Here is a 230,686-nt window from a genome sequence, read left to right as displayed (position 1 = left end):
GGCGCGCCCCGCCCCGGTGGATCGTCGGCAGCCAAGCCACACCCGACCGCCTCGCATGTGCCCACCGTCGTCCCGGCGGTCGCGCCGGCAAGCGATCCGAGCAAGTACGGCCGAGTCGACGACGACGGCACCGCGTGGGTGAACACCTCGGACGGCGAACGTCAGGTCGGATCCTGGCAAGCGGGCGACGCAGCCGAGGGCCTCGCGCATTTCGGGCGGCGTTACGACGATCTGGCCACCGAGGTCGGACTGCTCGAGGCTCGACTGACGTCGGGTACCGGGGATGCCAAGAAAACCAAGGCCGCGGCCTCTGCGCTGCTCGAGAGCCTGCCGACGGCCGCGGTGATCGGCGATCTCGATCTGCTGGCTCGCCGACTCCACGCTGTCGTCGAGCACTCCGACGCAGCAGCGGCGGTCGCCAAGCAGGAGAAGGAGCTCGAACGCGCCGAGCACACTGCGCGCAAGGAAGCCCTCGCCGCCGAGGCCGAACAGATCGGCAGCGAATCGACGCAGTGGAAGCACGCCGGGGATCGACTGCGCGAAATCCTGGACGAATGGAAGACGATCCGCGGGGTGGATCGGAAGATCGACGATGCGCTGTGGAAGCGGTACTCGAAGGCCAGGGAAAACTTCAACCGACGGCGAGGGGCGCATTTCGCCGATCTCGATCGGGAGCGCGGAGCGGCCAAGACCCGTAAGGAAGAGCTCGTCGAGCGCGCAAAGGCGTTGTCCTCGTCCACCGATTGGGGTCCCACTGCAGCTGCATTCCGAGACCTGTTGGTGGAGTGGAAGGCGTCGGGCCGAGCTCCGCGGGACGCCGACGACGCATTGTGGAAGAACTTCAAGGCCGCCCAGGACGTGTTCTTCGCGGCGCGCAACGCCGCCGCGTCGGAACGCGACGCGGAATTCGAGGCCAACGCCGAGGCCAAGGAAGCGTTGTTGGCGAAGACGCATATCGATCCGAGCAAAGACCTCGACGCTGCTCGTGCGGCGCTGCGTGATCTGCAGGACAAGTGGGATGCCATCGGCAAGGTTCCGCGCGAGAAGATGCAGGAGCTCGAAGGCAAGCTCCGCGCTATAGAGAAGTCCGTCCACGACGCAGTGGAGTCTCAGTGGCGTCGGTCCGATCCCGAGGCGGTTGCCCGCGCGGCCCAATTCCGTGAGCGCGTAGCCCAGTTCGAGGATCAAGCTGCCAAGGCGACGGCGGCAGGCAAGACCAAGGACGCCGAGCGGGCGCGTGCTCAGGCTCAGCAGTGGCGTGAATGGGCCGATGCCGCGGAGAGTGCCGTCGACGAGTTGTGACCTGCGGTGCGGGCGGCCACACGAACTCAGGGGTTCGAGTGGCCGTCCCACAGGCGCAGCTTCTGCTCACCCGACGCAGCTGCTACCCGACGCTGTTCCTGAGCGGCCAGTTGCGAGTTGGTCTTGTTCCACACGGCCTTGAGCCAGTGGAATGTCAGAGCCATCACGGCTACCCACGCGATGATGAGACCGATGCCCGGTCCGGCACCCTGAAGGTTGTCCGGAACGGTCTGCCGGGACCAGATCGAGAGCATCCCGAACACCGACGACACCGCACACCCCGCCAACGCGGCCCAGGCCAGCGCCCACATGCGAGTGACCAACGCCAGTACGGACATGACGACTCCGAAGGTCAGCACCAGCACGACGAATATTCGTGAGGGCAGGGCAATGGACTCCGCAGCTGCGGCGTCACTGCTCGAGAGCACGTCGAATCCGCTGGCCGATCCGGTATGCGGTAACGCGAACGTGACCAACAGGATCAACACGAGGCCGGCCACGACCATGGCTCGTGCGCCTGGATCGAGTTCGGTCATCACCGCCCGTTCGGCACGTTCGAGTTCCTCGGGCGATCGATCGGAGATGGGCCCACTGTCGGAGGTACTGCGGCCGCGGCCGTCGGGTTCTGTCATACCGTGCATCCTGTCTGAACCGGAAGCGGCGCCGGTGCGCCGATGGATGGAAGGCCGAGGCCGACGCCGATCGGAGCCGTTTTCGGCATGATGCCGCGTTCGTGAGCATCTCCGGCCGCGGTTCGTCGGTGCGTGAGCACTCCGGCGTCGGCGATCAGGTGGTACGGGGCCGCGGCGGTCAGTGTCGTCGTGACGACGTCGCCCGGGCGAATGTCGCCCGCCCGCTCGGCGTCGACGGCGAAGTGCACCAATCGGCCGTCTCTGGCTCGTCCGCTCATCCGATGAGTTGCGGCGTTCTTGCGCCCCTCACCGGTGGCGACGAGCAATTCGACCTCGGTTCCGATCAGGGCCTGGTTCGCGGTCAGGACGATCTCCTCCTGCAGCGCGATCAACCGCAGATACCGTTCTTGCACAACTTCTTTCGGTACCTGATCGGGCATGTCGGCCGCCGGGGTACCCGGGCGCTTGGAGTACTGGAAGGTGTACGCGTTGGCGAACTTCGCTCGCCGCACCACCTCGAGTGTCTGCTCGAAATCCTCTTCGGTCTCGCCGGGGAAGCCGACGATGATGTCGGTGGTGATGGCCGCATGCGGCATGGCCGCACGGACCTTGTCGATGATGCCCATGAACTTCGTCTGCCGGTAGGACCTCCGCATCGCCTTGAGGATTCGGTCGGATCCGGACTGCAGCGGCATGTGCAGAGTGGGACAGATGTTCGGGGTCGATGCCATCGCCTCGATGACGTCGTCGGTGAACTCGGCCGGGTGCGGAGACGTGAACCGCACTCGTTCGAGTCCGTCGATGGATCCGCACGCGGTCAGCAGCGCGGCGAACGCCCCGCGGTCGCGTGGTAGGTCGGGGTCGGCGAACGAGGCACCGTAGGCGTTGACGTTCTGCCCCAGCAGCGTCACCTCGAGCACACCCTGGTCCACCAAAGCCTGTACCTCGGCGAGTATGTCGCCCGGCCTGCGGTCGATCTCCTTGCCGCGCAGCGCCGGAACGATGCAGAAAGTGCAGGTGTTGTTGCAGCCCACCGAAATCGACACCCAACCGGCGTACGCGGACTCACGCTTGGCCGGCAGGGTGGACGGGAAGGCGTCGAGCGACTCGAGAATCTCGACCTGAGCCCGTTCGTTGTGCCGGGCGCGTTCGAGCAGTACCGGCAGTGACCCGATGTTGTGCGTACCGAAGACCACGTCCACCCACGGAGCCCTGTCCACCACGGTGTTGCGGTCCTTCTGCGCCAGGCAACCGCCGACTGCTATCTGCATGTTGGGGTTTCGCGTCTTCGCGGGCCGGAGCATGCCGAGGTTTCCGTACAGCTTGTTGTCGGCGTTCTCACGTACTGCGCACGTATTGAACACGACGAGGTCGGCGTCGGTACCGGCGTCTGCGGGCACGTAACCGGCCTCTTCGAGTAGGCCGGACAGTCGTTCGGAATCGTGAACGTTCATCTGGCACCCGTGTGTGCGCACCTCGTAGCTGCGGGCACCTGCAGCCGACGGGGCACCGGCCGTCTCGGGGTCGACGCTCTCGCGATCGGTCACGTCCACGGTCGAAACAACACTCGTTTGCACCCCTCCAGGGTACGTCCATTGCACGGGCGGACACGCCGGGGTCACGGGGCCCACCGCGGACTGTCCAGGCGCTATGCGAGCCGACAGTAAAGTTTCCATTACATAATCGAAGACTGCGGGCGAAAACGGCGGTCGGCGAGGAAACTACGCATAGGGTTTCGACCTATGACGCACGCCACCGACGCCCCGGCAGCGACACCACCGCCGGGCGCACCTTCGATGATCTCGCTCAAATCCGTCGACAAGCACTTCGGTGATCTGCACGTACTCAAGGACATCAACCTCGAAGTGCCGGCCGGCCAGGTCGTCATCGTCGTGGGTCCGTCCGGATCAGGAAAGTCGACGCTGTGCCGGACGATCAACCGGTTGGAGCCGATCGATTCCGGTGCCATCGAGGTCGACGGCGATCTACTCCCCGCCGAGGGCAAGGCCCTCGCTGCACTGCGTGCGGACGTGGGCATGGTGTTCCAGTCGTTCAACCTGTTCGCACACAAGACCATTCTGCAGAACGTCATGCTGGCACCGATGAAGGTGAGAAAGCTCAAGAAGGACGAGGCCGAGAAGAGCGCACTGGCTCTACTCGAACGCGTCGGCATCGCCAACCAGGCCGACAAGTACCCGGCTCAGCTGTCGGGTGGTCAGCAGCAGCGCGTGGCCATTGCCCGCTCACTCGCCATGAACCCCAAAGTGATGCTCTTCGACGAGCCGACCTCGGCCCTGGATCCGGAGATGGTCAACGAGGTTCTCGACGTCATGACCTCGCTGGCCAAGGAGGGCATGACCATGCTCGTCGTCACCCACGAGATGGGTTTCGCCCGCAAGGCAGGCGACCGAGTGATCTTCATGGCCGACGGTGCCGTCGTCGAGGACACCGATCCCGAAACCTTCTTCAAGTCCCCGAAGTCCGAACGCGCCAAGGACTTCCTCGGCAAGATCCTCGGTCACTGATCAGATTCACCGCTCATCCCCGTACGTACGACCTATCCGAAGGACATTCACTGTGAGAATCACCCGACCGCTTCGCCTCGGTGTCGCCCTCGCCGCTCTCGCCATCGTCGCTACCGCCTGCGGCGGCGGCGAGGAGGCCCGCACCATCTCGAGCAGCGTCGAAAGCGGCAAGCTCACCGTCGGCATCAAGTTCGACCAGCCGGGCCTCGGCCTCCGTAATCCGGACGGCTCGTTCAGCGGCTTCGACGTCGAGGTGGCCAAGTACGTCGCAGGCAAGCTCGGTGTCGACGAGGCGAACATCGAATTCAAGGAATCCCCGTCCGCGCAGCGCGAGACGCTGATCCAGAACGGTGAGGTCGACTACATCGTCGCCACCTATTCCATCACCGACACCCGCAAGGAGAAGGTCGGCTTCGCCGGGCCGTACTTCGTGGCAGGTCAGTCGCTCCTGGTGAAGCAGGACAACACCGACATCACCGGTGCCGATTCTCTCGAGGGCAAGAAGCTGTGCTCCGTCACCGGTTCCACCCCGGCACAGAACATCGCCGACGAGTACCCGGGAGTCCAGCTTCAGCCGTTCGACACCTACTCCGCGTGCGTCGAAGCACTGCGTAACGGCACTGTGGACGCCGTCACCACCGACGACATCATCCTCGCCGGTTACGCCGCTCAGTCCCCCGGTCAGTTCAAGGTGGTCGGTGAGCCCTTCACCACGGAGAACTACGGCATCGGCCTGAACAAGGACGACACCGACGGACGCAACAAGATCAACGACGCCATCGAAGAGATGGTGACCAGCGGCGCTTGGCAGCAGGCGTTCGACGAGACCGTCGGCGCGTCGGGCTACCCGCTGCCGAGCCCGCCCACCGTCGACCGCTACTGATCGACCGCTACTGATCGACCACGCCGTCGTGTCCCGCTCGTCGCGGGCGGGACACGACGGCTCGATCTCGCCGAGCCGTGAGGATCAACAAGCACCGTGAACCTATTGAGCAAGTACGGCGATCAATTGATCGACGCGTTCCTCTCGACCATTTACCTGACGTTGGCATCCCTCGTCGGTGCACTGGTCATCGGAACGATCATCGCCGCGATGCGCGTATCGCCCATTCCGATCGCGCGCGGAATTGCCGCGACGTACGTCACCATCTTTCGTAACACCCCTCTGACCCTGATCATTCTGTTCACCTCGTTCGGGCTGTACCAGACCATGGGCGTTTCTTTGGCGTCGGAGTCCTCACCGACGTCTCTCGACGACAACAACTTTCGGCTGGCAATCCTCGGTCTGAGCATCTACACGGCGTCGTTCGTGGCCGAGTCACTGCGATCGGGAATCAACACCGTCCCGGTCGGGCAGGCCGAAGCAGGCCGCTCACTGGGAATGACGTTCACCCAGAACATTTCGATCGTCGTTCTTCCTCAGGCGTTCCGCGCCGTGGTGGGCCCGCTGGGAAGCGTCGTGATCGCGTTGACGAAGAACACGACCATCGCATCGGTCATCGGCGTCGCCGAGGCGTCGTTCCTGATGAAGAACATGATCGAGAACGAGGCCGCGATCTTCGTCGTCGGCGGAATCTTCGCGCTCGGCTTCATGATCCTGACGCTCCCGACCGGGCTGCTGTTCGGCTACATCAGCAAGCGATTGGCGGTGTCATGATGAGTGATGCAGTAGCAGTTCTGTACGACGTTCCCGGACCGAAAGCGGTACTTCGATATCGCATCCTGACTGCCGTCGTCGCGGTTGTCTCGCTCGGAGTCGCGTTTCTGATCTACCGTGCCCTCGACTCCAAGGGCCAGCTCACCGCCGAAAAGTGGGATCCGTTCCTCGAATCGACAACGTGGACCACGTATCTGTTGCCCGGTATTCAGGGAACTCTGGTCGCGGCGGCATTGTCGATCGTGTTCGCACTGATTCTCGGTGCGCTCCTCGGCATCGGCCGCCTCTCGGATCACCGCGCCGTACGAATCGTCAGCGGTGCAGTCGTCGAATTGTTCCGCGCTGTCCCCGTGCTGATCCTGATGATCTTCTTGTACGCGGTGTACGCCGATTACGAGGTCTTCAAGGTCAAGTACCTGGCGTTGGCCGCCGTGGTCACCGGCCTGACTCTGTACAACGGGTCGGTGATCGCCGAGATCGTACGTGCCGGAGTCAATTCACTGCCGAAGGGTCAGCGCGAAGCCGCCTCGGCGCTGGGTATGCGCAAGAGCCAGGTCATGCTTCTGGTGCTACTCCCCCAGGCCGTCACTGCGATGCTGCCCGCCATCATCTCGCAGATGGTGGTGGCTCTGAAGGACTCGGCGCTCGGTTACGTCATCGGGTATGTCGAGGTCGTCCGCTCCGGACAACAGGTGGGCGCGTTCTACAGCAACTACCTGCCTTCGCTGATAATCGTCGCCGTCATCATGATCATCATCAACTCGGCGCTGACCAAGCTGGCCACCGTGGTCGAGCGGCGTCTCAGGTCGCGAAAGCGTAAGGGCGGCACCGCCGCTGTGGTACCGGCACTCGACGGCGGTCAAGCGGCCTGAGGTTCGCGCCGTTCAGCTGCGCACGGCAGTATGGCCCGCAACACCGATGGTGTTGCGGGCCATACTGTTTCTCGACTGCCCGGACTCGGGGTGGACGATCACATCGAATCTGGGCCGTCGAAGTCTTCCGTGTCGGCTCCTGCGCGGTCGAGTTGTTCTTTGACCACGGCGAATGCCATTCCCTGCGAGTAGCCGCGGCGGGCCAGCATCCCGACCAATTTGCGCACTACTTTGTCGCGTTCGGCTCGTGCGTCGGGTCCGTCCGGATCCGGCAGATGCAGCGTTCGGAATCGTTTGCGTACCAACTCTGCAGCACGCTGCCGCTCGTCTTCGGAATCGATCAGATCCAGGGCGTTCACGGCCAACTCGTTGCTGACGCCTTTGTTCCGCAGCTCCATGCTCAGAGCGCGCTTGCCCTTACCGGAGTACTTGTGCCGGGATTGAACCCACTGCTGCGCAAACGACTCGTCGTCGACGAGTTTCGCCTTCTCGAGTCGGTCGAGCACTGCGGTGGAAACCTCGTGGGTGAAACCCTTCTTGAACAAGCTCGCTTCGAGTTCGTGTCTGCTGCGTGCCCGGTCGGTCAGCAGCCGAAGGCAGACATCTTTCGCCTGCGCTTCGGTGCCGCCGCCGTTGTCTCGCTGCTGCACAGCGAACCCAGGTTAGAAGTCGACCGGAGCAGCTGCGGGCTCCTCAGCGGTGACATCCGCACCGATCTGCAGCTTTTCCATGATCTTCTTCTCGATTTCGTCACGCACATCGGGATTCTCGAGCATGAACTTACGAGCGTTCTCCTTGCCCTGCCCGAGCTGATCGCCGTCGTAGGTGAACCACGAGCCCGACTTCCGGATGAACCCGTGCTCGACGCCCATGTCGATCAACGAGCCTTCGCGGCTGATGCCCTTGCCGTAGATGATGTCGAACTCGGCCTGCTTGAAGGGCGGCGCGACCTTGTTCTTGACAACCTTGACACGGGTGCGGTTACCGATGGCTTCGGTTCCGTCCTTCAGCGTCTCGATCCGACGGATGTCGAGACGTACCGAGGCATAGAACTTCAGTGCCTTACCACCGGTGGTGGTTTCGGGGGAACCGAACATGACGCCGATCTTCTCGCGCAGCTGGTTGATGAAGATCACGGTGGTGCCGGAGTTGCTCATGGCACCGGTGATCTTGCGCAGCGCCTGACTCATCAGACGAGCCTGCAGACCCACGTGACTGTCACCCATCTCGCCTTCGATCTCGGCGCGCGGTACCAGTGCCGCCACAGAGTCGACGACCAGGATGTCGAGGGCACCGGAGCGGATCAGCATGTCGGCGATTTCCAGGGCCTGCTCACCGGTGTCGGGCTGCGAGACCAACAGTGCATCGGTGTCGACACCGAGCTTCTTCGCGTAGTCGGGATCGAGCGCGTGCTCGGCGTCGATGAACGCTGCGATTCCGCCGGCACGCTGAGCGCTGGCCACCGCGTGCAGAGCGACGGTGGTCTTACCCGAGGACTCCGGACCGTAGACCTCGATGACTCGGCCGCGGGGCAGACCACCGATGCCGAGTGCCACGTCGAGCGCGATCGATCCCGTGGGGATGACGGCGATGGGCTGACGGACCTCGTCGCCGAGGCGCATCACCGAACCCTTGCCGAAATTCTTGTCGATCTGCGCGAGTGCGAGATCGAGCGCTTTGTCGCGGTCGTATGCAGCCATCGTGAGCTCCCTGTGTCGTTTCGTTCAGCTGTGTCTGTCGATCAGCTTGTTGGCGGTAACGCTAGAACGGGGTACCGACAAGAAGTTCTTCGAGACCGGCCAGCAACCGTTGACATCAGCATAGGCGAACACGTGTTCGAGTCAACTACCACAGCTTTCGACACGCCGAGCAGATGCGGTGGAGCTACCAGCGTTCCTTGGGCACATCGAACTCGTAGCAGATCGACCGCCACACTTCCCGCGGGTCGACACCGTCTTCGATGGCCTGCGCGCCCGTGCGTCCGATACCGGACAACACATGATCGGCGAGCAGGGAATTGCCTCGAACGGAGCCGAACTCCTCGGTGAGCAGTTCACGAAATTCGGTCAGACGCACATCGATCAGCCTAACGCCCGCCCTCGGACTCCCTACCGGCGAGCACCTCGCGGCAGACCGAGACAGGATCTTCGACGTGATGCGCGCCTGCGGCCGCCGAGGTCGCTGCCGCCGCATGACGAGGGTCGGACAGCACGGCGGACACGGCGTCGGCAATTGCACCTGCGGTGGCGGGGCGCACCAGTACGGCACTCCCCTGCCGAGCGGCCCGGTTCGCCAGCTCCCATTGATCGCCGCCGCCCGGCACGGTGACCACTGGAACTCCGTGAATGAGCGCCTTGGCCAACATGCCGTGACCACCTCCGCACACCACGACATCGGCGCGGCGCAGCAATTCGTCCTGGCGGCCGAGCCCGGCATTCGCCCAAGTCGGCACGTGGTCGGGGCCCCCGTCGAGCACCGAGGCCACTACCCGGACGCCTGCGCCGTCCAACCCCTTCAGCGCCATCTCCAGCATTCCCTCGGTCCCGGTGAACGCCGTCGACGGGGCCACCATCACCAGCGGCGTATCGCCGGCGGGGACGTCGAGCAACTCGTCGGTGGGCTCCCACAGCAGAGGGCCCACCACATGGGCGTCCCTGGGCCAGTCGGGCCTCGGCACTTCGAGTGCGGGAATGGTGGCGATGAGCCGAGCGGCCGGCCCGGGATCGCGCGCGGGTAGTCCGATGCCCACTCGGGCGTCGGCGCGCTGTTGCTGCCCGCGGGCGATAGAGCGCGCCGTCAACGCGCGCATCACCGTATCGCGAAGACGACCCCGAACACCGCGTCCGGGCGCGAGCCCACTTCCGATGGGCGGCAACCCCTTCGATGGCGAATACAGCGGGTGGGGCGAGAGTTCGACCCAGGGAATTCCCAGTTGCTCGGCAGCCATTCCGCCTCCGGCGGTGAGAATATCGGAGACCACCAGATCCACGTTTTCGCGTTCGAGATCCGGCAACAGTTCTGTCGCGACGAAGGCTGCGCGCGAATGAATTCGCTGCCCGGCATCGAGATCGTCGTCCTCCGGTCGCGGCAGCAGGCCACCCAGTGGCAGCGTGCGAATACCGGCCGCTCTGGCGTCGCCGACCCACCGGCTTCCGGTGAACAGGACCGGATCGTCACCCGCCCGCTCGAACAACAGCGACAAGGCGATAGCGGGAAACGCATGTCCTGGGTCCGGGCCGGCCACCACTGCTACTCGCACGCGCCCAGCGTGCCACATCGCCGCGCTGGACGATCACCGATCGTGCCGGGCAGCGGTGCCGACGGTCAGGCTTTGTCGGGACGAAGGTAGGCGTCGACGGCGTCCGCCATCTGACGTACCACCTCGCCACCCGGTACCCGTTCGGACACCATCTCGGCGGACTGGACGGCAGATTGGACCATGAGCAGGACGAGCGTTGCCAGGGTATTCGGATCCCCGTCACGGATCGACGAATCACGTTGTCCGGCTTCGACAAGACGCGCCACCGCATCGATGATCAACGATTGGCTGGTACCGAGGCGGTGCAGAATGTAGGTCGCGAGCACATCCGAGTCCGACCGCAGAATCTTGACGAACAACGGATGTTGCCTTATTCGATCTCCCGCCTGAACCACAGCAGAGACGATTTGCTCACGACCGGACGCGGTGGCGTCGAAGTCCGGGATCAGGGCAGCGATCTCACGAGTGAGCAGGCTCGACACCACCGCTCGGGTATCGGCCCACCGCCGGTACACCGTGGGCCTGCTGACTTTGGCGCGGCGTGCTATTTCGGCGAGGGTCGTGCGCTTGACCCCTCGTTCGAGGATGCACGAGCGCGCGGCGTCGAGAACGGTGTCTTCCACCGACTTGTCGGGTGCAGCCGCCGGGGCGAGTTCGATCGAGGCGGGAGTCGACACCTGCTGCTCGATCACAGATCACCTTTCGCACAACGGCCGGAAGTTAGATACTTCACTCGGAAACATTTCGTGTCGTTACTATACCTCACAGTAACAGCGACACCATGTTGCACAACCGCCCACAGCCCGTCCGGCCGTCTCCTTCGGCGACATGCCCGCGTGTCGATCACGCCGCCGACCTGCACAGGAACCGTCGCCCCTGGCAAACTGATCGAGTGACCGACGAATTCGAGTTTTCGTGACGCGATCGGTGACCGTTCTGACCAATCCGACGGCCGGGGGTGGTCGAGCCGTTCACGCATCGCGGCGCGCCGTGACGCATCTACGCGAGCGTCGACTGAGCGTTACGACGATCGAGGGCCGCACCGCGGGTGAATCGCTGGAGTTGCTGAAGAAGGCCGTCGGGAGCGGAACGGATGCCGTCGTTGCCGTGGGGGGCGACGGGCTCGTCAATCTCGCGCTGCAGGTGATCGCCGGAACCGGTACCCCACTCGGCCTGATTCCTGCGGGCACCGGCAACGACTTGGCTCGGGCGCTCGGCATCCCCCTCGACGATGTCACTCGCGCAGCGGATCTCGTTGTCGACGGCGTCGTCAGGTCGATAGATCTCGGTCGGGTCGGGACGCGCTGGTTCGGCACGGTCCTGTCGAGCGGCTTCGATTCATTGGTCACCGAGCGCGCCGGTCGGCTGCGCTGGCTCGGCGGTCCACTGCGGTACAACGCGGCCATGGTACTGCAGTTGGCCGCCCTCGAAACGCTCTCGTACACAATAGAATTGGATGATGTCGAGCTACACCTGGATGCCGTACTCGTCGCTGTCGGAAACAGCAGCAGCTACGGCGGTGGCATGGCCATCTGCCCGACCGCGCGCGTGGACGACGGCCTGTTCGACATCACCGTCGTGCGGGATGTGAGTCGAACGCGACTGCTCGCGCTGTCGCCGACCCTGTATCGAGGTGCCCACGTCGACCTTCCGGAGGTCGAGGTCTACAGGGCCCGGAACGTGACCGTGCACTGCGACGGCATGGTGGCCTACGCAGACGGCGAACGCGTCGCGGACCTGCCCGTCACGATCGAATGCGTGCCACGCGCGTTGCGAGTGTTCGTCGAAGCGGGTTCCCCACTGCGCACGTAACGCGGGCAGCAGTCAGTATTTCAGCGACGAACGGTCGTGACCGGAGGAGATGGCTTTGTACAGCCACACCAGCCCGAAGACGATCGCCCCGGCCACGACCAACCAGAACAAGCCCTTGATGATGCTGCCCAGCAAGGCAAGTGCGATCCAGACGAGAACGATGAATCCGAGAATCTTCCAGAACATGAACGGCTCCTACCGTATGACGCGCACCGGGTCGTATCGCGTTATGTCGATACTGGCAGCCGACCACGGCGAACACATCGGGGTGAACCCTGATCTTCTCACCGGTGTCGTGACCGGATTTCGTCGAGTTCGGTGAGCGCGTCGGCCCACCCTTGCAGTCGATCGGTGGCAGACAACAATTCTCGGCGATGCGAGTCCACCACGTTCTTCGACGTGGACCCGGCCGGTCCGGTCATCCGGGCTGCAGCGGCGACGAGATCCTCGTACTGATTCACTCCGGCAGCGAGATCGCTTGCCGCAGCCTCGATTCCGGGCCGTAGATGCGTGCGTGTCGATGCGCTTGCCGCTCCCGCACGTTCGAGGGCCGCAATGTCGACGGCAACACCGTCCAAGCCCCGCACCGCGTCCGAGGCAACGCCGATCATCTCTTCGACGTCCTCTGCGGCGATGGTGCCCGATCGCGCCAGAATTCCGAGGAGCTCGAACAGACTCTGCTCTGCGCCCGCCAATCGTGACATCGGCTCGAATGCGGCGGATCCACGCTGCGGTAACGAACGCCTGCCGGGCACTCCCACCGGAACCGGTTGACCTCGTAGTCGCCGCAAACGACCGAATGCGAACACCGCAGGCACAGCCAAGAGCGCGGCAGAACCACCGCCGACGAACAGAGTCCATTCCGGAGCCGACAACGCAGCTATTCCCGCAGTACTCACCGCAGTGGTCGTCGACGCGGCCCCGAATCTGATACTTCGCCGGCGAGCCCGTCGAATCTTCTTCAGGTGCTTGACACGTGGGTCCTTGCGACGACCGGCGGCATCGAGCAATGAGGTTCCGGCGGCCCGCGCTGTCTCGGCCAGCGACCGGACCACCGCTCCGGATTCGGCGACGGCGGCTGTCACCGCCTCCCTGTCCAGCGAAACGGCCGGCCGCTTACGCGACCGGCCGGGTTCGTGATTCTTGTTGCTCATGTGTCGGAACTACTGTCTACTCGAACGAACTTCGCGTTCGGTCGATCACGCCTGGGCTGGAGGCTCGGGCGTTGTGTCCGGAGCTTTGGCGATCGACGGCTTGGCGGCGGAATTACCCGTGGGCAGCGAGTCCCCGGCCATGGAAGCGCGGATCTGCTCGAGCCGGCTGTGACCGGCCATCTGCACAGATGCCTGCTGAACTTCGAGCATGCGTCCGGACACGGAATTCTGAGCGAGCTCGGCGGAACCGAGCGCGTCTGCATATCGACGCTCGATCTTGTCGCGCACCGCATCGAGACTCGGAGTGTTTCCCGGTGCCGACAACGTGCTGTCCATCGAGCGCAGCGACTCGCTGACCTTCTCCTGCATCTTCGCCTGCTCGAGCTGGCTGAGCAGTTTCGTGCGCTCGGCGACCTTGGACTGCAGGGCCATGGCATTCTGCTCGACGGCCTTCTTGGCCTGTGTGGCGGCCTGCAGAGACTGGTCGTGCAGGACCTTGAGATCCTCGACGCTCTGCTCGGCGGTCACGAGCTGAGCCGCGAACGCCTCGGCCGCGTTGGTGTACTGCGTGGCCTTCTCGACGTCACCTGCAGTAGCAGCCTGATCGGCCAGCGTGACGGCCTGACGCGCGTTGGCGTTGAGCTTCTCGACCTCGTCCAACTGCCTGCTGAGCTTCATTTCGAGCTGACGCTGATTGCCGATGACGGACGCGGCCTGCTGAGACAGCGCCTGGTGCTGCCGCTGCGCATCTTCGATCGCCTGCTGAATCTGAACCTTGGGGTCGGCCTTCTCGTCGATCTTGGAATTGAAGAGGGCCATCATGTATTTCCAGGCCTTGACGAAAGGATTAGCCATGGGGTGGTCCTGCCTCCATCTGTTGCGCCGCGGTGGCCGCGTGCGGGTCGGCTGCTGTCGCAGTGACCGAAATGAACTTGTCAGTGCAGTGAAGTACGGGTGACTCGGTGGGGCCGGCAGCCGACATCGGCTACTCGATCGATCTTAGGCGGCGGCAAGAGCTCTGGCAGCAGGTGCCGGGATCACGACCCGCGTATCACCGTCGATGCGGGTGGCCACAGCCGATTCCTCGGAACGCACAGCAGCAGTGGATGCATCCGACAGCGTGACGCTCACGTCGCTCATCACATCGGACAGAGGCACGGCCAGGGCATCGCAGATCGCAGCGAGAAGTTCGCTCGACGCTTCCTTCCGGCCACGTTCCACCTCGGAGAGGTAGCCGAGGCTCACGCGCGCGGTGTTGGAGACTTCACGCAGGGTGCGGCTCTGTGCGACGCGAGTACGCCGCAAACTGTCGCCGAGTGCTTCACGCAATAGCAGCGCCATCTCGCTCCTCCTCGTTGGTGCTGATGCCGACGACCGTGCCGTCGAGACGACCACGTTCGTATCGTTCGCTCGAAGCCGTCGTAGGGTCAACGTCCCAGCCGGTCCGATTGGTTCCCGACCCTATATGTCCGTCGCCTCCGACACGCGCCGAAGGGGCTCCGACACGGCTGTCAGAACTGTAACTTCCCGCATCGCTTCGTGGACGCCCGTCGAATGCACTCACACCGAGGACACACCCCGGCGCAGCCGAATCGCCTGAACCACGTAGTCCATACCGGTGTACACGGTCAGCAGAACCGCCAGAGCCATCAGCGCCATCGCCACCGGATCGACTGCGCTGGGCAGCGGACACAGGTACACGCCGATCGCGAAGGTCTGAACCAGCGTCTTGACCTTGCCGCCACGACCGGCCGGAATGACCCCGTGCCGAATGACGGCGAAACGAACCGCGGTGATGCCTATCTCGCGTACCCCGATGATCGCCGTCACCCACCAGGACAGATCACCCAATATCGACAGTCCGACAAGGGCAGCGCCGATCAGCGCCTTGTCGGCGATGGGGTCGGCCATCTTCCCGAAATCGGTGACGAGTCCGTACTTGCGGGCGAGTTGGCCGTCGATCCGGTCCGTGATGGCCGCTGCGGCGAAGATCGCCGTCGCCGCCAACCGCCACGAGGTGTCCTGACCGTCACCGACGAAGAGCGCCGCAAGGAAAACGGGCACCAGAGCGATGCGCAGCACGGTCAGCACATTGGCGATGTTGAGCAGCGGGACGGCGTCCGATCCTCCGGGTGCAGCGTTGCCGTGCGGCAGCCCTGCACTGCGCGAAGCACCGCCGGGCGGGACACCGCGGCCCGGCACGGTCGGCCCGGTCACGAAGACCCTCTTCGGTCGCGGACCGGGCATTCGATGGCATGTCGGCGTTTGCGCAGCACCGACCCGTCGAGACGGGGACACTGCTCGCTGAACGACACACGGAAAGTTTATCGGTTGCATCGGTGACTACTGTTCACCACATGACTTCTGGGCCGAATCGGGCGAGTCGCGACACCGCCGATCCCGAATCCGACGAGTATTCCGACACCGTGGACGGCAAGTCCGTCGGCGACGCCACCCTGGTCGTGCGTCGAGCCCGAACCTCCGACATTCCCGAGATCAAGCGGCTGATCGACATCTACGCGGGTCGAATCCTGCTCGAGAAGAACCTGGTGACGCTGTACGAGGCAGTGCAGGAATTCTGGATTGCCGAACGCGCCGGTGAGGTCATCGGATGCGGAGCACTGCACGTGCTCTGGGCGGACCTGGGTGAGGTACGCACGGTGGCGGTCGACCCCGCAGCCAAGGGGCACGGAGCCGGTCATCTGATCGTTGCCAAACTCATCGAGGTGGCACGCGAGCTGGCGCTGCAGAAGGTGTTCGTGTTGACCTTCGAGGTGGACTTCTTCGCCCGGCACGGGTTCTCCGAGATCGAGGGAACGCCCGTCACTGCCGAGGTCTACGCGGAAATGTGCCGGTCCTACGACACCGGCGTCGCAGAGTTCCTCGACCTGAGCTACGTCAAGCCGAACACGTTGGGCAACACGCGCATGCTGCTTTCGCTCTGACAGAATTCTCCGGACACCCCTCGAATCCGGAAGTGAGCTCCATGCCCCTGATCGCCGTCACTTACACGTACTCCCCCACGACCACCGAGGGCCGCGACACCCATCGCGCGGCACACCGGGCGTGGCTGGCCGACTTGTTGGAGAAGAAGACTCTCGTCTCCAGTGGGCGGTTCGCCGACGACAGCGGCGCTCTGCTGCTCGTCGAGGGCACCGACGCTGCATCCGTGGAATCATTGTTCGCGCAGGATCCGTTCGCCGTCGAAAACCTCATCGAGTCGGCCGACTTCCACGAATGGACACCGGTCATGGGCGCGTTCACGGCCTGAGCCCGCCCGTCCACCCGTTCCCGTGAATGGACCATTGCACCGCCCAGACGGCTGTGCAATGGTCCATTCACGCAGGTGCAGGGCCCGTCAGAACTCCTCGGACGCCGGCTGCTCGTCCGGGTCCCCGCCCTTGATGGACCACAGCAATCCGTCGAGTTCGTCGGGCTTGACGAGTACCTCGCGGGCTTTCGATCCCTCGCTCGGACCCACGACGCCGCGGTTCTCCATGAGGTCCATCAGTCGTCCTGCCTTGGCGAATCCGACGCGTAGCTTGCGTTGGAGCATCGACGTCGAGCCGAACTGGCTGGTGACGACCAGCTCGACGGCCTGCAGCAGCACGTCGAGGTCGTCGCCTATGTCGGGATCGACGTCCTTCTTGTCCGAGACCTTCGCGGCGGTGACGGTGTCGTTGTACTCGGGCTCGGCCTGGTTCTTGGCGAAGTCGACAACGGCCGAGATTTCCTCGTCGGTGATGAACGCACCCTGCAGACGCGTCGGCTTGCCCGCACCCATCGGCAGGAAGAGCGCGTCGCCCATGCCGATCAGTTTTTCGGCTCCGGGCTGATCGAGGATGACTCGTGAGTCGGTCAACGACGACGTCGCGAACGCCAGACGCGAGGGCACGTTGGTCTTGATCAGACCGGTGACGACGTCGACGGACGGACGCTGCGTGGCGAGCACCAGGTGGATACCTGCCGCGCGCGCCTTCTGGGTGATGCGCACGATCGCTTCCTCGACGTCGCGAGGAGCCGTCATCATCAGGTCCGCAAGCTCGTCCACGATGGCGAGGATGTAGGGATACGGCCGGTAGACGCGCTCGCTGCCCAACGGCGCGGTGATCTCGCCGGACCGCACCTTCTTGTTGAAGTCGTCGATGTGCCGGACCTTGTTGATCTGCATGTCCTGGTAGCGCTGCTCCATCTCCTCGACGAGCCAGGCCAGGGCCGCGGCAGCCTTCTTCGGCTGCGTGATGATCGGCGTGATGAGGTGTGGGATGCCCTCGTACGGCGTCAACTCGACCATCTTCGGGTCGATCAGAATCATCCGGACCTCGTCGGGTGTCGCACGTGCCAGCAGCGACACGAGCATCGAGTTCACGAAGCTCGATTTACCGGAACCGGTGGATCCCGCCACCAGCAGGTGCGGCATCTTCGCGAGGTTGGCGCTGACGAAGTCGCCCTCGATGTCCTTGCCGAGGCCGATCACCAGAGGGTGGTGATCCTTGCGTGTCGACGGGGCGGTCAGCACGTCGGCCAGGCGGACCATCTCGCGATCCGAGTTCGGCACCTCGATACCGACGGCGGACTTGCCGGGGATCGGGGCGAGCAATCGCACGTTGTCGGTCGCGACCGCGTAGGCGATGTTGCGAGCCAGCGCAGTGATCTTCTCGACCTTGACGCCCGGTCCGAGCTCCACCTCGTAGCGGGTGACCGTCGGTCCGCGAGTGAATCCGGTGACCGCGGCGTCGATCTTGAACTGTTCGAGTACCTCGGAGATGGCCTCGATCATGGCGTCGTTCGCCTGGCTGCGCGTCTTGGGCGGATCGCCGTCGATGAGCAGTGACAGCGACGGCAGTGTGTAGTCGCCGTCGACGACGCGATCGACGACGATCTTGTCGTCGTCGGCAGCCGGCTTGGGTTCGGCGGCCTTGACGATCGGCTTGGGCTTCGGCCGCGGGGGCGCGGCAGGCTCGGGTACCGGGACCGGGGCGGCCGCGGCAGGCGTCATGACCTCGGTGGGGGCCTCCGGTGCCGGTGCAGGCGTCTTGCGTGCGCGTGTTGGCTTGACGACCGGGATGTACTCCTCGGTCGGGTAGTTGTCGTACGGGTCGGTGGTGCCGTGCACCGGGTATCCGTCGGCGTCGAAGTTCGAGTCGTAGTCTCCGTAGCCCTCGTCACCGAATTCCGAACCGAAATCGGCCGGGTCGTACTCGTCGTATTCGTCGCCTCGACTGTCGGTACCGAACAGTGCCCGCATTCGGTCCGGTACGTCTCGTACCGTGGTGCCGGTGAGCAGCAGCACGCCGAACAGGCCGGCGAGCAGCAGCAACGGTACGGCGAGCCACACCGTCAGGCCGTCGGCGATGGGTCCGCCGGCGACGTAGCCGACGAAGCCCGCTCCCTCTGACCGACCGGTGGCGTCGGTCGGTGACCCCGCCGCCATGTGCCAGAGCCCGAGAATGGGCAAGCCCAGCAGTATCGAACCCAGAACCAGGCGTGGTCTGACGTCCGGGCGAGGCTCCGAACGCATCAGCACGACGGCGATCGCGACCCCCAGCACGGGCGCGACGTATCCGGCATCGCCGATGACGGCACGGATCGCTACCTCGATCCACTCACCGACCGGCCCGCCGGCACTGAACCACACACTTGCGGCGACGACGACACTGACGGCGATCAGCCCGAGGGCGATTCCGTCACGACGGTGTCCGTGCTCGATGTCCGCAGCCTTGCTGACGGTGCGTGTCGTGGCACCGACACCTCGGGCCGCCATCGACCACGTGGACGCGATTCCGCGACCGATCGCGTCGAGCGCACCGCGGGACTTCTTCTTCGCGGGGGGTCGCCGCGACGCCGCACCTCTCGCGGGTCCCTTGCCGCGAGACGATGCGCTTGCCCGGGTGGTCGCCGGGTTGCGCGGTGCGGTGGGCTTCTTCGGTGTCGTGACGGTTCGAGCCGTGCGGCCGGTACCGGACTTACGAGAGGTACTGGACGCGCGCGAGGATCCGGACCCGCTGGATCCGGCCCTGGCGGTGGAGGTGCTGGTCTTTCCTGCCATGCCCCCAGGCTAGTCGCAACAGCCCCGTCGAAACCATCCGCAACACCAGTAACAACGACGGGATGTGTGTCAGAAACTCAGGTCGAGCGCCTTCACGGCAGCGACATCGTCCGCCGAGCCTTCGTACACGACTTCCACCTGGTCCCGACCGAACGCATAGAGAAGCAGTTCGGAGGGCTCCCCCACCACCGTCACACCCGGGCCCGAGCCACCCTTGAAGGTGGCCTGACGGCCGTCCGGAGTGCGAACATGCACCGGAACCGGTGCCGAGCGGTGCCCTGCTCGTCCGATCAACCGCACCTGGGGCCACAGTCGGGACTCGACCGCGCTGGGCAGAACCCGTCGGGTCCACTTTCCTTCCGCGCGGCGCAGATCCTCGTGATGCACGAACATCTCACCGAGGTTGATCAGCGGATCCAGCAGGGCGAACGGCGACCACATCGGCGGCCCGGTCCGAACGTCCTCGACCACCGTCGCGAACGGTCGATTCGCAACGGAACGCTGGACCCGCTCCGTGTATCCGGACAACGGACCGAGAAAGATACCCGGCGACGCATCGAGCCGCCGTTCGCGAACGACGAGGTGCGCGGCCAGATCGGCAGCAGTCCAGTAACCGCACAGCGTCGGCGCGTCGGGACCGACGTCGATAAGAGTACGAACAAGCTGGGAACGTTCATCCTGGGCAAGGCTCACGCGCTCCAGGCTACGGCCAGACGGAACCAGCGGCATCCTGCCGCGGGATCCCATCCTTCGTCTGGGTAACCTCCCAACAGTGCCGGTATCGGAAATTCTCGTCATCCTGCTCGCCGGCCTCGGGGCCGGCGCGATCAACGCCGTCGTCGGTTCGGGCACGTTGATCACGTTCCCCACCCTGGTCGCGTTCGGCTATCCCCCGGTGGTCGCCACGATGTCCAACGCCATCGGGCTGGTGGCCGGAAGCGTCTCGGGCACGTGGGGGTATCGCCGAGAACTTCGCGGGCAATGGCATCGGCTGCGCTGGCAGCTTCCTGCCTCTTTCTTCGGCGCACTCGGCGGTGCCTGGCTGCTGCTGCATCTGCCCGAAAAAGTGTTCGCCTCGGTTGTTCCGGTGTTGCTCATCGGGGCGTTGATTCTCGTTGTCGCACAACCGAAGATCCAGGCCTGGGCCAAACGTCGGTCCGAGGCGGCCGGTAAGGCGGCCGGCCACATCGGTCGCGGCCGAATGGCGCTGGTCACCGTAGGCACTCTGCTGGTCGGCATCTACGGCGGCTATTTCACTGCAGCACAAGGAATCCTGCTCATCGGAGTGATGGGCGCGCTGCTCCCCGAAACGATGCAGCGCATGAACGCTGCCAAGAACTTGCTCTCGCTGGTGGTGAATATCGTTGCAGCAGCTGCTTTCACGATTTTTCGCTTCGACGACATCAGCTGGCAGGCCGCCGGTCTGATCGCGGTCGGCTCCCTCATCGGCGGAGCTGTGGGAGCACGCTACGGCCGCCGGCTGTCGCCGGCGGCCCTGCGCGGTGCCATCGTCGTCCTCGGCCTCATCGGCCTCTGGCGACTGCTCGTCTGAACTCTAGGACTGCGGTTGCGGCTTGACCGCGATGATCGTCGGAACGATCATCGGCTTACGCCGGTACTTGTCCGCTACCCACCGGCCCACGACGCGGCGAACAGCCTGAGCGATCCGATGGGTGTCGGACACTCCGTCCGATGCCAGCCGCTGCAGCTCGGCCTCCACCAGCTGGCCGGCCTCCTTGAGGGCCGCCGGGTCGTCGGAGAAGCCGCGGCCGGACACCTCGGGTGCAGTCACTGCGCGGCCGGTGGCCGAATCGACGGCAACGCTGATCGCGATGAAGCCGCCCTCGCCGAGCACCAAACGATCCGACAACGTCGAATCTCCGACATCACCGACCGACAAGCCGTCCACGTAGACGTGACCGACCGGGACCTGCCCGACGATCTCGGCGAGCCCGTCGACCATGTCGACCACCACGCCGTCCTCGGCGAGCACAATCCGGTCCTCGGCCACACCGGTGGCCTTTGCCAGCGCCGCGTTGGCCCGCAGGTGACGCCACTCGCCGTGTACCGGCATGGCGTTGGTCGGCCGCACTGCGTTGTAGAGGTACAGCAATTCGCCTGCCGATGCGTGACCGGAGACGTGCACCTTCGCGTTCTGCTGCGTCACGACGGTCGCGCCACGCTTCGCGAGGCCGTTGACCACTGCGAACACGGAGTTCTCGTTGCCCGGAATCAGTGACGACGCCAATACGACGAGATCGTTGGCCTTGACGTTGATCTGGCGGTGCTCGCCGCGAGCCATGCGCGAGAGCGCCGACAGCGGTTCGCCCTGCGAGCCGGTGGAGATGAGCACCAACCGGTCGTCCGGGAGCGTCGCGGCGGTATCGACATTGACCTCGAGGCCGTCGGGTACCCGCAGGTAGCCCAGATCCTGGGCGATCTGCATGTTGCGCACCATGGAACGCCCGACGAACGCCACCCGGCGGTTGTACCGCTCGGCCACGTCGATGACCTGCTGGATGCGGTGCACGTGACTGGCGAACGACGCGACGATGACGCGCTGCTTCGCCTTGCCGATGACGGTGTCGAGCACTCCGCCGATTTCCCGTTCCGGGGTGACGAATCCGGGCACCTCGGCATTGGTGGAGTCGACCAGAAACAGGTCGACGCCCTCGTCACCGAGTCGTGAGAAACCGGCCAGGTCGGTCAGGCGACCGTCGAGGGGTAGCTGGTCGAGCTTGATGTCTCCCGTGTGCAGTACGAGGCCGGCATCGGTCCTGATGGCGATGGCCAGAGCGTCGGGGATCGAGTGATTCACCGCGAAGTACTCACAGTCGAACGGGCCGTGCTGCGTGTGCTGGCCCTCGATCACCTCGACGAGGTTCGGCCGCAGCCGGTGCTCACGGCACTTGGCCGCGACCAGCGCGAGGGTGAACTTCGATCCGACGACGGGCAGGTCGGGACGCAGCCGAAGCAAGAACGGGACTGCGCCGATGTGGTCCTCGTGACCGTGAGTCAGTACCACCGCCTCGACGTCGGCCATGCGGTTCTCGATGTGCCTGAAGTCGGGCAGGATCAGGTCGACGCCCGGCTGCTGGTCCTCGGGGAACAGGACGCCACAGTCGATGATCAGCATCTTGCCCTGATGCTCGAAGACGGTCATGTTGCGACCGATTTCACCGATTCCGCCGAGCGCGACCACTCGTAGGCCCTTGAACGGAGCCTTCGGCGGTGTGCCGAGACGCTCGGTCGGGTCGAACTCGCGACGCTTGTCGGGACGCTGCGTCCGAGCGGAATTCTGCACCATCGGCTTGCCCTGGCGGGCACCCGAAGGTTGGCCCTGCTTGGCAGCGGGACGCTCGGACGGCGGTCCGGCGTTTCGGGTTGCGCGTCCGCGCGATCTGTTAGGTCGTGTCATACAAGAACTCCTGCCGCCCGCAGCTCGGCTGCGAGCAATTCGATGTGATCGATGCTCGGTGGCACCTGGGGAAGTCGTGGTTCGCCGACATCGAGTCCGATGAGGCGCAGGCCTGCCTTCGATGCGCTGACGCCACCGAGGCGTGCCACCGAACGGATGACCGGGATGAGGCTGACGTTGATCGCTTGGGCGCGGGCGATGTCACCCATCATGAAAGCAGTGTGCAGTTCGCGCAGACGGGCCGGAACGAGGTGCCCGATGACACTGACGAACCCGGTGGCACCGACCGAGAGCCAGGGCAGGTTCAGCGGGTCGTCTCCGGAGTAGAACTGCAGACCGGTCGATGCGATCAGTTCGGCACCGGCGTTGAGATCGCCCTTGGCATCCTTGACGGCAAGGATGCGGGGGTGCTCGGCGAGCCGACGAAGCGTTTCGGTCTCGATGGGGACGACCGATCGAGGCGGAATGTCGTAGAGCATCACTGGCAGATCGGTGGCGTTGGCGACCGCAGTGAAGTGGGCGTAGAGGCCCGCTTGCGGTGGCCTGGAGTAGTACGGGGTGACCACGAGCAGGCCGTGCGCACCGGCGCGAGCGGCATCACGGGCCAGTTCGACACTGTGCGCGGTGTCGTTGCTTCCGGCTCCGGCGATGATCCGAGCCCGATGTCCGACGGCCGCGATCACGGCGCGCAACAGCTCGAGCTTCTCGTTCTCGGTGGTGGTGGGCGACTCACCCGTCGTCCCGGCCAGCACCAGCCCGTCGTTTCCCTGTTCGACGAGATGATGCGCGAGCCGAACGCCTGCGTCGATATCCAACTTACCGTCGGCCGTGAACGGGGTCACCATTGCGGTGAGCACCGTACCGAACACAGGCGCAACGGAAGGAGCGGCGTCACCGTAGGTCATGGCAGCAGATTACCCGGTGCTTTACCCACTCCCACGCAGCGGGACTCCCCGCTGACACCGGTGGTCCGCGCCGGTCCGTTCGAGACGCGAACGCGGTTGCTAGACCTCGGTGACGAAGGGGCTGCGTGCGACTTCCGTTCCGTCCGGCAGGGTCGTGATCTCGAAGTCGCCGAACACGTCGGGTGCCACGTCCACGAGCTTACGCAGACATTCGACGGCGACGCGGCGAATTTCGACGTCCGCGTGCTCCGAGGCCCGCATCGACACGAAATGCCGCCAAGCGCGATAGTTTCCACTCACCACCACACGCGTCTCGGTGGCGTTGGGCAGAACCGAACGTGCAGCCTGCCGTGCCTGCTTGCCCCGCAAGGCAGCGTTGGTGACGGACTCCAGCTTGCCGTCGAGGGCAGCGAGCAACTCGCTGTACGCCGCTCGACTCGCCTCCGTCGCCGATGCGAACAGGGCCTCGAGCTCGGGATCGCCCTCCACGGCCGGAGGAAGCACCACGTTGGCATCGTGCTCGGGCACGAAGCGCTGCGACAACTGCGAGTACGAGAAATGCCGATGCCGAATCAGCTCGTGCGTGCACGAGCGTGAGATCCCGGTGATGTAGAAGCTCACGCTCGCGTGCTCGAGCACCGACAGGTGTCCGACGTCGAGCAGATGCCGCAGGTACGAAGCATTGGTCGCAGTCCGTGGGTTCGGTTTCGACCAACTCTGATAACACGCTCTGCCTGCGAATTCCACCAGCGCCTGCCCACCGTCGGCGTCGGTCTCCCACGGGATGTCGGCGGGTGGGACGAACTCGGTACGGGCAACCAACTGCACGTTCAGCGCGACTGTTCGAGGCGCAGCTCGACCTCTTGTTTCTGACGACACCGCCCAACCCTAAACGGCGGCGACCACACCCTGCCTTGCACGACGTCACCACTGACGTCTCTACGACGTCGACATGACATCACCCCACACCTTGACTGACGTCGATTATGACGTCACACTGGCGTCATGGAACTGAGCCAGTACACCGACACTCTGCGCACCGATTTGATGGCCGCGGCGGCGTTGGGTGACGAGCACACCCGGCATACAGCCGAGGCCCTCGGGAAGACCGCGGAAGCGTCGGCGCGGTTGATGCTGCTGACAGCCCTGTCGGACTTCGCGGCCGAGGTGTCGAACGAACTGGACGATCGAACCGTGGTCGTCCGCCTGGACGGTGGACAGGCACATGCAGACGTTCGACGCAACGATGCGGAATCGCACCCCGACGGCGATCCGAAAGAGCCTGTGGCCGAAGAGTATCCGACCATGGACGACGTATCCGGCGAGGTGCGACGCGTCACGCTCCGACTCGTCGAGCAGATCAAGGAACGAGCCGAGGATGCCGCGAACAACAGCGGGGTGTCTTTGAACTCGTGGCTCTCCCAAGCCGTTCAGGGCGCGCTACGAGATCAGATGCGCAAGGACCGCGGCTGGAACAACTGAGCCTCTCCCCCAATTTTTTCTCTTCTCCTACTTCTTCTCTCTCCACTGTCGCTCGAACGGCAGCCGCCACGCATGGGGAGCGATGAGCTGATGGATGGCGTTGGGGCCCCACGACCCCGGTGAATACAGGCGAACCGGCGGCGGATCGGCCAACAGAGGTTCCGAGACCTGCCACAGTCGTTCGATACCCTCGGCAGTGGTGAAGAGCGTGTGGTCGCCGTACATGGCGTCGAGGATCAACCGCTCGTAGGCCTCGAGCACGTCGCCGGCGCGTTCGGTTTCGTGAGTGGCGAACTGCATGCTCAGCTTGTCCAAGCGCATCCCGGGCCCGGGCCGCTTGCCGTAGAACGACAGCGACACCTTGGATGCGTCCGCCAGGTCGAAGGTGAGGTGGTCGGGGCCTTGCGCTCCGACGCCCGAGCCTGCCGGGAACATGCTTTTCGGTGGCTCACGGAACGCGATGGAGATGATGCGCTGCCCCTCGGCGAGGCGCTTGCCGCTGCGCAAGTAGAAGGGCACACCGGCCCAGCGCCAGTTGTCTATCTCGCATTTGAGAGCGACGAACGTGTCGGTGTCGGAATCGGGGGCGACGCCTTCCTCCGAGCGGTAGCCCGTATATTGTCCGCGCACAACATTTTTCGGGTCCAGTGGGACCATCGATCGAAACACCTTGTTCTTCTCTTCACCGATCGCACGCGGTTCGAGTGCCGTCGGCGGTTCCATCGCCATGAACGCCAGTACCTGGAACAGGTGAGTGACGACCATGTCCTTGTACGCACCGGTGGACTCGTAGAACCCGGCCCGACCATCGAGGGCCAGTTTCTCCGGGATGTCGATCTGGACGCGATCGATGAAGTTGCGGTTCCAGATCGGCTCGAACAGTCCGTTGGCGAACCGGAAAGCCAGAATGTTCTGCGCCGGTTCCTTGCCGAGAAAATGATCGATTCGAAAGATCTGTTCTTCGTCGAACGTCTCGTGCACGCGAGCGTTCAGGTCGATTGCGCTCTGCAGATCGGTTCCGAACGGCTTTTCCATGATGATGCGCGATCGCTTGACCAGATCTGCAGAGGCGAGCGTATCCACCACTGCCAGTGCGGCTCTCGGCGGAACCGACAGGTAGTGCAACCGCCTGGCGTTGCCTCCGAGTTCGATCTCGGCCTCGGCGACCGCTGCACCCAGCGCCGCCGGCCCGGCTTTCTGCGAGACGTACGTCAGGCGCGACGCGAACTGTCGCCACTGTTCGTCGCCGACTTTACGGCTGGAGTACGCATTGATCGACTCGCGAGCGAGGGTGCGGAATTCGTCGGTGGACATTTCCTCGAGTGAGGTACCCACGACACGGATGTTCGGTGCCAGCTCGGACAACGCCAAGTGCATCATCCCGGAGAGCAATTTTCGTTTGGCCAGATCTCCCGTCGCCCCGAACAGGACGACGACCTGGGGTGGGAGTTCGGTGTCGGTGCCTGTCGGAAAAGTGGTCATGCTCGAAAATACTGACATCGATCCGGATCGACCGCACGCCGGATCACGTCATCGCAGCGCAGCGACCAGATCACCTCGGGTACCGACCACCACGCGTTCGAGTTCGAGCCACTCCGCCATCTCGTGCAGGACGTCTCGCAACCGGGGTGCGATGTCGCGTGCATCGCGGTCGCCTTCGACGTACGCCGCGATGACGTGCAGTTCCGAGCTCGCCCGTTCGGCCTTGAGATCGACGCGTGCCACGAGATGTCCGTCGAGCAGGAAGGGAAAGACGTAGTAGCCGTGAATTCGCTTGTGCTGCGGGGTGTATATCTCGATGCGGTAGTGGAAATCGAAGATTCTCTCCACGCGCGGCCGGTAGAAAATCATCGGATCGAACGGGCACAGCAGGGTTGCGACGGTGGCAGCCCTCGGCGTTCTGGCGTCACGGTGCAGGTAGGCCGGTGCGTTCCATCCTCGAACGGCCACCTGCTCGAGTACACCGTCGTCGACGAGGTCGGTGATGGCGGCCTTTGCCTGCCGATGCGAGAGGCGGAAATAATCTCGCAGGTCCGGCTCGGTGCCGATTCCCAGTGCCCGCGAAGACTTTTCGATCAGTGCACGCACTGCGTCGGGCTCGTCGATGTCGATCCCCAGAATATCGGCGGGGATCACCCGTTCGGTGAGCTCGTATCGGCGAACGAATCCCGACCTGGCCGGGACGGTGACCGTCCCGGCCGCGAACAGCTGTTCGCAGACGACCTTGACATCACTGCGATCCCACCACGGACCCTTGCGGCCAGGCCGCTCCACGCTGAGATGTTTCTCGATCTCCCCCGCGCTGGACGGTCCGACATGATCGATGACGGCGAGTACGTCCTCAGCCAGCGTCGGTTCGCGGTCGAGGATTCGCGCTGCACCGCCCCACCGGCCGTGTCGATACAGCTCCATCCGCCACCGCATCAACGGCCAATCCTCCACCGGCAGTAGAGCTGCTTCGTGGGCCCAGTACTCCACCAGAGACCGGGGACGGCGAACGGTGTCGGTCCACGCGGCCTCGTCGATCAAGGTCCGGTCGTATGGTCCGACCCGGCTGAACACCGGCGCGTAGTGCGCCCGCACGACAACCGAGACCGAATCGATCTGCAGCAGACCCGTCGTACGCACGGCCGACCGCACCGCCGCGCGGCCGGCCGGGCCGCTCCGGCTACGACGCGACGCCAGACCTTGTGCGGCCAATGCGGTGCGCCGCGCCATGGCCGCGCTCATCTCCTGCATGCGTCGACCTTGCCATGGCCCACCGACACAGATCAGCTCGAGAACAGATTCTTGGCCTTCAGGACCAGTTCGTAGAGTCCGTAGGCGAACGGTACGGACACCCAGAGCCACGCCACGGTCATGGCAACACGCATCTGTCCGTTGTTCATCGCTTTCCTCCTGTTGCGGACTCGTTCTCGTCGGCTCGAACGTCGTTCTCTCGGGTTTCGGGCTCGTGGAATTTCGATGCGACCGGCCGAATGGCCTCGTTGGCGAGGAACCCGACGACGAGCAGCCCGATCATCACGTAGAACGCCGGCAAGTAGCGACCGGTGGTGTTCGCCTCTCCCGCATCGGCGATGGCGTTCACGATCAACGGCCCGAGCACTCCGGCCACGGACCAGGCAGTGAGCAGTCGCCCGTGGATGGCACCCACTTGGTACGTGCCGAACAGATCCTTCAGATAAGCCGGAACGGTCGCGAACCCCGCACCGTAGAACGACAGGATGAGCAGGGCGGAGACCATGAACAGGACCTTGTTCGTGTTGGTGAACAGAGCGATGTACAGGTACAGGAGCGCGCCGACCCCGAGGTACAGACGATAGATGTTCTTACGCCCCACCACGTCCGAGACCGAGGACCAGACGAAGCGACCGATCATGTTGGTCAGAGACAGGAACGCCACGAAACCAGCGGCCGCGGCAGCCAACGACTCCGGGGACGTGGCGTCGGGAAAGAAGTCCTGGTAGATACCGGAGCCGCGTTCGAGGATGCCGATTCCGGCAGTGACGTTGAAGCACAACACCACCCACAGAAGCCAGAACTGGGGCGTCTTGACGGCGTTGGCCGCGGAGACGTTGTGGGTGGAGACCATCGCCGACGCCGCGGGAGGCGTCCAGCCCTTCGGCGTCCACCCCTCGGCCGGGACTCTGATGAGCACCACTCCCAGCGCCATGAACACTGCGTATCCGACACCCAGCGTGAGGAACGTCTTGGCGATCGAACCATCGGTGAAGCCGCCGAAGTTCACCATCAGCTGGCTGGTGAGCGGTGACGCGATGAGAGCACCGCCGCCGAATCCCATGATGGCGATCCCGGTAGCCATTCCGGGCCGGTCCGGGAACCACTTCATCAGAGTGGATACCGGCGAAATGTAGCCGATCCCGAGGCCGATGCCGCCGACGAAGCCGTAACCGAAGATCACCAGCCAGAATTGCCCCAGTGCCATCCCGAGAGCGGAGATCAGCAGACCGGAGACGAAGAACACGGTGGACACTGCCATTGCCCAACGGGGGCCGTTCTTTTCCACACGGGTGCCGAAGATTGCTGCAGACAGACCGAGCATGACAATGGCGAGCTGGAACGGTATGGCGGTGACTGTTCCGCTGAGCCCGAGCGCATCGGGCTGCGAGATGGCGTTCTTGAACACGCTCCACGCGTAAGCGGACCCGATGGCCAGATGGATGGACAGGGCGGCGGGCGGAATCAGCCATCGACTCCACTGGGGTGAAGCCACGATTGCGGCGCGGTCGAGTATGGGGAGGGTCATCGAAATCCCTACGAATCGGCGTCGGTTGAATTTTGAACTGGCTCTCGCAGTACAACACGAAAAAGTGTGAGCGCGCTGACACCCAGCACAATTTCTTCGCAGCGCTCACCTTCCTCGTAAGTCTTCGCCGCGTATCCTCGCGCCAGTGGATATCGAACGTTGGCGGAGCAGACTGCCGGTGAAGCGCGCGTCCGACGGCGAGGTGATCGGGTGGACGGTTGCCCACGCCTCGAGCGAAAACGCTGGGCGCGACGACTACGACGACGACTACCTCGTCGACGCCGTCAACCCGGTGGGAATCACTGTTGCACAGGCTGTTCCTCTCGAGAACGCGATCGCCGCCCTGGAGGAACGCGGACTGGCGTCACTGTCGTTGCCGCACTGGACCAAAGCTCCGCTGCCGTTGCAGCCCGAGACCGATCTGCTGACGCCGCAGGACGATTGGCAGTGGCGTCGGGTGTTGATGACTCAGCTCGACGACAACCGCGTGTGGATCAGACCCGCGTATCCGAGTTGGCCGGAACGACTGCTCGAGATTCCGTTGTCGATCCCGGCCGACGATGTGCTGCGATCCCACTCCCCTGTCGAGTCGGACTGAGTCAGTAGCTTTTCAGTACGGACCTCAGCGTTTCGGCCAGCTGCGTCAACCCGGGTTCCTCCACGGGCAGGTGACCACACCCGTCGAGCATCACGACCTCGGTGTCTGCCCGGATACGTTGCAGGAATCGGATACTGACCTGCGGCGGCGTCCATCGGTCCTCGGCGGGATGGGTCAGCAAGACCGATGGGCCGTCGTACTTTTCGGGCCGGGTGTGCGCGTAACCGAAGAAGTCGGCGAGAAAGCCGACGGGTACCCGCACCCCTCCACCCTTGGGGTCGCCGGCGCACAGGTTCGACAGTTCGAGATTCAGACTCATGTTCGCCATGTCGGCCATCCACCTGACGGGGACACGAACCCGACCGGCCACCGACGACACCGCCCGCAGCAGCTGAGGTGCGGGTCCGCCGAGAATCTCGAACCGTGCCGCCGCCCGTCGGGCGATCGGATCGGCGGGGTCGAGCAGACACGTCGCGATTACCCTGTCCACCAACTTCGTTCGGTGTGCGACCTCGTACGCGAGCATGCCGCCCATGCTTGCACCGAACAGAATCAACGGGCGGTCGTCGATTGCCTTCTCCGCGACGACGAGGTCGCAGAGAAGATCGATCCAGTCTCCGTAACGCACTGCCGATGGATCAGGGACGACGGTGTCTCCGTACAAGGGCAGGTCGGGACACAGCAGCTCGAATCCCTCACGGGCTGCAATCGCGGCGTACGGCCACAGCAGACCCGAGTAGCCGCCCGCTCCGTGCAGGGCCATCACCCGGACCTTCGACTCGGGCCTGACCGCGCGCGCTACATGAACAGTCGTCTCGCGCCACGTCCAGTAGGTCGACTCCGGCGGATGAACCGTCGCGGATCGGCGGTACTCGGCCGGCAGGAACCGCGCGTAATCGACGTTTTTCACGCGGTTATGGTAGCCGTCAGTCGGACAGACCGGCCGCGATCGTCCCGCCGAGTTCGTAGCATCGCTCCCGCGACTGTCTGCCGCTATCGACAAGGTGGGCGGTCTCGGCAACCTTGTCCAATCCCCAACCCGCCGCGATGCTTTCGATTGCCCGTCCGGCACCGGCGGTATCACTGTTTCCGTACACCCATGAACCGTAGGGCTTTCCGGACACCGCATCGAGGCTCGGGTAGTAGACGGTGTCGAAGAAGTGCTTCAATGCGCCACTCATGTATCCGAAATTCGCCGGTGTTCCGAAGAGAAAGCCATCGGCGGCAAGCACATCGGGAACCGTCGCGCCGAGCGCGGGCACACTGCGCAACTCCACACCGCTGATCTCCGGGTCACGGGCACCCGCGAGGACCGATTCGAGCAGTTCCCGCATCGGCGGGCTCGGTGTGTGATGAACGACCAGCAGAGTGCGCGCCATGTCCGTCAGCTCTCGGCACGTTCCAGAGCCACAGCGCGTTTCATCGTCTCGCGAGCCCGCCCGCGATCACCCGCGTAGTCGTAGGCGCGCGCCAACCGGTACGAATTTCGCCAGTTGTCGGGGTCCTTTTCCCATTCGGCCTTGACCTGCTGAAAGAGTTCGTCGGCCGAGTCTCGTTCGATGCGCCCCGACGGCCTCCTCGGCAGATCGTCGACGTCGAGTTCGAGACCTTCTTCCCGGATACGCGACGCGAGCCGCTGATGGTCGAATCCTGCTTTGAGCGTCGCCCACACGATCCACAGCCCGACGATCGGCAGCAGGATGACCCCGATCCCCAGGGCGATACTGGCTACCCCACCGTTCTGGATCAGAGTCACTCCGCGCTGGCCGAGCAGAAAGAAGTAGAAGCCGAGGATCAGCACCATCACCGCGATGATGGCGACGACTTTGGTCGCTTTGTTCACCGTCGATCAGCTCACAGATCCAGCAGCGGGTCGAGGCCGACGGTCAGCCCCGGTCGGGCAGCGATCTCTCGGACTCCGAGCAGTACACCGGGCGCGAAGGACGTCCGGTCCAGCGAGTCGTGTCGGATGCTCAGCGTCTCGCCCTGTGTCCCCAGCAGAACCTCTTGATGCGCAACGAGTCCCGCCAATCGGATCGAGTGCACGCGTACGCCGTCCACGTCGGCTCCGCGAGCGCCGTCGAGCTCCGTCGTCGTCGCGTCGGGACTCTTCGGAGTGCCCGCGGCCGCCCGCGCTTCGGCGATCAGCGCGGCGGTACGGTATGCGGTCCCCGAAGGCGCATCGGCCTTGTTCGGGTGGTGCAGCTCGATCACCTCGACAGAATCGAAGAATCGGGCGGCTTGCTGAGCGAAGCGCATGGACAGCACGGCTCCGATGGCGAAGTTCGGTGCAATCAGCACACCCGTCTGCGGTGATCCGGCGAGCCACTCACGAACCTGCTCGAGCCGCTGCTCGTCGAATCCGGTCGTGCCGACGACGGCATGAATGCCGTGCTCGATCAAGAACTGCAAGTTGTCCATCACCACATCGGGATGGGTGAAGTCCACGACCACCTGTGCACCGCTGTCGACGAAGTTCGCCAGCGGATCGCCCTGGTCGACGGTTGCCACGAGCTCCAGATCGCCGGCTGCGTCGACTGCGGCACAGATCGCCTGACCGACCTTGCCGCGGGACCCCAGTACCCCTACTCGAACAGGTGCCGTTGCACTCACGTCGTTCCCACACTCGTTTCGTCGTCGTCTTGTCGTCCTACCGAAGACCGAGCCTACTTCCAGGCTCCCGAGACCGGCAGTTACGGTCGGTCGGTGAAGTCCAGCGTTCTGTTCGCCGACCGCGTCGATCTCGTCCGCGGCGGCCGCTATCTGCTCAGCGATGCGACCGTGCGGGTCGACGAGGGCGAGCACTGGGTGTTGCTCGGTGCCAACGGTGCCGGTAAGAGCACCCTGCTCAGCTTGCTGGGAGCCGTAGTCCATCCCACTCGGGGCGCGGTGCACGTACTGGGCCACCGGCTCGGCCGGGTGGACATGCGCGAATTACGCATGCACATCGGACACGTCGACCCTCGTCTGAGGATCGAGGCCCCGCTGACTCTGCTCCAGGTAGTCCTGACGGGACTGACCAACACTCCCGATCTGATCCCGAGGTGGTCGGCCACCGAGGACCAGGTCGCGCGCGCCCATCGGCTCGTCGAGTCGTTGGGGGTCGCCCACCGCGTGGACGCGTCGTGGCACACCTTGTCGCAGGGCGAGCGAGGCCGGGCACTGATCGCTCGCGCTCTCCTGCCCGATCCGGCGCTGCTGCTACTCGACGAACCCGCCACCGGCCTCGATCTCGCTGCCCGGGAGCAACTCCTGACGGCGCTGGACTCGCTACGCGCCGAACATCCCGGGCTCGCCAGCATCCTGGTCACCCACCATCTCGAAGAGATCCCCACCTCGACCACCCACGCGTTGCTGATCCGCGACGGTCGGGTGCACGCTCAGGGTCCTGTCGACGCGGTGCTGACCACGGACAACATCAGCACGTGTTTCGACCATCCGATCGACATCTCTCGCCGACGCGGACGGTGGGTGGCCACCGCAGCCCACCGCTGACGCTCAGTCGAAGACGATGACCTGACGGATGGCGTTGCCGTCGGCCAATTCGTCCATGCCCCGGTTGATCTCGTCCAACGTGATGCGCGAGGAGATCAGCTTTTCGACGGGCAGACGCCCCTCGCGCCACATCTGGGCGTACGTCGGAATGTCGCGCGCCGGGACGGCCGAGCCGAGGTAACTACCGATGATCGTGCGCGCCTCGGCTACCAGACCGAGAGGTGAGATCGACGAACGGGCGTCGGGAGCAGGCAGGCCGACGGTGATCGTCTTTCCGCCGGGAGCCGTTGCCGCGACTGCAGTCTCGAATGCACGGGCGTTGCCCGCTGCCTCGATGACGATGTCCGCCTTGATCCCCTTCTCTGCGAGGTCCGCAGGCGAATAAACCTGTGTTGCACCCAGATCGGTGGCGGCGACGAGCTTGTCGGGGACGCCGTCGACACCGATGACCTCACCCGCACCGATCGATACCGCGGTCAGTACGGCCGCCATGCCCACTCCGCCGAGGCCGACCACCATCACCGACTGCCCCGGCCTCGGAGTTCCGGCGTTGAGGACAGCGCCGCCGCCGGTGAGCACTGCACAACCGAGGACCGCTGCGATGTCGGCTGGGATGTCGTCGTCGACCGGTACCACCGACTTTCTACTGACCACTGCGTGTGTGGCGAAGCCGGAGACTCCGAGGTGATGCTTGATCTCGGCACCGTCTCGATGCAATTTGATGTCTCCGCCGAGCAACGTGCCTGCATTGTTCGACGCGCTTCCCACGACGCAGGGCATCTGGCCGTCGGTGGCGCACCCCGCGCAGTCACCGCAGCGCGGTAGGAACGTCATGACCACACGGGTTCCCACGGTGATGTCGTCGACGCCCGGGCCCACTTCCTCGACGCGTCCCGCGGCCTCGTGGCCCAGCAGCATCGGGACCGGACGAACGCGGTTGCCGTCGACCACCGACAGATCCGAGTGGCACAGTCCGGCAGCTTCGATCCGGACGAGCAGTTCCCCGTCGCCCGGCGAGCCCAGTTCGAGATCGGAAACGGTGATGGGATGCGAGTCCGCGAAGGGACGAGATCGGCCGATTTCTTCGAGTACAGCGCCGCGAATCTTCATCCCGCCAGACTATGCGGCTGCGCCGCATGTGCGTGGAACTTCGTAGCCCACTACGAAGTTCCACTCACATGGGCCGCAGGCCCTCACAGCGGCAAGCGGGGCCTGAGCAGGTGCGCAACCAGCGCCGTCCAGCCGGTTTGGTGTGTCGCTCCGAGTCCCTCGCCGGTGTCGCCGTCGAAGTATTCGTTGAAGGTCGGGTGCTCACTCCACAGTGGATCCGAACTCGACTCGATCCGCCGACCGTCGGCAGGCCGCTTGCCGTCGACCGGACGGAACAGTCCGGCCAGGCCGTTGTCGATCAAGTCTGCGGCATCGGTCAGAGTGCGGTGATTACCCGAGCCGGTGGGGATTTCGATGGTGAACGAGTCGCCGTAGTAGCGCCCGTAGGCGCGCAGCTTGTCCGCCAACAGCACGTTGACCGGGAACCACACCGGCCCTCGCCAATTGGAGTTGCCCCCGAACATTCCGGTGCGCGACTCCCCCGGCTCGTACTCGATGGACAGGCTACGACCGTCGACGTCGAACGTGACCGGCTCGCGATACGAGGCCGACAACGAGCGAATACCGAACTGCGACAGGAACTCTTCCGAGTCGAACATGCGGGAGAGAATCCGCTTGAGACGTTCGGGCTGCACGAGGGTGAGCAGAAGGCGCACCTCGTTGCCTTCTCGACGCGCCAGCAGCGGTGAGACCATTTCCGGCCGACGGTGCTGGACCCACCGCAGCCGCGCCGCGAGGTCCGGGCACTCCGCTTCGACCCAGGGCGGGATTTCCGTGGCCCCGAGAATGGGAAGCAGACCGACCATGGATCGCACTCGCATCGGTACCGCGTCGCCCTCGGGTTGGACGAGGACGTCGTAGAAGAAACCGTCCTCCTCGTGCCACAGCGAGATGTGCTGCGAACCGAACGAGTTGACAGCCTTTGCGATCGAAAGGAAATGCGAGAAGAACTTGGTCGCGACGTCGTCCCAGGCGCTGTCGTGTCGCGCGAGCTCGAGTGCGATCTTGAACATCTGCTGGCAGTAGAACGCCATCCAACTCGTGGCGTCGGACTGTTCCAGACGGAAACCGGGAGGCAGCGGAGCGGAGCGATTGAACAATCCGATGTTGTCCATGCCGAGGAAACCGCCCTCGAAGATGTTCGACCCCTCGGAATCCTTGCGATTGACCCACCACGCGAAGTTGAGCAGCAACTTGGTGAACACCCGGACCAGGAACTCGCGATCCCGATAGCCGTCGATCCGATAGACGTGCCAGGCCGCCCACGCGTGCACCGGAGGGTTGACGTCGCCGAACTCCCATTCGTAGGCCGGCAGTTGGCCGTTGGGGTGCATGGCCCATTCCCGGCACATCAGGACCAATTGCTCCTTCGCGAAGTCCGGGTCCACATGTGCGAGAGGAATAGCGTGAAAGGCCAAGTCCCAGGCGGCGAACCACGGATATTCCCACTCGTCGGGCATCGAGATCACATCGGCCAGTGCGAGGTGGCGCCAATGGGCGTTACGGCCCCCGGGGTCCTGTCGCGACTGCGGAGCCGGGGCACCTACGTTGTCGCCCTCGACCCATTGCTCGACGTCGTAGCGGTAGAGCTGCTTGGTCCACAACAGCCCCGCATATGCCCGCCGCGCCACGTGCCGATCGGCATCGGTGAGGTCCGCACCGATGACTGCGCCGTAGAACTCGTCCGCCTCCGCACGACGGTCACCGGTGACCGCGTCGAACCCCGCACCGAACGTCTGCTCGTCCGGCCGATGGGGCGACAAACGCAGTCGTACCGATTCGGTTGCGCCCGGGGCGATGTCGTCGAATCGATACCAGAATGCTGCCTTCGTTCCGGTCTGATCCGGGTTCACCGCGCCCAGTTCGCCGCCCACTACGCGTCGACCGATGCCGTCCTTGGGGTACTTCGACAGGTTGTCCTGGCCCCACAAGGACTCGGCATTGGTTTCGTTGTCGCAGAACAACATTGCCGGTGATCCTTCGGCACTGAGGTAATACCGACCGAGGAAACCGTGATCGGCGGAGACGGCCTCGAGACCGCCGGCCAGAAGTTCCGGTCGGGTCAGCTGGGTGAGCGATCCGCCACGATCGTCGCGCCCCCACGACCAGGTGTTGCGCAGCCACAGTTGCGGCAGCAGATCCACCGATGCTGCCTCGGGTCCGTGATTGGTGATGGAGATCGTGATGCAGATGTCGTCGGGCGACGCTTTCGCATACGTGACCTGAACGTCGAAGAAGCGGTTCTCGTCCAGAATCCCGGTATCGGCCAATTCGTATTCGCGGTCGTCTCGGCCGCGTCCGGCACTCTCCTCGCGCAGGTGCGCGTACGGGTACTCCGCATGCGGGTAGCGGTAGAGCCATTGCATCCAGCTGTGCGTCGGAGTGCCGTCGATCGCCCAGAAGTACTCCTTGACGTCCTCGCCGTGATTACCCTCCTCGTTGGCCAACCCGAAGAGTCGTTCCTTCAGAATCGGATCCTTTCGATTCCACAGCGCGAACGCAAAATTCAGGAAACCGAACCGATCGCAGATTCCGCCGATTCCGTCCTCACCCCAGCGGTAGGCACGCTTGTGTGCCTGATCGAAGGGGAACGACGCCCACGCGTTTCCGTCCTCGGAGTAGTCCTCGCGCACCGTGCCCCATTGCCGTCCCGCCAGATACGGGCCCCACTGACGCCACGGCCCACTGACCCCAGGAGATTCCGCCAACCGGTTGTGTTCGACGGTGGACGGGGTGGGAACGCTCACGGGATTGGTGGTCACGGCACACAGTCTGGTGCTTCCCGGTCAGCGATGCACGCCGACATTGGCGGCGAGGTACCCCACTCGGCGTTGCACCGCGGCGATCTCTCGGATGCCGTCGGTGAGCAGACTGCGCTCGAGAGGTGACAGATCGGCCATGATCAGCACATCGCCAGGGCGATGGCCTGCCGTCATCTGATCGATCTGGTGCGACAGGCGCAGCCGCTGAAGCAGCGCGAACACCTCGGTCAACGTGGTGACGTCCCGCTCGGAGAGCATCCCGTTACCCGACGCGGCCGCCAGACGCGCCGGTGTAGAGGCCGAGGCCATTCCGACCGACAGTCCACCCCACCGAGCGAGATTGACGATGGGAGTCAACGCATGGGCCTTGAGGTCGAACGTACCGCCGCGCCGAGCCAGCACGTCTCGCAGCGAACGAAGCCTGGCCCGTCCGGCGAGGGCGTCCCGAAGTTGCAGCCGCAGGGCATCGGGGTTGTCCACCAGCAGTCTGCGATAGGCCTCGGGAACGGTGTTCAACTCCCGCGGGCCCCACACCACCCTGCCGTCGATCATCAGAGAGGACATGATCAGCCCGGAGTCCCCCGCCGGATTGCCACGTTCTCCGAAGGGGTTGCTGAGCCAGTGGGCCGCTGCTCGTTCCCACTGTCCTGCAGACCGTGCGAATCGCGGCGAACTCGCCAGTGCGCCATTGCTGTCCGACGGGAGCCCCGCACCGTCCAGGCCGGCATGTACCCGTCCGGCCAGATCCATCAAGGCTTCGTCGCGGGTTCTCGGAACCGAACTCGGATCCCCGCGCCCGCGGGGATCCGCAGTTGCGTCTGCCCACGTCAGCGCGCTGTCGACGTCGGAAGACGGCATGGCCTCGCGACGTGCCACACTCCCGAGAGTGATCCACGCGAAGTGGTTGCGCGGGACCTCCGGCTGCGCCGACCACTCGATGTCGACGGCCCGGCGCACGAGGCTGTCGACGACGACGGAGAGAATCGCGCTGATCGCCACGGCATCGGTTCCACCTCGAAACAGATCCACCGCCAAGCGGGGCACGAGCTTTCCCGCCTCGGCGAGTTCAGTAGGAGTCGATGCCGCTGCCACGGCTCGTCGAACCACGAAGCTGCGACGCGTGGACGCGGCGTGCAGGTCGGAATCCTCGACGACGCCCAGGACCTCACCGCGACTCGACACCACCGGCATGTGCCGAAGGCCCAGTTCCAGCATGTCCATCAGCACGGTGCCGGCCAGGCGGTCTGCGGTCACAGTTTCGACGGGAGCCGTCATCACCTTCTCGATCGGAGTGTCGACACCGATCCCGGCCGCCACCACACGAATTCGAAGGTCGCGATCGGTGAAGATACCGTGACGCGCGCCCCGGAGTGGAACCAGTACGTACGAGCTGCCCTGCTCGGTCATGCGCCGGACGGCGTCTCGAACCGTCGTTCCGACGGGTGTGAATACCGCGGGTGCAGAAACCAATTCACCTACCGTCCGGCCGGCACTACCTTCCGTCGGCCGACGGTAGGCAGAGGAAGAGTTGACGGCGTCCGCCAGGAACGCCAGGCCGGTGGGTGTAGCGAACAGCGGTGTGATCAGCGCACCGGGCAGCTGAACTACGACACTGGGTTCGATTGCCCGCGCACAGGACTCGACGGTTCCACTCGAGAGCAGTGACATGAATCCGAAGACCCCGCCCGGACCTACGGTGTCGATCGGCACCTCGGCGGGAGAAGCGCCCTCCGGGTGCACAATCACCACCCGGCCGGACCGCACTACCCACACAGTGTCGGCTGTATCGGCAACAGGTGTTGCATTCGGTCCCACAACCCATGCCCCAGAGCCATATTCGCGCTCGACGGCCGCGTCGGCGATGTCGGTCAGTACTGCGGGTGACGCGCCCTGGAACGGTGGGTGTGCGCCCAGAAAGTCAGCGAGCTCCGATCTATCCGCCACGGATCAGGTCGGCGCATTTCTCCGCCATGGTCATGACCGTGATGTTCGGATTGACGTACGGCAGCTTCGGCATCGCCGACGCGTCGACCACGCGCAATCGCGAGATACCCTTGACTCGCAGCTCTGGGTCGAGCACCGCGAGCGCGTCGTTCACCGAACCCATCCGCGCGGTGCCGGCAGGGTGATACACCGTGTTGTGCGTTTTGTGCACGTAGTCGAGCAGATCATCGTCTGTGACGGCATCGGGCCCGGGTGCGAGTTCGCGTTCGATCCAGTCCGCGAGTGGACCGTCTGCGGCAATCGTACGAGCGAGCTTCAGACCGGCGAGCATCACCGCGTCGTCGTGACCGTCGGGGTCGGTGAAGTACCGAGGGTCCACTTTTGCTCGATCGCGAAAGTCCCTGCTGCGCAGTCGAACTGTTCCGCGCGATCGCCCCTGCGTGACGTTGGGAGTCAAGCAGAATCCATTGTCGGTCGTCGGGTAACCCCACCGAAGAGTGTTCATGTCGAATGGCACGCTGCCGTAGTGCATCATGATGTCCGGGTAGTTCAACGACGAGTCGGTCTGCGCGAACACACCGATTTCCCACCACTGCGAGGACGTGGTGACCATGGGCTTGCTCGCTTCCCAGAACACCAGCCCTTCGACATGGTCGTCGAGGTTCTCGCCGACGCCGGGCGAGTCGACTCGCACGGTGATCCCCATCTCGCGCAGCTGGGCTGCCGGTCCGATTCCGGAGAGCATCAACAGCTTCGGTGTGTCGATCGCCCCGGCGGTGACGATCACCTCGCGACGCGCGGACACCGTGTCGTAGCCGGTCAGGTCGGGGCGTTGGTACCGCACACCCGTCGCGGTCAATGACTCGTCGATCAGAATCTCGCTGATCCAGCAGTCGGTCCGTACTTCCAGATTCGGCCGCGACCCGATGATCGGGTGCAGGTAGGCATGCGACGTCGACATTCGTGAGCCGTCTTCGCCGGCATTGATCTGGAACCAACCCGCACCGTTCAACACGGGCGTTCCGCGGTTGAACTCGACGGTGGGGAGCCCAGCTCGCGACGCCGACTCGAGCACTGCCGCGCCGCACGGATCGTTCGGGGGTACATCACGAATGCGCACCGGTCCGGCCTGTCCACGGCCGGTGTCGTTGTTCTCCACCCGAGCAACGAGCGGAAGGATGCTCGACGCGTTCCATCCGGTCGCACCCGCTGCTGCCCAGTCGTCGAGAGTTTCGGCGGGTGGGTGGAAGGCGATGCACGAGTTGTGCGACGAGCACCCCCCGAGAACTTTCGCACGAGCGTGACGCATGAAGCTGTTGCCGCGTTCCTGCGGTTCGACGGGGTAGTCCCAGTCGTATCCGGAATCGAGCAGGTGCATCCACTCGGTCAGTTCGAGAATTGCTTTGTCGCCGACGTCGGTGGGACCTGCCTCGACGAGGCAGACGCTGACAGAAGGATCCTCGCTCAGCCGCGCGGCCAGGACGCACCCCGCCGTGCCACCTCCCGCGACGACGTAATCGAACTGGGTGTCTGTCACTGCACGCTCCTTCTAGTTGCCCGTGGACGCATGTGATTTCAGAGTGCCGATGTGCTTGCGTCCCTTCACTGCGTACCACAGCAGTCCTACGCCCAGGATGCCGCCGATGTAGACGAACGCACCGAAGGTGTTGTACCAGGGGGTTCCGTACACGGCCTCGCGCGGCCAGGCGAGGTTCATCGCCATCCCTGCGCCCCACACCACTGCCGCAATGTTGACGGGCAGGCCGAACCTGCCCATTGTGAAGTAACCACCGGGCTTCAGATCCTTCGGCGGCCACTCACCCTTGATCCGCTTGACCAGGAGTGGTCCGGTGACCATCAGATACGCGAGGTAGATCATGATGATCGCGATCGACGTGAGGACCGTGAAGATCTGGGGCTGACCGATATTGACGACGAGAATGACGATGGCCAGCACGCCGATGGTCACCGCGGGCACCACCGGGGTCTGGGTCTTGGGGTTCACCTTGGCCAGGCTCTCGCCGAAGGGCAACGCGTTGTCTCGCGCCATGGCGAACGTGAGCCGGATCGCCGCGGTGTGTACTGCCAACGAGCAGACGAACACGGCGATGACGATGCAGATGAGGAAGACAGTGCCCAGCGGTCCCCACATCACCGATTCGACGATGGACTGCAGGCTGCCGTCGGGGCTGCCGAGGGAAGGATCGTTCAGGTCCGGCGCGGCCATGACGGCGAACACCAGGATGGCCCCGCCGATGACGAACGAGGCGAGGATGGCGCGAAAGATCGCTTTGGGTGCAGTACGCCGAGGTTCGACGGTTTCCTCCCCGAGCGAGCTCGCGGTGTCGAATCCGTACATGACGTAACCCGACGCCAGCGACGCAACCAGGAAGGCACCGAGGTAGCCGCCGCTCTCACCGGCACCGTAGCCGTTGGAGGAGAAGAACACCTCGGGCCCCCGAGTGATGTTGGCCGCGAGCAGGATCGCGATGAGGACGGCCGCGATGAGTTCGATGAACACACCCGCACTGTTGATCATCGCCATCAGTCGAACGCCCAGCGCGTTGATCGTGGTGGTGATGGCGATCAGAATTGCACCGAGCAGCACTGCGTTCGCAGCGAAGTCAGTGGCACCCGAGCCGTCACCGATGATCTGAAATCCGCTCCAGATACGTGGCAAATTGAGCTGCAGAGCGAGGGCAACGGCGGCCAATGTCACGATCGATGCCGTGAGCATCAACCAGCCCGCCGACCAACCGACGATCCTGCGGCCCAACAGCTTCGCCCAGTTGTACACCGAGCCCGCAACCGGATACTTCGCGGCCAACTCCATGAAACACAGTGCCACGCAGAGCTGACCGACGAAGACTGCAGGCCACGACCACAGGTACGCCGGCCCGGCGGTGCCGAAACCGAAGTAGAACAGCTGGAACGTGCCGGTGAGAATCGAGATGTAACTGACGCCCGCGGCGAAGCTGGCGAATTTGCCGAGACTGCGGTCCAGCGATTCCTTGTAGCCGAAATCGTCCATACCGCTCGAGTTGTCGTTCATGAGCGCCATTGTGGCCCTTCCCATCGTACTTATCGGGTTCCGAACCACCCTGCCGCCGCAGGAGAGGTGTTGTGCCAAATGTGTTTCGCTTCTTGATATTCGGACATTCCGGACGGACCCAGTTCGCGTCCGTTACCGGACTGCTTGAAGCCGCCCCATTCCGCAGCCGCGGTGTAGACCCCGAAATCGTTGAGCCACACCGTGCCATGGCGCAGCCCGCGCACCATTCTTTCACCTCGCGCGGCGTCGGATGTCCGAACACCTGCGGCGAGACCGTAATTCGTATCGTTACCCAACAGGAGCGCTTCGGCCTCGGTTCCGAACCGCTCCACAGTGAGTATGGGCCCGAACGTCTCGTCTTGCACGATATTCATCGACCGATCGCAATGATCGAAGATGGTGGGCAGGAAATAACTACCTTTGTCCAGGGACGGATCGTCCGGCTTGGTACCTCCTATGACCAAGGTGGCACCCTCGTCGATACCCATCGCCACGAAGCCTTCGATCTTCTCGCGCTGCGCCTGCGACACCAACGGTCCGGTCTCACTCGACGGGTCCGTTCCCGGCCCGATCACGATGGATTTCGCGCGTTCGGCGACGGCCGCAACGAAGCGATCGGCGACCGAGTCCTCGACGATGAGACGCGTACCGGCCGAGCACACCTGGCCCGAATGCAGGAACACTCCGGTCAAGACGTTGTCCACCGAATCCGCGAAGGACTGCTCGTCGGCCACCGCATCGGCGAACACGATGTGCGGATTCTTTCCGCCGAGTTCCACCGCCACTTTCGTGACGTTCTCCGCGGCGGCGGCGAGAATGTGCCTGCCGGTGGCAAGTCCACCGGTGAAGGAGATGAAGTCGACGTCGCGGTTCCTGGTGAGCGCATCCCCCAGCGTCGCGCCACTGCCCTGCAGCAGGTTGACCACTCCGGCAGGCACTCCTGCTTCCTCCACCAGTTTGGTGAACGCAATGGTGCTCAACGGCGTTACCTCGCTCGGTTTGAGCACCATGGTGCACCCGGCAGCCAGGGCGGGGGCGATCTTCCACGAGATCTGCAGCAGCGGGTAGTTCCAGGGCGCGATCATCACGCAGACCCCGATCGGCTCGTGCACCACTCGGCTCAGAATTTCCGGGCGATCGACATCGATCGATCGATCTGCCTGCACCACGGCAAGATCGGCATAGAACCGGAATACCGAGGTCACATCGTCGATGTCGATCTCGCTCTCGCCCAATGTCTTTCCGGTATCGAGAGTCTCGATCCGTGCAAGGTCGGCTTTGTCCCGTTGCAGCAGATCGGCAATGCGATTGAGTAGATCACGCCGCTCGGCCACAGTCACTGCGCGCCAGGGGCCGTCGTCGAACGCAGCCCGAGCCGCAGCAACCGCAGCCAGAGCATCGTCGGGTGTCGCCTCGTCCACGACGGCCACGACGCTGCCGTCGGACGGGTCGATGATCTCTCGGGTACCGCCGTCACCGGATCCTTGCCATTGCCCGTCGATGTACAACGACGGTCGCAGTGAAGCGGGATCGAATTCTGCGTCGGAGTGGGTCACTCGACACCTTCTTCCTATGGGGGTCGGGTCGTGTGTCTACGGTATGCCTCAACGGCCGGTGACTCCATCGATCTGTTCCCGAACGATGTCGGCGTGCCCATTGTGCCGTGCGTATTCGCCGACCATATGGATGTACACCATCCGCAACGACATCGGTTCGCCTCGCGATCGAACCACGTCGTCGAACGAATATCGGGAAGCAACCTCGTCCGACGCAGCGCACTCGACTGCGAATCCGGCGAAGTCCGCCTCCGCCGAAGACGCACAGGCACCGAGAAAGTCGGAATCCTTGCCGAGCGCCGGGTCGAACATCGGATCGAACGTCATCGAGGCCAACCGCTCTCGAAACCAGATCCGTTCCACTTTCGTGAGGTGCCGAACGAGACCCGCCAACGACAGCGACGACGACGCGAAAGGTCGCCGGGCGAGCTGTTCGGCATCGGCACCGGCACAGATGTTGAGCAGCGTGGCGCGATGCCAGCGCAGCATCCCTTCGAGAATGGGCCTGTCGGCACCGACGAGCGGACCGTCCACGGGATCGGGCGTGGGCGCAGTCCAAGTCTTGCAACGGTCGGTCATACAGCGATTGTCGAACATGCATCGGCAACTCGCAGGGCTCGAGTGGAGCCTGCACTACGACCAGCGCGAATCTGGAATAGCAGGCCGACAACGACCCATTCGGACAATTCACACTACGGTGGGATTCATGACGATCGAAGATGTGGGCGGCAGACGAACGGTGACGGCGGACGAGCTTCTTCTGTTGGTGGGTGATCATCTCCTCATCGAGGAGGGTGTAGCAACCGGGTTCATCGAAAGCGCGGGTCAGGTTGCCGAGAACGTGGCGGTGACGGTCACCGACGGCGTCGACGGAACCACCACGACCGAGCGAGTATTCCTGCCCGAGGCCGAGGTGACCATCGAACCGGCCGATCGCGGACGCGCCCCCGTCACCCTGTGACCGGATACCGCGTTATCGAAAGCGCATCCGTGTAACTGGGGAAAACGCCGGCGCAACAGTTGATCCGACGCGCACGCTGGGCTCGACCTCGACGCTCTCGAGACCATCGGGATACCGCGCACCTACCGACGCATCCACCCGCGCAGCACCGATGCCGCACCGGCGTCGAACATCACCCGACGATCCTCGTCGTCGGACATCGCGGGTATCGACAGCTCGAGCGATACCAAACCGTGCACGATCGCCCAGAACGAATGACTGATCACGTCCACCGATGCGCCGCTCATCGTGCCTGTTTCGACTGCGTTCGCCACCGCCGCACGAAGCGGGTCCATCGCGGCGGCCGCGAGGTGCGCCTGATCGGATACGTCGACCGAACCGAGCACTCCGCCGAACATCACCGCATAGAGGTGTGGGTTGGCCATGGCCCAGCGGCGGTACGCCCAGGCGAGTTCGCGCAGATCGACCTCGGGATCACCGGTGACCGGAACGCTGCGTTGGGCGTCACCGAAACTCGAGAACGACGCGGCGAACAGAGCCACCAGCAGCTCCGCCCGGCCGCCGAACAACGAGTAGATGGCCGTAGTCGAGGTGCCCTGCGCTGCGGCGAGTTTACGCAAGGACAACGAGTCGACGCCATGTTGCGCAACGGTTTCCGCCGCTGCCTCGAGTAGTCGGGTGCGGAGCTCCGCATCGTGAATTCTGGGTCTTGCCACTTGCGAAACCTATCACAACAGTGTTTTATAACAGTGTCACATCAAGCGTTCGACCCCCGAACAGACGGGAACACGTCATGCAACCCATCATCGACGGCCGTACCACGGTCGAATCCGACCGCGACACCGTCACGGTCTTCCTCATCGGAATGCGCATCAACAACCCCCTCGCCGTTCGCTCCTGGCTTCCCGCGGTGCGCGCGATGCCGCGGATGCTCAGCCATCTCGAGCAGGATCCCACCTCAGGACTGCTCGGCTACCACTCGTGGTTGGGCCGCACCACCATGCTCGTCAGCTACTGGCGCAACGCGGAAGACCTGACGCGATTCGCCTCCGATCCCGACGCACCGCATGCCCCCGCCTGGCGTGCCTTCAACCGATCGGTCGCTGCGACCGGCCATGTCGGCGTATGGCACGAAACCTATACCGCGACAGCCCAGGACAGTGAAGCGATCTACGTCAACATGCCGACATTCGGCCTCGCGGGAGCCATCGGTGGAATCCCCGTCGGCACCGGCTCGCACACGTGGAAGCAACGAATGAAGTCAGCGAAGTAGTCGTACGAACTAGAGAAAGTTCCCGGCTCGCGCGGCGATGTCGAGAACGGGCTGAGGAAAGACTCCCAGTCCCACGGTGACGAGCACCGACACCCCGATCGCGCACGCCACCGGTGCAGTCGGACGCACCACCGTGGCGGTCCGTTCGCTGGGTTCGGTGAAGAACATCAGCACGATCACGCGCACGTAGAAGAACGCTGCAATCGCACTGCACACCACTCCGACCACGACCAGTGCGGCTCCCCCCGCACCCGAGGCTGCGCTGAACACCGCGAACTTGCCGATGAACCCACTGGTGAGCGGGATCCCGGCGAAGGACAGCAAGAACAAGCCGAATACTGCGGCAACGAGCGGTGAGCGTCGACCGATACCCGCCCATCGCTCGAGGTCGCCCACCTCACCGCGTTCGTCTCGGGCCAGACCGATGACGGCAAATCCGCCCAGCGTGCTGAAGGCGTAAGCCAGCAAGTAGAACATCGTGGCCGAGACACCCGAACTGCCCACATCATCTGAATGCCCCAGGGCGGTGACTCCGGTGAGGATGAACCCGGTGTGCGCCACGGACGAGTAGGCAAGCATGCGCTTGACGTCGGTCTGCGTGACCGCGACAACGGAACCGAGCACCATCGTCGCGATGGCGACGGCCCACAGCATCGGACGCCAACTTGAGTCGAGACCGGGTAGCGACATCCCGAAGATGCGCAGAATCGCACCGAAGGCCGCCACCTTTGTCACGGTGGCCATCAGAGCCGTCACCGGCGTGGGGGCACCCTGGTAGACGTCGGGAATCCACGAATGGAAAGGCACGGCACCGACTTTGAACAGCAGACCCACTGCGAGCAATGCGGTTCCGATCAGCGCGAGTGATCTGCCTTGACCGTCTGCCGTGATGGCGTCGGCGATTCCGTCCAACCGGACCGTCCCGGCGTAGCCGTACAGAAAGGCGACCCCGAACAGGAAGAACGCAGACGAGAACGCGCCCAACAGAAAGTATTTCAGCGCGGCTTCCTGGGACAGTAGCCGACGTCGCCGGGCAAGACCGCACAGCAGATACAGCGGCAACGACAACACTTCCAGGGCGACGAACATCGTCAGCAGATCCGTGGACGCCGGAAACAGCAGCATGCCGCCGATCGCGAACATCGCCAGTGGAAAGACCTCGGTCTGGGCGACGCCTGCATCGATGGCCTGCTTCTCTGCCACGCTGCCCGGAGTGGTCGAGGCCTGCGGAGTGAACGAGTCGATTCGGCGCTCGGCCCCGGCCCCGGTGACGGCGACGGTGCGCTCCGCCAACAGTGCGATGGCCGGGATTGCCACGAGCACAATGGTTCCCTGCAAGAACAGAGTCAGTCCGTCGACGGCCACGGCCCCGTTCATCGCGGCTGCCTCGGTGCCGGCCAGGCCGAGTACTGCTGCGAGAGCCGCCACCAGCCCTGCCAGGGCCAGACCCACGTGGGTTGCGCGACGAGCGCGCAGCGGTACGAACGCCTCGACGAGAACCCCGAGAACGGCGACACCGAAGACGATCAACATGGGCGCCAGCAGACCGTACTGCACTTCGGGAGTGGTCATCGTTGACCTCCTGCACTGTCGACGATCGTGGATTGCACTGCCGGAGTGATGACGTCGAGTGCCGGTTTCGGGTACACCCCGAACACGATCAGCAGCGCGAGCAACGGAACCACCACGATCAACTCCCGGGGAACGAGATCGGAGATCTTCTCGTTGCCCTCTCGGACCGGTCCCGTCATCACCCGCTGGTAGAGCCAGAGGATGTAGATCGCCGACAGAACGAGCGCGCCGGTGGCTACGATCGAGGCGACTCCGTAGCGACCGAATGTGCCGATCAGCACAAGGAATTCGCTGACGAACGGGGCAAGACCAGGTAGCGAGAGCGTGGCCAGACCAGAGAGCAGAAAGGTTCCGGCGAGCACCGGCGCGACCTTCTGCACGCCACCGTAATCGGCGATGGCCCGCGAACCACGACGGGACACGAGAAAGCCTGCGATCAAGAACAATGCGGCGGTGGAGATTCCATGGTTGACCATGTACAGCGTGGCACCGGCCTGACTCTGACCGGTCATCGCGAAGATGCCGAGGATGATGAACCCGAAGTGCGAAATCGAGGTGTAGGCAATGAGTCTCATCATGTCGGTCTGACCGATCGCCAGTATCGCGCCGTACACGATGCCGATCACCGCGAGCGTGATGATCCACGGGGCGAACGTCTGCGACGAACCGGGAAAGAGCTCGAGGCAGAAGCGCAGCATCGCGAACGTACCGACCTTGTCCACCACCGACATCATAAGCACCGCCGTCGCGGGGGTCGACTGCACTGCGGCGTCGGGTAACCACGTATGGAACGGCCACAGGGGCGCCTTGATCGCGAACGCGAGCATGAAACCGAGGAACAACGCGTCGATCACCACCGAATCCACGCCGAGCCCGCCCGATGCCGCCGCGTCCGCGATTGCGCGCAGATCGAACGTGCCGCCGTCGAACGGACCGTCGGGCCTGGCCGTGACGACGTACAACCCGATGACGGCAGCCAGCATCACCAGGCCACCGAACAGGTTGTACAGCAGGAACTTCACTGCGGCGCGCGTGCGTTCGGTTCCGCCGAAGCCACCGATGAGGAAGTACATCGGGATCAGCATCGCCTCGAAGAAGATGTAGAACAGCAGTACGTCCAAGGCGAGGAACGAGACGATCACCATGGACTCGACCACCAGGATCAACGCCATGTAGGTGTGCGAGACCCTGCGCGATCCGTAGTTCGCCACGCGGCTGCCGTCGTTCCAGCCCGCAACGAGGAGCAGTGGTGTCAGGACGGTGGTGAGCAACACCAGCACGAGACCGATTCCGTCGAGTCCGAGCGTGTAGCGCGCACCGAATGCCGCTATCCAGGAATGGTCTTGGAGGAATTGGTATCGATCGCCACCGGAGTCGAACGCGACCGCGAGTACCACCGACACCGCGAGTGTGCCGGTGGCGAAACCCACGGCGACACCACGCGCGATCGTCGGACGATCGGCCGGCACCAGGGCGACGACAATCGCGCCGAGAATCGGGAGAACCCACAGGACGGTCAACCAGGGCAGTGTCACAGGACCACCACCATCAGCACGACGAGAACGGCCCCGGCGAACATCGCCAACGCATAGGACCGTACGAAACCGGTCTGCAGCCGCCTCGATCGACTCGACACTCCCCCGATCGATCTCCCCACCCCGTCCACGACCGCGTCGATACCCACCTTGTCGGCGAATACCATTGTGTTCGTGAGCTTTTGACCGGGTCGCATGAATACTGGCTCGTTGAAGGCGTCGCCGTACAGGTCAGCGCGTGCGGCTCTGGTCAGCACCGATACGTCCTCGGGTGGAGTCGAAGGAACGTCGCGAGCGATGTACTTCCGGTACGCGACGCCGGCACCCACGAGTACCACTCCCAGAACTGCGACCGTGACGACCCAGGCAGGTATCGCGTGTTCCTCGTGCGCCGATCCCACCACCGGTTCCAGCCACGTCTCGAGGCGTCCACCCACCGCGAGGAAGGCTCCCGATGCCACCGAGCCGACGGCCAACAGAATCATGGGTGTCGTCATCGTCGCCGACGCCTCGTGCGGATGTGCCTGCGCTGCCCACCGTTTCGGGCCGAAGAACGTCATCAGCATCACCCGAGTCATGTAGAAGGCCGTCAGTCCCGCACCGAGCAACGTCACGCAGCCGAGCACCACACCTGTCGCTCCCCCCGCCGCGAACGCGATCTCGATGATCGGATCCTTGGCGAAGAAACCGGAGAACGGCGGAACTCCGATGATGGCGAGGTAGCCGAGACCGAACGTGACGAACGTGACCGGCATCGCGGCACGGAGCCCGCCGAACCGTCGCATGTCGGTCTCGTCGTTCATCGCGTGCATCACCGAGCCGGCACCCAGGAACAAGCCTGCCTTGAAGAACCCGTGCGAGAGCAACAACACGATGGCGAAGGCATAGCCGGACGGGCCGAGTCCGGCCGCGAGCACCATGTACCCGATCTGACTCATCGTCGAAGCCGCGAGCGCCTTCTTGATGTCGTCCTTCGCACAACCGATCACGGCACCGAACAGCAACGTCACCGCGCCGACCGTGACGGTCGCCGCACGGGCGGCCGGCGACGCCTCGAACACCGGTCCGGAGCGGACGATGAGATACACCCCGGCGGTGACCATCGTCGCCGCATGAATCAGTGCGGAGACCGGAGTCGGGCCCTCCATCGCGTCGCCGAGCCACGACTGCAGCGGCACCTGCGCCGACTTTCCGCAGGCCGCCAGCAGCAACATCAGCGCCATCGCGGTGGCCACCGATTCACCGGCATCCCCGATTCCGGCGAACACCACGTCGTATTGCACCGATCCGAAGTTCACGAACATGATCATCAGAGCGATCGCCAGGCCGATATCGCCGACGCGGTTGACCACGAACGCTTTTCGGGCAGCCGTCGCTGCCGATGGCTTGTGTTGCCAGAATCCGATGAGCAAGTACGACGCCAGACCGACACCCTCCCACCCCAGATAGAGGCCGAGGAAATTGTCTGCCAGCACCAGCAGCAGCATGGCTGCGAGAAACAGATTGAGGTACGCGAAGAAGCGTCGCCGCTCTGCGTCATGGCTCATGTAACCGATCGAGTACACGTGAATGAGTGATCCGACTCCGGTGATCAACAGGACGAAACAGATCGAGAGTTGATCGGCACGCATACCGAAGTCGACCTGCAATTCGTCGACGGGCACCCAGCGGAACAGCGTGTGAGTGAGTGTTCTGTCCGACTCGTCCCGTCCGAGCATCGACGAGAACACCAGCGCCGCAACGACGAACGACGACACCGCGGCGGCCGTCGCGAGAAGGTGGCCCCACGAGTTGCAGCGCCGGCCACCGAGCAGCAGGACGGCTGCACCGAACGCCGGCAGAGCCGGGAGAAGCCACAGGATCGACATCGTTTCTGCTCCCCCGTCAGTTCTTCATCAGATTGTTCTCGTCCATCGAGATCGAGCGACGAGAACGGAAGATGGCCATGATGATCGCCAGGCCAACCACCACCTCGGCTGCAGCGACCACCATGGTGAAGAACGCGAACAACTGGCCGTCGAGATTGCCGTGCATGCGAGAGAACGTGACGAACGCGAGATTGACTGCGTTGAGCATCAATTCGATGCACATGAACACGATGATCGCGTTGCGCCTGACGATGACGCCCGCTGCGCCGATCGTGAACAGCAGAACCGACAGGTAGAGGTAATTTTCTGGATTCATCGCGCGTCACCCCCGTCCACCTTGTATTCGATGCCTCGATCGGCGAACAGTGCGTTGACGGACGAGTCCGACTCGCTTCCGTCCGGGAGCAGAGCCCGTCGATCGACGCCGTTGTGACGAGCGAACACACCGGGGCTCGGCAACGGCGTCACCCTGGAGCCGTCACGGAACCGGTCCTGCGACATCTCCCGCTGACCCTTCACCGGTCCCAGGGCCTCTCGGTGCGCCAGAATCATCGCCCCGATGGTGGCCGTGATCAACAGCGCGCCGGTCAGCTCGAACGCCCAGACGTACTCGACGAAGATCAGCTCGGCCAGGCCTTCGACGTTTCCGGTGGAGTCGGCCGCGTCGAGTCCGGCGAAATCGAGTCGCCCGGCGCGGGCCGAGTCGCGCAGCAGCACCCCGATGATCAACAGCCCGAAGCCGATTCCGATGACGACGGCCGCGATACGGTGCCCGCGCAGTGTCTCGGTCAACGACTCCGAGGTGTCGACCCCGACGAGCATCAGGACGAACAGAAACAGCATCATGACCGCGCCGGTGTAGACGACGATCTGCACGACACCGAGAAACAGGGCCCCTTGGGCCATGTAGAAGGTAGCGAGAACCACCATGGTGGCCGCGAGGAACAGTGCCGAGTAGACGGCCTTCGTGCTCATCACCACACCCAGTGCACCGATGACCGCAACGACACCGAGGGTCCAGAACTGCACGGCCTCGCCGGTGGAGGTTGCCTCGAGCGCGAGCTGAACGGTGGCAGTCATCGAACCGGACCTCGATCGGTGTCGGCCTCGCTCTCGGCACCGGTGACGGCACCGCGGTAGTAGTCCTCTGCCGAACGCCCCGGTGCCATCGCGTGCGGCGGCGGCACCATGTCCGGCTCCAGCGGTGCCAGCAGCGAATCCTTCTCGTAGATCAGGTCGGCTCTGTTGTCACCGGCCAGTTCGTATTCGTTGGTCATCGTCAGAGCCCGTGTGGGACAGGCTTCCACACACAATCCGCAGCCGATGCACCGAAGATAGTTGATCTGGTAGACCCCGCCGTATCGCTCGCCCGGCGAAAACCGTTCGGTCTCGGTGTTGTCGGCACCTTCGACATAGATCGCGTCGGCCGGGCAGGCCCACGCGCAGAGTTCGCAACCGATGCACTTTTCGAGCCCGTCGGCGTACCTGTTGAGCTGATGGCGGCCGTGATAGCGCACCTCGGTCGGCTTCTTCTCCTCCGGATACAGCTCGGTTTCGGGCTTTTTGAACATGGTGGCGAAGGTGACACCGAAACCTGCTATGGGACCGAGGAATTCAGGCATCGGCGTTCTCCTTCTGGGACGCGGCCACGGTGGACCGTGCGCCGGCGTGCCGGCTCGCGATGTTCGTGCCCTGCTTCGGAATGGGGGGTACGGGAAACCCGCCCGCCGCAGCGTCGAACGGTGCGACGGGTGCAGCAGGCGGCAGGTTTCGTGTGCGCGCGCGGCGGCGCAGTAAGAGCAGCAGCGAACCCAGGACGGCGACTGCAAAGATCGTCGACACCACGAACGTGACCAGAGGTACGTCGTATCGGCCGGCCCCCAGTACCCGCACCGTCGCGATCACCATCACCCAGATCAGAGCGACGGGAATGAGGATCTTCCAGCCGAAGTTCATGAACTGGTCGTAACGCAACCGCGGCAACGTCGACCGCAACCAGATGAAGACGAACAGGAACACCCACACCTTGGCGACGAACCACAGCACCGGCCACCACCCGGAATTGGCACCGCTCCACAGGCTCAACGGAATCGGAGCCCGCCAGCCACCCAGGAACAACGTGGTCGCCAGCGCGGACACCGTGACCATGTTGATGTACTCGGCAAGCATGAACATCGCGAAACGCAAGGAGGAGTACTCGGTGTGGAACCCTCCCACCAACTCCCCCTCGGCCTCGGGCAAGTCGAACGGCGCGCGGTTGGTTTCACCCACCATGGCCGTCACGTACACCAGGAACGACGGCAACAACAAGAACACATACCAGGTGTTCTGTTGCGCAGCAACGATTCCGGACGTCGACATGGTGCCCGCGTACAGGAACACCGCAGCGAACGAAAGCCCCATCGCTACCTCGTAGGAAATGACCTGAGCCGTCGAACGCAGTGCGCCCAGCAACGGATACGTCGAACTCGACGCCCAACCGGCCAGGACGATCCCGTACACACCCACCGAGGTGACCGCGAGGATGTACAGAACCCCCACCGGCAGGTCGGTCATCTGCAGCGGAGTCGTAGTGCCGAATACCGACACCTCGGGACCGAACGGAATCACCGCGAAGGCCATGAAGGCAGGGACCACCGAAATGATAGGAGCCAGAATGTAAATCGGCTTGTCGACGCCGGTCGGAGTGATGCCCTCTTTCAGAGCGAGCTTGATCCCGTCCATCAAAGACTGCAGCAGTCCCCACGGACCCACCCGATTGGGCCCGACACGCATCTGCATCCACGCCATGATCTTGCGTTCGGCGTAAATGGCCACGAGCGGTGTGAGCACCAGAAAAACGAAGACCGCCAGGGCCTTGCCGACCACCAACCACCACGGGTCGGTACCGAACATCGACAGATCGGTAGGCGCAGCGACAATCACGATGCACCACCCTCGGGTCGCTCCGCAGGCTCCACTCCTGCACCCTCGGGTCGCTCCGCAGGCTCCACTCCTGCACCCTCGGGTCGCTCCGCAGGCTGATCCCTGCAAATCCTCACCACCGCACCCGACTCCGCGCCGAGTGAGCGGTACACCGAAGACCCCGGTGAGTTCATCGGCACCCACACCACGTTGTCGGGTAGATCGGTGACTTTCAGCGCCAAGGTGATCGAGCCCTGGTCCGTCTCGACCCTGACCAGGTCGCCGGGTGCCGCCTCGATGCTCGACGCCGTCGTCTCGGACAGCCTGATCACGGGTGCCCTGCCGGTCTGCGCGAGGTTGTCTTCGCCGTCCTGCATCCGTCCCGAATCGATGAGCATTCTCCAGGTGGCCAATATTGCCTGGCCGGTGGAGAGCGTCGGCGTATCTCGCCGTGGTGCCACTCGGGCCACAGGAATCCTTGATCCGCTCCACGCTCCCAGCCGTGCCAACTCGCCGCGCGCCGCAGCCGCGTCGGGTAGCGACAGATCGACTCCCATCTGCGCGGCAATGGCGTCGAGAACGCGTTGGTCGGGTAATACCGCGCCGGCACCGAGTGCCGTGTCGAACGCGCGCGGCCTGCCCTCCCAGTCGACGAAGGTTCCGGGCTTGTCGACCACCGGTGCCACCGGAAACACCACGTCGGCCCGGTCTGTGACAGCGCTGTGGCGCAGTTCCAGGCTGACCACGAATGCCGATCGGTCCACCGCGTCGAGCGCGCCCTGCGGATCGGGCAGATCGTCCGGGTCGATCCCTGCGGTGATCAGGGCGCGGTCAGGCCCGGCATCCGCCAGTATCGCCGCGGTATCTCGGCCCGCGTCCGTAGGCAGTTCTGTCACTCCCCACACGGCTGCCACCTCGGCGCGGGCGGCGGCGTCGGAGACGGGCCGCCCGCCCGGCAGCAGATTCGGCAACGTGCCTGCGTCGAGGGCACCGCGCTCTCCTGCCCGTCGCGGAATCCATGCCAGGTTCGCTCCGGTGTCGTCGGCCAACTTCGCCACTGCGGACAGTGCACCGGGAACGGAACCGAGCCGCTCGCCCACGAGCACGATCGCTCCCGGGCTTCGGAGAAGCTGGGCGATCGATTCGGTACCGCGGTCACCGACGTGCAGTGCGTCGAGCCACTGTGGTTCCTCGCCGGGAATCGACTGCAGGAGCACCCCCTCGAGCTTGCGCAGACCGCGGCTGGCCCAGGGTGCGATCGACGCCACGACCATGCCGCGGGTCCGGCGCGCCTTGCGTAACCTGAGGAACACCAGCGGTGACTCTTCTTCCGGCTCGAACCCCACCATCAACACCACAGGAGCGTTTTCGAGATCCGAGTAGGTCACCCCCAGCCCCGTCGCCGCGACACGACCGGCCAGGAACTCCGCTTCCTCGGCGCTGTGAGCACGGTTGCGGAAGTCGATGTCGTTGGTGTGCAGCACTGTTCGCGCGAACTTGGCGTATGCGTAGGAGTCTTCGACGGTCGATCTTCCGCCCACGAGTACCGCAGCGTTCCCGACCGACGCAGCCAATCCCGTTGCCGCCGCCGCCAATGCAGCCGACCAGGACGTCTCGACCAGAGCCCCCGATTCGTCTCTGATCATCGGTGCGCCGATGCGGTCCGGCTCGCCGGCGTACTTGAATGCCCACCGGCCCTTGTCGCAGTTCCACTCTTCGTTGACCTGGGGATCGTCGCCAGCCAACCGGCGAAGGACCTTGCCACGACGATGATCCGTGCGTTGCGCACAGCCTCCCGCGCAGTGTTCGCACACGCTCGGCGAGGACGTCAGATCGTACGGGCGCGCCCGGAACCGATACTCGGTGTTCGTCAGTGCACCCACGGGGCAGATCTGGACGGTGTTCCCCGAGAAGTAGGAGTCGAACGGCTCGGTGCCGAAGATGCCGACCTGTTGCACGGCACCGCGTTCGAGCAGCTCGATGGATGGATCACCGGCGACCTGCGCCGCGAAGCGAGTACATCGAGCGCACAGGACACAGCGTTCGCGATCGAGCAGAACCTCGGCCGACAACGGAATCGGTTTGGGATACGTACGTTTGGTCTCGGTGAACCTGGATTCGGTGCGGCCCGCGGCCATCGCCTGATTCTGCAGTGGACACTCACCGCCCTTGTCGCACACCGGGCAATCGAGAGGATGATTGATCAGCAGCAATTCCATGACGCCACGCTGCGCTTTGCCCGCGACCTCCGACGTCACCTGAGTGCGCACGATCATGCCCTCGGCCACCGTCGTCGTACAGGACGCCAACGGCTTACGCTGCCCCTCCACGTCGACGAGACATTGGCGGCAGGCGCCCACCGGATCGAGCAGCGGATGATCGCAGAACCGCGGAATCTGTACGCCCATCAACTCCGCCGCGCGAATCACCAACGTGCCCTTGGGAACACTGATCTCGTGGTCATCGATGGTCAGTGTCACCATCTCTACTGGGGCGACCGACACCTCAGGGGATGCAGGAGTGGAGCCCGCGGAACGACCCGGGGATGCAGGAGTGGAGCCTGCGGAACGACCCGGGGATGCAGGAGTGGAGCCCGCGGAACGACCCGGGGATGCAGGAGTGGAGCCTGCGGAACGACCATGTGCCGCTGCAGTCATGACGTCAGCTCCTCTGCCATCAGGGTCGATCGGTGTGGATCGAAGGGGCATCCCTGCTCGGTGACGTGCCGGATGTATTCGTCGCGGAAGTACTTCAGCGAGGAATAGATCGGGCTGGCGGCACCGTCTCCCAGTGCGCAGAAGGACTTTCCGGCGATGCCGTCGGCGATGTCGAGCAGGGTGGTCAGGTCGGCTTCGGTGCCGGTTCCACCGTCGAGGCGGCGCAGGATCTGCACCAACCAGTACGTGCCTTCCCGGCACGGTGTGCACTTGCCACAGGATTCGTGTGCGTAGAACTCGGTCCAGCGCAGCACTGCTCGCACCACGCAGGTCGTCTCGTCGAATATTTGCAAGGCCTTGGTGCCCAGCATCGATCCGGCAGCACCGACGCCCTCGTAATCGAGTGGGACATCGAGATGTTCGGTGGTGAACATCGGGGTGGACGAGCCACCCGGCGTCCAGAATTTCAGTTCGTGCCCCGGCCTGACCCCGCCTGCGTATCCGAGCAATTCACGCAGCGTGATCCCCAACGGTGCCTCGTACTGGCCTGGACGGCAGACGTGGCCCGAGATGGAGTACAGCGTGAAGCCGGGCGACTTCTCGCTACCCATCGATCGGAACCAGTCGATTCCCTTGCGCAGGATCACTGGGACGCTGGCAATCGATTCGACGTTGTTCACCACCGTCGGGCGCGCGTAGAGGCCCGCCACTGCGGGGAACGGTGGCCGCAGCCGAGGCTGTCCGCGCCGACCTTCCAACGAGTCGAGGAGGGCTGTTTCCTCGCCGCAGATGTACGCTCCGGCTCCGGCGTGGATCACCAACTCCAAGTCGAATTGCGTTCCGAGAACACCCTTTCCCAAGTAGCCCGCCGCGTAGGCCTCGGCGACCGCAGACTGCAGCCTGCGTAACACCGGCACCACTTCACCTCGGACGTACACGAAGGCGTGTGATGCGCGAATTGCGTACGCGGCGATGACTATTCCCTCGATCAGCGTGTGCGGGCTCGCCATCAGCAGGGGCATGTCCTTACAGGTACCCGGCTCGGACTCGTCGGCATTGACCACCAGATAGTGCTCTTTGCCGTCGTTCTGCGGGATGAAGCTCCACTTCGTTCCGGTCGGGAATCCCGCGCCACCACGGCCACGCAATCCGGATTCCTTGACGAAGGCGATGAGGTCGTCGGGGTCCATCGCGAGAGCCTTCTCGAGCCCGCGGTATCCGTCGTGGCTGCGGTAGACGTCGAGCGTCCAGGAATCCTTCTCGTCCCAGAACTCACTCAACACCGGCGTCAGGGGCATGTCACTCCCCCTTCGTCGGTGGATCGGTCTCGGTGGTGTTCGGTTGTGGTGGCACGGTCGCCGAGGGTGCCGGTGCAGGCTTGTCTCGCACCGTCTCCGGTGCGGCCGCGGCTCCGACGTCGGTGTGATCGTCGTCCGGTCGTGCTCCGGCCTCGGGTGCCGACATCGCATGTTCGCGCGCGTATCGAAGACCGGCCAGGGTGGCGTCGCCCGCACTACCGATCGCGTCGAGTGCTGCGGGCCGATCGTCGGAAAATCCTGCGAGGATCCGCTCGGTCTCGCGAAACGTGCACAGTGGTGCGCCACGCGTCGGAGTGACCTGGGTACCGGATCGAAGTGCATCGACCAGATCCCTCGCAGAAGACGGGGTGCTGTTGTCGAAGAACTCCCAATTGACCATCATCACCGGGGCGTAATCGCATGCGGCATTGCACTCGATGTGTTCCAGCGTGATCGTGCCGTCGGAGGTGGTACCTCCGTGCTCGACGTCCAGGTGATCACGCAGCGCGTCCATGATGGCGTCGCCGCCCATGACAGCACACAGCGTGTTGGTGCACACGCCGACGCGGTACGTCCCGGTGGGTTCGCGTCGATACATCGAGTAGAAGGTCGCGACTGCAGTCACCTCCGCCCCGGTGAGTTCGAGTACCTCCGAGCAGAATTCGATTCCAGCGGGCGTGAGGCAGCCGTCCTCGGCTTGCACGAGATGGAGCAGCGGCAGCAGGGCCGATCTGGCCTGCGGATAGCGCGCGACGACGATATCGGCGTCGGCGTGCAGCCGGGCGAGCACCTCGGCGGGATACGACGTTCGTGCACCCGGCCTGGCCAGTTGCACCGGTTCGTCCGGCCGGGCTCCGAGTTGAATCAGAACCGGTTCCGACTGGGGCTGCGCGGTCATCGGTCCACCCCACCCATCACCGGGTCGATACTGGCGACCGCGGCGATGACGTCGGAGATCATTCCGCCCTCGCACATTGCCGCCACCGCTTGCAGGTTGGTGAAGGACGGATCTCTGAAATGCACTCGGTACGGCCTGGTTCCACCGTCGCTGACGATGTGTACTCCGAGCTCCCCTCGCGGCGACTCCACCGAGGACAACACCTGGCCGGCCGGGACCCGCATGCCCTCGGTCACCAGTTTGAAGTGGTGAATCAGCGATTCCATCGAGGTGTCCATGATGGTCCGCACATGCTCCTGAGAGTTGCCCAGGCCATCGGGTCCCGAGACCAGCTCGGCCGGCCACGCGATCTTCTTGTCGTCGATGACGACCGGGCCGGGACGGAGGCGGTCGAGGGCCTGTTCGACGATCTTGAGCGATTCCTTCATCTCTTCGACGCGAATCAGATATCGCCCGTAGCAGTCGCATCCGGTGTCGGTCACCACGTCGAACTCGTAGTTCTCGTACCCGCAGTACGGATCGGACCGTCGCAGATCGTACGGCAAGCCCGTCGAACGCAGCACCGGACCGGTGACGCCCAGCGCCATACATCCGGTGAGATCGAGATAACCTACGTTCTCGGTTCTGGCTTTCCAGATCGGATTGTCGTTGAGCATGAGTTCGAGGTCGCGCAGGCGTCCCGGCAGCACGCGCAGGAGCTCACGTACTCTGCCGACCGCGTCCTCGGGTAGGTCCTGCGACAGTCCCCCCGGCCGGATGTAGGCGTGATTCATCCGGAGCCCGGTGATGGCCTCGAAAACGTCGAGGATCAGCTCGCGCTCACGGAACCCGAACAACATCGCGGTGACCGCTCCCAATTCCATTCCGCCCGTGGCCAATGCGACGAGATGCGACGAGATGCGATTCAGCTCCATCAGCATCACCCGGATCACCGTGGCGCGCTCGGGAATGTCGTCGGTTATACCCAGTAGCTTCTCCACGCCGAGGCAATATGCGGTTTCGTTGAAGAACGGCGACAAGTAGTCCATGCGGGTGACGAACGTGACGCCCTGGGTCCAGTTTCGGTACTCGAGATTCTTCTCGATTCCCGTGTGCAGATAGCCGATCCCGCAACGAGCCTCGGTAACGGTCTCGCCCTCGATTTCGAGAATCAACCGCAGCACGCCGTGGGTCGACGGGTGCTGCGGGCCCATGTTGACCACGATCCGCTCGGTACTCGATCCGCGGGCCAACTCGACGACGTCGTCCCAGTCCTGTCCGGAGACCGCGTAGATGGTTTCGTCCGTTGCACTCATCAGTTGTACGACCTGCGCTCGTTGGGAGGCGCGACGCGAGCGCCCTTGTACTCGATGGGAATTCCACCCAACGGATAGTCCTTGCGTTGTGGGTGACCGACCCAGTCGTCGGGCATCTCGATCCGCGTCAATGCAGGATGACCGTCGAAGACGATGCCGAAGAAGTCGTAGACCTCGCGCTCGTGCCAGTCGTTGGTGGGATACACCCCGCACAGCGACGGACTGTGTGGATCGTCGTCGGGGACGGCAACTTCGAGTCGGAGCCGACGGCCGTGCGTGATGGAGACCAGATGGTAAACAACGTGCAGCTCCCGGCCGACCAGGTCCGGATAGTGCACCCCCGATGCGCCGGTACACAATTCGAATCGCAATTCTTCGTCGTCCCGTAGCGCCTGGGCGACGGCAGGCACGTACTCCCGCACCAGATGCAGCGTCAGTTCGCCGCGATGAACCACCACCCGTTCGACGGCGGCGTCGATCGTAGCGACGGGGTTCGAAGCCAGAAGGACGGTTGCCAACCGATCGACGAGGGCATCGAAATAACCGCCGTAGGGCCGCGTCGCCGTGTCCTCGGCGGCCGCCGGCGGCACCAATCGGCCGTAGCCCGACGTGTCGCCACTACCGCGAACACCGAACATCCCGCGTGGCCGCTGAGACATTTCACCTGGCGGCTGAGACATTTCACCTGGCGGCTGCGACATTTCACCTGGCGGCTGCGACATTGCACCCGGCCGTTGCGCCGTCATCGGAGCAGACCCTTCAGATCGATCGTCGGGGTGGACGAGAGTGCGGCCGCCTCGGCGGCCGCTCGCACATGTTCGCGGTTCACACCCAGCGGCATCTGCTGAATCTTCTTGTGCAACTCCAAGATTGCGTTGAGCAGCATCTCGGGCCGAGGCGGGCACCCGGGCAAATAGATGTCGACGGGCACGATGTGGTCCACTCCCTGGACCACCGCGTAGTTGTTGAACATTCCGCCCGAGGATGCACAGACACCCATGGCGAGAACCCATTTCGGTTCTGCCATCTGGTCGTAGACCTGCCTCAACACCGGAGCCATCTTCTGGCTGACGCGACCGGCCACGATCATCAGATCTGCCTGCCGAGGGGACGCGCGAAACGCTTCCATTCCGAATCGCGCCAGATCGAAACGGCCGGACGTGGTGGCCATCATTTCGATGGCACAACATGCGAGCCCGAAGGTGGCGGGCCACAGCGAGCCCTTACGTGCGTACCCGGCCAACCCCTCGACGGTGGTCAGCAGGAATCCGCTGGGTAGCTTCTCTTCGAGTCCCATCGATCACGCTCTTTCGCTTCCGCAGAATGAGAACAGTGCATCGTGCCGTCGTCGTATCCGAGATCGTGCGGTCAGTCCCAACCGAGCCCGCCTCGCCGCCACTCGTACACGTAGGCCACCGACACGTTCACGACGAACAACGCCATCGCGACGAGCCCGAACGCACCGAGTACATCGAGGTGGACGGCCCAGGGATAAAGGAAGACGATCTCGATGTCGAAAATGATGAACAGCATCGCGGTGAGATAGAACTTCACCGGAAATCGTTGTCCCGTAGGCGCATGCATCGTGGGTTCGATTCCACATTCGTACGCGTCGAACTTTGCTCGGTTGTATCGGGCGGGTCCCACCATCGTGCCGACCATCACCGAGAAGACTGCGAACGCGACTGCGACGGCACCCAGGACGAGAATCGGAACGTAGGCGTTCATTCGGGCATCCGCTCCCTCGATCGACGACCGCGCCGCCGCGAAAGTAAATGCGACGGCCGTACCAATGTGACCTGAACCACACAGTATGGCTTCGGTGCAGATCTCGCGGGATTTCGAGCAGTCCAGTTTCGTAAACCGTTGACTCCCATGGCGCGCTCGTCCCCACACCATGCTCACAGGTGTGCGACGCATCACCGGGTCGGCGCATGCGCTCCTCGTCGCAGGTGACGACCAACCACCGAACATTCACCGTTGCCCGAGCACGGGCCACGGCCACCACGAAGGAGAAACGATGAAGTCGATTTCGATCTCGGCGCTCGCCGCCGAGGGACTGGGAACTGCCCTGCTCGTGGTATTCGGGGTCGGCACCGCCGTCATCGCGGGCGACACCGTCGGAACCCCGGGCATCGCCCTGGCGTTCGGGCTCACACTGCTTGCCCTCGTCTACGCGATCGGGCCGATCTCGGGATGCCACATCAACCCGGCCGTGACGATCGGAGCCCTGATAGCTCGCGCCATCACCCCGATCAAGGCTTTGTTCTACATCGCCGCCCAGGCCGTCGGTGCAGTGATCGGCGCGCTGATCGTACTGTTCGTCGCGTCAGGCCGTCCCGGATACGACATGCCGTCGGACGGTCTGGGCACCAACGGATTCGGCAGCGCCTCGCCGGGAGAGTACGGATTGGCGTCGGTCGCGGTGTTCGAGACGATCGCGACCGGCCTGCTCGTCCTCGTCGTACTCGCCACCACGGCCCCCACCGTTCACCCGGTCGTGGCGGCCGGCATCCCGATCGGCCTGACCCTGACCGTGGTTCACCTGCTGGGCATCGGAATCGATTCGACCTCGGTCAACCCTGCTCGGTCCCTCGGCCCCGCCCTCGTCGCCAGCGGCCCTGCCCTGTCACAACTGTGGGTGTTCGTGGTGTTCCCCGTGCTCGGAGCTGTTGTCGCCGGCTCGATCCACCGGTTCGTGCTGATGGTGCCCGCATCGGAGAAAACGGTCTGATCTACCGCGATCGAGAGACCCTGGCACCGACGCGACCCGAGTGCTGCCTCAACAGATCGACCACCGCGCGCCCCAGCCGGATCGGATCCACCGGGTGGGGTACTGCAGCCTCGGCGCGCGACCAGTCGGCCAACCACCGGTCGTCGGGGCGTCCGATGAGTACCAGCACCGGCGGGCAGTCGTCGATCTCGTCCTTGAGCTGCTTCGCCAGACCCAGTCCGCCGACGGGCGAGGACTCACCGTCCAGGATCGCCACATCGATTCCACCCGCGTCCAGGTGCTCGATGACCACGGCCGCGGTGGCAACCTCGACGAAGTCGACGACGCCGAGCGCCGGATCCGGTCGAGTCCCCACGGCGGACTTCACCTGGGCTCTGGTCTCCGCATTACTGCTGTACACCAGCACACGCACCTGACCTGCCGAACTTGCTCCCGCTGTGGCGTCGGACACACCGCGATGGTAGCGCGGCTCCGCAGTGGACCGGGCCCGAACGCACGTCGCAGAGGTACTTTCGGGTCGTCGACGTCGCGCGACGGCAGTTCAGGAGATGGTGACGACCACGGCGGCCGGTTCATCGGTGCTGTGCACCGCGAAGTCCGGACGGTCGGACGCCACTGCGACGAAGGATTGCGAGACTCCACCAGGATCGGCCAGGAAGTCGACTGCCACCACGGCGGAGTCCGGGTCGTTGCGAATGCGATCCGGCCCGGCGTACGGAACGACGGTGGCGTCCGTTTCGGTCGAGGTACCGGCGATGTCGACCTGGAGTACGGCTCGCCCGGGCAGCGCGACCGGCTCACTCGTTCCGTATCGTACGGCCTCGTCGACGTAGCGCACCGTGTACGACACCGACCCGTTGCCGGCCAGTCGATACTCGACGGAGGAGGCTCCCAACACCACGTCAGTCACCGCCACGGGTGTGCCCGACGGGTGACGAACTCCCTCCAGCGACAGTTCCGGCACGAGCGGCGGCACCGTTTCGGTGGGGGCAGTCGGTGCGGTGAACGGGTCGCCGACCACAAGCGAGCCGATGGCCGTCTCGAAGTTCGGTGACGGTGACGCATCGGGCACCGGACGATTTGCCCCACCGGCGGAGCAACCGACGAGCAGCACAGCAGCGAGCAGTGGTGCTACGACCGACCCGGCCGCAACAGGCTTGCGATACCCCTCGCTCATCGACTCACCGTACAGATGAAACCGATCGGTTCGATAGTGTCGATCGGCCGCAGTTCGGTCACGGTCACACCTACCGCAAATCCTGCTAGCGTCGTCGGGCATGGAGCCCACGAGCTATTCGTCCGGTGAACGCGTGTTCGGACCTCCCAACGGGACGTTCGACGCGGATTGGGCGGCCACCGCGCTGCGGTCCAACCGACCGGAATTGGACCACCCGACCTCGGTGCGACTGGTCGAGCGGGCCTGGGAGTTGCTTCGATCGTCGAATCTTCGCGGCGAGCCGCTCGCTACGGCTCTGGATCTCGAGCCCGGCCTCGCCTCGGCGGTCGCGGCCGTGGCAACGGAGACGGCGGAGCTCTACCTCGACCGACGGTAGGTCTATCTGTCGACCACCTCGGTCGCCAACCTCGCATTGCGGCGCCCGTAGGCGAAGTAGATCAACAGACCGAGGGCCAACCAGACCAGGAACCGAATCCACGTCTCCACCACCAGGTTGGCCATCAGGTAGACGCACGAGAGCCCGGACAGAACCGGCACGACGGGAGAGAGCGGAACCCTAAAGGGCCGCTCGAGATCCGGCTTGGTCCGACGCAGGATCGGCACTGCAGCCGAGACCAGCAAAAACGCGAAGAGGGCTCCGATGCTGACCATCTCGGCCAGCTCCTTCAGCGGTACCAGTGCCCCCAGCAACGCCACGAACACCACGACGCCGACGGTCAACCGGGTCGGAGTCCCGAAACGGGGAGACACCTTCGCAACCGACTTGGGCAGCAAACCGTCTCGGCCCATCGCGAAGCCGATTCGGCTGATGGTCACCAACTCGACCAGAATGACCGACGTCAGACCCGCGACGGCCGCTATCGAGACCAGAACACCCGCCCAGCCTGCACCCACAGAGTCGAACGCCTTGGCAATGGGTGCGCTGTCGTCGAGCTCGGTGTATTTCACCATGCCGGTCACGACGAACGCGACCATCATGTACAGCAAGGTGCATGCCACGAGCGTGCCGATCAGTGCACGAGGCAGATCGTGGGCGGGCCGCTCGGCTTCCTCACTGAGATTGGCAACGGCCTCGAATCCTGTGTAGGCGAAGAACACGACCGCTGCAGCGGTGACGACGCCGGCAAATCCGAACGCCGAGGGTGCAATTCCGGCCACGGCCTGCATCAGGGGCTGATCGAGCGTCGAGCCACCGGCCTCGGCGGGCACGGACTCGGGCACGAACGGAACCAGGTTCGACTTCTGGACGAAGAACAGGCCGGCGATCACGATGAACACCGAGATGGCGACCTTGATCAGGACCAGCACGTTGGTCACTCGCGCCGACTCCTTGACTCCCACAGCGGCAATGACGCCCAGCAGCGCGACGATGGCAACAGCCCCCACGTTCACCGGCGCCTCCTCCGTGAACAAGCTGGGTGGCAGAGAAAAAAGATCCGCGAGGTAGCCGGACCAGCTTCGAGCGACAACGGCAGCACCCAAGGCGAATTCGAGGATCAAATCCCATCCGATGATCCACGCGAACAGCTCCCCCAGGGTGGCGTACGCGTACGTGTAGGCACTGCCCGCCGTCGGCACGGCCGATGCAAGTTCCGCATAACACAGCGCGGCAAGCAAACTCACGACACCGGCGATGACGAAGGAGATCACGACCGCCGGACCGGCATTTTCTTTGGCCTGCACACCGGTGAGCGTGAATATGCCCGTTCCGATGACGATGCCGACTCCGAAACCGACCAGATCGCGTAACCCGAGCTGCTTGCGCAGACTGCCGGACCCCTCGTCGTCGACGTCGCTCTCGATCTCGTCTACGGACTTCGTGCGAAACATTCCCATTTCCCGACGCTAAGCCATCCACTCATCCCGCGCCGGAGGAAAGATGGTGTTTGTTTTCGCGGTTGTCGGTTATCCGGACAAATCGGAAACGATTGCGTCGCAACCGCCCTCGGGACCGAGCGACACTAGTTCCGTCCCAAAAACTGTTCGGTGACGAATCCGGCCAGCAGTACTGCGGTCCCGCCGATCTCGCCGACGATCAGAGCGAGCATGAACAGGTGAGTCCCCGGAACGGGATGGACGAACTGATTCTCGGTGTCTCGCCGGATCCCGTGCACGGTGTAGCCGGCGATCGCGGCAACGAAGAACACCAACACCACCACCGCTGCGGTCAGGTCGACCGCCGTCGGCCATGCGCTGTACTGCGCGAGAGCCGCCAGGACGAGCGCAGCGAAGGAATACATCAACGCTGCCCGATGCGCAATGTCGACGTATCGGTGCGCGGTTCCGTCGCTCGACGTGGACATCTGGTGGTATTTGAGCACTCCGAGCGCCAACGCCCACATCAGCAACACACCCGACGCGAGCACGATCACTTTCGTATCGATCTCCAACTGCATCCGCGCCTCCCCAGGTTCCGCTCTCCGGGCCGAACGTAGCACCGGAGGCAATGTTGGTTACGGTTCCGCAATGCCGATCGACTCCGCTCACACTCAGAACGACTGCGCATTGCGCTTCGAGTGGGGTCTGTCCGCGATCGACGCTGTGGTCGCCGGTGCCGATATCGCCGTCGTCGTGGACGTCCTGTCGTTCACGACCACCCTGACGGTGGCCATGGACGCCGGAATCGATGTCGTACCCAGCCGATGGCGCGACGACCGAGCCACCCACCTGGCCGAGCAACACGACGCAGTTCTCGCAGTCGGCCGTTCGGTTGCCACGCCGGGCGACGTCAGCTTGTGCCCTGCCACCGTGCGCGCCGCCGCACCGCCACCGAGACGACTCGTGTTGCCGTCGCCGAACGGTTCCACCATCGCCCACGCGCTCGCCGCCCGGGTAGACACGTGCGTGGGCGCATCGCTCCGCAACGCCGCCGCGATCGGGCAGTGGGTCGTCGACGAGCACCCCCACAGCGTGATTGCCGTCATAGCCGCCGGTGAGAGATGGCCCGATTCGTCGTTGCGGCCCGCAGTGGAGGACCTGTGGGGAGCCGGAGCCGTACTGGCACCGCTCCTGGAGTCCGGCCTCTTCGATCCGTCCCCCGAGGCGGTGGTCGCCGCGGCCGCATGGCACTCGGCCCGGGCGGATATAGCTACCGAGCTGCGGCGATGCGGTTCGGGGCGGGAGCTCATCGCGTTGGGCCACCCCGAGGACGTCGACATCGCGGCCGAGGTCGGCTCGAGTTCCTGCGTGCCGATACTGCGCGGGGACACCTTCGTCGAGCACCGACGCCCATAGCCACACCCGGCCGGAAAAGCCGCACCGACGCGGCCGATCGTGTCCGAAATTTTGATCGGAACACGGAATCACGGATCATACGGTGGTGAGTACGGAACGAGTCGCCCCGAAGACCACCGTCGTTGTACCGACGTACAACGAACGAGAGAACCTCCCCAAGCTGGTCGAGCTGCTGGCCGGACTGAAGGTCGAGGGGCTCGGTGTCCTGGTGGTCGACGACAATTCCCCCGACGGAACCGGCGACATCGCCGACAAACTCGCCATCGACGGCCCCCTCGAGGTCTCCGTTCTGCACCGCACCGAGAAGAACGGTCTGGGCCGCGCATACGTGGCCGGCATGACACGGGCCCTCGACGAGGGAGCCGACATCGTGATCCAGATGGACGCCGATCTGTCGCACCCTACCGAGGTGATTCCGGCGATGATCGACAAGCTGCGGAACACCGACGCCGCGGTCGTGCTCGGTTCGCGCTACGTCCCCGGCGGTTCGGTCGCCGCGGACTGGCCGTGGCACCGCAAGGCGCTGTCGGCGTGGGCCAACTTCTACGTGAACACAATTCTCCGTCTCGGAGTCAAGGACGCCACCGCCGGCTTCAAGGCATGGCATGCCCGCACGCTCCGCACGATCGACGTTGCGTCGGTGGAGAGCAACGGGTACGCATTCCAGGTCGAGATGAACTACCGCACCGTCAAGCACGGGCTCACTCTCGCCGAAGTCCCCATCACGTTCGAGGAGCGCAGCGAAGGCGAGTCGAAGATGAGCCTCGCCGTTCAGCTCGAGTCGGCTCTGGTTCCGTGGAAGTTGTTGCTGGGCAAGAAGAAGCTCTGAACACACCACACCACATCTCGACATCGGCCCACGGTGCTCATGACGCCGCCTTGACGTCGGCGGCGTACACATCGACGTATTCCTGACCCGACAGGTCGGCCAGCGATGCCATGACCTGATCCGTGACAGCACGGATGATGACCCGATTGGATTGGCCCCCGGCGTATCTGGAGAAGTCCATCGGTTCGCCGACGACCAGACGCACCTTCGCCGGTCTCCACATCCGCGAACCCACAGGATTGAACCCGAGCGTTCCGTGGACGACCACCGGCACGACGGGAGCACCGGTCTCTATCGCGACCCGCGCCATGCCGGTTTTGCCCTTGTACAGTCTGCCGTCGGGTGACCGAGTACCTTCCGGATAGACCGCCCAGATGTCACCCTGTCGCAGAACACTTTTCGCGGCTTCGAGCGCCGGTTCCGAGGCGGCGGAGCCGCGTCGATCGACAGGGACCTGGCCAGTCGCGGAATAGAACCACCGGAGCGCCGCCCCCTTGACACCTCTACCGGTGAAGTACTCGCTCTTCGCGATGAACGTGACCCGACGTCGAACCAGAAGAACGAGAAAAAAGGAATCGACGACGGTCAGGTGATTTCCGGCGACGATGACCGGACCGGACGTCGGAAGATTGTCCAGGCCGACCACCGATGGGCGTCCGAGAACGCGAAGAATCGGCCCGATGAGCACGTATTTGAACAACAGGTACCACATGGTTCGACCCCTTCGGCTGGACAACGTCGATGCCGAGAGTAGACAATGTCTACGTGGCGGACAACCTCAGGACTCGATTGGTGGACGCAGGCGTGCGATTGCTCGACCGTGACGGGCAGGACGGGCTGACCATCAGAGCGGTGACCCGAGAGGCGGGGGTGTCGCACGGTGCCCCACGGCGATACTTCCCGACGCTGAATGCTCTCGCCGCAGCCGTGGCCAGGGTCGGGCTCGTCGATCTCGGTGAACGAGCGACATCGGCAGCTCGGCAGTCGGATTCACCCCTGACTGCTCTCGACGCTGTTGCCGAGGCCTACGTACAGTTCGCGGTGGAGCGACCGGCGATGTTCGCGCTGATTTTTCGGCACGACCTGCTCGGGGGTTCCGGCGAGAAGCTCGGCGACACCTCACGCCCGCTGTTCGATACGTTGATCGAGACGGTCGGTGCGGTCGTTCCGGAGAATCCACAGTTCGTAGCCCTGCGACTGTGGACCTCCGTGCACGGGATCGCGGCGCTGCACTCCACGCGGGCGCTCGAGCCCATAGGCGGCACGCCGATGGTGACGTCCCTGATCCGCCGCGCAGTGCGCGACGCGATCGGGAACGTCAGCGAATCAGAGACTTGACCGACGCGGGCAACTGCCGGACCGACTTGTACGGCCCGACCACGGCGGCACCGAAGGGCCGATCGAGCAACACCGCCGCGACCTCACGCACCTCGTCGTTCCCGACACGATCGATACGCGCCAGGGTGTCGGTGATGTCTCGGTGATTGCCGTAGTTCAGTTCGCTGCGACCGATACGGTTCATCCGAGAACCCGAATCCTCCAGTCCCAGCACCAATCCGCCGCGTAACGAGCCCTTGGCGCGAGCGCATTCGGCATCGGTGATGCCCTCGGCCGCAACCTTGGCGAGCACCTCGCGAATCACCGTGGTGACCTCGCCCAGGTTCTCCGGCTGACATCCGGCATACACCGAGAACGCACCGCTGTCGGCGAACGTATCCACCGACGAGTACACCGAGTAAGCCAGTCCGCGTTCTTCCCTGATCTCCTGGAACAGGCGAGAACTGAGCCCACCGCCGACAGCCGAATTGAGCACCGACAGAGCCCAGCGATGTCCTTCGTGACGTCCGAACGCCCGTACGCCCAGGCACAGATGTGCCTGTTCGCTGTCCCGGGTGGTCAGGCTCAGTGTCGGATTCTCTCGTAAACGTGCTGTGCCGCTCCGCCTTTCGGCCGGCCGCAGGCCCTTTTCCAGATGACCCGCGAAGGCGCGACGTACCAACGACACGATCTGCTTGTGATCGACGTTGCCTGCGACTGCGACGACCATCCGTTGCGGCGTATAGCGGCGAACATGGAACGAGTGCAGTTGGGAACGGGTCATCGATTCGATGGATTCGACAGATCCGATGATCGGACGCCCGATCGGATGATCACCGAACATCGCTTCCAGGAAGGCATCTCCCAGGAGATCCTCGGGATCGTCGTCGCGCATGGAGATCTCTTCGAGTACGACCTGCCGCTCGACGTCCACGTCTGCCGACCGGCACCGACCGCGAAGCACCACATCGCTGACGAGATCGATCGCGAGCGCGACGTCCTCGTCGAGCACGTGCGCGTAGAAGCAGGTGCTCTCCTTGGAGGTGAACGCGTTCAGCTCTCCCCCGACACCGTCCATCACCTGGGCGATCTCGAGCGCACTGCGCGTCGGAGTCGACTTGAACAGCAGATGTTCGAGGAAGTGCGCGGCACCGGCCACGCTGGGTTGCTCGTCGCGCGAGCCGACACCGACCCACACACCCACCGAGGCCGAGCGAACGCCGGGAACGAACTCGGTGACGACCCGAAGCCCGCCGGGCAGAGTCGTGCGTCGAACGCCCGTATCGGTGCCGGTGGTCTCTGGAACGGCCGAACGGTACGTCCCGAGGGGACGTACCGTTCGACTCGCTTGCTTCTTACTCAGCGCTGACCTCGGCGGGTGCCTCGGGAGCGTCGGCGGGAGCAGCCGCGTTGTCGTCTTCGACGGGAACGAGGCTGATCTTGCCGCGATTGTCGATATCGGCGATCTCGACGCGCAACTTCGATCCGACGCTCACGACGTCCTCGACCTTGTTGATGCGCTTGCCGTTACCGAGCTTCGAGATGTGCACCAGTCCGTCGCGGCCCGGGAGCAGCGAGACGAATGCACCGAAAGCCGTTGTCTTGACGACGGTTCCGAGGAATCGCTCGCCGACCTTCGGCAGCTGCGGGTTGGCGATGGCGTTGATCATGTCGATCGCGGCCTGTGCGGACGGGCCGTCCGCTGCACCGACGTAGACAGTGCCGTCATCTTCGATCGAGATGTTGGCACCGGTCTGCTCGGTGATGGAGTTGATCATCTTGCCCTTGGGCCCGATGACCTCGCCGATCTTGTCGACCGGCACCTTGATCGCGGTGACGCGAGGTGCGTACGGGCTCATCTCGTCCGGGGTGTCGATGGCCTCGGCCATGACCTCGAGGATCGTCGTGCGAGCATTCTTGGCCTGCGACAGCGCGCCGGCGAGCACCTTGGAGGGGATGCCGTCGAGCTTGGTGTCGAGCTGCAGGGCGGTGACGAAGTCCTTGGTTCCGGCGACCTTGAAGTCCATGTCGCCGAACGCGTCCTCGGCACCGAGGATGTCGGTGAGGGCGACGTAGCGAGTCTCGCCGTCGACCTCGTCGGACACGAGGCCCATGGCGATACCGGCAACCGGGGCACGCAGTGGCACACCGGCATTGAGCAGCGACAGAGTAGATGCGCAGACCGAGCCCATCGAGGTCGAGCCGTTGGAGCTCAATGCCTCGGAGACCTGGCGGATGGCGTACGGAAACTCTGCCTGGCTGGGCAACACCGGCAGGAGAGCACGCTCGGCGAGCGCTCCGTGGCCGATTTCGCGACGCTTCGGCGAACCGACGCGGCCCGTCTCACCGGTGGAGTACGGCGGGAAGTTGTAATGGTGCATGTAGCGCTTGGACGTCTCGGGCCCCAGCGAATCGACCTGCTGCGCCATCTTGACCATGTCGAGGGTGGTGACGCCCAGGATCTGGGTCTCTCCGCGCTCGAACAGGGCCGATCCGTGGGTACGCGGGATGATCGCGACCTCGGCGGACAGCGACCGGATGTCGGTGATGCCGCGGCCGTCGATACGGAAGTGATCGGTGAGGATGCGCTGGCGAACCGACTTCTTGGTCAGTGCGCGGAACGCGGCACCGATCTCCTTCTCGCGGCCGGCGAAGCTGTCTCCGACCGACGTGAGGACCTGAGCCTTGACCTCGTCGAGCTTGCTCTCGCGCTCGGCCTTGCCGGCAATGGTCAGTGCCTCGTTCAGCGGGATCTTCGCGGCGTTCTCGACGGCTTCGAAGACGTCCGACTGGTACGCCGGGAAGACCGGGTAGTCGCCGGTCGGCTTGGCGGCCTTGGACGCGAGCTCCTGCTGCGCGGTGCACAGGGCTGCGATGAAGGGCTTCGAGGCCTCGAGGCCCTCGGCGACAACCGCCTCGTTGGGTGCGGTAGCGCCACCCTCGATGAGCTCGATGACGTTCTCGGTGGCCTCGGCCTCGACCATCATGATCGCGACGTCTGCGTCGGCACCGGAGCCGGAGACGATGCGGCCCGCGACGACCATGTTGAACACGGCCTTCTCGAGCTGCTCGTTGGTCGGGAACGCAACCCACTGCTTGTCGATCAGCGCGACGCGGACGCCGCCGATCGGACCGGAGAACGGCAGGCCGGCGATTTGGGTCGATGCCGACGCGGCGTTGATCGCGACGACGTCGTAGAGGTCGGCGGGGTTGAGGCTCAGGACCGTGATGACGACCTGGATCTCGTTGCGCAGGCCGTCGACGAAGGTGGGGCGCAGCGGCCGGTCGATCAGGCGGCAGGTCAGGATCGCGTCGGTGGACGGGCGTCCCTCACGACGGAAGAACGATCCGGGGATGCGGCCCGCGGCGTACATGCGCTCTTCGACGTCGACCGTCAGGGGGAAGAAATCGAATCCCTCACGGGGGTGCTTACCTGCTGTCGTGGCCGACAGCAGCATGGTGTCCTCGTCGAGGTACGCGGCGACTGCGCCTGCGGCCTGCTGCGCGAGGCGACCCGTCTCGAAGCGGATGCTCCGCTTACCGAAAGAGCCGTTGTCGATGATCGCTGTTGCTTCGTAGACGCCTTCTTCGGCGTCCAATGTTGTGGTGTCCGACATGTGTTCTGTTCTCGTCCTCTCGTCTTTGCCGTGCCCGCGTGGACACACCACCAGCCCTCCTGGCTGTGGCGGCATACCTGTGCCGTCCATCTCCGAGAGTTCGTCTCGGGACGCGGCTGCGCGGAGGCGGCCATCGATCGAAGCCCTCCGGATCTCGTATCCGAAAAGCCACTACCGAAGACCGACACCACGGCGTGACAGGCATACACGGCGGTGTGCGGATACCGTGTATCCGCTGGTCGTGCTGACAATTCTGATGTTGCGGTACAAACACAGAAAGCCAACGAGGAACAGTCTAAGCACTGCCTCGTTGGCTACTGCACTATTGCTGCGAGTCGGGTGTACACCGGCGCGTCGAACCGTGCATCGGCAACATCCTCGCGTCGATCGAAATTATCGACGCAGACCCAGACGCTCGATGAGCGAACGGTAGCGAGTGACGTCTACCTTCGCGATGTACTTGAGCAGACGACGACGACGTCCGACCAGCAGCAACAGGCCGCGGCGGGAGTGGTGATCGTGCTTGTGCATCTTGAGGTGCTCGGTCAAGTCGACGATGCGCTTGGTGAGCATTGCAACCTGCGCCTCGGGCGAACCCGTGTCGGTGGGGTGCAAGCCGTACTCGCCGAGAACGGCCTTCTTCTGTTCGGTGGTCAATGCCACTGGTACTACTCCTGATCAATGACGTCCGCGTGAAAGGAAGCAACGGGCCCCGCCGTGGACGATGCGTGCACGTCCGGGCGGTATCGAAGCCGGTGCAGCCGCCGCGGACCGCAGCGAACACCGAGGAGTCAGCCTATCAGGCTGCGCTGGCGGCCAGGATCGAGCGGGCCCGGTCGGCGTCCCGGCCCATCTCCTCCACGAGAGCTTCCATGGAATCGAACTTCTCCATTCCGCGCAGTCGCTCGACGAAATCGACTGCCACGTGCTGCCCGTAGAGGTCTCCTTCACCGTCGAGCACGAACGCCTCGACGGTCCTGGTGCGTCCCGAGAACGTGGGATTCGTGCCCACCGACACCGCCGCCGGGTGCCTCTCCCCCGGAGTGACCGTCCCCATGATCGGACCCGGACCGAGCACGGTGAACCAGGCGGCATAGACCCCGTCCGCCGGTATGGCCGAGTACATCGGCGGAGCCACATTGGCTGTGGGATAGCCCATTTGACGGCCGCGCCCGTCGCCGTGCACGACGACCCCCTCGACGCGATGGGGGCGACCGAGCGCTGCAGCTGCTGCCGCGACGTCCCCGGCGTCCACGCACGACCTGATGTACGTCGAGGAGAACGTCACGGCATGCTCGGCGAGCAGGTTGACTCCGTCGACTGCGAATCCGGACCGTTCGCCGATCTTGCGCAGCATCGGCACCGTCCCGAGCGCCTTCTTCCCGTAGGTGAAGTTCTCGCCGACGACCACTTCTGCAACGTGCAGGCGTTCGATCAGGATCTCGTGCACGTATCGCTCGGGAGTGAGTTTCATCAGTTCGGGCGTGAACGGCATGACGCAGAACACGTCGATGCCCAGTTCCTCGGCCAGTTCGGCACGCCGGGTCAACGTCGTCAACTGCGCGGGGTGACTACCCGGACGGACCACTTCCATCGGGTGGGGGTCGAACGTCATGAGCACACTGGGTACGCCGCGTTCCCGAGCTGCGGCCACTGCTCTACCGATCAACTGCGCATGTCCGCGGTGAACGCCGTCGAACACACCGATCGTGAGCACACATCGGCCCCAGTCGGCAGGTACATCGTCGAGACCTCGCCATCTCTGCACACCGCGAAGCCTACGGCCCGGCGGCCGCTCGGTCATCCTCGGCCAGGCGTGTCGGGTGGGGCAGGTATGGACAAAAGGGTGTCCCCACGGTAAATATTTCGGTGTGCCTAACTTATTTCTTCGCTCCCGCGGATCTCGCGCGGGTCGAATCGTTGCGAGCTGGGCCGTGGCGGGACTGCTGGTCGCCACGTCGACCGGATGCGCTCGGACCGTCGACGACGACGAGCCGACGTCGATCGACGACGGCAGACCGTTGGTGCTGACGACGTTCACGGTGCTGGCCGACATGGCCGCCAACGTCGCGGGCGACCATCTCCGCGTGGAGTCGATCACCAAGGCCGGGGCCGAGATTCACGGATACGAGCCCACACCGGGCGACCTACGCACTGCCGAAGGTGCCGATCTGATCCTGGACAACGGGCTCGGCCTCGAGTCGTGGTTCGAGAAGTTCGTCGAGCGGGTGCCCGCGCCGCACGCGGTCGTCAGCGCACACGTGGAACCCGTCTACATCCGCGACGACGCGTATGCGGGCAAGGCCAATCCACATGCGTGGATGTCGCCGGTCGTGGCGGAGACCTACATCACCAATATCGCCGACGCGTTCGTGACGCTCGACGGTGCTCATGCCGAGGACTACCGCGCCAACGCCGCCGCATACATCACGAAGCTGCGGTCGGTCGGCGACGAACTGGAATCCGATCTGGCCCAACTTCCGGCGCAGCAACGTGCACTGGTGACGTGTGAGGGCGCGTTCGGCTATCTGGCCCGCGACTTCGACCTGCAGGAGGCGTATCTGTGGCCGGTCAATGCCGAACAGGAAGGGACACCCAAACAAGTGGTCCGCACCATCGATTTCGTTCGTGACAACGACGTGCCTGCCGTCTTCTGCGAGTCGACGGTCTCGGACAAGGCCCAGCTCCAGGTCGCCGAAGACACCGGAGCCCGCTTCGGCGGAAAGCTGTACGTCGACTCCCTCAGCGCCGCCGACGGACCCGTGCCCACCTACCTCGATCTGCTGCGTTACGACGCGCGGCTGATCGCCGACGCGTTGGTGGGCACGCGATGACCCGGCACATCTCGGGTGCGAACCGGGACGGCGCCGCGCTGACCGTCGACGCTGTCGACGTTCGGTACCGAGACGTCGTGGCACTGGTCGGCGCGAGCCTGACCCTCGCACCCGGACGCGTCTGCGGCCTGGTCGGAATGAACGGATCGGGTAAGTCGACGCTGTTCAAGGCGATCATGGGCGTCGTCAAGACCGATGCCGGTTCGATCACGGTCTTCGGGGGCGACCCCGCTCGGGCCCGCAAAGCCGGGACGGTCAGCTACGTGCCCCAGGCCGAATCGGTCGACTGGACATTCCCCATCAGCGTCCGGGACGTGGTGATGATGGGCCGTTACGGCAAACAGAACTTTCTCCGAACACCTCGTGCGGCAGACAGAGCTGCGGTGGACGCGGCCCTGAGACGGGTCGATCTCACCGAGCTCGCCGATCGACAGATCGGGCAACTCTCCGGCGGACAACGCAAACGGGCATTCGTGGCCCGCGCCATCGCTCAGGAAGCTTCCTTGTTGCTCCTCGACGAGCCGTTCGCAGGAGTGGACAAGAAGACCGAGGCGACGATCACGCGACTCCTCCGAGAACTGGCCGCTCAGGGTGCGTCCGTCCTGGTGTCCACCCACGATCTGCACGCCCTTCCGGAACTGTGCGACGAAGCGATCCTGCTGCAGCAGCGGGTCCTGATGCACGGCAGTCCCGCTGAGGTACTGCGCCCGGAGAACCTGGCACTGGCCTTCGGCATGGACCCGTCGAAGATCGACGAACTGGGCGCGAGCTCTCCAACTTCGGAAGTGAGCTGAACCGTGTACCTGATCGACTTCGTCGTCAACCCTCTCGAATACACCTTCATGCAGCGTGCGCTGTTGGTGACCGTCACCGCCTCTATCGTCTGCGCGGTGTTGAGCTGCTGGCTCGTACTCATCGGATGGTCACTGATGGGGGACGCCGTATCGCACGCGGTACTGCCCGGCGTCGCCCTGTCCTATCTGCTGGGTGCGCCGTTCGCCATCGGTGCCCTGCTGTTCGCACTCATCGCGGTCGGTGCCATCGGGGTGGTTCGCAACACCACCATCGTCAAGGAGGACGCTGCGATCGGCGTCGTGTTCACCACGTTGTTCGCCCTCGGCGTCGTCCTGATCTCCAAGTTTCCGAGCCAGATCGACCTCAACCACATCTTGTTCGGAAACCTGCTCGGGGTGTCGCAGTCGGACATGATCCAGGTGTTCGTACTCGGCGGCCTGGCGTTGGCCGTCATGGTGATCAAGCGTCGCGATTTCACTCTGTTCGCTTTCGACCGGACGCAGGCTCGCGCGGTCGGCATCAATCCGAGCGTGATCTCGGCCGCGATGTTGACGCTGCTCGCGCTGACAACCGTCGTGGCGCTACAGGCCGTCGGTGTCATCCTGGTCGTCGCCATGCTGATCACACCGGGCGCAACCGCATACCTCCTCACCCACAGCTTCGGCCGCATGCTGGTGATTGCCCCCGCCATCTCCGTGGGCTGCGCGCTGGTCGGCATCTACGCCAGCTTCTATCTCGACGTCTCCTCGGGTGGCAGCGTGGTGCTGGCCCAAGGTCTGGTGTTCGTGCTGGCGTACCTGTTCAGCCCGGCGCAAGGCATCGTCACGCGCACTCTGCGCCGCCGAGCACAGGTGACGGTGGCTCCGGCCGGGTGAGATGTCTTTTTCCATTGGATTGCCTAAGCTCGGCGACGTGGCGCAACGAAAAGACGATCCAGCTCCAGCCGACGAGGGCGTCCAGCTGTCCGCAGTTGCGCAGGACTACCTCAAGGTCATCTGGACGGCCAGCGAATGGAGTGAAGACTCCGTCAGCACCAAGATGCTCTCCGAACGAATCGGCGTGTCCGCATCCACGGTGTCCGAGGCGATTCGCAAACTCGCCGATCAGGGCATGGTGGACCACGCCCGGTACGGTGCCATCTCACTCACCGAGAAGGGCCGACTGGCGGCCATCGGCATGGTCCGTCGACACCGCCTCATCGAGACGTACCTCGTTCGCGAACTCGGGTACGGCTGGGACGAGGTCCACGACGAGGCAGAAATCCTCGAACATGCGGTATCCGATCTGATGATGGATCGGATAGACGCCAAACTCGGCCACCCCGAACGAGATCCACACGGGGACCCGATTCCGTCGGCCAACGGATCGATCGACACGCCGTCCGCAACCAGACTGAGCGAGTACCTCGACGGGCAGTCCGGACGAGTGGCTCGCATCTCCGATTCCGACCCCGCAATGCTCCGGTACTTCGATTCGGTCGGCATCGAGCTCGATCTACCGATCACCGTGGTCGAACGACGCGACTACGCCGGCACGGTGGCGATCGAACTCGCCCGACGGGGCAGCACGGAGTCCATCGATCTCGGTCACCGCGCCGCCGAAGCGATCTGGATGGTTTCGGCCACCTGAGCGGTGCAGTCCCCTCGGTCGCAGGGCCGATCCGAACGGGAAATCAGTACCCGCGCAGTGTTGCCGGCCGCACCACCATCACCGAGCTCGCCCGCTTGCCCTTTTCCTGCAGCAACGCGATGGTGTGCCCGGTGGGATCGACAGCCGCGTAGACCCCCTCGATTCCGACGGGATCGAGCCAGCGTCCCTGGCTGAGCGACTCCGCTTCGGCCGCATCGATCTGTCGGTGCGGAAATGCGGTACGCGCGGCCTCGTCTATATCGAGGCCGACAGCGGGATTCTCGGCCAATTCCTCGAGTGTCACGGCGTGGTCGAGCGTGAACGGCCCGACTCGGGTGCGGCGCAGAACCGTCAGGTGACCGCCGACGCCCAGAGCTGCGCCGAGATCCCGCGCGAGCGCGCGCACGTACGTCCCCGACGTGCAGTCCACCTCGACATCGAGGTCGACGAACCGGCCATCGGAATCGACGACATCGCGGCGAGCCGTCACGTCGAAGCGAGTGACAGTGACCTTGCGAGCGGCGAGGGTGAACTCCTCACCGGCGCGCGAGAGCTTGTGTGCTCGCTGGCCGTCGACCTTGATGGCACTGACACTGGCCGGAACCTGCTCGATGTCGCCGGTGAGGGCAGCAACCCCGGCCGCGATATCCGAGTCCGAGACATTCGTGGCCGGGACGTCGGCGAGCACCTCACCCTCGGCGTCATCTGTCGTCGTACTGCGCCCCAGTCGCACGGTGGCGGTGTACGACTTGGTCGTCAACGTCAGCAGTCCGAGCATCTTGGTCGCCCGTTCTACGCCCAGAACCAGCACCCCGGTCGCCATGGGGTCCAACGTCCCCGCATGACCGACCTTTCTGGTCTGCAACAACTTTCGGCACGACGCGACGACGTCGTGACTGGTGACGCCCGGCCCCTTGTCGACCACCAACACACCGGCACCGACGAGACCGGACGAGATCTTTCCGCGAGCACTCACGAGAGTGCATTGTGCCAGGCGCAACGAGCCGGTCTTCACATCACCGAGATCGCCGTCATCACCAAACCGTCGGACACCATCCATCGACCGTCGAAAGCCGTCAGCGGAGGTCCGGATACGGTGTCGCCCGGGACCAGCAGTTCGGATCGAAACGTTCCCGAGATGTCGTCGCCGGTGCCGGTGCGCTCGAACGTGATGTGCGCGTCCTCGAACCCCAGCCAGCGACCGGTCAGCGGCTCCCAGGCCTTGTACGTAGCCTCCTTGGCGCAGAACAACACTCGATCCCAGTGGACGTCTTCTCGGCCCGCGGCCGAGAGCCACTCGCGCTCGGCCTCGAGGCTGACCGCGTCGAGCACGCCGTCAGGGAGAGGTCCGTGCGGCTCGGCATCGATTCCCACCGAGCGAACCTGCATGGCGTAGCCCAGAACGGCACCGCGGTAACCGTCGCAGTGCGTCAACGACCCCACCACTCCCTTCGGCCACTGCGGTGCGCCGGAGGTGCCGCGCATGATCGGCGCGGGCTCCACACCGAGCTTCTGCATCGCCACCCGCGCGCAGTGTCGAGCCGAGGTGAACTCACGCTTGCGCTTGTCCACCGCCTTGGCAACCAGCGGCGCTTCGAGTGGGTGCGGCATCAATCCTGGTGGATCGGTGAACAATTCGGCCGAGACGACCCCATTGGGGAGAATCGATTCGATCACTGGCCTGCCCTCATCTTCTCGACCTCTGCCTCCATCTCGGGCGTCACCGTGAAGTGTCCGCCCCATTTGTTCAAGGTGCCCGGGGGATACTCGGGAACCGGAAGAATCTGGCGCAGAACATTGTTCGGCAGTCCACGGCGCTGCCATTCACGCGGGTAGCCCACCGAGACCTCCTCGAAGCGGACGCCGTCGTAGTAGGTGGTCCGCGGGATGTGCAGGTGTCCGTACACCGAGCAGATCGCGTTGTACCTGGTGTGCCAGTCCGCCGTCAGCGTCGACCCGCACCACAGGGCGAACTCGGGGTAGAACAACACCTCGGTCGGCTGACGCACCATCGGAAAGTGGTTGATCAACACAGTGGGAACCGTGGTGTCCAGCGCGTCGAGGCGCTCGCGGGTGGCGTCGATGCGGGCATGGCACCAGGCATCGCGCGTCGCATACGGCTGCGAGGACAACAGGAACTCGTCGGTGGCGACGACGTTCTTCTCGCGCGCGATCGCCAGCCCGTGCTCCTTGTCCCGCGCACCCTGCGGGAGGAACGTGTAGTCGTAGAGCAGGAACATCGGCACTATCGTCGCGGGTCCACCTTCGCCTTCCCAGAGCAGGTAGGGGTCCTCGGGAGTGACGACGTCGATCTCGCGGCACAGATTGACCAGGTACTCGTACCGAGCCGCTCCGTGGATCTGAACGGGGTCCTTCACCGTCGTCCACAACTCGTGATTGCCCGGGACCCAGATCACCTTCGCGAAGCGGCTGCGCAGCAGCTCGAGCGCCCATTTGATGTCGTCGGTCTTCTCCGAGACGTCTCCGGCGACGATCAGCCAATCCTCGGCTGACTCGGGATGGATGTCCTCGGTGACAGGTCGATTGCCTCGATGTCCGACATGAATGTCGCTCACTGCCCATAACTTGGCTGCCACTGATGATCCCTTCCGATGCACTCGGCCGCCGACGTCGAATCGCCACAACCGCCCGAGAACGTATCAACCTCCAATACTCCCCGGAGATTCCGCAGCGGTGCACGCGGGGTGAACCGCTGCGGTTCGCCGGACGCCTGCGAACAAAGGATCCCAGCAGTCACGACCGCAGATTCGGGTATATGGTGCCTTCCATGACGCTTTTGCGGACAGACGGACGACAGGGCATCGTGCGATGACGGCACCGCCGATCCGGGTGCGCGACGCCGCCGCATTACTCGGAGTCAGTGACGACACCGTCCGCCGGTGGATGGACAGCGGGGCCCTGCCCTCCCACGACGACGAGACGGGCCGCAAGGTCGTCGACGCGCGTGCTCTCGCGCAGTACGCCCGCGAGCACGCCGCTCCCCCGCCCGAGGTGGCATCGGGCGGAAGCTCTGCCCGGAACCGACTCGTGGGGCTGGTCACCGAGGTGGTCTCCGACGCGGTCATGAGCGAGGTCCGCATGCAGTGTGGGCCGTTCACCATCGTGTCCCTGATGAGTACGCGATCGGTCCAGGAATTGGGGCTCGAACCGGGCTCCATCACCGTCGCGGTCGTCAAGGCCACGACCGTCATTGTCGAAACCCCCTAGGACCGAAGGACGATGTCAGTGAAGAACATTCGAGCGGTTCACGGTGCTCTGGTCGCGATCGCCCTGATGCTTGCAGGGTGCGCGGCAGACCCCGCTGCCGAGGAAGCTCAACAGGACGGGAGTTCGAGCACGTTGACCGTGTTCGCAGCGGCATCACTGCGCTCGACGTTCACCGAACTCGGCACCCGCTTCGAGCAGGAACATCCCGGTACCACCGTCGATTTCAGCTTTGCGGGCTCCTCCGATCTGGCCGCGCAATTGGTCAACGGTGCACCTGCCGACGTGTTCGCCTCTGCCGATACCAAGAACATGAGCACGATCGTCGATGCCGGCCTCGTCGCCGGCGACCCGGTCGATTTTGCCTCCAACACCCTCACCATCGTCACTGCTCCGGGCAACCCGAAGGCCGTCCGGTCGTTCGCCGATCTGGCGAATCCCGATGTGCTGACGGTGATCTGCGCGCCGCAGGTGCCGTGCGGCACGGCCACGGCAGCCGTCGAGAACGCCACCGGAACCGACATCCCGGCAGTCAGCGAGGAGTCGTCCGTCACCGACGTTCTGGGCAAGGTCACCTCCGGTCAGGCCGACGCCGGACTGGTGTACGTCACCGATGCAACGGGGGCCGCTGACGCCGTCACCGCCGTGCCTTTCCCGGAATCGAGCGGGGCAGTCAACACCTATCCGATCACTGCTTTGAGCGGATCCGACAACGTGGACGCGGCCCGCGCCTTCACCGACTTCGTCGCCGGACCGGTCGGCCGTGAAGTGCTGACGCAGGCCGGTTTCGCGGCACCGTGACCGGGCACGCCGCGGGCACAGGTCCGACCGTCGGTGTGCCCGGGTGGATATTCGTCCCTGCCGCTGCCGGAGCGCTTCTCGTCGTCGCGCCGTTGGCCGCGATGTTCACCCGGATCGACTGGACGAACTTCTTCGGGCTCATCACGTCCGAGTCCGCAGTAGCAGCTCTGCAGTTGAGCCTGAAGACGGCCTCGGCGAGCACGGTGTTGTGCGTGCTCCTGGGTGTACCGATGGCAACGGTCCTCGCCCGCAGTTCATTTCGCGGTCTGTCGACACTGCGTTCTCTCGTCGTCCTCCCACTGGTGCTCCCCCCGGTGGTCGGCGGTATCGCCTTGCTCTACACGTTCGGTCGCCAGGGGCTACTGGGCGAACATCTCGATGCCTTCGGAATCCGGATCGCGTTCACCTCGACGGCCGTGGTGCTCGCCCAGGCATTCGTGTCGTTGCCCTTCCTGGTGGTCAGCGTCGAGGGGGCGCTGCGCACTGCCGGGGACCGATACGACGTGGTGGCCGCAACCTTGGGCGCACCCCCTGCCACGGTCCTGCGCCGCGTCACCCTCCCCTTGATCCTGCCCGGGTTGACGTCAGGGATCGTTCTCGCGTTCGCGCGCGCACTGGGCGAGTTCGGCGCAACGCTGACGTTCGCCGGTTCTCTCGAGGGAGTGACCAGAACCCTGCCCCTCGAAATCTATCTGCAACGCGAGTCCGACCCCGATGCGGCGATAGCCCTGTCGCTCGTCCTCGTCGTCGTCGCGGCAGTGGTGGTCCTGGCCGCTCGCGGTACTCGAACGACGGGAACACCATGAGTTCGTTGCACCTGCGCGCCACCGTCGCGGCCCGGGGCATCGATCTCGCGCTGGACGTCGCCGAAGGCGAGACGACGGCGATCCTGGGACCGAACGGCGCAGGAAAATCCACTCTGCTGCAGCTCGTCGCGGGCCTGGTGCCACCCGACGACGGAATCGTCCGCCTGGGCGAAGACGTTCTGACCGACACGACCACGAGGACGGCCGTTCCGGTGCACGCCCGCGGCATCGCGACTCTGGCACAGGAGACACTGCTGTTTCCTCATATGACCGCACGGACGAACGTCGCATTCGCACCACGTAGTTCCGGTGCCGACCGGAGGACGGCCAGGGCAGTGGCCGATCGATGGCTCGACGCAGTCGGAGCCTCTCACCTGGCCGAGCGCCGCCCGGCACAGCTGTCCGGGGGCCAAGCTCAGCGGGTTGCCATCGCCCGCGCACTCGCCGCCGATCCCCGACTCCTCCTGCTCGACGAACCGCTCGCCGCGCTCGACGTCGACACGGCTCCGGCCATCCGGAGACTGCTGCGCACCGTACTCCGAGAGAACGGTCGCACGGCACTGATCGTCACCCACGATCTGCTCGACGTCGTCGCACTCGCAGACACCGTCGCCGTCGTCGACGGTGGACGCATCGTCGAACGCGGTTCGGTCGCCGACGTTCTCACCGCCCCGCGCAGCGAGTTCGGTGCTCGCATGGCCGGGGTCAATCTGATCTCGGGCCACGCCCTCACCGTCGGCGACTCCACCGCGCTGCGCACGCCGTGGGACACCGTCGTGCACGGCTCGGGGCAACACGGTTCCGGGACGCCGGTGGTCGCAGTCTTCTCCCCCGCAGCGGTCTCGGTACACCTCACCGCGCCGCACGCAAGCCCGCGCAATGTCTTCGAGGTCGTCATCGAGGAGATGGAAGTGCAGGGCTCGGGCATCCGCGTCCGAGCTCGTCCGCACCCCGACGGCACACCGGGTATCGCGGCAGACATCACCGCCGCCGCGGTATCGGACCTCGGCCTCGAACCCGGCGGACGAGTATTCTTCGTCGTCAAGAGCCGCGAGGTGGTGCTGCATCCGGCCCTGGCGTAACAGCGATGATGCACGCGAACGCGATCAGTCTCGCAGTTGCCGATCGCTACCGGTCACGAGCCATTTACCCGACAGCACTCGACCGGCGACCGCCACCATGCGCAGGCAGACGAAGACACCCAGACCCAGCCAGATGCCCACGACACCCCAGTCGAAAATCAAGGCCGACCAGATGAACGGCAGGAACCCGACGACCGCACACGCCATCGTGGCGTTACGTAAGAACGCGGCATCGCCACTGCCCAACAGCACCCCGTCCAACGCGAACACCACACCGGCGACCGGAATGATCGCCACGAAGATCCACCAGATCGCCTGCATCTGATCGATCACCGAGACGTCGGTGGTGAACAACCCCGGGACCAGCGGCCGACCGACGGCGAAGGCCGCGGCCAGGATCACCGCGAAAACCGTCGACCATGCCGTCAACCGGCGAGCGAGCGCACGCGCATCCTCGGTCCTGCCCGCACCCAGGGCCGCTCCCACGAGTGTCTGTGCAGCGATCGCCAACGAGTCGAGCATCAACGACACCAGGTTCCACAGATGCAGCACCACCTGATTTGCCGCCACCGACGCGGCACCGAATCTCGACGCGACCGCTGCGGCAGACAGGAAGCACGCCTGGAACGCGAGACTGCGCACGATCAGATCGCGGCCGAGTACCAGCTGCGCCCGCATGACCGACCAGCGCGGGCGCAGCGGAGCACCCGACCGCCCGAGGGCACCGACGAACAGAGCGCCCGCGACGCCTTGGCCGATGACATTCGCAACGGCCGAGCCCACCAATTCGAGCCGGGGAAATCCGAGCAGGCCGTGGACGAGGAGCGGACACAACACCGCCGACACGCCGAAACCGAGCACGACGAACCGCAATGGTGTCGTCGTGTTCTGCACGCCGCGCATCCAGCCGTTCCCGGCCAGCGATATCAGAATGAACGGCACCCCCACCAGCGCCACGCGCAGCCACAGCAGTGCCTCCGCGGCAATGTCACCGCCACCGGCCAGTAGCGACACGACGGGGGCGGCGAACAACTGGACCACGAGGACGATCGCGAGACCGATCGCCACCGCCAGCCACGTCGCCTGCACCCCTTCCCCGACGGCGTCGCGCTCACGACCGGCACCGTGCATACGCGCCGCACGTGCAGTGGTTCCGTAGGACAGGAAGGTCAGCTGCGTGCTGACCTGAGCGAGGACGAGCCCCCCGATCGCGAGGCCGGCCAGAGCCAACGCGCCGAGCCGGCCGACGACCGCCGCGTCGAACAGGAGGTAGAGGGGTTCGGCGGCCAGAACTCCGAGCGATGGAAGCGACAGCCCGAGAATTCTGCGAGCCGTGACAGGGGTGGAACTCACGACGCCGACAAGGCCTCACGGAGCGCATCGATCACGTCGGGGAGGTCACCGGTCGCGGTGTAGCCCGCGGCGTTGTGATGTCCACCGCCGCCGAGCCCGGTCGCCACGGCAGATACGTCCACCTGCGTCTTGGATCTGAGCGACACCACCCAGACCGACCCGAAATCCTGCTGCTTCAACACGGCGGCCACCTCCGCCTCGGAGGTGGTCCGCACGATGTCGATGACACTCTCGATCTCCTCCGACCTCAGACCGGCCGAATCCTCGCTCCGGATGACGGCGTACACGAGCCCCCGTCCGCCCGCCGCGTCGGGCAGCAACTCGGCCGAACCCAGTACCGCCCCGAGCATCGGCAGCCAGTCGAAGGGGTGTGTGTCGAGCAGGCGACGGGCGATACGTGCACCGTCGATGCCGGTCGCGAGCAATCTCTCGGCGAGGAGATGCGAACCCGGCCGCACCCACCGGAACGACCCGGTATCGGTGACCAGACCAGCGAACAGCAGATGCGCCAGGTCCGCATCGATATCGACACCCCACCGATCCAGCAGTCGGACGATCACGGCCGTGGTGGACTCGGCGGACGCGTGGACGACGTTCAGCGTTCCGAACCGCGTGTTGCTCCGGTGATGGTCGATGACCAGGGACTCTGCCGCGGAGTCGAGCCGATCGCCGAGTGAACCGAGTCGACCTCGGCTTCCGGCGTCCACTGTGACCACCAGATCGACCGATTCGGCCACCTTCTCCGGCTCCACCAGCAGATGCCGGTTCGGTAGCTCTTCCATCGATTGGGGCAGAAACGCGGGCGCGGCGAACGCCACCTGCACCTGTGCGCCGCGACGTTCGAGTACCGAACCGATGGCCAATCCGCTGCCGATCGTGTCGGCGTCCGGTTGGACGTGGCAGAGCACGGTCACCGAGGAAGCGCGCTCGAGCATCTCGATGGCACGCGCCAGATCCTCGTCCAGCTCGAACTCCGAACCAGAACCATCGGACATCTCAGTCGGCTTCGGCTGGCTCGACGGCTTCTGCATCGCCGCGGTCCGCGGGTGTCTCCTCGCGGGGAGCCTTGTACGGGTCCGGGTCTCCGGCGGGCTTCGCGTTGGCCCGGGCTCGAGCCAACTCCTCGTCGGCCGCGCGTGCGCGTTCGAGGAGCTCCTCCATGTGCCGGGCGGTGTCGGGGACGGTGTCAGTCACGAACGTCAGCGTCGGAGTGAACCGCACACCGGTACCGGCTCCGACCTTCGAGCGAAGAACGCCCTTGGCCTTCTCCAGACCTGCCGCAGCGCCCTGCAGGTCGGGCGGAGTGTCGAGATCCTCGCCCATCACGGTGTAGTACACCGTGGCGTCGTGCAGGTCGGCCGTCACTTTCGTGTCGGTGATGGTCACGAACGCCAACCGTGGATCTTTGATCTCGTGGTCGATCGCCGTCGCAACGATAGCGGCGATTCGCTTGGACAACTTACGAGCCCTGGCCTGATCCACCACGACAATCACACTCCTCTTTCATGGCCGGACGTCACTGCAGTGCGACGTCTCGGCGATTACGCTCCAACATTCGACGAACACGTTCGACGAACTCCCCGATCTAATCCTCGGGGCCGAAAATTCTTCGGCGTACTGCCAACAGTTCCAGATCCTGACGCTGGGCGACGTGCCGCTCGCACTCGTCGAGCTTGTCGTGCAACAGGTCGACGTTCGTGCCCGCCGCCGCCACGCCCAACATCGAACGCCGAATACGTTCTCGCTCACCGGTTTCGGCGGCAGACACTCCCAGCCTCTGCAGATCGCCGAGAACCGGATCCACCATCGACCGTTTCTCGGCGAGCGAACGCACGTCCCCCAACAACACGTCCAACTCCAAAGCACCCAGATACACGCTGACGACGCCCCTTCGATCAGCTCCGACGACAAAGCCGGTGGCGGTACATATGTCGTACCACCACCGGCTCGTCCCCGGAGTGCAGTGTCACTCCCCTGGCTTCACCACCGAGCCGACGCGACCGAGAACGGAGCTGTGCAGCTCCGGACCTGTTCTAGTCGCGCGGCTTTTCACGGAGCTCGTACGCCTCGATGACATCGCCCACCTTGATGTCGGAGTACGTCACCGTCAAACCACACTCGTATCCCTCACGAACCTCGACTGCGTCGTCCTTCTCGCGGCGAAGCGAGGAGATCGTCACGGTCTCGGCCACGACCGCATTGTCGCGGAGCAGACGCGCCTTGGCGTTGCGACGGATCGTACCGGAGGTGACGAGGCAACCGGCGATGTTTCCGACCTTCGAGGAACGGAACAGCGCGCGGATCTCGGCCTGGCCCAGTGCGACCTCTTCGTAGATCGGCTTGAGCATGCCCTTGAGGGCCTTCTCGATCTCATCGATGGCCTGATAGATCACCGAGTAGTACCGAATGTCGACGCCCTCGCGGTTGGCGAGTTCGGTGGCCTTGCCCTCGGCCCGCACGTTGAAGCCGATGATGATCGCGTTGGATGCCGACGCCAGGTTGACGTTGGTCTCCGTGACGCCACCGACACCGCGGTCGATGACGCGCAACTCGACTTCGTCGTCGATCTGGATACCGAGCAAGGCCTCTTCGAGCGCCTCGACGGTTCCCGAGTTGTCACCCTTGAGGATCAGGTTGAGCTGCGAAGTCTCCTTCAGAGCTGCATCGAGATCGTCGAGGCTGATGCGCTTGCGACTCTTGGCCGCCAGAGCATTGCGCTTACGGGCATTACGGCGATCGGCGATCTGACGGGCGATCCGGTCCTCGTCGACGACCAGAAGGTTGTCGCCTGCACCGGGCACCGACGTGAAGCCGATGACCTGAACGGGCCGGGACGGCATCGCTTCGGTGACGTCCTCGCCGTGCTCGTCGACCATGCGACGGACGCGGCCGTAGGCATCGCCGGCGACGATCGAGTCACCGACGCGCAGCGTTCCGCGGGCGATGAGCACGGTGGCCACCGGACCGCGACCGCGGTCGAGGTGTGCCTCGATGGCGACACCCTGGGCATCCATGTCCGGGTTGGCGCGCAGATCGAGTGACGCATCGGCCGTCAGCAGGACCGCTTCGAGGAGGGCATCGATGTTGGTGCCCTGCTTGGCGGAGATGTCGACGAACATCGTCTCGCCGCCGTATTCCTCGGCGACCAGACCGTATTCGGTCAGCTGCTGCCGGATCTTGTCCGGGTTCGCGCCTTCCTTGTCGATCTTGTTGACCGCGACCACGATCGGCACGTCGGCCGCCTGGGCGTGGTTGATGGCTTCGACCGTCTGCGGCATGACACCGTCGTCGGCCGCGACCACGAGGATCGCAAGGTCGGTGGCCTTGGCACCACGAGCACGCATGGCCGTGAAGGCCTCGTGACCGGGGGTGTCGATGAAGGTCACCAGACGCTCGTTGCCTTCGAGTTCGGTCAGCACCTGGTACGCACCGATGTGCTGCGTGATGCCGCCGGCCTCGCCTTCGCGCACCGTGGTGTTACGAATCGAGTCGAGCAGTCGCGTCTTACCGTGATCGACGTGGCCCATGACGGTGACCACCGGGGGACGCTGCTCGAGATCTTCCTCGCCGCCGGCGTCTTCGCCGTAGGTGAGGTCGAACGAATCGAGCAGTTCGCGATCCTCGTCCTCGGGACTGACGACCTGCACGACGTAGTTCATCTCGCCGCCGAGAAGCTCCAGCGTCTCGTCGTTGACCGACTGCGTCGCGGTGACCATCTCACCGAGGTTGAACAGTGCCTGCACGAGTGCAGCGGGGTTGGCGTCGATCTTGTCTGCGAAGTCCGACAGCGATGCTCCGCGGGCGAGGCGAATGGTCTCGCCGTTGCCGCGGGGCAGCCTGACGCCACCGACTGCGGGAGCCTGCATGCTCTCGTACTCGGCGCGTTTCGCCCGCTTCGACTTGCGACCGCGGCGGACTGCTCCGCCGGGCCGACCGAATGCACCTGCTGCTGCGCCACGCTGACCGGGACGACCGCCGCCGCCGGGACGGCCACGGAAGCCACCTGCGGGAGCGCCGCCTGCCGGTGCACCACCGGGAGCGCCGGGAGCGCCACCGCCGCGGTAGCCACCGCCACCACCGCCGCCCGGACGTCCACCCGGTGCGCCGCCGGGGCGACCGGGGCGACCTGCTGCGGGGCCGGGACGTGCCGAGCGAGTCGGCATCGCACCTGGATTGGGGCGAGGAGGCATGGAGCCGGGGCTGGGCCGAGGTCCGGCCTGACCCGGTGCGGGGCGGGGGCCGCCCTGTCCGGGAGCCGGACGAGCGCCGCCTGCCGGGGTGGCCGGGCGGGGTCCACCCTGTCCGGGAGCCGGTCGGCCGCCGCCGGGGCGCGGAGCACCGGCACCGGGAGCGGGACGCGGAGCCGGCCGTTCGACCGGAGCCGAGGAGTACGGGTTGTTCCCGACGCGCGGGGCCTTCGGGCCGGGCTTGGGGCCAGGACCAGCGGGCTTGGGGGCGGCCGGAGCCGACGCAGTTGCCTCGGCCGACGCGGCCGGTGCCTGCTCGACCGGAGCAGCGGGTGCTGCGGGACGAGGGGTGGGCGCAGCCGGTGCGGGCGTGGGCGCAGCGGCCGGTGCCGACGGGGCAGCGGGAGCTACCTCTGCGGGCGACTGTGCTGCCGGAGCTTGCGCTGCGGGTGCCTGTGCTGCGGGGGCCTCGGGCTCGGCCGGGCGGGTTGCCGGCTTGGGGCCGGGACGAGGTCCACCCGGCTTTGCTGCGCCGGGCTTTGCGGCGGAATCCGACGCACGATCTGCTGCTGCGCGACCGTTGGGTGCTGCTGCACCGGACGCCGACGCGTCCGCGTTTGCGGACGGGAAGGATTCACGAAGTCGACGAGCCACGGGGGCTTCGACTGTGGATGATGCGGACTTGACGAACTCGCCTTGCTCTTTGAGCCGTGCGAGTAGTTCCTTACTGGTGACACCGAGTTCTTTTGCCAACTCGTGCACGCGGGCCTTGCCTGCCACTGCTCTCCTCACTGAGAGGCCGAGCGAGGCTTGGTGCCCGCACGACCTCGGGTTATCTCCGATGGACGTTCATCGTTGGTGCTTCACGGTGTGCTCATCAGTGCTGTTGCCTGTTCTTGTCGACGGGTGTTGCTCTTGTCGTGTTCTCGCCGTGCAGCCGTTCGTGCTCGTCGAGCACGTCCGATACTGCGGACGATTCCACATTTCCCGATATCCGAAACGCGCGACCGAAGACTCGGCGACGTTCCGCATTGTGCAGGCATTCTCGGTTGTAGTGCAACCAAGCACCACGACCGGACATCGAATGCCGGATGTCGGGGACGAGAGCGAATTCGTACGAACCAGCTTCTCGAACCACGATCCTCAACAGATCGGCGGCCGGCACTCGCTCCCTGCACCCGACACATGTACGAATCGGCCGGCTTGTCACAACCGGATTCTCGCGTTCACGTCTCCGAGCGGAGAGGTCGTTACCGAACCATCGACCACTCTACCGCTGTATTGCCTCGATCTCCGCATTCCGGCCCTAGGCGCTGGTCGTCTCGGGTGCCGCCGCATCACTGCGGATGTCGATACGCCAACCGGTCAATCGAGCGGCAAGTCGAGCGTTCTGCCCTTCCTTGCCGATCGCCAGCGACAACTGGTACTCCGGGACCACCACGCGCGCCGCGCGAGCGGCTGCGTCCACCACGGTCACAGACACAACCTTCGACGGCGACAGTGCATTCCCGACGAACGTCGCCGGGTCCTCGTCGAAGTCGATGATGTCGATCTTCTCGCCGGCCAGTTCGCTCATCACATTCCGCACGCGCTGCCCCATCGGCCCGATGCATGCACCCTTGGCGTTCAGGCCCGACACCGTCGAGGCGACCGCGATCTTCGAGCGGTGCCCCGATTCGCGCGCTACCGCCACGATGTCGACCGAACCGTCGGCGATCTCGGGCACCTCGAGCGCGAACAACTTGCGCACCAGATTGGGGTGTGTGCGCGAGAGCGTGATCTGCGGGCCGCGGTTACCCCGCGCGACTCCGACGACGTAGCACTTGATGCGCTCTCCGTGCTCGTACGTCTCCCCCGGAACCTGCTCGGCGGGCGGAAGCAGGCCGTCGGCCCCGTTCGCCTCGCTGCCGATCCGGACGATGACGGTGCCCTTGGCGTTGGCGCGCGTATCGCGCTGAATGACGCCGTTGACGATTTCACCCTCGTGGGTCGAGTACTCGCCGAAGGAGCGTTCGTGCTCCGCATCGCGCAAACGCTGAAGAATCACCTGACGAGCGGTGGTGGCAGCAATCCGGCCGAAGCCTTCCGGAGTGTCGTCCCACTCGGAGATCAGATTGCCCTCGGCGTCGAACTCCTTGGCCATCACCCGGACGGAACCGGTCTTGCGATCGACGTCGATTCGTGCGTTGGACTGATGCCCCTCGGTGTGCCGGTAGGCGGTCAACAGCGCGGTCTGGATCGTCGAGATCACCATCTCGATCGGAACGCCCTTGTCCGCCTCGATGGCGCGCAGAGCTGCAATATCGATATTCACTTGTCCGACCCTTCTTCCGGTGCTTCCACATTCACGATTTCGTCGGTGTTCGCGGGTGACGGCCTACCGCCCACCACGCCGCCCGCCAGATCCATCTCTTCTGCGGTCGGCCGCGAAAACTCTACCTGCACAACAGCTTTGACGACATCGGCCAGCGCGACCGATCGTGTCGAGAGGGCTCCCTTGTCCTTGATCACGAGGGCAACCGAGTCACCGTCGAGAAGTCCGACGCGGCCGTCGATCTTGCCGTCGGCGAGTTCGATCCGCACCTTGCGACCACGCGCGCGAAGCCAATGCCGTGGCTGCGTCAACGGGCGATCGATTCCGGGAGTGGTGACCTCGAGGGTGTACGGCGCTTCGCCGAAATCGGTCACGCCGTCGAACACGTCGGAGATCACTCGGCTCAACTCCGGTAACGCGTCGAGGTCGACGCCGTCTTCACGGTCGACCATGATGCGCACGGCACTGTGCTTGCCGGCAGCGACCACGTTCACGTCCTCGAGGTCGTAGCCCCGATCTCGAACCAGGTCGCCGAGCAGTTCGACAACCCTTTCCTGGGACGGAACAGGCATGTCGCGAACTCCTCGTGTGTAGTTGTCGGCAATGCGGCACAGGTGCGCCGGACCGCGTTTGGTGAACCTACAGACTACCGCCCCGTAGGTGGTGCTCGCGACCACGCACGGCCGAGGCCACACACGGGCACGGCGCGTGTCGCCTCGAAGGTCCGCCGCGGTCGAGGGTCTGGCACGATGTCGGGGTGCCCACGCCGACCGCCCCTCTCTCGTTGAACAGACGTGGGCTGTTCCGGCTCGCCGGTGCCGCGGTACTCACTGCGGCCACGGTGTCGACCGTCACGGCCTGCGGCGCGGAAGAAATTTCCGGACCTGCGCTCGATTCGCTGACGGCACAGTTGCGCTCCGCGCGCGCCGACGTCGCGGCTGCGTCCGCAGCGGCAACGGTCGCTCCCGATTACGCAGGAGCTCTCGGCGTGGTCGCGGCCCAGCGGACCGAACATGCGGATGCACTCGAGACCGAGATCGCCCGGGCCACCGGAGCGACCACCGACACCTCGTCGGCGACTGCCACGACGACCACCACCGAGGCCCAGTCCGCGCCGCCCCCCGATCTCGTCGCGGTGCGCGATGCGCTGACCGCCTCGGCACGCAGTGCGGCAACCGCCGCCCGCGACGAAAGCGGTTATCGCGCCGGCCTTCTCGGGTCGATCAGCGCCTCGTGCACGGTGTTCGCTCAGGTGGTACTCGCATGAGCGATCTCGGACCGGAACAACAGGGGCTCGTCGATGCACTCGTCGCCGAGTACGCAGCCGTCTTCGCCTACGGCGTGGTCGCGGCGTTCTCCAACCCGAACCGAGCGGACATGGTGGCCGCGTGCACCGCGGCGCACCGAACACGCCGGGACTCGACCATCGACGCACTCCGAGCGGCCAGCGTCACAGCGCCCCTGCCCGATCCGGCATACGCGTCACCGTTTCCGGTGACCGATGCGATCTCGGCCGCGCAGTTGGCTGCGCAGGCCGAGATCGACACGAGCGTGGCGTGGCGCTCGGCCGTCGAACGCAGTCGATCCGGAGCCACCCGCGAGATGGGCGTTCAGGCCCTGACCGAGGCTGCGATCAGGCTGGCCACATGGCAGCAGATCCTGGGTGTCATCCCGTCGTCGAAGGCCTTTCCTGGTCAGCCGTGACCACGTCGTCCGCCCGACCGACGGAACGACCCGGCATGAACAGTGCCGCAACCAATCCGATCGCCACCGCCCCTGCGCCTACGAGGAGGGCGGGTGCCAGCGCGTCGGTGTATCCGGTGGGGGTCAGCGATCCTCCGTTTCCGATGAACACCGCCGTCAGGACGGCGATTCCGAGAGCAATTCCCACTTCCCTCACGGTGGAGTTCGCACTGCTCGCCGTGGCGTGATCGTCGTCGTCCATGTCTCGCAACACTGCGGTCGCCGAGGGCGCGAAAGTCAGACCCATGCCGACTCCGGCCATCAGCAGCGCGGGAACCATCGACAGGTAGGCGGTGTCGGGTCCGAGGATCAGTGCCATCCACACCAGTGACAGCGACTGCAACGCCAGTCCGCACACCAACAAGCCGCGCAAGCCGACTCGATCGGCCAGTAGACCCGCAATGGGTGCGACCACCATAGGTGCGGCGGTCCAGGGCAATGTGCGAAGGCCCGCCTCGAACGGGCTGTAGTTCATCACTATCTGCAGGTATTGAGCAAGGAGGAACACGGCCCCGAACATGCCGAGCGAGAACGTGATTCCGATGATGTTCGCCAGCGTGAAACTGCGTGATCGGAAGAGCGTCAGCGGTAGTACCGAGAATGGGGTTCGCCACGCTCGGGAGACGAACGCGAGAAGAAGCACCGCCGAGCCGACGAAGCTCGCGAGCACGGTGCTCGATGCCCATCCGTCGTCGTTGCCGTGGACCACCGCCCACACCAGCAAGAACACCGCGCCGCCCGCGAGCACCACACCCAGCAGATCGAGAGGTTGCCTGCGTCCGGTCGACTCGGTCAGGGCGATGTACGCCAGCGGCACCGCGACGAGCGCCACCGGAACGTTGATCCAGAAGATCGCCTGCCAGGAAATACCGTCGACAACCGCACCACCGACGACAGGCCCGAGCGCGACACCGAGGCCCGAGACACCGCCCCAGATTCCGATTGCCATGGCGCGCTTGGCAACCGGAACGACAGCTGCGAGCAGAGTCAGCGACAGCGGCATGATCGCCGCGGCGCCGAGGCCCTGTATCGCCCGCGCGGCGATGAGCATTGCCGGACTCGTGGCGAGCGCGCTGGCCACGGAGGCCGCGGTGAATATCGCTATCCCGCCGAGGAACACCGCGCGCCTGCCCCAGCGATCACCCAAGGTCGCTGCGGTGAGCATGAATGTCGCGAAGCTCAGCGTGTAGGCGTTGAGGAACCACTGCAGCTGTCCCACCGACGCATTCAGATCCTGTTGGATCACCGGCAGCGCGCTGGTCATCACCAGATTGTCGAGGGTCGCCATGAACATGGGCAGGGATGCGGCGACGATTCCCAGCCACACGGGAATCGACCGAGCGGCGGGGTGCACTGCAGGCGGAGAGGCTGTAGCGGTCATGACGAACGTCCCGTCTCAAGCTTGTAAGCATCAAATGATTACTTACGACCCGACCGTAAGTTATCGACTGATAACCTGTCAACATGTCCGACACTTCCACGCCCAGGCCCAGAGCAACCCGGATGGACGCGGCCGACCGTCGAGAACTCGTCCTCGACGCCGCGACACGAGCGTTCGCACGCGGGGGCTTTGCCGGAACGAGCACCGATGCGGTGGCGAAGGAAGCGGGCGTCTCGCAGCCGTACGTGGTCCGCATGTTCGGAACCAAAGTCGAACTGTTTCGGCTGGTCTTCCAACGCTCCATCGACGGCATCATGACGGCATTCGACGCTGTCCTGGCTTCGGGGCCTCTGGACCCGTCGGACGACGAGACCTGGGCCGACCTGGGCAGTGCCTACGCCGATCTGGTGGCCGATCGCGACCTCTTGATGGTCATGATGCACGGGTTCGGTGCAGGGTCGGTACCCGAGATCGGCCGCCAGGCACGAGAAGGAATGGGCGCGATCTACAACCAGATCCGCAGCGGAACCGGGTGTTCGGAAGATCAGGCTCGGCAGTTCATCGCGCACGGAATGCTGCTCAACGTCTTGTTGTCGATGCAGGCACCGGAGCATCCGGAGGACAGCGACGGACTGCACGAGATGACGATGTGCGCGTTCGGAACCAAGCTCGTCCCAGCCGATTCCGGACAGCTCTGAAGCCTAGGGACGCATCTCGTACCGACCGTCGTACGTGACGACGTCGTTCCAGACCGTCTCGAATCTTGTTGCGTCCACCACCGGCTTGCGTACGGCGTCCAGCGCCCATTTCTGCTGCGCATCGGTCGACGACGGCTTTCCGTACAGCGCGACGGCGTAGCCGGAGAAGTCCCTGATCTGGAAGTCGAAGATCTGGTCCAGCATGTCGGTGGAGATCTCGTCGGCCTGTTCGAGGATCAGGTGGCCGTAGACGACGAGGGAGAACAGATGTCCCACCACGAGCAGGAAGTCGAGGTCCTGTTGCTGCGACTCGTCGGGGGCGCACTCGGCGAGGAACGACGCGAACGCCTGTGCCTGCTCGTAGAAACGACCCACGTTGGGAACACCGGAATGCTTGCGATACACCGGGTTCCAATCGTGGAACCGAACCGAACTCGCGCCGCGAGCGGGGCCCTGGGCGAAGAAGAACCCGTCGTCGACGGCGTCGGTGAACCTGGTCACCTCCGCCTGATCGGTGGGCGAGAACATGTATGCCGGCATGAACTTGAGCATCAGGGCGACGTTGACATGCACCGTTCCCTCGAGTTTCGGCAGTGTTCCGATCAGTTGCGCGGCTTCACGGAAGTAGGTGTCCTTCTCGTACCCCTTGGCGGCGACGACGTCGTGCAGCAAGCGAACAGCCGTCTCGCCCTCGGATGTCACCTTGGCCTTGGTCATGGGGTTGAACAACAGGTAGCGGCGGTCGCCGGGACCCGCAGCGCGGAAGTAGTCCAGAGCACGCGCGCTGAACAGCTTCATGGCGGTCAGCCGCGAGTAGGCATCGACGAACGCACTGCGCACATGGGGGAATTCGGTGACACGGTTGCCGTACAGAATCCGATTGTTGGCGTGTGTGATCGCCTCGTAGAACGCGTGCTCGCAGATGCCGATCGAGCCGGTGCAGAGGTTGAACTTGCCGACGTTGACGGTGTTCAAGGCAGCCGAGAACGCGTCGGGTCCGGTATGCAGAATGTCCTCGCGGCGAACGGGATAGTTCTCGAGCGAGAAGGTACTGACGTACATCTGGCCGTGAACGACGCTTTCGCGCAACCGATACGCCGGATGTGAGCTGTCGGCGACGAAGAAGACGTACGACTCGGGCCCGTCGATGTCGGTGCGTCTACCGAACACCGACACCATGCCTGCCACGTTGCCGTTACCGATGTAGTACTTCTCCCCCGATGCCGTGAATTCGACGGTGTCGTCCCCCTCGGCGGCGGGCGTCAACAACATGTCGGTGGAGTAGACGTCGGCACCGTGTGCCCGCTCGGACAATCCGAATGCCATGACGCCGCCGCGGTCTAGCTCACGCGCTGCGCGGCGCTTGGCGTCGTCGTTGTCGCTCATCCAGATCGGGCCGAGGCCGAGCACCGTGACCTGCCAGGTGTACCAGTAGGCCAGGCCGTAGAACCCGAGAATTTCACTCAGTGCGGCGTTGCGGGCAGCGTCCCAACGAGCGTTGGGCGACCCGTTCGCATACTCGGCCGGCGTCGAGAACGTGGCGAACAGTTTCTGCGCTGCGACGAACTCGAGGAAGTCGGCGGGCCAGACTCCCTCGAGATCGTCGGCGAGCAGCCTGGCCTTACCGCGATCCTCGAACCAATCGATCAGTGCGCGGAGCTGACGACGAGATTCCTCGTCGAGCTCGGCGGGATCGAAAGTTGTCGGATCGAACAGCGCAAACTGAGCCACGGTGTGACCTCTCCTAGTCGTGTGACCCGAAGCTACCAGCGAGTAGACCGGCGCGTGGGGAGATCGAGCGTGGAGAGATCGGGGACGGACTGTTACGCGGGGGTGCGCACCGCGGCGACGATCTCGTCGACCGCGGAATCGATGTCGAGTTCCCGGCTCTCACCCGAGAATCGGTCCCGGATTTCGACCTTGCCATCGGCCCAACCGCGGCCGAGGACGACGACGAGCGGTACACCGATCAGTTCGGAGTCCTTGAACTTCACGCCGGGCGAGGCCTTGCGGTCGTCGAACAGAACCTCGATGCCCTGCGAATCCAGTTGCGTTGCAATGGATTCTGCGCCGGCGCGCGCGGCCTCGTCCTTGTTCGCGATCACCAGATGTACGTCGGCGGGTGCCACCTCCGACGGCCACCGAAGGCCCTTGTCGTCGTGCATCTGCTCGGCGATGACGGCCACCAGACGGGAGACACCGACGCCGTAGGACCCCTGTACGAGTCGCACGGGCTTGCCGGTCTCGCCGAGTACGTCGACCGAGAATGCATCGGTGTACTTGTAGCCCAACTGGAAGATGTGCCCGATCTCGATTCCGCGAGCGCTGACCAGCGGCCCCTGTCCGTCGGGTGACATGTCCCCGTCACGCACCTCGGCGGCCTCGATGGTGCCGTCGGGAACGAAGTCGCGGCCGGCCACGAGGTTCACCACGTGCTTGCCCTGCACATCGGCACCGGTGATCCACGATGTTCCGTTCACCACCCGTGGGTCGACGAGGTAGCGAACTCCATTGGCCTGCAGCGCACGTGGCCCGATGTATCCCTTGATCAGAAACGGGTGAGCAGCAAAGTCCGCGTCGGTCAGCAATGCGAATTCGGCAGGCTCGAGCGATGCTTCGAGGCGCTTCTCGTCCACCTCACGGTCACCGGGCAGGCCGATGGCCAGCAGCTCCCACTCGCCACCGGCGGACCGCACCTTGAGCAGGATGTTCTTGAGCGTGTCGGCACCGGTGACGGTACGACCCAGATCTGCGCCGTTCGCCCACTCGACCAGCGTCGCGATGGTGGGAGTGTTGCCCGTCTCGTGGTCGACCGCGGCAGGCTGCCCCTCGATGGCGATGGGGTCCGGTGCCGGGGTCGTGACGGCCTCGACGTTGGCCGCGTATCCCGATTCGATGCACCGAACGTAGGTGTCCTCGCCGATGTCGCTCTCGGCCAGGAATTCCTCGGACGCACTTCCGCCCATCGCGCCGGACGTCGCGGCGACGATGACGTAGCTGACCCCGAGCCTGGCGAAGATGCGCTGGTAGGCGTCCCGGTGTGCGGCGTAGGACCGCTTCAGTCCGTCCTCGTCCATGTCGAAGGAGTAGGAATCCTTCATGACGAACTCGCGTCCGCGCAGAATGCCGGCGCGAGGACGCTCCTCGTCGCGATACTTGGTCTGAATTTGGTACAGCGTGACCGGCAGGTCCTTGTAGGAGTTGTATTCGGCCTTGACCGTCAACGCGAACAACTCTTCGTGGGTCGGACCGAGCAGCATGTCGTTGCCCTTGCGATCCTGCAACCGGAACAATGCGTCCCCGTATTCGGTCCACCGGTTCGTCGTCTCGTACGGCTCACGCGGCAGCAGGGCGGGCAGCGAAATTTCCTGTGCCCCGATGGCGTTCATTTCCTCGCGCACGACGCGTTCGACCTGTCGCAGCACCCGCAGACCCAGCGGCAGCCACGAATAGACGCCCGGCGCGATACGACGAACGTAGCCGGCGCGAACCAACAGCTTGTGGCTGTCGACCTCGGCGTCGGCCGGGTCGTCGCGAAGGGTACGAAGGAACAGCTGCGAAAGACGGGTGATCACGGGTTGTCAGACTAGTCGGTGGTGCAGCGCCTGCGGATAGGCGGCCGCGAAGTGAGTAGCCTTGACCCCCGTGCTGATTCTGCTGCCTCCCTCCGAGACGAAGTCCGACGGCGGTTCCGGAGCACCCCTCGATCTGGACCGGTTGTCGTTGCCGTCCCTGCTTCCGCTCCGACGAACGCTTGCCGACGCCCTGGTCCGGCTCTCCGGCGACGTCGACGCGTCCATCACCGCTCTCGGTCTCGGTCCGACCCAGGTGGACGAGATCGAACGGAACGCTCGCCTGTTCGCCTCGCCCACCACTCCCGCCCTGCGCCGGTACACCGGAGTGCTCTACGACGCTCTCGGGGCGTCGACCTTCACCCGTGCCGGACGCGCGCGTGCCGATGCCAGGTTGTGGATCGGGTCGGCACTGTTCGGGGCCGTCCGCGCGTCCGACCCGATTCCGTCCTATCGACTCTCCGGCGGGTCGTCCATTCCGAACTTCGGGACGTTGCGAGCGCACTGGAAGCCTCGACTGTCCGAGGCCCTTCTCACCGAGGCCGAGGGAATCGTCGTCGACCTCCGGTCGGGCACCTATCAACAGCTCGGGCCCATCCCCGGGGCGATCACGGCAACGGTGCTCACCGAGAAGCCCGACGGCAGTCGTTCGGTGGTGAGCCACTTCAACAAGCATCACAAGGGATTGCTCGCACGCGCGCTGACCCTGACCACGGCCGAGCCCAAAGATGTGAAAGCTGTTGCGCGCGTGGCGTCGAAGGCGGGTCTTCGAGTCGAAGTGGCGTCGGACACCGAACTGATCGTGCTCACCGAATGAGCGCCGTTCCGGAACTGCTCAGACAGGGAGCCGACGCGTCGGTCGGCAAGAACAAGAGTCAACGCATCGCCGACGACATCGCCGACCGACTGGTCTCGATGCATGCGAACGGTCTCGGCACGCTGGCACTGACCAACATGATCGGCACGCTGTACGAGAACGGTTGGCAACCGCTGGATCTGATGCATGTGGTTCGGCGTCAGCACACGGTGGCGGTGGCGAATCTCGCTGCCGCGGCACTGCTGCACCATGCCGATCTCATCGAAGCGGACTCCCGCGCCCCGCACGATTGGGTCGATCAGATGTCGGCGATCTGCGAACAGTTCCCGACGGTCGCAGCCCGAGTCGACGCCACTCCCGACTTCCTCACGGCGTACCTCGCGGCGTCCGGTAAGTCCGACTACATCGCCGCCAGCGATCAGTGGCTCGACGTGCTCACTCTGCTCGGCCAGTGGCAAACCCTCCCCCGTTGGCCGCAATTGGGTGCCAAGCCCTCGCAATGGCCCCGCACACGCTCGTCGGTGCCGACGACCACCGGCTCGGATTCACCGAACAGCAAGATGCTGGCCAAGATTCGCGGTCTGCTCGCCAAGGCCGATGCCACCGATTTCGCGGAGGAAGCCGAGACGCTGACCGCCAAGGCACAGGAGTTGATGACGCGGTACTCGATCGACACGCTGCTGTTGGCCGAGGGTCATCTCGACGTTCGCGGTCGACGGGTGCACATCGACGGTCCGCACGCACCCGCCAAAGCCCAGCTCTTGCACGTCGCCGGTACTGCCAACCGGGTCAAGACGATCTGGGACGCGGAGTACGCCGTTGCGACGCTGGTGGGCGCGCCGGTGGACGTGGAACAGGCCGAGCTCGTCTTCACCTCGCTGCTGGTGCAGGCGACCCGAGCTCTCGGCCACTCCCCGGAAGCCAAGAAGCGAAAGAAGGCCGGCTCGGCGGCATTCGGCAAGGCGTTCCTCTACGCCTACGCCATCCGCATCGGAGATCGTCTCACCGATGCCGACGCGCATGCCCTCGACGAGGCGAGACAGGAATCGGGCGACCTGCTGCCGATTCTCGCGGCGCAGACCGTTGCCGTGGAAGCGGAGTTCGACCGGCTCTTTCCCACCGCCAAGCCGATGCGCGGCCCGCGCCTCGATGCCGAAGGATGGGACTCGGGACGAGCCGCGGCCGACCGAGCCGATCTGTCCCGCTGAAACATTCCACGAGGTTCGTCGACCGATTCGGGAACTGTTGTAGCTTCAAGTTAGTTGAGCAGGCATGAACCGCACACGCGCAGCTGCTCGACTCACCGTGCCCGTTCTGGTCGCACTGTCCGCCATCACGGCGTGCAGTACGTCGCCCTCCACCCCGGAGCCGAACGACGTCTCCGTATCCGCGCAATCGCCCGACGACCGCTCCGACAGCGTCACCGAATCACGCAACGAAAAAGCAGCGTTGACGCTCTTCGAATCTGCGTTCACGGCCGAAGAACCCTCCGCCGCCGCGTCGGTCGTGGCGGAGAACGCCGTAGATCGACCTGGACCTGCAGTGGGGCCCGAGGCGATCGTCGCCCGATTCGAGGCCACCCGGACACGGATTCCCGGTGCACGAGCCGTCGTCAAGCATGTCGCGGCCGATGGCAGATGGGTGGCAGTGCACTGGCAGGCCACCGCTGATCCGGCATCCGAGACCACCGGTGAAGCGAACATCGACCTCTTCGCCTTCGACGGCGGCAAGATCACCGAGCACTGCGCCATGACGCAATCCGTGCCGGCCACGTCGATGAGCGGCAACACCATGTTCAGTGACCTCTACCGCTACCCGACCGCGCCCACCGAGCCCACCGAAGACGAGGAAGAGCGCCGACGTATGTCGGTGACGGCTACCTACGACGCGCTCTTCCGCGAACACGACGCGTCCGTGCTCGGGACCGACTTCGCCCCGTCCTACCTGCAACACAATCCGATTGCTGGTAACGGCACCGCGGCACTGCAACAGTTCTTCGCCGGCGGCGCGCAATTCCCTGCCTCGGAATCGGTCGTCTCGCTGGCCGACGGCGATCTGGTGTGGACGTTCGCGAAAGCGCCGGGCGCAGCAGAATCCGACCCCTTCGTCGCGGGAGATATCTTCCGGTTCGACGGCGCCATCGTCGAGCACTGGGACGTGGTTCCGGAGTAGCGACCGCTGTCGGTCGATGACCGCTCGCAAGGCAAAATGGACCGGTGCCCGAGACTGTCGACGACATCGTGACCAGGACATCGGAACTACTGGCCGAGCGCGACGTGGCCGCGTTGTCGACCCTGATGGCAGGTCTGTCCACGACGAACGCGGTCAGAATGCTCGAACGGGTCGACTCGGCGCAGCGGGCGGTTCTGTTTCGACTGTTGCCCAAGGACGAGGCCGTGGTCGTGTTCGAGCGTTTCGACGCGACCATTCGCAGGGAGCTGTTCGAAAGTTTGCGTAGCGACGACGTCATCGCCCTGTTCGAGAACCTCGACCCCGACGACCGAGTGGAACTGCTCGACGAGCTGCCCTCCAACATCGCGCATCGCATGATGCTCGGCCTATCGCCCGCACAACGGGCGCTCACTGCACCGATGCTGGGCTACGACCGCGGGTCGGTCGGCCGTCGAATGAGTCCGGAGTACGTGCGCCTACGCAACGACACGACGGCAGCCGAGGCTCTCGACGCGGTACGAAGGACCGGTCCCGACGCAGAATCGGTGTACCTGCTGCCCATCACCGACGACCGTCGTACGTTGCTCGGTGTGGTGACGCTCGCCGATCTCGCGACGGCGGATTCGACCACGCCGGTCGGAGAGCTCCATTCGTCGCACCCGGTGGTGCGGGCGGACTCGTCGGCGGAGGTCGCGGCACGTCTGTGTTTCGAGCATCGCAGTCCGGCGGTGGTGGTGGTCGACTCCGAACAGCGCCTGATCGGCATCCTCACCCTCGAGCAGTCCTCTCGCATTCTCGAGGAGGCCGAGGACGAGGACGCAGCCAGGGCGGGCGGTGCGGAACCGCTGCGTCGGCCGTACCTGTCGACGCCGGTCCTGTCCATCGTTCGTTCGCGCGTGGTCTGGCTGCTCGTGTTGGCGTTGTCGGCCATCCTCACCGTGCAGGTGCTCGAGATCTTCGAGCACGCACTGGCCGCGGTGGTGACCCTTGCGCTGTTCATTCCCCTGCTCACCGGCACGGGCGGAAACACCGGTTCGCAGGCCGCGACCACGGTGACCCGCGCGCTCGCCCTGGGTGACGTCCGCCCGCGCGACATCGCCGCTGTGTTGTTTCGCGAGGTCCGCGTCGGCGCGACGATGGGAGCGATGCTCGGGACGTTGGGGTTCGTCATCGCCGGACTCGTCTACGACTGGCACCTGGGCCTGGTCATCGGCACGACGCTGCTGTCGATATGCACGCTCGCCGCGACGGTCGGCGGTGCGATGCCGCTGATCGCCAAGAAGATCGGCGTCGACCCCGCGGTGTTCTCGACGCCCTTCATCTCGACCTTCTGCGATGCGACCGGCCTGATCGTCTACTTCCTCATCGCCAAGGCCGTCCTGGGAGTCTGATCGGCCCCGCTCGTCAGCCCTTCTGGGCGTCCTCCTGCGCGGCCTGCGCCTGGGCCACCTGCTGCGGGGTGAAGCGGATGAACAGTGCGGCGACGCCGGCGATCACGGCGCAGACTGCGCAACAGAACAGCGCGAACATGTACCCGGAGCTCAGTGCGTCGAGCTGACTGTCGTTCATCAGAGTCGCCGGCCCGGATATGCCGCCGAGGGACAGTGTCCGCGACGTGACCAGTGCCCCGATGACGGCGAGCGCCAGAGGACCGCCGAGGGTCTGGGCGACCAGCGAGATTGCCGTCAGCGGACCGATTTCGGTGGGGCTCACACCCGCGATGGCGCACAGCGGCAGCGGCACGACCGTCAGACCGACGCCGAAGCCGATCCCGATCACCGGAAAGAACAACCCCGGGAAGTACGCCGAATCCGCGTTCATCGTTGTCACGGACACCAGCAGCCAGCCGACCATGATGACCGCACCACACAGAATGAGCCAGCGCGGAGCAATCCGAGTCACCAGTTGCGACGCGAGGAACGCCGCGGCACCGAGACCGAAAGCGAACGGCACGAACGCCAGGCCGGCGTGCAGCGGGCTGTAGCCCAGAATGTCCTGCACGAACAACGCCACATACGCCGCGAGACAGAACATGACCCCGCCCGCGAAGAAGATCGCGACGAAGGTCGCCACTCGATCGCGACTGACGAACAACGAGAACGGCAGCAGCGGGTTCTCGGCCCGTCGCTCGACCAACAGGAACAATCCGAGGAACAGCAGTCCGGCGATCAACGACACGATGACGATCGGGCTCGACCAGCCCAGCTCGGTACCCTCGCTCAGCGCGAGGACCACACCCGTGCAGCCCAGGGTCGCCAGGATCGCACCCGGCACGTCCAGGGCGAGCTTCGCCCCGACGGTCTCTTGCAGCGACACAACGGCGAGCACGACGATGACGATGCCGATCGGTACGTTGATCAGGAAGATCCAACGCCACGACACCTCGGTCAGAGCGCCGCCGATGATGAGCCCGGCAATGGACCCGACGCCGGTCATGGCCGCGTAGATGGCAATGGCCTGGTTACGCACCGGGCCCGGAGCGAACGTCGTGGCCACCAGCGCGAATGCCGTGGGCGACGCCACCGCGGCACCGACCCCCTGCAGTGCCCTCGCCGCAACGAGCGTGGCTTCGTTGACAGCAAGTCCGCACAGCAACGAGGCGATCGTGAACAGGACGACGCCGGAGAGAAACATCTTCTTTCGCCCGAAGGCGTCGCCGAGCCTGCCGCCGAGCAACATCAGCCCACCGAATGCCAGCGCGTAGGAGGTCAACACCCAGTTGCGCCCGGCGTCGGACAGACCCAGATCGGCCTGCAGCGGAGCCAGGGCCAGGTTGGCGACGGTGCCGTCGAGAACCACCATCAGTTGCAGCCCGCTCAGGACGATGATCGCCATCCCGAACGCTCGAGTCGTCACCGGATACTTGATCTCGGTGGCGGAGGTGTTGGACATCGATGACTCAGGCACGAGCGTTCACGTTACCGGCGTTTACAGAGAACCCGGCCACGGTGCCGATGACGACGATCGCCGGCGGCCTGATCTCGGCCTCGCGGACCGCGTCGGCGACGGTGCTCAACGTGGCCCGAACTTCACGTTGGGTGCGCATGGTGCCCTCCTGAACGACGATGACGGGGGTATCCGACGGGCGGCCGCCCGCCACGAGTACATCGGCGAACAGCCCGATGCGCTCGACGGCCATCAGCAACACGACTGTGCCCTTGAGCTTGGCCAACGCGTCCCAGTCGACCAGAGAATCGGGATGATCGGGGGCCACGTGACCACTCACGACGACGAATTCGTGGGTGACGGCGCGATGCGTCACCGGGATTCCCGCCGAGGACGGTACCGAGATCGCGCTGGTGATGCCCGGTACCACCGTGACCGGGATGCCCTCGGCGGCCAGCGCTTCGAGCTCCTCGTAGCCCCGACCGAAGACGTACGGGTCACCGCCCTTGAGCCGGACCACGAACTTGCCGGCCTTGGCACCGTCGATCAGCGCCTGGTTGATGGCTTCCTGCGCCATCGCGCGGCCGTACGGAATCTTCGAGGCGTCGATGACCTCGACGTGTGGTCCGAGTTCGGCGAGCAACTCGGGTGGAGCCAGCCGATCGGCCACCACGACGTCCGCGTACGCCAGCAGTCTGCGGCCCCGGACGGTGATCAGATCGGGATCGCCCGGTCCGCCGCCCACCAGCGCGACTCCGGTCAGCGGCGCGTGCGCCGAGTCGGCCACGACTCCGGACTGCAGCGCTTCGACGACGGCATTGCGCACGGCGGCCGATCTGCGATGTTCGCCGCCTGCCAGCACTCCCAGCGTGAGGCCGTCCCATTCGGCCGACGCCGGAGTGACGGCTGTGCCGTCCTTGGCTATGTCGGCTCGGACACAGAAAATCTTGGACGCGGTCGCCTCGGCGACGATAGCGATATTGGTCTCGGCCTCGTCGGTGCAGGCGATGGCGTACCAGGCGTCGGCCAGATCGCCGTGGCGGTAATCGCGCAATTCGAGCGTCACCTGCCCTGCTGTCGCCATTGCCTCCACGGCCGGGGTGGCCTCGCGGGTGACCACGTGGACCACTGCTCCGGACGAGATCAACAGTGGTAGTCGACGCTGCGCGACGGTGCCGCCACCGACCACGACGACGCGCCGCCCTTCGAGATTCAGGCCGACCAGATAGGGAGAGTCAGTCGCGTTCACGAGAGGAAACGCTACCGCGCGCGTTGGACTCGCTTCTCGTCCCATACGGGCTCGGCTGCTTCGTAAACCTGCCCGGTGGCACCGAACACCAGGAATCGGTCGAAACTGCGGGCGAACCACCGGTCGTGTGTCACCGCGATCACGGTCCCCTCGAATGCCGCGATGGCGTCTTCGAGCGCGTCGGCCGACATCAGGTCGAGGTTGTCGGTCGGCTCGTCGAGCAGCAGCAGCGTGGCACCGGAGAGTTCGAGCAGAAGAATCTGCACGCGTGCCTGCTGCCCGCCCGACAGATTGTCGTAGGACTGTTCGGCCGCGCGGGCCAGACCGTATCGATCCAACGCTCGGCCCGCGGCCTCACGGCCCATGCCGTCCCGGTGCTCGTTGCCCATGTGGAGAATCTCGAGCAGCGTGTTGCCGGCGAGATCCGGACGCGTGTGCGTCTGCGCGAAAAGACCGGGCCGTACCCGGGCCCCGAGTACCGCTGTCCCGGTGTGCGGAACGGGTGCGAGTGCGAGTTCCTGGACCGGTTCGTGCTCCTTCTCGGGATCGGTGCCGCCGTTGGCGAGAAGACGCAGGAAGTGCGATTTGCCCGAGCCGTTGGAACCCAATACCGCCACGCGATCGCCGTACCAGATCTCGGTGTCGAACGGTTTCATCAGGCCGGTCAGTTCCAGGGCCGTGCACACGAGCGCACGCTTGGCCGTTCGACCACCGCGCAACCGGACGGTGACGTGCTGCTTGAGCGGTACGGCCTCGGGCGGTCCGGCCTCCTCGAACTTGGCCAGTCGCGTCTGCGATGCGTGGTAGCGGGCGGCGACGCCGTCGTTGAACTTCGCCTTCTCGCGCAGCCGCAACACCAGCGCGCGCAGTTTGACCAATTCCTCGTCCCACCGCCTGCGCAGTTCGTCGAGTCGCGCGTTCCGGTCTTCCCGCGCTGCGTGGTACGTCGCGAACCCACCGCCGTGCACCCACGCGGTGGCCCCGCTCACCCCCGGCTCGAGGGTCACGATCCGATTGGCGGCGTTGGCGATGAGCTCCCTGTCGTGGCTGATGAACAGGACGGACTTGTCGGAGTCGCGAATCGTTGCCTCCAGCCAACGTTTGCCGGGCACGTCGAGATAGTTGTCCGGCTCGTCGAGCAGCAGCAGATCATCGGTGCCGGCGAACAGTGACTCGAGCACGAGCCGCTTCTGCTCACCGCCACTGAGCGTCGAGGCGGCGCGCCATTTCGCCCGGTCGAACGGCATACCGAGCGCAGCCATGGTCACCTTGTCCCAGAACGGTTCCAGGTCGTAGCCGCCCACGTCGCCCCAATCGGACAGGGCCTGCGCGTACTTCATCTGGGTTTTCTCGTCGTCGATCTCGATCATCGTGTTCTCGGCGGCGTCGAGGGCAGTGGCCGCAGACCGCACGGACGGGGACGCAACCGACAGCAACAAGTCACGCACGGTCGAGTCGTCTCGCAACTGCCCGACGAACTGCCGCATCACCCCGAGCGAACCGGAGCTCGACACCGCGCCCTCGTCGGGAGCCTCGTCGCCCGCAACGATGCGCGTCAACGTCGTCTTACCGGTTCCGTTGGGCCCGATCAGTGCGGTCTTGGCACCGTCTCCCACTCGGAAGCCGACGCCGTTGAGCAGCTGCCGTCCATCGGGCAGGAAGTACACGATGTCGTTGAGTTCGAGATGGGCCACAACGAACCAGCCAACCCCATCGGCCCCACAATGGCCAATCGTTTTCGCCCGAGCCGGCGAGGTGCCTGGTCTAGGCGAGGGCCAGGCTGGACGTTCGTGTCAGTACCTGCTTCCCGGCATCGTCCACGTGCGCGTGGTGGACCTGAAGTCGCGCCGAGTCGCCGTGCAGGGTCAGCAGCATGACCCCGTTGTCGAACCACGGGCCTGCCTCGGCCTGCCACTCGACTCCCGACGGACCTACATGAGCGGCCCGCGCCAGCTTCGAAAGGATCCTCGCCGCCGGGCGTTTGACGGCCAGTTTGTTGACCGCGCGGATCGGCAGATTCAGCGGATTGCGGAACGGAGACATGGTCAACTGGTACGTCGCAGGCACGTCCCGCCCGCCGACACCGAAGTCGGCGTTGGCGACGTACGAGCAGTGCACGTCGCCCGAGAGCCACATGATCGACGCGGGTTTGTCGTCACCGCGCGAGAGCTCACGCGTCAGGGCTGCCATGTCGTTGAACGAGTTGGTGAATGCGGCCCAATGCTCGAGGTCGAGTCCGATTCGCATCTTTTCGGCCACCTTGGCCGACCTCGGCCCCCAGCTCCCCTGTGCCACAGCCTCGTTCCACTGTTCGAGATGATGCAGTGCCGGCAGCATCAGGTACGGCAGTGACGATCCGAACAGCAGGTGTCGGGGGGTCGTCTCGAGTGCGCGCTCGCGGACCCACGCCCATTCCTTCTCGTCGACCATTTCGCGGTTGTCGGGGTCGAGATTTCGTGAGCAGCGTGAGTCGATCATGATCAGACGGGTGTCGCCGAAATCTCGATAGAAGCTCCACCGGCCGGTCTCGGGGGCTCGATCGACACGTAACGCGAAGTCGGCCAACAGTTTCTCGCGATCCGCGTCGGTCTCGGCGGACCGAACGGCGGCATACATCTCGTCCCCCGCCAGTTCCTTCGGCGAGAGATTGCCCAGATGTTGATACACCCAGTACGACGAGTAAGCCCCGATCACGCGGTCGTTCCACCACGGCCGGGTCTCGATGTCACGACGCCAGGAGGCCGACGAATTCCAGTCGTCCCGCAGATCGTGATCATCGAGAATCATGCACGACGGGATGCTTGCCAACAGCGTCCGCACCGGCTCGAGTCCCCACGATTCCCGATAGAGCCACGAGTACTCCTCGAAGTCGCAGATCTCGTTCTCTGCGTTGGTGCCGACGGCACTGGTCGGCCCCTCTCCCGACTTCCGTCGCGCCTGCAGTCGCTCGACTATCTCGGGCGACGGGTCGTCGGCGTAGACCTGGTCACCCAGAAGCAACAGGGCCTGAGGCCACTGACCCGGATCCTGTTCGATGAGGGCCGATCCGAGCCCGGCGAGTGCATCGGCACCGATCGTCTTCAGGGACTTCTCGCTGTAGTCGTCGCCGCGCCGACACGACCCGAACGCCAGCGTGACCGGCCCCGCTGCGTCCACGGTGTGGATGCTGGCTCGCTTGCCGTCCTCCGGCCACACCCGGTGCTCGTCGACGAACACCTCGTAGCTCACCGGCGCGTTGGCGGGCAGGTCTTCGAGTGGAACGAGCGCGAAGTGGTGACCGTGCACTCCCCACGTTCGTTCCGATGCTCGGACGCCGGCATCGGTGACGACGGTGACGGTGCACGGGTGGGCCATCTCGAACCACAGGGTCGCGGTCTCGGTGCCGACATAACGAACGATCGGGCCGAGTAGAACCAGACTGTCGGAACTCATTCGACCCACAGTGCCCTCGTCGGCCCGCTTTCGCCAGTCAGTGCGGCAGATCCGCCGGTTCTTCGTCCGTCGCAGCCACCGCAACGACCACGGTGGCACCGACTGCCTTCGGTACCAGCAGCTGTCGCGCCGAGCCGGCCAACAGAGCCGACGCTTCCGCGACGCTGGCAGTACCGACTGCGTCTCGTACACGGTCCGACCCGGATTCGGTGACGACTGCCGAGAGTTCCGCCGCCGAGAACGTCGCACCTCGAACGCCCATTCTCGACGCGATCGCTGCCACGAGTTCTGCTTTTCGGTCGATCGATGCGATGCTCACCACCGACCAGTTCTCGTCGAACACATCGGCGATCGCCTGCTGTACCTCGTCGGGTCCGACTCCGGCTCGGGCACCGATTCCGATGACGACACGACGCCTCACACGCACGCGTAATCGTGTGCGGCAGAGACGAATCGAGTGATGGACTCGGGGTTTCCCGCCGCGTGTGTGTGCAGATACGACGCGTGAACACCATCCTGCACGAAACCCTCGCGTGCGGCGGTTCTGCCGTCGACCCCCTGCTTGTGCCAACCCCACGCCGCCGGTGCGCTCTCTCGAACATCCACCAGTTTCGTTCGGTGGAATTCGTGGCCGGTGACGCGACTACCCGCGTCGAACAGCGTCGACGATTCGAGGGCGACGGCGTCGCGGTACCCGAGGGTGAGCGTGTTCCCGAATTCCGCGTCGACGTCGACTACCCCGGCCATGGCATGGCCGTCCAACCTCCGTGCGAGATAGAGCAACCCGGCACATTCGGCATGTATCGGCAATCCGCGGGCCGCCGCTGCCCTGATATCGGCGAGGAGCACTTGGTTCGCCGCGAGGGCGGCGGCATGCTCTTCCGGGAACCCGCCGGGAAGTACCACTCCTGCTGTGCCCGAGGGTAATCCGTCGCGCAGCGGATCGAAGACCGCAACATCTGCGCCGGCGGCCCGGAGCAGTTCGACGTGCTCGGTGTAGCCGAAGGTGAACGCCGGGCCGCCGGCGACAGCGATCACCGGCGCGCCACCGGACGGTCGAACCTCGAGCGCGGGGTTCCAGGCCGGGACAGTCACCGACGAACGCGCCAGAGCCTCGACCGCCTCGATGTCCACGAACTGTGTGACCAATGCACTCATCGCGTCGACCGCATCGGTAGCGGCACCGCCGTGCTCCACCGCGGTGATCAACCCCAGATGCCGTGACGGAACGACCAATTCACTCATCCTCGGCAGGGAGCCCAGGACCGGAACACCCACTCGTTCGCAGGCCTGACGGAGCACCTGTTCGTGCCGATCACTGCCGACGCGGTTGAGAATCACACCGCCGATCCGCACACTCGAGTCGAAGGTGGAGAATCCGTGCAGCACGGCGGCGAGGGATTGACTGTGCCCGCGTGCGTCGACCACGAGCACCACCGGCGCGCCGAGCATCGCTGCTACTCGCGCGGTCGACCCCTCGGCGGACGCCTCCCCCGGACCGGTCATGTCGATCTTGCCGTCGAACAGGCCCATGACGCCTTCGACCACCGCGATGTCGCAGCCGCTGCTGCCGTGCAGAAACAGTGGTCCGATGCGGTCGGCACCCACCATGACGGCGTCGAGATTTCGACCGGGCAGACCCGCGGCGAGCGAGTGATAGCCGGGATCGATGTAGTCCGGGCCTACCTTGAACGGAGCGACCCGACGGCCGGCACCGCGCAGGGCACCCATCAGTCCGGTGGCGACCGTCGTCTTTCCGCTGCCCGACGCGGGTGCCGCGATCACCACAGCCGGACACGACCGGTTCACCATTCGATGCCCCGCTGCCCTTTTCGACCCGCATCCATCGGGTGCTTGACCTTGGTCATCTCGGTGACGAGGTCGGCGGCCGCGATCAACTCCGGCGGAGCGTCGCGGCCGGTGATGACGACGTGTTGGTTGCCCGGCCGATGTGTCAGCACCTCGACCACCTCCGCTACGTCGACCCAGCCCCACTTGAGTGGATAGGTGAATTCGTCCAACACGTAGAAGCGATGGGATTGCTGCTCGATCCGCCGTGCGATTTCACGCCAGCCCTCGGCGGCGGCGTCGGCGTGGTCGACCTCGCTGCCCTTCTTGCGAGTCCACGACCACCCCTCGCCCATCTTGTGCCATTCGACAGCGCCGCCGATTCCGGTGCTCTCGTGCGCGTCGCCCAGAGCACGAAATGCCGCTTCCTCGCCCACCTTCCACTTCGCGCTCTTGACGAACTGGAAGACGCCGACATCGAAACCCTGGTTCCAGGCCCGCAAGGCCATTCCGAACGCAGCGGTCGATTTCCCTTTGCCGGGACCGGTGTGCACGGCGAGCACCGCCAGATTGCGGCGCTGACGTGTCGTGAGGCCGTCCTCCGGAACGGTTCCCGGAGCAGGTACTCCCTGTGGCATCGCGTATCCCCCTACGCCGCTGCGCGAACGACGGCAGTGACCTGCTCGGCCGACAGGTCCGCGAGCGCCACGTATCCGCCTCCGAGACAGCCGGCGAAGTCCGCGGCCAGTCCCAGGCGCACCATGCCCGATTCACAGTCGACGACGACCGACGCGATCTTGTCCGCAGCGATGCGACCGGCGGCGATTCGCGCCCGACCGACGGGATCGGTGCCGCCCGTGGCACGCCCATCCGTCAGTGCGACCACCAACGCGCGCCGCAGCGGGTCTCGAACCTTCTCGCGCAGCACCAACTCTCGTGCGGTCAGGAATCCCTGCGCCAACGGAGACTTGCCCCCGGTCTTCATCTTTCGCAGCCGCGTCACAGCGACATCGACCGAGGACGTCGGCGGCAGTACTGTCTCGGCCTCGGTGCCGCGCACGGTGATGACCGCGACCTTGTCGCGCCGTTGATAGGCGTCACGGAGCAGAGAGAGCACCGCACCCGTCACCGCCGACAGTCGGTCTCGCGCAGCCATGGATCCCGACGCGTCGACGACGAAGACGATGAGGTTGCCCTCGCGTCCCTCCTTGACTGCTCCGCGCAGATCCTCGGGCGCCAGTCGCAGCCGCCCGGCCGTGCGCCCGCGCACCACCTGCTGCTCCGCTGCCGCGAACAACGTACCGATCAGATGCAGACCCCGGCCCGGTTCGACGGTGGGACGAACCGACCGTCCGTACGAGGACCTCGACCGCGAGCGCCTACCCGGAGCACCTTCACCGACACCCGGGAGTTCGATGAGCCGCGCCTTGAACTGCGCGCCCGGCGTTCCCGCCTGCCGATCGCTGCCGGCACCGGTCGGGGCCTTCTCCTGGCTGTCGGCCGGTTCCTGCGGGGCGTCGGATTCCGTGTTCGACGGCGCTTCGGAGTTCTCCGCTGCGTCGGGCCGGGGCGCTCCGCCGTCACCGTCGGGATCCGGCTCCTGCTCGGGATCGGGTTGCTGCTCGGCCTGTTCGGCGGCGTCGCGCATGGCGTCGTCGAGCTGCTTGTCGTCTATACCGGGCTCGTCGAAGGGGTCGCGTCGACGCCTGTGCGGTAGCGCCAGTTCGGCCGCGACGCGCACGTCCTCCTCGGTCACCTCGCTCGCGCCTCGCCACGCAGCGTGGGCGGAGGCAGTACGCGCGACCACCAGGTCGGCGCGCATACCGTCGACGTCGAACGATGCGCACAGCGCAGCGATTCTCCGAAGTTCCTTGTCGCTCAACACCACATCGTCGAGGATCGTGCGTGCAGCCACGATCTGCGCTGCAACGGCGGCGTCCTCGTCGACGTACGCGGCCGCGAACCCGTGGGGATCACGCTCGTAGTTCATTCGCCTGCGCACGACATTCATGCGCACGTCCACATCCCGCGACGCGGTGACCTCGACCGCCAGACCGAATCGGTCCAGCAACTGTGGCCGGAGCTCTCCCTCCTCGGGATTCATTGTGCCTACGAGGACGAATTGTGCTGAGTGAGAATGCGATACGCCGTCTCGCTCGACGTGTACGCGGCCCATCGCCGCCGCGTCGAGCAGAACGTCGACGAGATGGTCATGCAGCAGGTTCACTTCGTCGACGTAGAGAACGCCGCGGTGTGCTGCTGCGAGCAGGCCGGGTTGGAATGCTCGTTCCCCATCGCGCAGTACCTTCTCGAGGTCGATGGACCCCACCACTCGGTCCTCGGTCGCTCCCACCGGAAGCTCGACCAGCTTGGCCGGGCGGGCACCGTCCTCGTCCTCGACGGCAGGCAGCAGCGTTGCGAGCGCGCGAACCACCGTCGATTTCGCAGTCCCCTTCTCTCCGCGCACCAGCACACCGCCGATACCGGGGTGCACCGCGCACAGAATCAACGACAATCGCAGCTGATCCTGACCGACGATCGCACTGAACGGATATCCCGGTTCGGGGACACTGCTCTCTCGTTGCACAACCAATTCCCTTCGTGCTCGGAGTTCCGCGCCGAGCGTTCGGTGGACGACACGAAGCCGGGCGGCGATCTGGCTGACAGGAGAACACTCCTGAACACAGTGGCGGGACCGCGCCTGGTTCTCACAGGACTTCTCCGCACTCGACTTCGAACGGAACACTACCGCCGAACGAACGAATGCCACACACGCCTGGACGTGTGTGGCATTCGTAGCTTCGGATCCGAACGGGCTGCTACGCCTCGCTCCACGCGGTGCCGCCGCCGCGACGCATAGGCGTGTGCGGAATACCGTCTTCGAGCACTTCCTCGCCGTCGGGCAGGAAGCCGTGCTTGGCGTACATGTCGACGAGGTAGCTCTGCGCGTTGATCCGGCACGGTGCCGAACCGACCTCGGCCAGTGCGGCCCGCAGGATTCGCGTGGTGTGTCCCTGTCCCCTGGCCGAGCGCTGGGTGCACAGGCGGCCGATACGGAACGCCTTCTCGCCGTCGTCGTGCTCTTCGAGCAAACGCAGAGTGCACACCACTTCACCGTCTCGTTCGAGCCAGAAGTGCCGCGTCTCGGTCAGCAGGTCACGTCCGTCCAACTCCGGATAGGCGCAGGCCTGCTCCACCACGAACACCTCGACACGCAGCTTCAACAGGTCGTACAACGTGCTGTTGGACAGGTCTAGTGCCCACGATCGTTTGAGAGCTGCTGCTTGCGTATTCATACCTTTTGCTATCACACACCCGTGGGCTGTGCGAGCTCACGCGAACTTTCCAGCTCCAGTGTCTTCGAGGTCCAGGCCCAGACTTCGTCGAACAGCGAGCTGTTCTGAGCCAGTTTGACCCCCAGGGACGGGACCATTTCCTTGAGCTTGGGCTGCCACGCGTCGTACTTGTCTCCGAAGCACCGCTGGAGCACGTCCAGCATGGCCGGTACGGCTGTCGATGCGCCGGGAGAGGCACCGAGCAGGCCTGCGATGCTGCCGTCGGCAGCGTTGACCACAGCGGTACCGAACTCGAGAACGCCGCCGCGTCCCTTCTTGCGGATCACCTGCACACGCTGACCGGCTGTGACCAGCTCCCAGTCCTTGGCAACGACGGTCGGCGCGAACTCCCGCAGAGTCTCGACCCGATCGGACTGCGACTGAGCCAACTCGCTCACCAGGTACTTCACGAGCCCGAGCTCGGTCACGCCGACGCCGAGCATCGACATCAGGTTGCCCGGCTTGACCGAGCCGGGCAGGTCGGTAATCTTGCCCTGCTTGAGGAACTTCGGTGACCAGCCCGCGTACGGTCCGAACAACAATCCCTGCTGGCCGTTGATGACACGCGTGTCGAGGTGCGGAACCGACATCGGCGGAGCTCCCACCGAGGCCTTTCCGTACACCTTGGCCGAGTGCTGCTCGATCAGCTCGGGGTTGGTGCACCGCAGCCATTCGCCGCTGACGGGGAATCCGCCGAAGCCCTTGATCTCGGCGATGCCCGACTTCTGCAGCAGGTGCAGCGCGCCGCCGCCCGCCCCGACGAACACGAACTTGGCGTTGACGGTCTTCTTGGCACCGGTGCGCTGATTCGCCACCTTGACGTCCCACGTGCCGTCGGACTGCTTGGTGATGTTGCGCACATCGTGCCCGAAGTGCACGGTGCCGCCGGCAGCGGACAGGTAGTTCAGCAGCTGCTTGGTGAGCGCACCGAAGTCGACGTCGGTGCCTTCCTGACTCCAGTTGAGCGCAACGGGATCGGAGAAGTCACGGCCACGAGCCATCAGCGGCAGTCGCGCGGTGAACTCGTCCTTGGAATCGATGTACTCCATGCCGGCGAACAGGGGGTTGCCGACGAGCGCCTCGTAGCGCGCCCGCAGGTACTTCACGTTGTCCTCGCCGTGTACGAAGCTCACGTGTGGAATCGGATTGATGAAGTTCTTGGCGTCGGAGAGGACGCCCGTCTCGATACCGTGGGCCCAGAACTGCCGCGAGACCTGGAACTGCTCGTTGACGTTGAGCGCCTTGGCGATATCGACGCTGCCGTCTTTGTTCTGCGGCGTGTAGTTGAGCTCGCAGAGCGCCGAATGCCCGGTGCCTGCGTTGTTCCACGCGTCGCTGCTCTCGGCTGCTGCAGCGTCGAGACGTTCGTAGACGTCGATCGACCAGTTCGGCTCGAGCTGACGGAGCAGCGCACCGAGGGTGGCGCTCATGATTCCGGCACCGACCAGAACGACGTCGGTCTTGATCCGCTTACCCTGCTCTTCTGTGGACACTGGAGAATCGACTTCCTTGTCTGTAAAGGTCTCGGCCGGTGGCGGTATCGGTCCGAGAACTCTTCTGTAGAGGGTTACTCACCCGATGCGGTCAGGTTACTAGCTGGGCCTACCCCATCGGACACCACGTCAACCTGCTCTCGATTGTGCTCCTCGGACGCTGTCTGCGGCGCCCACTACAGTTGTGATCTGTGACTACCTGGGTTCCCGACGTCCTCGGCGACGGCTACGAACAGACGACCATCCCACTCGGTGACGATCCGGACGGCGAGGGCCAGGTCGAGGCGACTCTGGTGCGGTATCAACCGCCGGGTGTCGCCAACTTCGACCGCGCGGTGATCTATGTCCACGGATTCACCGACTACTTCTTCCAGCGACACATCGCCGAACATTTCGCCGCCAAGGGATACGCGTTCTACGCGCTCGACCTGCGCAAATGTGGACGGTCGCGTCGAGAAGGCCAGACCGCTCACTTCGTGACCGATCTGGCGATGTACGACGCCGAGCTGAACGAGGCGCTGAGCCTGGTGCGCGCCGAGCGCGCCGAGCGCGCGGACGCCCCGGTGCTGCTGATGGCGCACTCCACCGGTGGCCTCGTGTTGCCGCTGTGGCTCAACCGTCTCAACCGTCAGGAAGGCGGCTCGTCCGGGTTGGGCCTGGCCGGCGTCGTCCTCAACAGCCCCTGGTTCGACCTGCAGGGCCCGCCGGCAATACGTAGCGTCGGCACCGCGGCGATCGACGTCATCGGCAGATTTCGGGCCAAGACGCCGGTTCCCGGGGGCGGCTTGGACACCTACGGCCTTTCCCTGGCGGCATCGGAGCAGGGCGAGTGGGATTACGACCTGGACTGGAAACCCCTCGCCGGCTTCCCCATCACCTTCGGCTGGATACGTGCGGTCCGGCACGGGCATGCCGAGCTGCACCGCGGCCTCGATATCGGAATTCCCTCGCTGATCCTTCGCTCGAAAGTGACGCATTTCTCTCGCCGCTACAGCTCGGCCGTCGACGCGGCCGATGCCGTTCTCGACGTCCGGCAGATCGCCCGTTGGGCCGGCTGCCTGGGTGATCGAACCTCGATCGTCCCCATCGAGGGCGCACGCCACGACGTCTTCCTGTCCACAGAGGGCCCACGCGCCCACGCCTTCGAGGAAATGGACGAATGGCTCGAGTGGTTGCACCGGGGAGAGAAGACCGACCACGCGTCGGGCAAGGACCACACCGAGATCGGACACATTTCATGACTGAACACTTCGACGTCGTCATCATCGGCTCCGGCTCGGGAAATTCGATCGTCGATCAGAGGTTCGACGACAAGAAGGTCGCCCTGATCGAGGAGAACTCGACGTTCGGCGGGACGTGCCTCAATGTCGGCTGCATCCCCACCAAGATGTACGTCTACGCGGCCGAGGTGGCCCGCACCGTACGAGATTCCTCCAAGTACGGCATCGATGCGCACGTCGACACGGTCCGCTGGCCGGACATCGTCGAGCGGGTCTTCGGACGCATCGACCCCATCTCCGAGGGCGGAAAGCGATACCGCGCCGAGGGCAGCCCCAACGTGACGCTGTTCGAGGGGCACGCGAGCTTCGTCGGGTCGCGCACCATCGACACCGGAACCGGCACGACCATCACCGCCGACCAGGTCGTCATCGCGGCCGGCTCACGTCCCACCGTGCCGCAATCGATCGAGGATTCCGGTGTCAGCTACCACACCAACAACGACGTCATGCGCCTACCGGCACTGCCCGAACACCTGGTCATCCTCGGATCCGGTTACATCGCAGCCGAATTCGCGCACGTCTTCTCCGCGCTCGGATCGAAGGTGTCGATCGTCGCCCGTAAGGATTCACTGCTGCGCGCGTTGGATGCCGATATAGCGAAACGATTCACCGAGCTCGCCCGGGCCAAGTGGGACGTTCACCTCGAGTCCGGTGACACGCGAGGGATTTCCGAGGGCGGACTGCACGGCGTCGAACTCTCGGACGGCACCAAGGTCCTCGGAGACGCGTTCCTCGTGGCCGTCGGCCGGCAGCCAAACGGCGACCGACTGAATCTCGGTGCTGCCGGGATCGAGCTGGACGACGAGGGCCGCATCGTGGTCGACGAATTCGGCCGCACCACAGCCGAGGGCGTCTTCGCACTCGGCGATGTGTCCTCGCCGTATCAGCTCAAGCATGTGGCCAATCAGGAAGCTCGCGTCGTCCAGTACAACCTGTTGCAGGACGCCTGGCACGGCGACACGTCAGCGTTGCGTACCTACGATCACCGATTCGTTCCCGCTGCCGTGTTCACCGACCCGCAGATCGCGGAGGTGGGTATGACCGAGGAACAGGCCCGAGACGCAGGGCTCGACATCACGGTGAAGGTCCAGAACTACGGCGACGTCGCCTTCGGCTGGGCGATGGAGGACAGCGAAGGGCTGTGCAAGATCATCGCCGAGAAGGGCACCGGCAAGATACTCGGGGCTCACATCCTCGGAGCTCAGGCCCCGACTCTCATCCAGCCGCTCATCCAGGCGATGAGCTTCGGACTGTCCGCCCAAGACATGGCCCGCGGTCAGTACTGGATCCACCCAGGACTGCCCGAGGTGGTCGAGAACGCGCTACTCGGCCTCGAACTGTAGTTTTCGGTCACCAAGGGCTGGTGCGGAGCACTATCTCCGTGGCCAGCGCAGCCGGGGCGTCGGCCGCGACGCGCTCGACACCGTCGAGCGCGACGACCCGAAAGTCCGAGTAGACGAAACGACCGCTGTTGTCGGCGGACGGACGCATCGCGGAGCTGCCGATGACCAGCGTCGTCGGCAACTCGATTGCGGGGCATTCGGCGTCACGCACGGTTCCCCGATCGTCGGCGATGGCAGGGTGGCAACGATCCACGGCAATGAGGCTGGCAAACCGGCCGAAGGTCTTTGCCGCCAGCCTCCAGGCCGATTCCGCACCGGCACCGCTCCCGACGAGGTGGACCCACGACAGCTTCAGCTCGTCCAGCAAGGCGAGAACAGCGTCGTCCCCCACTCCATCGATGTCTTCCACCGCAACGGTTTTCAGATCCGAGTTGTGCAACCGCTCGCTGACCGAGTCGTAGACATCGACCGAATCGCCGATGTCGGGCAACAGGAGCACGGCGTGCCGACTGTCCGGTCCCGCTACTCGTAAAGAAACAGACCCGCCCGCAGCACTCACATGCGTGAACTCCATGGGGACGACGGTACTGCCTCTTGCCAGAACCACGCATCGGTTCTATGGTTAGTTACATGAGTAATGAACCAGTGAGGTACCCAACCTCGACGCACCGGCGGCGGTTCTGATGGATGAGGGCAGGCCGATCTTCTTGCAGATCGCCGAGCTCGTCGAGAATTCCATCATCGACGGCTCTCTGGCCGAGGAGGAACAGGTTCCCTCCACCAACGAGCTCGCCGCGTTCCACCGCATCAATCCGGCCACAGCGGGCAAAGGGCTAGCCAAGCTCGTCGCCGACGGCGTCGTCTACAAGAAGCGAGGGATCGGAATGTTCGTCACCACAGGCGCACGGGACGCACTCCGGTTCCGTCGACGCGATCTGTTCGCCCGTCAGTACATCGACCCGCTGGTCACCGAGGCACGCAAGCTCGGAATGACCGTGGACGAACTCAAGACCATGCTCGACAACTGGGAGGCAGCGCGATGAGCATTCACGATATCGGTACGCCCGACGAACTCCGCCGCGTCGTTGCGTCGGCCACACACCTGACCAAGAAGTTCGGCTCGTTCACCGCCGTCGACGACGTGAGCTTCGAGATCGAACGCAACAAGATCTACGGCTTCCTCGGCCGTAACGGAGCAGGCAAGACCACCGTCATGCAGATGATGACCGCCCAGATGCGCGAAAGTGAGGGTCAGATCTCGATATTCGGCGAACGCCCGTGGGAGAACCCACGCGCTCTGAGTCACGTGTGCTTCGTCAAGGAAAGCCAGAAGTATCCCGACGATCTGAAGGTCAAGAACGCCATCGCGCAGGCCTCCCACATTCTTCCGCACTGGGACAACGACTTCGCCGCCGCATTGCTGCGCGATTTCGACCTGCCGTTGGGTCGCAAGATCAAGAAGCTCTCCCGCGGAATGACGTCGGCACTCGGAATCGTCATCGGTCTTGCGTCCCGAGCCCCACTCACTTTCTTCGACGAGCCCTACCTGGGTCTGGACGCAGTCTCACGACATATGTTCTACGACCGGCTGCTGGCCGACTACGCGGAGAACCCCCGAACGGTCATTCTGTCGACGCACCTCATCGACGAGGTCAGCACTCTGATCGAGCACGTGATTCTCATCGACAAGGGAAGAATTCTTCTCGACGCCGAGTCGGACGATCTGCGGGAGAGAGCATTCGAGATCACCGGCCCGACCGAGGCTGTCGACCGGTTCGCTGCGGAGCATCGAATTCTGCACAGAACTGCTCTCGGCTCCACAGCCCGGGCGACGATAGACGGTCGGCTGAACGATCACCAGCAATCCCTCGGCATCGCGGCCGGCCTCAGCATCGAACCGATCCCGTTGCAGCAGTTGATCATCGATCGAACCACTGCCCATTCGGGCTCTTCCTACGAGTCGACCACCGCCGAGGAGGCCTTGTCATGAACCGCATATTGAACGTAGCTCGGGTCCACAACACCTCCTGGGCAACCACATTCGCGTGGCCCCTCGGAATTCTCGTCGCAGTGTTCGTGCTCACCTACGGCATCTTCTCGGTCGTCCCGGAAAGCGATTCGGATGTCAGCTTCAGCGGCGGCGTGTTCTCGGTGTATGGGTTCGCTATTGCTTTCTACGTCACGGCCATCACCCAGTGCTTCCCGTACGCGCTGAGCCTGAGCATCACGCGTCGCGAATTCCTCACAGCGACCGCACTGGTAGGGGTAGCACAATCGGTCGCCCTCGGCACGATCATCTACCTGTTGTCGGTCGTCGAAGCCGCGACCGATGGCTTCGGCCTGAAGATCCGCATGTTCGGTCTTGCCCGCTACGCCACCGACAACCCACTCCTGCAGTGGCTGACTCTGGTGATCGGGCTACTACTGATCGGGTCCATCGGGGCGTTCGTCGGAGTCGTCTATCGGCGCTTCCGCACGAACGGTCTGTTCACGCTCGGACTCGTGGGCCTCGTCGTCTTCGGAGGCGGCGCGATCGTGATCACGTGGCAGAACTGGTGGCCCGACGTCGGGACGTTCTTCACCGATACCCCACGCGTGTTGCTGCTGGTGGTCGTTCCGCTCGTGATCACCGGGATTTTCTCGACCGTCAGTTGGATGGGCCTGCTCAAAGCATCTGCGTGACTATCTTTCTCGTCGAGCCGTCGACGCCGTTCTCTATCAGACCGAGAACGGCGTCGACGTCGATGTTGCTTTCCACCAGGTCCGCCAGCAGATCCAACTGCTGTTCTCGTAGGGCCGCAACCGACGTGTCGGACGCAACCTCGAATCCTGAGCGACCCGCCTTCCCTGCCACCCAGGCGAGAAACGATCGACGGAAATCATCGGATTCGAGGAGTCCGTGCCAGTGAGTTCCCGCGACACCGCCACGCACACTGCCCTCGTCGACGCCCCCCGCGGACGTCAGCAGGGCATCGTCGTCGTTCCGCATCACTCGTCCATGGTGAATTTCGTACCCCTGCACGGGATCCGAGCCGAATGCGGCGGAAAGACCACTCACCTGCATCAGTACCTTCTCGGCCGCGAATTCGATGTCGAGATCGAGCAGTCCCAGTCCCTCGACCGTTCCGACGCCTGACTCCACGGAATCAGAGATGGTTCGGCCCAACATCTGGTAACCGCCGCAAATGCCGAGAACCGGCCTCCCCTCAGCGGCGCGCTCGGAAAGGGCACGAGCAAGACCGGTGCGCCGCAACCATTCCAGATCCGACACCGTGGACTTGCTGCCGGGGACGACCACCAAATCCGCGTCCTCGAGCCGAGAAGGCTCGGTGACCCAGTGCACCGATACTCCGGGCTCGCACGCCAGCGCCTCGACATCGGTCGTGTTGGAAATTCTCGGCAAACGCACCGCCGCCACTCGTAGCCACTGGGATCCGATGGGAGGACGCGGCCTGCCCACCGGAGCATCGGGAACCGTGCCGAGGGAGTCTTCCGCGTCCATCCACAATCCGTCGGCGAACGGAACGACTCCGTACGTCGGTCGCCCGGTCAACGCCCGCAACTGGTCGAGTCCTGGCGCCAACAGAGCCGGATCACCCCGAAACTTGTTGATCACGAACCCCGCAACGAGAGCCTGATCCGCCGGAGACAACACCGCCACCGTCCCGAACAGGTGCGCCAGCACTCCCCCGCGGTCGATGTCGCCCACCACGATCACCGGCAGCGACGCCGCCCGCGCCAATCCCATGTTGGCCAGATCGGTCGCGCGCAGATTGATCTCGGCCGGTGAACCGGCACCCTCGCAGATGACCACGTCGAATTCGGCACGTAGCGCGGACAATTCGTCGGCGACCACATGCCGGAGCGCCTGCCGATGTTCGATGTAGTTGCTCGCACTCACCTGGGCCACCGCACGCCCGCGCACCACCAACTGCGACGTTCGATCAGTTCCGGGCTTGAGCAACACCGGATTGAACCGCACGCTGGGCTCGAGGCCACACGCTGCCGCCTGCATCGCCTGAGCCCGGCCGATCTCGCCGCCGTCCAACGTGACGACCGAATTGTTCGACATGTTCTGCGCCTTGAACGGGGCCACCCGAACACCCCGCCGCGCCAACATCCGGCACAGGCCGGCGACCAGCACGCTCTTGCCCGCATCCGAGGTGGTCCCGGCGACCAACAGAGCGCCTTTCACGGCAGTGTCGGATTCTTGTCCACTCCGCAGGCTCCGCTCACGGCAGTATCAGATTTCTATTCACTCCGCAGGCTCCGCTCACGGCAGTGTCAGGATCTCGCAACCCGTCTCGGTCACCACGAGCGTGTGCTCGAACTGAGCCGTCCACTTTCGGTCGTGTGTGACCACGGTCCAGCCGTCGTCCCACATCTCGGCGTTGATCGTGCCCAGATTGATCATCGGTTCGATGGTGAACGTCATGCCCGGCTCGATGATGGTCTCCACCGACGGCTGGTCGTAGTGCAGCACGACGAGGCCGTTGTGGAACGTCGTGCCGATGCCGTGGCCGGTGAAGTCCTCCACCACGCCGTAGCCGAACCGGTGGGCATAGGACTCGATCACTCGCCCGACCACGTTCAGTGCGCGCCCCGGCTTGACCGCCTTGATGGCACGCATCGTTGCTTCGTGGGTCCGCTCGACGAGCAGGCGCGCCTCCTCGGACACGTCACCTGCCAGGAACGTCGCGTTGGTGTCGCCGTGCACACCGTCGATGTACGCGGTGACGTCGATGTTGACGATGTCGCCGTCCTCGATCACCGTCGAATCGGGGATTCCGTGGCAGATGACCTCGTTCAGCGAGGTGCAGCACGATTTCGGAAAACCCTTGTAGCCCAACGTGGACGGGTAAGCGCCGTGGTCGACCATGTACTCGTGTGCAATACGGTCGAGCTCGTCGGTGGTCACTCCCGGTGCCACGGCCCGGCCCGCTTCCTGCAGAGCGCGAGCCGCGATCTTCGACGCCACGCGCATCTTCTCGATGACCTCGGGCGTCTGCACCCACGGCTCGCTGCCTTCGTTCACGGTCGACTTCCACGCGTATTCGGGTCGCTCGATCGACTTGGGCACGGAGAGGACGGGCGAGACGACGCCTGGCACGAGTGGCTGACGGGGCTTGCTCTCGGCAGTGACAGACATGCCGTCCAGAGTAGTCGCCGCAACCGTGTCCAGAAGAACCAGCGCTGCTGGTCGAGGCCACCGAATCCGCAACCGCGCGACGGGATATGATCTGGGTCACGTTCGACGTCGACTCACCCGAACCGAGGAAGGAAGCGTCGTGGTCCATTCCAGTCTGTTGCGCCCCCGGGACGGCGACGCCCTCCGCGCCGAACTACGCCAGGTCGCCGCAACGTCCGCCGTGCCCGTCGTGTTCGGGGGGGAAGTGTCCTCGGAAACACTGCACCTCAGCGAATTTCACGGCACCCGCACGCGTGGACTGGACGGGCTCGCCATCCCGCCCAGATCCGGTCTCGGTGGCCGAGTCATGGAGCAACGTCGGCCCGCGGCCGTCAGTGACTACGGCGCGTCGATGTCGATCACCCACCACTTCGACCGGCCGGTCCTCGGAGAGGGCCTCAAGTCGATCCTGGCGGTGCCGGTCGTCGTCGCCGGAGCAGCCCGCATGGTGATGTACGCAGCAGTGCGAGAACGCGGGCCCCTCGGCGATCGGGTCGGCGACATCATGACCGCCGCAGCCCGGCGCCTCGGCCAGGAGATCGCCATCCGCGACGAGGTAGACCGCCGGGTGCGTCTCATGGACAGTGCGCGGGCCACGTCGGACGGGCACCTCTCGTGGACGGCCGAGGTGCGCACTGTGCACGACGAGCTGGCCGACCTCGCTCAGTCGATCGGAGACGCGGCGGTCCGGCGCAGACTGGACGCGGTCACCGCCCGACTGGCAGCAACGCTCGGTCGCACGGCACACCAGGACAGCGACACAGGCACCTCACAGGCACTGACGCCACGCGAGATCGACGTCATCTCGCAGGTCGCGCTCGGTTGCACCAACGTCGAAGTCGCGGCACGGCTGTCGATCGGTGCCGAGACGGTCAAGTCCTATCTCCGCAGCGTCATGCGGAAGACCGACTCGCATACTCGATACGAAGCGGTTCTCGCGTGTCGTCGACTCGGGCTGCTGTCGGGCTGAACCCGGCCCACCGGCGCGGCGATCAGTACCCCGGCGGAAGCTGCTCGAACATCTCCCGGGTGACGGCGACCGCATTGTCCGAGCTGCCGCCGCGTACCACCAGGGTCGCGAAAGCGATGTCGCCTCGGTAACCGACGAACCACGAGTGCGATCCGCCCTCGACCTCGGCTTCCCCGGTCTTGCCGTACACCTCGCCCTGGTCGGCGATGCGTTCTGCTGTGCCGCTGGTGACCACCGAACGCATCATGCCGCGTAACCCGTCGACCATGGCAGGTTCGATCGGTGGATGATCGCCGGTGATGGCGGTCTCCCGTCCGACCAGAAGATTGGGAACCGGTGTGGAGCCGTGGGCAACCGTGGCGGCGGCCAGTGCCATCCCGAAGGTCGAGACGACCACCTTGCCCTGGCCGAATCCGTCCTCGGTGCGCTGGACGAGTTCGTCCGCGGGTGGAACCGAACCCGAGTCGGTCGGCAATCCCACGACGTCGTAGTCCGGACCGACGCCGAACTGGGACGCGGCCACGGTCAACGCGTCGGGCGACATCTCGCTCGCCAGCTTCGCGAAGGAGGTGTTGCACGATCGGGTGAACGCGGTGCTCATGGTCACGTCACCGAGGGCGAACTCGTTGTAGTTGGGGACACTTCGTTCGCCGATCTCGATACGACCGGGGCACGGAACGGTGCTCCCCGGGGTCGCGAGTCCACTGGAAATCGCCGCCCCCGCGGTGATGATCTTGAACGTCGAACCTGGTGGGTAGAGGCCGGCCGACGCGACCGGTCCGTCCCGATCGGCAGCCGGATTCTGCGCCACCGCGAGGATGGCCCCGGTGGACGGCTGGATGACCACCGTCATGGCCTGCTCGGCCCTGGCGTTCACTGCTCGTTGGGCCGCGACCTGGATATTTCGATCGAGGCTGATCGAGAAGGACGGTGCAGGCTCGGGCGGGGTGTCGGTGAGGACGTCGATGTCGACGCCGTTGCGGTTGCTGGTCACCACGCTCCAGCCGGCCTTACCGTCGACGTCGTCGATGACGGCCTTTTTGACCTGGCCCACCAGGTCCGGCGCGAAGGTGGGGTCGGTGGATACGAGATCCGATTCGTCGGACGCCGTGACTCCTGGGATCTCGGTGAGCGCCGCCGAGATGGGTTCGAAGTCGCTGTCCCTCAGCAGCGCCACCGGGTAGTCGCCGTCGATCGAAGTCGCCGACTCGACGATCGACTGCGCCGTGATCGACGCGTCGAACGGTGACAGCAGTGTCGACAACGCCGTCGCCGAGGCCACGACGTTGTTCGCGTTCGACGCGTCGAACTTGATTCGATGTACGACCCCGGGTACCAGGACGTCGGTGCCGGAGCGCTCGTTGACGCGAGCGCGTGGTGCAGCCGTCGAGCGTAAGGCCATGGTCTGCGTGTCGCCGAGCTTCGGGTGGATGTCCGAGGCGGTCCATCGCACCACCCACTCGCCCGCACTCCGGCCCATGTTGAGCTGGCCGTCGTACGTCCACACCCGATCCTTGGGCAGCTGCCAACGATAGGTGTAGCCGACCGTGGCGGTGTCGCCGTCGACTCGAACCGACGTCGTCTCGGCGTCGAGGGCCTCTGCTTGCAGATTGGTCCACGCCTCGCTCAATGCGGTGGCGGCGGCGTCCGGCTTGTCGGTGTCGGCGGCGGCCGCGGGGATGTCGTTGGCCTCGAACGCCGCGAGGAATGCCTGAGCTGCGGGCTCCGGACCGTCGGGCTTGGGCGTACACCCGGTGAGGCAGGCACCGACGACGGCACCGATCACGGTCGCCACGCCCAGCCGTCCGCGCATCCGGGTCGCATCACGTGATCTCATTGCGCCCCATCGTAATACGGCCGGTGCGTCGATCACGGCAGCGAATCGCTTTTCGGGACAAGCCGATCGAGCGACTGTTCTCAGTCCAACAGCACCGTGGTGAACGTCGCCACTTGCGTCAAACCGATTTTTGCGTAGGCCCGGCGCGCGACGTAGTTGAAGCTGTTGACGTACAGACTCGCTGTACGGCCCTGGCGGACGACCGAGTTCACCACGGTCGCAGTTCCGGCCGCACCCAGGCCGTGCCCGCGTCGATCCGGGTGCACCCACACTCCCTGAATCTGTCCGACGGTCCCGGACTGCGAACCGATTTCGGCCTTGAACACCACGCGGCCGTCCTCGAATCTGGCCCAGGCACGTCGCGCTGCAATGAGACTGGCGATCCGACGTCGGTATCCCCTACCGCCGTCGTTCAGTCGCGGGTCGACCCCGACCTCTTCGATGAACATGGCAACGGCCGCGGTCAGGTACACGTCCAACTCGTCGGGTCGAACGAGTCGAACGAGAGGATCAGGCGAGATGGACGAGGGTACCGACGTGGCCAACAACGGCTGCTCACCGCGTACCTCTCGCGCCGGACCCCAATCCGTCTCGAGCATTTCCCACAACGGAAGCGTCAACTCCGCTCTGCCGACCAGGGACGAGCACAAACGCGGCCCACGGCACGCACGGTCCGCGAAGGAACGAAGATCGTCGCTGGAACCGAGCAACGGAACCAGATTCGCACCGTAGAAGCACAGCGACTCGTCCGGACCGCCTCTGCTCCACATCTCGCCGTGGAACGACCTCGGATCGAGGCCCGATTCCTGAACACGCGCGGCAACCATGCAGGTTGCAACGGGGTCGGCGTCGAGCACCCGCAGTACGTGCGCGACGTCCCGATTACCGAGAGGCTTCGCACCGAGGAGCTTGAGCACCTACCGACCTCCTGACCCACCTACCGCGTACGCACCGACTCTGGAACGAATCATTCCAGACAATGTGTTCCCTCGGTGGCAGAGCGGCAAACCGGACGCCGAACAGGTGTACCTGCTCAGCTGACGGTGACCACCGGCGCGCCACCACTGGCGATCTCGTCCTTCTCGAACTCCTCGGCGATGCGCATGGCTTCCTCGATCAACGTTTCCACGATCTGTGCTTCGGGGACCGTCTTGATGACCTTGCCCTTGACGAAGATCTGGCCCTTGCCGTTGCCCGACGCGACACCGAGGTCGGCGTCGCGGGCCTCACCCGGCCCGTTCACGACGCAACCCATGACCGCGACGCGGAGCGGGATCTCCATGCCTTCGAGTCCCGCGGTCACCTCGTCGGCGAGGGTGTAGACGTCGACCTGTGCGCGCCCACACGACGGGCAGGAGACGATTTCGAGTTTGCGCGGGCGCAGATTGAAGGACTGCAAGATCTGGTTTCCCACCTTGATCTCCTCCGCCGGCGGTGCCGACAGGGAAACGCGGATGGTGTCGCCGATGCCCTTGGACAGCAACGCTCCGAATGCCACAGCGGACTTGATGGTCCCCTGGAAAGCCGGTCCCGCTTCGGTCACGCCGAGGTGCAACGGGTAATCGCACTGCGCCGCCAACTGCTCGTATGCAGCAACCATGATGACGGGGTCGTTGTGCTTGACCGAGATCTTGATGTTGCCGAAACCGTGCTCCTCGAACAGGCCTGCTTCCCACAACGCGGACTCGACGAGCGCCTCGGGTGTCGCCTTGCCGTACTTCTTCATCAGCCGCGGGTCGAGGGAGCCGGCGTTCACACCGATGCGGATCGGAATGTTCGCGTCACCGGCCGCCTTGGCGACCTCCTTGACTCGCCCGTCGAACTCCTTGATGTTTCCGGGATTGACGCGCACCGCGGCACACCCGGCGTCGATGGCCGCGAAGATGTACTTCGGCTGGAAGTGGATATCGGCGATGACCGGAATCTGACTCTTCTTCGCAATGATCGACAACGCGTCGGCGTCGTCCTGTGTGGGGCACGCAACACGAACGATGTCGCAACCCGACGCCGTCAGCTCTGCAATCTGCTGCAGGGTGGCGTTGATGTCGTGGGTCTTGGTGGTGCACATCGATTGCACCGAGATGGGGCTTTCGCTTCCGACACCCACCGACCCGACCTGGAGCTGCCTGGTCTTTCGACGTGGCGCGAGCACGGGCACCGGCGGTGCGGGCATTCCCAATCCGACTGACACGGACACAGTGGCCTTCTTTCCTAGCTACGACTGTCGAGTGTATCTAGAACAACTGAATGGGGTTCACGATGTCCGCCGTGAGCGTCAACAAGGAGAACCCGATGAAAACGATGATGACCACGTAGGTGACGGGCATGAGCTTCATGTAGTCCACCGGTGCCCCGTCGGGCAGGCCGCGACGGTTGCGGAAGATGTTGCGAATGCGCTCGTAGATCGTCACGGCGATGTGGCCACCGTCCAACGGCAGCAACGGCACGATGTTGAACACACCGAGGAAGAAGTTGAGCGACGCCAGCAGGCCGATGAACGTGGCCCAGTTGTCGTTCTCGATCGCCTGACCGCCGATGACGCTGGCCCCGACGACACTCATCGGTGTGTCCAGCCCTCGTTCACCACCGAAGATCGAATCCCACAGCGCCTCCACCTTGCTCGGTAACTGAACCAACGCTTTACCGGTCTGCACGAAGATGTCCCCGGTGAAAACGAAGGTCTCGGGCACCGCTTCGATCGGGTTGTATCGAATGTTCGGCGGAGGGCCGCCGGTGACGCCGATTGCCCCGACCGTCGTCGATGTCTTCGTGCCGGAGTCGGGATCGACCACGTAACGCTGAGCTTGCTCCACGGGAACCGTGATCGTCTGCGTGACGCCGTCTCGATCCACGGTCAAGTCCACCGGAGCGGTTGCGGCCTGGATAGCGAGAACCACCTCGGACCAGACTTCCGCGGGCGAACCGTTCACCGCGGTGATCACGTCGCCTCGTTGCAAACCAGCGACGGCGGCGGGCCCACTACCCGCACATTCGGCCAGATCGCCGTCTTCGGTCTGCGTCGGCGCGACACACACGACCCCTTGAACCGTCGTCGTCGGGGTGTCTCTGTCGGGCGTTCCCCACCCGAGAACCAGTGTGTAGATCAGCACGATGCCGAGCACGAAGTTCATCGCGATGCCGCCGACCATGACGACGATCCGCTTCCACGTTTTCTGGCGGTACATCGCGCGCTCGACCTCGTCGGGCGCGAGCTCGTCGATCGCGGTCATGCCGGCGATGTCGCAGAACCCGCCTGCCGGAATGGCTTTGAGACCGTACTCGGTCTCGCCGCGACGGAAGGAGAAGATCTTCGGGCCGAACCCGATGTAGTAGCGGCGAACCTTCATGCCGAGCGCTTTCGCAGTCCACATGTGTCCCGCCTCGTGCAGTGCGATCGACACACCGATGCCGACGGCGAACAGCACGACACCCAAAGCGAACACCATGTGTCAGAGGCCTTTCGGTTTCAGTAGTTCACGGGCGTGTGCCCGGGCCCAGGAGTCCGCCGCGAGGACGTCGTCGACGTCCCGGGGAGCCGTCGACCAGTCCTGCCCGCCGTCGCCCAGTACCGCGCGCACCGTCTCGACGATCTGCGGGAATTCGATCCTGTCGGCCAGGAACGCCTCCGCGGCAATTTCGTTGGATGCGTTGTACACAGCAGTCATGCACCCGCCCATGATCCCGGCCTCGCGCGCCAGCTGCACCGCCGGAAAAATTCGGTCGTCGAGTGGCTCGAAGTCCCAGGAGAATGCGGTTGTGAAGTCGAGTGCACGGGCGACGTCGGGCACTCGATCGGGCCAGCCGAGGGCCAGCCCGATCGGCAACTTCATGTCCGGTGGACTGGCCTGAGCGATGGTCGAACCATCGACGAACGTCACCATCGAGTGCACGATGGACTGCCGGTGCACGGTGACGTCGATCTTCTCGTAGGGCACACCGAACAGCAGGTGCGCCTCGATCAGTTCCAGACCTTTGTTGACCAGCGTCGCCGAGTTCAAAGTGTTCATCGGCCCCATCGACCACGTGGGATGCGCGGCGGCCTGCTCCGGGGTGACCGACTTCAGTTCGGTCTCGCTCCACCCTCTGAACGGACCACCCGATGCAGTGAGAACCAGTCGATCCACCTCGCCGCGCGTACCGCTGCGCAGGCACTGGGCGAGCGCGGAGTGCTCGGAGTCTACCGGCACGATCTGACCGGGCGCTGCGGCGGCGAGAACCAGCTCGCCTCCGGCGACCAGGGATTCCTTATTGGCCAATGCCAGGCGCGCGCCGCTGTTCAGCGCGGCCAGGGTCGGTTCGAGGCCGAGAGAACCCACGAGGGCATTGAGCACGACGTCCGCCGGAGTCGACTCGACCAGCTCGGTCACTGCTCGCGGACCACTCAGCACTCCGGGGAAATCGAGCTCGGCGGCGGCCTCGGGCTGGGCGACGGCTACCCGTCGGACACCGGTCTCGGCGATCTGGCGACGGAGCAGTTCGATGTTTCCGCCGCCCGCTGCCAGCCCGACCACGACGAAGCGGTCCGGGTTGGCGGCGATGACATCGAGCGCCTGGGTTCCGATCGAGCCGGTACTTCCCAGCAACAGCACACGTATCGGCTCGGGGCGATCCGAGTTGGTCGTTCGCTCACGATGGTCTGGCACCGGTCCATTGTTGCCTACCGAGGCTGAGAAACCCCTATGTGCCGACGCAGGCTGGCACGCTGGGGTGCATGGACTTCTCGAAGTACCGCTCGGCATCGTTCAATTACGGCGATGTGGGGGCCACCGCCGGCCCGCTGCCCACCGGATACCACCACGTCTCGATGTCGAGGGTCGTGGGATCGGGACTGAACGACTTCGTGGCGGCGGCCGATGCGGTGATGCGATGGGACATGCACCGAGGAGCAGGACTGAAGGTCCGATCCGAGGCCGAGACCGCCGTGCCCGACTCGGTGGTCGTTCTCACACTCGGGCCGGTTCGCATTCCGTGTCGTGTGGTCTACGTCATCGACGAGGCCAACCGTCAGGGTTTCGCATACGGCACATTGGACGGGCATCCCGAGTCCGGCGAGGAACTCTTCTACGTCGAATACTCCCCCGCCGACGGTGCCGTCACCGCCCACATATCGGCGTTCTCGCGTCCCGGTCGCTGGTACACCAAGCTCGGCGGCCCGGTGGGCAGGCGCGTCCAGGCAGCAGTCACCGACCGCTATCTGAGCGCGCTGGCATCGGCGTGCCGACAGGCCGACTGACTCAGGCCTCGGGCGGATGCACAGCTCGCCAGTGTTCGGCGATGTCGATTCTCTTCGCGACCCAGACCTTGTCGTGCGACTGCACGTGATCGAGGAAACGCTCCAGTGCGGCCATGCGAGCCGGCCTGCCCACCAGCCGGCAGTGGAGTCCGACCGAAAGCATCTTGGGACTCCCGCTAGCGCCCTCGGCGTAGAGAACGTCGAACGCGTCGCGTAGGTGGGCGTAGAACTCGTCGCCCGTCGAAAATCCTCCCGGCGATGCGAAACGCATGTCGTTGGTGTCCAGGGTGTACGGCACCACCAGGTGATCGACGACACCGCCGTCTCGGGGCACCTTCTCCCAGTACGGCAGATCGTCCGCATAGGAGTCGGAGTCGTACACGAAGCCGCCGAGCTCCACCACGAGCGATCGGGTGTTCGGAGAGTCGCGCCCGGTGTACCACCCCAGTGGCGCAGACCCCGTCAGCTCGCGCAGGATGGTCACGGCCTCCGCCATGTGCTCGCGTTCGACGTTCGCGTCGATCTGCTGATACGACAACCACCGCAGGCCGTGACACGCGATCTCGTGGTCCAACTCCAGCAGTGCCGCAACCACTTCCGGGTTCCGCTCCATTGCCTTGGCGACCGCGAACACCGTCAGCGGTAATCCACGCTTCTCGAATGCGCGCAGCACGCGCCACACTCCGGCTCTGGATCCGTACTCGTACAGCGATTCCATGCTCATGTGTCGATTCGGAAACGCCTGCGCGCCGATCATTTCCGACAGGAACGTCTCGGACTTCGTATCGCCGTCGAGAACGTTGTTCTCGGCACCCTCCTCGTAATTGAGAACGAACTGGACGGCGATGTTCGCCTCACCCGGCCACTGCGCGAGCGGCGGCGTGCGGCCGTATCCGACCATGTCGCGGGGATAGCTCAGCGGGGACCGACTCGGACGATGGGGAAGGCGCTCGGAGGTCACCGCCGCAGTCTCTCATTCGAGCCCACACCCGCGCTGGGTGAGCGACGCAACCCTGATCACTACGACGTGCGGTCGTATGTCAATATTGTTCCGACATAGCGTCTCGCACCGTTCGTGCCGAGACCCACGTGAACGCATCACCCGAGAGGATCGACCGGTGGCAAATACCGAACTGGAATCCGCTTCGTACGACCCGGTCGTCGACACCCGCAACGAGGTGCCCGAGGTGCCGTCCGCCGCATGGGGATGGAGCGGCGAGTCGAACAAGGCGATGCGCGTCGCAGCCATCGTCGTTGCCGCGTTCCTGCTCTTCATGATCATCGGAAATCACCACGGCAAGGTCGAGGACCTGTGGTTGGTCGGATTCGCGGTTGCACTGGTCGGACTCGTCGTGCGCGACGTCATCGTCCGCCGCAAGCCCCGCTAGCGGCTCAGTTCTCGGCGGCGAGCTGACCGCACGCCGCCGCGATCTCCTGACCACGGGTATCGCGCACGGTGCACGACACGCCCTGCGCGATGACCCGTCGAACGAACTCCCGCTCCACCGGCTTCGGGCTGGCATCCCACTCGCTGCCCGGAGTCGGGTTCAGCGGAATCAAGTTCACGTGCACCCGCGACCCCAACGCCTTGTGCAGCTTTTTGCCCAACATGTCGGCTCGCCACGGCTGATCGTTGACGTCGCGGATCATCGCGTACTCGATCGAGACGCGTCGACCGGTCTGGTCGGCGTAGTACCGGGCTGCGGAGAGAACCTCCGCCACCGACCAACGATTGTTGACCGGGACCAGCGTGTCGCGAAGCTCGTCGTCCGGCGTGTGCAGCGACACGGCCAAGGTCACCGACAGACCCTCGTCGGCCAGCTTTCGAATGGCCGGAGCAAGGCCGACCGTCGACACGGTGACCGACCGCTGCGACAGTCCCAGCCCGTCGGGGGCGGGTGAGACGATCTTGCGCACTGCCGCGACGACGCGCTTGTAGTTGGCCAGTGGCTCGCCCATCCCCATGAACACGACGTTCGACAGACGACCCTCACCGCCGGGGACGACGCCGTCGCGCATGTCCGCAGCCGCCGAACGGACCTGATCGACGATCTCGGCCGTCGACAGGTTCCGCGTCAGACCTGCCTGACCGGTGGCACAGAACGGACATGCCATTCCGCATCCGGCCTGACTGGAGATACACAGGGTCGCTCGATCCGGATACCGCATCAGAACACTCTCGAGCAGAGTCCCGTCGTTGGCCTTCCACAAAGTCTTTCGAGTGTCACCGTCGTCACAAGCCAAGTGCTTGATCGGCGTGAGCAAGGTGGGAAAGAGATCGGCACCGACTTTCTCCCGTGCCTCGGCCGGCAGATCGGTCATTTTGGTGGTGTCGGCCTCGAGCCGCGCGTAGTAGTGCCGCGCAAGTTGGTCGGCCCGGAATGCCGGTAGACCGAGCGCCTTCACCGCCTCACGCAGGCCCTCTTTGTCCAGGTCGGCGAGGTGACGCGACGGCATACCCCGACGCGGAGCTGTGAAGACCAGCGGAAGATTCGGCCTCTTCTGCTCGGTCGCGCCATCCGTTGCTGCTGCGGAATCACTCATGGTCGACCCCCGCGTCGTTCCTGCTGACTCAACTCCATACTCACCATTGTCCACCCGTTCTGCTCACAGTCCTATTCGCGACGGTTTTCGACGGTGCCCCGACGGGTATCGAGGGCGGGACCGATTGCGCGTGCATTCGGACCACGCGTGCGAAAGGATCATCGACATGGCCACCAGAGCAGACGACAGCAACGAGGCACCGTTCGACACATCGGCATCGAGCAAGCCGGGGTTCGGCGAATCGGTGGGCCCGTCGGGCGAACTCGCCCCGATCACGACCCCGGATTCGGACGGCCATTCCGCACCGGACCCGGAGTACGTTCCGGAACCGCAGCACACGCCCAAAGACGTAGCCCACACTCGCACGGCCGCGCTCTGGACCGGATTGGTGGTCGGGGCCGTCGTCCTCGTAATTCTCCTGGTGTTCATCGTGCAGAACCTCGACTCGGTCACCGTGCAGATCTTCGCCTGGCAGCTGGATCTACCCCTGGGAATCAGCATGCTGCTGGCCGCGATCGCGGGTGCGCTGGTGATGGCAATGGCCGGCGGCGCTCGAATCCTGCAGGTCCGGCGCGCAGCGAAGAAGAACCAGCGTCACGGTTCGTGAACACTATGTACAGAAGCTGGCACCGCCGCACTGAATCGATAAGGTTGGCGGTGCCCGACTTCACTCGAGGAGCATGACGTGACTACTTTCATGGAGACACCGGTGGCATCCGGCGTTGCACCCGACCGCGCACGATCGTGGCTGTTGGTTCCGGCCACCAAGCCCGAGACTTTCGACGCTGCCGTCGCGTCCGGTGTCGACGCAGTCATTCTCGACATCGAGGACGCAGTCGCTCCGGCGAAGAAGCCTGCTGCTCGCGAGACCGTCGTGCGCTGGCTCAGCGAGGGCAACTCGGCCTGGGTGCGCGTCAACGACGCGACGACCCCGTACTGGGCCGACGATCTCGCCGCCCTGTCCGGGCTGCCCGGCCTGGTGGGGGTCATGCTCGCGAAGACCGAGAGCGGCGGTCAGGTCGAGGCGACAGCTGCCCGCCTCGCCGACGGCACCCCGATCCTTGCGTTGGTCGAATCGGCAGCAGGCCTCGAGGCCGCCACCGAAATCGCGCGCGCCGACTCGACATTCCGACTCGCCTTCGGCAGTGGCGACTTCCGACGCGACACGGGCATGAGCGACGACCCGCTGGCCATGGCTTACCCACGCTCCCGCCTGGTCGTCTCCTCACGGGTCGCGCGACTGCCCGGACCCATCGACGGTCCGACACTCACCGCGAACGACAGCATTCTCGGGCGCGATGCAGCCCTGACGCTGTCGATGGGTATGGCCGGCAAACTCTGCATGCACACCGACCAGGTGGCCATCGTCAATCGCGAACTGGCCCCCTCTCCGACCGACGTGTCCTGGGCTCACGATGTCATCGACGCTCTCGGTGCCGACGGTGCTCACGTCAAGGACGGCAGCGATCTGCCTCGCCTGGCAAAGGCCCTCAAGATCAACGAACTGGCTCAGATCTTCGGAATCTCCGCGACGTCCTGATCGCACTGCGCCGAGGCAGGCTCAGCTCGACTCGATGCCGGTCGGCTTGTATCGGACGTGGACGCGATAGCGCACATTCAGGGTGAGGCCGTCGACTTGCCGTGTCGCAGCGCGCGCTATCCGCGGCGAGAACTCGATTGCCAGCACGTCGCGCAAGACCTGGCGGTCGGGGAACACCCACCTGGTGTCGACGCGTCGTAGCTGGAATCCCTGCGCGTCGAAGAACGCCTCGACGGCCGTCGGATCGTAGTGCGGAAGATCCGCACGCATCCAGTCCCCGTACGGAGACGCCGTCGCGTCGAGGTCCACGACCACCAACGCTCCTCCGGGCCGCAGCACTCGCATCGCCTCGCCTATGCCCGGGCCGCAGCCGGGGCCGAAGAAGTACGCGGTTCGCGCGTGGACGAGATCGACCGAACCTGTGTCGATGGGCAGCGCGTCCGCTCTACCCACACGCACCTCGACGTTCGCAAGTGACTCGACGCGTGTGCGGGCGGCGGTCACCAACGGGTCGTGCGGTTCCACTCCGATGACGCACCGCGCGTCCGCAGCGAACATCGGAAGATGGAAACCGCTACCGCAGCCCACATCCACGACGTTCTCGGCCGTCCAGTCGACGATCGATCGAATGGTCGCGAACAGAGCACCGTCGACGTCCTGGGCCCTGTTTTCCGCCTCGTACAAGTGCGGCCAGTGCCAGATGTTGGGACTGGGAATCACCCCGCCGCGATCACCGCTCATGGTCCGGCGGAGTCGTATCAGAGCAGCACGGTGAAGACGAGCCAGGCGACGAACGCAGAGGGCAACAACGAGTCGAGTCTGTCCATGATGCCGCCGTGACCGGGCAGCAACGAGCCCATGTCCTTGATTCGGAGGTCGCGCTTGACCTGCGATTCGATGAGGTCGCCCAAGGTTCCCGTCACGACCAGCACGACTCCCAGGAGGACACCGATCATCGAGTTGGCCTCGAGAATCAGGGTCACCGTCAGCAGGCAACCGATGACGCAGAAGATGAGTGATCCGACGAGCCCTTCCCAGGACTTCTTCGGGCTGATGGCCGGTGCCATCGGGTGCTTACCGAACAGCACACCCGCGATGTAACCACCGACATCCGAGCACACGACGCCGATGACGAAGACCAGGATGCGGCCTGCACCGTTGTCCTGCAGGACCATCAGAACGGCGAACGAGGCCAACAGTGGTAGCCAACACGCAACCAGAACGGTGACGGAGAGTTCTTCGAGATAGTTCTTGGGAGCAGCGCCGAAGCCTTGTCGAAGCAACAGCCACACCATGCAGACCACGACGGTGCCCACAGCGGCGGTGAGTACGCCGACGGCACCGAACGGCCAGCCCAGCCAGATCATGGCCTGGCCACCGAGGATCAACGGAATACGCGGAACGAGAACACCGCCCTCGCGGAGCCGCTTGGACACCTCGTATGTCGCGACGGCCAACGCCACGGCCACGACGCCGATCCATACCAGCGGCACGAACACGAGCACGAGTATCAACCCGACACCCAAACTGCCGCCGACGCCGATCGCGGCAGGCAGATTTCGACCGGCCTTGCCGGCGGACTTCGTGGCGGCGACCCCGGACGAGCCAGCGGGCGTGCCGCTGCCCTCCTGCCGTTCCGGTCCCACCACTGCCGTCAACTCCTCGAGATTCATCGTCGTTCCACCGTGTTACGCAACTATCGAAGGAGGTCAGACCTCCATCAATTCACCCTCTTTGCGCTTGACGAGTTCGTCGACGGAGGCGGTGTACTTGGCGGTGGTCTTGTCGAGTTCGTTCTCGGCGCGCACGACGTCGTCCTCGCCTGCCTCGCCGTCCTTCTGGATGCGCTTGAGCTCTTCCATCGTCTTGCGGCGCACGTTGCGAATGGACACCTTGGCGTCCTCGCCCTTGCCCTTGGCCTGCTTGACGAACTCGCGGCGTCGTTCCTCGGTCAGCTGTGGCACGCCGATACGAATCAGGTTGCCGTCGTTGGTGGGGTTGACGCCGAGGTCGGAATTGCGGATAGCGGTTTCGATCGGCCCGAGCTGACTCGACTCGTACGGCTTGATCACCACCAATCGCGCCTCCGGCACGCTGATGCTGGCCAGCTGGGTGATCGGCGTCGGGGCACCGTAGTACTCGATGACGATGCGCGAGAACATTCCCGGGTTGGCCCGCCCGGTGCGGATCGAGGACAGATCGTCACGGGCAACCGATACTGCCTTTTCCATCTTCTCTTCGGCGTCGAAGAGAGCTTCGTCAATCACGATCTGTCCTCCATCGTCTTCGTTCTCGGTTCGTTCGCGGTCGTGTCGGCGGCATTCACGACGTGACCAGCGTGCCGATGTTCTCGCCCGATACGGCGCGAGCAATGTTTCCTTGGATCAGCAAATTGAACACCAACATCGGCATCTGATTGTCCATGCAGAGACTGAAGGCAGTCGCGTCGGCAACTTTGAGGCCTCGCTCGATGGCTTCGCGGTGGGTGATCGTGTCGAACATCGTCGCGTCGGGATCGAGCCGTGGATCGGCCGAGTAGACACCGTCGACGGCCTTGGCCATCAACAGCACCTCGGCACCGATCTCGAGCGCCCGCTGCGCCGCTGTGGTATCCGTCGAGAAGTACGGCATGCCCATACCTGCTCCGAAGATGACGACACGACCTTTCTCGAGGTGCCGTCGCGCGCGCAGCGGCAGGTACGGCTCGGCCACCTGGCCCATCGTGATCGCGGTCTGGACTCTGGTGGCAACACCCTGCTTTTCCAGAAAGTCCTGCAGCGCAAGACAGTTCATGACCGTGCCGAGCATGCCCATGTAGTCCGAGCGAGATCGGTCCATCCCCCGCTGCTGCAATTCGGCACCGCGGAAGAAGTTTCCGCCACCGATCACGACGGCGACCTGAACTCCGGTGGCCACCACCTCGGCGATCTGCTCGGCAACGTTGTTCACGACATCCGGATCGAGCCCCACCTGGCCACCACCGAACATCTCCCCACCCAGTTTGAGCATCACGCGTCGGAACCCGGGACGGTCAGGGGCCGGATCGGTCATAGCTCTCCTCGGTACTCGTCGAACACTACGGTTTACTCACCGATCATCCTGCCCTATCGGCACCCGATCGGTGGACACGGCTCCAACCTGCCTCGCGCACGAACGATGCCGTCCACTCGATGAAATCGAATGAACGGCATCGTCTCGATCGGATCGAGCGCAGACTAGCTGGCGCCGACCTCGAATCGCGAGAAACGGGTGATGGTCACGCCGGCCTCGTCGAGGATGGCCTTGACGGTCTTGTTGCCGTCCTGAACCGACTTCTGCTCGGTGAGAACGACGTCCTTGAAGAATCCGTTGACGCGACCTTCGACGATCTTCGGCAGAGCCTGTTCCGGCTTGCCCTCTTCGCGCGCGGTTTCTTCTGCGATCCGACGCTCGGCGGCGACCAGATCCTCGGGAACCTCGTCACGGGAGACGTACTTGGCCTTGAGCGCTGCGATCTGCATCGCGGCAGCGCGCGCAGCATCGCCGGCGGCGTCGCCGTCACCGGTGTACTCGACCAGCACGCCGACGGCAGGCGGCAGGTCCGCGCTGCGCTTGTGCAGGTAGGTCGCGGTGTTGCCGTCGTAGGACACGACGCGGCGAATTTCGAGCTTTTCGCCGATCTTGGCCGACAACTCGTTCAGAGCCGTCTCGACGGTCTTGCCGTTGAGGTCGAGTCCCTTCAGAGCGTCGACATCAGCAGGCTTGCCTGCTGCAGCCGTCGCCGCGACGGACGCAGCGAACGTCTGGAACTCGTCGTTCTTGGCCACGAAGTCGGTCTCGGAGTTGATCTCCACGAGCACTCCGCCCTCGGCGACGACGAGGCCTTCGGCGGTGTTGCGCTCGGCGCGCTTGCCGACGTCCTTGGCACCCTTGATACGCAGGTACTCGACGGCCTTGTCGTAATCGCCGTCGTTCTCGGCGAGTGCGTTCTTGCAGTCCATCATTCCGGAGCCGGTGAGCTCGCGGAGCCGCTTGACGTCGGCGGCAGTGTAGTTCGCCATCGTGGGCGAGCCTCCTCAAAAGTCTGAATACGGGCGTTGACGAAAGTGCTGTTCTCGAAGCGTGATCGACTGGCTCGCTGAGGAGCCGGACCGATCACAACCCTGACATACCGAAGCGGCCCCGGCCCACCCGTGAGGGTGAACCGGGACCGAATTCGATCAAGCCTGAGCGGCCGGTGCTTCTTCTGCTGCCGGTGCTTCTTCTGCTGCCGGGGCGTCGGCGGCCGGCGCGTCGGCTGCGGGAGCCTCTGCTGCCGGGGCGTCAGCGGCCGGGGACGCCTGTGCGAGCTGCTCGAGCTCCCACTCTGCGAGGGGCTCGCCTGCGCCGACCTCGGGCTTGGCGTCGGTTGCGGTGTTCTGGCCTGCACGGGCCTGCACACCTTCGGCCACTGCGGATGCGACGACCTTGGTCAGCAGCGCAGCGGAACGGATCGCGTCGTCGTTACCCGGGATCGGGTAGTCGACCACGTCGGGATCGCAGTTGGTGTCCAGGATCGCGATGACCGGGATCTTCAGCTTGCGCGCTTCGCCGACGGCGATGTGCTCCTTGTTGGTGTCGACGATCCAGATGGCCGACGGAACCTTGGCCATGTCGCGGATGCCGCCGAGGGTGCGATCGAGCTTGGTCATCTCACGCGTGAGCATGAGGATTTCCTTCTTGGTGCGTCCCTCGAAGCCACCGGTCTGCTCCATTGCCTCGAGCTCCTTGAGGCGGACCAGGCGCTTGTGCACGGTCTGGAAGTTGGTGAGCATGCCACCGAGCCAGCGCTGGTTCACGTAGGGCATGCCCACGCGAGTTGCTTCAGCGGCGATGGACTCCTGTGCCTGCTTCTTGGTTCCGACGAACAGAACGGTGCCGCCGTGGGCGACCGTCTCCTTGACGAACTCGTATGCCTTGTCGATGAAGGTCAGAGTCTGCTGCAAGTCGATGATGTAGATGCCGTTGCGGTCGGTGAAGATGAATCGCTTCATCTTCGGGTTCCAGCGACGGGTTTGGTGTCCGAAGTGTGTGCCGCTGTCGAGCAGCTGCTTCATTGTTACTACAGCCATGGCTGAATAACTCTCTTTCATGGTTCGGTTGACGCAGAGTGTCGGTGACCTCTGCCCTGGCGACCGCCGAAGTTGTCGGACCTGAACCACAGGGGGACCAGGACCGCCGACAACCGGTTCTCGTATCGTGAATTCTGCCGAGGCAGTCGATGCGATGACGCGGACGCGCGAAGTCGACCCGTGCACGCACAGGCCGCAACAAGGAGTGTAGACCTGCGGCGGCCCCCGTCATAACCAGGCCCGACTGTCAAGAGATTCCGGTGCCTGTGGACGAACGTTTCGGTTGTCCACAATCGGTACCGGGCCGGGTTTTCCAGCGCCTCCACGAGCCATCGTCGACGAGTGAACACTCTTCGTACCGGTGGCATTGCCTGCGTTCTCGCCGCGATTGCGTTGACCACGCTGATCACGCCGGCCGCGGCGGCCGAATCGGAGTCCTTCGCGTGGCCGGTTCGGCCGCACCCTCGCGTCGTGACACCGTTCGACCGACCGGAACACGATTGGCTTCCCGGCCATCGCGGGGTAGACCTCGCCGCGGCGGTCGGCACCGCGGTCCTGGCCGTCGCCGACGGCACGGTCGTATTCGCGGGCATCGTGGCCGGAAAGCCGGTGGTGTCGGTGGACCATCCGGGCGGACTTCGATCGACGTACGAACCCGTGACGGCGGCGGTCCGGGCCGGAGCACGCGTACGCCGCGGCGAAGTCCTGGGTTCGCTGACGTCGGGACACGACGGCTGCGCGGCGACGTGCCTGCATTGGGGCATCAAGCGGGGCCGCGAATACCTCGATCCGACGGCCCTGGTGCGTGCCCGTCCGATCAGATTGAAACCCGTGCAGGAGCCGGATCGATGACGCTCAGCGTGGTGGGCCGGAGTGTCGACCGGACGCGGCAGGAAAGTCGTCCGCGACCATGGCCGCGAGCTCGACGAAGGCGCTCCTGGTCTGGGGACGCAGCTTCTCGAGGTCGACCACGGCACCCTCGGCAAGGTGCTCGTCGAAAGGAACCACCAACACGGCGCGGCAGCGTTCCAGGAAGTGCTGCTGCAGCAAGTTCATGTCGACTGCGGACGAACCCGGTCTGACCGAACTGATCACCACGACCGTGCGCTCGACCAGATGGCCGTATCCGTGCAGTTCCAGCCAGTCCAGGGTGGCAGCTGCACTGCGGGCCCCGTCGACGGCCGGCGAACTGACCAGGACCAGCGCATTGGCCAGCTGCAGCACCCCGTTCATCGCCGAGTGCATGATGCCGGTTCCGCAGTCGGTGAGGATCAGGTTGTAATAGACCTGCAGCATGTCGATGACTGCGCGGTAGTCCTCTTCGCCGAACATCTCCGACGCCGACGGATCGCGCTCACCGGCCAACACTTCCAGTCGACTCGGTGCCTGCGAGGTATGCGCGCGAATGTCGGAATACCGGCGAATGTTCGGGGCGGCAGCCAACAGGTCGCGAACGGTCGACGCGGTCTGACGCGGTACCCGCTCTCCGAGTGTCCCGAAATCGGGGTTCGCATCCACGGCAACGACGCAATCTCCGCGCAGCGACGCGAAGGTCGACCCCAGACCCAGAGTGGTCGTCGTTTTGCCGACGCCGCCCTTGAGCGACAGGAAGGCGATGCGGTAGTCCCCCAGCACCGGCTGGCGGATGCGATCGACCTGGTTGCGGTAGCGCTCCTCGGCCGTCGACTCGCCGGGGTTGATGACGCCACCGGTCAACCGGTGCACACCGCGACGCCACCCCGACGACGAGGTGCGTTTGGGTCGTTTCAGCAGCGAATCGGCAGCGAGGTCCTGACTGCTCGGCCGGTACGGGTTCGGGGCACCGGCCCACGGCTGCGGAGCCCAGGGTGCCGGCTGTGCTTGGTACCGATCGTCCCCGACGGGCGGAACGGGCGGCATCTGCGCCTCGGGATAGGCGGCCGACGGGCCCGGTCGAAGCGGCACGGGCGGGTTGTACCGCGGGGGCACGGGAGGTCGCTGCGCAGAATCGGGCGTCTGCCACGGTGGGGGCTGCCGGGGCGTGGAGCGTGGAGTGGACATCGGTTCCGACGGTACGGATCCGGCGGCATCGTCACCCCGGCCGTCGACTGCACTGCCGGGTCGTGCCCCGTTCACCGGCGCACTGTGGCCATGCGTCGACCACGGCTCCGATTTACCTTGCGGTCGGTCGCGGTCCACGGTCCCCCGTATTCGGTGTAGTCGATCCTGGGCAGACGCTACCAAACGATGCGCCGCCCAGCTCGACGCTCACGCTCTGGGATGCGCCTGATCGTGCACCGCCCGCAACCGTTCGACGGATACGTGAGTGTAGATCTGCGTCGTGGCAAGAGATGCATGTCCGAGCAGTTCTTGCACCACCCGAAGATCTGCACCTCCTTCCAGCAGATGCGTGGCTGCCGTATGGCGCAGGCCGTGCGGTCCCAGGCTGGGGCCACCGGGGACAGTCTCGAGCACAGCATGCACCGCCGACCTGGCCTGTCGCTGGTCGAGTCGTCCACCCCGACGCCCGAGCAGCAGGGCCGATCCGGATCGATCGACGGACAGGGCTGGCCTGCCGCTGGTGAGCCAGGCGTCGAGTGCCTGCGCGGCCGGAAGACCGTAGGGTGCCGAACGTTCCTTGTTGCCCTTGCCCACCACCCGAACGACTCGCCGATCGGTGTCCACGTCGTCGACATCGAGACCGCACAGCTCCCCCACGCGGATCCCGGTCGCATACAACAGTTCGACTACGAGTCTGTCGCGCAGCGCTATCGGATCGAGTTCGGCGGCACCCGATTCGGCAGCATCCAACGCTCGCGTCGCTTGATCGTGACGCAGCACTCCAGGCAGGGTGCGATGACTCGACGGCGACGCGAGACGTTGGGCAGGCCCGACCTTCACAGCCCCGACCCGTTCGAGCCACGCCCCGAACGTTCGCACCGACGAGGTGCGCCTGGCCATCGATGTCCGAGCGGCACCGGCCGCCGAGTACCCCGCCAACCACGAGCGCACGACACGCAGATCCAGATCGGCGATCGTCGCGCCCGGTGAGGACGCGGCCAGGTGCGCCAGTAACGAACGCGCGTCGGCAACGTAGGCCCGGATGGTGTGCTCCGACCGCTCCCGGCCGAGGCGAAGGTGCTCGGCGAACTCCTCGACGTGCACCTCCAGGTGCGGCGGCAGCGAATCGGTCATCGGCTCAGCTTGGGTGCTGACGTCTCGCGCGACAACCGGACACGCCGTCGGGCAGACATCGGTGCGCGATCAGGCGTCGACGCCCGCCTCCGCCTGTGCCAACTCACGCTTCCAGGCCCGGAAGGTCTCTTCGGTCCGCCCCCGACGCCAGTAGCCCGAGATCGACGCCCACTCGGCACCGACTCCGCGTTCCTTGCGGATGTACGGACGGAGGTTGTGCATGACGGCCTGCGCCTCACCGTGAACGAACACCTGCGCCTGCCCGGGTAGCCATTCGGTGTTCTTGACGGCCTCGATCAGCGGTGCGTTGTCTCCGGCCAGGTCGTCACCGACCTCGTTCGAGGACGCGCCCCGGTGCACCCAGGTGACGTCGACGACTGCGAGAGTCTCCATGTAGATCTCGTCGTGACGATCGCCGACCTCGATGAACACCTTGGCGATGGCGTCTTCCGGGAGGGCCTCGACTGCAGCCGAGATGGCCGGGATCGCCGATTCGTCTCCTGCCAACAGGTGCCAATCGGCATCGGGGCGAGGCGCGTATGCCCCCGACGGCCCGAAGAACGACATCTCGTCGCCTGGCTTCGCCCGTGTCGCCCACGGTCCGGCGACGCCCTCGTCGCCGTGCACCACGAAGTCGATGGCGATTTCCCGCGCGTCGGTGTCGACGGATCGAACGGTGTAGGTCCGCATGATCGGTTTGTCCTCGGTTCCGAAGAACAGTTTGACGTACGCGTCGGTGCGGTCGATGGCGTCGAACTCGTCGAAGCCCGGACCACCCAGATACACCCGGTGCATGTGCGGGGTCAGCGCTTCCGTGCGCACTACGGTCAACGTGGTTTTCTTACGCGGCACTACAGACCCCTCTTCGAGCGAACGACGCCGATGCTCACTGCACCGACTAAGCATTACCTAACACCCTACCTTCACCGGGTTGGTCAGGGGCCGCCACCTCAGCCGCGCACCACCCGGGCCCACCCGGTCTCGTCGTTGCTCACGAACCCGTCCATCTCCATGACCGGTAGCGCGGCGCGGACCTTCGACAGAGGGACTCCGGAACTCTCCGACAGTTCACGGGTGGACAGTGCTCCCGTGGCCGGCAGCGCGTCGTAGATCAACAGTGCGGTCTCGGACAGCGCGTCGATTTCCCGGAACAGATCGGGTCGGGCTTCCTCCGGCGAGCCGAGCGCCCCGGCCTCGGCCACCACATCGTGCGAGCTCGACACCAGAACGGCCTCACCCTCACGAATCATGCGATGGCATCCCTTCGACGTCGGAGAAGTGACGGGCCCCGGCACCGCAAGAACGGGGCGTCCCAGTTTCGCCGCCCACGCCGCGGTGTTGCGCGCCCCGCTTCGCCATCCTGCCTCCACGACCACCACCGCCGATCCGAGTGCCGCCACCAACCGGTTGCGCGCCAGGAACCGGTGCTTGGCCGGAGTCGTTCCCGGTGCGTACTCAGTGAGAACCACACCGCTCGAGGCGATCTGACGCAACAATCGGGAGTGACCCGCCGGGTATGCCCGGTCGACGCCGCAGGCGAGCACCGCCATCGTCGTCCCCTCCACTCCGAGCGCCGCACGGTGCGCTGCCGCATCGATACCGAAAGCAGCACCCGATACGACCGTCCAGCCGTCCAGCGCCAGATCGGCGGAGATCTCGGCAGTGACGTGGTCGCCGTACGGACTCGACGCTCGGGTTCCGACTATCGACACCGATCGTTCGGTGTCTGCACCGACAGAGCGGTTTCCCAACGCCCACAACGCGATCGGCGGCGATGTATCGACACCCCCGGTGAGGCCGGACCCATCGAAACCGAGAAAACGCCACGCAGGCCACTCGTCGTCGTCAGGGGTGATCAGCCGTCCACCGAGAGCGGAGATATGGTCCAGATCTGCTGCTGCAGTGTCGATATGAGACCGTGCTGCCAGTCGCTCACCCAAGTGTCCGGCGCGTACGGCTGCGGCGGTGGCCTCGGGGCCGTGGGCAGCGGCGTGGTCCGTCACCGTGCGATGCGGACCCTGTGCCACCCGAGACAGATACGCCCACGCCAGCCGACGTTCGTCGTAGGTCATGCCACTCCCCTGTCTCGAAAATCCAGTGCGGCACCGACCTCGTCGGCACCGTGCCCGGTGCCGCCGGCAAGATCGTTCAGAGTCCACGCCACCCGTATCGCCCGATCGGCGCCTCGCGCGGTCAGCGAACCGTTGCGCAACGCCCGCTCGATCGGTGTCAGCGTCGATCGAGCGAGCCGAAACCGTTGGCGCAGTGCCGGTCCGGGGACTTCCGCATTGGTCCTCCAACCGAACTCGAGCCAACGATGAGCGGCAGCATCTCTCGCTCCCGTCACCCGTGCGCGGATGTCGGCCGTTCCTTCACCGACGTCGTCGACCAACGCCCCGGTCGCGACGCCCATCATTTGGATCCGGAGATCGACCCGGTCGAGGAGCGGTCCGGACAGCTTTCCGAGATACTTGCGGCGAGCAGTGGGCGCGCACACGCAGTCGGCCTGCCGCGCCGGTGCGCACGGACACGGATTGGCCGCCAGGACGAGTTGGAATCTCGCCGGGTACCGGGCCACCCCGTCTCGACGCGCAATCCGAATTTCACCGTCTTCGAGTGGGGTTCGCAGAGCTTCGAGTACCCGGATACTCATCTCGGCGCATTCGTCGAGAAACAGAACCCCGCGATGCGCGCGACTGACTGCGCCGGGCTTGGCCATTCCGGTACCTCCGCCGACCAACGCACTCACCGACGTCGAATGGTGTGGCGCGATGAACGGCGGCGACGTGATCAGCGGCCGCGCGCTCGTCAGCAGCCCCGCCACCGAATGGATCGCGGTCACCTCCAGCGCCTCGGACTCGGTGAGCGGCGGGAGTATCCCCGGAAGACGTTGCGCCAGCATCGTTTTGCCGATTCCCGGCGGACCGGTCAACATGATGTGATGCGCGCCGGCCGCAGCGACCTCCAACGCCCATCGGGCATCCGCCTGACCGGCAACGTCACTGAGATCCGGGTAACTCTCCTGATGCCAGTCGGTCGGGGTGGGCGATTCCAGCGTCTGCTCACCACGAAGCCACGCAACGACATCCCCCAGACAATCGGCACCCAACACCTCGATACCGTCCACCAGACCCGCTTCGGGCAGACACCGACTCGGCACCACCACTCGCTGCCACCCCGCAGCCTTGACCGCGAGCACGCCGGGTAGAACGCCGCGGACCGCACGCAACCTGCCGTCCAGAGCCAACTCACCCAGGAATACCGTCTCCGACAGACTTCCCCGCGGAATGGCCTTGGCGGCGTCGAGGACCGACAATGCCAGCGCGAGGTCGTACACGGAGCCACCCTTGGGCAACGTCGCCGGAGACAACGCAAGAATCACTCGACTGTCCGGCCAGGTACCACCCGAATTCTTCACTGCGGCCTTGACCCGATCACGCGATTCGTTCAGCGCGGTATCGGGCAGTCCCACCAGATGGGTGCCCGGAAGACCCTGACCGATATCGGCTTCGATCTCCACCAAAACCCCGTCGACGCCGTTGACCGCCACCGAATGAGCTCGACCCAGGGGCATCAGAATGCCGCCCTGACGTGAGTGAGAACAGGATCGTCACCGCGACCGATCACGATGGCGATCACGTCGAATCGGATATGGACCCACGGCCCTCCGCGAAGCGAAAGCCACTGCAACGCCAATCCTCTGATCCGAGTCTGCTTGGTGTAGGTCACCGCTTCCGCCGGCGTTCCGTAACCGATTCCCGAACGCGTTTTCACTTCGACGAACACCACCGTCTCGCCCTCGCGCGCAATGATGTCGAGCTCCCCCGAACGATGCCGCCAATTCCGCTCGATCACCTCCAGGCCGATGTGCTCGAGATGGCGCGCCGCAAGTTCCTCACCGCGCGCCCCGAGTTCTTGATTGGTCGGCATGTCGAATTCCTCCACTCTGCGGCCGCACAGCACGGCCGGATCCGGTCGTCATGACAGTCACACGACCGAAAGGAGGTGATTCCGAGAAAGTGCAGGTGCCGCATTGCCCTGTGGACAAGCGCAATCCTGTGGAGAGAACCGTTGAATCGCAGGGCCGAAACACCTGTTTTGTCGTACCTGTGTGCCTACCGCGTTCATGCCCTGTCGGTCGCTCGACAAATGGTTCGAACATGCGAAAGCTCCGTCCGGATTACTGCACGGACGGAGCTGAAGCACGGAATCGGAAATCGAATTCGGTGACCGACCTCCCGCTGACCGAAGACAGCGGGCACATCAACGCTGGGACGCGGTCAGTGCGCAGCCTCGTAGGCGGCCTGAACTTCCTGGCTGATCCGACCTCGGGCGCTGACCTCGTGGCCGTTCTCGCGAGCCCATGCTCTGATGTCCTGCAGGTCGACCTTTCCTCGAGCCGGGGCAGGCGCGGCACCGGTCTTGCGGGGGCGGCGACCGGAAATCTTCTCGGCATGCTCGATCCAGAATGCCAACTGCTCGTGCAGTTCGTTCGCGTGCTTGAGATTCAAGTCGATCCGGTACTGGTTTCCACCGATACCGAATTCGATCGACTCCCCCTGGCCTTCTTTGATTACCGAACCGTCGACATCGTCGATCATCTGGACAAGCGTCTTGCGTGCCATCTCGTACCTCTTACACGTCTGGGGGAATGTGGTATTTCAAGTTCTACCACCGATTATCGGACCGAGGCAAAGACCTAACGATGTTCTCTGCCGCGTGGAGTCGAAAACATTCGATACGAAAAGTTCGTGAATACCGGAAACGTCGTGCACTCTTGAATCGAATTGTGATGTTGGACAACATAATTCAGCGTACAGATTTCAATGATTCTGCCGAGTTCGACGCAACCCGGCAACGGATCCCTGTCCGAAACAGAACACGCGGAATTATTCGGTCGGTTGTCCAGCTTTTCGCTGAACGATGCACTTCGGAAGACTCCCCACACGGGGAATCCGCCGAGCGGAACCGTCCAAGTGCGCCCGAGGCACCGGGCACACCGGCCGATCCGCTCACACGGTCCGACTATTCGGGAAGACGCAGATCCGGTTTGTCCAACTCTTCGATGTTGACGTCCTTGAACGTGATCACCCGGACATGCTTGACGAAACGAGCCGGTCGGTACATGTCCCATACCCACGAGTCCGACATCCGCAATTCGAAGTAGATCTCACCGTCGGCATTGTGCGGAATGAGTTCGACGGAGTTCGCGAGATAGAACCGACGCTCGGTTTCGACGACATAGTTGAACTGTCCGACGATGTCCCGATACTCGCGGTACAGCGAGAGCTCCATCTCGGTTTCGTACTTTTCGAGATCTTCGGCACTCATCGGTCTCTTTCATCCTCCAGTCGGGCGTGAAATTCAATCATGGCGCACCGTCGTCGGCGCAGTCCATTCGCCCCAGTGCGTCGACCTCGCTGCGCGAGCGACCGGCTGCCGCGGCCGCCACGTTGGCATACGACATTCGATGCTCCCGACTCGGGCCGAGTGCGGTCATCGCGGTCGAATGAGCACGCGTGCTGTAACCCTTGTGCACGGCGAATCCGTAACCGGGAATGTCGGTGTCCATCTGCACCATCAACCGGTCCCTGGACACCTTGGCCAGCACACTGGCTGCAGCGATGCAGGCAGCTGTGGCGTCCCCTCCGATGACGGGTAGAGACGGCACCGGAAGCCCGGGAACCCGAAAGCCGTCGGTGAGGACATACCCGGGAGTGAGGCCCAGGCCCGCCACCGCACGGCGCATTCCCTCGATGTTCGCCACGTGTACCCCGATTCGGTCGACCTCGGCCGCGTCGACGAACACCACGCTCCATGCCAGTGCCAATTTCTGGATCCGGGGGAAGAGCTCCTCCCGGCGACGCTCGGTCAGCTTCTTGGAATCGTCGAGGTCCGCGAGGGCAGTGTGCGCCCGAGAGCCCAGGATGCATGCCGCGACCGTCAACGGCCCCGCGCAGGCTCCCCTGCCTGCTTCGTCGACACCCGCAACCGGACCGAGCCCGTTGCGTTCGAGTGCCGATTCCATGGTCCGCAGCCCCGCCGCCCTCCTGATGATCGGCCGCGGCGGCCACGACGAGCGGCTCAGAGATGCGCGCGCACGGGGCGCGGGACGAGGACGTGCCGTCATCGACCCTGAATGTCCGGCGAGTCCAGGAGGCCGGTTCGGGACGGCGGTAGAGCGATGAAGACGGCTTTGCCTATCACGTTGTCCAGCGGAACGGTCCCGGTGAACTCGTCGGTGACGTGGTAACGCGAATCTCGCGAATTGCTGCGATTGTCGCCCATGACCCAGATGTTGCCCTCGGGGACCGTGACAGGGTCGAAGCACCGGCCCGATTTCAATTCGGTGTCGCACGTCATCGTGTCCGGAACGAACGGGAAATCCATCTGTATGTACGGCTCGTCCAACGGCTTTCCGTCCACGAGCACTCGCCCCTGAGCATCACAGCACTCGACAGTCTGGCCACCGGTGGCGATGACCCGCTTGACGAGATCGTTCTCGTCGGGCGCGACCACACCGATGAGCGACCCGACCTCCTGTGCACCACGGATCACTGCATTGCCCGAGCGCTGAGACACGAACTCGTCGTTCCAGGAATCGGGGCCGCGGAACACGACGATGTCGCCGGGCTTCGGATCGCCGAATCGATAGCCGATCTTCTCCACGACGATGCGGTCCCCGGTACAGCCGGCACAGCCGTGCAGGGTCGGTTCCATCGATTCGGACGGGATCAGGTAGACCCGCGCGACGAACGTCTGAAGCAGGAAACTCAGCACGAGAGCTACCAGAATGAGGATGGGAAGTTCGCGCCAGAACGACCGCTGCTTGCGATCCTTACGCTTGTTCCGGGGAGACTCGTCGTCGGGCTCGTCGATCGAACCCTGTGGGGTCGGATCTTGTGGGGACTGCGTCACCTGGACAGGTTAGCCGGAACCGTCGCACGCGGGCCGGTCGGTCTGCACCGGCGGCGATTCACCGAGCATCTGTCGTACCGGTACGGCCGAAATATCAGGGCAGAGGCTCCAACGCACCATGCCGCGTCACCGATATTCGGTGACGCGGCATGGTTGCTGCTCGAAGCGGTCGATACGACCGGGTCAGCGCTTTTCTTTGATCTTGGCGGCCTTGCCACGCAGATCGCGAAGGTAGTACAGCTTCGCGCGACGAACGTCGCCGCGAGTGAGGACCTCGAACTGCGCGATGTTGGGGCTGTGCACTGGGAAAGTGCGCTCCACACCGACGCCGAACGACACCTTACGAACGGTGAACGTCTCGCGGACGCCACCGCCCTGACGTCGAATGACGACGCCCTTGAAGATCTGAATGCGCTCTTTGGAGCCTTCGATAACCTTGACGTGCACGTTCAGCGTGTCGCCGGGGCGGAAATCGGGGATGTCGCTACGCAGCGACTGATTGTCGAGAAAGTCCAGGGTGTTCATCGGTTGTGCCATCCTTGCGTTCTGCGCTTGAGCAGAGGAACCGAGCGGCTCGCCGAGACGACGGCACGACTGGTTCGTACTCCGAGTGAGGTGTGTGCCTCGCGAGAGGCAACCCGCCTATTGTGCCAGACCGTCAGGCGTTCGAGGAAATCGCCCCGACCGAGGACTGGGCCACGGTTCCGGCCTGGGGTGCGGGCACCACGGTCCGGGCGAGCTCGTCCTCGGTGGCCTCGACCGCATGAACGATGCTGGGCTTGCCCGCGATTGCATCCTGCAGGTAGATCTTGGCCCGTATGAGCGGCCTGCGCCACTTCTTCTCACGCCGCAGCGCACGCTCCATCTTCTTCGGTCTGCTCGCATAGCGCCACCTGGCCCAGGGCGCACTCGGCCTGCTGAGCCGGATGGCGGCCAGAACAAGGATGGGCAGGACGAACAGCCCGATCAGACCTGTCCAGATCTTGCCCTTGAGCAACACGACGACGCACAGACCCAGGTTGAGCACTGCAAGCACGGCGAGTGCTCCGCGAACCCAGGGATCGGGATCGGCCCGGAAATCGGCGGGGCTGAGCAACTCCAACGGGTGAAATCCCAGTAACAGCAACCCGGTGAAGGCAACGGCCGCGAATACCGCATCGACGGACGTTCGGCCCTGTTCCGACCAATAGACGTCGCGGAGGTAGAAGATGAGCGCGAATTCGTCGAGCACGAGGGCAGCGCCGCTTCCGAAGATCGCCGCCAGCACGGCGCCGATGGTTTGCGACCCGTCCACGTACACCGCGATGAGCCCGATCCCCGCCAACAGCATCAGCACGATTCCGAACACGACATGGTGGATGTGCTGGCCGCCGGGGGTGATGTTGCCCGGCCACCACTTCACGTCTGCGCGAATCATTCTGACGCTGAGGCGAATCAGCAGAAATCCCACGAGCAGGCCGAGCAGGAAGCAGAGCAGCGGAAGGCGGCCGTGCTCGACGACACCGTGCTCCAACCACCTCACGCGCTCCACGTCCTTCCCGCCGCACGCCCGAAACAACGGCTATGGCCCGAGTCAGCCTATTCTCGTTCGTCGCCGCCAGGGTCGGCATCGACCGGGAAAGTCCGAGCGCTACTTCCCGAAGCCCGCTTTACGTAACGCGTCGGCCATGGAACCTGCCGCAGGCGTCGCTGCGGGGCCACCTCCGCGTCGATCGCGCTGCGGCCGGTTGCCCTGACCGCCGTTGCCCTTGTTCGAGGAGGTACCGCGAGAGCGGTCACCCTGCTGCCCACGAGGTGCATCCTTGCCGCCGCTCGCTCCGGGCTCGTCGTCCAACCGCAGACTCAGACCGATGCGCTGACGTGGGATGTCGACCTCCATCACCTTGACCCGCACCACATCGCCGGATTTGACGACCTCACGCGGGTCCTTGACGAAGTTGTGCGACATCGCAGAGACGTGAACGAGACCGTCCTGATGCACGCCGACGTCGACGAAAGCACCGAACGCCGCCACGTTGGTCACGACACCTTCGAGCGTCATCCCCGGCTTCAGGTCGGCGACCTTCTCGATACCGGCTGCGAAAGTAGCGGTCTTGAACTCCGGACGCGGGTCGCGTCCAGGCTTCTCCAGCTCGGAGATGATGTCGGTGACAGTGGGCAGCCCGAATCGTTCGTCGACGAATTCCGCGGGATCGAGGCGGCGCAGGAGTGCGGTGTTGCCGACCACCTCGCGCACGCCCACGCCTGCCTTGCCGACGATGCGGCGCACGACGGGATAGGCCTCCGGGTGCACGCTGGAGCGGTCGAGTGGATCCTCTCCCCCGGAGATGCGCAGGAACCCGGCGCACTGCTCGAAAGCCTTGGGACCCAAGCGCGGCACGTCCTTGAGGGTGCTGCGGCTGGCGAACGGACCGTTCTGGTCGCGGTGCGCCACGATGCTCTCGGCGAGCGAACCGGCAATACCGGAGACCCTCGACAGCAAGGGCACCGACGCTGTGTTGACGTCGACACCCACCGCGTTCACCGCATCCTCGACCACGGCCCCGAGAGAACGGGCGAGCAGTGTCTCGGAGATGTCGTGCTGATACTGGCCGACGCCGATGGACTTCGGATCGATCTTGACCAGCTCGGCCAACGGATCCTGCAGCCTGCGAGCGATCGAGACCGCGCCGCGGATGGAGACGTCGAGTTCGGGCAGCTCACTCGAGGCGTACGCCGACGCCGAGTAGACCGAGGCACCCGCCTCGGACACCACCACCTTGGTCAAGTTCGCCGCCGGGAACTTTGCTATCAATTCTGCTGCCAGAGAATCGGTTTCGCGGGACGCCGTACCGTTTCCGATGGCGATGAGCTCCACCTTGTGCTTGGCTGCGAGCCCGGCGAGTGTGGCCACCGCCTGGTCCCACTTGCCCTGCGGCTTGTGGGGGTAGATCGTGTCGTAATCGACGACCTTGCCGGTGGCGTCGACGATCGCCACCTTGGTTCCGGTACGAAAGCCCGGGTCGAGTCCCATCGTGGTGCGGTTTCCTGCGGGTGCGGCCAACAAGAGGTCCTTGAGGTTGCTCGCGAACACGTCCACGGCGTCCTTCTCGGCCGACTGGCGCAGTCTCATGCGCGTATCGAGTGAGACTGTGACCAGCATCTTGGTGCGCCACGCCCATCTAACGGTATCGAGCAGCCACTTGTCGGCCGGACGGCCGCGATCTGCGATTCCGAACTTGGTTGCGATCCGCCCCTCGTAGACACTGGGCACACCGGGAGTCGGCTCGTCCCGCTCGGGTTCGAACCCGAGGGACAGAATTTCTTCCTTCTCGCCGCGTAGCGTCGCGAGGATGCGATGCGAGGGCAGGCTCGTGAACGGTTCGGAGAACTCGAAGTAGTCCGAGAATTTCGCGCCTTCCTCCTCCTTGCCCTTGCGCACGGTGGCGACCAGCTTGCCGGAGGTCCACATCAGTTCACGCAGCTCACCCACAAGGTCGGCGTCCTCGGCGAAACGCTCGACGAGAATCGCTCGCGCCCCGTCGAGCTGCTCCTGATCGAACTGCGCCGGGTCAGTGGACGGATCGGTGAACAGTGCGTCTGCGACGGGTTCGTGGCCTGCTTCGCGCGCGATCTGTGCCTTCGTCCGACGCTTGGGCTTGAACGGCAGGTAGATGTCCTCGACGCGGGCCTTGGTCTCCGCCAGCATCAGCGACTGTTCGAGCGCGTCGTCGAGTTTGCCCTGCGAACGAATCGATTCGATCACGGCATCTCGCCGCTCGTCGAGTTCCCTCAGGTATCGAAGTCGCTCGTCGAGTTGGCGCAATTGCGCGTCGTCGAGTGTGCCGGTGACCTCCTTGCGGTAGCGCGCGATGAACGGGACCGTGGACCCGCCGTCGAGGAGTTCTACAGCGGCACGAACCTGTTCTTCGCGAACATCGAGTTCTTCGGCTATGCGCTTGTTCACAGATTTCAGAGCAGTGGTCACGGCGATGGACCCTACCGCTAGTGTGGGACAGGTCGGTCAGCGGTTCTATGTGCGGGAGAGATCTGTAGATGGTCAGGGGGGCGCGGTTGCTGACCGCCACCTGCGCCGCAGTGTTGTCCCTGAGCGCGTGCTCCGTACCGCCGGATGATCAGGCCGGCGATCCCGGTGGCAGAGATTCGGCCGAGACATCGGCATCACCGTTCCCGGATATCGAGAAGGTCGACGGCGTGGCCTTGCAAGCTCGAATTCCGATGGCGGTGGAATCGGCGGGAGCCCGCGGTGCCGATGTGAACTTCGCGTTGCTGGATCGAGAGACCGGTTCCTACTACAGCAGCGATGCCGACGAGCCGATCGAAACGGCGTCGGTCTCCAAGCTCTTCATTGCCGACGAGGTGATGTTCGAGGCGCAGTCGCAGAACCGCCCCGTCTCCGCCGACGAGCTGGCCACGATGACCAGCATGCTCGAGTTCTCCGACGACAATGCCGCCTACACGCTCTGGTATCGATACGGTTCGTCCGAGATCGTCCGCGCAGTCGCAGCGCGATATGCCCTGAGGAACACCGACGCTCCCAGCGACGACCAGTGGTACAACACGGAAACGACTCCCAGCGACCTGGTCGGCTACTACGCCGGGCTGTTGAACGGCAGCGGCGGCCTGACCACCGCGTCGACCGACGTCATCATCGGAATGCTGCGACGCTCGGCCCCCGTAGCTGCCGACGGCTACAAGCAACACTTCGGGATCGTCGACGGCTTACCGGGCGAGACCGTGCATGCAGTCAAGCAGGGCTGGATGTGCTGCGTGTCCGATCGGTGGGTCCATCTGTCGACGGGAACCATCGGCGCGGACAATCGATACATACTGGCCCTGTCGTCTCGTGAAGACATCTTCTACGCCGACGACATGGAAAGTTACCCGGACACAGCCGTCGTCGACGTGAGCGACGACGCCAGCGCACTGCACGCGCGAGACACTCTGACCGGCTTCGTGTCGATGTTGTTCCCCGACGGCAGAATCAGCTGAAAACGTCAGTCCGCCAGTAGATCCGGGCGTCGGTCCGCTGTTCTGCGCAGAGATTGTTCTCGACGCCAGGCGGCGATCTTCGCGTGGTCGCCGGACAACAGAATCTCGGGGACGTCGAGTTCTCGCCATCGGGCCGGCCGGGTGTAACTCGGACCTTCCAGCAGTCCATCGGAGAACGAATCCTCTTGGTGCGACTGCTGATTGCCGAGTACGCCCGGCATCAATCTGACGACGGCCTCGGCCATGACCAGTACGGCAGCCTCGCCGCCGATGAGAACGTAGTCTCCGATGCTGACTTCCTCGACCCGAACGCGGCGTGCAGCGTCGTCGAACACGCGTTGATCGATGCCCTCGTAGCGACCGCAGGCGAACACGAGATGCCGTTCGGTGGACCATCTTTCGGCAGTGCGTTGCGTGAACGGCACGCCTGCGGGAGTGGGGACGACGAGGAGTGACTCGTCGGTCAGTACCTGGTCGAGTGCGTCACCCCAGACGGTCGGCTTCATGACCATTCCCGGCCCGCCGCCGTACGGGGAATCGTCGACGGCCTTGTGCACGTCGTGGGTCCAGGAGCGCAGGTCGTGAACGTCCACCGATACCAGCCCGCGATCGATTGCCTTACCGAGCAGAGCAGTACGCAGTGGGGCGAGGTATTCCGGGAAGATGGTGACGACGTCGAGGCGCACGAACTACTCCGGATCCAGCAAGCCCTCGGGCGGATCGATCTCGATTGTCTTGTCTGCCAACGACACAGAGGTCACGATGGCCGAAACGAAGGGTACGAGAATCTCGGAACGACCGGATTGCTCATCGGCAGGGGGCGTGATGGACAGCAGTTCGCCTGCTGCCGAGTGCAGGACCTCGCGGACGGTACCGACGACCGAACCGTCGGTGAGTACCACGGTGAGGCCTTCGAGTTCGTGATCGTAGAACTCGTCCGGATCGTCGGACGGCGGGAGATCGGTCGATTCGACGACAAAGAGGATTCCGCGCAGTTCGTCCGCTGCGGTCTTGTCGTCGATGCCGTTCAGACGCAGCAGAAGCCGCCCGGAGTGTTCCCGGACGGCGTCCACCGTGTGTGTCACGGGCTGTGCATTCGATCGTGGCTTGCGGCCACGCAGGACAGTGCCGACGGCAAATCTGTCGTCGGGGTCGTCCGTGCGGACCTCGACAACCACTTCACCTTTGATGCCGTGCGACTTGGCGACACGACCGATGACCAGCTCCATGATGGGTTACGTGACCTATTGGTCCGTGTCGACGACGTCGACGCGGATGCCGCGACCACCGATTCCGGAGACGAGAGTGCGCAGCGCCGTAGCGGTGCGACCACCGCGTCCGATGACCTTGCCCAGGTCGTCGGGGTGCACGTGAACTTCCACGGTGCGACCACGACGGCCGGTGATCATCTCGACGCGAACGTCATCGGGATTGGCGACGATGCCGCGAACGAGATGTTCGACGGCATCGGCGACAACGGCACTCACTTCTCAGCAGCCTCGGCGGCCGGCGCGTCTGCCGTCTCGGTTGCTGCAGCGTCGGTGGTCTCCGCGGCAGCGGAATCGTCCGACTTCGGTGCCTTCTTCTTCTTGGCGGTGGTGGCCTCGCCCTGGGGCTCGGAATCCGCCTGCGCCAGCGCAGCGTTGAAGAGGTCGAGCTTCGACGGCTTGGGCTCGGCGACGCGGAGGGTGCCCTCGGTGCCCGGCAGGCCCTTGAACTTCTGCCAGTCGCCGGTGATCTTCAGCAATGCCTCGACGGGCTCGGTCGGCTGCGCGCCGACGCCCAGCCAGTACTGCGCCCGCTCGGAGTTGATCTCGATGACGCTGGGGTCCTGCTTGGGCTCGTACGTCCCGATGGTCTCGATTGCACGGCCGTTACGGCGGGTGCGGGCGTCGGAAATGACGACGCGGTAATGCGGGGTGCGGATCTTGCCGATACGCATGAGCTTGATCTTGACGGCCATGTTCTGGTGAAGCCTTTCGAGGAGTGGTCACTGCGCAATTCAGCGGTTCACACGGCATGCGAACCCGGTTTTGCGTTGGAGTTGTCGTGACCGCCGCGCGGTACGTAACCGGAGACGGGCGAACAGCGGTCCATTCTGCCAGACGACCACCCGATACCCTCAATCGCCCGGTCAGGCCAGCAGGATCACCAAGGCCGGAAAGGTGTTGTTGACGGAATGAGCCGTGGTCGACGCAACGATCGAGCCACTTCTCATTCTCGCGATGCCGATGGCGAGTCCTCCCCACAGCAGGACGACGAAGCGCCACCATTCTCGGTGCCAGATCGCGAACATCACCGCCGTGATCACCAGTACCACCCAGCGGTTGCCCAGCCACGCCATCGGCATGGGTCGAGTGCGTTTTTCGAGAGCTCCCCACAACATGCCGCGGAACATCGTTTCTTCGCAGATCGGTGCGCCGATCCAAATCCACACGGCGAAAACGACTTTCCACCCCACGCCGATGTCTGTCACACCGCCCAGCGGTGCCTGATCCTGGAAATCGATACGTGAGAGCAACACGAGTGCGAGCAGTACTCCACCGACTAGGGCAACTCCGCCCCAGGCCAGACCCGATCGGATATGACCGACGAGTTCGTGAACGGACCGCGGGAGGCCGAAGTCGACGACGGGGCCGTTGCCCCTCGACATCGTGACCGCCACCGCCAGTCCTGCGGCGAGCACGCTCGGAATCATGATGCCCACGACGAACAGCGGCGAGGACTCCGAGGACACGATCAGGCCCAGGAGTAGGAACCCGGCAAGATTGAGGCCGAGCACGAGGGCGGCGGCCGGCAGTCCCCACCGTTGGCCGGGTCTACGCTCCTCGGCCGCCGATTCGGCACGCCAGTAGGTCTCGGACAATCCCGAGCCCTGCTGTTGCACGTGATTCATCGGTGCCATTCCCGCCCAGCTGGGCCGGCCCACATCGAATTGCCCCGCGCCTCCTGGTGTGCGGCCGACCTGGTCGGCACCGAATCGGTCCGGACCCTGCCGCGGATCAACCATCGCCGTACCCCGATCCACTCGCGGCGCGTCCGCGACGATCGGTCACGCGGCCGCGCAGAATCACCAGCTCGGGGTTGGACAGCACGTCCGCGCCCCCGCGCGGGTCGTCGGAATACACGACGAGGTCGGCCGGCGCACCGTGCTCGAGCCCGCCTCGTCCCAGCCACGACCGGGCGTCCCAGCAAGCAGCACCGAGCGCGTCGGTCGGTGACAGTCCGACGCGTCCGAGAGCGTCCACCTCGTCGGCGATTCGGCCGTGCGCGATGGATCCGCCGGCGTCGGTTCCGGCGAAGATCGGGATACCTGCGTCGTGGGCTCGGCCGACGGTATCGCCGACTCGAGCATGCAACGCTCGCATGTGTCGGGCGTAGACCGGGTAGCGGGTGGCCGAGTCCGCGATGCCCGGAAAGGTCTCGATGTTGATCAACGTCGGCACCAACGCGGTCCCGTGCTGGACCATCATCTCGACGGTCTCGTCGGTCAGGCCGGTGCCGTGTTCGATGCAGTCGATGCCTGCCGCGATCAGTCCGGGGAGCGCGTCTTCGCCGAAGACGTGAGCGGTGACGCGTGCCCCTTCCGCATGGGCCGCGGCAATGGCGTCGACGAGGATCGCGTCGTTCCAGAGGGGCCGGAGGTCTCCCACCGAGCGGTCGATCCAGTCACCGACGAGCTTGACCCACCCGTCGCCGAATCGCGCTTGTTGCGCGACCGCCTCGGGAAGTTGTGATTCGTCCTCGATGTCGATCGCCAGGCCAGGGATGTATCGCTTCGGGGAGGCGATGTGGCGACCCGCCCTGATGATGCGCGGGAGGTCGTCGTAGTCGTCCAACGGCCGTGTGTCGACCGGGGATCCCGCGTCGCGCAGCAGCAGAGCCCCGACGCCCCGTTCGGTCTCGGCCTGCGCAATCGACCCAGCCAGGTCGGTGTGTCCTCCGCCGTACTCGATGCCGACGTGACAGTGCGCGTCGACGAGTCCGGGCAGAATCCAGCCGCCGTCGTGGATGAAGTCGGCGTCGGCTATGGGCTCGGTGGACAGGACGCCGCCGTCGATCCACAGGTCGATCGGGGACTCGTCCGGCAGCCCGCGTCCCCGCACCCGCAACGCCGACACCGCAGGCCCGCTTACTTCTTCGGCAACTTCAGCTGCGAGAGGTCGATACCCTCGAGCCCCGGCGGCAATTGATCGAGGCCCTTGGGCATCGACGACAGGTCGGGCATTCCGGCAGGCATTCCGCCCGGCATTCCGGGGAACCCACCGCGGATCTTCGGCTGTGTGGGTCCGCGAGCACCCTTCTTGCCCTTCTTGCCCTTCTTGTTGTTGCGCACCTGCTTCCGCGCACCCGGCATGCCCATCCGACCGGCCATCGCCGACATCATCTTGCGTGCCTCGAAGAACCGATCGACCAGTTGGTTGACGTCGGAGACCTTCACGCCCGAGCCGTTCGCGATCCGCAGTCGTCGGGAGGCATTGATGATTTTCGGATCGGTGCGCTCCTGCGGTGTCATGCCGCGAATGATCGCCTGCACCCGGTCCAGTTGCTTCTCGTCGACATTGGCCAGTTCTTTCATCTGGCCCGCGCCGGGAAGCATTCCCAACAGATTTCCGATGGGGCCCATCTTGCGAACGGCCATCATCTGCTCGAGGAAGTCGTCGAGCGTGAGCTGACCCGAGCCGATCTTGTTGGCTGTGGCCTCGGCCTGCTCGGCGTCGAAGTGCTGCTCGGCCTGCTCGATGAGGCTGAGCACGTCGCCCATCCCGAGAATGCGACTGGCCATACGGTCGGGGTGGAAAACGTCGAAATCTTCGAGCTTCTCGCCGGTCGACGCGAACATGATGGGCTGCCCGGTCACCTCGCGCACGCTCAGTGCTGCGCCGCCACGAGCATCGCCGTCGAGCTTGGTGAGCACGACGCCGGTGAAGCCGACTCCGTCGCGGAACGCTTCGGCAGTGCTGACGGCATCCTGGCCGACCATGGCGTCGAGAACGAACAAGGTTTCGTCGGGCTCCACGGCATCGCGAATCCCGGCGGCCTGGCGCATCAGCTCGGTGTCGATACCGAGGCGGCCTGCGGTGTCGACGATGACCACGTCGTACTGCTTGCTGCGGGCCTCGGCCACTCCGGCGCGGGCCACCTCCACCGGGTCGGCGGCCGACACGCCGAGCGCGTTCTCGCCACCGCCGATGGACGTGCCCGGGTGCGGGGCGAACACTGCCGCACCTGCCCGTTCGCCGACGATCTGGAGCTGACTGACGGCACCGGGGCGTTGCAGGTCGCAGGCGACGAGAAGCGGGGTGTGGCCCTGGCCCTTGAGCCACTTGGCCAGCTTGCCCGCCAACGTCGTCTTACCGGAACCCTGCAGACCGGCCAACATGATGACGGTGGGCGGGTTCTTGGCGAACACCAGTCTGCGTGTTTCGCCGCCGAGGATGCCGACCAGTTCCTCGTTGACGATCTTGACGACCTGCTGAGCGGGATTGAGTGCGCCCGATACTTCGGCACCCTTGGCGCGAACCTTGATGCGGTTGATGAATTCCCGCACGACGGGCAACGCCACGTCCGCCTCGAGCAGTGCCAGTCGGATCTCGCGGGCGGTGGCATCGATATCCGCACCGGACAGTCGACCTTTGCCACGCAGGTCCTTGAGAGTCCCGGTCAACCTGTCGGAAAGGGATTCGAACACCGATTGCACTCCTGAGCTAGCCGATCACCGAAAAAGAGCCGAGTCCGGCACTGTCACCAGACCGAGTCCGGCGTTGTCACCAGACTAACGCCAGCCCACCTTATCCTCGCTCAGGGCGTCGGGCAGTGAGTCCGCTCGGTGCGGTGCGACCGGTCAGGCCTTGCTTGCCGAATCGCTCCACGTCACAGCCACGCCGCGGGTGGAGAGCCACTGTGCGGGATCGACTTTGACGCCGGCGGGATCGTGAACCTCGAAATGCAGGTGCGGGCCGGTCGACTGACCGCGATTGCCCACTGTTGCGATCTGTTCTCCGGCTGTGACCCGCTGGCCGGGCTGCACCGAGAAGTCGTTGACGTGTCCGTAGATGGTCTCGGTGCCGTCGTCGTGCAGAACCTTGACCCAGAGTCCGAAACCGGACGCCGGTCCCGCATCGGACACCGTGCCGTCGGCGGCAGCGTAGATGGGCGTGCCGATCGGGGCGGCGATGTCCAGTCCGCTGTGCTGAGTACCCCACCGCGAACCGAAGTTCGACGTCAACACTCCGGCGACGGGCTGGACCGTCGCCTTCTTCAACGAACGCAAACTCTCGAGCGGCGACGCCGGCCCGGCACCCGTTCCGCCGAGTCCGACGTCGTCGAGCCACTGCTGAGCCGCAGCGTCGACCTCGGGGCCGAGGGCAGCGAGCGGTCCCGGAGTCGGTTCCTGTGTCGAGGCGTCCGACGGGACTGCCTGAAGATCGGCCTGTGGGGCCGGAGCCAGGTCCGGTGCAGCCTGCGGCGGCGCACCGAAAGGTGGCGCGAACTGCGGCAACTCGAACTGCGGTGGCACGAACTGGGGCAGCTCGAACCCGGCAGGTAGCAAACCCGCCGGGACGGCGAACGGGAATCCGGCCGCGGGCGGTGCCGGGACGGGTGCCGCGCCTGCGGTGCCCGCGCCCATGGTTGTCGCGCCGACGACGATGGCGCCGGTTGCGGCGACGATGGTGGCCGCACGCCTGCCGGTGTCCTGAACTTCCTCCGCGGCGCGATGCTTGCCACCGGGCGCACCCGATGCCGTCTCGGCCGGTACGTAGATGTTCGACCGTCGGTGTGATCCCACAGTGCGCGCCTCTCGAAATGTCAGAATTGGAGCCTGCAGGAACGACGAGACGTTCGAGCAGCGGAGCCGCCAGTTCGGCCCGAAGGGCCTGATGCGTCAGGTGACGAACATAACAAATCGGTCTCGGGGGTAAACCCATCGGTCGGAAGTTCGTGAAATGTCACCACGGCATGTCGGTTCTCGACGAACTTCCGACCGACGGTCAGGTGCCCTCCGGCTTTTCCGGGGGTTTGGGCGGTTCCGGCGACGGCACGACGGCGAGGAGCGCGCGTTCGAGATCCTCACGCACCGCCCGACTGTCCGCGCCGGCCAAGTCGATACAGAAGGAATCGACAACGGAACTACCCAGCGTCGATACCCGCGCCCAACGAATGTCGAATCCCTGCTGCTCGATTGCGCTCGCCAATCGACACAGCAGTCCGAGGCGGTCCTCGGCTCGCAGTTCGAGCACGACCTGACCCGGTTCGTTGTCGTCGAACCACAGCACCCGAGGCGGAGCCTGGGCGTAGAGGACCGGCACCGCCGAATCCTCACCGTCCTCGTCCACGGTCTCGACGCGGGCGTCTCGTTCCTTGGCATCGAGCACGGCGACGAGGTCGAGCTCGCCCGCCTGCGCCCGGATGATCTCCTGCCGGATCAACCCCGCCTGCGGCGGAGCACCGAACAATGGCGCGACATCGAACGAGTTGATCGCCGAACCCTCGTGACTGCCGAGCGAGGCCGAGAGCACCCGCAAGGAATGCAGTGCCAGCACTCCGGCCGCGTCGGACAGCAGTCCTGGAGTATCGGGTGCAACCACGGTCACGACGAAGGTGTGCAGACCGTCGGTGGGCGTGATGTCGACGTGCACTCCCCCGCGCGAGGCCAACTCGATGTGCGCTGGGTCGAGCGGATCCGGCGACGGAAGAGTCTCTCCCGCCATCACCAGCCGACAACGACGCACGAGCTCACGGATCAACGACGCCTTCCAGTCCCCCCACACTCCGGGTCCGGTAGCGAGAGAGTCCGCCTCGGCGAGTGCATGCAGAAGCTCCAGCAGAACGGTGTCCGCGCCGAGCGCATCCACGACGGTCTGCACGGTTGCCGGGTCGTCCAGATCCCGACGGGTGGCAGTCTCCGGCAGCAGGAGGTGATAGCGGACCATCGCTGTCAGCAGGGCCACGTCGGAGGGCCACAGACCGAGACGGTTACCGATCTGAACTGCAAGATCGGCACCGACGACGCTGTGGTCGCCGCCGCGCCCCTTTCCGATGTCGTGGACGAGCGCGCCGAGCACCAGCAGATCGGGACGAGCGACCCGTGTGGTCAATGCACTTGCGTACGCGGCAGTTTCGACCAGGTGTCGGTCCACCGTCCAGGTGTGCACCGCATCTCGAGGCGGGAGATCTCGAACCGCCCCCCATTCCGGAATCAGCCTGCCCCACAATCCGGTTCGGTCGAGCGCCTCGATGGCCGCGATGGCCTTGCGGCCGGATCCCAGCAGCACCAACAGATCGTTGAGTGCTTCCTTGGGCCACGGCTCACGGAGTTCGGGGGCGCTGTCGGACAGTCGATTGAGCGTGGAAGCAGACATCGGCATGCCGGTCTGAGCCGACGCTGCCGCAACCCGCATGATCAGACCCGGATCCTTGTTCGGTCGTGCGTCGCGTGCGAGCACCACCTCACCCGCGTGCTCGACGACTCCCTCGTCCAGCGGACGGCGAACGGGTACGCGGCGTAGACGCGAAAGACCGCGTCGTGGAAGCGAATTGCCGGCGGTACGCAAACCCACATCGACGGAGTAGCTGATGGTGCGTGCCGAATCGCTGAGCACACGTGCGAGATCGAACCGATCGCCGATGCGAAGCGCAGCACCGATCTCGTCGGCGTCTTGCGCACGCAACTGATCTCGGGCACGACCGGCCACCCGGTGCAGTTCGGTACGCACGTCGAGAAGTCGCCCGTGCGCGAATGCCAAACCGCCGCCTGGAGATTCGGGTCCCAACCCGGGCATGCCATCGGTCAACTGAGCAATCGAGAGGGCGTCCAGCAGTTGCACGTCGCGCAGCCCGCCGCGGCCGCTCTTGAGGTCGGGTTCGGCACGGTGAGCGATTTCGCCGCTTCGTGCCCAGCGCCCCTGAGTCTGGCCGATCAGCTCGTCGAAGCGACCGCGAATTCCGGTGCGCCACTGCCGACGTATGCCGCCGATCAACAGGTTGCTCAATTCCACGTCACCGGCGATGTGGCGTGCTTCGAGCATGCCGAGTGCTGCGGTCATGTCCGCCGCGGCAACCTGCAGGGCCTGCGGCACCGTCCGCACGCTGTGATCGAGCTTGATGTGGGCGTCCCACAACGGATACCAGAGCTTGTCGGCGACGTCGGCCACGATGCGGGGGTCGAGATCGTCGTGCAACAGAATCAGGTCCAGGTCGGAGTACGGCAGCAGTTCGCGACGCGCCAGACCTCCTACTGCCACTATCGCGAAACCGGAATCCGGCTTCACGCCCAGTTCTGCGCCCTTGGTGGTCAGCCAGAACTCGTGGAGATCGACGAGCGCCTGCCTGAGCGAGGGCGCATCGAGTCGGCGGTTGCGGGTGCCGCCGTCGAGCAGTTGCTTTCTGGCTCGAGCGAGATCCGCAGCTGCATCGCTCGTGCCCTTCGATGCGGAGCCCGTAGAGACCGAAGGCCCCGGTTCTGACGCGCGTGCGCCAGAACCGGGGCCCCCGGACCGAGACCCTGTGGGGTCAGAGCGCATCGGCGCCACGTTCTCCGGTACGGACTCGGATGACCGAATCCACCGGGGAAACCCACACTTTGCCGTCACCGATCTTGCCGGTGCGGGCTGCTTCGACGATGACCTCGACGACTTTTTCCACTGCGGCGTCGTCGACGACTACCTCGACACGCACCTTCGGAACGAAATCGACCGAGTACTCCGCACCTCGGTAGACCTCGGTGTGGCCCTTCTGGCGGCCGTAGCCCTGAACCTCACTGACGGTCATTCCGAGCACGCCGGCCTGTTCCAGCCCCGTCTTGACGTCCTCCAGGGTGAACGGTTTGACGATTGCCGTGATCAGCTTCATTTTTGCTTCCCTTCACAAGACCTCGAGTGCCCGTTGTCGTACGGTGCAGCGTTCATCTCTATCTCTACCTTGTCAGGCGAAATCATATGCAGTCTCGGCGTGCTCGGCCTCGTCGATGCCGTTCGCCTCTTCCTCGTCCGTCACGCGCCAGCCCAGCGGCTTCAGAGCGAAGGCGATGACCGCGGTCACGATTGCGGTGAAGACCAATGCGAACAACGCGATGACGATCTGCACGACGAGCTGCTTGTAGTCACCACCGTAGAACAGGCCGGTCTCGGATCCGAGGAAGCCGATTCCGATGGTGCCCCACAGGCCTGCGACCAGGTGGACGCCGACAACGTCGAGCGAGTCGTCGTAGCCGAACTTGAACTTCAGTCCGACGGCGAGAGCGGACAGCACGCCGGCGATGACGCCGAGGATCATGGCTCCGACCGGGGTGAGCGCGCCGGCGGCCGGGGTGATGGCAACCAGTCCTGCGACGATGCCCGATGCGGCACCGAGGCTGGTTGCGTGTCCGTCGCGGATGCGCTCGGTGATCAGCCAGCCCGCGATGGCCGCAGCGGTGGCTGCGGTGGTGTTGACCCAGGCCACACCGGCGATACCGTCGGCGGCGAATGCCGAACCGGCGTTGAATCCGAACCAGCCGAACCACAGCAGCGCTGCGCCGAGCATGACGAACGGGAGGTTGTGCGGACGGTAGGCGACCTTGCCGAATCCGGCTCGCTTGCCGATGATGATCGCCAGGATCAGGCCGGCGATACCGGCGTTGATGTGCACGACGGTTCCACCGGCGAAGTCGATCGGTGCGACGTTGGCGACGGTGTCACCGTCGTCGTTGACCATCGTTCCGAAAATCTTTGCAGCCAAGCCCTTCTCGGAACCAGAGAGCAGTCCGCCGCCCCACACCATGTGGGCCAGCGGGAAGTACGCGAGGGTGACCCAGATTCCTGCGAAGGCGAGCCAGGTGCCGTACTTGACTCGGCCGGCGATCGAGCCGCTGATCAGGGCGACCGTGATGATGGCGAACGTGACCTGGAACGCCACGTCGATGACGTTGGCGTAACCCCACGCGCCGGCGATGTAGTTGCCGTCCGCGTCGGTGATCGAATCCTTGAGTCCGAAGAACTCGAACGGGTTGGCGAAGACACCGCCGATGTCCTGGGTGCCGTAGGACATCGACCATCCCCACAGGAAATAGATGATCGAGACGACGGCCATGGCTCCGAACGACATCATCATCATGTTCAACACGGACTTCGACTGCGACATACCGCCGTAGAAGAACGCCAAGCCCGGCGTCATCAGCAGTACCAGCGATGCTGCGATCAGCATCCACGCGGCGTTGCCGGAGTTGGCCAACATATCCTCGGGACTCACGTACACCCTCCATTCTCCTGCACACCGGTTGGCGCGCCGTTACGCAAGAAGAGTGGTTTCACGAAGTTTCATCCGTGACACTCGGGTGTTTCGGGCATGTGAACGCATGACCGAATTCTGTTGCTAAAAGGTTTCGTGCTGGCGTTTGTGCTTTTCACCCGGTTCTCGGGTCACCCGCGGAGGTCGATCAACCGAGCAATGCGTCGACGAATGCCCCCGGTTCGAACGGAGCCAGATCGTCGGCACCTTCACCGAGACCGACGAGCTTGACGGGTACCCCCAGTTCCCGCTGTACCTGAAAAACGATGCCGCCCTTCGCGGTTCCGTCGAGCTTGGTCAACACGACACCGGTGATGTCCACGATCTCGGCGAAGACGCGCGCCTGAGTCAGTCCGTTCTGGCCGACCGTCGCGTCCAGAACGAGCAGCACGTCGTCGACGTGGGCCCGCTTCTCGATGACGCGCTTGACCTTGCTCAGCTCGTCCATCAGACCGGACTTCGTGTGCAGGCGACCTGCAGTGTCGACCAACACCACGTCGACTCCGTTCTCGATTCCCTTGCTCACCGCGTCGAAGGCAACGGCGGCCGGGTCGGCGGCTTCCTTGCCGCGCACCACTTCGGCACCGACTCGCTCGGCCCAGGTCTGCAGCTGATCCGCGGCAGCAGCGCGGAACGTGTCGGCCGCACCGAGGAGCACCCGCCGGCCGTCCGCAACCAGGACGCGGGCGAGTTTGCCGGTGGTGGTGGTCTTGCCGGTGCCGTTGACTCCGACGACCAACAACACCGCAGGCGCGCCGTCGTGGGGAAGCGCGCGAATCGAACGATCGAACTCCGGATGCAATTGCGCCACCAGAATTTCCCGCAACAGTGCTCGCGCATCGGCTTCGGTACGAATACTGCGAGCTGCCATCTGCTCGCGCAGCGTGCGCATGATCTCCGACGTCGTGGCCGAGCCGATGTCGGCGATCAGCAACGTGTCCTCGACCTCTTCCCAGGAGTCCTCGTCCAGGTCTCCGCCGCCGAGCAATCCGAGCAGGGACTTGCCCACCGCGGACTGGGAACGAGCCAGACGTCCACGAAGACGGTCCAACCGACCTTCGGTCGGATCGATGGTGTCCAGTCGAGGAGCAGGAGCCTCGGCGTCCGGGGCGGGTTCCAGCACCGATGGCTCGACGGGCTCGGCCGGCTCGGTCGGCACCGCAGGCTCGGCGGGCTCGACAACCGGCACCTCGGGGTCGACGACCTCCGGCTCGTCCTGAGTGGGCGTGGGTGGCACCGACGTCGGCTCGACAGGGAAGGTCTCGACAGGCTTCGGTGCAGGCGGGACGGGCTTCGGTGCAGGCGGGACGGGCTCGGCGGTCGCAGTGCCCTGGCTGAACGAGAAACCGCTGCCCGCGGTGTAGCCACCGGATCTGTCCTTGGTGGCCGCGTCCTCGATTCGGGCGGCCTCGTCCGACTTGAGGGACACTCTCCGGCGACGGGACAGAACGAACCCGACGACGAGGACGACGAGCAGGACGGCAGCGATCGCCGCGACGATGATCCACGCTTGATTACTCACGTGACCATCCTCTCAGGTGGTCACGACCGAACGCATCGGTGGTGCGTCGCCGAAATGGACTGTCCGCTGTCCGGGTCGTGTCGATAGCATCGTCGCCATGACGTGGACCACGGTGCGCGACGCCGACCAACTGACCGCCATGTTCGGCGAACCCAGCTTTCGGGCGGCCAACAAGGATCGCCGGACCCTGCATCCACTCGACGTGCAATGGCTCACGTCCTCGCCTTTCTGCCTGATGGGAACCTCGGACGCGAGCGGGCGGTGCGACGTCTCCCCCAAGGGTGATCCGCCCGGCAGCCTGGTCCACGTCATCGACGAGGCCACGATCGCACTGGCCGAACGTCCCGGTAATCGTCGGATGGACGGCTACCGCAACATTCTCGAGAATCCGTTCGTCGGCCTGAACTTCTTCGTGCCGGGTCGCGGCGACACCCTGCGTATCAACGGTCGCGCGTCGCTGGTGACCGACGCACCGTTCTTCGACGAACTACAGGTCAAGGGCCACCGACCAATCATGTGCCTCGTCGTCGACATCGAGCAGGTGTTCCACCACTGCGCCAAGGCATTCATGCGGTCCAAGTTGTGGCAGCCGGACACGTGGGATGCGGATTCCATTCCCGATGTCGCGTCCTTGACGAAAGCGTTGATTCCGCAGGCACCCGAAACGGTCGAAGAACTCCGCGAGTACTACGGGCCCTCCTACGCCGAGCAGCTCTACCCCGAGAAGTAGAGCAGCCTCACGTCGCGGAATCGGTGTCGCTGGACACCGACACGTCCGGTTCGGTGGTCTCGACGGCGGCCTCGACTGCATCGACGGCGACGCGCTCGCGATTGAGCCGCTGCGAGATGACGGTGGTGATGCCGTCGCCGCGCATACTGACGCCGTAGAGAGCGTCGGCCACTTCCATCGTCGGCTTCTGGTGCGTGATGACGATCAGCTGCGACTTCTCACGGAGTTGCTCGAACAGACCGATGAGTCGCCGCAGGTTGGTGTCGTCCAGCGCAGCTTCGACCTCGTCCATCACGTAGAACGGCGACGGTCGAGCACGGAAGATCGCCACGAGCATTGCAACGGCAGTCAGCGACTTCTCGCCGCCCGACAGCAGCGACAGGCGCTTGACCTTCTTGCCGGGCGGCCGTGCTTCCACTTCGATTCCGGTCGTGAGCATGTCCGACGGGTCGGTCAGAATCAGCCGTCCCTCGCCACCGGGGAACAGTTTGGCGAAGACACCGGTGAACTCACGCTCGACGTCCAGCCAGGCCTCGGTGAACACCTGCAGGATGCGGTCGTCCACATCTGCGACGACCCCGAGCAGATCCTTCCGTGCGGACTTGACGTCCTCGAGCTGGGTGGAGAGAAAGTTGTATCGCTCTTCCAGTGCCGCGAACTCTTCCAGAGCCAGCGGGTTCACCTTGCCGAGTGTGGCCAGATCCCGTTCGGCGCGTTTGACACGCGCCTGCTGAGTGGCGCGATCGAACGGCATCGGGGCGGGTGCCACCACCTGCTCACCGCGTTCCTTGGCCGCCTCGTACTCGGCCATTTCGAGTTCGGTCGGAGGCAGTGGGACGTCGGGGCCGTATTCCGCCACCAGATCGTCGAGCCCGATGCCGTGCTGTTCGAGAATGGTCGTCTCGAGTTGCTCGATGCGCAAGGCGGCCTGTGCGCGCGCCACCTCGTCGCGGTGCACCGCGTCGGTGATCGAGGCCAGCTGCCCCTGCAGTGCCCGAACCTGATCCTTCACCGTGTCGAGTTCGGCTGTGCGCGTTGTTCTTTCGGCCGAGAGCTCGTCGCGCCGTCGCGCGGCGGCAGCGACGACCGCCCCGAGACGAACCGCCAGTTCTTCACCCGACTCCGCCACTGCGGCAGCGACCGCGGCAGCATGACGCCGAGCCGCGCTCTCGCGTTCGGCCCTGGCTCTGGCCTCCCGCTCGGCTCGCGCCGCCCGGCGCAGCGAATCTGCCCGTCCCCGGACAGACTGCGCACGTTCCTCCGCGGTGCGCACGTTCAGCCGCGCTTCGACTTCCACGGCGCGAACCTCGGTGAGCGCGGCCGCCGCCATTTCGCGTTCCATCGTGGTGGCCGCGTCACCGCTCTCACCGTCTCCCACGAAACCGGATTGCTCGTCCTCGGCAGATCGCAGGCTGTCTTCGAGCTCGGCCAGCCGAGCGACCGCTTCCTCGCGACTCGTCTCTGCCGAGTGACGCTGCGTCGTCAACCGTGCCGACTCGGCATGAGCCGAGCGGGCCAATTGACCGAGCCTGCCCAGCTGCTCGTACACAGCTGCCATAGCGGCATCGGATTCGTTGAGAGCGGCCAGAGCCTGCTCCGCAGATTCACGTCGGTCGCGCTGTTCCGCGAGCGCACCGGAGAGCGCCGCATCGAGTTCCTCGGCCCGGCGCACGGCCGCAGCCAGCTCGACGGTCGAGGTGTCGATGGCGGATTGCACTTCGAGCGTGCTGGGCCGTCGGTCCGATCCTCCGGTCACCCACCCGGGTTCGACGACGTCGCCGTCCTTGGTCACCGCGCGCAGTCGGCCGTTGTCGGAGACGAGTCGGTGCGCGGTGTCGAGCGAGTCGACGGCGACCACGCCGTCGAGCAATGCAGTCATGGCACCGGCCAGGCGGTCCGGATAGTCGATGAGATCGAGCACCCACCTCGCGCCATCAGGAAGTTCGGGGCGCGAGAGTGGTTGCACTGCAACGGAACTGCTGTGCACGATGGCAGCGCGACCACCGTCCGCGGCGCGTAGCGCCAGGACTGCGTCGCGGGCAGCGGCGAAGGACTCGGCGTGGGCAGCGTCGGCCGCCGGTCCCATCGCGACTGCGACCGCGATCTCGTATCCCGGCTCGACCGTCAGGTGCCCGGCCAACAGTCCCGACAATCCGTCCTGTTCGTTCTCCACCAACCAGCCGGCACCGTCTTTTCGTTCGAGGCCCATCGTCAGCGCCTCGATCCTCGCTTCGAAGGACGCCACCCGCTTACCGGCGGTCCGTTCCTCGGCCTGCAATTCCGAGACACGCGCATCGGCGTGACGTAGCGCAGCCACTGCGCGCTCGTAGTGGGTGTCCAAGCTCAGTTCGCTGGCGTCGAGGGTACCGATCTGGTCCTGCACGCTCTCGAACTCGCGCTGGGCCGCCTCGCCCCGTTCACGGGCCTCGTCGATGGCCACCGACAGGCGTGCCACCTCGGCGTCGATCGATTCGACCTTGGTCCGGAAAGTATCGACCCGCCCGGACAGGCGCGCAAAGCCCTCCCTGCGATCGGCCACCGCACGCACGGCCGCCAGGTGTGCCCGTTCCGCCGCCGCAGCCGCCGACTCTCGTTCGGCCAACTGTTCGCGGGCCGCTTCGAGGGCTTCCCGCGCCATCTCCACGGCTTCGACGAGTTCCATCTCTTCTTCGGCAACCCGCTCGGCCTGTGCCTCGAGCTCGTCGGGGTCCTGCCGTCGACCTGCGCTCTGCACGGAGTCGAGGTGGCGGGCCCGCTCGTGTGCGATACGAACAGTCGCGTTGACTCGTTCGGCCAGAGCGGAAAGACGAAACCACGTCTGCCCGGCCGCTTCGGCGCTGGGCGTCAGCCGAGCCACCGCTTGCTCGTGTTCGGCTAGGGCGACGGTCCCCGCCTCGAGGGCGTCCTGCACCATCGCATACTGCTCGCGAGCCGCTTCCTCGTCCTGCGTCTGGTTGGCGAATTCTTCTCGCCTGGCCACCAAATCGTCTGCCGCCAGCCGGAGGCGAGCGTCGCGCAGGTCTGCCTGCACCGTCTGCGCTCGACGTGCGACCTCGGCCTGCCGACCCAACGGCTTGAGTTGCCGACGCAGTTCGGTCGTCAGATCGGTCAGTCGCGCGAGATTGGCCTGCATCGCGTCGAGTTTGCGGACCGCCTTTTCCTTGCGTTTGCGGTGCTTGAGAACGCCGGCAGCTTCCTCGATGAATGCTCGCCGGTCTTCCGGGCGGGATTCGAGAATCGCCGCCAATCGGCCCTGCCCGACGATCACGTGCATCTCGCGCCCGATACCGGAATCGCTCAGCAGCTCCTGGACGTCCATCAAACGGCAGGAGCTTCCGTTGATCTCGTACTCACCCGCACCATCGCGAAACATGCGGCGGGTGATCGACACCTCGGAGTAGTCGATCGGCAGCGCTCCGTCGGAGTTGTCGATCGTCAGCGTCACCTCGGCCCGACCCAGCGGCGCTCGACCCGAGGTTCCCGCGAAGATGACGTCTTCCATCTTGCCGCCGCGCAGGGCTTTGGCTCCCTGCTCGCCCATCACCCAGGTCAGAGCGTCCACGACATTCGATTTACCGGAGCCGTTCGGTCCGACGACGCAGGTGATTCCGGGCTCGAATCGAAGAGTCGTCGCCGAAGCGAAGGACTTGAAGCCCTTGAGCGTCAGACTCTTCAGATACATAGCGTCCGTACCTTACCGGCCAGGTGCCCACCCGCGCGCCCAGCCTCCGGTAGTGCAGGTCAGCGCTCGACGAAACCGCTCAGATCACCGCGGGCCGACCCCCAACTCTCGACGACGAGCGTCACCGTGCCGGGGGTTCCACCGCCGCGTAGCAGTTCGAGAAGCGCGTCGAGACGATCGCGCGGTCCCTCGGCGATCACCAGCACCCGTCCGTCGGCGTGGTTGGTCGCATGACCGACGAGACCGAGTTCGAGAGCACGCGATCGAGTCCACCACCGAAACCCGACGCCCTGCACCAGGCCGTGCACCCACGCCGTCAGACGTTCGTCGTTCATGCCGGGCTCAACTCTCGGACGGATCCGTCGAAACTCGTTGCGTACAACGCAGTCGGGTCGAATCCCACCCCGCCGAATGCGACCGCGGATGTCAGCGGCACACCTGTAGCCACGACACACGACGCCCCCGACGCCGGATCGATGCGAACAACTCGTCCCGCGAGATTCTGTGCGAGATAGACCATTCCGTCGATACCCACGGTCAGGTCGTCCGACATGGTGAAGGGTCCGAATCCGTCGAGGCGAATGCGTGAGACCGGACCTGACGGATCCTGCTCGTCGAGGACGTGCACGACGGGCTCCACATCGAATGTGTTGGCCACGTACATCTTCCCGCGTGCAATGGCAATCCCGTTGGCGGACCCCAGATCGGTACGAGTTCTCGACACCGTACCGGCGGGTGCCACGGACGACAGTCCGGGAGCAGCGCCCAGATTGCGAGTGACGAAGAAAGTGCCGTCGGCCGATTCGGCCAGTCCGTTGGGCATCGTCAGGCCCGACGCGTACGTCGAGCGATCGCCGGTATCGAGATCGAGCGCGTCGATCGTTCCGGTCGAGGAATCGAAAAGTCCTGCGGCTGCGCTGTTTCCGGTGGTGAAGTACAGGGTGTCTCCGTCCCGCACCAAGCCGCCGGGTGACTCGACGCCCGACACCAGAGTGCCCCGGTCTCCGTTCGGCGCGACGCTACGTAGAGCACCCGGTCCGATCGGCGACGTCTCGGACACGATCATCGAGCCGCGGCCGTCGAACTCCAGATTTTCGAGCATCCCGAGCCCCGACGCCACTGTGCGGACAGACCACGGAATGCACGCACTCGACGCCTGTGCAACCGGGGCCGCGGCGATCGACGCGCCGCAGAGCAACACAGCGGTGAGGATCGCCCGAGACTTCATCAGGCGTCCACGTCGATGTCCAGGTTGATCGTGGTACCGGCCTTCAAGGTCCGCCCGACCGTGCACACCTTGTCGATGGCACGCTCGACGACGGTCAGCAGACGCTGCTGCGCCTCGGGGTCCATCGCACTGAGGTCGACTCGAAGGATCTCGTTCAACTCGGGATAGAGCTCGTTTTCGCGGTCGGCGGTCCCCGACACCTCGACGGTGGCGGAGTAGTCGTCACCGAGTCGACGAGAGAGCGGGACGTCGGAGCTCATGCCCGTGCACGCCGCGAGGGCGATCTTGAGCAGCTCCCCCGGAGTGAAAACACCTTCGACCGAATCGGACCCGATGAGCACCTCGGCTCCCCGCGAACTGCGACCGGTGTATCGACGTGTGCCTGTGCGCTCGACCCAGAGGTTGGTCGGCGTGCTTTGTTCTGCCATGACCGAAATACTAGGCGGGCCGGTCAGGAGTGGAGCCTGCGGAATGACCTTCCGTAGTCAGGAGTGGAGCCTGCGGAATGACCTTCCGTAGTCAGGAGTGGAGCCTGCGGAATGACCTTGTGCAGTCAGGTCCGGAGGTGTCGCGGCCGCGGCTGACAGGTGGGACAACTGAACGACGAGCGGTTCATGAATTTCTCGCGCCGGATCGGTGCGCCGCACCTCGAACAGGGCAGTCCTTCCTGCCCGTAGGCATCGAGCGACCTGTCGAAGTAGCCGGACTGCCCGTTGACGTTGACGTAGAGCGCATCGAAGGATGTTCCGCCTTGCGCGAGGGCCTCCCCCATGACCGCGTGGACACCGGCCAGCAGACGCCGAAGCGCGGGACGCGTCACTGTTTCTGCAATTCGGTTGCCGTGGATCTTCGCGCGCCACAACGCTTCGTCTGCGTATATGTTGCCGACACCGGACAGCACGGTCTGGTCGAGCAGTGCCCGCTTGATCTCGGTGTGCTTGCCGCGCAACACGTTCACCACCGATTCGGCATCGAACAGTGGGTCGATGGGATCGCGGGCGATGTGCGCGACCGGTTCGGGTACCTGGGTTCCGTTCACCGTCACGATCGGAGCGAGTGCCCAACCGCCGAAGGTCCGTTGGTCGACGAAGCGGAGGTCGGTACCGTCGTCCAGTCGAGCTCGGATTCTCAGGTGCTTCTCGTCCGGAGCAGTGGGAGGTTGCACGAGCATCTGCCCGCTCATACCCAGGTGCACGACGGTCGCGAAATCGCCGGGTTCCATCACCAGCCACAGATACTTGCCACGCCGCTGGGCCGAGGCGATGCGCTGGCCCCGCAATTGGCCGATCAGATCGAGGCCGCCGAGGTCGTGTCGCCGCACGGCGCGAGGGTGCAGTACCTCCACCGAGCGCACCGTCTTGCCGACCACGTGGGATTCCAGGCCGAGCCGGACCACCTCGACCTCAGGCAGTTCGGGCATCAGGAAGAGTCGGATGAGGAGTCGGCAACGACGGGAGTCTCGTTGTCCGACAACGAGTTCCATGCCGTGCTGGCAGCCTTCTGCTCGGCTTCCTTCTTCGACCGGCCCACGCCGACGCCGCGCGGGAATCCGCCGACGAGCACAGTGGCCGTGAATTCTTTGTCGTGATCGGGTCCGGTGGACGAGATCTCGTACGCGGGGACACCCAGTGCACGTTCCGCGGTCAACTCCTGCAGGCTGGTCTTCCAATCCAGACCCGCACCGAGCTTGGGAGCCCGATCGAGCAGGCCTGCGAACAGCGTCAGAACCACGGTGCGGGCAACATCGATTCCGTGTTGCAGGTGGATGGCACCCAGTAAGGACTCCATGCCGTCGGCCAAGATGCTGGGCTTGTCGCGCCCGCCGGTCTGCTCTTCGCCCTTACCCAGCAACAGATGACGGCCGAGGCCGCCTTCGCCGAGTTCACGAGCCACCTCGGCGAGCGCATGCATGTTGACCACGCTCGCTCTGATCTTGGCCAGCTGACCTTCGGACTTGGTGGGGTGCACCGCGTAGAGGTGCTCGGTGACCGCCAAGCCGAGCACGGAGTCACCCAGGAACTCGAGCCGTTCGTTGGTCGGCAGACCACCGTGCTCGTAGGCGAACGATCGGTGCGTCAGAGCCAGCGTCAACAAGGGTTCGGACAGAGAAACACCGATAGCGGCGAGGAGCGACTCTCGGTCGTCCCCGCCGCTGACGGCAGTGGAGCTATTGTTCTGTGGCCCGCCGTTGTGTCGGTCCACTACTTCGTTTGTCACCTGAGCGGGAATCAGACCGCTGCGACGACCTGGCGGCCCTTGTAGGTACCGCACGAAGGGCACGCGATGTGGGGCAGCGTCTTCTCGCCGCAACCACGGTTGGGGCACGTCACGAGGGTGGGCGCAGTGGTTTTCCACTGTGCACGACGCGACCTCGTGTTGGAACGCGACATTTTGCGCTTCGGGACAGCCACTTACTTCTCCTCGGCTTCGTTGTTCACAAGTTCTGTGCTCGGTTCTGGATCCACGCCAAATTTGGCTGCAAGTCCAGCCCAGCGAGGATCAATTGTATCGTGACTGTGGCCGGATTCAGCAATCGCCAGGCGAACGCCGCATTCTGGGCACAATCCCTCGCACTCGTCACTGCAGACCGGGTGGAGTGGAAGCTCCAGACCGACCGCGTCGACGATGACGGGTTCGAGGTCTATCAGGTCGTCGACGATGCGGTGAATCTCGTCCGCATCCGTCGTCTCCTCGGTGATGCTGTTCGGGTAAGCGAACAGCTCGGTCAAGTAGACGTCGACATTGCCAGTGACCGGGTCGAGGCAACGCGTGCACTCACCGGCCGTGGCAGCTCGCACGGAGCCGGTGACGAGAACGCCCTCGGATACCGCCTGCAACTGCAGATCGAGCGAGACCGGGACACCGGCTTCGATGGCGATGGCATCGAGGCCGATTCGGGAAGGAGCCGGAACCGTCCGCTCGATGGTCTTCGTCGACCCGGGTCGACGACCGAGGTTGAGAATGTCCAGAACGAATCCTGCGTCCAGTTCGGGACGCGTCGTTCTCTTGGGCGGGGGCACGGCTGATCTTCCTTACTGTCGGTGTGCCTACTGTCAGTAAGCAACCACACAACGATACGCATCTGCGCATACGTGAGCAAATCGTGACGGGTCAGTGCCGACTACGACGCCCCTGGTCTGCACTTCCGTAGGAGGTGTCACCGTACGGTTCGCTGCCGTAGTCCGGGACCCCCGAGCCGGTGCGCAGCTGCTGCCGACCGCGACCCACCGACCGAATGGTGCCGCTGAGGAACTCCTCGAACTCTGCAAGCTTGGTATCGACGTACACGTCGCACTCGCTGCGCATCCGATCGGATTCGGCATGCGCGCTGTCGATCACCCGAGCCGACTCGGCATGGGCCGCCTGAACGACCTCCGTCTCCGAGACGAGCCGGTTCTGTTCGGCGGTGCCGTCGGCGACCGACCGCTCGTACGACGCCGTACCGGACTCGATCATCCGATCGGCCTCGGTTCGAGCGCGAACGGTCAGCGCCTCGTACTCACGCTGGCCTTCGAGAACCGTTCGCTCGGCTTCGGCTTCGGCGTCGGCCACGAGCTGGTCGGCATGTGCCGACGCTTCGGACACCATGCGATCGGCCTGGGCTTTGGCGTCGGCGAGAATGCGGTCCGCCGAGTCGCGTGCGTTCTCCACCGTGTCCTGAGCTTCGACGTTCGCACTGGTGACGGTCTTCTCCGCCGTCGCCCGCGCGTCACCCACCAGCTTGTCGCGATGGTCCAGAACGTCCTGCGCGTCGTCGAGCTCGCCGGGGATGGCGTCTCGGACGTCGTCGAGCAGTTCCAGGACATCGCCGCGAGGGACGACGCACCCGGCAGTCATCGGAACGCCGCGCGCCTCCTCGACAATGGCGACGAGCTCGTCGAGCGCCTCGAATACGCGGTACACCGGTTACCCCAATCGTCGAATCTGCCACCGTGAACGCATCTGCTCCGCAGACGACACCCACAGCTCTTCGCTGCTCAGTCTGCCCGCCGAAACGCCGGTCTGCGCTATACCCACCCGGTGTGTCGCCCTTTCGAACTACTGCGCCATCGAACTACTGGGCGGCACGCTCGGCGATACGCGACATCAACCGGTCCTGCACGAACGGCGGCAACATACCGGTGACGTCTCCCCCGAACGTGGCCACCTCCTTGACCAACGAGCTCGACAGAAAACTGTGCGCCGGATTCGCAGGGAGAAACACCGTGTCCACTCCGGTCAGCGTCCGGTTCATCTGCGCCATCTGCAACTCGTAATCGAAGTCGACAGCACTACGAAGACCTTTCACGATCGCCGAAAAGCCCTCTTGCCGTGCGTAATCGACCAGCAGGCCGTACCACGAACCGACCCGAACATTGGGCAGATGCTCCGTCGCGACCTCGAGCATCTCTATCCGCTCCTCGACAGTGAACATGCCCTTCTTGCTCTTGTTCACCATCACCGTCACCACCACCTCGTCGAAGGCGGCCGCCGCGCGCTCGAAAATATCCAGGTGGCCGACGGTCACCGGGTCGAAGGATCCAGGACACAGTGCGCCAGTCATGCCCGCGAACCTATCAGCTCGGCCAGGCCATTCCGCAGGCTCCACTCCTGACCCAACCGGTCATTCCGCAGGCTCCACTCCTGACCACTTCGGTCATTCCGCAGGCTCCACTCCTGACCCAACCGGTCATTCCGCAGGCTCCACTCCTGACCAAACCGGTCATTCCGCAGGCTCCACTCCTGACCGGATTGCGATCTCGATTCGGCTCTCGCCGTACTTCTTCGACTTCTCCGGCACGAGCCCGGTCGGCCATACGGTCTCCGGCGAACGCGACGACCGTTCCAGCACGACCACCGCATCGGCCGAGAGCCATCCCCCGCTCACGAGCCGCTCGAGGAGGCCGGCCACGGCGGTGTCGGTCACGGCGTACGGCGGATCTGCCAACACCAGGTCGTAGGCCGTGTCGGCGGCACCGGCAAGAACCGAGGCCACCGGCGCGCACCTGACCGAAGCCCCGGTCAGGCCGACCGACTCGACGTTCTTCCGTACTACCGCGGCCGCCCGCGCGTCGGACTCGACCAGCACCGCCGAGGCGGCCCCACGTGAGAGTGCTTCGAGTCCGAGCGCACCCGACCCTGCGAACAGATCCAACACCGCGGCCCCGTCGAGTTCCATCCGACTCTCGAGCGCGCTGAACAACGCCTCTCGAACCCGCTCCGACGTGGGCCGGGTACCTTGACCGGGGACCGCCAGTCGGCGACCCCCGGCAACGCCCGCGACGATCCGGGTCATTCGCTCCCGGCCTCTTCGCCCGTCGACCCCCCACCGATGACGACGAGCAGATCGCCGCCCTCCACCTGCTGAACGCCCGAAATCGCCAGACGAGTGACCGAGCCGCCCCGCGGCGCGGTGATCGCTGCCTCCATCTTCATCGCCTCGATCGTGGCGATGGTGTCGCCGGCCGAGATCTTCTGACCCTCCTCGACCGCCAGGGTGACCACCCCGGCGAACGGAGCCGGAATGTGTCCGGAGTTGGAGCGGTCTGCCTTCTCGACGGTGGGTGCTTCGCTCGCGATGGACCGATCGCGCACCGACACCGGACGTAGCTGCCCGTTGAGGATGCACATGACGGTGCGCATACCGCGTTCGTCCGGGTCGGAGATCGCTTCGAGTCCGATGAGCAGTTCGACGCCCTTCTCGAGCGTCACTCGATGCTCGTCGCCCTGACGCAGACCGTAGAAGAACTGGTTGGCCGACAACCGGGTCGTGTCGCCGTACTTCTCGCGATGAGCCTCGAGTTCTGCCGTCGGGCCAGGGAAGAGCAACCGATTGAGAGTGGTTCGGCGTTGCGCCGACGTCCCGTCGAGGTTCTTTTCGTCCTCGTCGGTCAACGGCGTCACCGGCTTGCCCGCACCTCGGCCTTCGAGCGCCTTGGTGCGCAGCGGCTCGGGCCAGCCGCCGGCGGGTGTTCCCAGATCGCCGCGTAGGAACCCGACAACGGAATCGGGAATGTCGTACCGGCTGGGGTCCTCGGCGAATTCCTCGGCGGACGCATTCGCACCGACGAGCGCAAGAGCCAGATCGCCGACCACCTTCGAGCTCGGCGTCACCTTGGTCAAACGACCCAACATACGGTCGGCCGCAGCGTAATTGGCTTCGACCGTCTCGAAGCGATCACCGAGACCGAGCGAGATCGCTTGTTGCCGTAGGTTCGACAACTGGCCGCCCGGAATCTCGTGGGTGTACACGCGACCTGTCGGTGCCGGCAGCCCGGACTCGAAGGGCGCGTACACCTTTCGTACGGCCTCCCAGTACGGCTCGAGATCGCAGACGGCCTGCAGGTCGAGACCGGTGTCGCGTTCGGTGTGCGCGGCCGCGGCGACGATCGCCGACAGTGCCGGCTGACTGGTGGTTCCCGCCATCGCGGCACAGGCACCGTCGACCGCGTCGGCTCCGGCTTCCCAGGCTGCAAGATAAGTCGCGAGCTGGCCGCCGGGAGTGTCGTGGGTGTGCACGTGGACCGGTAGGTCGAAATTGGACCGCAACGCCGTCACCAAGGTCTTGGCCGCGGGGGCCCGCAACAGACCGGCCATGTCCTTGATGGCCAACACGTGCGCACCGGCCTCGACGATCTGCTCGGCCAACTTCAGGTAGTAGTCGAGTGTGTACAGGTTCTCGTTCGGATTCGACAGGTCGCCGGTGTAGCTCAATGCCACTTCGGCGATGGCCGTACCGGTCTCGCGCACTGCGTCGATCGCCGGGCGCATCTGATCGACGTTGTTGAGCGCGTCGAAGATACGGAAGATGTCGATCCCGGTGTCGGTGGCCTCGGCAACGAAGCTACGGGTGACCTTCTCCGGGTACGGGGTGTACCCGACGGTGTTCCTGCCGCGCAGCAACATCTGAATCGCGATGTTGGGCACGGCTTCTCGTAGGCTCGCCAACCGCTCCCATGGATCCTCGTGCAGGAAGCGCAACGCCACGTCGTACGTTGCCCCTCCCCAGGCCTCGATCGAGAGCAACTCCGGCGTCGTTCGCGCCACGTACGGCGCTACGCCGAGCAGACCACTGGTGCGCACTCGCGTTGCCAACAACGATTGGTGGGCGTCACGGAACGTGGTGTCGGTGACACCGAGCGCCTTCTGATTGCGCAGATCCCGGGCGAACCCCTCCGGCCCGAGGGCCAGCAGCCGTTGCCGGGAGCCGTCGGGGATGGGTGCCGAGAAGTCGACCTCGGGCAGCTTGTCGTGCGGGTACACCGGCGAGGGACGTTCCCCGTGCGGTTTGTTGACCGTTACGTCGGCCAGGTAGGTGAGGATCTTGGTGCCACGGTCACCCGAGGAACGCGACGTCAGCAATTCCGGACGCTCCTCGATGAAGGAGGTGGTGACGCGTCCTGCGGTGAAATCGGGGTCGACCAGAACCGCTTGCAGGAACGGGATGTTCGTCGCAACGCCGCGAATTCTGAACTCCGCCACTGCACGTCGGGCACGCGCCACGGCAGTGTCGAAGTCGCGGCCACGACAGGTGAGCTTGACGAGCATCGAGTCGAAGTAGGCGCCGACCTCGGCACCCAACGTCGTGCCACCGTCGAGGCGCACGCCGGCACCGCCCGGGGTGCGGTAGGCAGTGATGCGGCCGACGTCGGGCCGGAATCCGTTGGCGGGATCCTCGGTGGTGATGCGGCATTGCAACGCCGCGCCGCGCAGCACGATGTTCTCCTGCTGCAATCCCAGGTCCGCCAACGTCTCGCCGGAGGCGATACGCAACTGCGACTGCACCAGGTCCACATCGGTCACCTCTTCGGTGACGGTGTGCTCCACCTGAATTCGAGGATTCATCTCGATGAAGACGTGATTGCCACGCGTATCGAGCAGGAATTCGACGGTTCCGGCGCAGGAGTAGCCGATCTGCTTGGCGAACGCCACGGCGTCGGCGCAGATCTTCTCGCGTAGTTCCTGAGGCAGGTTGGGGGCCGGTGCCAGCTCGATCACCTTCTGGTGTCGCCGTTGCACACTGCAGTCGCGCTCGAAGAGATGGACGACGTTGCCTTGGCCGTCGGCAAGAATCTGTACCTCGATGTGACGGGGGTCGATCACTGCCTGCTCGAGGAACACCGTCGGATCGCCGAAGGCCGACTCCGCTTCGCGCGCAGCAGCTTCGATGGACTCACGTAGTTGCGCAGGCTCGGCCACCCGACGCATTCCGCGACCACCGCCGCCTGCCACGGCCTTGACGAACAGCGGGAATGTCATCGATTCGGATGCCGCGACCAATTCGTCGATATCGGCGGAGGGCTCAGAGGACGCCAGCACCGGTAGCCCCGCGGCCTTGGCAGCGGCGATCGCACGCGCCTTGTTGCCGGTCAGTTCGAGGACATCGGCGGAGGGGCCGACGAACGTGATGCCCGCCTCCACACACGCTGCCGCGAGATCCGGGTTCTCGGAAAGGAATCCGTAACCGGGGTACACAGCATCGGCACCGCTGCGCTTGGCGGCGGCGACGATCTCGTCGACCGAGAGATACGCCCGAACGGGATGACCCTTCTCCCCGATCTGATAGGCCTCGTCGGCCTTCGTTCGGTGCACCGAGTTGCGATCCTCGAACGGGAACACTGCCACCGTCGAGGCACCGAGTTCATAGGACGCACGGAAGGCGCGGATAGCAATCTCGCCGCGGTTGGCAACCAAAACTTTGGAGAACATTGGCTCAACTTACCCGGCAGCAGGAGCCCCGGAGGTGTACCGATCCCACGATGCGGGAACTTTGTTCAATTCCGGCTACTGAAACGGTGCAGTGCGGACTGCGACGGTGTCACGACTTGTCGAGGTAGTCGATTCTGTCGGATCGCCACGCCGACCGCATCATCGACGCGATGCCGGGATTGTCGGCGAGAGACGGGTCCCGCGCGAACAACGACCGTGCACAATCCTGGGCGTCGGAAATGATGTCCTCGTCGTCGATGAACGAGAGCAGCCGCAGTCCGGTCACGGTGCCCGATTGCGCGGCTCCCAGCACATCGCCTTCTCGGCGGGTCGCCAGGTCCAACTTCGCGAGCTCGAACCCGTCGTTGGTGGCAGCCACAGCCTCGAGCCGAGCGAACGACCCACCGCCCGGGCTGAGCCAGCTGATCATGATGCACAGCCCCTGATGCCCGCCGCGGCCGATTCGGCCGCGCAGCTGATGGAGCTGGCTGACGCCGAAGCGGTCGGCGTCCATGATCACCATCACCGTGGCGTTGGGTACGTCCACCCCCACCTCGACCACCGTCGTGCAGACGAGCACGTCGATCTCACCCGAGTTGAATTCCGACATGGTGATGTCCTTGTCGTCGCCGGACAGTCGCCCGTGCAGCAGCCCCACCCGGAGATCGGCCATCGGTCCGGCGGAGAGCGTCTCGTAAAGGTCCACTGCGGCAGTGGTCTCCGGCCCGTCCTCCACTTTCGGCGCAGCCTTCTTCGCCGCTCCGCTCTTCTTGCCCGTGTCCGCATCCTCGCCGTCACCGATACGAGAGCAGACCACGTAGGCCTGCCGGCCCGCCGCGACCTCCTCGCGAATCCGTTGCCAGGCTCTATCCACCCATCCCGGTTTGGTTCTGGCCGGGACGACGTTGCTGACGATCGGCGATCTGCCGCGCGGAAGCTCCGCGAGTACCGACGTTTCCAGGTCCCCCAGTGTCGACATCGCGATCGTGCGCGGGATCGGCGTTGCCGTCATCACGAGCAGGTGCGGACTGGAGTTTCCACGAGCCTTGGCGCGCAGGGCATCTCGCTGCTCCACACCGAATCTGTGCTGTTCGTCCACGACGACCATCGCGAGGTCGAGAAACTCGACCCGATCCTCGATGAGCGCATGGGTGCCGATGACGATCCCGGCATCACCCGTCACAGCATCGAGCAGGGCCGACCGCTTGGCCGCAGTGGACATCGAACCCGTCAGCAGAGCCACCTTGGTGGCCAGCTCGTGCGATCCCAACTCGCCACCGGCGGCCAGCGTGCCGAGCATCGATCGAATCGATCGCGCGTGTTGGGAGGCAAGCACTTCCGTCGGTGCCAACAGTGCGCACTGGTGTCCGGCGTCGATCACCTGCAGCATGGCACGCAACGCGACGATGGTCTTGCCCGAGCCGACCTCCCCCTGCAACAGTCGCGACATCGGATGCGGACCCGACAGGTCGTTGGCGATCTCCGCAGCAACCTGGTGCTGACCGGCCGTCAACTCGAACGGCAGCCGGCGATCGAACTCCGCCGCAATTCCGTCGGTGATCGGTGGGCACCGAGCGGCTACCCGGTCGGACGCGTCGCGTCGTCGGTCCGCGAGTACCAATTGAACAGCCAATGCCTCGTCGAACTTCAATCGTTCCCGGGCGGCATCCTTGTCCGCCGCGGTATCGGGAAAGTGGACCGAGCGCAGCGCGGTGTCGATGTCGATGAGGCCACGTTCGCGGCGAACCGATTCCGGTAGCGGATCGATCACGTCGTCGAGCTGGTCGAGTACCTGCCGGACGCAGCGCATGAATGTCCAGCTCTCGACATCTTTCGCTGCGGGATATATCGGTACGAAGGCGCGGTCGAACACCGACATGTCGACGGCTCCGGACGAATCGACCGAGCCGCGCGCCAGGCCGGCCAGCGTGCCACCGCCGACGATACGACCCGCGGGGACGATGGCCCCGTCGTTGTCGTCGCCCCCGAGGATCACGTAACTGGGATGTGTGAGGTTCCACCGACGACCGAAATACTTGACCTTGCCCGAGAACATGCCTCGACGACCGGGTACTACCACGTGTTTGAGCTTGTGCGGGCTGAAGAACGTGGCTTCGATCCGCTGCCCGTCGGCCGCAAGGGTGACGGCGAGGAACTGACCGTTTCGGTTCTTCATCGAACGCAGGGTGGCCGATTCCACGGTGGCGACGATGGTGATGTGTTCACCCTCGGGGGGTTCTTTCTCACCGAGCTCGGAACCGTGCGTCATGTAGCGATGCGGGTAGTGCCGCAGCAGGTCTTCGACGGTGTGGATGCCGAACACCTCGGCCAGCGGTGCTGCAGCCGCCGCTCCGAGGACGTCGTCGAGCCGATCCACCAGCGTTGCCATAGTTCCGAGATTCCCTATTCCACTCCGAATTGCACGAGATCCCCGGGCTGGCCGCCCGGGTAGACCACCACGTCGACGCCGGGATGGGTACCCGCCATGTAGTCGGCGAGCCGATCGCCGATATCCGCGGGAGCAAGCGCCCCGAGCAGCACCGTCACCATCTCTCCGCCGGAGGCCAGAAGCTGGTCCAACAATCGACACCCGGCATCGAGTGGCCGCTCGGCAACGATCACCACTTCATGCCCAGCCAGACCGATGCAGTCACCCGGCTCGCACATGCCCACCCATGTCAGCGCGCGTTGCTGCGCGATGCGCAACAAACCCCACCTCGTTCCTGCCGCAGCCTCGGACATCGCGAATGCATCGTCGACCGCTGCTCTGGCTGCGTCGTGCACCGCGAGCGCAGCCAAACCCTGCACCATCGCCGAGCACGGCAACATCGACACGTCCTTACCGTCCGCCCTGGCCGCGGCACCGACGGCAACGAGCTCTTGAGCGGACAGCGCCCCGTTGGGCAGCACCAGTACCTCGCGGTGCTTCATGCCCACGATGGCGCGATGCAACACCGACGAATCGATGGGCTCGTCGCATCGCACCACCGTCGCACCTTCCTGTACGTAGAGGGCCGCGGCACCGTCACCGGCGACCAGGGCCAAAATATCGCGACCCACCGACATCACCTCGGGCTCGTGCTCACCGACGTTCGCGTCGACGGCGTACTCGGCCAGTCCGAAACACGAGATGCGCACTCCTCGAATACTTCCCGCCGCGATCCCACACTCGACGGCACCGCCCGGGTCGGTAGTGTGCACATGAGCGGAGTACGCCCCGGAGCCGTCTCCGGCGACCACGACCGAATCGCCGAGATCCGACAGCGCTTCACTCAGCGCTGTCGCGCGGGTGTCGTCGATGCCGTGGACGACGTAGAGAACCTCGTAGCCGAGTGGCCGGGTCTGCGAGCGAGTCGCCGCCGCGTCGCAAGCTCCTGGTGCGCTCGAAACACCGTCCTCGTTCACCCGTTCGTGGTCCTGAGGACGGCGGTAGCGCCGCCTCGGCGGGGTGCGACCGGTCACGACCTCGACCAACGCGTCGAAGATCACCGACAACCCCAGCGCCCCCGCATCCACGACGCCCGCCTCTCGCAAGGGTGCGAGCTGGTCCGTCGTGCGATCGAGAGCGCGAGCGGTGGCCTCGGCGATATCGACCACCAGCGTGGCCAGATCGACGTTCGCGTCGTGGGAAGCGGCCTCGCGGGCAGCGGCTTCGAGCACCGTGAGCATGGTGCCTTCGGCGGGGACGCTGACCGCGCCCGCCACCAGAACTCGCGCACGTCGCAACATGGCCTGTATCGACACGGTGTCGAGCGGACCGTCGGCTGCGGCCTCACCCACCGCGCGCAGGAGTTGCGAGACGATGACCCCGGAATTCCCTCGCGCACCCGATACGGCTCCCACCGCCAGCGCCCGTCCGATCGCACCCGCGCCTGCGGCCGGCCCGGCACTGCGCATGGACTCGACCGCAGCCCGGAACGTGAACATCAGGTTGGTGCCGGTATCGGAGTCCGGAATGGGGAAAACGTTGAGTGCATCGATCTCGTCACATCGAGCAGTGAGGGAATCCACACAGCGATAGGCCCACCGGCGCAGGCCCGAGGCATCGATCGATGCGAGTACGTCGACCACCTCGAGCGCCTCCCCTGCGTTCCGTCCGTACCTGCGCGCGGGCCCGACGATGCCGGCCGCGGACAGTCCCCGAAGCTTAGTCGGGCAGAATCGTCAGCGCGGCGCGCGTGAGCCGGTACACCTCGTCTGCGGTGGCGGTTTGGTGATTGGGTGGGACGCCGCTATTCTTGCAGGGTTGCCTCGAGGCGATCTTCACGCATTGCAATCCTTGCATCTGCTCGTAGTTCGTTTCGATGTCTTCGACCACATGTAACGCTCAACATCTAACAAGGAGTTCGCGACTATGGCTGCCGTCTGCGACGTATGCGCCAAGGGGCCCGGCTTCGGTAAGTCGGTCTCGCACTCGCACCGACGGACCAACCGTCGTTGGAACCCGAACATTCAGACCGTTCACGCTCAGGTTGCGCCTGGCAACTCCAAGCGCATGAACGTGTGCACCTCCTGCTTGAAGGCAGGCAAGGTGGTTCGGGGCTGATTTCGGCCCCGCTCTTCGATTTCCTCCACGGCCTCGACCGCGTGCGAGAACTGTGCCCCGCATCCACCCGGATGCGGGGCACAGTTGTCTGTCGATCTCCCTACACATTCGGGCAAACAGTAGGACGTCCGATAGAGTCCCGAACGTGACACATTCGGAGAGCGAAAATTCGAGCAAGGTCAGCATCGAGGACGGGGTGCTGCGCATTGTCGTCGCCACCGAGGCGGGCGGTTCCTCACTCGACATGGACGGTATCGCCTCGGGAACGCAGGCACTGCACGCCGTGAACACCGGTGCCACGTCGGTAGGAAGCATCCTGCTCATCGGCCGCGGGCCGAACTTCTGCGCGGGCGGCAACGTGCGGGACTTCGCCGGTGCGGCCGATCGCGGTGCCTTCGTCGGGTCCGTCGCAGACACGTTCCATGCGTTTGTTCGTGAACTCGCCGCTGTCACCGTCCCCATCGTCGCCGGTGTACACGGCTGGGCGGCCGGTGCAGGCATGAGTCTGGTGTGTCTCACCGATATCGCCATCGGCGGACCGTCGACCAAGCTTCGACCGGCATACCCCGCCATCGGCTTCACGCCGGACGGTGGCATGTCCTGGACCTTGCCCCGCATCGTCGGATCCGGCCACGCTATGGACATCCTGTTGAACGATTCGATTCTCAACGGTGAGGATGCGGTGCGCCTCGGAATCCTCAGCCGACTGGTGGGCGACGACTTCGTCGACAGCGAGGCGGAACGACTGGCCCGAACCCTCGCCGTCGGACCCACCTCGGCGTATCAGGGAATCAAGAAGCTGCTCGCAGCGTCCGACACCGCGACTCTGGCACAGCAATTGGATGCCGAGGCCGCCTCGATCTCGGCGGCCGCAGTCTCACCTGCAGGAGTGGAAGGTGTCGACGCATTCGTCGAGAAGCGTCGTCCCGACTTTTCCTGAGCCGGTCACGGCAACGTCCAGTCGATCGGTTCGTCCCCGCCCTCGACCAACAATTCGTTCGCGCGACTGAAGGGCTTGGAGCCGAAGAATCCACGTGACGCGGACAGCGGTGACGGATGGGCCGACTCGATGTACGGCACCGATCCCAGCATGGGTTTGAGCGTCGCCGCGTCACGGCCCCAGAGAATCGCCACCAGGCCAGGAGCCCGGGAATCTTCGGCTCTGGCGACAAGAGCGCGAATTGCCTGCTCCGTCACTGCTTCCCAGCCCTTCTTGCGGTGCGACGCGGCCGCGGACGGTTCGACCGTGAGCACTCGGTTGAGCAGCATCACACCCTGCTCCGCCCACGGCGTGAGATCACCGTTGCTGGGTGTCGGCAGACCGAGATCGTCCGAGTATTCCTTGAAGATGTTGCCCAGACTGCGTGGAACGGGACGCACATCGGGGGCGACCGAAAAGCTCAGCCCCACTGCATGACCCGGTGTCGGGTACGGGTCCTGACCGACGATCAGCACCCGAACCCGGTCGAACGGGTACCGAAAAGCACGCAGAACGTTCTCACCGGCCGGGAGGTAGTGCTTGCCAGCGGCGAGCTCGGCACGCAGAAAGTCGCCCATAGCAGCAACATTCGCCTCGACCGGAGCCAAGGCACGAGCCCAACCCGGATCGACGCTCTCGGCGAGCGGGCGGGCCGTCACCGGTCGATCCGACGCAGCGCGTCGCGGTAGTACGCGGCGTTCGCGGAGTACATCTGCACGTTGATGTCCACGTGTCCTTCCGGAACCTCGAAGCCCTCACGAACTTTGGCCGGCACTCCGAGCGCCATGCTGCGTTCGGGAACGACGAACTTGAACGGCACCACCGCACCCGCACCCACGATGGAGCCGGCCCCGATCCTCGAGCCGTTGAGCACTACGGACCCCGATGCGATGAGGCAGTTGTCTCCGATGATCGCACCTTCGACGTGCGCGTTGTGACCGAGAACGCAACCGGAACCGATCACGGTCGCGTCGATGGGGGTGCAGTGAATGACGGTTCCGTCCTGGATGTTGGTGCCCGCACCGATGGAGATCGTGCCGTAATCGGCTCGGAGCACCGCCGTCGGCCACACCGACGAGCCGGCCGCCAAGGTCACCGCTCCGATGACGACAGCATCGGGATGGACATAGGCGTCGGGGTGAATATCGGGTTCGCGGTCGCCGAGCGCGTAGATAGCCATCCTTGCAACTTAGCCGACTCCATCGACCCGGCCGGAGCTCACTCTCGGTCGAAGCTCGACCAACCGGATCTGCCCACGCGATGGTGCCCGGCGACGGTGACGCGACCATCGGTCGCGGTGGACGCCGGCTCGACGCGGCCGATCACGATCCACCCCGACGGAACGGTATCGAGGCCGGGGAACGTGCCGACGAGAGCATGGTCTTCGCCGCCGGTGAGAACCCACTCGAGTGGATCTGCCCCCAACAGCTCTGCGGCCGAACGGACTTCGTCGGCAATCGGAACGAGTTCGGGTTCCAGAGCCATCGATACGTCGGATGCGTCGGCGATATGACCCAGGTCTGCCGACAACCCGTCGGACACGTCGGTGAGCGCTGTCGCGCCTGCCTCGGCGGCCTCGATACCGGCACGGTACGGCGGGGCGGGCACGCGATGCGCATCGAGAACCGCGTCGTGCCCGGTGCAGTCCCCGCCCGCGAGCAGCAGAGCGAGTCCGGCCGCGGACCACCCGAGCCGCCCCGCGAACGCGATCACATCACCGACCTGCGCACCCGACCGCAATACGGGCGCCCTGCCTTGCAGGTCACCGAGCGCCGTGATCGAGATCACCAGCTGAGCCGATTGCACCACATCACCGCCGACGATCGCCGAACCGGCAACCAACGCCTCGCGCCACATGCCCTCGTTCAGACCGTCCGTCACGCTCACCGGCGTGTCCGCCGGGCAGCCGAGACCCACCAGAAATGCCGAGCACTGCCCACCCATCGCGGCTATGTCTGCGCCGTTCTGTGCGATCGCCTTTCGGCCGATCTCCACCGGAGTCGACCAATCGAGCCGAAAGTGTCTGCCGTGCACCAACATATCGGTCGTCGCGGCCACCCTGCCGTCGGATGCACTGACGACGGCAGCGTCGTCGCCGGGGCCGACGATGGTCGACGTCGGTTGCACTCGATCGGCGACGGCCCGGGCTATGACGTCGAACTCGCCGATCTGGGCCACCGTCGGTTCGGCGGCGGTGGTCCCCGAAGGGCCGGTGTCGTCGATGATGTTCCTCCCTCAGAGCGCAATTCGGACGTCGGTCTCCCGCGAAACCGGCACCGCGCCTGCGGTACCTTTAGCGGTGCCCGGGCCCGGTCCGGCGCAGCAGGTTTCGTGCTGTGAGTACGCAACCGACTCAACGTACAGTCGACTCAACTTACAGTCGATCTTCCCAGCAAGGAAAGGGACCACCGATGGTGCAAGCCTTCGTTCTCGTTCAGACCGAAGTCGGCCGTGCCACGACCGTTGCGCGGCAGATCGAGTCGGTCGACGGCGTCGTATCCGCAGAAGCTGTGGTCGGACCCTACGACGTCATCGTCAGGGCCGACGGCGCATCCGACACCGAGATCGCGGACATCGTCTCCCGAATTCAGAAGGTCGACGCCATCACACGCACCCTCACCTGTCCCGTCGCCCCGCAGTCGACCTCGGCGGTTCGGTAGCGCATGAATTCTGCCGACCACGACAACGACCACGACAACGACAGCGGCGACGACGCCGGCACCCGGTCCGAGAATGCAGCAGCGGCCGACGAGAAGCGCCACCCTGCGGTCATAGCCACCGCGATCGCCCTGCCGGTCGCGTTGGTGGTGGGAGTTCTCGTGGCCGCGATAGCGGTGAACAGCTCCCCCGCCCACGATCCGGTAGCGCTGGGACCGGTAGACGCACCCGACGCCGCGAGCGCACAGTGCTCGACCCTCCTCGATGCGCTGCCCGACGAGCTGGGCGACTACAGCCGCGCCGACCTGGCCGACCCGGCACCTGTCGGAGTCCGTGCCTGGGTATCGGCCGAGGAGAACGCCGAGCCGGTCGTGCTTCGCTGCGGACTGCCTCGACCGGTCGGATTCGATGTGGCCGCACCACTTCAGGTGATCGATGGCGTCCAGTGGTTCGAGGTGTCCGGCGAGAACGACGGCATCGACGCCAGCACATGGTTCGTCGTCGATCGCGGCACGTACATCGCTCTCACCATTCCCGGCGACTCCGGCCCGACACCTCTCCAGGATGCCTCGTCGGCAGTGTCGGCAGCACTACCTCAGCAGCCCCTCGACCCGGCACCGCTGCAGTAGCGCCGAGCTCTAGCGCAGGCCGGTACCGCGTGCGAGAGCTGTGTCGATCAGGGTGCTGATCAGTGTCGAGTAGTCGATTCCGCTCTCGGCCCACATTTTGGGGTACATCGAGATCGACGTGAATCCGGGCATCGTGTTGATCTCGTTGATCACCGGGCCGTCTTCGGTGACGAAGAAGTCGACGCGCGCCAATCCTTGGCAGTCGAGTGCGCGGAAGGCTGCTACTGCGAGTTCGCGAATGCGATCGCTGATGTCGTCGTCGAGTGCGGCAGGAATGTCGAATTCGCTGACATCGTCGAGGTACTTGGTGTCGAAGTCGTAGAAGGCGTGATCGTCGCTGTCCGCGTCGGGGAGCCGAATTTCGGCGATCGCGCTGGCGCGGACGCTGCCGTCGGGGAATTCGAGTACGCCGCATTCCACCTCGCGGCCGTGGATCATTCCTTCGACGATCACTTTGGGGTCGTGCTCGCGGGCAACGCCGATCGCCGAGTGCAGGTGATCCCACGAGGTGATGCGCGAAATTCCGATCGACGATCCGCCTCGCGCGGGCTTGACGAAGGCAGGGAGCCCGATGTGGTCGCGTTCGGCTTCGGTCAGGTCATCGGTGCCGCGTCGCAGCACGACCTGCCTGCCGATCGGTAGTCCTTCGGCTCCCAGAAGCTTCTTGGTGAACTCCTTGTCCATGCCTGCGGCACTGGCCAACACTCCGGGACCCACGTACGGAACACCGGCGAGTTCGAGCATTCCCTGCAGGGTGCCGTCCTCGCCGTAGGGCCCGTGCAGCACCGGAAACACGACGTCGACCGCAGCCAGGACCTGTCCGGCGTCACCCTCACCGAGAGCGATCAGTGCGCCCGCGCGTCCCGGATCGGTGCTCAACGCGAGTGCGGTGCCGGACTTGTCCACCGTCGGCAGTACTCGATCACGAATTGTCAGCGCATCCGGATCACTGGAGCCGAGCACCCAGGCACCGTCGGGGGTGATCCCCACCGGGACCACCTCGTAGGTATCGGGGTCCAGATTCGCGAGCACGCTACCCGCCGAGACACAGGACACCGCGTGCTCACTGCTGCGGCCACCGAAGACGACGGCAACTTTGATTCGGGGAGTACTCACGGTGACAAACCGTACCGCCGTCTCCCCTCGAACGCGGATTCGCCCTGTTCGTGCACACCTCGCGAACGTAACCTCACTCGGGCTTGATTCGACGCCCCAGTAGGTGACCCACCGCGTCCGGAACCGACATTCCCCCGTGACACACACGGTGCACGGCATCGGTCAACGGCATCTCGACGTCGTAGCTCTCGGCGAGCGCACGCACCGACGTGCAGGATTTCACGCCCTCGGCCACCTGCCCGTGCGCTGCTTCCTGCGCGCTCTCGAGGGAGCCCCCCGAACCGAGACGCTCACCGAACGTGCGGTTGCGCGAGAGCGGCGACGAGCAGGTCGCGACCAGATCTCCCACGCCGGCGAGCCCGGACAGCGTCGACGGTGTGGCACCGAGCGCGACACCGAGCCGGATGATCTCGGCCAGGCCTCGCGTCATGATCGACGCGAGGGTGTTCTCGCCGTAGCCGACTCCGCTGGCCATTCCACAAGCGAGGGCGATGACGTTCTTGCACGCACCACCGATCTCGGCACCGATGACGTCGGAGTTGGTGTATGGCCTGAAATATCCTGTCGCGCAGGCCTTCTGAATCTCAAGCGCGCGCTGCGAGTCGGAACAGGCAATGACAGTCGCGGCCGGCTGACCCTCGGCTATCGGCCGCGCCAGATTCGGCCCCGACAGGCAGGCCACCCGGCTGGGATCGGCCCCGGTCACCTGTGAGATCACCTGGCTCATGCGCATGAGCGTTCCGGTCTCTATCCCCTTGGCCAGAGACAGCAGTGTCGCGTGCGGTGCGATCGCATCCGTCCACTCCCCCAGGTTCGCGCGCAGACTCTGCGACGGCACTGCGAGCACCACGATGTCCGCACCGTCGAGAGCGGTCGCCGGATCGCTCGTGGCGCGGATCGACGACGGCAGTTCGATTCCGGGGAGGTAATCCGCGTTCTCGTGCCGTTCGCTGATCGAGGCAGCGAGTTCCTCTCGGCGCGCCCACATGGTGACGTCGGTTCCGGCATCGGCCAACACCTTGGCGAATGCGGTACCCCACGAACCGGACCCCAGTACCGCTGCTCTGCTCATGCCGCCAACCTCTCACCTGCTCGCCGATGCCCTGCCTACGCGCGCATCACCCTAACGCGCAGACCTGCCCGGGCGGTCGGAGTCGGCAGACATCGGTGACGCTGGCAGGATCGAACACCATGGGCGCACTTCGAAGCAGCGACGACGACCGCGAGGGTCGGCCGTCCGATGCGCTGCGCCGCACGGTCGGGGTCGTCATCGCGGTCAAGGATCTGACAGCAGCGAAGTCCCGTCTGGCGTCCGAGTTCTCCGGTGCCGACCGGACCCGATTGGTGCTCGCCATGTTCGTCGACACGGTCACCGCGGCCGGATCGGTGTCGGTGGTCGATTCGGTCACCGTCGTCACACCCGACCCGATCGTCGCCGACACCGCTCGAAAGATCGGAGCCCGGGTGTTGGACGAACCCATGGCCTCCGGCGCTCGAGATCCCGAAGCTCGCCTCAATGCCGCATTCTCCGCTGCCGCGGACGCGCTGCGGGTCGATCACGCACCACGCGATCGCCACGGGAACCCCGGTGTCGCCCCGGCCGATCGAGTCGACATCGTTGCGCTGCAAGCGGATCTGCCTGCGCTGCGTCCCGCCGAACTCGCGCAGGCGTATTCAACCGCAGTGTCCGGAGGCAGGTCCGTCGTGGTCGACCATCACGGAACCGGAACCGCAGCGCTGATCCTGAAAGATTCGGCCGGCGAGCTCGCGCCACTGTTCGGGTCGGATTCCGCACGGCGCCACACCTTGTCGGGGGCGCGGCCGCTCGACGGCCAGTGGCCGGGACTCCGGCTGGACGTCGACACCGTCGACGACGTGCGTCGGGCTCATCGACTCGGGGTCGGACCGGAGACGACGGCCGTACTTCGCTCACTCGGTTGGAGCGACGAGGAATCCGCAACCACCGCGTGATTCGGTGAACGTGCGAACAAGTTCGGTCATCGGAGTTTCACCGGCGGCGGGTATGGGGGATGATCGTGCTGTGAGCACAGACGACGCACAGCCAGCGACCGAAGATCCGGCGATCGAGACCGCGGAAAGCAACGGTACGGACAGCAACGGTACGGACAGCAACGGTGTAGAGCCGGTGTGGAGCGCCCCGATGGCCGCGACGATGCCGAGCATTCCCTCCGCCCTTCCTGCCGCCACTCCGGAATCGGTGGATGCCGCCATGGTGCTTCCCGAAAATCGCTATCTGAACCGGGAATTGAGCTGGCTCGATTTCAACTCCCGCGTTCTCGCGCTCGCAGAGGACTCGTCCCTGCCGCTGCTCGAGCGTGCCAAATTCCTGGCCATCTACGCGTCCAATCTGGACGAGTTCTACATGGTTCGCGTCGCAGGGCTCAAACGCCGCGACGAGACCGGCCTGTCGGTTCGATCGGCCGATGGTATGACCCCGCGCGAGCAGCTCGCGGTCATCGGGCAGCGCACTCAGGAGCTCGCTCTCAAACATGCCCGAGTACTGCTCGATTCGATCCTGCCCGAGCTGACGGCCGAGGGCATTGCGATCATCCGGTGGTCCGATCTCGACAGCGACGAGCGCGCTCGCCTGTCCGACTATTTCACCGAACAGGTCTTCCCTGTCCTCACCCCGCTGGCCGTGGACCCGGCGCACCCCTTCCCGTACATCAGCGGCCTGAGCCTGAATCTCGCTGTGACAGTCAAGGATTACTCGACGACCGGCGAGCACTTCGCCCGCGTGAAGGTACCCGACAACGTCGACCGATTCGTACGCGTCAAGCGCGGTGAGGGGAGCCATCGCATCGACGCCTTCCTGTCGATGGAGGAACTGATCTCGGCACACCTCGACGTGTTGTTCCCCGGCATGGAGGTGGTCGAGAGCCACGCGTTCCGTATCACTCGTAATGCCGACTTCGAGGTCGAGGAGGATCGCGACGAGGATCTCCTGCAGGCACTCGAACGAGAGCTGGCACGCAGGCGTTTCGGTTCCCCCGTCCGCCTCGAGATCGCCGACGACATGACCGAGCACATGCTCGAACTGTTGCTGCGCGAACTCGACGTCGATCCGGGCGACGTCATTCAGGTTCCCGGTCTGCTCGATCTGTCGTGCCTGTGGCAGGTGTACAGCGTCGACCGTCCCAATCTCAAGGACGCTCCCTTCGTCCCGGCAACGCATCCTGCGTTCGGTGAGCGCGAAACCCCGAAGAGCGTGTTCTCGACGCTTCGCGACGGCGACGTTCTGGTGCATCACCCGTACGATTCGTTCTCCACCAGCGTGCAGCGCTTCATCGAACAAGCCGCGGCCGATCCGCAGGTCCTGGCGATCAAGCAAACTCTGTACCGCACCTCGGGTGACTCACCGATCGTCAACGCACTCGTCGACGCGGCCGGGGCCGGCAAGCAGGTGGTTGCACTCGTCGAGATCAAGGCACGATTCGACGAGCAGGCGAACATCGAGTGGGCACGCAAGCTCGAAAAGGCCGGAGTGCACGTGGTCTACGGCCTCGTCGGGCTCAAGACTCATTGCAAGACGTGCCTCGTCGTCCGCCGAGAAGGATCGGTCATCCGTCGGTACTGCCACATCGGCACGGGCAACTACAACCCCAAGACGGCGCGTATCTACGAGGACGTCGGGTTGCTCACGTCGTCGCCCGAAATCGGTGCGGACCTCACCGACCTGTTCAACTCGCTCACCGGATACTCGCGAAAGTCCAAGTACCGCAATCTTCTTGTGGCCCCGTACGGCGTGCGACGCGGCATCGTCGAGCGCATCGAAGCGGAAGTCGAGCACCTGAAGGCGGGCCGCGCAGCCGGGATTCGCCTCAAGGCCAACGCACTTGTCGACGAGCAGGTGATCGACGCGTTGTACCGCGCATCGGTCGCCGGGGTCCCCGTCAAGGTAGTCGTACGCGGGATCTGTGCTCTCAAGCCGGGCGTACCGGGCCTGTCGGAGAACATCGAAGTTCGGTCCATTCTGGGCAGATTCCTGGAACACTCACGGGTTCTGCATTTCCAGGGTGCCGACGAATTCTGGATCGGCAGCGCCGACATGATGCACCGTAACCTCGACCGGCGAGTGGAAGTGATGGCCCAGGTCAAGGATCCGAAGCTGACCAAGCAACTCGGTGACATCTTCGACTCGGCCCTCGACCCCACCACCCGCTGCTGGGAACTGGGGCCGGACGGTGGCTGGGTCGCGTCGCCTGCGCAAGGCGAAAGTGTCCGAGAACATCAGGTGGAGTTGATGCGCAGCCGGAGGAATCAGGCGTCCTGATGGGCACTTCCGATGGCTCCCCCCGCGCCAACATCTTCGCGGCCGGATCGATTCTGTGGCGACGATCGCCGGAGAACGACTCGGTTGTGGAAGTAGCTCTGGTACACAGGCCGAAGTACGACGACTGGTCGTTCCCCAAGGGAAAGCTCGATCCCGGGGAGACAGCGGTCGATGCGGCTGTCCGAGAAGTCAAGGAGGAGACGGGCTTCGACTCGACACTCGGCCGGTCGCTGTCGTACGTCACCTACCCGATTCCCGGCCACCGTCGCATGAAGAAGGTGCTCTACTGGGCTGCCGAGGCGACCGGCGGAGAATTCGTCCCGAACGACGAAGTGGACGAACTCCGTTGGATCGCACCCGACAAGATCGGCGGCGAACTCTCGTATCCCATGGACCACAAGATTCTTCGACGATTCGTCGCCAAGCCGGCCGCTACGTCGACCGTGCTGCTGGTCCGGCACGGCAGTGCTGGCTCGCGGTCGCGATACAAGGGCAACGACGCCGACCGCCCCCTCGACAAGACCGGTCGACGTCAGGCCGAGGCATTGGTCTCACTGCTCGGAGCATTCGGAGGTGACTCGGTGTATGCGGCCGACCGCGTTCGGTGCGAACAGACGGTCGCGCCGTTTGCCGAATCACTGGGCGTGCAGATGGAACCGGAGCACTTGCTGTCCGAGGAAGGGTATGCCGAGGACCCGCGAAAGGGCCGCCACCGGGCTCGCGACATCGCCGAGACGATGGGTACACCCGTGATCTGCAGCCAGGGCAAGGTGATCCCCGACCTCATGCGATGGTGGGCCGACAAGGACGGCATCACGTTGCCTGCCAACAGAAATCGAAAAGGGAGCGTGTGGGTGCTCTCGCGCCACGACGGTCGGCTCGTCGCGGCCGACCACATCGCCAGCCCACTACCGAATGCGGTAACCGAGGACTGAGTTGCATCCGAGGATCCACGAATCACGAACACAGCAGAAGGCCCCGACCGAAATTTCGGTCGGGGCCTTCTGTGAGTGCGAGAACGACTCGATCGTAGGTGACCGGCGCCGTTGAAGCGCTACTTCTTTGCAGCGCGCTTCGCGGGAGCCTTCTTGGCCGGAGCCTTCTTGGCCGGAGCCTTCTTGGCAACGGTCTTCTTGGCCGCTGTCTTGGCCGGAGCCTTCTTGGCAGGGGCCGTAGTGGTTGCGGCCTTGCGTGCGGTCGTCTTGGCCGGAGCCTTCTTGGCAGCAGCCGTCGTGGTCTTACGTGCGGTGGTCTTTGCGGGAGCTGCCTTCTTGGCGGCAGTCTTTGCGGGAGCTGCCTTCTTGGCGGCAGTCTTTGCCGGAGCTGCCTTCTTGGCCGCGGCGGTGGTGGCCTTGCGGGCAGTCGTCTTCACCGCTGCCTTCTTGGCGGCGGTCTTCTTCGCTGCCGCAGTCTTCTTCGCCGGAGCTGCAGCCGAACCGCGCTTGACGGCAGGTCCGCTTGCGGGCAACTTCTGCCCACCGGCAATGACGGCCTTGAACTGCGCGCCCGGACGGAATGCCGGAACGTTGGTCGGCTTGACGCGAACGGTCTCACCGGTGCGGGGGTTACGGGCGACACGCGCCGCACGACGACGCTGCTCGAACACGCCGAAGCCTGTGATCGTGACACTTTCGCCGCGGTGGACCGCGCGCACGATGGTGTCGACGATGTTCTCGACAGCCTCTGTGGCGCTCCGCCTGTCAGACCCCAACTTCTCGGTCAGGGCGTCAATCAGCTCTGCCTTGTTCATGGATTTCCTCCGCTATATTGTGGCCCATCGTCGGACCGACTACTACAACGGTAAACCCCAAGTCGTCAAGAGTCTATGCGCCACGCCAATTTTCATTTCGGTGTCGCGGAATGCTTCAGGGCCGCAAAGCGTGTCGGACCCCCGTCCGTCACCTTTTCGAAGGCTCTTCGATCCTTGCCGGAAGGGTGAGGGGTTTGTATGAAGGCCTTGACTTTTCGTACTCCGTAATGGCCTCTACCTGGCGTAATGTCAGTCCGATGTCGTCCAGACCCTCCAGCAGACGCCACCGCGTGTAGTCGTCAATCGCGAAGCGCACCACCAAAGTTCCAGCCGTGACCGTCTTGTCGACGAGGTCCACGACGAGCTCCAGACCGGGCTGTTCTTCTAAGGCTTTCCACAGCAATTCGACGTCCGATTGCTCCACCTCGGCCGCCACCAAGCCTGCCTTGCCCATGTTTCCGCGGAAGATATCGGCGAATCTGGATGCGATGACGACCCTGAAACCGAAGTCCGACAGCGCCCAGACAGCGTGCTCGCGTGACGATCCCGTGCCGAAGTCCGGCCCGGCCACGAGAACCGATCCGCGGTCGTAGGGCGCGAGGTTCAAGATGAAGTTCGGATCGGATCGCCAGCCGGCGAACAATCCGTCCTCGAATCCGGTGCGGGTCACTCGTTTGAGATAGACCGCCGGAATGATCTGGTCGGTGTCGACATTGGACCGCCGGAGCGGAACGCCGATGCCTTTGTGTCGAGTGAAAGCTTCCATCGAAATTTCTCCTGTGAGTTCGATCGATCCGGTCGGAGGGCTCGCTGCTACGCGAGATCCGCCGGAGAGGACAGGGTTCCGCGAACTGCAGTGGCCGCCGCAACCAGAGGCGACACGAGGTGAGTGCGACCACCTTTGCCCTGACGCCCCTCGAAATTGCGGTTGGACGTGGACGCCGAACGCTCTCCCGAGGTGAGCTGATCGGGGTTCATTCCCAGACACATCGAGCAGCCGGCCTGCCGCCACTCTGCCCCTGCTGCGGTGAAGATCTCACCGAGTCCTTCCTCTTCGGCCTGCGCGCGCACCCGCATCGACCCGGGTACCACCAGCATTCGCACGCCGTCTGCGACGCGGCGGCCCTCGAGGACGGACGCCACCGCGCGCAGATCCTCGATGCGGCCGTTGGTGCAGGAGCCGACGAACACGGTGTCGACGGAGATCTCGCGGATCGGTGTCCCGGCTTCGAGACCCATGTACTGCAAGGCCTTCTGGGCCGATACGCGCTCGCCCTCATCGAGCATGGCCTCGGGATCGGGCACGGCATCTCCCAACGGAGCGCCTTGACCCGGGTTCGTCCCCCAGGTGACGAACGGGGTCAGAGTGCTCGCATCGATGTGTACCTCGTTGTCGAACACTGCATCCGGGTCGGTCGCCAGTTCGTTCCAGGCGGCCACCGCCGCATCCCACTCCGCCCCCTGGGGCGCATGTGGCCGTCCCTTCAGGTATTCGTACGTGATCTCGTCGGGTGCGATCATGCCCGCGCGCGCCCCGGCCTCGATCGACATGTTGCAGATGGTCATTCGGGCTTCCATCGACAACTTGCGGATGGCCTCACCGCGATACTCGAGCACGTATCCCTGACCGCCTCCGGTGCCGATCTTGGCGATCACCGCGAGAATCAGATCCTTGCTCGTCACGCCGGGAGCCAGTTCTCCGTCGACGGTGATGGCCATGGTCTTGAACGGTCGCAGAGACAGAGTCTGAGTAGCCATCACATGCTCGACCTCGCTGGTGCCGATTCCCATTGCGATCGAACCGAATGCGCCGTGCGTCGAGGTGTGACTGTCTCCGCACACGATCGTCATTCCCGGCTGGGTCAGACCGAGCTGGGGGCCGATGATGTGGACGATGCCCTGATCGAGATCTCCCATCGGGTACAACCGAACTCCGAATTCCTCGCAGTTGCGGCGAAGAGTGTCGACCTGGGTGCGTGAGACGAGATCGGCGATGGGCGCGAAGATGTCGGCCGTCGGGACGTTGTGGTCCTCCGTTGCGATCGTCAGGTCCGGGCGACGAAGCTCGCGGCCGGCCAATCGCAGACCGTCGAATGCCTGCGGGCTGGTGACCTCGTGCACGAGGTGCAGATCGATGTAGATCAGATCCGGTTCACGTGCACCGCCTTCACCCCCGCCGGGGACGACCACATGTTGGTCCCACACCTTCTCCGCCAGCGTCTTCGGCGCTTGCGTCACGGACGCATCGGATTTCATCGTTTCGGACATCGCTGTCGCAGACCTCGTCTTCCCTGTCGTCGCGCCGGCGGACGGGCTGGTCCACCTCGCGTGATCGTCTCGACATCATCCCCCCGCGGCACGCTGGACTTCTCGCGGTTGTGCAATCTCAGCATTCGGGAGGCTAATATCGTTCTATGAGACAGCATAGCCTGAGCGGCACCGTCGACAAATCGAGCGGTATCGGTGTCCTCGACAAGGCGATGGCCGTGTTGCACGCAGTGGCCGAGACACCCTGCACTCTCAACGACCTGTGTGCCCGCACAGCGCTACCCCGCGCTACCGCGCACCGTCTCGCGGTCGGGCTCGAAACCCACCGCCTCCTCGTGCGCGATGCCGACGGATTGTGGCGCACCGGCCCGGGACTGGGGGAATTGGCTGCCAGCGCGTCGGACGCACTGCTCGACGCCGCAGCATCGGTACTGCCTCGGCTTCGCGAAATCACCGGAGAGAGCGTGCAGATCTACCGTCGCGAGGGGACCGTACGCGTCTGTGTCGCATCCATGGAGCCCCCGACCGGCCTCCGAGATACCGTGCTCGTCGGGGCCCGGCTGCCCATGACAGCGGGCTCCGGTGCCAAAGTGCTTCTGGCGTGGGCAGATTCGCAGACCCAACGCACAGTGCTGCCGGACGCCGAATTCGGCGAACGGGTCCTGCTGGAGATCCGCAGGCGCGGATGGGCACAGAGCGCGGGTGAACGCGAGCCGGGCGTCGCGAGCGTCTCGGCTCCCGTTCGCGACAGCAACGACAGTGTCGTGGCTGCGATCTCGGTCTCCGGTCCGATCGACCGCATCGGACGCAAGCCGGGCGCGCGCTGGGCGGCAGACCTGCTCGCCGCCGCCGACGCGCTGCACAAGCGCCTCTGAGTGCCGAACCGAGGCCGATCGTGCGCACCACCGAAAAACCGGCTGAAGAGGCCGCAGAAGTGGAGTACGTTCGTCTCGAACGGCCCACCCGGCCGGTCGCCGACTGCAAGGAGTGCCCCATGTCAGAATCCGGCAGCGAAGAATTGAAGAAGAAGTTCCGCGAGGTCCTCGAACAGAAGAACAGCAGATCGCACAACTCCGTCGATCACAAGGACGGTGGCCCCAAGGTGAACAACGCCCACGGTCCGGCCGATCACCAGAAGATGTTCCGCCGCAAGAGCGTCTGACGCGAAGCGACACCACGCACGACAGAAACGACGGTCGCACCGAAACGACAGCACCCCCTCGATCCGGAGATCGAGGGGGTGCTGTCTTCGTAGCCCCGACGGGATTCGAACCCGCGCTACCGCCTTGAGAGGGCGGCGTCCTAGGCCGCTAGACGACGGGGCCAGGAACTTCACCTGCAATGTTGTATCGAACACGTGATGCTGAGGTAGCTTAACTGCCTCGGCATCAGCGGCAAAATCGCCGCTTACCTGCTCGCTGGGGTACCAGGACTCGAACCTAGAATGGCGGTACCAGAAACCGCTGTGTTGCCAATTACACCATACCCCAATGGACTTGAATCGAAATACGCATCCGATCGATGTGCACTGCGTTTCGAGCCGGGATAGAGACTATCAAAGGTGACTACCCATTCTCCAAATCGGCTGCTCAGAGCCCTGGCAACTGCCCTCGACCGTCCGTGATGCCGGGTCGAACGCCAATCGCATGAACGCAGAACCCGCGCATCGTCGGCCGCCGAGCATGCAGCAGACTTCTGTTTCGTGAGCGTTCTCGAACTTCGCAGACGCCGATGAAGGTGCTGCTCGTTCCCCAGGGCAACCGGGCCGTACTGATCCGCCTCGACGAGGACGGCTCCCCACTCGGCGGCAGTTCCCCTACCGAGGAGGTCACCGACGATCTGGTGGGCTCCGTGGCCGCTGTCGAGCGAGAGCACGCTCCCCGTTGGGTATGGGAGGACGCGAGCCACGTCTACCCGCGACTGCTCGACGGCGGGGTGAGGGTCCGGCGCTGCCACGATCTCGCCCTCGTCGGTGCCATTCTCGCGATGCGAACGGGGCGCACCACGACACCGTCCACGCCCGCAGACCTTCGACCCGGATTGTTCGACGCCGACCCGCATGCGGATCCGGTGGCAGTGCTCGCGGACTACCGCCGTCAGAGCGAGGAGATCGCCGACGATCGGGCGCTGCAGTTGTTGGCGGCCGCCGAGTCGGCCGGAGGTCTGGCCGCGGCCGAGATGACCTTCGACGGATTGCCGTTCTCGGCCGCCGCGCACCGGCGGCACCTCGACGCGGCGCTCGGCGCGAGGCCGGTCGACGGATCGACTCCCCCGGCGTTGGTGAAGCTCGAGAACGAGATCTCGTCGGCGTTCGAGCGCCGCGTGAACCCCAGTTCACCCGTGGAAGTGGTCGCCGCTTTCGCGCGCGCCGGCATCGAGCTCACATCCACTCGCGCACACGTGATCCGAGACATCGACCATCCTGCGGTGCCGCTGTTGCTTCGCCACCGAGATCTGTCGAAACTGCACAGCACCAACGGGTGGACGTGGCTGGACGCATGGGTTCGCGGAGATCGTTTCCGGCCGGTCTACGTGCCCGGGGCCGTCGTCTCCGGCCGCTGGGCGAGCCGAGGCGGCGGGGGTTTGCAGATCCCGAAGCCGCTGCGCGCCAGCGTGATCGCCGACTCCGGGTATACCTTCGTCGCCGCCGACGCCGGCCAGCTCGAGCCCCGCATACTCGCCGCGATGTCGGGTGACCCACGCATGGTCGCCGCTGCGGGCACAGCGGATCTCTACGCCCCTGTCGCGGCCGAGTCGTTCGACGGTGATCGTGCACACGCCAAGGTCGCCGTTCTCGGAGTGCTGTACGGCGCGACGTCGGGCGAGGCTCGTGCGTTGCTGACCCGCCTACGCGCCAGGTTTCCCGATGCGGTGGCAGTCGTGGAAGAGGCGGCACGGGCCGGTGAGCGCGGCGAGGTGGTCCGGTCGTGGCTGGGCCGAGCGTGCCCTCCCCCTACGCCGCAGTGGTGGTCCACCGGTGACGCCCACGCCCGTGGCCGATTCACCCGCAACTTCGTCGTGCAGGCGACCGCAGCCGAATGGGCTCTGTGTCTGTTGGCGGATCTGCGCGGACGATTGCGGTCCAGCAGAAGTGAGTTGGTGTTCTTTCAGCACGACGAAGTAGTGGTGCACTGTCCACTTGGAGACGCACCGTGGGTGTCCGAGGCCGTTGCGGCAGCGGCAGACTCGGCTACGCGTCTGATGTTCGGCGACACGGCGGTGCGCTTTCCGATGGAGACCAGGATCGACCGCTTCTACGGTGCACCGGCTGGAGAGCCGGAGTTCGGGCCGGAATCCGACTGAGCGCTCGGTGGGTCCTCGAACGTCACGTCGATGTCCTCGAACGCGGTACTGCGCTGCGCTTCTGCCTGTCCGGTGTAGGTGAGTTTGTCACCTTCGGTCAGTTCGACGTCGTCGGTGAACGGGGCCAGAAGGGCCCGCGGGAACAGCCTGTCGACCCGAACCACATTGATCTCGATGCAGATCACGATCGATACCGAGGTCACGTACAAAAAGGCCAACAGCCCGAGCACGACCGCAAAGACGCCGTTGGTCACAGTCGCACTCGCGGCGACGTACTTCACGTACACACCGCCGAACGTCTGGAGCAGCTGCCACGTCAGACCGGCTGCTATGGCTCCCGGAAGTACCTCTCCGATGGACACCGCTCGCACCGTGGCGAGCCGAAACGCAACGACGAACACCCCGACGTAGAGCAGCGTTCCGATCACGAACACGACGAGACCGGATTCCGGGCCGAAATATCCTGCGGCACTGAGCACATTGAGTGCGGTGATAGCCAGTACCGCCAGACCTACGGTGCTCAGCAAACCCAATCCCCGCACTCGGGCTCGAATGGGATCGGGCCGGAGATTCTTCGGTACGGCCCATGCGGTGTTCATCGCGTTCTGCAGCGCAACGGACACACCGAGCCCGCCGTAGAGCGAGCCGAGGATACCCACCGTCAAACCGACCGTGCCGCCACCTATCCGTTCGGGACGCCCCAATTCTTCCCCGATCGCCGGGATCTGACCGAGTGCCGAGTTCAGGATCTGTTGTTGCAGCTCGGGGTTGCCCATCAACACGATGCCCAGAATCACGGAGAACAGCAGTAGCGCAGGAAAGAGCGAAACGAATGCGTAGTACGTGATCAGCGCCGCCAGGTAACCACCCTGATCGTCGACGAACTTGTAGACCACCGCAATCGGGAATCCGAGAACCGGACGCCTGCGCTGCAGTCGATCCAGTCGGTCGGCGACGCTCATGTACGAAGGTCTCCGACCGACCACGACGGCCCGCGTCGCACCGCTGTCACGCGATGAGGGTACGTGCGGCGGTCAGACGAGCGAGAGTCCTCTCGCGGCCCAGAAGTTCCATGGACTCGTACAGCGGCGGGCTGATGTGGGAGCCGGTGACTCCCACCCGAACCGGAGCGAAGGCCTTGCGGGGCTTGAGTTCCATCTTCTCGATCAGCGCGTCCTTGAGGGCGACTTCCAGCTCGGCCGTCGACCAATCCGTCACTGCGGTCAGTGCCTCGATGGCGGCGTCGAGCACAGGTGCCGCATCTGCACCGAGATTCTTGGCCGCCGCCGCAGGATCGATCTCGAACTCCGCGTCGTCGACGAAGAGAAACTTCAACAGGCCCCACGCATCCGACAGCACGACGATGCGAGTCTGCACCAGATCGGCTGCGACAGCGAACATCTTCTCGTCGACCGGCTCGGTGAGATGCCCTTGCGCAACGAGGAATTTGCGTAGCCGTGCCGCGAAGTCGTCTGCAGCCAACATCCTGATGTGCTCGGCGTTGATCGCGTCGGCCTTCTTCTGGTCGAAGCGCGCAGGGTTGGAATTGACAGACGAGATCTCGAACGCCGCCACCATCTCGTCGAGCGAGAACACGTCGTGATCGTCGGAAATGCCCCACCCGAGAAGCGCCAGGTAGTTCAGCAGCCCCTCCGGGACGAAGCCTCGGTCGCGGTGGATGAAGAGGTTCGATTCGGGGTCACGCTTGGACAGCTTCTTGTTGCCCTGGCCCATCACGAACGGCAGATGCCCGAACTCCGGGGTGCGGTCGGCCACGCCGATTCGGATCAGTGCCTCGTACAGTGCGAGCTGTCGAGGTGTCGACGACAACAGGTCCTCGCCGCGCAGCACGTGCGTGATCTTCATGAGGGCATCGTCGACCGGATTGACCAACGTGTACAACGGAACTCCGTTACCGCGGGTCAACGCGAAGTCCGGCACGGTTCCCGCCTTGAACGTGGTCTCTCCGCGCACGAGGTCGTTCCACGTCAGATCGTGATCGGGCATGCGCAGCCGCACGACGGCTCCGCGTCCCTCGTCGAGAAATCCCTGCCGCTGTTCCGGCGTCAGGTCACGATCGAAGTTGTCGTAACCGAGCTTGGGATCACGCCCGGCGGCCTTGTGCCTCGCTTCGACTTCCTCGGGCGTGGAGAACGACTCGTAGGCTTCGCCGGCGTCGAGCAGTTGCTGTACGACAGCCACGTGCTGGTCGCGTCGCAGCGACTGACGGTAGGGCTCGTAGGGACCGCCCACCTCGGGGCCCTCGTCCCAGTCCAGACCGAGCCATCGCAGCGCATCGAGCAAGGCCGCGTAGGACTCCTCGGAATCGCGAGCGGCGTCGGTGTCCTCGATCCGAAAGACGAAAGTACCGCCGTGATGTCGCGCGAACGCCCAGTTGAACAGGGCGGTGCGGACCAGACCGACGTGCGGTGTGCCGGTGGGCGACGGGCAGAACCGAACGCGGACGTCTGCTGCTGTGGTCATCGTTGTCCTACTTCTTCGCTGCGACTGGATTGGTCAAGGTTCCGATTCCCTCGACGGTGATCGACACACTGTCTCCATCGGTGATGGGGCCGACACCCTCGGGCGTTCCGGTCAGAATGACGTCTCCGGGCAGCAGGGTCATCACTGCGGACACCCACTCGATTATCTTCGGAATGTCGTGCAGCAGAAGCGAAGTACGACTCTGCTGCTTGACGACGCCGTCGACCTCGGTCTTGATCTCGAGGTCGGAAGGATCGAGGGACGTCTCGATCCACGGCCCGAGGGGGCAGAACGTGTCGTGCCCTTTCGCCCGGGTCCATTGCCCGTCGTGCTTCTGGTGGTCGCGTGCCGAGACGTCGTTGGCGACGGTGTATCCGAGCACCACGTCGTATGCCTTGGAGGCGGGCACGTCCTTGCACGGACGACCGATCACGATGGCGAGTTCGCCCTCGTAGTGCACCTCGTTCGACGACGGCGGCAACACGATGGCCGCACCCGGTCCGATGATGGAGGTGTTCGGCTTGATGAAGATGACGGGATCCTTGGGCGCTTCACCACCCATCTCGGCGGCGTGAGCGGCGTAGTTCTTACCGATGGCGATGACCTTGCTGGCAAGGATGGGTGCGAGCAGTCGCACGTCGGCCAGTGGCCACGACCGACCCGTGAACGTCGGTGTGCCGAAAGGATGTTCGGCAATTTCCTTCGCCGTCCGGGCATCCCCCTCACCTTCGATACTCACGAATGCCACACCATCAGGACTTGCAATTCGACCGAGACGCATGTCGAAAGTCTATCGACCGCCGTTCTCCGCGCGCCGATGCCGTCCACTCCGTCGATCTTTCGCCGGTGTAATGTTCCGAACTGTATCCAGATAGCAAGATTTGATTTCCACATAGTGAGACGAAAGGCCGGAATGAGCGCCACGAAGCAGATGTCCAGTATCGGCGAGACGCGACGGTGGTTCATGCTCGTGCTGGGGATGCTCGCGCAGACTGCGGGTGCCGTCTTCATCAACGGTGCTGCATTTCTCATCCCCGCCCTGCACGACGACCGGGGACTCGGACTCGCGACCGCGGGATTCGTGGTTGCGATGCCCACCGTGGGGATCATGCTGACCCTCATCGCATGGGGCGTGCTCGTCGACCGCATCGGCGAGCGCCTCGTTCTGGTGATCGGGCTCGGTCTCACCGCAGCCGCAAGTCTCGCTGCAGTGTTCAGCACGTCCATTCCGGTGCTCGCCGCTCTACTGTTGGTCGGCGGTATGTCCGCGGCCAGCGCGAACAGCGCCAGCGGACGCGTCGTGGTGGGGTGGTTCCCGCCGCATCGCCGTGGACTGGCCATGGGCATCAGACAGATGTCGGTGCCCCTCGGCGTGGCCGTCGCGGCACTGACCATCCCGCCGATTGCACGTGACCACGGCGTCGGCGCGGCGTTGCTCGTCCCCGCCGCCGTGTGCGCTGCGAGCGCCCTGCTGAGTCTGGCTGTGGTCGACCCTCCGCGACCGAACCGCATCGATGCTGCGGCGCAGGGTCTGCTCGACAATCCGTACCGCAGCAGCAGCCAGCTGTGGCGCATTCACGCCACGTCCATCCTGTTGGTGGTGCCGCAGTACGTGGTCTGGACGTATGCGCTCGTGTGGCTGATGACAGACCGAGGGTGGACGGCCGCGGCCGCAGGTGTCCTCGTCACGGTGACCCAGATTCTCGGTGCACTGGGCCGGATGAGCGTCGGCGCGCTGTCCGACCGTGTCGGTAGCCGCATGCGGCCGCTGCGGTGGGTCGCCGTGACGGCCGCTGCCAGCATGCTCGGGCTCGGCATCGCCGATTGGTTCGACTCCCCTGCCGCCATCGTCCTGCTCGTGGTCGCGTCCGTCGCCACCGTCGCCCCCAACGGTCTTGCGTTCACCGCTGTCGCGGAAATCTCGGGACCGTATTGGAGCGGACGTGCTCTCGGGGTGCAGAACACGAGTCAGTACGTGTTCGCCTCGGCTGTACCGCCGGTGTTCGGCGCTATCGCGGCCATCAGCTTCCCCGTGGCGTTCCTGGTGTCGGCGGTCTTTCCCGCGCTGTCCGTGCCGATCGTGCCCGACGATCCGGCCCCCGAGCCCTCGGACGAGACGTCCGACGCCGGTGCAGACCGCGCCGGCTGACGTGCCGAAAGTGACATGCCCGTGATACACGACATGCCACGGTGGGCCGGCAACCCACCGTGGCATGTCGAGACGTGAGAGTTACAGGCGAGCGGCGATTCGTGCGCCGATCTCTTTCGTCGACGCGGTGGTGGTTCCTCGCTCGGCGAGATCCGCTGCGACAGCGGCCTCGACCCGTGCTGCGTTCGAAGCGTCGCCGAGGTGCGCCAGTAGCAGCGACACCGACAGGATCGCGGCTGTCGGATCGGCTTTCTGCTGACCGGCGATGTCCGGTGCGCTGCCGTGGACCGGCTCGAACATGCTGGGGTTGGTACCGGTGGCGTCGATGTTTCCGCTTGCGGCCAAACCGATTCCGCCGGTGACGGCAGCCGAGAGGTCGGTCACGATGTCGCCGAACAGATTGTCGGTGACGATGACGTCGAACCGGCCGGGATCGGTGACGAGGTGAATCATCGCGGCATCGATGTGCTGATACGCGACCTCGACGTCCGGGAAGTCTGCCGACACTGCCTCGACCGTGCGTGCCCACAGACTGCCGGCGAAGGTCAACACATTGGTCTTGTGCAACAGCGTCACGTGCTTCTTGCGGGTCAGCGCCCGCTCGAAACCGTTGCGCACCACGCGCTCCACGCCGTAACGAGTGTTGACGCTGACCTCGGTGGCCACCTCGTGCGGTGTACCGACGCGCAGCGCACCGCCGTTGCCGGTGTACGGACCCTCGGTACCCTCGCGCACGACGACGACATCGATCTGCTTGTCCCCGGCCAGCGGACCGACGACACCCGGATACAACTTGGCCGGCCGCAGGTTGATGTGGTGATCGAGCTCGAATCGCGCCCTCAGCAACAGTCCACGCTCGAGAACTCCGCTGGGCACCGACGGATCGCCGATGGCTCCCAGCAGAATCGCGTCGTGCTCACGCAGTTCTGCCAACACCGAATCCGGCAGCAACTCTCCGGTGGCGTTGTAGCGCCGCGCACCGAGGTCGTACTCGGTCTTCTCGGCTCCGGGTGCGACCACGTCGAGAACGGCAAGCGCTTCGGCGACGACCTCCGGTCCGATTCCGTCCCCGGCGATGACGGCCAGCTTCATTTCACTCCTCGTAGTTCGTGTCGGTCCGATCGGCTGCGAGCGATCAGGACAGGTCGACCAGCTCTATGGTGGACGCCCCCACAGCGGTGGCGATGCTCGCACTGAGCTCTGCCGGAACGTCCTTGTCGACGCGCAGCAGAATGGTTGCGCCGTCGCCCTCGGAGTCCTGGCTCAGCGCTGCGGCCTGAATGTCGATTCCTGCGTCGCCGAGCAGAGTGCCGATTCGACCCAGGCTGCCGGGCTGATCCGCGTAGTTGACGATGAGGTTCTTGCCCTCGGCGCGGAGGTCGAAGTTGCGGCCGTTGATGTTGACGATCTTCTCGACCTGCGAGGTGCCTGTCAGAGTGCCCGCAACGTTGAGCACCGATCCGTCACCGTAGACGGCGCGAATGTCGACGACACTGCGGTGGTTCTCGCTCTCGGGAGCGGTGGTCACTTCTGCTGTGACACCGCGCTCCTCGGCCAGCGAGGGTGCGTTGACGAACGTGACCGAATCCTCGATGACGGCCGAGAACAGTCCGCGCAGCGCAGACAGCTTCAGGATCTGCACGTCCTCGCTGGCGAGTTCGCCGCGAACGTCCACCGACAACGAGGTGGGCAGCTCGTCGGACAGGGCTCCGAGCAGCACACCCTGCTTACGCACGATTTCGAGCCACGGCGATACCTCTTCGCCGACGGCCCCACCCTTGACGTTGACCGCGTCGGGTACGAATTCGCCTGCGAGAGCCAGCAATACGGACTTGGCCACATCGGTGCCCGCGCGGTCCTGAGCTTCGGTGGTCGACGCCCCGAGGTGCGGGGTCACGACGACCTGCGGCAGCTCGAACAACGGGCTGTCGGTGCACGGCTCGGAGGCGTAGACGTCGATGCCCGCAGCGAACACGTGACCGGAGGTGATGGCGTCGGCCAGTGCCTGCTCGTCGACCAGCCCACCGCGTGCGGCGTTGACGACGATGACCCCGGGCTTGGTCTTGGCGAGAGCTTCCTTGCCGATGATGCCCTTGGTCTCCGGTGTCTTGGGCAGGTGAACCGAGAACATGTCTGCGCGCTCGAGCAGCTCGTCCAAGCTCACGAGTTCGATACCGAGCTGCGCCGCGCGAGCAGCGGAGACGTAGGGGTCGTAGGCGATGATGTGCGTTTCGAATGCGGCGAGACGCTGCGCGAACAACTGGCCGATGCGGCCGAGTCCGACGACGCCGACGGTCTTGCCGAAGATCTCGACACCGTTGAACTTGCTGCGCTTCCACTCGTGCTGACGCAGGGTGGCATCGGCAGCGGGGATCTGGCGCGCGGCCGCGAGGAGCAACGTGACTGCGTGCTCGGCGGCGGTGTGGATGTTGGAGGTCGGTGCGTTCACGACGAGGACTCCGCGCTCGGTGGCTGCGGGTACGTCGACGTTGTCCAGGCCGACACCGGCGCGGGCGACGATCTTGAGATTGGTCCCGGCGGCGAGCACCTCGGCGTCGACCGTGGTCGCGGAGCGCACGAGAATCGCGTCGGCCTCGGGAACCGCGGCGAGCAGCGCGGGACGATCCGGGCCGTCGACCCAACGGACCTCGACGCCGTCACCCAGTGCCTCGACGGTGGACTGCGCAAGTTTGTCGGCGATCAGAACGACAGGACGGCCTGGCTGGCTCACGTGAAAAACTCCCTATATCGGTTCGAGACGTGGTCGGAAAATTCGGCGGGGCTGTGCAGCACGAACAGTTTAGAGGTCCGAGACGTCACACGGTGACGCCACCGGACTCACGCACCGAAGGGCACCCCCGGCAATCCAGGGGTGCCCTTCGATCAGATTGCGTGACAACGCGATTCGATGAGAATCAGGCAGTCTCGGTGATCGGGCGGTCGACCCAGCTCATGAGGTCGCGCAGCTTCTTGCCGGTGACCTCGATGGGGTGCTCGGCGTTGGCCTTGCGCAGGCCTTCGAGCTCGGTGTTGCCGTTCTCGACGTTGGCGACGAGGCGACGGGTGAATTCGCCCGACTGGATGTCGGCCAGGATGGCCTTCATGCGCTCCTTGGTGCCTGCGTCGATGACGCGCGGTCCGGAGAGGTATCCACCGAACTCCGCGGTGTCGGACACCGAGTAGTTCATGCGGGCGATGCCGCCCTCGTACATGAGGTCGACGATGAGCTTGAGCTCGTGCAGCACCTCGAAGTACGCCATCTCGGGCGCGTAGCCGGCCTCGACCATGACCTCGAAGCCCGTCTTGACGAGTTCTTCGGTACCGCCGCACAGCACGGCCTGCTCACCGAACAGATCGGTCTCGGTCTCTTCCTTGAACGTGGTCTTGATGACGCCTGCGCGGGTGCCACCGATGCCCTTGGCCCACGACAGCGCGAGGGCCTGGCCCTCACCCTTCGGGTCCTGGTCGATGGCGATGAGCGCGGGAACACCCTTGCCGTCGACGAACTGACGACGCACGAGGTGGCCGGGGCCCTTGGGGGCAACCATGCCGACGGTCACGAACTCCGGAGCCTTGATCAGGTCGAAGTGAATGTTGAGGCCGTGGCCGAAGAACAGCGCGTCGCCGTCCTTCAGGTTGGGCTCGATCTCCTCGGAGAAGATCTTGGCCTGAGCGGTATCGGGTGCGAGCACCATGATCACGTCGGCCCACTCGGACACCTCTGCGGGAGTTCCGACCTTCAGGCCCTGCTCCTCCGCCTTGGCGCGGGACTTCGAGCCTGCCGCCAGGCCGATGCGAACATCGACGCCGGAGTCGCGCAAGCTCAGCGAGTGCGCGTGGCCCTGGCTTCCGTAGCCGATCACTGCGACCTTGCGGCCCTGGATGATCGACAGATCAGCATCGTCGTCGTAGAACATCTCGACTGCCACTGGTTGTTACCTTTCCTCTTGGGTTTTACGCATGTTCGTCACCGGGGCCGCTAACGCGACGCAGTGATCGATTTCGGTCCACGTCCGACGGCAACGACTCCCGACTGAACTATTTCTCGAATTCCATAGGGGTCCAACATCTTCAGCAACGCGTCGAGCTTGGAGCGGGTGCCCGTCGCCTCGACCGTCACCGCCTCGGGGGACACGTCGATGACCTTGGCGCGGAACAGATTCACCGTTTCGATGACCTCGCTCCGAACGCTGGCATCGGCGCGGACCTTGATCAGGACCAACTCTCGCGCCACCGAGGAATCGTCGTCCTGCTCGACGATCTTGATGACGTTGATGAGCTTGTTGAGCTGCTTGGTCACCTGCTCGAGCGGGAACTCGTCGACCGTCACGACGATCGTCATGCGCGAGATATCGGGAATCTCGGTGCCGCCGACGGCGAGTGAGGAGATGTTGAAGCCGCGGCGCGAGAACAATGCGGCCACGCGCGCCAACACACCTGGCTTGTCCTCGACGAGAACGCTGAGGGTATGGCTCGTGCTCACTTGTCGCTGCCTTTCACATCGTCGGTCGATGCACCGTTGGCAAGCTGCGCGCCGTGCGCCTGCTCGCGGGCCATTGCCTCTTCGATCACCGCGGGCTCGACGCCTTCGGCTTCGTCGTCGTCGAACAGGGGACGAATTCCGCGGGCGGCCATGATCTCGTCGTTACCCGTTCCGGCGGCCACCATCGGCCACACCTGGGCATCGGCACCGACGATGAAGTCGATGACGACCGGACGATCGTTGATGGCCCGTGCCTGGGCGATCACCGCATCCACGTCCTCTTCCCGCTCGCAGCGCAAACCGACGCAGCCGAGCGCCTCGGCGAGCTTGACGAAATCGGGGATGCGCACGGCACCGTGAGTTCCGAGGTTGGTGTTGGAGTAGCGCTCCTCGTAGAACAGGGTCTGCCACTGCCGAACCATACCGAGGTTGCCGTTGTTGATGAGCGCGACCTTGATCGGGATGCCCTCGACTGCGCAGGTAGCAAGTTCCTGGTTGGTCATCTGGAAACATCCGTCGCCGTCGATGGCCCACACCTCGGCGTCGGGCAGGCCCATCTTGGCTCCCATGGCGGCCGGAACCGCGTACCCCATCGTGCCCAGACCACCGGAGTTGAGCCACGTGCGCGGCTTCTCGTAGTTGATGAACTGCGCGGCCCACATCTGGTGCTGGCCGACGCCTGCGCAGTAGATCGCGTCGGGACCGGCGAACTTGCCGACCGAGGAGATGACGAATTCGGGAGACATGGAACCGTCGGACGGACGGTCGTAGCTCAACGGGTACGTCTTGCGGATGCCGTCGAGGTAGACCCACCACTGCTCGAGGTCGAGCGTCGTTCCGGTGGCGCGATCGGCCCGCAGGGCCTCGATCAGCTCGGTGATGACCTCGCCGCAGTCGCCCACGATCGGCACGTCCGCGTATCGGTTCTTGCCGATCTCGGCCGGGTCGATGTCGGCGTGGATGACCTTGGCGTCCGGAGCGAAGGACGAGAGCTGACCGGTGACGCGGTCGTCGAACCGGGCACCGAGCGTGATCAGCAGATCGCTGCGCTGCAGAGCGGCGACCGCAGCGACGGTGCCGTGCATACCGGGCATGCCCAGGTTCAGCTGGTGGGTGTCGGGAAATGCCCCGCGCGCCATCAGCGTCGTGACGACCGGGATGCCGGTCAGTTCGGCGAGCTCGAGCAGCTCTGCCGAGGCGTTGGCCTTGATGACGCCGCCGCCGACGTACAGTACCGGTTGCTTGGCATCGGCGATGTAGCGTGCCGCTTCGCGAACCTGCTTGCCGTGCGGCTTGGTGACCGGGCGGTAGCCGGGCAGACGCATCTCCGGCGGCCACGAAAACGTGGTCTGCGCCTGCAGCACATCCTTCGGGATGTCGACGAGGACGGCACCGGGACGACCCGACGCGGCGATGTAGAACGCCTCGGCCATGATGCGCGGGATGTCCGCGCCGTCGGTGATCAGGAAGTTGTGCTTGGTGATGGGCATCGTAATACCCGAGATGTCGGCTTCCTGGAACCCATCGGTACCGATGAGGCTGCGTGCGACCTGACCGGTGATCGCGACGATGGGAACCGAGTCCATCTGCGCGTCGGCCAACGGGGTCACGAGGTTGGTCGCACCCGGGCCGGACGTCGCCATGCAGACGCCGACCTTGCCGGTCGCCTGGGCGTAGCCGGTAGCGGCATGACCTGCACCCTGCTCGTGGCGAACGAGCACGTGGCGCACCTTGACGGAGTCGAACAGCGGATCGTAGACCGGGAGAACCGCGCCACCCGGAATGCCGAATACGGTGTCGACGTCGAGTTCTTCGAGAGCTCGTACGACCGACTGTGCGCCGCTGACCTTCTCGGGTGCGACGTGGCGTCGCGATCCGTTGGTCGCCGCGTCTGCGGACGGGTTGCTGGTCGACGGGCTCGTGGCCGTCCCCGACTTACGTGTCGTGGGCCCTGGGCGTGCGGTTGGTGCGCTCACTGATTGCTTCCTCAGGAATGTGAAATTGCTGGGCGATCTCTGGGCAAGAAAAAACCCCCGTCAGCGTGAGCTGTACGAGGGTGGCGCGTCGATGCGAGTTTGAACAACCGGCTCAGGCGTTGACGCGCCGGCCGATTACGAGTATCCAATTCCGCTTCACGCACTGAACGGTAGGCGCGCGCACAGGGAAGAGTCAAACTCGTCACGACGCAATCCCATTATGTGAGATCGCGTAGATGCAATGCGAAGATGAATGGGTGTCGTCTTCGCAGCAGTCCGAACCACCTCGGCCATCATCCCACACCGGTCCCGAGCTACCGAACAGTGCCGACGGGCCACCGCCGTCGAGCAGGCAGGTCATCCGTCTCCCGCGTCTGGCCCTGATCGGCGTCGGGTTGCTCCTGTTCAGTACATCTCTGCCTGCGGCGAGCTGGCCCGCCGCACTGGGCTGGCTGCTGATTCTGCCGATCGTCGCGTGCATCTGGGTGCTGCGTGTGCGCACCGTCATCACTCCGGAGGCGATCACGGCCCGCCGTTTCGTCGGCTCCGACGTCATCGAGTGGGACTCTGTGGTCGGGCTGCACTTCCCCGACCGCCGCTGGGCACGCGTGGTGCTCACCGACAAGACGGAGAAGTCACTTCCGCTCGTGCGGTTCGATCGGCTCCCCCAACTCGCGGCCGCCAGCGGCGGTCGGATCACCGATCCGTACGCCGCTGCCGCCGCCGCGGAGGACAAGGCCCGAGCGGAAGCCGACGACGCCGAGGGCAAGCAGGCACCCACCGACCGCTAGCCGCCTGCGAGTAGCCTCGTCGGCGAGAAACCGCTGCAACGAACGAGGACAACGCACATGCCGCCGCTACGCTCACGGGTCACCACTGTCGGACGCAATGCTGCGGGCGCGCGCTCGCTGTGGCGCGCCACCGGAATGACCGACTCGGATTTCGGTAAACCGATCGTCGCCATCGCGAACTCGTACACCCAGTTCGTACCCGGCCACGTGCACCTGAAGAACGTCGGCGAGATCGTCGCCGACGCCGTCCGCGCAGCCGGCGGGGTCCCACGCGAGTTCCACACCATCGCCGTCGACGACGGCATCGCGATGGGGCACGGCGGCATGCTGTACTCGCTGCCCAGCCGCGAGATCATCGCCGACTCGGTCGAGTACATGGCCAACGCCCACACTGCGGACGCACTCGTGTGCATCTCCAACTGCGACAAGATCACCCCCGGCATGCTCAACGCGGCCATGCGATTGAACATCCCGGCGGTGTTCGTCTCCGGTGGGCCGATGGAGGCCGGTAAAGCTGTGGTCGTCGGAGGAGTCGCGCAGGCACCCACCGACCTGATCACCGCGATCTCTGCCAGCGCGAACGATGCCGTGTCCGAAGAGGGCCTGGACGAGGTCGAGCGCAGCGCGTGCCCGACATGCGGGTCCTGCTCGGGCATGTTCACCGCCAACTCGATGAACTGCCTCACCGAAGCGCTCGGCCTGGCGTTGCCCGGCAACGGCTCCACGCTGGCCACCCACGAGGCCCGCCGCGCCCTGTTCACTCGGGCCGGCACGACCATCGTCGAGGCGGCGATCAAGTACTACCGGGACGAGGACGAGTCGGTGCTGCCCCGCAACATCGCCACCCCGGCGGCATTCCGCAACGCGATGGCACTGGACGTGGCGATGGGTGGCTCGACCAACACCGTGCTGCACACGCTCGCGGCGGCGCAGGAGGGCGAGGTCGATTTCGATCTCGACACCATCGACGCCATCAGCCGCAAGGTGCCGTGCCTGGCCAAAGTGTCCCCCAACTCGGATTACCACATGGAAGACGTGCACCGCGCGGGTGGAATTCCCGCCCTGCTGGGTGAACTGCGGCGCGCGAATCTGCTCGAGACCGAGGTCTCGACCGTCCACACGAAGAGCTTCGACGAGTGGCTCGACACGTGGGACATCCGCTCCGGTGCCGCATCCGACGAGGCGATCGAGCTGTTCCATGCCGCTCCCGGCGGCGTCCGAACCGTCGAACCGTTCTCCACGAGCAATCGCTGGTCCTCCCTCGACACCGACGCGGCGGGTGGCTGCATCCGCGATCTCGAACACGCGTACACGGTCGAGGGCGGTCTGGTGGTGCTGCGCGGCAACATCGCCGTCGACGGCGCGATTCTGAAGACCGCGGGCATCGACGAAGACCTCTTCTCGTTCCAGGGACCTGCGCTGGTCGTCGAGTCTCAGGAAGAAGCCGTCTCGGCCATTCTGCAGAAGAAGATCCAACCCGGTGACGTGCTCGTCGTGCGGTACGAGGGACCCAAGGGCGGACCGGGAATGCAGGAGATGCTGCACCCGACCGCGTTCCTCAAGGGTGCCGGCCTGGGCAAGGTCTGTGCCCTGATCACCGACGGACGGTTCTCCGGCGGCACGTCGGGCCTGTCCATCGGACACATCTCCCCCGAGGCTGCGGCCGGCGGCGTGATCGGCCTCGTCGAGAACGGCGACCAGGTCCGCATCGACGTTGCCACGCGCACGCTCGAGATCCTCGTCGACGAGCAGACTCTGGAGACTCGGCGCGCGAAGATGCTCGCGTCCGAGCGGCCGTGGCAGCCGATCGACCGACAGCGCACGGTCACGACGGCGCTGCGCGCCTACGCCGCACTGGCGACATCCGCGGACAAGGGTGCTGTGCGCTACGTGCCCTGAACAGACGAACAGCATGTGAGTGGTTCCTCGTAGCGGGCTACGAGGAACCACTCACATGGTTGTTGTCGACCTGATCAGCGGACGACCGGATTCGCTCCGTTGAGGAAGATCCAGATGCATACGCCCGCAGCGATTCCCACCGCGAGTGCGAGGAACGATCCGATGCGCGGGCGGGTCGCCCAACCGCGGCGGCCGTCGAACGCGATCTTTCCGGGTCCGGTGAGGATGATGGCCGCGGCCGCGAAGCCGAGAACCGTTTCGTACTCCACGCCGGTGGCACCGGAGAACTGCAACCCGGGCTCTGCCGCCTGCTTGAAGCACCAGGCGTTGATGATGGTCGCCAACACAGCTGCACCGGCCAACGGCGTCGCCAGCCCCAGGATCAGCAGTGCGCCGCCGAGGGTTTCGCCGGCCGCCGCCGCGATGGCGAGGATCTCCGGGTATCGGAATCCGGACTCCTCCAGGAGATTCTGAAATCCGTCCAGCCCGGGACCGTTCCACAATCCGACGAGCTTCTGCAGTCCGTGCCCGAGAAACACTGCTCCGATGGCGACGCGTAGGACGAACAGGCCCAGATCGGTGGTGCCGCGCCGGGCCGGAACTTCCACGGTCTCGGTGCGCACCGGGGCTGCAGGGGCAGCGACTGTCGAATCGGAGGACTCACCGAGATACTCCGTCGGACGATCCGAGTACGCGTTCGAGGTGGCACCGGCCGTCGCAGCCGTCTGGGTCGGCGAGTCGGCGAAAGCCGACGGGCGGTACGTCGGGATCTTCTCTGTCGGTGCCGCATCGGTACTCCGCTTGTCGGATGCGGAGGAATGCGGGAAGTCCAACTCGTCGTCGGTTCGGGGCAGACGATCCGAACGCTGCGCACCGAACGCTGTGGTCGATGCACCGGACGCGTCGGAACCCGAACGCGTGGGCGAAATCTTCTCGGTGGGGTTGTCGTACGGGCTCTCGGCCGGTTCGTACGAGGGATCCTGCTGGTTGGGGTCACGCGGTGTATCGGTCACCTCCCCACACTAAGGCCGACGAGCCCGCGCCACCGACGTTGACGCTCACGGCCGCGTGGCGCGTCGGACTCGACGTTCCGTAACGTTCGAACCATGAAGCCGCTCGGAGCATCGTCACGAACTGCCCGCGCGGCTGTGGTCGCCCTGTCGACGACGGCTGTTCTGCTCGCCGGGTGCGCCCGATTCGACGACTCCAACTCGTCCCCGTTCACCCCCGCGCCGGATGTCGGAGCTGCCGAGCTCAAGCCCACCACGCCCAGCGAGACCTCGCCACCGGCGGGTCCGAACGCCCCGCAGCCGGTCTCGGGACCGTGCGTGGATCCCGACCCGGCCGTGATCGCCACCTGCCTCGACACCACGGGCGGACTCGTGGCTCTTCCCGACGGACAGAGCAGCCTCGTGGCCGAACGCAGGACCGGTCGCATCATGGAGGTCACCGCAGGCCGGACGCCACAGCAGGTGGCCACGATCCCCGTCGACGGCACGGGCGACGGGGGCCTGCTCGACATCGCACTCTCGCCCACGTACGCCGAGGACAAACTGCTCTACGCGCTGATCACGACGGCGTCGGATACGCGCGTCGTCCGGCTCGCGCAGGGGGACGTGCCCAAGGACATCTTGACCGGGATCCCCCGCGGGGCCGCGGGAGTTCGAGGTTCCCTCGAGTTCTACACGCCGAACGAACTTCTGGTGTTGACCGGCGACAACGGCGATCCCGTCGCCGCCGCCAACCCGAACTCGTTGTCCGGCAAGCTGTTACGCGTGACGTCACTGTCGCCGACTCCCACTCCCCCGCGGCCGGGTATCGCGCTCAGCGGCATCGGCACAGCGGGCGACGTGTGCACCGACGGCAGCGGGAACATCTACGTCACCGATCGCACCGCCACCGAGGATCGCCTGCAGCGCATCGACAAGCTGGGAGCAGTGTTCTCCCCGGTGTGGACCTGGCCCGACCGTCCGGGTGTGGCCGGGTGCGCCGCCGGTCAGAGCGGCGTCGCGGTTGCCCTCACCACAGCGAAAGCTGTTGCAGCACTGGCCACGGACCCGAACACCGGAGCGGTCTCCGCCGAGCCGACCCTGTTGATCCAGGACAAGTACGGGCAGTTGAACGGGGCGACCAGCACGAGCGACGGTCAGATTCTGGTGGGGACCGTGAACAAGAACGGCACTGCCGTCGGCCCCACCGACGACCGCGTCGTCAAGGTGCCGTTCCCTGCCGGCGGCGGTGGCGGCTTCGACTGATCCGACAGCTCCTTCGAACGAGCAGGGCGGCCGGGCAGCAATCGCTGCCCGGCCGCCCTCTTCATTCGTCGATCAGGACTGACCGCATGCCGCCAGCACGAGTTCCTTGACTCGGGCTGCATCGGCTTGTCCCCGCGTCGCCTTCATCACCGCGCCGACGATGGCTCCGGCGGCCTGGACCTTGCCACTGCGAATCTTGTCCACCACACCGGGGTTCGCGGCAAGTGCTTCGTCGACGGCGGCTTGGAGCTTGGTGTCGTCCTTCTCCAACACCAGGTTCCGCGCCGACATCACCTCTGCGGGCTCACCCTCACCGGCCAACACGCCGTCCACGATCTGACGAGCACCGTTGTTGTTGACCTTGCCGTCGGCCACCAAGGCTGCCACTTCGGCCACCTGGGCCGGAGTGATCGCCAGATCCCCCAATTCGACGCCGGCGATGTTGGCCTGCTGCGCCAGGTACGACACCCACCACGACCGCGCAGCCTGCGCCGAAGCGCCCGCGTCGACGGTCGCCGCCACGAGTTCGAGAGCACCCGAGTTGACCAAGTCGCGCATCTCCTCGTCGGAGACGCCCCAGTCCTTCTGAATTCGCCCGCGGCGCAACCACGGCAGCTCGGGCAGAGTGGCTCGCAGTTCCTCGATCCACGCTGCATCCGGAGCCACGGGAGCGAGGTCGGGCTCCGGGAAGTAGCGGTAGTCCTCCGCGGTCTCCTTCTTCCGGCCCGCCGTGGTCGTGCCGTCGGACTCCTGGAAGTGTCGAGTTTCCTGCGTCACCTCGCCTCCGGATTCGAGCACCGCAGCCTGACGGCGCATCTCGTAGCGCACGGCGACCTCGACACTCTTGAGCGAGTTGACGTTCTTCGTCTCGGTGCGAGTACCGAACTCGGTTGCCGACTTCCGCATCAACGAGACGTTGGCATCGCACCGCAACGAACCCTGATCCATCCGCACGTCCGAGACGTTCAACGACTTCAACAGGTCACGCAATGCGGTCACGTACGCCCGCGCCACCTCCGGTGCCCGCGCCCCGGTACCGGTGATGGTCTTGGTCACGATCTCCACCAGGGGCACACCGGCGCGGTTGTAGTCGAGCAACGAATGCGACGCGCCCTCGATTCGTCCGGTTGCGCCCCCGACGTGCGTCGACTTGCCGGTGTCTTCCTCCATGTGGGCACGCTCGATCTCGACGCGGAACGTACTGCCGTCGTCGAGCACGACGTCGAGGTAACCCTCCGTGGCGATCGGCTCGTCGTACTGCGAGATCTGGTAGTTCTTCGGCTGATCCGGGTAGAAGTAGTTCTTGCGAGCGAACCGACCCCAGGGAGTGATCGAGCAATTGAGCGCCAACCCGATACGGATCGCAGATTCCACGGCAGCGGCGTTGACCACCGGTAGCGCGCCGGGAAGGCTCAGGCACACCGGGCACACCTGTGTGTTCGGCTCGGCACCGAACGCGGTGGGGCAACCGCAGAACATCTTGGTCTCCGTACCCAACTCCACGTGGACCTCCATGCCCAACACGGGGTCGAACGTGGCGAGCACATCGTCGTAATCGATCAGATCGACGGTTGCAGCAGTCATGGTCCGTAGTTTATGCATTGCGTTCGCCACCCGAGTAACCACGTGTCCTCGCGCACCGGTCGGCTCGGGGGACTCAGCCGAAGAATGCTGCTGCGTCGTCGTAGCGAGTCTGTGGGACCCGCTTGAGTTGCTTGGTGGCCTCGGCCAACGACACCAGGCCGATCTCGGCACCGCGCAGCGACACCATCTTTCCGAAGTCTCCGGAATGGGCCGCATCGGTGGCGTTGACACCGAACCGCGTTGCGAGCACACGGTCGTACGGAGTGGGAGTGCCACCACGCTGCACGTGACCGAGCACCGTGGTGCGTACCTCTTTGTTGATGCGACGTTCGATCTCGACGCCGAGCTGATGTGCGACTCCGGTGAATCGGACGTGCCCGAACTCGTCGATACCGCCGTCGAGCAATTGCATCGAACCTTCGACGGGCTTGGCCCCCTCGGCCACGACGCAGATGAAGTGGGAATCGCCACGCTGAAAACGCTTGCGTACCAACGTGCATACCTCTTCGACGTCGAAGGGCTGCTCCGGGATGAGAGTCATGTGCGAGCCCGAGGCCAATCCCGCGTGCAACGCGATCCAGCCTGCGTGTCGCCCCATCACCTCCACCAGCATCACGCGCTGGTGCGATTCGGCGGTGCTGTGCAGTCGGTCGATCGCATCGGTGGCGATGGTCAGCGCCGTGTCGAAGCCGAATGTGACGTCGGTGCAGTCGATGTCGTTGTCGATCGTCTTGGGGACACCGACCACCGGCACGCCCTCCTCCGACAGCCAGGCAGCTGCCGTCAGAGTTCCTTCACCGCCGATGGGGATCAACACGTCGATGCCGTTGTCCTCGAGGGTCTGTTTGACTCGGTCGAGACCGGCCCGCAACACGTCCGGGTTGGTTCGAGCCGTCCCGAGCATGGTGCCGCCCTTGGTGAGCAGACGGTCGTTGCGGTCGTCGTTGCGCAGCTGGACCCGACGGTCTTCGAGAAGCCCGCGCCATCCGTCCTGAAATCCGACGACCGTGGAGCCGTATCGCGCGTCGGCGGTGCGAACGACAGCGCGGATCACCGCATTGAGCCCTGGGCAATCGCCGCCTCCGGTCAGAACTCCGATGCGCATCGATTTTGGCCTCTCTGCTCGCAGGCCCGCGGAGCGGACCGAAGTGACGAACGTCAGCCTAATCGGGCGTGGGTCACCGCGCGCGCCGGTACCTGTCGGCCTCACTTGGGCGTGACGACACCGGTTTCGTACGCCAGCACGACCGCCTGCGCGCGGTCACGTAGACCGAGCTTGCTCAGGACCTTGCCCACATGGGTCTTGACCGTCTGTTCGGCCAAGAACAGCGCACCTGCAATTTCCGCATTGGACATTCCGGTGGCGATGAGTTCGAGAACCTCGCGTTCGCGCGGCGTCAGATCGGCCAGGCGCGAAGGAGTGTTCCTCCGCGCTCCGCGACGGGTCGTGACGTCGGAGATGAGCCGTCGGGTCACCGACGGTGCCAGCAGCGCGTCACCGGCCGCGACGACCCGTACGCCCCTGATCAGTTCCTCGGCCGGCGCGTCCTTGAGCAGAAATCCGCTGGCCCCGAGAGCCAGGGCTTCGTAGACGTAATCGTCGATGTCGAAGGTCGTCAGCATCAGGACACGGACCGGCGACGCGTGCGACGCGGACAGGATCGCGCGGGCCGCGTCGAGCCCGTTCATCTCGGGCATGCGCACGTCCATCAGCACCACGTCCGGCAACAGCCGGGCTACCTCACTGACCGCGGTGCGACCGTTGTCGGCGTCGCCGACGACCGAGATGTCGTCCTGAGCACCGAGCAGTGCACCGAACCCCTGCCGCACCATCGCCTGATCATCGGCGATGAACACCGTTGTAACCACGCGTGACAGCCTAAACCGCGTCGCCGACGTCACCCGTTGCCGGCGAAGTCGACATTCCGGTCGGGACACGAACCACAACTTCGAAACCACCGCCGGGCAGAGGGGCGGCATACAACCGGCCGTGTGCAGCCTGCGCTCGCTCGCGCATTCCCGCGATTCCGTGCCCGCCGCAATCGCTTCCGGGAGTGCGGGAGATGCTCGGGTTCGGAGCCGGTGCGTTGACCACCGTCATGTCCACGACGGCAGGGCCGATCGCGATATTGACCTCCACCTCGGCTTCGGGCGCATGGCGCGCGGCATTGGACAGCGATTCCTGCAGAATACGGAACAGGGCCAGTCCTGTTGTCTCCGAGACCGATTCGACGGCACCGGTGATGGTCCACCGCACATTCATGCCCGCTCTGCGACTCGCCTGCAATGTGCGTTCGAGATCCAGTGCACTCGGCGCGGGCGCGTCCTGCATCTGCGCTCCATCACTACGCAGAACCCCGAGCATCCCCCGGATCTCGTTGAGCGCCTCGCGTGCACTCGCGCCGATCAACTCGAATTCTCGAGCCGCGGCCGGTGACACGTCGTCCAGTCGGTACGGCGCGCTCTGGGCCTGAACGACGACCATCGACATGTGGTGTGCCACGACGTCGTGCAGATCGCGGGCGATCTTCGCCCTCTCCTCGAGAATCGTGCGGCGAGTGCGTTCGAGTTCGCTGACCTCCTCCTGCTGCGCAAGCTGCCTGCGCGAGAGAACGAGCCACCGGATCAGCAGTCCGAACACGACCACCGCAGTCAGGCCCACCGACCACCCGATTCCGTCGGAGCCCGGCATGTACGCGAAGAACACCAGCATGCTGGCCAACCACGCCACCAACAGGACCGGCACCGGAGAACGCAGCGCCACCGCGAACAACAACGTCAACAGGACGAGGACGTGCACCACTTGCCACGGGTAGTCGTAACCCGGAACGCGGTCGAATGCCGCCGGAATCACCAACGCGGACAGCGCCGATACTGCCCACCCCATCGCGGGATTCAGTCTGACCAGAGCGAACGGAAACGCTGCCAACGCTGCGACGAACGGTAGCAACGGAACCGAAACCTGATGCGTGACCGTCAGTGTCGGCCACGCGATCGAGTACAGAATTGCCGTCACCGCGATGATCAGCACGTCGACCGAACGGACGCCGCCGATCTGCTCGGGCACCCGGCGCCGAGCACGTACCCCGAGTTCGAGACTCGTCGACTTTTTCTTTCGCACGTCTCGAGCCTAGGCAGCATCGACCGCCGGCGTCCTCGTACTAGGGTATCGGTTCGACATGGCTCGGAGGTAGCAGGACCGCGTCGAACCGGTCCCGGGGGCACTCACCACAACCGAACCTCGGAGCGATGCTTGCCTCGGCCGGCCGAACTTAGCGTCGATCCTTATGAGCCGGAACATATTTCGCACGCTGTTGTACGTTGCAGCGGCCATCGTCGTCGTGACCGCCACGACGGGAGCAGCAACGTCGTCACCCGCCGAGGACCGTCGCTCCCCGGTGGCACTGACCGTTCGCGCCCTGGTCACCGAACCCGCCGAGGATGCTGCGTCGACCATCCCGAGCGACTTCGCGGACGTCATGGGCTACCGGCCCGCGGTGCAGGACGGGATGGCGAGCAATCCCGGCGGGGATTGTTCGTCCCCGATACCACTGCCACCCGAGTTCGAGGCTGCATGCCGAGCCCACGACTTGGGCTACGACCTCCTCCGGTACGCGAACGCGACGGGGACGACCGTCGACCCACAGTGGCGCAGGGCAATCGACGCCCAACTCGACAGTCGCATGCACGACGCCTGTGACCATCGCACCGATGAGGGGGCCCGGCAGATCTGCGAAGCAGCTGCGGTCGTCGCGGCCACGGCAGTCGACCTCAATTCCTGGCGACAATCGTTCGGTGCACCGGTCGCCGAACCCGCCATGCCCCTGACACTGTTCGGAGCCGTGCTGGCGCTGACGCTGCTGATCGCATCCGTTGTCGCGCGGTACCGGCGTGTGTCGATGACCCCGACCCTCACGGACCGACGCTGATGTCCACCACGGCCATCCCGGACCGCGGGGTCGAGACGCCATTCGCATCGGATGTCCTATCGCACAACCGTATTTGTTTACCGAGACTCGGCACGTCGGTGTCCGTTGCAGCGGCTGTGGCGATCTCCTCGGCTCCGTCACTTCTACCCCGCTCCGCCGCCACTGCGGCCCTGTTCACCGGATTCATGGTGGCACTCGCCCTGACGGTCGCATGGGCGGGCCGACGGGTGTTCGGGCCACGACGGCCCGCGTCGCTACGACTACGAGCGTGGACAGTCGGCACTGCAGCACTCTTCTCGATTATCGCGCTGGCCTCGAACATTGTCTGGCAGAATCGATTACGAGCCGCGATGGACGTCGAGCCGGTGAGCTGGAGCTACGCAGTGGACGTTGCCGGGGGTGCCCTGTGCCTTGTGCTAATACTGTGTGGAGCCGGTAGCGGGCTCCGACGAATCTGCTCCGGTCTGGGCCGGAACCGTTGCGTGGCACTGCTCGTCACGGTCGGTGCGCTGTCTTACACCCTGGCCGTTCCGTTCGTGCGGTCCACTCTGTCGGCCTCGTACTCGGCCTCGAACTCGGCGATGGACGACGCAGTGGCCGCCCCGACATCGGAGACGAGATCCGGCGGTCCCGGATCCTCGGTGCCGTGGCGCACGCTGGGACGGGAGGGCCGCGCGTTCGCGTCGGGAGGGCAGGGTCTCGATACCGTACGGACGTACGTGGGACTCGAGTCGGCCGCAACACCGGACGAGCGCGCGGCACTGGCCGTGTCCGAGATGGAACGGGCCGGAGCCTTCGAGCGCAGTGTCGTCGTGGTCGCGATTCCCACCGGGTCCGGCTGGGTGGACGAAAATGCGATCACCGGGGCCGAGAGAACGTTCGGCGGTGACGTCGCGACGGTGGCGGTGCAGTACTCCGACAAGCCGAGTTGGGCGACGTTCCTGTTCGCCGAAGACGATGCTCGCCGGTCCGCGAACGCCGTGGTTCGAGCGGTCGCAACACGAGCGGCGGCGGAGCCGACCACTCCGAAAGTCGTCGTGTACGGCCAGAGCCTGGGCTCGATTGCAGGAAGTGATGCGTACCTTGCTGTGCGACAGAACATTTCGCTACTCTGCGGGGCGGTCTGGGCCGGCCCGCCCGCGGGATCGGTCGACACCGACGGTGCCGCAGTCCTCGCCAACTCCTCGGACCCCGTCGCGCGATGGTCTCTCGATCTGTTGTGGTCGCCGCCGGATACGACGAAGTTCACGCTCGACGCCCCACGGCCGCCGTGGTTGCCTGTCGTCGGCTTCCTGCAGACATCCGTCGACCTGCTCGCCGCATTGGATGTCACGTCGGGCCATGGCCATAGATACGGGACCGACCAAGGTGAGGCCATGGCTCGCTGCCGCTGAAAAGGGAGTGCTGAACCGTCAGCCGAGCAGACCGAGCCGAGTGCCGAGCCAGTCCATCTCCTGATCGAGCGCCGGCGCCCAGACCTGCATCGAGTGTCCTCCCGGCAACTCGCTGTAGTGCACATCCATGCCCGCGGCGGCCGCCGCTCGGTAGGCCCGCTCGGTCTGCGGCCTGAACTCCTCGTCGTCGGCTCCGACGACGAAGGCACCGGCAGAATCGGGAAAGCTGTTGCGGGAGAGCACGTTCAGCGGCGTGGTGCGTTCGAACCGCGCCTCGTCGGCCGGTGTGTCCGCTCCGTACGCAGCACGGACCGACTCCGCTCTGGTCCCCCGCCGTTGCTCGTCCTCGCCGGAGATGTCGAGAAATGTGGGGTACGCCGACGGTTCCGTCGTGGCGAGCTGGAGGGCGCAGGTTCCGCCGTAGGAATACCCGCCGACCGCCCAGGATCGCGGGTCCGAGGACACGTGGAGATTCGACCGAACCCATTGTGGAACATCCACTGTCAGATACGTCGCAGCATTACCGAGGTCCGAATCCATACACATCGGATTGGCTTCTGTGTCTCCCAACCCGTCGGCAACGACGACAACCGGGGCGACGCCGCCGTGACGAGCCGCGAATGCGTCCATCGTCTGCGGTAGTCGGCCACCTTCGATCCAGTCGACCACGTGGCCGGGCTGTCCGGTGAGCAACACCAGAACCGGAAGGTCGTCGGCTCCGTCGTCGTACGCCGCCGGGAGATAGACCGTCGCCGGACGAGCATGGAACTGCGACACCACGCCGGGCACCTCCACGTCGACCAACCGGCCGTGCCCTTCGACATGCACGACCGGGGCACGCCCGAGTGCCGACGCGGCCGTGGGATACCGCGTCACCGTCAGATTGGTGAGAACGGCGGTCGCCACCAGGAACGCCGCCGTCAGGCCCAGTGCGCTCAGCCCACCGACGAGCGAGCCGAGCGGACGACCACGGCGGATACGGACCGCGATCGCAGCGGCGGCCACGACCGCCAGCGCCGCGGCCGCGGCCAATCCGATGACCGGGACCGCTCCGCTGAGCAAGGGCAGATGCGCCAACCGGGCCGCCCACCGATGCAGCACCTCGAACTACCGCAGATCGCCGCGGGCGGCCTCGTACGCAGCGCCGACGCGGTAGAGCCGCTCGTCTGCGAACGCGGGAGCCATGATCTGCAGGCCCACCGGCAGACCGTCCTCGGACGCCAGACCGGAAGGCACCGACATCGCACAGTGGCCGGCCAGGTTGGTGGGCAGGGTGCACAGATCGTTGAGATACATCGCCATCGGGTCGTCGACCTTGTCGCCCAACGGGAATGCCGTCGTCGGGGTCGTCGGCGACACGAGCACATCCACCTTCTCGTATGCCGCGTCGAAATCCTGCGCGATCAAGGTGCGGACCTTCAGGGCCGATCCGTAGTAGGCGTCGTAGTAACCGGCCGACAGCGCGTAGGTGCCGATCATGATGCGGCGCTTGACCTCCGGCCCGAACCCCTGAGCGCGGGTGGTGGCCATGACCGACTCGGCGCTGTGGTGCCCGTCGTCGCCGGCACGCAGGCCGTACCGCATTCCGTCGAACCGGGCCAGGTTGGACGACACCTCGGACGGGAGAATCAGGTAGTACGCAGCCAGTGCGTGGACGAAGTTGGGGCACGACACCTCGACCACCTCGGCGCCGAGCGAGGTCAATGCGGCCACGGCGGCGTCGAAGGACGAGATGACACCGGACTGGTAGTTGTCCGAGTGCAACTCCTTGACCACACCCACCTTCACTCCGGTCAGGTCGCCGCGAGCGCCCTCTCGGGCCGCCTCGACGACGGGACGAACCGGGGTGTCGACCGACGTGGAATCCCGGGGGTCGTAACCCGCGATGACCTCGTGCAGCAACGCGGTGTCGAGCACCGTGCGACCACAGGGTCCACCCTGATCCAGCGAGGAGGCGCAGGCGATGAGTCCGTACCGCGAGACGCTGCCGTACGTCGGCTTGGTTCCCACGGTGCCGGTCAGTGCCGCGGGCTGCCGGATGGATCCACCGGTGTCGGTGCCGATGGCCAGGGGTGCCTGGAACGAGGCGAGCGCAGCCGCGCTTCCGCCTCCCGAGCCGCCCGGGATCCGGGTGGTGTCCCAGGGGTTCTTGGTCGGTCCGTACGCGGAGTTCTCGGTGGAAGACCCCATCGCGAACTCGTCCATGTTGGTCTTGCCGAGAACCGGAATGCCCGCGGCTCGCAGCTTCGAGGTCAGCGTCGCGTCGTACGGCGACACCCACCCGTCGAGAATCTTCGAGCCGGCAGTGGTCGGCATGTCGGTGGTGGTGAACACGTCCTTGAGCGCCAACGGCACCCCGG

Annotated in this window: 220 protein-coding genes, 2 tRNA genes and 1 riboswitch (2 of these 223 cut by a window edge); of the genes, 63 read left to right on the top strand and 159 right to left on the bottom strand. The window is 64.9% G+C overall.

The features are described 5' to 3' along the window. Nucleotides 1-1,302 carry the 3' portion of a DUF349 domain-containing protein gene (locus tag E4P29_RS09860; protein WP_135044140.1) on the top strand. It extends 183 nt beyond the left edge of the window, so 1,302 of the gene's 1,485 nt are visible here — the last part of the coding sequence; its start codon lies off the left edge, out of view; its stop codon occupies nt 1,300-1,302. A 26-nt stretch (nt 1,303-1,328) separates the two neighbouring features. Here the strand turns inward: E4P29_RS09860 and E4P29_RS09855 are convergent, their stop codons facing one another. Beyond that, nucleotides 1,329-1,934 carry a hypothetical protein gene (locus tag E4P29_RS09855; RefSeq protein ID WP_209205353.1) on the bottom strand — a complete coding sequence of 202 codons (606 nt, stop codon included), beginning with the start codon at nt 1,932-1,934 and terminating at the stop codon, nt 1,329-1,331. Continuing rightward, nucleotides 1,931-3,481, bottom strand: a complete 1,551-nt coding sequence (miaB, locus tag E4P29_RS09850) for a tRNA (N6-isopentenyl adenosine(37)-C2)-methylthiotransferase MiaB (protein ID WP_135044284.1) — start codon at nt 3,479-3,481, stop codon at nt 1,931-1,933. The genes E4P29_RS09855 and miaB overlap by 4 nt, the downstream gene beginning before the upstream one ends. A gap of 249 nt (nt 3,482-3,730) precedes the next feature. Here miaB and E4P29_RS09845 point away from each other — a divergent pair, with 249 nt between their 5' ends. The 4 genes from E4P29_RS09845 to E4P29_RS09830 all read left to right on the top strand — a co-directional run bounded on the left by E4P29_RS09845 (nt 3,731) and on the right by E4P29_RS09830 (nt 6,988). Next, nucleotides 3,731-4,459 (top strand): amino acid ABC transporter ATP-binding protein, encoded by a 729-nt coding sequence (locus E4P29_RS09845; RefSeq protein WP_174557262.1) that lies wholly within the window; start codon nt 3,731-3,733, stop codon nt 4,457-4,459. Between the two features lie 52 nt (nt 4,460-4,511). Next, nucleotides 4,512-5,342, top strand: a complete 831-nt coding sequence (locus E4P29_RS09840; protein ID WP_135044138.1) for a glutamate ABC transporter substrate-binding protein — start codon at nt 4,512-4,514, stop codon at nt 5,340-5,342. Between the two features lie 96 nt (nt 5,343-5,438). After that, entirely contained in the window at nt 5,439-6,116 is a 678-nt protein-coding gene (locus tag E4P29_RS09835) for an amino acid ABC transporter permease (RefSeq protein WP_027496837.1), read from the top strand. Further along, nucleotides 6,116-6,988 carry an amino acid ABC transporter permease gene (locus E4P29_RS09830; RefSeq protein ID WP_135044136.1) on the top strand — a complete coding sequence of 291 codons (873 nt, stop codon included), beginning with the start codon at nt 6,116-6,118 and terminating at the stop codon, nt 6,986-6,988. Before E4P29_RS09835 ends, E4P29_RS09830 begins: the two co-directional genes overlap by 1 nt. 98 nt (nt 6,989-7,086) lie before the next feature. Here E4P29_RS09830 and E4P29_RS09825 read toward each other — a convergent pair whose 3' ends face one another. The 5 genes from E4P29_RS09825 to E4P29_RS09805 form a co-directional block, all read right to left on the bottom strand. Then, nucleotides 7,087-7,638 carry a regulatory protein RecX gene (locus E4P29_RS09825; RefSeq protein ID WP_135044134.1) on the bottom strand — a complete coding sequence of 184 codons (552 nt, stop codon included), beginning with the start codon at nt 7,636-7,638 and terminating at the stop codon, nt 7,087-7,089. A 12-nt stretch (nt 7,639-7,650) separates the two neighbouring features. Beyond that, entirely contained in the window at nt 7,651-8,688 is a 1,038-nt protein-coding gene (gene recA, locus E4P29_RS09820; protein ID WP_135044132.1) for a recombinase RecA, read from the bottom strand. Nucleotides 8,689-8,872: 184 nt separating this feature from the next. Continuing rightward, nucleotides 8,873-9,064: a DUF3046 domain-containing protein gene (locus E4P29_RS09815; protein ID WP_027496833.1), complete on the bottom strand. Its 192-nt coding sequence runs from the start codon at nt 9,062-9,064 to the stop codon at nt 8,873-8,875. Between the two features lie 10 nt (nt 9,065-9,074). Continuing rightward, complete coding sequence (locus tag E4P29_RS09810; protein ID WP_209205352.1) at nt 9,075-10,247, bottom strand: nucleotide disphospho-sugar-binding domain-containing protein; 1,173 nt, start codon at nt 10,245-10,247, stop codon at nt 9,075-9,077. 65 nt (nt 10,248-10,312) lie between these two features. Continuing rightward, on the bottom strand, nt 10,313-10,906 hold the full coding sequence (locus tag E4P29_RS09805) for a TetR/AcrR family transcriptional regulator (protein WP_135044282.1): 594 nt from the start codon (nt 10,904-10,906) through the stop codon (nt 10,313-10,315). Nucleotides 10,907-11,162: 256 nt separating this feature from the next. Between E4P29_RS09805 and E4P29_RS09800 the strand changes: the two genes are divergently transcribed. After that, complete coding sequence (locus E4P29_RS09800) at nt 11,163-12,059, top strand: diacylglycerol kinase (RefSeq protein WP_135044128.1); 897 nt, start codon at nt 11,163-11,165, stop codon at nt 12,057-12,059. A gap of 12 nt (nt 12,060-12,071) precedes the next feature. Here E4P29_RS09800 and E4P29_RS25915 read toward each other — a convergent pair whose 3' ends face one another. From E4P29_RS25915 to pgsA, 5 genes are all read right to left on the bottom strand, one after another. Further along, on the bottom strand, nt 12,072-12,245 hold the full coding sequence (locus E4P29_RS25915; RefSeq protein WP_027496829.1) for a hypothetical protein: 174 nt from the start codon (nt 12,243-12,245) through the stop codon (nt 12,072-12,074). Between the two features lie 98 nt (nt 12,246-12,343). After that, nucleotides 12,344-13,213 (bottom strand): hypothetical protein, encoded by an 870-nt coding sequence (locus E4P29_RS09795; protein WP_245154240.1) that lies wholly within the window; start codon nt 13,211-13,213, stop codon nt 12,344-12,346. Between the two features lie 45 nt (nt 13,214-13,258). Beyond that, nucleotides 13,259-14,068 (bottom strand): PspA/IM30 family protein, encoded by an 810-nt coding sequence (locus tag E4P29_RS09790; RefSeq protein ID WP_135044126.1) that lies wholly within the window; start codon nt 14,066-14,068, stop codon nt 13,259-13,261. A 144-nt stretch (nt 14,069-14,212) separates the two neighbouring features. Next, nucleotides 14,213-14,554, bottom strand: coding sequence for a helix-turn-helix transcriptional regulator (locus tag E4P29_RS09785; protein WP_135044124.1), 342 nt, complete (start codon nt 14,552-14,554; stop codon nt 14,213-14,215). A 219-nt stretch (nt 14,555-14,773) separates the two neighbouring features. Continuing rightward, entirely contained in the window at nt 14,774-15,367 is a 594-nt protein-coding gene (pgsA, locus tag E4P29_RS09780) for a CDP-diacylglycerol--glycerol-3-phosphate 3-phosphatidyltransferase (RefSeq protein ID WP_135044278.1), read from the bottom strand. 203 nt (nt 15,368-15,570) lie between these two features. On the opposite strand from pgsA, the gene E4P29_RS09775 reads away from it, so the two are divergent. Both E4P29_RS09775 and E4P29_RS09770 read left to right on the top strand, forming a co-directional pair. Continuing rightward, nucleotides 15,571-16,158 (top strand): amino-acid N-acetyltransferase, encoded by a 588-nt coding sequence (locus E4P29_RS09775; protein WP_245154239.1) that lies wholly within the window; start codon nt 15,571-15,573, stop codon nt 16,156-16,158. 41 nt (nt 16,159-16,199) lie between these two features. Continuing rightward, on the top strand, nt 16,200-16,484 hold the full coding sequence (locus E4P29_RS09770; RefSeq protein WP_135044275.1) for a YciI family protein: 285 nt from the start codon (nt 16,200-16,202) through the stop codon (nt 16,482-16,484). A gap of 87 nt (nt 16,485-16,571) precedes the next feature. Here E4P29_RS09770 and E4P29_RS09765 read toward each other — a convergent pair whose 3' ends face one another. Together E4P29_RS09765 and E4P29_RS09760 are read right to left on the bottom strand one after the other, a co-directional pair. Next, entirely contained in the window at nt 16,572-19,262 is a 2,691-nt protein-coding gene (locus E4P29_RS09765; RefSeq protein ID WP_209205351.1) for a DNA translocase FtsK, read from the bottom strand. A 69-nt stretch (nt 19,263-19,331) separates the two neighbouring features. Continuing rightward, nucleotides 19,332-19,955 (bottom strand): TIGR03085 family metal-binding protein, encoded by a 624-nt coding sequence (locus E4P29_RS09760; protein ID WP_167735431.1) that lies wholly within the window; start codon nt 19,953-19,955, stop codon nt 19,332-19,334. Nucleotides 19,956-20,034: 79 nt separating this feature from the next. On the opposite strand from E4P29_RS09760, the gene E4P29_RS09755 reads away from it, so the two are divergent. Further along, on the top strand, nt 20,035-20,814 hold the full coding sequence (locus E4P29_RS09755) for a sulfite exporter TauE/SafE family protein (RefSeq protein ID WP_135044120.1): 780 nt from the start codon (nt 20,035-20,037) through the stop codon (nt 20,812-20,814). A gap of 3 nt (nt 20,815-20,817) precedes the next feature. On the opposite strand, the gene E4P29_RS09750 is transcribed toward E4P29_RS09755, so the two are convergent. The 3 genes from E4P29_RS09750 to thyX form a co-directional block, all read right to left on the bottom strand. Further along, nucleotides 20,818-22,680: a ribonuclease J gene (locus E4P29_RS09750; RefSeq protein ID WP_167735430.1), complete on the bottom strand. Its 1,863-nt coding sequence runs from the start codon at nt 22,678-22,680 to the stop codon at nt 20,818-20,820. Further along, nucleotides 22,677-23,585: a 4-hydroxy-tetrahydrodipicolinate synthase gene (gene dapA / locus E4P29_RS09745; RefSeq protein WP_027496818.1), complete on the bottom strand. Its 909-nt coding sequence runs from the start codon at nt 23,583-23,585 to the stop codon at nt 22,677-22,679. The genes E4P29_RS09750 and dapA overlap by 4 nt, the downstream gene beginning before the upstream one ends. A gap of 99 nt (nt 23,586-23,684) precedes the next feature. After that, nucleotides 23,685-24,464 carry an FAD-dependent thymidylate synthase gene (gene thyX / locus E4P29_RS09740; protein ID WP_135044118.1) on the bottom strand — a complete coding sequence of 260 codons (780 nt, stop codon included), beginning with the start codon at nt 24,462-24,464 and terminating at the stop codon, nt 23,685-23,687. 126 nt (nt 24,465-24,590) lie between these two features. Here thyX and E4P29_RS09735 point away from each other — a divergent pair, with 126 nt between their 5' ends. Beyond that, nucleotides 24,591-25,067, top strand: a complete 477-nt coding sequence (locus E4P29_RS09735) for a hypothetical protein (protein ID WP_135044116.1) — start codon at nt 24,591-24,593, stop codon at nt 25,065-25,067. A 27-nt stretch (nt 25,068-25,094) separates the two neighbouring features. Here the strand turns inward: E4P29_RS09735 and zwf are convergent, their stop codons facing one another. The 3 genes from zwf to E4P29_RS09720 form a co-directional block, all read right to left on the bottom strand. Then, nucleotides 25,095-26,549, bottom strand: a complete 1,455-nt coding sequence (zwf, locus tag E4P29_RS09730) for a glucose-6-phosphate dehydrogenase (RefSeq protein WP_135044114.1) — start codon at nt 26,547-26,549, stop codon at nt 25,095-25,097. 48 nt (nt 26,550-26,597) lie between these two features. Beyond that, entirely contained in the window at nt 26,598-27,806 is a 1,209-nt protein-coding gene (locus tag E4P29_RS09725; RefSeq protein ID WP_135044112.1) for a crosslink repair DNA glycosylase YcaQ family protein, read from the bottom strand. A gap of 145 nt (nt 27,807-27,951) precedes the next feature. After that, entirely contained in the window at nt 27,952-29,334 is a 1,383-nt protein-coding gene (locus E4P29_RS09720) for an OFA family MFS transporter (RefSeq protein WP_135044110.1), read from the bottom strand. Nucleotides 29,335-29,479: 145 nt separating this feature from the next. Here E4P29_RS09720 and E4P29_RS09715 point away from each other — a divergent pair, with 145 nt between their 5' ends. After that, on the top strand, nt 29,480-29,932 hold the full coding sequence (locus E4P29_RS09715) for a hypothetical protein (protein ID WP_245154238.1): 453 nt from the start codon (nt 29,480-29,482) through the stop codon (nt 29,930-29,932). A 1-nt stretch (nt 29,933) separates the two neighbouring features. Here the strand turns inward: E4P29_RS09715 and E4P29_RS09710 are convergent, their stop codons facing one another. Genes E4P29_RS09710 through dapB form a run of 4 tightly spaced genes read right to left on the bottom strand, consistent with a single transcriptional unit; the run spans nt 29,934 to nt 32,545 of the window. Beyond that, entirely contained in the window at nt 29,934-30,842 is a 909-nt protein-coding gene (locus E4P29_RS09710) for an alpha/beta hydrolase (protein WP_135044106.1), read from the bottom strand. 16 nt (nt 30,843-30,858) lie between these two features. After that, a complete protein-coding gene (locus E4P29_RS09705; RefSeq protein WP_135044104.1) occupies nt 30,859-31,311 on the bottom strand; it encodes an NAD(P)H-dependent oxidoreductase in 453 nt (150 codons plus the stop codon). A 5-nt stretch (nt 31,312-31,316) separates the two neighbouring features. After that, entirely contained in the window at nt 31,317-31,736 is a 420-nt protein-coding gene (locus tag E4P29_RS09700; protein ID WP_209205361.1) for a hypothetical protein, read from the bottom strand. A 50-nt stretch (nt 31,737-31,786) separates the two neighbouring features. After that, entirely contained in the window at nt 31,787-32,545 is a 759-nt protein-coding gene (dapB, locus tag E4P29_RS09695; RefSeq protein WP_135044100.1) for a 4-hydroxy-tetrahydrodipicolinate reductase, read from the bottom strand. Between the two features lie 93 nt (nt 32,546-32,638). On the opposite strand from dapB, the gene E4P29_RS09690 reads away from it, so the two are divergent. Further along, on the top strand, nt 32,639-33,427 hold the full coding sequence (locus E4P29_RS09690; protein WP_135044098.1) for an ATP-binding cassette domain-containing protein: 789 nt from the start codon (nt 32,639-32,641) through the stop codon (nt 33,425-33,427). Between the two features lie 3 nt (nt 33,428-33,430). Here E4P29_RS09690 and E4P29_RS09685 read toward each other — a convergent pair whose 3' ends face one another. The 7 genes from E4P29_RS09685 to E4P29_RS09655 form a co-directional block, all read right to left on the bottom strand. Then, entirely contained in the window at nt 33,431-34,537 is a 1,107-nt protein-coding gene (locus tag E4P29_RS09685) for an alcohol dehydrogenase catalytic domain-containing protein (protein ID WP_135044096.1), read from the bottom strand. A gap of 83 nt (nt 34,538-34,620) precedes the next feature. Next, nucleotides 34,621-37,299: a glucosidase gene (locus E4P29_RS09680; RefSeq protein WP_245154237.1), complete on the bottom strand. Its 2,679-nt coding sequence runs from the start codon at nt 37,297-37,299 to the stop codon at nt 34,621-34,623. 24 nt (nt 37,300-37,323) lie between these two features. Further along, entirely contained in the window at nt 37,324-39,243 is a 1,920-nt protein-coding gene (locus tag E4P29_RS09675; protein WP_135044094.1) for a putative nucleotidyltransferase substrate binding domain-containing protein, read from the bottom strand. Further along, on the bottom strand, nt 39,233-40,780 hold the full coding sequence (locus tag E4P29_RS09670) for a GMC family oxidoreductase N-terminal domain-containing protein (protein ID WP_135044092.1): 1,548 nt from the start codon (nt 40,778-40,780) through the stop codon (nt 39,233-39,235). Before E4P29_RS09670 ends, E4P29_RS09675 begins: the two co-directional genes overlap by 11 nt. Before the next feature lie 12 nt (nt 40,781-40,792). Next, nucleotides 40,793-42,304 (bottom strand): amino acid permease, encoded by a 1,512-nt coding sequence (locus tag E4P29_RS09665; RefSeq protein WP_245154236.1) that lies wholly within the window; start codon nt 42,302-42,304, stop codon nt 40,793-40,795. A gap of 20 nt (nt 42,305-42,324) precedes the next feature. Further along, nucleotides 42,325-43,851, bottom strand: a complete 1,527-nt coding sequence (locus E4P29_RS09660; protein ID WP_209205350.1) for an aldehyde dehydrogenase family protein — start codon at nt 43,849-43,851, stop codon at nt 42,325-42,327. Between the two features lie 48 nt (nt 43,852-43,899). Further along, nucleotides 43,900-44,430: a DinB family protein gene (locus E4P29_RS09655; protein WP_135044088.1), complete on the bottom strand. Its 531-nt coding sequence runs from the start codon at nt 44,428-44,430 to the stop codon at nt 43,900-43,902. Between the two features lie 127 nt (nt 44,431-44,557). Here E4P29_RS09655 and E4P29_RS09650 point away from each other — a divergent pair, with 127 nt between their 5' ends. After that, nucleotides 44,558-44,812, top strand: a complete 255-nt coding sequence (locus tag E4P29_RS09650) for a hypothetical protein (protein WP_135044086.1) — start codon at nt 44,558-44,560, stop codon at nt 44,810-44,812. Between the two features lie 122 nt (nt 44,813-44,934). Here E4P29_RS09650 and E4P29_RS09645 read toward each other — a convergent pair whose 3' ends face one another. Then, nucleotides 44,935-45,528, bottom strand: a complete 594-nt coding sequence (locus E4P29_RS09645) for a TetR/AcrR family transcriptional regulator (RefSeq protein WP_135044084.1) — start codon at nt 45,526-45,528, stop codon at nt 44,935-44,937. A 77-nt stretch (nt 45,529-45,605) separates the two neighbouring features. On the opposite strand from E4P29_RS09645, the gene E4P29_RS09640 reads away from it, so the two are divergent. Continuing rightward, complete coding sequence (locus tag E4P29_RS09640) at nt 45,606-46,085, top strand: DUF4188 domain-containing protein (RefSeq protein WP_135044082.1); 480 nt, start codon at nt 45,606-45,608, stop codon at nt 46,083-46,085. Nucleotides 46,086-46,094: 9 nt separating this feature from the next. On the opposite strand, the gene nuoN is transcribed toward E4P29_RS09640, so the two are convergent. From nuoN to E4P29_RS09570, 14 genes are all read right to left on the bottom strand, one after another. Further along, complete coding sequence (gene nuoN, locus E4P29_RS09635) at nt 46,095-47,657, bottom strand: NADH-quinone oxidoreductase subunit NuoN (protein ID WP_135044080.1); 1,563 nt, start codon at nt 47,655-47,657, stop codon at nt 46,095-46,097. After that, nucleotides 47,654-49,192 carry an NADH-quinone oxidoreductase subunit M gene (locus tag E4P29_RS09630; protein WP_135044078.1) on the bottom strand — a complete coding sequence of 513 codons (1,539 nt, stop codon included), beginning with the start codon at nt 49,190-49,192 and terminating at the stop codon, nt 47,654-47,656. The genes nuoN and E4P29_RS09630 overlap by 4 nt, the downstream gene beginning before the upstream one ends. Beyond that, nucleotides 49,189-51,060 carry an NADH-quinone oxidoreductase subunit L gene (nuoL, locus tag E4P29_RS09625; protein WP_135044076.1) on the bottom strand — a complete coding sequence of 624 codons (1,872 nt, stop codon included), beginning with the start codon at nt 51,058-51,060 and terminating at the stop codon, nt 49,189-49,191. The genes E4P29_RS09630 and nuoL overlap by 4 nt, the downstream gene beginning before the upstream one ends. Nucleotides 51,061-51,076: 16 nt before the next feature. Next, nucleotides 51,077-51,376, bottom strand: a complete 300-nt coding sequence (gene nuoK, locus E4P29_RS09620) for an NADH-quinone oxidoreductase subunit NuoK (RefSeq protein ID WP_032383367.1) — start codon at nt 51,374-51,376, stop codon at nt 51,077-51,079. Beyond that, entirely contained in the window at nt 51,373-52,140 is a 768-nt protein-coding gene (locus E4P29_RS09615; protein ID WP_135044074.1) for an NADH-quinone oxidoreductase subunit J, read from the bottom strand. Before E4P29_RS09615 ends, nuoK begins: the two co-directional genes overlap by 4 nt. Continuing rightward, the gene (gene nuoI / locus E4P29_RS09610; protein WP_032387261.1) at nt 52,137-52,682 is read right to left on the bottom strand and encodes an NADH-quinone oxidoreductase subunit NuoI; all 546 of its coding nucleotides are present in this window, start codon (nt 52,680-52,682) and stop codon (nt 52,137-52,139) included. Before nuoI ends, E4P29_RS09615 begins: the two co-directional genes overlap by 4 nt. Next, nucleotides 52,675-53,955 carry an NADH-quinone oxidoreductase subunit NuoH gene (gene nuoH, locus E4P29_RS09605; protein ID WP_032387484.1) on the bottom strand — a complete coding sequence of 427 codons (1,281 nt, stop codon included), beginning with the start codon at nt 53,953-53,955 and terminating at the stop codon, nt 52,675-52,677. Before nuoH ends, nuoI begins: the two co-directional genes overlap by 8 nt. 26 nt (nt 53,956-53,981) lie before the next feature. Then, nucleotides 53,982-56,468: an NADH-quinone oxidoreductase subunit G gene (locus E4P29_RS09600; RefSeq protein WP_280634536.1), complete on the bottom strand. Its 2,487-nt coding sequence runs from the start codon at nt 56,466-56,468 to the stop codon at nt 53,982-53,984. 149 nt (nt 56,469-56,617) lie between these two features. Then, nucleotides 56,618-57,919, bottom strand: coding sequence for an NADH-quinone oxidoreductase subunit NuoF (nuoF, locus tag E4P29_RS09595; RefSeq protein ID WP_135044069.1), 1,302 nt, complete (start codon nt 57,917-57,919; stop codon nt 56,618-56,620). A gap of 1 nt (nt 57,920) precedes the next feature. Beyond that, nucleotides 57,921-58,817 carry an NADH-quinone oxidoreductase subunit NuoE gene (nuoE, locus tag E4P29_RS09590; RefSeq protein WP_135044067.1) on the bottom strand — a complete coding sequence of 299 codons (897 nt, stop codon included), beginning with the start codon at nt 58,815-58,817 and terminating at the stop codon, nt 57,921-57,923. Next, nucleotides 58,814-60,112, bottom strand: coding sequence for an NADH dehydrogenase (quinone) subunit D (nuoD, locus tag E4P29_RS09585; RefSeq protein ID WP_032366449.1), 1,299 nt, complete (start codon nt 60,110-60,112; stop codon nt 58,814-58,816). The genes nuoE and nuoD overlap by 4 nt, the downstream gene beginning before the upstream one ends. Beyond that, on the bottom strand, nt 60,112-60,813 hold the full coding sequence (locus E4P29_RS09580) for an NADH-quinone oxidoreductase subunit C (RefSeq protein WP_209205348.1): 702 nt from the start codon (nt 60,811-60,813) through the stop codon (nt 60,112-60,114). The genes nuoD and E4P29_RS09580 overlap by 1 nt, the downstream gene beginning before the upstream one ends. 41 nt (nt 60,814-60,854) lie before the next feature. Continuing rightward, nucleotides 60,855-61,409, bottom strand: a complete 555-nt coding sequence (locus E4P29_RS09575) for an NADH-quinone oxidoreductase subunit B (RefSeq protein ID WP_135044065.1) — start codon at nt 61,407-61,409, stop codon at nt 60,855-60,857. A gap of 71 nt (nt 61,410-61,480) precedes the next feature. Then, nucleotides 61,481-61,840: an NADH-quinone oxidoreductase subunit A gene (locus E4P29_RS09570; protein ID WP_027496775.1), complete on the bottom strand. Its 360-nt coding sequence runs from the start codon at nt 61,838-61,840 to the stop codon at nt 61,481-61,483. 292 nt (nt 61,841-62,132) lie between these two features. Here E4P29_RS09570 and E4P29_RS09565 point away from each other — a divergent pair, with 292 nt between their 5' ends. After that, entirely contained in the window at nt 62,133-62,846 is a 714-nt protein-coding gene (locus E4P29_RS09565) for an aquaporin (RefSeq protein WP_209205347.1), read from the top strand. Nucleotide 62,847: 1 nt separating this feature from the next. On the opposite strand, the gene E4P29_RS09560 is transcribed toward E4P29_RS09565, so the two are convergent. Both E4P29_RS09560 and E4P29_RS09555 read right to left on the bottom strand, forming a co-directional pair. Continuing rightward, the gene (locus E4P29_RS09560; RefSeq protein ID WP_135044063.1) at nt 62,848-63,297 is read right to left on the bottom strand and encodes a hypothetical protein; all 450 of its coding nucleotides are present in this window, start codon (nt 63,295-63,297) and stop codon (nt 62,848-62,850) included. A 90-nt stretch (nt 63,298-63,387) separates the two neighbouring features. After that, entirely contained in the window at nt 63,388-64,023 is a 636-nt protein-coding gene (locus E4P29_RS09555) for a hypothetical protein (protein WP_135044061.1), read from the bottom strand. A 100-nt stretch (nt 64,024-64,123) separates the two neighbouring features. Here E4P29_RS09555 and E4P29_RS09550 point away from each other — a divergent pair, with 100 nt between their 5' ends. Beyond that, a complete protein-coding gene (locus E4P29_RS09550) occupies nt 64,124-64,399 on the top strand; it encodes a hypothetical protein (RefSeq protein WP_027496773.1) in 276 nt (91 codons plus the stop codon). A gap of 2 nt (nt 64,400-64,401) precedes the next feature. Here E4P29_RS09550 and E4P29_RS09545 read toward each other — a convergent pair whose 3' ends face one another. Both E4P29_RS09545 and E4P29_RS09540 read right to left on the bottom strand, forming a co-directional pair. Further along, nucleotides 64,402-65,859, bottom strand: a complete 1,458-nt coding sequence (locus E4P29_RS09545) for an amino acid permease (protein ID WP_135044059.1) — start codon at nt 65,857-65,859, stop codon at nt 64,402-64,404. A gap of 125 nt (nt 65,860-65,984) precedes the next feature. Beyond that, nucleotides 65,985-66,419, bottom strand: a complete 435-nt coding sequence (locus E4P29_RS09540) for a hypothetical protein (protein ID WP_135044057.1) — start codon at nt 66,417-66,419, stop codon at nt 65,985-65,987. Nucleotides 66,420-66,489: 70 nt separating this feature from the next. On the opposite strand from E4P29_RS09540, the gene E4P29_RS09535 reads away from it, so the two are divergent. Next, nucleotides 66,490-67,257 carry a 2-phosphosulfolactate phosphatase gene (locus tag E4P29_RS09535; protein ID WP_135044055.1) on the top strand — a complete coding sequence of 256 codons (768 nt, stop codon included), beginning with the start codon at nt 66,490-66,492 and terminating at the stop codon, nt 67,255-67,257. Between the two features lie 85 nt (nt 67,258-67,342). After that, nucleotides 67,343-68,086 carry a polyprenol monophosphomannose synthase gene (locus tag E4P29_RS09530; RefSeq protein WP_135044053.1) on the top strand — a complete coding sequence of 248 codons (744 nt, stop codon included), beginning with the start codon at nt 67,343-67,345 and terminating at the stop codon, nt 68,084-68,086. Between the two features lie 37 nt (nt 68,087-68,123). Here E4P29_RS09530 and E4P29_RS09525 read toward each other — a convergent pair whose 3' ends face one another. Then, entirely contained in the window at nt 68,124-68,798 is a 675-nt protein-coding gene (locus E4P29_RS09525) for a lysophospholipid acyltransferase family protein (RefSeq protein ID WP_135044051.1), read from the bottom strand. A gap of 29 nt (nt 68,799-68,827) precedes the next feature. On the opposite strand from E4P29_RS09525, the gene E4P29_RS09520 reads away from it, so the two are divergent. Then, nucleotides 68,828-69,424, top strand: coding sequence for a TetR/AcrR family transcriptional regulator (locus tag E4P29_RS09520; RefSeq protein WP_135044049.1), 597 nt, complete (start codon nt 68,828-68,830; stop codon nt 69,422-69,424). Here the strand turns inward: E4P29_RS09520 and E4P29_RS09515 are convergent. The 4 genes from E4P29_RS09515 to E4P29_RS09500 form a co-directional block, all read right to left on the bottom strand. Continuing rightward, a complete protein-coding gene (locus E4P29_RS09515) occupies nt 69,405-70,664 on the bottom strand; it encodes a pitrilysin family protein (protein WP_135044047.1) in 1,260 nt (419 codons plus the stop codon). The genes E4P29_RS09520 and E4P29_RS09515 overlap by 20 nt on opposite strands. A gap of 94 nt (nt 70,665-70,758) precedes the next feature. Continuing rightward, nucleotides 70,759-73,020, bottom strand: coding sequence for a polyribonucleotide nucleotidyltransferase (locus E4P29_RS09510; RefSeq protein WP_135044045.1), 2,262 nt, complete (start codon nt 73,018-73,020; stop codon nt 70,759-70,761). A 393-nt stretch (nt 73,021-73,413) separates the two neighbouring features. After that, complete coding sequence (gene rpsO / locus E4P29_RS09505; RefSeq protein WP_027496764.1) at nt 73,414-73,683, bottom strand: 30S ribosomal protein S15; 270 nt, start codon at nt 73,681-73,683, stop codon at nt 73,414-73,416. A gap of 136 nt (nt 73,684-73,819) precedes the next feature. Continuing rightward, complete coding sequence (locus tag E4P29_RS09500; RefSeq protein WP_027496763.1) at nt 73,820-74,788, bottom strand: bifunctional riboflavin kinase/FAD synthetase; 969 nt, start codon at nt 74,786-74,788, stop codon at nt 73,820-73,822. 235 nt (nt 74,789-75,023) lie between these two features. On the opposite strand from E4P29_RS09500, the gene E4P29_RS09495 reads away from it, so the two are divergent. Genes E4P29_RS09495 through E4P29_RS09480 form a run of 4 tightly spaced genes read left to right on the top strand, consistent with a single transcriptional unit; the run spans nt 75,024 to nt 78,278 of the window. Further along, entirely contained in the window at nt 75,024-75,854 is an 831-nt protein-coding gene (locus tag E4P29_RS09495) for a metal ABC transporter substrate-binding protein (RefSeq protein WP_245154251.1), read from the top strand. Then, nucleotides 75,851-76,648 (top strand): metal ABC transporter ATP-binding protein, encoded by a 798-nt coding sequence (locus E4P29_RS09490; protein WP_052053322.1) that lies wholly within the window; start codon nt 75,851-75,853, stop codon nt 76,646-76,648. Before E4P29_RS09495 ends, E4P29_RS09490 begins: the two co-directional genes overlap by 4 nt. Before the next feature lie 3 nt (nt 76,649-76,651). Next, complete coding sequence (locus E4P29_RS09485) at nt 76,652-77,524, top strand: metal ABC transporter permease (RefSeq protein ID WP_135044043.1); 873 nt, start codon at nt 76,652-76,654, stop codon at nt 77,522-77,524. Nucleotides 77,525-77,543: 19 nt separating this feature from the next. Then, a complete protein-coding gene (locus tag E4P29_RS09480; protein ID WP_245154250.1) occupies nt 77,544-78,278 on the top strand; it encodes a metal-dependent transcriptional regulator in 735 nt (244 codons plus the stop codon). 43 nt (nt 78,279-78,321) lie between these two features. On the opposite strand, the gene truB is transcribed toward E4P29_RS09480, so the two are convergent. From truB to E4P29_RS09465, 3 genes are read right to left on the bottom strand one after another with little or no spacing between them, the layout of a single operon-like run. Next, a complete protein-coding gene (truB, locus tag E4P29_RS09475; RefSeq protein WP_027496758.1) occupies nt 78,322-79,254 on the bottom strand; it encodes a tRNA pseudouridine(55) synthase TruB in 933 nt (310 codons plus the stop codon). 35 nt (nt 79,255-79,289) lie between these two features. Then, the gene (npt, locus tag E4P29_RS09470; protein WP_135044039.1) at nt 79,290-79,955 is read right to left on the bottom strand and encodes a 4'-phosphopantetheinyl transferase Npt; all 666 of its coding nucleotides are present in this window, start codon (nt 79,953-79,955) and stop codon (nt 79,290-79,292) included. Beyond that, a complete protein-coding gene (locus tag E4P29_RS09465) occupies nt 79,952-80,875 on the bottom strand; it encodes a metallophosphoesterase (protein ID WP_135044037.1) in 924 nt (307 codons plus the stop codon). Before E4P29_RS09465 ends, npt begins: the two co-directional genes overlap by 4 nt. A 232-nt stretch (nt 80,876-81,107) precedes the next feature. On the opposite strand from E4P29_RS09465, the gene E4P29_RS09460 reads away from it, so the two are divergent. From E4P29_RS09460 to E4P29_RS09445, 4 genes are all read left to right on the top strand, one after another. Further along, a complete protein-coding gene (locus E4P29_RS09460) occupies nt 81,108-81,506 on the top strand; it encodes a TOBE domain-containing protein (protein ID WP_135044035.1) in 399 nt (132 codons plus the stop codon). A 66-nt stretch (nt 81,507-81,572) separates the two neighbouring features. Next, the gene (modA, locus tag E4P29_RS09455; protein WP_245154249.1) at nt 81,573-82,304 is read left to right on the top strand and encodes a molybdate ABC transporter substrate-binding protein; all 732 of its coding nucleotides are present in this window, start codon (nt 81,573-81,575) and stop codon (nt 82,302-82,304) included. After that, nucleotides 82,301-83,110 carry an ABC transporter permease gene (locus tag E4P29_RS09450; protein WP_135044031.1) on the top strand — a complete coding sequence of 270 codons (810 nt, stop codon included), beginning with the start codon at nt 82,301-82,303 and terminating at the stop codon, nt 83,108-83,110. Before modA ends, E4P29_RS09450 begins: the two co-directional genes overlap by 4 nt. Continuing rightward, nucleotides 83,107-84,192 (top strand): ABC transporter ATP-binding protein, encoded by a 1,086-nt coding sequence (locus E4P29_RS09445; protein ID WP_135044029.1) that lies wholly within the window; start codon nt 83,107-83,109, stop codon nt 84,190-84,192. The genes E4P29_RS09450 and E4P29_RS09445 overlap by 4 nt, the downstream gene beginning before the upstream one ends. Before the next feature lie 24 nt (nt 84,193-84,216). Here E4P29_RS09445 and E4P29_RS09440 read toward each other — a convergent pair whose 3' ends face one another. The 8 genes from E4P29_RS09440 to rimP all read right to left on the bottom strand — a co-directional run bounded on the left by E4P29_RS09440 (nt 84,217) and on the right by rimP (nt 92,618). After that, nucleotides 84,217-85,545: an MATE family efflux transporter gene (locus tag E4P29_RS09440; RefSeq protein WP_135044027.1), complete on the bottom strand. Its 1,329-nt coding sequence runs from the start codon at nt 85,543-85,545 to the stop codon at nt 84,217-84,219. Further along, on the bottom strand, nt 85,542-86,540 hold the full coding sequence (locus tag E4P29_RS09435; protein ID WP_135044025.1) for a DHH family phosphoesterase: 999 nt from the start codon (nt 86,538-86,540) through the stop codon (nt 85,542-85,544). The genes E4P29_RS09440 and E4P29_RS09435 overlap by 4 nt, the downstream gene beginning before the upstream one ends. 1 nt (nt 86,541) lies before the next feature. Further along, complete coding sequence (gene rbfA, locus E4P29_RS09430) at nt 86,542-87,030, bottom strand: 30S ribosome-binding factor RbfA (protein ID WP_135044260.1); 489 nt, start codon at nt 87,028-87,030, stop codon at nt 86,542-86,544. Nucleotides 87,031-87,130: 100 nt separating this feature from the next. Further along, complete coding sequence (locus E4P29_RS09425; RefSeq protein WP_135044023.1) at nt 87,131-87,421, bottom strand: DUF503 domain-containing protein; 291 nt, start codon at nt 87,419-87,421, stop codon at nt 87,131-87,133. Nucleotides 87,422-87,578: 157 nt separating this feature from the next. Next, nucleotides 87,579-90,512, bottom strand: coding sequence for a translation initiation factor IF-2 (infB, locus tag E4P29_RS09420; RefSeq protein WP_135044021.1), 2,934 nt, complete (start codon nt 90,510-90,512; stop codon nt 87,579-87,581). A 97-nt stretch (nt 90,513-90,609) separates the two neighbouring features. Beyond that, complete coding sequence (locus E4P29_RS09415) at nt 90,610-90,942, bottom strand: YlxR family protein (protein WP_052053323.1); 333 nt, start codon at nt 90,940-90,942, stop codon at nt 90,610-90,612. 96 nt (nt 90,943-91,038) lie between these two features. Next, nucleotides 91,039-92,046: a transcription termination factor NusA gene (gene nusA / locus E4P29_RS09410; RefSeq protein ID WP_027496745.1), complete on the bottom strand. Its 1,008-nt coding sequence runs from the start codon at nt 92,044-92,046 to the stop codon at nt 91,039-91,041. Next, on the bottom strand, nt 92,043-92,618 hold the full coding sequence (gene rimP, locus E4P29_RS09405; RefSeq protein WP_135044019.1) for a ribosome maturation factor RimP: 576 nt from the start codon (nt 92,616-92,618) through the stop codon (nt 92,043-92,045). The genes nusA and rimP overlap by 4 nt, the downstream gene beginning before the upstream one ends. Nucleotides 92,619-92,803: 185 nt before the next feature. Between rimP and E4P29_RS09400 the strand changes: the two genes are divergently transcribed. Both E4P29_RS09400 and E4P29_RS09395 read left to right on the top strand, forming a co-directional pair. Then, nucleotides 92,804-93,313: a hypothetical protein gene (locus E4P29_RS09400; RefSeq protein ID WP_135044017.1), complete on the top strand. Its 510-nt coding sequence runs from the start codon at nt 92,804-92,806 to the stop codon at nt 93,311-93,313. Then, on the top strand, nt 93,310-93,750 hold the full coding sequence (locus tag E4P29_RS09395; protein WP_135044015.1) for a ferritin-like domain-containing protein: 441 nt from the start codon (nt 93,310-93,312) through the stop codon (nt 93,748-93,750). The genes E4P29_RS09400 and E4P29_RS09395 overlap by 4 nt, the downstream gene beginning before the upstream one ends. Here the strand turns inward: E4P29_RS09395 and E4P29_RS09390 are convergent. Then, the gene (locus tag E4P29_RS09390; protein WP_135044013.1) at nt 93,713-95,170 is read right to left on the bottom strand and encodes an MFS transporter; all 1,458 of its coding nucleotides are present in this window, start codon (nt 95,168-95,170) and stop codon (nt 93,713-93,715) included. The genes E4P29_RS09395 and E4P29_RS09390 overlap by 38 nt on opposite strands. An 83-nt stretch (nt 95,171-95,253) precedes the next feature. Here E4P29_RS09390 and E4P29_RS09385 point away from each other — a divergent pair, with 83 nt between their 5' ends. Further along, entirely contained in the window at nt 95,254-95,868 is a 615-nt protein-coding gene (locus tag E4P29_RS09385) for a TetR/AcrR family transcriptional regulator (protein ID WP_245154235.1), read from the top strand. A 3-nt stretch (nt 95,869-95,871) separates the two neighbouring features. Here E4P29_RS09385 and E4P29_RS09380 read toward each other — a convergent pair whose 3' ends face one another. Both E4P29_RS09380 and E4P29_RS09375 read right to left on the bottom strand, forming a co-directional pair. Then, a complete protein-coding gene (locus E4P29_RS09380) occupies nt 95,872-97,599 on the bottom strand; it encodes an acyl-CoA dehydrogenase family protein (RefSeq protein WP_135044011.1) in 1,728 nt (575 codons plus the stop codon). Nucleotides 97,600-97,691: 92 nt separating this feature from the next. Next, nucleotides 97,692-99,443 carry a proline--tRNA ligase gene (locus E4P29_RS09375; RefSeq protein ID WP_135044009.1) on the bottom strand — a complete coding sequence of 584 codons (1,752 nt, stop codon included), beginning with the start codon at nt 99,441-99,443 and terminating at the stop codon, nt 97,692-97,694. Nucleotides 99,444-99,513: 70 nt separating this feature from the next. On the opposite strand from E4P29_RS09375, the gene yaaA reads away from it, so the two are divergent. The 4 genes from yaaA (at nt 99,514) to mgtE (ending at nt 103,820) form a co-directional block, all read left to right on the top strand. Next, entirely contained in the window at nt 99,514-100,257 is a 744-nt protein-coding gene (gene yaaA, locus E4P29_RS09370; protein ID WP_032366430.1) for a peroxide stress protein YaaA, read from the top strand. Beyond that, on the top strand, nt 100,254-101,465 hold the full coding sequence (locus E4P29_RS09365) for a DUF2786 domain-containing protein (protein WP_135044007.1): 1,212 nt from the start codon (nt 100,254-100,256) through the stop codon (nt 101,463-101,465). The genes yaaA and E4P29_RS09365 overlap by 4 nt, the downstream gene beginning before the upstream one ends. A gap of 64 nt (nt 101,466-101,529) precedes the next feature. Continuing rightward, nucleotides 101,530-102,429 (top strand): nuclear transport factor 2 family protein, encoded by a 900-nt coding sequence (locus tag E4P29_RS09360; protein ID WP_135044005.1) that lies wholly within the window; start codon nt 101,530-101,532, stop codon nt 102,427-102,429. Between the two features lie 44 nt (nt 102,430-102,473). Further along, nucleotides 102,474-103,820: a magnesium transporter gene (gene mgtE / locus E4P29_RS09355; RefSeq protein ID WP_135044003.1), complete on the top strand. Its 1,347-nt coding sequence runs from the start codon at nt 102,474-102,476 to the stop codon at nt 103,818-103,820. A 13-nt stretch (nt 103,821-103,833) separates the two neighbouring features. On the opposite strand, the gene E4P29_RS09350 is transcribed toward mgtE, so the two are convergent. The 10 genes from E4P29_RS09350 to mqo form a co-directional block, all read right to left on the bottom strand. Next, nucleotides 103,834-105,321: an MFS transporter gene (locus E4P29_RS09350; RefSeq protein ID WP_135044256.1), complete on the bottom strand. Its 1,488-nt coding sequence runs from the start codon at nt 105,319-105,321 to the stop codon at nt 103,834-103,836. Between the two features lie 7 nt (nt 105,322-105,328). Further along, nucleotides 105,329-106,609 carry a uroporphyrinogen-III C-methyltransferase gene (gene cobA / locus E4P29_RS09345; RefSeq protein ID WP_052053326.1) on the bottom strand — a complete coding sequence of 427 codons (1,281 nt, stop codon included), beginning with the start codon at nt 106,607-106,609 and terminating at the stop codon, nt 105,329-105,331. Beyond that, nucleotides 106,576-108,258, bottom strand: a complete 1,683-nt coding sequence (locus E4P29_RS09340) for an ATP-binding cassette domain-containing protein (RefSeq protein ID WP_135044001.1) — start codon at nt 108,256-108,258, stop codon at nt 106,576-106,578. The genes cobA and E4P29_RS09340 overlap by 34 nt, the downstream gene beginning before the upstream one ends. A gap of 70 nt (nt 108,259-108,328) precedes the next feature. Further along, nucleotides 108,329-109,996: an alkaline phosphatase D family protein gene (locus tag E4P29_RS09335; protein WP_209205345.1), complete on the bottom strand. Its 1,668-nt coding sequence runs from the start codon at nt 109,994-109,996 to the stop codon at nt 108,329-108,331. Nucleotides 109,997-110,033: 37 nt separating this feature from the next. Next, nucleotides 110,034-110,423, bottom strand: coding sequence for a cobalamin biosynthesis protein (locus E4P29_RS09330; protein WP_167735429.1), 390 nt, complete (start codon nt 110,421-110,423; stop codon nt 110,034-110,036). Continuing rightward, nucleotides 110,414-111,808, bottom strand: a complete 1,395-nt coding sequence (locus E4P29_RS09325; RefSeq protein WP_209205344.1) for a cobyrinate a,c-diamide synthase — start codon at nt 111,806-111,808, stop codon at nt 110,414-110,416. Before E4P29_RS09325 ends, E4P29_RS09330 begins: the two co-directional genes overlap by 10 nt. Then, nucleotides 111,802-112,422: a cob(I)yrinic acid a,c-diamide adenosyltransferase gene (gene cobO / locus E4P29_RS09320; protein WP_135043996.1), complete on the bottom strand. Its 621-nt coding sequence runs from the start codon at nt 112,420-112,422 to the stop codon at nt 111,802-111,804. Before cobO ends, E4P29_RS09325 begins: the two co-directional genes overlap by 7 nt. A gap of 11 nt (nt 112,423-112,433) precedes the next feature. Beyond that, the gene (locus E4P29_RS09315) at nt 112,434-114,377 is read right to left on the bottom strand and encodes a magnesium chelatase subunit D family protein (protein ID WP_135043994.1); all 1,944 of its coding nucleotides are present in this window, start codon (nt 114,375-114,377) and stop codon (nt 112,434-112,436) included. 39 nt (nt 114,378-114,416) lie between these two features. Continuing rightward, nucleotides 114,417-114,552: riboswitch (cobalamin riboswitch) on the bottom strand. Between the two features lie 51 nt (nt 114,553-114,603). Continuing rightward, on the bottom strand, nt 114,604-115,080 hold the full coding sequence (locus E4P29_RS09310) for a GNAT family N-acetyltransferase (RefSeq protein WP_027496727.1): 477 nt from the start codon (nt 115,078-115,080) through the stop codon (nt 114,604-114,606). An 11-nt stretch (nt 115,081-115,091) separates the two neighbouring features. Continuing rightward, on the bottom strand, nt 115,092-116,612 hold the full coding sequence (gene mqo / locus E4P29_RS09305; RefSeq protein ID WP_135043992.1) for a malate dehydrogenase (quinone): 1,521 nt from the start codon (nt 116,610-116,612) through the stop codon (nt 115,092-115,094). Nucleotides 116,613-116,803: 191 nt separating this feature from the next. Between mqo and E4P29_RS09300 the strand changes: the two genes are divergently transcribed. After that, a complete protein-coding gene (locus E4P29_RS09300) occupies nt 116,804-117,853 on the top strand; it encodes an alpha/beta hydrolase (protein ID WP_135043990.1) in 1,050 nt (349 codons plus the stop codon). Further along, nucleotides 117,850-119,235, top strand: coding sequence for a mycothione reductase (gene mtr / locus E4P29_RS09295; protein ID WP_135043988.1), 1,386 nt, complete (start codon nt 117,850-117,852; stop codon nt 119,233-119,235). The genes E4P29_RS09300 and mtr overlap by 4 nt, the downstream gene beginning before the upstream one ends. Nucleotides 119,236-119,242: 7 nt before the next feature. On the opposite strand, the gene E4P29_RS09290 is transcribed toward mtr, so the two are convergent. Further along, nucleotides 119,243-119,809 carry a hypothetical protein gene (locus E4P29_RS09290; RefSeq protein WP_057474095.1) on the bottom strand — a complete coding sequence of 189 codons (567 nt, stop codon included), beginning with the start codon at nt 119,807-119,809 and terminating at the stop codon, nt 119,243-119,245. 106 nt (nt 119,810-119,915) lie between these two features. Between E4P29_RS09290 and E4P29_RS09285 the strand changes: the two genes are divergently transcribed. Genes E4P29_RS09285 through E4P29_RS09275 form a run of 3 tightly spaced genes read left to right on the top strand, consistent with a single transcriptional unit; the run spans nt 119,916 to nt 121,917 of the window. After that, entirely contained in the window at nt 119,916-120,278 is a 363-nt protein-coding gene (locus tag E4P29_RS09285; RefSeq protein WP_027496722.1) for a GntR family transcriptional regulator, read from the top strand. Continuing rightward, nucleotides 120,275-121,225 (top strand): ABC transporter ATP-binding protein, encoded by a 951-nt coding sequence (locus E4P29_RS09280; protein WP_135043986.1) that lies wholly within the window; start codon nt 120,275-120,277, stop codon nt 121,223-121,225. The genes E4P29_RS09285 and E4P29_RS09280 overlap by 4 nt, the downstream gene beginning before the upstream one ends. Then, complete coding sequence (locus E4P29_RS09275; RefSeq protein ID WP_135043984.1) at nt 121,222-121,917, top strand: ABC transporter permease; 696 nt, start codon at nt 121,222-121,224, stop codon at nt 121,915-121,917. Before E4P29_RS09280 ends, E4P29_RS09275 begins: the two co-directional genes overlap by 4 nt. Here E4P29_RS09275 and E4P29_RS09270 read toward each other — a convergent pair. Together E4P29_RS09270 and map are read right to left on the bottom strand one after the other, a co-directional pair. Beyond that, nucleotides 121,901-123,430, bottom strand: coding sequence for a cobyric acid synthase (locus E4P29_RS09270; protein WP_135043982.1), 1,530 nt, complete (start codon nt 123,428-123,430; stop codon nt 121,901-121,903). The two genes, E4P29_RS09275 and E4P29_RS09270, sit on opposite strands and share 17 nt — an antisense overlap. 78 nt (nt 123,431-123,508) lie before the next feature. Next, entirely contained in the window at nt 123,509-124,384 is an 876-nt protein-coding gene (gene map / locus E4P29_RS09265; RefSeq protein WP_052055004.1) for a type I methionyl aminopeptidase, read from the bottom strand. Between the two features lie 139 nt (nt 124,385-124,523). On the opposite strand from map, the gene E4P29_RS09260 reads away from it, so the two are divergent. Then, nucleotides 124,524-125,393 (top strand): LuxR C-terminal-related transcriptional regulator, encoded by an 870-nt coding sequence (locus tag E4P29_RS09260; RefSeq protein ID WP_245154234.1) that lies wholly within the window; start codon nt 124,524-124,526, stop codon nt 125,391-125,393. 22 nt (nt 125,394-125,415) lie between these two features. Here E4P29_RS09260 and E4P29_RS09255 read toward each other — a convergent pair whose 3' ends face one another. From E4P29_RS09255 to dxr, 5 genes are all read right to left on the bottom strand, one after another. Then, entirely contained in the window at nt 125,416-127,206 is a 1,791-nt protein-coding gene (locus E4P29_RS09255; protein ID WP_135044252.1) for a penicillin-binding transpeptidase domain-containing protein, read from the bottom strand. A gap of 104 nt (nt 127,207-127,310) precedes the next feature. Further along, nucleotides 127,311-128,147 (bottom strand): GNAT family N-acetyltransferase, encoded by an 837-nt coding sequence (locus E4P29_RS09250; protein ID WP_135043978.1) that lies wholly within the window; start codon nt 128,145-128,147, stop codon nt 127,311-127,313. A gap of 116 nt (nt 128,148-128,263) precedes the next feature. After that, the gene (ispG, locus tag E4P29_RS09245; protein WP_027496714.1) at nt 128,264-129,427 is read right to left on the bottom strand and encodes a flavodoxin-dependent (E)-4-hydroxy-3-methylbut-2-enyl-diphosphate synthase; all 1,164 of its coding nucleotides are present in this window, start codon (nt 129,425-129,427) and stop codon (nt 128,264-128,266) included. A 37-nt stretch (nt 129,428-129,464) separates the two neighbouring features. After that, entirely contained in the window at nt 129,465-130,676 is a 1,212-nt protein-coding gene (locus tag E4P29_RS09240) for a site-2 protease family protein (RefSeq protein ID WP_135043975.1), read from the bottom strand. 3 nt (nt 130,677-130,679) lie between these two features. Beyond that, on the bottom strand, nt 130,680-131,819 hold the full coding sequence (gene dxr, locus E4P29_RS09235; protein WP_135044250.1) for a 1-deoxy-D-xylulose-5-phosphate reductoisomerase: 1,140 nt from the start codon (nt 131,817-131,819) through the stop codon (nt 130,680-130,682). 122 nt (nt 131,820-131,941) lie between these two features. Between dxr and E4P29_RS09230 the strand changes: the two genes are divergently transcribed. Continuing rightward, the gene (locus tag E4P29_RS09230; protein ID WP_135043973.1) at nt 131,942-132,463 is read left to right on the top strand and encodes a DUF1990 domain-containing protein; all 522 of its coding nucleotides are present in this window, start codon (nt 131,942-131,944) and stop codon (nt 132,461-132,463) included. Between the two features lies 1 nt (nt 132,464). Here E4P29_RS09230 and puuE read toward each other — a convergent pair whose 3' ends face one another. Beyond that, nucleotides 132,465-133,364 (bottom strand): allantoinase PuuE, encoded by a 900-nt coding sequence (gene puuE, locus E4P29_RS09225; RefSeq protein WP_167735436.1) that lies wholly within the window; start codon nt 133,362-133,364, stop codon nt 132,465-132,467. 217 nt (nt 133,365-133,581) lie between these two features. Here puuE and E4P29_RS09220 point away from each other — a divergent pair, with 217 nt between their 5' ends. Beyond that, a complete protein-coding gene (locus tag E4P29_RS09220) occupies nt 133,582-133,851 on the top strand; it encodes a DUF2631 domain-containing protein (RefSeq protein WP_032391533.1) in 270 nt (89 codons plus the stop codon). A gap of 4 nt (nt 133,852-133,855) precedes the next feature. Here the strand turns inward: E4P29_RS09220 and rlmN are convergent, their stop codons facing one another. After that, nucleotides 133,856-135,007, bottom strand: coding sequence for a 23S rRNA (adenine(2503)-C(2))-methyltransferase RlmN (gene rlmN / locus E4P29_RS09215; RefSeq protein ID WP_135043971.1), 1,152 nt, complete (start codon nt 135,005-135,007; stop codon nt 133,856-133,858). A 166-nt stretch (nt 135,008-135,173) separates the two neighbouring features. Between rlmN and E4P29_RS09210 the strand changes: the two genes are divergently transcribed. Both E4P29_RS09210 and E4P29_RS09205 read left to right on the top strand, forming a co-directional pair. Further along, nucleotides 135,174-135,614 carry a lipopolysaccharide assembly protein LapA domain-containing protein gene (locus tag E4P29_RS09210; protein WP_135043969.1) on the top strand — a complete coding sequence of 147 codons (441 nt, stop codon included), beginning with the start codon at nt 135,174-135,176 and terminating at the stop codon, nt 135,612-135,614. A gap of 78 nt (nt 135,615-135,692) precedes the next feature. Next, nucleotides 135,693-136,547: a CoA ester lyase gene (locus tag E4P29_RS09205; protein ID WP_209205343.1), complete on the top strand. Its 855-nt coding sequence runs from the start codon at nt 135,693-135,695 to the stop codon at nt 136,545-136,547. 21 nt (nt 136,548-136,568) lie between these two features. On the opposite strand, the gene E4P29_RS09200 is transcribed toward E4P29_RS09205, so the two are convergent. The 6 genes from E4P29_RS09200 to rpsB all read right to left on the bottom strand — a co-directional run bounded on the left by E4P29_RS09200 (nt 136,569) and on the right by rpsB (nt 141,637). Then, complete coding sequence (locus E4P29_RS09200; protein ID WP_135043967.1) at nt 136,569-137,288, bottom strand: class I SAM-dependent methyltransferase; 720 nt, start codon at nt 137,286-137,288, stop codon at nt 136,569-136,571. A 17-nt stretch (nt 137,289-137,305) separates the two neighbouring features. Next, nucleotides 137,306-138,220 (bottom strand): phosphatidate cytidylyltransferase, encoded by a 915-nt coding sequence (locus tag E4P29_RS09195; protein WP_135043965.1) that lies wholly within the window; start codon nt 138,218-138,220, stop codon nt 137,306-137,308. 36 nt (nt 138,221-138,256) lie between these two features. Continuing rightward, nucleotides 138,257-138,814: a ribosome recycling factor gene (gene frr, locus E4P29_RS09190; RefSeq protein ID WP_135043964.1), complete on the bottom strand. Its 558-nt coding sequence runs from the start codon at nt 138,812-138,814 to the stop codon at nt 138,257-138,259. Between the two features lie 55 nt (nt 138,815-138,869). Next, nucleotides 138,870-139,598, bottom strand: coding sequence for a UMP kinase (pyrH, locus tag E4P29_RS09185; protein ID WP_032366408.1), 729 nt, complete (start codon nt 139,596-139,598; stop codon nt 138,870-138,872). Between the two features lie 164 nt (nt 139,599-139,762). Then, on the bottom strand, nt 139,763-140,587 hold the full coding sequence (tsf, locus tag E4P29_RS09180; RefSeq protein ID WP_135043963.1) for a translation elongation factor Ts: 825 nt from the start codon (nt 140,585-140,587) through the stop codon (nt 139,763-139,765). 159 nt (nt 140,588-140,746) lie between these two features. Continuing rightward, nucleotides 140,747-141,637, bottom strand: a complete 891-nt coding sequence (gene rpsB, locus E4P29_RS09175) for a 30S ribosomal protein S2 (protein WP_032366407.1) — start codon at nt 141,635-141,637, stop codon at nt 140,747-140,749. A gap of 387 nt (nt 141,638-142,024) precedes the next feature. Here rpsB and E4P29_RS09170 point away from each other — a divergent pair, with 387 nt between their 5' ends. Continuing rightward, a complete protein-coding gene (locus tag E4P29_RS09170) occupies nt 142,025-142,489 on the top strand; it encodes a M23 family metallopeptidase (protein ID WP_245154248.1) in 465 nt (154 codons plus the stop codon). A 3-nt stretch (nt 142,490-142,492) separates the two neighbouring features. Here the strand turns inward: E4P29_RS09170 and E4P29_RS09165 are convergent, their stop codons facing one another. The 13 genes from E4P29_RS09165 to E4P29_RS09105 form a co-directional block, all read right to left on the bottom strand. Then, nucleotides 142,493-143,752 (bottom strand): MinD/ParA family protein, encoded by a 1,260-nt coding sequence (locus E4P29_RS09165; protein WP_245154233.1) that lies wholly within the window; start codon nt 143,750-143,752, stop codon nt 142,493-142,495. 132 nt (nt 143,753-143,884) lie between these two features. Beyond that, a complete protein-coding gene (locus E4P29_RS09160) occupies nt 143,885-144,811 on the bottom strand; it encodes a tyrosine recombinase XerC (protein WP_135043959.1) in 927 nt (308 codons plus the stop codon). Between the two features lie 69 nt (nt 144,812-144,880). Continuing rightward, nucleotides 144,881-145,663: a siderophore-interacting protein gene (locus E4P29_RS09155; RefSeq protein ID WP_135043957.1), complete on the bottom strand. Its 783-nt coding sequence runs from the start codon at nt 145,661-145,663 to the stop codon at nt 144,881-144,883. A 98-nt stretch (nt 145,664-145,761) separates the two neighbouring features. Then, nucleotides 145,762-146,883 carry a DNA-processing protein DprA gene (gene dprA / locus E4P29_RS09150; protein WP_135043955.1) on the bottom strand — a complete coding sequence of 374 codons (1,122 nt, stop codon included), beginning with the start codon at nt 146,881-146,883 and terminating at the stop codon, nt 145,762-145,764. Then, the gene (locus E4P29_RS09145; protein WP_135043953.1) at nt 146,880-148,385 is read right to left on the bottom strand and encodes a YifB family Mg chelatase-like AAA ATPase; all 1,506 of its coding nucleotides are present in this window, start codon (nt 148,383-148,385) and stop codon (nt 146,880-146,882) included. The genes dprA and E4P29_RS09145 overlap by 4 nt, the downstream gene beginning before the upstream one ends. Continuing rightward, nucleotides 148,385-148,741, bottom strand: coding sequence for a YraN family protein (locus tag E4P29_RS09140; RefSeq protein WP_135043951.1), 357 nt, complete (start codon nt 148,739-148,741; stop codon nt 148,385-148,387). The genes E4P29_RS09145 and E4P29_RS09140 overlap by 1 nt, the downstream gene beginning before the upstream one ends. Before the next feature lie 350 nt (nt 148,742-149,091). Beyond that, nucleotides 149,092-149,436 (bottom strand): Lsr2 family protein, encoded by a 345-nt coding sequence (locus tag E4P29_RS09135; RefSeq protein ID WP_027496695.1) that lies wholly within the window; start codon nt 149,434-149,436, stop codon nt 149,092-149,094. 400 nt (nt 149,437-149,836) lie between these two features. Then, entirely contained in the window at nt 149,837-150,142 is a 306-nt protein-coding gene (locus E4P29_RS09130) for a DUF2469 domain-containing protein (protein ID WP_008717288.1), read from the bottom strand. A gap of 37 nt (nt 150,143-150,179) precedes the next feature. After that, nucleotides 150,180-150,941 carry a ribonuclease HII gene (locus E4P29_RS09125; RefSeq protein WP_167735428.1) on the bottom strand — a complete coding sequence of 254 codons (762 nt, stop codon included), beginning with the start codon at nt 150,939-150,941 and terminating at the stop codon, nt 150,180-150,182. Beyond that, nucleotides 150,938-151,690 carry a signal peptidase I gene (gene lepB / locus E4P29_RS09120; protein ID WP_135044240.1) on the bottom strand — a complete coding sequence of 251 codons (753 nt, stop codon included), beginning with the start codon at nt 151,688-151,690 and terminating at the stop codon, nt 150,938-150,940. Before lepB ends, E4P29_RS09125 begins: the two co-directional genes overlap by 4 nt. Before the next feature lie 222 nt (nt 151,691-151,912). Further along, entirely contained in the window at nt 151,913-152,254 is a 342-nt protein-coding gene (gene rplS, locus E4P29_RS09115; RefSeq protein WP_027496692.1) for a 50S ribosomal protein L19, read from the bottom strand. Between the two features lie 133 nt (nt 152,255-152,387). After that, entirely contained in the window at nt 152,388-153,242 is an 855-nt protein-coding gene (locus E4P29_RS09110) for a hypothetical protein (protein ID WP_135044238.1), read from the bottom strand. A 117-nt stretch (nt 153,243-153,359) separates the two neighbouring features. Continuing rightward, nucleotides 153,360-155,696: a Tex family protein gene (locus E4P29_RS09105; protein ID WP_167735427.1), complete on the bottom strand. Its 2,337-nt coding sequence runs from the start codon at nt 155,694-155,696 to the stop codon at nt 153,360-153,362. 68 nt (nt 155,697-155,764) lie between these two features. Here E4P29_RS09105 and E4P29_RS09100 point away from each other — a divergent pair, with 68 nt between their 5' ends. Further along, nucleotides 155,765-156,721, top strand: coding sequence for a serine hydrolase (locus E4P29_RS09100; protein WP_135043949.1), 957 nt, complete (start codon nt 155,765-155,767; stop codon nt 156,719-156,721). Nucleotides 156,722-156,726: 5 nt separating this feature from the next. Here the strand turns inward: E4P29_RS09100 and trmD are convergent, their stop codons facing one another. The 12 genes from trmD to ftsY all read right to left on the bottom strand — a co-directional run bounded on the left by trmD (nt 156,727) and on the right by ftsY (nt 169,511). Next, nucleotides 156,727-157,407, bottom strand: a complete 681-nt coding sequence (gene trmD / locus E4P29_RS09095; RefSeq protein WP_135043947.1) for a tRNA (guanosine(37)-N1)-methyltransferase TrmD — start codon at nt 157,405-157,407, stop codon at nt 156,727-156,729. Nucleotides 157,408-157,410: 3 nt separating this feature from the next. Continuing rightward, on the bottom strand, nt 157,411-157,950 hold the full coding sequence (gene rimM, locus E4P29_RS09090; RefSeq protein WP_032391541.1) for a ribosome maturation factor RimM: 540 nt from the start codon (nt 157,948-157,950) through the stop codon (nt 157,411-157,413). 15 nt (nt 157,951-157,965) lie between these two features. Beyond that, nucleotides 157,966-158,208, bottom strand: a complete 243-nt coding sequence (locus tag E4P29_RS09085) for an RNA-binding protein (protein ID WP_027496687.1) — start codon at nt 158,206-158,208, stop codon at nt 157,966-157,968. Further along, complete coding sequence (gene rpsP / locus E4P29_RS09080) at nt 158,205-158,684, bottom strand: 30S ribosomal protein S16 (RefSeq protein ID WP_032366399.1); 480 nt, start codon at nt 158,682-158,684, stop codon at nt 158,205-158,207. The genes E4P29_RS09085 and rpsP overlap by 4 nt, the downstream gene beginning before the upstream one ends. Nucleotides 158,685-158,855: 171 nt before the next feature. Continuing rightward, the gene (locus E4P29_RS09075) at nt 158,856-159,731 is read right to left on the bottom strand and encodes a CPBP family intramembrane glutamic endopeptidase (RefSeq protein ID WP_135043945.1); all 876 of its coding nucleotides are present in this window, start codon (nt 159,729-159,731) and stop codon (nt 158,856-158,858) included. Further along, nucleotides 159,724-160,842 (bottom strand): amidohydrolase family protein, encoded by a 1,119-nt coding sequence (locus tag E4P29_RS09070; protein WP_135043943.1) that lies wholly within the window; start codon nt 160,840-160,842, stop codon nt 159,724-159,726. Before E4P29_RS09070 ends, E4P29_RS09075 begins: the two co-directional genes overlap by 8 nt. 11 nt (nt 160,843-160,853) lie before the next feature. Beyond that, nucleotides 160,854-162,413, bottom strand: coding sequence for a signal recognition particle protein (gene ffh / locus E4P29_RS09065; protein WP_135043941.1), 1,560 nt, complete (start codon nt 162,411-162,413; stop codon nt 160,854-160,856). Nucleotides 162,414-162,566: 153 nt separating this feature from the next. Beyond that, nucleotides 162,567-163,511, bottom strand: coding sequence for a M23 family metallopeptidase (locus E4P29_RS09060; RefSeq protein WP_348539761.1), 945 nt, complete (start codon nt 163,509-163,511; stop codon nt 162,567-162,569). Between the two features lie 202 nt (nt 163,512-163,713). Next, nucleotides 163,714-166,245, bottom strand: a complete 2,532-nt coding sequence (locus tag E4P29_RS09055) for a [protein-PII] uridylyltransferase (protein WP_135043939.1) — start codon at nt 166,243-166,245, stop codon at nt 163,714-163,716. Continuing rightward, the gene (locus E4P29_RS09050) at nt 166,235-166,573 is read right to left on the bottom strand and encodes a P-II family nitrogen regulator (RefSeq protein WP_019664269.1); all 339 of its coding nucleotides are present in this window, start codon (nt 166,571-166,573) and stop codon (nt 166,235-166,237) included. Before E4P29_RS09050 ends, E4P29_RS09055 begins: the two co-directional genes overlap by 11 nt. Nucleotides 166,574-166,645: 72 nt before the next feature. Further along, nucleotides 166,646-167,935: an ammonium transporter gene (locus tag E4P29_RS09045; RefSeq protein WP_167735435.1), complete on the bottom strand. Its 1,290-nt coding sequence runs from the start codon at nt 167,933-167,935 to the stop codon at nt 166,646-166,648. A gap of 202 nt (nt 167,936-168,137) precedes the next feature. Then, nucleotides 168,138-169,511 carry a signal recognition particle-docking protein FtsY gene (gene ftsY / locus E4P29_RS09040; RefSeq protein ID WP_135043935.1) on the bottom strand — a complete coding sequence of 458 codons (1,374 nt, stop codon included), beginning with the start codon at nt 169,509-169,511 and terminating at the stop codon, nt 168,138-168,140. A gap of 97 nt (nt 169,512-169,608) precedes the next feature. Here ftsY and E4P29_RS09035 point away from each other — a divergent pair, with 97 nt between their 5' ends. Then, nucleotides 169,609-170,241, top strand: a complete 633-nt coding sequence (locus E4P29_RS09035) for an MSMEG_1061 family FMN-dependent PPOX-type flavoprotein (protein WP_135043933.1) — start codon at nt 169,609-169,611, stop codon at nt 170,239-170,241. A gap of 7 nt (nt 170,242-170,248) precedes the next feature. Here E4P29_RS09035 and smc read toward each other — a convergent pair whose 3' ends face one another. From smc to E4P29_RS08960, 14 genes are all read right to left on the bottom strand, one after another. Beyond that, on the bottom strand, nt 170,249-173,923 hold the full coding sequence (gene smc / locus E4P29_RS09030) for a chromosome segregation protein SMC (RefSeq protein WP_245154232.1): 3,675 nt from the start codon (nt 173,921-173,923) through the stop codon (nt 170,249-170,251). A gap of 59 nt (nt 173,924-173,982) precedes the next feature. Then, nucleotides 173,983-174,258, bottom strand: coding sequence for an acylphosphatase (locus E4P29_RS09025; protein ID WP_027496676.1), 276 nt, complete (start codon nt 174,256-174,258; stop codon nt 173,983-173,985). Then, nucleotides 174,255-175,151 carry an SMP-30/gluconolactonase/LRE family protein gene (locus tag E4P29_RS09020; protein WP_135043931.1) on the bottom strand — a complete coding sequence of 299 codons (897 nt, stop codon included), beginning with the start codon at nt 175,149-175,151 and terminating at the stop codon, nt 174,255-174,257. The genes E4P29_RS09025 and E4P29_RS09020 overlap by 4 nt, the downstream gene beginning before the upstream one ends. Continuing rightward, nucleotides 175,151-175,579, bottom strand: a complete 429-nt coding sequence (locus tag E4P29_RS09015; RefSeq protein ID WP_135043929.1) for an OsmC family protein — start codon at nt 175,577-175,579, stop codon at nt 175,151-175,153. Before E4P29_RS09015 ends, E4P29_RS09020 begins: the two co-directional genes overlap by 1 nt. Before the next feature lie 125 nt (nt 175,580-175,704). Further along, nucleotides 175,705-176,571, bottom strand: a complete 867-nt coding sequence (gene mutM, locus E4P29_RS09010; RefSeq protein WP_135043927.1) for a bifunctional DNA-formamidopyrimidine glycosylase/DNA-(apurinic or apyrimidinic site) lyase — start codon at nt 176,569-176,571, stop codon at nt 175,705-175,707. Continuing rightward, nucleotides 176,571-177,368, bottom strand: coding sequence for a ribonuclease III (rnc, locus tag E4P29_RS09005; RefSeq protein WP_245154231.1), 798 nt, complete (start codon nt 177,366-177,368; stop codon nt 176,571-176,573). The genes mutM and rnc overlap by 1 nt, the downstream gene beginning before the upstream one ends. Nucleotides 177,369-177,379: 11 nt before the next feature. Continuing rightward, complete coding sequence (gene rpmF / locus E4P29_RS09000; RefSeq protein ID WP_032397784.1) at nt 177,380-177,562, bottom strand: 50S ribosomal protein L32; 183 nt, start codon at nt 177,560-177,562, stop codon at nt 177,380-177,382. Next, nucleotides 177,563-178,171 carry a DUF177 domain-containing protein gene (locus tag E4P29_RS08995; protein WP_027496671.1) on the bottom strand — a complete coding sequence of 203 codons (609 nt, stop codon included), beginning with the start codon at nt 178,169-178,171 and terminating at the stop codon, nt 177,563-177,565. 91 nt (nt 178,172-178,262) lie between these two features. Next, the gene (locus E4P29_RS08990; protein ID WP_135043925.1) at nt 178,263-179,054 is read right to left on the bottom strand and encodes a DivIVA domain-containing protein; all 792 of its coding nucleotides are present in this window, start codon (nt 179,052-179,054) and stop codon (nt 178,263-178,265) included. 151 nt (nt 179,055-179,205) lie between these two features. Beyond that, the gene (gene coaD, locus E4P29_RS08985; protein WP_135043923.1) at nt 179,206-179,694 is read right to left on the bottom strand and encodes a pantetheine-phosphate adenylyltransferase; all 489 of its coding nucleotides are present in this window, start codon (nt 179,692-179,694) and stop codon (nt 179,206-179,208) included. A gap of 159 nt (nt 179,695-179,853) precedes the next feature. Further along, nucleotides 179,854-180,426, bottom strand: coding sequence for a 16S rRNA (guanine(966)-N(2))-methyltransferase RsmD (rsmD, locus tag E4P29_RS08975; RefSeq protein WP_135043921.1), 573 nt, complete (start codon nt 180,424-180,426; stop codon nt 179,854-179,856). Continuing rightward, the gene (locus E4P29_RS08970; protein WP_135043919.1) at nt 180,423-183,839 is read right to left on the bottom strand and encodes a pyruvate carboxylase; all 3,417 of its coding nucleotides are present in this window, start codon (nt 183,837-183,839) and stop codon (nt 180,423-180,425) included. Before E4P29_RS08970 ends, rsmD begins: the two co-directional genes overlap by 4 nt. A 109-nt stretch (nt 183,840-183,948) precedes the next feature. Next, nucleotides 183,949-186,228, bottom strand: coding sequence for an ATP-dependent DNA helicase RecG (recG, locus tag E4P29_RS08965; protein WP_135043917.1), 2,280 nt, complete (start codon nt 186,226-186,228; stop codon nt 183,949-183,951). 14 nt (nt 186,229-186,242) lie between these two features. Then, nucleotides 186,243-187,910: a DAK2 domain-containing protein gene (locus E4P29_RS08960; RefSeq protein WP_135043915.1), complete on the bottom strand. Its 1,668-nt coding sequence runs from the start codon at nt 187,908-187,910 to the stop codon at nt 186,243-186,245. 283 nt (nt 187,911-188,193) lie between these two features. On the opposite strand from E4P29_RS08960, the gene rpmB reads away from it, so the two are divergent. Together rpmB and E4P29_RS08950 are read left to right on the top strand one after the other, a co-directional pair. Continuing rightward, nucleotides 188,194-188,385 (top strand): 50S ribosomal protein L28, encoded by a 192-nt coding sequence (rpmB, locus tag E4P29_RS08955; protein WP_008717389.1) that lies wholly within the window; start codon nt 188,194-188,196, stop codon nt 188,383-188,385. 145 nt (nt 188,386-188,530) lie between these two features. Beyond that, the gene (locus tag E4P29_RS08950; RefSeq protein WP_135043908.1) at nt 188,531-189,325 is read left to right on the top strand and encodes an enoyl-CoA hydratase-related protein; all 795 of its coding nucleotides are present in this window, start codon (nt 188,531-188,533) and stop codon (nt 189,323-189,325) included. Nucleotides 189,326-189,330: 5 nt separating this feature from the next. On the opposite strand, the gene E4P29_RS08945 is transcribed toward E4P29_RS08950, so the two are convergent. Genes E4P29_RS08945 through E4P29_RS08935 form a run of 3 tightly spaced genes read right to left on the bottom strand, consistent with a single transcriptional unit; the run spans nt 189,331 to nt 191,587 of the window. After that, nucleotides 189,331-190,023 (bottom strand): uracil-DNA glycosylase, encoded by a 693-nt coding sequence (locus E4P29_RS08945; protein ID WP_135043906.1) that lies wholly within the window; start codon nt 190,021-190,023, stop codon nt 189,331-189,333. Beyond that, nucleotides 190,020-190,544: a gamma carbonic anhydrase family protein gene (locus tag E4P29_RS08940; RefSeq protein WP_135043904.1), complete on the bottom strand. Its 525-nt coding sequence runs from the start codon at nt 190,542-190,544 to the stop codon at nt 190,020-190,022. Before E4P29_RS08940 ends, E4P29_RS08945 begins: the two co-directional genes overlap by 4 nt. Nucleotides 190,545-190,582: 38 nt before the next feature. Continuing rightward, a complete protein-coding gene (locus tag E4P29_RS08935; protein ID WP_348539763.1) occupies nt 190,583-191,587 on the bottom strand; it encodes a thiamine-phosphate kinase in 1,005 nt (334 codons plus the stop codon). Nucleotides 191,588-191,775: 188 nt separating this feature from the next. Between E4P29_RS08935 and E4P29_RS08930 the strand changes: the two genes are divergently transcribed. Together E4P29_RS08930 and E4P29_RS08925 are read left to right on the top strand one after the other, a co-directional pair. Then, the gene (locus E4P29_RS08930; RefSeq protein ID WP_032370776.1) at nt 191,776-192,024 is read left to right on the top strand and encodes an Lrp/AsnC ligand binding domain-containing protein; all 249 of its coding nucleotides are present in this window, start codon (nt 191,776-191,778) and stop codon (nt 192,022-192,024) included. Between the two features lie 3 nt (nt 192,025-192,027). Further along, nucleotides 192,028-192,651, top strand: a complete 624-nt coding sequence (locus E4P29_RS08925) for a DUF3515 domain-containing protein (protein ID WP_135043899.1) — start codon at nt 192,028-192,030, stop codon at nt 192,649-192,651. 9 nt (nt 192,652-192,660) lie between these two features. Here E4P29_RS08925 and E4P29_RS08920 read toward each other — a convergent pair whose 3' ends face one another. After that, nucleotides 192,661-193,767 carry a D-alanine--D-alanine ligase family protein gene (locus E4P29_RS08920; RefSeq protein ID WP_245154230.1) on the bottom strand — a complete coding sequence of 369 codons (1,107 nt, stop codon included), beginning with the start codon at nt 193,765-193,767 and terminating at the stop codon, nt 192,661-192,663. Between the two features lie 73 nt (nt 193,768-193,840). Continuing rightward, nucleotides 193,841-194,839, bottom strand: coding sequence for an NAD(P)H-dependent glycerol-3-phosphate dehydrogenase (locus tag E4P29_RS08915; protein WP_027496659.1), 999 nt, complete (start codon nt 194,837-194,839; stop codon nt 193,841-193,843). Nucleotides 194,840-194,940: 101 nt separating this feature from the next. Here E4P29_RS08915 and cofC point away from each other — a divergent pair, with 101 nt between their 5' ends. From cofC to E4P29_RS08900, 3 genes are all read left to right on the top strand, one after another. Next, nucleotides 194,941-195,738: a 2-phospho-L-lactate guanylyltransferase gene (cofC, locus tag E4P29_RS08910; protein ID WP_209205357.1), complete on the top strand. Its 798-nt coding sequence runs from the start codon at nt 194,941-194,943 to the stop codon at nt 195,736-195,738. Between the two features lie 190 nt (nt 195,739-195,928). Continuing rightward, a complete protein-coding gene (locus tag E4P29_RS08905) occupies nt 195,929-198,061 on the top strand; it encodes an RNA degradosome polyphosphate kinase (RefSeq protein ID WP_245154246.1) in 2,133 nt (710 codons plus the stop codon). Beyond that, on the top strand, nt 198,061-198,996 hold the full coding sequence (locus E4P29_RS08900) for an NUDIX hydrolase (protein WP_135043890.1): 936 nt from the start codon (nt 198,061-198,063) through the stop codon (nt 198,994-198,996). Before E4P29_RS08905 ends, E4P29_RS08900 begins: the two co-directional genes overlap by 1 nt. Nucleotides 198,997-199,115: 119 nt before the next feature. Here E4P29_RS08900 and E4P29_RS08895 read toward each other — a convergent pair whose 3' ends face one another. The 3 genes from E4P29_RS08895 to leuC form a co-directional block, all read right to left on the bottom strand. Further along, the gene (locus E4P29_RS08895) at nt 199,116-199,811 is read right to left on the bottom strand and encodes an HU family DNA-binding protein (RefSeq protein WP_135043888.1); all 696 of its coding nucleotides are present in this window, start codon (nt 199,809-199,811) and stop codon (nt 199,116-199,118) included. Nucleotides 199,812-199,959: 148 nt separating this feature from the next. Continuing rightward, the gene (gene leuD, locus E4P29_RS08890) at nt 199,960-200,577 is read right to left on the bottom strand and encodes a 3-isopropylmalate dehydratase small subunit (protein ID WP_135043886.1); all 618 of its coding nucleotides are present in this window, start codon (nt 200,575-200,577) and stop codon (nt 199,960-199,962) included. Between the two features lie 47 nt (nt 200,578-200,624). Continuing rightward, a complete protein-coding gene (gene leuC, locus E4P29_RS08885; RefSeq protein WP_245154229.1) occupies nt 200,625-202,079 on the bottom strand; it encodes a 3-isopropylmalate dehydratase large subunit in 1,455 nt (484 codons plus the stop codon). Between the two features lie 146 nt (nt 202,080-202,225). On the opposite strand from leuC, the gene E4P29_RS08880 reads away from it, so the two are divergent. Together E4P29_RS08880 and E4P29_RS25910 are read left to right on the top strand one after the other, a co-directional pair. Beyond that, complete coding sequence (locus tag E4P29_RS08880) at nt 202,226-202,954, top strand: IclR family transcriptional regulator (RefSeq protein WP_135043884.1); 729 nt, start codon at nt 202,226-202,228, stop codon at nt 202,952-202,954. A gap of 119 nt (nt 202,955-203,073) precedes the next feature. Further along, nucleotides 203,074-203,241, top strand: coding sequence for a DUF5302 domain-containing protein (locus E4P29_RS25910; protein WP_167735426.1), 168 nt, complete (start codon nt 203,074-203,076; stop codon nt 203,239-203,241). A gap of 90 nt (nt 203,242-203,331) precedes the next feature. On the opposite strand, the gene E4P29_RS08875 is transcribed toward E4P29_RS25910, so the two are convergent. Both E4P29_RS08875 and E4P29_RS08870 read right to left on the bottom strand, forming a co-directional pair. Further along, a tRNA-Glu gene (locus E4P29_RS08875) sits at nt 203,332-203,404 on the bottom strand. Between the two features lie 93 nt (nt 203,405-203,497). Next, nucleotides 203,498-203,569, bottom strand: a tRNA-Gln gene (locus tag E4P29_RS08870). Between the two features lie 241 nt (nt 203,570-203,810). Here E4P29_RS08870 and E4P29_RS08865 point away from each other — a divergent pair. After that, entirely contained in the window at nt 203,811-205,382 is a 1,572-nt protein-coding gene (locus E4P29_RS08865; protein WP_135043882.1) for a bifunctional 3'-5' exonuclease/DNA polymerase, read from the top strand. Here E4P29_RS08865 and E4P29_RS08860 read toward each other — a convergent pair. The 3 genes from E4P29_RS08860 to E4P29_RS08850 are packed head-to-tail and all read right to left on the bottom strand — an operon-like array spanning nt 205,334 to nt 208,647. Continuing rightward, on the bottom strand, nt 205,334-206,344 hold the full coding sequence (locus E4P29_RS08860) for a YihY/virulence factor BrkB family protein (protein ID WP_167735425.1): 1,011 nt from the start codon (nt 206,342-206,344) through the stop codon (nt 205,334-205,336). The two genes, E4P29_RS08865 and E4P29_RS08860, sit on opposite strands and share 49 nt — an antisense overlap. A 46-nt stretch (nt 206,345-206,390) precedes the next feature. Further along, nucleotides 206,391-207,866 carry a glutamate--tRNA ligase gene (gltX, locus tag E4P29_RS08855; RefSeq protein WP_135043880.1) on the bottom strand — a complete coding sequence of 492 codons (1,476 nt, stop codon included), beginning with the start codon at nt 207,864-207,866 and terminating at the stop codon, nt 206,391-206,393. Between the two features lie 7 nt (nt 207,867-207,873). Further along, nucleotides 207,874-208,647: a fumarylacetoacetate hydrolase family protein gene (locus E4P29_RS08850; protein WP_135043878.1), complete on the bottom strand. Its 774-nt coding sequence runs from the start codon at nt 208,645-208,647 to the stop codon at nt 207,874-207,876. A 132-nt stretch (nt 208,648-208,779) separates the two neighbouring features. Between E4P29_RS08850 and E4P29_RS08845 the strand changes: the two genes are divergently transcribed. Further along, nucleotides 208,780-210,015: an MFS transporter gene (locus tag E4P29_RS08845; RefSeq protein ID WP_167735424.1), complete on the top strand. Its 1,236-nt coding sequence runs from the start codon at nt 208,780-208,782 to the stop codon at nt 210,013-210,015. A gap of 81 nt (nt 210,016-210,096) precedes the next feature. Here the strand turns inward: E4P29_RS08845 and E4P29_RS08840 are convergent, their stop codons facing one another. The 5 genes from E4P29_RS08840 to E4P29_RS08820 all read right to left on the bottom strand — a co-directional run bounded on the left by E4P29_RS08840 (nt 210,097) and on the right by E4P29_RS08820 (nt 216,474). After that, nucleotides 210,097-211,107 (bottom strand): 3-isopropylmalate dehydrogenase, encoded by a 1,011-nt coding sequence (locus E4P29_RS08840; protein WP_135043876.1) that lies wholly within the window; start codon nt 211,105-211,107, stop codon nt 210,097-210,099. Nucleotides 211,108-211,150: 43 nt separating this feature from the next. Continuing rightward, complete coding sequence (serA, locus tag E4P29_RS08835; RefSeq protein WP_135043874.1) at nt 211,151-212,746, bottom strand: phosphoglycerate dehydrogenase; 1,596 nt, start codon at nt 212,744-212,746, stop codon at nt 211,151-211,153. A 184-nt stretch (nt 212,747-212,930) separates the two neighbouring features. Further along, a complete protein-coding gene (ilvC, locus tag E4P29_RS08830) occupies nt 212,931-213,932 on the bottom strand; it encodes a ketol-acid reductoisomerase (protein WP_170944858.1) in 1,002 nt (333 codons plus the stop codon). Nucleotides 213,933-213,994: 62 nt separating this feature from the next. After that, complete coding sequence (gene ilvN, locus E4P29_RS08825; RefSeq protein WP_008717436.1) at nt 213,995-214,498, bottom strand: acetolactate synthase small subunit; 504 nt, start codon at nt 214,496-214,498, stop codon at nt 213,995-213,997. Beyond that, the gene (locus E4P29_RS08820; protein WP_135043869.1) at nt 214,495-216,474 is read right to left on the bottom strand and encodes an acetolactate synthase large subunit; all 1,980 of its coding nucleotides are present in this window, start codon (nt 216,472-216,474) and stop codon (nt 214,495-214,497) included. The genes ilvN and E4P29_RS08820 overlap by 4 nt, the downstream gene beginning before the upstream one ends. Nucleotides 216,475-216,731: 257 nt before the next feature. Here E4P29_RS08820 and E4P29_RS08815 point away from each other — a divergent pair, with 257 nt between their 5' ends. Both E4P29_RS08815 and ilvD read left to right on the top strand, forming a co-directional pair. Further along, nucleotides 216,732-217,265 (top strand): PH domain-containing protein, encoded by a 534-nt coding sequence (locus E4P29_RS08815; RefSeq protein WP_245154228.1) that lies wholly within the window; start codon nt 216,732-216,734, stop codon nt 217,263-217,265. A gap of 57 nt (nt 217,266-217,322) precedes the next feature. Further along, on the top strand, nt 217,323-219,164 hold the full coding sequence (ilvD, locus tag E4P29_RS08810) for a dihydroxy-acid dehydratase (protein ID WP_135043867.1): 1,842 nt from the start codon (nt 217,323-217,325) through the stop codon (nt 219,162-219,164). 74 nt (nt 219,165-219,238) lie between these two features. On the opposite strand, the gene E4P29_RS08805 is transcribed toward ilvD, so the two are convergent. Then, a complete protein-coding gene (locus tag E4P29_RS08805) occupies nt 219,239-220,177 on the bottom strand; it encodes a DoxX family protein (RefSeq protein ID WP_135043865.1) in 939 nt (312 codons plus the stop codon). Between the two features lie 93 nt (nt 220,178-220,270). Between E4P29_RS08805 and E4P29_RS08800 the strand changes: the two genes are divergently transcribed. Continuing rightward, entirely contained in the window at nt 220,271-221,419 is a 1,149-nt protein-coding gene (locus E4P29_RS08800) for a PQQ-dependent sugar dehydrogenase (protein WP_094717612.1), read from the top strand. A gap of 72 nt (nt 221,420-221,491) precedes the next feature. Here E4P29_RS08800 and gatB read toward each other — a convergent pair whose 3' ends face one another. The 4 genes from gatB to E4P29_RS08780 form a co-directional block, all read right to left on the bottom strand. After that, on the bottom strand, nt 221,492-223,003 hold the full coding sequence (gatB, locus tag E4P29_RS08795) for an Asp-tRNA(Asn)/Glu-tRNA(Gln) amidotransferase subunit GatB (RefSeq protein WP_135043863.1): 1,512 nt from the start codon (nt 223,001-223,003) through the stop codon (nt 221,492-221,494). Nucleotides 223,004-223,076: 73 nt separating this feature from the next. Next, on the bottom strand, nt 223,077-224,108 hold the full coding sequence (locus E4P29_RS08790; RefSeq protein ID WP_032366581.1) for an ATP-dependent 6-phosphofructokinase: 1,032 nt from the start codon (nt 224,106-224,108) through the stop codon (nt 223,077-223,079). Nucleotides 224,109-224,209: 101 nt separating this feature from the next. Continuing rightward, complete coding sequence (locus tag E4P29_RS08785) at nt 224,210-224,872, bottom strand: response regulator transcription factor (protein ID WP_032366365.1); 663 nt, start codon at nt 224,870-224,872, stop codon at nt 224,210-224,212. Nucleotides 224,873-224,882: 10 nt separating this feature from the next. Continuing rightward, nucleotides 224,883-226,070 (bottom strand): histidine kinase, encoded by a 1,188-nt coding sequence (locus E4P29_RS08780; RefSeq protein ID WP_135044222.1) that lies wholly within the window; start codon nt 226,068-226,070, stop codon nt 224,883-224,885. Between the two features lie 220 nt (nt 226,071-226,290). Here E4P29_RS08780 and E4P29_RS08775 point away from each other — a divergent pair, with 220 nt between their 5' ends. Together E4P29_RS08775 and E4P29_RS08770 are read left to right on the top strand one after the other, a co-directional pair. Beyond that, nucleotides 226,291-226,932: a hypothetical protein gene (locus E4P29_RS08775; RefSeq protein ID WP_135043861.1), complete on the top strand. Its 642-nt coding sequence runs from the start codon at nt 226,291-226,293 to the stop codon at nt 226,930-226,932. Nucleotides 226,933-227,030: 98 nt separating this feature from the next. Continuing rightward, on the top strand, nt 227,031-228,326 hold the full coding sequence (locus E4P29_RS08770) for an alpha/beta-hydrolase family protein (protein WP_167735423.1): 1,296 nt from the start codon (nt 227,031-227,033) through the stop codon (nt 228,324-228,326). An 18-nt stretch (nt 228,327-228,344) separates the two neighbouring features. Here E4P29_RS08770 and E4P29_RS08765 read toward each other — a convergent pair whose 3' ends face one another. Together E4P29_RS08765 and gatA are read right to left on the bottom strand one after the other, a co-directional pair. After that, nucleotides 228,345-229,427: an alpha/beta hydrolase-fold protein gene (locus E4P29_RS08765; RefSeq protein ID WP_245154227.1), complete on the bottom strand. Its 1,083-nt coding sequence runs from the start codon at nt 229,425-229,427 to the stop codon at nt 228,345-228,347. 6 nt (nt 229,428-229,433) lie between these two features. Continuing rightward, a protein-coding gene (gene gatA, locus E4P29_RS08760) for an Asp-tRNA(Asn)/Glu-tRNA(Gln) amidotransferase subunit GatA (protein WP_032366363.1) crosses the window boundary here: on the bottom strand, nt 229,434-230,686 show its 3' portion. The gene runs 220 nt beyond the window's last position; only the last 1,253 of its 1,473 coding nucleotides appear in the window; its start codon lies beyond the right edge, outside the window; its stop codon occupies nt 229,434-229,436.

Source organism: Rhodococcus sp. 1R11 (assembly GCF_004563845.1).
GTDB lineage: Bacteria > Actinomycetota > Actinomycetes > Mycobacteriales > Mycobacteriaceae > Rhodococcoides.
The sequence above is the reverse complement of the archived record's forward strand: the minus strand, read 5'-3'. Positions and strand labels throughout refer to the sequence as shown.

What these genes read in the sequence shown, in the direction of transcription:
- E4P29_RS09855 (WP_209205353.1), bottom strand. Translation starts at nt 1,934, where the DNA reads ATGACAGAACCCGACGGCCGCGGCCGCAGTACCTCCGACAGTGGGCCC.
- E4P29_RS09845 (WP_174557262.1), top strand. Translation starts at nt 3,731, where the DNA reads ATGATCTCGCTCAAATCCGTCGACAAGCACTTCGGTGATCTGCACGTA.
- E4P29_RS09830 (WP_135044136.1), top strand. Translation starts at nt 6,116, where the DNA reads ATGAGTGATGCAGTAGCAGTTCTGTACGACGTTCCCGGACCGAAAGCG.
- recA (WP_135044132.1), bottom strand. Translation starts at nt 8,688, where the DNA reads ATGGCTGCATACGACCGCGACAAAGCGCTCGATCTCGCACTCGCGCAG.
- E4P29_RS25915 (WP_027496829.1), bottom strand. Translation starts at nt 12,245, where the DNA reads ATGTTCTGGAAGATTCTCGGATTCATCGTTCTCGTCTGGATCGCACTT.
- E4P29_RS09795 (WP_245154240.1), bottom strand. Translation starts at nt 13,213, where the DNA reads ATGAGCAACAAGAATCACGAACCCGGCCGGTCGCGTAAGCGGCCGGCC.
- E4P29_RS09790 (WP_135044126.1), bottom strand. Translation starts at nt 14,068, where the DNA reads ATGGCTAATCCTTTCGTCAAGGCCTGGAAATACATGATGGCCCTCTTC.
- E4P29_RS09785 (WP_135044124.1), bottom strand. Translation starts at nt 14,554, where the DNA reads ATGGCGCTGCTATTGCGTGAAGCACTCGGCGACAGTTTGCGGCGTACT.
- E4P29_RS09775 (WP_245154239.1), top strand. Translation starts at nt 15,571, where the DNA reads ATGACTTCTGGGCCGAATCGGGCGAGTCGCGACACCGCCGATCCCGAA.
- E4P29_RS09770 (WP_135044275.1), top strand. Translation starts at nt 16,200, where the DNA reads ATGCCCCTGATCGCCGTCACTTACACGTACTCCCCCACGACCACCGAG.
- E4P29_RS09765 (WP_209205351.1), bottom strand. Translation starts at nt 19,262, where the DNA reads ATGGCAGGAAAGACCAGCACCTCCACCGCCAGGGCCGGATCCAGCGGG.
- E4P29_RS09750 (WP_167735430.1), bottom strand. Translation starts at nt 22,680, where the DNA reads ATGACACGACCTAACAGATCGCGCGGACGCGCAACCCGAAACGCCGGA.
- dapA (WP_027496818.1), bottom strand. Translation starts at nt 23,585, where the DNA reads ATGACCTACGGTGACGCCGCTCCTTCCGTTGCGCCTGTGTTCGGTACG.
- E4P29_RS09735 (WP_135044116.1), top strand. Translation starts at nt 24,591, where the DNA reads ATGGAACTGAGCCAGTACACCGACACTCTGCGCACCGATTTGATGGCC.
- zwf (WP_135044114.1), bottom strand. Translation starts at nt 26,549, where the DNA reads ATGACCACTTTTCCGACAGGCACCGACACCGAACTCCCACCCCAGGTC.
- E4P29_RS09725 (WP_135044112.1), bottom strand. Translation starts at nt 27,806, where the DNA reads ATGCAGGAGATGAGCGCGGCCATGGCGCGGCGCACCGCATTGGCCGCA.
- E4P29_RS09720 (WP_135044110.1), bottom strand. Translation starts at nt 29,334, where the DNA reads ATGACCCTCCCCATACTCGACCGCGCCGCAATCGTGGCTTCACCCCAG.
- E4P29_RS09705 (WP_135044104.1), bottom strand. Translation starts at nt 31,311, where the DNA reads ATGGCGCGCACTCTGCTGGTCGTTCATCACACACCGAGCCCGCCGATG.
- E4P29_RS09700 (WP_209205361.1), bottom strand. Translation starts at nt 31,736, where the DNA reads ATGGTGCTGATCCTCGGCTTCTACTTCTTTCTGCTCGGCCAGCGCGGA.
- E4P29_RS09685 (WP_135044096.1), bottom strand. Translation starts at nt 34,537, where the DNA reads ATGAAGATTCGCGGCGCTGTACTCGAAGAAATCGGCCGATCTCGTCCC.
- E4P29_RS09665 (WP_245154236.1), bottom strand. Translation starts at nt 42,304, where the DNA reads ATGGCGCTCATGAACGACAACTCGAGCGGTATGGACGATTTCGGCTAC.
- E4P29_RS09655 (WP_135044088.1), bottom strand. Translation starts at nt 44,430, where the DNA reads ATGACCGACCGTTGCAAGACTTGGACTGCGCCCACGCCCGATCCCGTG.
- E4P29_RS09650 (WP_135044086.1), top strand. Translation starts at nt 44,558, where the DNA reads ATGACGATCGAAGATGTGGGCGGCAGACGAACGGTGACGGCGGACGAG.
- E4P29_RS09640 (WP_135044082.1), top strand. Translation starts at nt 45,606, where the DNA reads ATGCAACCCATCATCGACGGCCGTACCACGGTCGAATCCGACCGCGAC.
- nuoN (WP_135044080.1), bottom strand. Translation starts at nt 47,657, where the DNA reads ATGACCACTCCCGAAGTGCAGTACGGTCTGCTGGCGCCCATGTTGATC.
- nuoL (WP_135044076.1), bottom strand. Translation starts at nt 51,060, where the DNA reads ATGTCGATCCTGTGGCTTCTCCCGGCTCTGCCGGCGTTCGGTGCAGCC.
- nuoK (WP_032383367.1), bottom strand. Translation starts at nt 51,376, where the DNA reads ATGAATCCAGAAAATTACCTCTACCTGTCGGTTCTGCTGTTCACGATC.
- E4P29_RS09615 (WP_135044074.1), bottom strand. Translation starts at nt 52,140, where the DNA reads ATGACTGCCACCGTTCAGCTCGCGCTCGAGGCAACCTCCACCGGCGAG.
- nuoI (WP_032387261.1), bottom strand. Translation starts at nt 52,682, where the DNA reads ATGCCTGAATTCCTCGGTCCCATAGCAGGTTTCGGTGTCACCTTCGCC.
- nuoH (WP_032387484.1), bottom strand. Translation starts at nt 53,955, where the DNA reads ATGTTCGGTACCGACCCGTGGTGGTTGGTGGTCGGCAAGGCCCTGGCG.
- nuoF (WP_135044069.1), bottom strand. Translation starts at nt 57,919, where the DNA reads ATGCCCCTGACGCCGGTGTTGAGTGAGTTCTGGGACGAGAAGGATTCC.
- nuoE (WP_135044067.1), bottom strand. Translation starts at nt 58,817, where the DNA reads ATGACCGCGCAGCCCCAGTCGGAACCGGTTCTGATTCAACTCGGAGCC.
- nuoD (WP_032366449.1), bottom strand. Translation starts at nt 60,112, where the DNA reads ATGAGTGCAACGGACGAAACCATCTACGCGGTCTCCGGACAGGACTGG.
- E4P29_RS09580 (WP_209205348.1), bottom strand. Translation starts at nt 60,813, where the DNA reads ATGTCGCAGCCGCCAGGTGAAATGTCTCAGCCGCCAGGTGAAATGTCT.
- E4P29_RS09575 (WP_135044065.1), bottom strand. Translation starts at nt 61,409, where the DNA reads ATGGGACTCGAAGAGAAGCTACCCAGCGGATTCCTGCTGACCACCGTC.
- E4P29_RS09570 (WP_027496775.1), bottom strand. Translation starts at nt 61,840, where the DNA reads ATGAACGCCTACGTTCCGATTCTCGTCCTGGGTGCCGTCGCAGTCGCG.
- E4P29_RS09565 (WP_209205347.1), top strand. Translation starts at nt 62,133, where the DNA reads ATGAAGTCGATTTCGATCTCGGCGCTCGCCGCCGAGGGACTGGGAACT.
- E4P29_RS09555 (WP_135044061.1), bottom strand. Translation starts at nt 64,023, where the DNA reads ATGAGCGAGGGGTATCGCAAGCCTGTTGCGGCCGGGTCGGTCGTAGCA.
- E4P29_RS09550 (WP_027496773.1), top strand. Translation starts at nt 64,124, where the DNA reads ATGGAGCCCACGAGCTATTCGTCCGGTGAACGCGTGTTCGGACCTCCC.
- E4P29_RS09545 (WP_135044059.1), bottom strand. Translation starts at nt 65,859, where the DNA reads ATGGGAATGTTTCGCACGAAGTCCGTAGACGAGATCGAGAGCGACGTC.
- E4P29_RS09540 (WP_135044057.1), bottom strand. Translation starts at nt 66,419, where the DNA reads ATGCAGTTGGAGATCGATACGAAAGTGATCGTGCTCGCGTCGGGTGTG.
- E4P29_RS09535 (WP_135044055.1), top strand. Translation starts at nt 66,490, where the DNA reads ATGCCGATCGACTCCGCTCACACTCAGAACGACTGCGCATTGCGCTTC.
- E4P29_RS09525 (WP_135044051.1), bottom strand. Translation starts at nt 68,798, where the DNA reads ATGTGGTACCTGTTGTTCAAATACGTGCTCATCGGGCCGATTCTTCGC.
- E4P29_RS09520 (WP_135044049.1), top strand. Translation starts at nt 68,828, where the DNA reads ATGCCGAGAGTAGACAATGTCTACGTGGCGGACAACCTCAGGACTCGA.
- E4P29_RS09510 (WP_135044045.1), bottom strand. Translation starts at nt 73,020, where the DNA reads ATGTCGGACACCACAACATTGGACGCCGAAGAAGGCGTCTACGAAGCA.
- E4P29_RS09490 (WP_052053322.1), top strand. Translation starts at nt 75,851, where the DNA reads ATGACCCGGCACATCTCGGGTGCGAACCGGGACGGCGCCGCGCTGACC.
- E4P29_RS09460 (WP_135044035.1), top strand. Translation starts at nt 81,108, where the DNA reads ATGACGGCACCGCCGATCCGGGTGCGCGACGCCGCCGCATTACTCGGA.
- modA (WP_245154249.1), top strand. Translation starts at nt 81,573, where the DNA reads ATGCTTGCAGGGTGCGCGGCAGACCCCGCTGCCGAGGAAGCTCAACAG.
- E4P29_RS09445 (WP_135044029.1), top strand. Translation starts at nt 83,107, where the DNA reads ATGAGTTCGTTGCACCTGCGCGCCACCGTCGCGGCCCGGGGCATCGAT.
- E4P29_RS09435 (WP_135044025.1), bottom strand. Translation starts at nt 86,540, where the DNA reads ATGTCCGATGGTTCTGGTTCGGAGTTCGAGCTGGACGAGGATCTGGCG.
- rimP (WP_135044019.1), bottom strand. Translation starts at nt 92,618, where the DNA reads ATGCCTGTTCCGTCCCAGGAAAGGGTTGTCGAACTGCTCGGCGACCTG.
- E4P29_RS09395 (WP_135044015.1), top strand. Translation starts at nt 93,310, where the DNA reads ATGAGCGATCTCGGACCGGAACAACAGGGGCTCGTCGATGCACTCGTC.
- E4P29_RS09390 (WP_135044013.1), bottom strand. Translation starts at nt 95,170, where the DNA reads ATGACCGCTACAGCCTCTCCGCCTGCAGTGCACCCCGCCGCTCGGTCG.
- E4P29_RS09385 (WP_245154235.1), top strand. Translation starts at nt 95,254, where the DNA reads ATGTCCGACACTTCCACGCCCAGGCCCAGAGCAACCCGGATGGACGCG.
- E4P29_RS09365 (WP_135044007.1), top strand. Translation starts at nt 100,254, where the DNA reads ATGAGCGCCGTTCCGGAACTGCTCAGACAGGGAGCCGACGCGTCGGTC.
- E4P29_RS09360 (WP_135044005.1), top strand. Translation starts at nt 101,530, where the DNA reads ATGAACCGCACACGCGCAGCTGCTCGACTCACCGTGCCCGTTCTGGTC.
- E4P29_RS09350 (WP_135044256.1), bottom strand. Translation starts at nt 105,321, where the DNA reads ATGTCCAACACCTCCGCCACCGAGATCAAGTATCCGGTGACGACTCGA.
- cobA (WP_052053326.1), bottom strand. Translation starts at nt 106,609, where the DNA reads ATGGGACGAGAAGCGAGTCCAACGCGCGCGGTAGCGTTTCCTCTCGTG.
- E4P29_RS09335 (WP_209205345.1), bottom strand. Translation starts at nt 109,996, where the DNA reads ATGAGTTCCGACAGTCTGGTTCTACTCGGCCCGATCGTTCGTTATGTC.
- E4P29_RS09325 (WP_209205344.1), bottom strand. Translation starts at nt 111,808, where the DNA reads ATGGTGAACCGGTCGTGTCCGGCTGTGGTGATCGCGGCACCCGCGTCG.
- cobO (WP_135043996.1), bottom strand. Translation starts at nt 112,422, where the DNA reads ATGCCACAGGGAGTACCTGCTCCGGGAACCGTTCCGGAGGACGGCCTC.
- E4P29_RS09310 (WP_027496727.1), bottom strand. Translation starts at nt 115,080, where the DNA reads ATGAATACGCAAGCAGCAGCTCTCAAACGATCGTGGGCACTAGACCTG.
- mtr (WP_135043988.1), top strand. Translation starts at nt 117,850, where the DNA reads ATGACTGAACACTTCGACGTCGTCATCATCGGCTCCGGCTCGGGAAAT.
- E4P29_RS09290 (WP_057474095.1), bottom strand. Translation starts at nt 119,809, where the DNA reads ATGGAGTTCACGCATGTGAGTGCTGCGGGCGGGTCTGTTTCTTTACGA.
- E4P29_RS09280 (WP_135043986.1), top strand. Translation starts at nt 120,275, where the DNA reads ATGAGCATTCACGATATCGGTACGCCCGACGAACTCCGCCGCGTCGTT.
- E4P29_RS09275 (WP_135043984.1), top strand. Translation starts at nt 121,222, where the DNA reads ATGAACCGCATATTGAACGTAGCTCGGGTCCACAACACCTCCTGGGCA.
- map (WP_052055004.1), bottom strand. Translation starts at nt 124,384, where the DNA reads ATGTCTGTCACTGCCGAGAGCAAGCCCCGTCAGCCACTCGTGCCAGGC.
- E4P29_RS09255 (WP_135044252.1), bottom strand. Translation starts at nt 127,206, where the DNA reads ATGCGCGGACGGCTGGGCGTGGCGACCGTGATCGGTGCCGTCGTCGGT.
- E4P29_RS09240 (WP_135043975.1), bottom strand. Translation starts at nt 130,676, where the DNA reads ATGGTGTTCGCTTTGGGTGTCGTGCTGTTCGCCGTCGGCATCGGTGTG.
- E4P29_RS09230 (WP_135043973.1), top strand. Translation starts at nt 131,942, where the DNA reads ATGGACTTCTCGAAGTACCGCTCGGCATCGTTCAATTACGGCGATGTG.
- puuE (WP_167735436.1), bottom strand. Translation starts at nt 133,364, where the DNA reads ATGGTCGGATACGGCCGCACGCCGCCGCTCGCGCAGTGGCCGGGTGAG.
- rlmN (WP_135043971.1), bottom strand. Translation starts at nt 135,007, where the DNA reads ATGAGTGATTCCGCAGCAGCAACGGATGGCGCGACCGAGCAGAAGAGG.
- E4P29_RS09210 (WP_135043969.1), top strand. Translation starts at nt 135,174, where the DNA reads ATGGCCACCAGAGCAGACGACAGCAACGAGGCACCGTTCGACACATCG.
- E4P29_RS09200 (WP_135043967.1), bottom strand. Translation starts at nt 137,288, where the DNA reads ATGAGCGGTGATCGCGGCGGGGTGATTCCCAGTCCCAACATCTGGCAC.
- E4P29_RS09195 (WP_135043965.1), bottom strand. Translation starts at nt 138,220, where the DNA reads ATGAATCTCGAGGAGTTGACGGCAGTGGTGGGACCGGAACGGCAGGAG.
- pyrH (WP_032366408.1), bottom strand. Translation starts at nt 139,598, where the DNA reads ATGACCGATCCGGCCCCTGACCGTCCCGGGTTCCGACGCGTGATGCTC.
- tsf (WP_135043963.1), bottom strand. Translation starts at nt 140,587, where the DNA reads ATGGCGAACTACACTGCCGCCGACGTCAAGCGGCTCCGCGAGCTCACC.
- rpsB (WP_032366407.1), bottom strand. Translation starts at nt 141,637, where the DNA reads ATGGCTGTAGTAACAATGAAGCAGCTGCTCGACAGCGGCACACACTTC.
- E4P29_RS09160 (WP_135043959.1), bottom strand. Translation starts at nt 144,811, where the DNA reads ATGACCGATTCGCTGCCGCCGCACCTGGAGGTGCACGTCGAGGAGTTC.
- dprA (WP_135043955.1), bottom strand. Translation starts at nt 146,883, where the DNA reads ATGACCTACGACGAACGTCGGCTGGCGTGGGCGTATCTGTCTCGGGTG.
- E4P29_RS09145 (WP_135043953.1), bottom strand. Translation starts at nt 148,385, where the DNA reads ATGCCCCTGGGTCGAGCTCATTCGGTGGCGGTCAACGGCGTCGACGGG.
- E4P29_RS09140 (WP_135043951.1), bottom strand. Translation starts at nt 148,741, where the DNA reads ATGCCGACCAATCAAGAACTCGGGGCGCGCGGTGAGGAACTTGCGGCG.
- E4P29_RS09135 (WP_027496695.1), bottom strand. Translation starts at nt 149,436, where the DNA reads ATGGCACGCAAGACGCTTGTCCAGATGATCGACGATGTCGACGGTTCG.
- E4P29_RS09130 (WP_008717288.1), bottom strand. Translation starts at nt 150,142, where the DNA reads ATGAGTGCCGAAGATCTCGAAAAGTACGAAACCGAGATGGAGCTCTCG.
- E4P29_RS09125 (WP_167735428.1), bottom strand. Translation starts at nt 150,941, where the DNA reads ATGACGGCACGTCCTCGTCCCGCGCCCCGTGCGCGCGCATCTCTGAGC.
- rplS (WP_027496692.1), bottom strand. Translation starts at nt 152,254, where the DNA reads ATGAACACCCTGGACTTTCTCGACAATCAGTCGCTGCGTAGCGACATC.
- E4P29_RS09100 (WP_135043949.1), top strand. Translation starts at nt 155,765, where the DNA reads ATGGTCAGGGGGGCGCGGTTGCTGACCGCCACCTGCGCCGCAGTGTTG.
- rimM (WP_032391541.1), bottom strand. Translation starts at nt 157,950, where the DNA reads ATGGAGCTGGTCATCGGTCGTGTCGCCAAGTCGCACGGCATCAAAGGT.
- rpsP (WP_032366399.1), bottom strand. Translation starts at nt 158,684, where the DNA reads ATGGCCGTCAAGATCAAGCTCATGCGTATCGGCAAGATCCGCACCCCG.
- E4P29_RS09075 (WP_135043945.1), bottom strand. Translation starts at nt 159,731, where the DNA reads ATGGTTGATCCGCGGCAGGGTCCGGACCGATTCGGTGCCGACCAGGTC.
- E4P29_RS09055 (WP_135043939.1), bottom strand. Translation starts at nt 166,245, where the DNA reads ATGCGCTCTGACCCCACAGGGTCTCGGTCCGGGGGCCCCGGTTCTGGC.
- E4P29_RS09050 (WP_019664269.1), bottom strand. Translation starts at nt 166,573, where the DNA reads ATGAAGCTGATCACGGCAATCGTCAAACCGTTCACCCTGGAGGACGTC.
- E4P29_RS09045 (WP_167735435.1), bottom strand. Translation starts at nt 167,935, where the DNA reads ATGTTGGCCAACTCCGGCAACGCCGCGTGGATGCTGATCGCAGCATCG.
- E4P29_RS09035 (WP_135043933.1), top strand. Translation starts at nt 169,609, where the DNA reads ATGACGTGGACCACGGTGCGCGACGCCGACCAACTGACCGCCATGTTC.
- smc (WP_245154232.1), bottom strand. Translation starts at nt 173,923, where the DNA reads ATGTATCTGAAGAGTCTGACGCTCAAGGGCTTCAAGTCCTTCGCTTCG.
- E4P29_RS09025 (WP_027496676.1), bottom strand. Translation starts at nt 174,258, where the DNA reads ATGAACGACGAACGTCTGACGGCGTGGGTGCACGGCCTGGTGCAGGGC.
- E4P29_RS09020 (WP_135043931.1), bottom strand. Translation starts at nt 175,151, where the DNA reads ATGAAGTCTCGGGCGATCCTCACCGCTGTGTTGCTCTGCGGCGCGTCG.
- E4P29_RS09015 (WP_135043929.1), bottom strand. Translation starts at nt 175,579, where the DNA reads ATGGCAGAACAAAGCACGCCGACCAACCTCTGGGTCGAGCGCACAGGC.
- mutM (WP_135043927.1), bottom strand. Translation starts at nt 176,571, where the DNA reads ATGCCCGAACTGCCTGAGGTCGAGGTGGTCCGGCTCGGCCTGGAATCC.
- coaD (WP_135043923.1), bottom strand. Translation starts at nt 179,694, where the DNA reads ATGACTGGCGCACTGTGTCCTGGATCCTTCGACCCGGTGACCGTCGGC.
- rsmD (WP_135043921.1), bottom strand. Translation starts at nt 180,426, where the DNA reads ATGACCCGGATCGTCGCGGGCGTTGCCGGGGGTCGCCGACTGGCGGTC.
- E4P29_RS08970 (WP_135043919.1), bottom strand. Translation starts at nt 183,839, where the DNA reads ATGTTCTCCAAAGTTTTGGTTGCCAACCGCGGCGAGATTGCTATCCGC.
- recG (WP_135043917.1), bottom strand. Translation starts at nt 186,228, where the DNA reads ATGGCAACGCTGGTGGATCGGCTCGACGACGTCCTCGGAGCGGCGGCT.
- rpmB (WP_008717389.1), top strand. Translation starts at nt 188,194, where the DNA reads ATGGCTGCCGTCTGCGACGTATGCGCCAAGGGGCCCGGCTTCGGTAAG.
- E4P29_RS08940 (WP_135043904.1), bottom strand. Translation starts at nt 190,544, where the DNA reads ATGGCTATCTACGCGCTCGGCGACCGCGAACCCGATATTCACCCCGAC.
- E4P29_RS08930 (WP_032370776.1), top strand. Translation starts at nt 191,776, where the DNA reads ATGGTGCAAGCCTTCGTTCTCGTTCAGACCGAAGTCGGCCGTGCCACG.
- E4P29_RS08925 (WP_135043899.1), top strand. Translation starts at nt 192,028, where the DNA reads ATGAATTCTGCCGACCACGACAACGACCACGACAACGACAGCGGCGAC.
- E4P29_RS08915 (WP_027496659.1), bottom strand. Translation starts at nt 194,839, where the DNA reads ATGAGCAGAGCAGCGGTACTGGGGTCCGGTTCGTGGGGTACCGCATTC.
- E4P29_RS08905 (WP_245154246.1), top strand. Translation starts at nt 195,929, where the DNA reads ATGGCCGCGACGATGCCGAGCATTCCCTCCGCCCTTCCTGCCGCCACT.
- E4P29_RS08900 (WP_135043890.1), top strand. Translation starts at nt 198,061, where the DNA reads ATGGGCACTTCCGATGGCTCCCCCCGCGCCAACATCTTCGCGGCCGGA.
- E4P29_RS08895 (WP_135043888.1), bottom strand. Translation starts at nt 199,811, where the DNA reads ATGAACAAGGCAGAGCTGATTGACGCCCTGACCGAGAAGTTGGGGTCT.
- leuD (WP_135043886.1), bottom strand. Translation starts at nt 200,577, where the DNA reads ATGGAAGCTTTCACTCGACACAAAGGCATCGGCGTTCCGCTCCGGCGG.
- leuC (WP_245154229.1), bottom strand. Translation starts at nt 202,079, where the DNA reads ATGTCCGAAACGATGAAATCCGATGCGTCCGTGACGCAAGCGCCGAAG.
- E4P29_RS08880 (WP_135043884.1), top strand. Translation starts at nt 202,226, where the DNA reads ATGAGACAGCATAGCCTGAGCGGCACCGTCGACAAATCGAGCGGTATC.
- E4P29_RS25910 (WP_167735426.1), top strand. Translation starts at nt 203,074, where the DNA reads ATGTCAGAATCCGGCAGCGAAGAATTGAAGAAGAAGTTCCGCGAGGTC.
- E4P29_RS08865 (WP_135043882.1), top strand. Translation starts at nt 203,811, where the DNA reads ATGAAGGTGCTGCTCGTTCCCCAGGGCAACCGGGCCGTACTGATCCGC.
- E4P29_RS08860 (WP_167735425.1), bottom strand. Translation starts at nt 206,344, where the DNA reads ATGAGCGTCGCCGACCGACTGGATCGACTGCAGCGCAGGCGTCCGGTT.
- gltX (WP_135043880.1), bottom strand. Translation starts at nt 207,866, where the DNA reads ATGACCACAGCAGCAGACGTCCGCGTTCGGTTCTGCCCGTCGCCCACC.
- E4P29_RS08850 (WP_135043878.1), bottom strand. Translation starts at nt 208,647, where the DNA reads ATGCGTCTCGGTCGAATTGCAAGTCCTGATGGTGTGGCATTCGTGAGT.
- E4P29_RS08845 (WP_167735424.1), top strand. Translation starts at nt 208,780, where the DNA reads ATGAGCGCCACGAAGCAGATGTCCAGTATCGGCGAGACGCGACGGTGG.
- E4P29_RS08840 (WP_135043876.1), bottom strand. Translation starts at nt 211,107, where the DNA reads ATGAAGCTGGCCGTCATCGCCGGGGACGGAATCGGACCGGAGGTCGTC.
- ilvC (WP_170944858.1), bottom strand. Translation starts at nt 213,932, where the DNA reads ATGTTCTACGACGACGATGCTGATCTGTCGATCATCCAGGGCCGCAAG.
- ilvD (WP_135043867.1), top strand. Translation starts at nt 217,323, where the DNA reads ATGCCGCCGCTACGCTCACGGGTCACCACTGTCGGACGCAATGCTGCG.
- E4P29_RS08800 (WP_094717612.1), top strand. Translation starts at nt 220,271, where the DNA reads ATGAAGCCGCTCGGAGCATCGTCACGAACTGCCCGCGCGGCTGTGGTC.
- gatB (WP_135043863.1), bottom strand. Translation starts at nt 223,003, where the DNA reads ATGACTGCTGCAACCGTCGATCTGATCGATTACGACGATGTGCTCGCC.
- E4P29_RS08790 (WP_032366581.1), bottom strand. Translation starts at nt 224,108, where the DNA reads ATGCGCATCGGAGTTCTGACCGGAGGCGGCGATTGCCCAGGGCTCAAT.
- E4P29_RS08775 (WP_135043861.1), top strand. Translation starts at nt 226,291, where the DNA reads ATGAGCCGGAACATATTTCGCACGCTGTTGTACGTTGCAGCGGCCATC.